The organism is Shinella sp. 838, assembly GCF_029623935.1.
In the GTDB taxonomy this organism is placed as follows: domain Bacteria; phylum Pseudomonadota; class Alphaproteobacteria; order Rhizobiales; family Rhizobiaceae; genus Shinella.
Map to the genome: position 1 here is coordinate 331,479 of NZ_JARSBQ010000003.1, position 226,020 is coordinate 557,498.

General features: G+C 64.1%; 211 protein-coding genes, 4 tRNA genes, 1 other RNA gene and 1 pseudogene (2 of these 217 running past the window's edge). 140 read left to right on the plus strand and 77 right to left on the minus strand.

Going from position 1 to position 226,020, the window contains the following annotated elements; genetic code table 11:
• Together P9A16_RS13140 and P9A16_RS13145 are read left to right on the plus strand one after the other, a co-directional pair.
• On the plus strand, positions 1-352 hold the 3' portion of the coding sequence (locus tag P9A16_RS13140) for an amylo-alpha-1,6-glucosidase (RefSeq protein ID WP_023512722.1). 1,349 nt of this gene lie to the left of the window's left edge; only the last 352 of its 1,701 coding nucleotides appear in the window; its start codon lies beyond the left edge, outside the window; its stop codon occupies positions 350-352.
• A 14-nt stretch (positions 353-366) separates the two neighbouring features.
• Positions 367-1,398: a LacI family DNA-binding transcriptional regulator gene (locus P9A16_RS13145; RefSeq protein ID WP_023512721.1), complete on the plus strand. Its 1,032-nt coding sequence runs from the start codon at positions 367-369 to the stop codon at positions 1,396-1,398.
• Here the strand turns inward: P9A16_RS13145 and P9A16_RS13150 are convergent.
• Positions 1,395-2,864, minus strand: coding sequence for an MJ1477/TM1410 family putative glycoside hydrolase (locus tag P9A16_RS13150; protein WP_023512720.1), 1,470 nt, complete (start codon positions 2,862-2,864; stop codon positions 1,395-1,397). The two genes, P9A16_RS13145 and P9A16_RS13150, sit on opposite strands and share 4 nt — an antisense overlap.
• A 178-nt stretch (positions 2,865-3,042) precedes the next feature.
• Here P9A16_RS13150 and P9A16_RS13155 point away from each other — a divergent pair.
• The 5 genes from P9A16_RS13155 to P9A16_RS13175 all read left to right on the plus strand — a co-directional run bounded on the left by P9A16_RS13155 (position 3,043) and on the right by P9A16_RS13175 (position 8,722).
• Positions 3,043-3,116 (plus strand) — tRNA-Gly (locus tag P9A16_RS13155).
• A 350-nt stretch (positions 3,117-3,466) separates the two neighbouring features.
• Entirely contained in the window at positions 3,467-4,213 is a 747-nt protein-coding gene (locus tag P9A16_RS13160) for a transporter substrate-binding domain-containing protein (RefSeq protein WP_130516439.1), read from the plus strand.
• Between the two features lie 70 nt (positions 4,214-4,283).
• A complete protein-coding gene (locus tag P9A16_RS13165) occupies positions 4,284-5,939 on the plus strand; it encodes an amino acid ABC transporter permease (protein WP_023513064.1) in 1,656 nt (551 codons plus the stop codon).
• Between the two features lie 10 nt (positions 5,940-5,949).
• On the plus strand, positions 5,950-6,597 hold the full coding sequence (locus P9A16_RS13170; protein WP_037405925.1) for an SDR family oxidoreductase: 648 nt from the start codon (positions 5,950-5,952) through the stop codon (positions 6,595-6,597).
• 103 nt (positions 6,598-6,700) lie between these two features.
• Positions 6,701-8,722: a beta-galactosidase gene (locus tag P9A16_RS13175; protein WP_430440207.1), complete on the plus strand. Its 2,022-nt coding sequence runs from the start codon at positions 6,701-6,703 to the stop codon at positions 8,720-8,722.
• A 163-nt stretch (positions 8,723-8,885) separates the two neighbouring features.
• Here P9A16_RS13175 and P9A16_RS13180 read toward each other — a convergent pair whose 3' ends face one another.
• On the minus strand, positions 8,886-10,820 hold the full coding sequence (locus P9A16_RS13180; protein ID WP_023513061.1) for a glycosyltransferase family 2 protein: 1,935 nt from the start codon (positions 10,818-10,820) through the stop codon (positions 8,886-8,888).
• 56 nt (positions 10,821-10,876) lie between these two features.
• On the opposite strand from P9A16_RS13180, the gene P9A16_RS13185 reads away from it, so the two are divergent.
• Positions 10,877-11,758, plus strand: coding sequence for a transporter substrate-binding domain-containing protein (locus P9A16_RS13185; protein WP_023513060.1), 882 nt, complete (start codon positions 10,877-10,879; stop codon positions 11,756-11,758).
• 6 nt (positions 11,759-11,764) lie between these two features.
• On the opposite strand, the gene P9A16_RS13190 is transcribed toward P9A16_RS13185, so the two are convergent.
• A complete protein-coding gene (locus P9A16_RS13190; RefSeq protein WP_023513059.1) occupies positions 11,765-12,427 on the minus strand; it encodes a S24 family peptidase in 663 nt (220 codons plus the stop codon).
• Between the two features lie 94 nt (positions 12,428-12,521).
• Positions 12,522-13,427: a DMT family transporter gene (locus P9A16_RS13195; RefSeq protein ID WP_023513058.1), complete on the minus strand. Its 906-nt coding sequence runs from the start codon at positions 13,425-13,427 to the stop codon at positions 12,522-12,524.
• Positions 13,428-13,615: 188 nt separating this feature from the next.
• Here P9A16_RS13195 and P9A16_RS13200 point away from each other — a divergent pair, with 188 nt between their 5' ends.
• From P9A16_RS13200 to P9A16_RS13215, 4 genes are all read left to right on the plus strand, one after another.
• Entirely contained in the window at positions 13,616-14,497 is an 882-nt protein-coding gene (locus tag P9A16_RS13200) for a DMT family transporter (protein WP_023515405.1), read from the plus strand.
• Between the two features lie 116 nt (positions 14,498-14,613).
• Positions 14,614-16,110 carry a sensor histidine kinase gene (locus P9A16_RS13205; RefSeq protein ID WP_023515406.1) on the plus strand — a complete coding sequence of 499 codons (1,497 nt, stop codon included), beginning with the start codon at positions 14,614-14,616 and terminating at the stop codon, positions 16,108-16,110.
• Complete coding sequence (locus P9A16_RS13210) at positions 16,107-16,553, plus strand: response regulator (protein ID WP_023515407.1); 447 nt, start codon at positions 16,107-16,109, stop codon at positions 16,551-16,553. Before P9A16_RS13205 ends, P9A16_RS13210 begins: the two co-directional genes overlap by 4 nt.
• Entirely contained in the window at positions 16,554-17,609 is a 1,056-nt protein-coding gene (locus tag P9A16_RS13215; protein WP_023515755.1) for a sensor histidine kinase, read from the plus strand. It begins immediately after the preceding gene.
• A 75-nt stretch (positions 17,610-17,684) separates the two neighbouring features.
• Here P9A16_RS13215 and P9A16_RS13220 read toward each other — a convergent pair whose 3' ends face one another.
• The 8 genes from P9A16_RS13220 to P9A16_RS13255 all read right to left on the minus strand — a co-directional run bounded on the left by P9A16_RS13220 (position 17,685) and on the right by P9A16_RS13255 (position 25,131).
• Positions 17,685-17,861, minus strand: coding sequence for a hypothetical protein (locus P9A16_RS13220; protein ID WP_024270203.1), 177 nt, complete (start codon positions 17,859-17,861; stop codon positions 17,685-17,687).
• Positions 17,862-18,017: 156 nt separating this feature from the next.
• The gene (locus tag P9A16_RS13225; protein ID WP_024270202.1) at positions 18,018-18,242 is read right to left on the minus strand and encodes a hypothetical protein; all 225 of its coding nucleotides are present in this window, start codon (positions 18,240-18,242) and stop codon (positions 18,018-18,020) included.
• Between the two features lie 80 nt (positions 18,243-18,322).
• A complete protein-coding gene (rpsU, locus tag P9A16_RS13230; protein WP_024270201.1) occupies positions 18,323-18,562 on the minus strand; it encodes a 30S ribosomal protein S21 in 240 nt (79 codons plus the stop codon).
• A 120-nt stretch (positions 18,563-18,682) separates the two neighbouring features.
• Positions 18,683-18,997: a hypothetical protein gene (locus tag P9A16_RS13235; RefSeq protein WP_024270200.1), complete on the minus strand. Its 315-nt coding sequence runs from the start codon at positions 18,995-18,997 to the stop codon at positions 18,683-18,685.
• 114 nt (positions 18,998-19,111) lie between these two features.
• Positions 19,112-19,321 (minus strand): cold-shock protein, encoded by a 210-nt coding sequence (locus P9A16_RS13240; RefSeq protein WP_024270199.1) that lies wholly within the window; start codon positions 19,319-19,321, stop codon positions 19,112-19,114.
• A 339-nt stretch (positions 19,322-19,660) separates the two neighbouring features.
• Positions 19,661-21,868 carry an FAD-dependent oxidoreductase gene (locus P9A16_RS13245; protein WP_024270198.1) on the minus strand — a complete coding sequence of 736 codons (2,208 nt, stop codon included), beginning with the start codon at positions 21,866-21,868 and terminating at the stop codon, positions 19,661-19,663.
• 191 nt (positions 21,869-22,059) lie between these two features.
• The gene (locus P9A16_RS13250) at positions 22,060-23,268 is read right to left on the minus strand and encodes an acetyl-CoA C-acetyltransferase (RefSeq protein WP_023517082.1); all 1,209 of its coding nucleotides are present in this window, start codon (positions 23,266-23,268) and stop codon (positions 22,060-22,062) included.
• A 66-nt stretch (positions 23,269-23,334) separates the two neighbouring features.
• A complete protein-coding gene (locus P9A16_RS13255) occupies positions 23,335-25,131 on the minus strand; it encodes an acyl-CoA dehydrogenase C-terminal domain-containing protein (protein ID WP_024270197.1) in 1,797 nt (598 codons plus the stop codon).
• A gap of 489 nt (positions 25,132-25,620) precedes the next feature.
• On the opposite strand from P9A16_RS13255, the gene P9A16_RS13260 reads away from it, so the two are divergent.
• The 3 genes from P9A16_RS13260 to P9A16_RS13270 all read left to right on the plus strand — a co-directional run bounded on the left by P9A16_RS13260 (position 25,621) and on the right by P9A16_RS13270 (position 31,793).
• Entirely contained in the window at positions 25,621-29,562 is a 3,942-nt protein-coding gene (locus P9A16_RS13260) for a peptidoglycan-binding protein (protein ID WP_024270196.1), read from the plus strand.
• A gap of 513 nt (positions 29,563-30,075) precedes the next feature.
• On the plus strand, positions 30,076-31,002 hold the full coding sequence (locus P9A16_RS13265) for a sulfite exporter TauE/SafE family protein (RefSeq protein ID WP_037405922.1): 927 nt from the start codon (positions 30,076-30,078) through the stop codon (positions 31,000-31,002).
• Positions 30,999-31,793, plus strand: coding sequence for a TIGR02186 family protein (locus P9A16_RS13270; RefSeq protein WP_023512412.1), 795 nt, complete (start codon positions 30,999-31,001; stop codon positions 31,791-31,793). Before P9A16_RS13265 ends, P9A16_RS13270 begins: the two co-directional genes overlap by 4 nt.
• 3 nt (positions 31,794-31,796) lie before the next feature.
• On the opposite strand, the gene P9A16_RS13275 is transcribed toward P9A16_RS13270, so the two are convergent.
• The 6 genes from P9A16_RS13275 to P9A16_RS13300 all read right to left on the minus strand — a co-directional run bounded on the left by P9A16_RS13275 (position 31,797) and on the right by P9A16_RS13300 (position 37,922).
• Positions 31,797-32,237, minus strand: a complete 441-nt coding sequence (locus P9A16_RS13275) for a universal stress protein (protein ID WP_023512411.1) — start codon at positions 32,235-32,237, stop codon at positions 31,797-31,799.
• A gap of 77 nt (positions 32,238-32,314) precedes the next feature.
• The gene (locus tag P9A16_RS13280) at positions 32,315-32,821 is read right to left on the minus strand and encodes a winged helix-turn-helix transcriptional regulator (protein ID WP_278025726.1); all 507 of its coding nucleotides are present in this window, start codon (positions 32,819-32,821) and stop codon (positions 32,315-32,317) included.
• A 120-nt stretch (positions 32,822-32,941) separates the two neighbouring features.
• Entirely contained in the window at positions 32,942-33,667 is a 726-nt protein-coding gene (gene pdeM / locus P9A16_RS13285) for a ligase-associated DNA damage response endonuclease PdeM (RefSeq protein WP_023512409.1), read from the minus strand.
• Between the two features lie 30 nt (positions 33,668-33,697).
• The gene (locus P9A16_RS13290) at positions 33,698-36,223 is read right to left on the minus strand and encodes a ligase-associated DNA damage response DEXH box helicase (protein ID WP_023512408.1); all 2,526 of its coding nucleotides are present in this window, start codon (positions 36,221-36,223) and stop codon (positions 33,698-33,700) included.
• Positions 36,224-36,279: 56 nt separating this feature from the next.
• Positions 36,280-36,915: a YitT family protein gene (locus P9A16_RS13295; protein ID WP_023512407.1), complete on the minus strand. Its 636-nt coding sequence runs from the start codon at positions 36,913-36,915 to the stop codon at positions 36,280-36,282.
• A gap of 65 nt (positions 36,916-36,980) precedes the next feature.
• Positions 36,981-37,922 (minus strand): methyltransferase domain-containing protein, encoded by a 942-nt coding sequence (locus P9A16_RS13300; RefSeq protein ID WP_023512406.1) that lies wholly within the window; start codon positions 37,920-37,922, stop codon positions 36,981-36,983.
• A gap of 144 nt (positions 37,923-38,066) precedes the next feature.
• Here P9A16_RS13300 and P9A16_RS13305 point away from each other — a divergent pair, with 144 nt between their 5' ends.
• From P9A16_RS13305 to P9A16_RS13315, 3 genes are read left to right on the plus strand one after another with little or no spacing between them, the layout of a single operon-like run.
• Positions 38,067-38,333 carry a DUF6460 domain-containing protein gene (locus tag P9A16_RS13305; RefSeq protein ID WP_023512405.1) on the plus strand — a complete coding sequence of 89 codons (267 nt, stop codon included), beginning with the start codon at positions 38,067-38,069 and terminating at the stop codon, positions 38,331-38,333.
• Between the two features lie 2 nt (positions 38,334-38,335).
• Complete coding sequence (locus P9A16_RS13310; RefSeq protein ID WP_023512404.1) at positions 38,336-38,815, plus strand: CAP domain-containing protein; 480 nt, start codon at positions 38,336-38,338, stop codon at positions 38,813-38,815.
• 60 nt (positions 38,816-38,875) lie between these two features.
• Positions 38,876-40,237 (plus strand): MATE family efflux transporter, encoded by a 1,362-nt coding sequence (locus P9A16_RS13315; protein ID WP_278025727.1) that lies wholly within the window; start codon positions 38,876-38,878, stop codon positions 40,235-40,237.
• Positions 40,238-40,259: 22 nt separating this feature from the next.
• On the opposite strand, the gene P9A16_RS13320 is transcribed toward P9A16_RS13315, so the two are convergent.
• The 3 genes from P9A16_RS13320 to P9A16_RS13330 all read right to left on the minus strand — a co-directional run bounded on the left by P9A16_RS13320 (position 40,260) and on the right by P9A16_RS13330 (position 42,028).
• Positions 40,260-40,457 (minus strand): DUF2934 domain-containing protein, encoded by a 198-nt coding sequence (locus tag P9A16_RS13320; protein WP_023512402.1) that lies wholly within the window; start codon positions 40,455-40,457, stop codon positions 40,260-40,262.
• 138 nt (positions 40,458-40,595) lie between these two features.
• Entirely contained in the window at positions 40,596-41,681 is a 1,086-nt protein-coding gene (locus P9A16_RS13325; protein ID WP_023512401.1) for a quinone-dependent dihydroorotate dehydrogenase, read from the minus strand.
• On the minus strand, positions 41,681-42,028 hold the full coding sequence (locus tag P9A16_RS13330) for a DUF952 domain-containing protein (RefSeq protein WP_023512400.1): 348 nt from the start codon (positions 42,026-42,028) through the stop codon (positions 41,681-41,683). Before P9A16_RS13330 ends, P9A16_RS13325 begins: the two co-directional genes overlap by 1 nt.
• Positions 42,029-42,137: 109 nt before the next feature.
• Between P9A16_RS13330 and P9A16_RS13335 the strand changes: the two genes are divergently transcribed.
• A complete protein-coding gene (locus P9A16_RS13335) occupies positions 42,138-42,566 on the plus strand; it encodes a hypothetical protein (protein ID WP_023512399.1) in 429 nt (142 codons plus the stop codon).
• 69 nt (positions 42,567-42,635) lie between these two features.
• Positions 42,636-43,289: a response regulator gene (locus tag P9A16_RS13340; RefSeq protein WP_023516639.1), complete on the plus strand. Its 654-nt coding sequence runs from the start codon at positions 42,636-42,638 to the stop codon at positions 43,287-43,289.
• A gap of 3 nt (positions 43,290-43,292) precedes the next feature.
• On the opposite strand, the gene P9A16_RS13345 is transcribed toward P9A16_RS13340, so the two are convergent.
• Entirely contained in the window at positions 43,293-46,784 is a 3,492-nt protein-coding gene (locus tag P9A16_RS13345) for a PAS domain-containing hybrid sensor histidine kinase/response regulator (protein ID WP_023516638.1), read from the minus strand.
• A 185-nt stretch (positions 46,785-46,969) separates the two neighbouring features.
• Here P9A16_RS13345 and mscL point away from each other — a divergent pair, with 185 nt between their 5' ends.
• Positions 46,970-47,410 (plus strand): large conductance mechanosensitive channel protein MscL, encoded by a 441-nt coding sequence (mscL, locus tag P9A16_RS13350; RefSeq protein ID WP_023517275.1) that lies wholly within the window; start codon positions 46,970-46,972, stop codon positions 47,408-47,410.
• Between the two features lie 46 nt (positions 47,411-47,456).
• Here the strand turns inward: mscL and P9A16_RS13355 are convergent, their stop codons facing one another.
• The 5 genes from P9A16_RS13355 to P9A16_RS13375 all read right to left on the minus strand — a co-directional run bounded on the left by P9A16_RS13355 (position 47,457) and on the right by P9A16_RS13375 (position 52,905).
• Entirely contained in the window at positions 47,457-48,239 is a 783-nt protein-coding gene (locus tag P9A16_RS13355) for a hypothetical protein (RefSeq protein WP_037405859.1), read from the minus strand.
• 312 nt (positions 48,240-48,551) lie between these two features.
• A complete protein-coding gene (locus tag P9A16_RS13360) occupies positions 48,552-50,159 on the minus strand; it encodes a 5-guanidino-2-oxopentanoate decarboxylase (protein ID WP_023513571.1) in 1,608 nt (535 codons plus the stop codon).
• Positions 50,156-51,346 carry a pyridoxal phosphate-dependent aminotransferase gene (locus P9A16_RS13365; protein ID WP_023513572.1) on the minus strand — a complete coding sequence of 397 codons (1,191 nt, stop codon included), beginning with the start codon at positions 51,344-51,346 and terminating at the stop codon, positions 50,156-50,158. Before P9A16_RS13365 ends, P9A16_RS13360 begins: the two co-directional genes overlap by 4 nt.
• Before the next feature lie 31 nt (positions 51,347-51,377).
• Positions 51,378-52,016 carry a TetR family transcriptional regulator C-terminal domain-containing protein gene (locus tag P9A16_RS13370; RefSeq protein ID WP_023513573.1) on the minus strand — a complete coding sequence of 213 codons (639 nt, stop codon included), beginning with the start codon at positions 52,014-52,016 and terminating at the stop codon, positions 51,378-51,380.
• A 10-nt stretch (positions 52,017-52,026) separates the two neighbouring features.
• The gene (locus P9A16_RS13375) at positions 52,027-52,905 is read right to left on the minus strand and encodes a dimethylarginine dimethylaminohydrolase family protein (RefSeq protein ID WP_023513574.1); all 879 of its coding nucleotides are present in this window, start codon (positions 52,903-52,905) and stop codon (positions 52,027-52,029) included.
• A 212-nt stretch (positions 52,906-53,117) separates the two neighbouring features.
• Here P9A16_RS13375 and P9A16_RS13380 point away from each other — a divergent pair, with 212 nt between their 5' ends.
• The 10 genes from P9A16_RS13380 (at position 53,118) to P9A16_RS13425 (ending at position 61,992) form a co-directional block, all read left to right on the plus strand.
• Complete coding sequence (locus P9A16_RS13380; RefSeq protein ID WP_023513575.1) at positions 53,118-53,891, plus strand: ABC transporter ATP-binding protein; 774 nt, start codon at positions 53,118-53,120, stop codon at positions 53,889-53,891.
• Between the two features lie 28 nt (positions 53,892-53,919).
• The gene (locus tag P9A16_RS13385) at positions 53,920-54,702 is read left to right on the plus strand and encodes a transporter substrate-binding domain-containing protein (protein WP_023513576.1); all 783 of its coding nucleotides are present in this window, start codon (positions 53,920-53,922) and stop codon (positions 54,700-54,702) included.
• A 62-nt stretch (positions 54,703-54,764) separates the two neighbouring features.
• Positions 54,765-55,493 (plus strand): ABC transporter permease, encoded by a 729-nt coding sequence (locus tag P9A16_RS13390; protein WP_023513577.1) that lies wholly within the window; start codon positions 54,765-54,767, stop codon positions 55,491-55,493.
• A complete protein-coding gene (locus tag P9A16_RS13395; protein ID WP_023513578.1) occupies positions 55,493-56,311 on the plus strand; it encodes an ABC transporter permease subunit in 819 nt (272 codons plus the stop codon). Before P9A16_RS13390 ends, P9A16_RS13395 begins: the two co-directional genes overlap by 1 nt.
• 1 nt (position 56,312) lies before the next feature.
• On the plus strand, positions 56,313-57,482 hold the full coding sequence (locus tag P9A16_RS13400) for a M20 aminoacylase family protein (RefSeq protein ID WP_023513579.1): 1,170 nt from the start codon (positions 56,313-56,315) through the stop codon (positions 57,480-57,482).
• A gap of 633 nt (positions 57,483-58,115) precedes the next feature.
• Complete coding sequence (locus P9A16_RS13405) at positions 58,116-58,370, plus strand: hypothetical protein (RefSeq protein ID WP_023514983.1); 255 nt, start codon at positions 58,116-58,118, stop codon at positions 58,368-58,370.
• Positions 58,371-58,425: 55 nt separating this feature from the next.
• A complete protein-coding gene (locus P9A16_RS13410; protein WP_023514984.1) occupies positions 58,426-58,686 on the plus strand; it encodes a hypothetical protein in 261 nt (86 codons plus the stop codon).
• Between the two features lie 227 nt (positions 58,687-58,913).
• Positions 58,914-60,332 (plus strand): cytochrome ubiquinol oxidase subunit I, encoded by a 1,419-nt coding sequence (locus P9A16_RS13415; protein WP_024270189.1) that lies wholly within the window; start codon positions 58,914-58,916, stop codon positions 60,330-60,332.
• Positions 60,322-61,326: a cytochrome d ubiquinol oxidase subunit II gene (gene cydB, locus P9A16_RS13420; protein WP_023515463.1), complete on the plus strand. Its 1,005-nt coding sequence runs from the start codon at positions 60,322-60,324 to the stop codon at positions 61,324-61,326. Before P9A16_RS13415 ends, cydB begins: the two co-directional genes overlap by 11 nt.
• A 366-nt stretch (positions 61,327-61,692) precedes the next feature.
• Positions 61,693-61,992 carry a chorismate mutase family protein gene (locus P9A16_RS13425; protein WP_023515461.1) on the plus strand — a complete coding sequence of 100 codons (300 nt, stop codon included), beginning with the start codon at positions 61,693-61,695 and terminating at the stop codon, positions 61,990-61,992.
• A 3-nt stretch (positions 61,993-61,995) separates the two neighbouring features.
• Here P9A16_RS13425 and galE read toward each other — a convergent pair whose 3' ends face one another.
• A complete protein-coding gene (gene galE / locus P9A16_RS13430; RefSeq protein WP_023515460.1) occupies positions 61,996-62,988 on the minus strand; it encodes a UDP-glucose 4-epimerase GalE in 993 nt (330 codons plus the stop codon).
• Between the two features lie 113 nt (positions 62,989-63,101).
• Between galE and P9A16_RS13435 the strand changes: the two genes are divergently transcribed.
• Entirely contained in the window at positions 63,102-63,629 is a 528-nt protein-coding gene (locus P9A16_RS13435) for an AAA family ATPase (RefSeq protein WP_023515459.1), read from the plus strand.
• A 6-nt stretch (positions 63,630-63,635) separates the two neighbouring features.
• Here the strand turns inward: P9A16_RS13435 and P9A16_RS13440 are convergent, their stop codons facing one another.
• The gene (locus P9A16_RS13440) at positions 63,636-64,802 is read right to left on the minus strand and encodes a pyridoxal phosphate-dependent aminotransferase (protein WP_023515458.1); all 1,167 of its coding nucleotides are present in this window, start codon (positions 64,800-64,802) and stop codon (positions 63,636-63,638) included.
• Positions 64,803-65,014: 212 nt separating this feature from the next.
• On the opposite strand from P9A16_RS13440, the gene P9A16_RS13445 reads away from it, so the two are divergent.
• Positions 65,015-65,578, plus strand: coding sequence for a dual specificity protein phosphatase family protein (locus P9A16_RS13445; protein ID WP_023515457.1), 564 nt, complete (start codon positions 65,015-65,017; stop codon positions 65,576-65,578).
• On the opposite strand, the gene P9A16_RS35780 is transcribed toward P9A16_RS13445, so the two are convergent.
• The 12 genes from P9A16_RS35780 to P9A16_RS13500 form a co-directional block, all read right to left on the minus strand.
• On the minus strand, positions 65,575-65,853 hold the full coding sequence (locus P9A16_RS35780; RefSeq protein WP_081870528.1) for a transposase: 279 nt from the start codon (positions 65,851-65,853) through the stop codon (positions 65,575-65,577). The genes P9A16_RS13445 and P9A16_RS35780 overlap by 4 nt on opposite strands.
• 843 nt (positions 65,854-66,696) lie before the next feature.
• Positions 66,697-67,293, minus strand: coding sequence for an alpha-ketoglutarate-dependent dioxygenase AlkB (locus P9A16_RS13450; RefSeq protein ID WP_023517598.1), 597 nt, complete (start codon positions 67,291-67,293; stop codon positions 66,697-66,699).
• A gap of 302 nt (positions 67,294-67,595) precedes the next feature.
• Positions 67,596-67,671, minus strand: a tRNA-Phe gene (locus P9A16_RS13455).
• Between the two features lie 174 nt (positions 67,672-67,845).
• Positions 67,846-68,052: a DNA gyrase inhibitor YacG gene (gene yacG, locus P9A16_RS13460; RefSeq protein WP_037405847.1), complete on the minus strand. Its 207-nt coding sequence runs from the start codon at positions 68,050-68,052 to the stop codon at positions 67,846-67,848.
• 4 nt (positions 68,053-68,056) lie between these two features.
• Entirely contained in the window at positions 68,057-68,677 is a 621-nt protein-coding gene (locus P9A16_RS13465) for a Maf-like protein (RefSeq protein ID WP_023514852.1), read from the minus strand.
• 81 nt (positions 68,678-68,758) lie between these two features.
• On the minus strand, positions 68,759-68,977 hold the full coding sequence (infA, locus tag P9A16_RS13470; protein ID WP_004435948.1) for a translation initiation factor IF-1: 219 nt from the start codon (positions 68,975-68,977) through the stop codon (positions 68,759-68,761).
• A 145-nt stretch (positions 68,978-69,122) separates the two neighbouring features.
• Positions 69,123-69,584: an arsenate-mycothiol transferase ArsC gene (locus P9A16_RS13475; RefSeq protein WP_037405840.1), complete on the minus strand. Its 462-nt coding sequence runs from the start codon at positions 69,582-69,584 to the stop codon at positions 69,123-69,125.
• Positions 69,585-69,588: 4 nt separating this feature from the next.
• On the minus strand, positions 69,589-70,065 hold the full coding sequence (locus P9A16_RS13480) for a UPF0262 family protein (protein ID WP_023514850.1): 477 nt from the start codon (positions 70,063-70,065) through the stop codon (positions 69,589-69,591).
• 3 nt (positions 70,066-70,068) lie between these two features.
• Positions 70,069-71,367 (minus strand): histidinol dehydrogenase, encoded by a 1,299-nt coding sequence (hisD, locus tag P9A16_RS13485; RefSeq protein WP_023514849.1) that lies wholly within the window; start codon positions 71,365-71,367, stop codon positions 70,069-70,071.
• A gap of 46 nt (positions 71,368-71,413) precedes the next feature.
• Complete coding sequence (locus P9A16_RS13490) at positions 71,414-71,851, minus strand: DUF2948 family protein (RefSeq protein ID WP_023514848.1); 438 nt, start codon at positions 71,849-71,851, stop codon at positions 71,414-71,416.
• A 160-nt stretch (positions 71,852-72,011) separates the two neighbouring features.
• A complete protein-coding gene (gene murA / locus P9A16_RS13495; RefSeq protein ID WP_023514847.1) occupies positions 72,012-73,304 on the minus strand; it encodes a UDP-N-acetylglucosamine 1-carboxyvinyltransferase in 1,293 nt (430 codons plus the stop codon).
• 168 nt (positions 73,305-73,472) lie between these two features.
• Entirely contained in the window at positions 73,473-73,673 is a 201-nt protein-coding gene (locus tag P9A16_RS13500; RefSeq protein WP_023514846.1) for a hypothetical protein, read from the minus strand.
• 149 nt (positions 73,674-73,822) lie between these two features.
• Between P9A16_RS13500 and P9A16_RS13505 the strand changes: the two genes are divergently transcribed.
• Positions 73,823-73,897 (plus strand) — tRNA-Thr (locus P9A16_RS13505).
• Here P9A16_RS13505 and P9A16_RS13510 read toward each other — a convergent pair.
• Complete coding sequence (locus P9A16_RS13510; RefSeq protein WP_051758603.1) at positions 73,876-74,904, minus strand: AraC family transcriptional regulator; 1,029 nt, start codon at positions 74,902-74,904, stop codon at positions 73,876-73,878. The genes P9A16_RS13505 and P9A16_RS13510 overlap by 22 nt on opposite strands.
• Positions 74,905-74,983: 79 nt before the next feature.
• Between P9A16_RS13510 and P9A16_RS13515 the strand changes: the two genes are divergently transcribed.
• The 10 genes from P9A16_RS13515 to P9A16_RS13560 all read left to right on the plus strand — a co-directional run bounded on the left by P9A16_RS13515 (position 74,984) and on the right by P9A16_RS13560 (position 88,532).
• Complete coding sequence (locus tag P9A16_RS13515) at positions 74,984-76,174, plus strand: MFS transporter (protein ID WP_278025728.1); 1,191 nt, start codon at positions 74,984-74,986, stop codon at positions 76,172-76,174.
• 128 nt (positions 76,175-76,302) lie between these two features.
• On the plus strand, positions 76,303-77,460 hold the full coding sequence (locus P9A16_RS13520; RefSeq protein ID WP_023514844.1) for a fumarylacetoacetate hydrolase family protein: 1,158 nt from the start codon (positions 76,303-76,305) through the stop codon (positions 77,458-77,460).
• A 16-nt stretch (positions 77,461-77,476) separates the two neighbouring features.
• The gene (locus P9A16_RS13525) at positions 77,477-77,929 is read left to right on the plus strand and encodes an Lrp/AsnC family transcriptional regulator (protein WP_024270192.1); all 453 of its coding nucleotides are present in this window, start codon (positions 77,477-77,479) and stop codon (positions 77,927-77,929) included.
• Positions 77,930-78,093: 164 nt separating this feature from the next.
• The gene (locus tag P9A16_RS13530) at positions 78,094-81,555 is read left to right on the plus strand and encodes an indolepyruvate ferredoxin oxidoreductase family protein (protein ID WP_278025729.1); all 3,462 of its coding nucleotides are present in this window, start codon (positions 78,094-78,096) and stop codon (positions 81,553-81,555) included.
• 96 nt (positions 81,556-81,651) lie between these two features.
• Positions 81,652-82,800 (plus strand): isovaleryl-CoA dehydrogenase, encoded by a 1,149-nt coding sequence (locus tag P9A16_RS13535; protein ID WP_278025736.1) that lies wholly within the window; start codon positions 81,652-81,654, stop codon positions 82,798-82,800.
• Positions 82,800-84,407, plus strand: coding sequence for a carboxyl transferase domain-containing protein (locus P9A16_RS13540; protein WP_023515557.1), 1,608 nt, complete (start codon positions 82,800-82,802; stop codon positions 84,405-84,407). Before P9A16_RS13535 ends, P9A16_RS13540 begins: the two co-directional genes overlap by 1 nt.
• A 13-nt stretch (positions 84,408-84,420) precedes the next feature.
• Positions 84,421-84,804, plus strand: coding sequence for a RidA family protein (locus P9A16_RS13545; protein ID WP_023515558.1), 384 nt, complete (start codon positions 84,421-84,423; stop codon positions 84,802-84,804).
• Positions 84,805-84,853: 49 nt separating this feature from the next.
• Entirely contained in the window at positions 84,854-86,839 is a 1,986-nt protein-coding gene (locus tag P9A16_RS13550; protein ID WP_024270193.1) for an acetyl/propionyl/methylcrotonyl-CoA carboxylase subunit alpha, read from the plus strand.
• Positions 86,836-87,696 carry a hydroxymethylglutaryl-CoA lyase gene (locus tag P9A16_RS13555; protein WP_023516184.1) on the plus strand — a complete coding sequence of 287 codons (861 nt, stop codon included), beginning with the start codon at positions 86,836-86,838 and terminating at the stop codon, positions 87,694-87,696. The genes P9A16_RS13550 and P9A16_RS13555 overlap by 4 nt, the downstream gene beginning before the upstream one ends.
• A 35-nt stretch (positions 87,697-87,731) precedes the next feature.
• Entirely contained in the window at positions 87,732-88,532 is an 801-nt protein-coding gene (locus P9A16_RS13560) for a crotonase/enoyl-CoA hydratase family protein (protein ID WP_023516183.1), read from the plus strand.
• Between the two features lie 163 nt (positions 88,533-88,695).
• Here the strand turns inward: P9A16_RS13560 and pbpC are convergent, their stop codons facing one another.
• Positions 88,696-90,780 carry a penicillin-binding protein 1C gene (gene pbpC / locus P9A16_RS13565; RefSeq protein ID WP_024270006.1) on the minus strand — a complete coding sequence of 695 codons (2,085 nt, stop codon included), beginning with the start codon at positions 90,778-90,780 and terminating at the stop codon, positions 88,696-88,698.
• Positions 90,781-90,804: 24 nt separating this feature from the next.
• Complete coding sequence (locus tag P9A16_RS13570) at positions 90,805-96,255, minus strand: alpha-2-macroglobulin family protein (protein ID WP_037405181.1); 5,451 nt, start codon at positions 96,253-96,255, stop codon at positions 90,805-90,807.
• A 513-nt stretch (positions 96,256-96,768) separates the two neighbouring features.
• On the opposite strand from P9A16_RS13570, the gene P9A16_RS13575 reads away from it, so the two are divergent.
• Positions 96,769-97,713, plus strand: a complete 945-nt coding sequence (locus P9A16_RS13575; RefSeq protein WP_023515736.1) for an AEC family transporter — start codon at positions 96,769-96,771, stop codon at positions 97,711-97,713.
• A 71-nt stretch (positions 97,714-97,784) separates the two neighbouring features.
• On the opposite strand, the gene P9A16_RS13580 is transcribed toward P9A16_RS13575, so the two are convergent.
• Positions 97,785-98,537 carry a c-type cytochrome gene (locus tag P9A16_RS13580; RefSeq protein WP_023515735.1) on the minus strand — a complete coding sequence of 251 codons (753 nt, stop codon included), beginning with the start codon at positions 98,535-98,537 and terminating at the stop codon, positions 97,785-97,787.
• Between the two features lie 151 nt (positions 98,538-98,688).
• Here P9A16_RS13580 and P9A16_RS13585 point away from each other — a divergent pair, with 151 nt between their 5' ends.
• The 3 genes from P9A16_RS13585 (at position 98,689) to P9A16_RS13595 (ending at position 100,645) form a co-directional block, all read left to right on the plus strand.
• Positions 98,689-99,444, plus strand: a complete 756-nt coding sequence (locus tag P9A16_RS13585; protein ID WP_023517209.1) for a 3-deoxy-manno-octulosonate cytidylyltransferase — start codon at positions 98,689-98,691, stop codon at positions 99,442-99,444.
• A 12-nt stretch (positions 99,445-99,456) separates the two neighbouring features.
• Complete coding sequence (locus P9A16_RS13590) at positions 99,457-100,308, plus strand: prephenate dehydratase (protein WP_023517208.1); 852 nt, start codon at positions 99,457-99,459, stop codon at positions 100,306-100,308.
• A gap of 139 nt (positions 100,309-100,447) precedes the next feature.
• Positions 100,448-100,645, plus strand: a complete 198-nt coding sequence (locus tag P9A16_RS13595; protein ID WP_023517207.1) for a hypothetical protein — start codon at positions 100,448-100,450, stop codon at positions 100,643-100,645.
• A gap of 4 nt (positions 100,646-100,649) precedes the next feature.
• Here the strand turns inward: P9A16_RS13595 and nudC are convergent, their stop codons facing one another.
• Positions 100,650-101,624 (minus strand): NAD(+) diphosphatase, encoded by a 975-nt coding sequence (nudC, locus tag P9A16_RS13600; protein WP_023517206.1) that lies wholly within the window; start codon positions 101,622-101,624, stop codon positions 100,650-100,652.
• Positions 101,621-102,076 carry an HIT domain-containing protein gene (locus P9A16_RS13605; RefSeq protein WP_024270005.1) on the minus strand — a complete coding sequence of 152 codons (456 nt, stop codon included), beginning with the start codon at positions 102,074-102,076 and terminating at the stop codon, positions 101,621-101,623. The genes nudC and P9A16_RS13605 overlap by 4 nt, the downstream gene beginning before the upstream one ends.
• A gap of 71 nt (positions 102,077-102,147) precedes the next feature.
• Here P9A16_RS13605 and ffs point away from each other — a divergent pair.
• The 4 genes from ffs (at position 102,148) to P9A16_RS13625 (ending at position 105,235) form a co-directional block, all read left to right on the plus strand.
• Positions 102,148-102,245: signal recognition particle sRNA small type (ffs, locus tag P9A16_RS13610), an RNA gene on the plus strand.
• Between the two features lie 60 nt (positions 102,246-102,305).
• A complete protein-coding gene (locus tag P9A16_RS13615) occupies positions 102,306-104,189 on the plus strand; it encodes a DNA polymerase III subunit gamma/tau (protein ID WP_024270004.1) in 1,884 nt (627 codons plus the stop codon).
• Between the two features lie 76 nt (positions 104,190-104,265).
• Positions 104,266-104,589, plus strand: a complete 324-nt coding sequence (locus tag P9A16_RS13620) for a YbaB/EbfC family nucleoid-associated protein (protein WP_023512378.1) — start codon at positions 104,266-104,268, stop codon at positions 104,587-104,589.
• A 34-nt stretch (positions 104,590-104,623) separates the two neighbouring features.
• A complete protein-coding gene (locus P9A16_RS13625) occupies positions 104,624-105,235 on the plus strand; it encodes a LysE family translocator (protein WP_023512377.1) in 612 nt (203 codons plus the stop codon).
• Here P9A16_RS13625 and P9A16_RS13630 read toward each other — a convergent pair whose 3' ends face one another.
• A complete protein-coding gene (locus tag P9A16_RS13630; protein WP_278025737.1) occupies positions 105,236-105,847 on the minus strand; it encodes an MOSC domain-containing protein in 612 nt (203 codons plus the stop codon).
• 60 nt (positions 105,848-105,907) lie between these two features.
• Here P9A16_RS13630 and recR point away from each other — a divergent pair, with 60 nt between their 5' ends.
• Both recR and P9A16_RS13640 read left to right on the plus strand, forming a co-directional pair.
• Positions 105,908-106,513 carry a recombination mediator RecR gene (gene recR, locus P9A16_RS13635; RefSeq protein ID WP_023512375.1) on the plus strand — a complete coding sequence of 202 codons (606 nt, stop codon included), beginning with the start codon at positions 105,908-105,910 and terminating at the stop codon, positions 106,511-106,513.
• Between the two features lie 9 nt (positions 106,514-106,522).
• Positions 106,523-107,779, plus strand: a complete 1,257-nt coding sequence (locus tag P9A16_RS13640; RefSeq protein ID WP_023512374.1) for a lytic murein transglycosylase — start codon at positions 106,523-106,525, stop codon at positions 107,777-107,779.
• A gap of 57 nt (positions 107,780-107,836) precedes the next feature.
• Here P9A16_RS13640 and P9A16_RS13645 read toward each other — a convergent pair whose 3' ends face one another.
• Positions 107,837-109,465, minus strand: coding sequence for an MFS transporter (locus P9A16_RS13645; RefSeq protein WP_023512373.1), 1,629 nt, complete (start codon positions 109,463-109,465; stop codon positions 107,837-107,839).
• A gap of 257 nt (positions 109,466-109,722) precedes the next feature.
• Here P9A16_RS13645 and rimP point away from each other — a divergent pair, with 257 nt between their 5' ends.
• The 11 genes from rimP (at position 109,723) to P9A16_RS13700 (ending at position 123,318) form a co-directional block, all read left to right on the plus strand.
• Entirely contained in the window at positions 109,723-110,334 is a 612-nt protein-coding gene (gene rimP, locus P9A16_RS13650) for a ribosome maturation factor RimP (protein ID WP_023512372.1), read from the plus strand.
• Between the two features lie 133 nt (positions 110,335-110,467).
• The gene (gene nusA, locus P9A16_RS13655) at positions 110,468-112,066 is read left to right on the plus strand and encodes a transcription termination factor NusA (protein ID WP_023512371.1); all 1,599 of its coding nucleotides are present in this window, start codon (positions 110,468-110,470) and stop codon (positions 112,064-112,066) included.
• 75 nt (positions 112,067-112,141) lie between these two features.
• The gene (locus tag P9A16_RS13660) at positions 112,142-112,798 is read left to right on the plus strand and encodes an RNA-binding protein (RefSeq protein ID WP_023512370.1); all 657 of its coding nucleotides are present in this window, start codon (positions 112,142-112,144) and stop codon (positions 112,796-112,798) included.
• Between the two features lie 104 nt (positions 112,799-112,902).
• Complete coding sequence (infB, locus tag P9A16_RS13665) at positions 112,903-115,563, plus strand: translation initiation factor IF-2 (RefSeq protein ID WP_024270003.1); 2,661 nt, start codon at positions 112,903-112,905, stop codon at positions 115,561-115,563.
• 72 nt (positions 115,564-115,635) lie between these two features.
• A complete protein-coding gene (gene rbfA, locus P9A16_RS13670; RefSeq protein ID WP_023513549.1) occupies positions 115,636-116,046 on the plus strand; it encodes a 30S ribosome-binding factor RbfA in 411 nt (136 codons plus the stop codon).
• Between the two features lie 12 nt (positions 116,047-116,058).
• The gene (truB, locus tag P9A16_RS13675) at positions 116,059-116,994 is read left to right on the plus strand and encodes a tRNA pseudouridine(55) synthase TruB (protein ID WP_023513548.1); all 936 of its coding nucleotides are present in this window, start codon (positions 116,059-116,061) and stop codon (positions 116,992-116,994) included.
• A 144-nt stretch (positions 116,995-117,138) separates the two neighbouring features.
• Positions 117,139-118,875: a sensor histidine kinase gene (locus P9A16_RS13680; RefSeq protein WP_245290332.1), complete on the plus strand. Its 1,737-nt coding sequence runs from the start codon at positions 117,139-117,141 to the stop codon at positions 118,873-118,875.
• A 43-nt stretch (positions 118,876-118,918) separates the two neighbouring features.
• Complete coding sequence (locus P9A16_RS13685; RefSeq protein ID WP_023513546.1) at positions 118,919-119,248, plus strand: SH3 domain-containing protein; 330 nt, start codon at positions 118,919-118,921, stop codon at positions 119,246-119,248.
• A gap of 151 nt (positions 119,249-119,399) precedes the next feature.
• Positions 119,400-119,669, plus strand: a complete 270-nt coding sequence (rpsO, locus tag P9A16_RS13690) for a 30S ribosomal protein S15 (protein ID WP_024270002.1) — start codon at positions 119,400-119,402, stop codon at positions 119,667-119,669.
• 352 nt (positions 119,670-120,021) lie between these two features.
• Positions 120,022-122,163 (plus strand): polyribonucleotide nucleotidyltransferase, encoded by a 2,142-nt coding sequence (gene pnp / locus P9A16_RS13695; RefSeq protein ID WP_023512500.1) that lies wholly within the window; start codon positions 120,022-120,024, stop codon positions 122,161-122,163.
• 138 nt (positions 122,164-122,301) lie between these two features.
• Complete coding sequence (locus tag P9A16_RS13700; RefSeq protein WP_037405168.1) at positions 122,302-123,318, plus strand: class I SAM-dependent methyltransferase; 1,017 nt, start codon at positions 122,302-122,304, stop codon at positions 123,316-123,318.
• A gap of 3 nt (positions 123,319-123,321) precedes the next feature.
• On the opposite strand, the gene P9A16_RS13705 is transcribed toward P9A16_RS13700, so the two are convergent.
• Positions 123,322-123,780, minus strand: coding sequence for an Lrp/AsnC family transcriptional regulator (locus P9A16_RS13705; RefSeq protein ID WP_023512502.1), 459 nt, complete (start codon positions 123,778-123,780; stop codon positions 123,322-123,324).
• Between the two features lie 129 nt (positions 123,781-123,909).
• Between P9A16_RS13705 and P9A16_RS13710 the strand changes: the two genes are divergently transcribed.
• On the plus strand, positions 123,910-124,509 hold the full coding sequence (locus P9A16_RS13710) for a LysE family translocator (RefSeq protein WP_023512503.1): 600 nt from the start codon (positions 123,910-123,912) through the stop codon (positions 124,507-124,509).
• Positions 124,510-124,575: 66 nt separating this feature from the next.
• Positions 124,576-124,803: a hypothetical protein gene (locus P9A16_RS13715; protein WP_023512504.1), complete on the plus strand. Its 228-nt coding sequence runs from the start codon at positions 124,576-124,578 to the stop codon at positions 124,801-124,803.
• Positions 124,804-124,847: 44 nt separating this feature from the next.
• Here P9A16_RS13715 and fabI read toward each other — a convergent pair whose 3' ends face one another.
• The 3 genes from fabI to fabA all read right to left on the minus strand — a co-directional run bounded on the left by fabI (position 124,848) and on the right by fabA (position 127,479).
• Complete coding sequence (gene fabI, locus P9A16_RS13720; protein WP_023512505.1) at positions 124,848-125,654, minus strand: enoyl-ACP reductase FabI; 807 nt, start codon at positions 125,652-125,654, stop codon at positions 124,848-124,850.
• Between the two features lie 5 nt (positions 125,655-125,659).
• The gene (gene fabB / locus P9A16_RS13725; RefSeq protein ID WP_023512506.1) at positions 125,660-126,883 is read right to left on the minus strand and encodes a beta-ketoacyl-ACP synthase I; all 1,224 of its coding nucleotides are present in this window, start codon (positions 126,881-126,883) and stop codon (positions 125,660-125,662) included.
• An 80-nt stretch (positions 126,884-126,963) separates the two neighbouring features.
• Positions 126,964-127,479, minus strand: coding sequence for a 3-hydroxyacyl-[acyl-carrier-protein] dehydratase FabA (gene fabA, locus P9A16_RS13730; RefSeq protein ID WP_023512507.1), 516 nt, complete (start codon positions 127,477-127,479; stop codon positions 126,964-126,966).
• 316 nt (positions 127,480-127,795) lie between these two features.
• On the opposite strand from fabA, the gene irrA reads away from it, so the two are divergent.
• Positions 127,796-128,215, plus strand: a complete 420-nt coding sequence (gene irrA / locus P9A16_RS13735) for an iron response transcriptional regulator IrrA (protein WP_024270001.1) — start codon at positions 127,796-127,798, stop codon at positions 128,213-128,215.
• A gap of 15 nt (positions 128,216-128,230) precedes the next feature.
• Here irrA and P9A16_RS13740 read toward each other — a convergent pair whose 3' ends face one another.
• Entirely contained in the window at positions 128,231-128,866 is a 636-nt protein-coding gene (locus P9A16_RS13740; RefSeq protein ID WP_023513601.1) for a trimeric intracellular cation channel family protein, read from the minus strand.
• A 137-nt stretch (positions 128,867-129,003) separates the two neighbouring features.
• On the opposite strand from P9A16_RS13740, the gene P9A16_RS13745 reads away from it, so the two are divergent.
• On the plus strand, positions 129,004-129,477 hold the full coding sequence (locus P9A16_RS13745; RefSeq protein WP_023513600.1) for a hypothetical protein: 474 nt from the start codon (positions 129,004-129,006) through the stop codon (positions 129,475-129,477).
• A 3-nt stretch (positions 129,478-129,480) separates the two neighbouring features.
• Here P9A16_RS13745 and P9A16_RS13750 read toward each other — a convergent pair whose 3' ends face one another.
• Both P9A16_RS13750 and P9A16_RS13755 read right to left on the minus strand, forming a co-directional pair.
• Positions 129,481-130,272 (minus strand): YdcF family protein, encoded by a 792-nt coding sequence (locus P9A16_RS13750; RefSeq protein WP_023513599.1) that lies wholly within the window; start codon positions 130,270-130,272, stop codon positions 129,481-129,483.
• Positions 130,273-130,312: 40 nt separating this feature from the next.
• Positions 130,313-131,488: a TMEM43 family protein gene (locus tag P9A16_RS13755; protein WP_023513598.1), complete on the minus strand. Its 1,176-nt coding sequence runs from the start codon at positions 131,486-131,488 to the stop codon at positions 130,313-130,315.
• Between the two features lie 181 nt (positions 131,489-131,669).
• Between P9A16_RS13755 and P9A16_RS13760 the strand changes: the two are divergent.
• Positions 131,670-131,924: pseudogene (locus tag P9A16_RS13760) on the plus strand (DUF2934 domain-containing protein); the annotation flags it as partial.
• 28 nt (positions 131,925-131,952) lie between these two features.
• Here P9A16_RS13760 and P9A16_RS13765 read toward each other — a convergent pair.
• Both P9A16_RS13765 and P9A16_RS13770 read right to left on the minus strand, forming a co-directional pair.
• Positions 131,953-132,028, minus strand: a tRNA-Ala gene (locus P9A16_RS13765).
• Between the two features lie 146 nt (positions 132,029-132,174).
• On the minus strand, positions 132,175-132,564 hold the full coding sequence (locus P9A16_RS13770) for a TIGR02300 family protein (protein WP_023513807.1): 390 nt from the start codon (positions 132,562-132,564) through the stop codon (positions 132,175-132,177).
• A 270-nt stretch (positions 132,565-132,834) separates the two neighbouring features.
• Here P9A16_RS13770 and aroA point away from each other — a divergent pair, with 270 nt between their 5' ends.
• The 4 genes from aroA (at position 132,835) to rpsA (ending at position 137,491) form a co-directional block, all read left to right on the plus strand.
• Positions 132,835-134,181 carry a 3-phosphoshikimate 1-carboxyvinyltransferase gene (gene aroA, locus P9A16_RS13775; protein ID WP_037405162.1) on the plus strand — a complete coding sequence of 449 codons (1,347 nt, stop codon included), beginning with the start codon at positions 132,835-132,837 and terminating at the stop codon, positions 134,179-134,181.
• Between the two features lie 12 nt (positions 134,182-134,193).
• On the plus strand, positions 134,194-135,012 hold the full coding sequence (locus P9A16_RS13780; RefSeq protein ID WP_023513809.1) for a hypothetical protein: 819 nt from the start codon (positions 134,194-134,196) through the stop codon (positions 135,010-135,012).
• On the plus strand, positions 135,009-135,641 hold the full coding sequence (gene cmk / locus P9A16_RS13785; protein WP_023513810.1) for a (d)CMP kinase: 633 nt from the start codon (positions 135,009-135,011) through the stop codon (positions 135,639-135,641). Before P9A16_RS13780 ends, cmk begins: the two co-directional genes overlap by 4 nt.
• Positions 135,642-135,784: 143 nt before the next feature.
• Positions 135,785-137,491 carry a 30S ribosomal protein S1 gene (rpsA, locus tag P9A16_RS13790; RefSeq protein ID WP_024270000.1) on the plus strand — a complete coding sequence of 569 codons (1,707 nt, stop codon included), beginning with the start codon at positions 135,785-135,787 and terminating at the stop codon, positions 137,489-137,491.
• Between the two features lie 70 nt (positions 137,492-137,561).
• Here the strand turns inward: rpsA and P9A16_RS13795 are convergent, their stop codons facing one another.
• Entirely contained in the window at positions 137,562-139,112 is a 1,551-nt protein-coding gene (locus P9A16_RS13795) for a hypothetical protein (RefSeq protein WP_023514130.1), read from the minus strand.
• Positions 139,113-139,519: 407 nt separating this feature from the next.
• Here P9A16_RS13795 and P9A16_RS13800 point away from each other — a divergent pair, with 407 nt between their 5' ends.
• Positions 139,520-140,902 carry a nicotinate phosphoribosyltransferase gene (locus P9A16_RS13800; protein ID WP_023514129.1) on the plus strand — a complete coding sequence of 461 codons (1,383 nt, stop codon included), beginning with the start codon at positions 139,520-139,522 and terminating at the stop codon, positions 140,900-140,902.
• Between the two features lie 57 nt (positions 140,903-140,959).
• The gene (locus tag P9A16_RS13805) at positions 140,960-141,295 is read left to right on the plus strand and encodes a DUF6665 family protein (protein WP_023514128.1); all 336 of its coding nucleotides are present in this window, start codon (positions 140,960-140,962) and stop codon (positions 141,293-141,295) included.
• Between the two features lie 3 nt (positions 141,296-141,298).
• Here the strand turns inward: P9A16_RS13805 and P9A16_RS13810 are convergent, their stop codons facing one another.
• Genes P9A16_RS13810 through P9A16_RS13820 form a run of 3 tightly spaced genes read right to left on the minus strand, consistent with a single transcriptional unit; the run spans position 141,299 to position 144,104 of the window.
• Entirely contained in the window at positions 141,299-142,546 is a 1,248-nt protein-coding gene (locus tag P9A16_RS13810) for a hypothetical protein (RefSeq protein ID WP_278025730.1), read from the minus strand.
• A 51-nt stretch (positions 142,547-142,597) separates the two neighbouring features.
• On the minus strand, positions 142,598-143,470 hold the full coding sequence (locus P9A16_RS13815) for a DUF817 domain-containing protein (RefSeq protein WP_443021658.1): 873 nt from the start codon (positions 143,468-143,470) through the stop codon (positions 142,598-142,600).
• A 7-nt stretch (positions 143,471-143,477) separates the two neighbouring features.
• A complete protein-coding gene (locus P9A16_RS13820; protein WP_037405183.1) occupies positions 143,478-144,104 on the minus strand; it encodes a ribonuclease D in 627 nt (208 codons plus the stop codon).
• A gap of 111 nt (positions 144,105-144,215) precedes the next feature.
• Between P9A16_RS13820 and P9A16_RS13825 the strand changes: the two genes are divergently transcribed.
• Complete coding sequence (locus tag P9A16_RS13825) at positions 144,216-144,494, plus strand: hypothetical protein (protein ID WP_037405160.1); 279 nt, start codon at positions 144,216-144,218, stop codon at positions 144,492-144,494.
• A 54-nt stretch (positions 144,495-144,548) separates the two neighbouring features.
• Complete coding sequence (locus P9A16_RS13830) at positions 144,549-145,580, plus strand: hydroxyacid dehydrogenase (RefSeq protein ID WP_023514123.1); 1,032 nt, start codon at positions 144,549-144,551, stop codon at positions 145,578-145,580.
• Between the two features lie 56 nt (positions 145,581-145,636).
• Here P9A16_RS13830 and P9A16_RS13835 read toward each other — a convergent pair whose 3' ends face one another.
• The 3 genes from P9A16_RS13835 to P9A16_RS13845 form a co-directional block, all read right to left on the minus strand.
• Positions 145,637-145,891 carry a GlsB/YeaQ/YmgE family stress response membrane protein gene (locus P9A16_RS13835; RefSeq protein ID WP_024270520.1) on the minus strand — a complete coding sequence of 85 codons (255 nt, stop codon included), beginning with the start codon at positions 145,889-145,891 and terminating at the stop codon, positions 145,637-145,639.
• 95 nt (positions 145,892-145,986) lie between these two features.
• On the minus strand, positions 145,987-147,276 hold the full coding sequence (gene rhaI, locus P9A16_RS13840) for an L-rhamnose catabolism isomerase (protein WP_024270519.1): 1,290 nt from the start codon (positions 147,274-147,276) through the stop codon (positions 145,987-145,989).
• Positions 147,277-147,288: 12 nt separating this feature from the next.
• Positions 147,289-149,382 (minus strand): bifunctional rhamnulose-1-phosphate aldolase/short-chain dehydrogenase, encoded by a 2,094-nt coding sequence (locus P9A16_RS13845; protein ID WP_023516432.1) that lies wholly within the window; start codon positions 149,380-149,382, stop codon positions 147,289-147,291.
• A 200-nt stretch (positions 149,383-149,582) separates the two neighbouring features.
• Between P9A16_RS13845 and P9A16_RS13850 the strand changes: the two genes are divergently transcribed.
• The 20 genes from P9A16_RS13850 (at position 149,583) to visR (ending at position 169,998) form a co-directional block, all read left to right on the plus strand.
• Positions 149,583-150,395, plus strand: coding sequence for a DeoR/GlpR family DNA-binding transcription regulator (locus P9A16_RS13850; RefSeq protein ID WP_023514582.1), 813 nt, complete (start codon positions 149,583-149,585; stop codon positions 150,393-150,395).
• Positions 150,396-150,429: 34 nt separating this feature from the next.
• Positions 150,430-151,419 carry a rhamnose ABC transporter substrate-binding protein gene (gene rhaS / locus P9A16_RS13855; protein WP_023514583.1) on the plus strand — a complete coding sequence of 330 codons (990 nt, stop codon included), beginning with the start codon at positions 150,430-150,432 and terminating at the stop codon, positions 151,417-151,419.
• Positions 151,420-151,638: 219 nt separating this feature from the next.
• On the plus strand, positions 151,639-153,135 hold the full coding sequence (locus tag P9A16_RS13860) for a sugar ABC transporter ATP-binding protein (RefSeq protein ID WP_037407016.1): 1,497 nt from the start codon (positions 151,639-151,641) through the stop codon (positions 153,133-153,135).
• Positions 153,132-154,118, plus strand: a complete 987-nt coding sequence (locus tag P9A16_RS13865; protein WP_037407014.1) for an ABC transporter permease — start codon at positions 153,132-153,134, stop codon at positions 154,116-154,118. The genes P9A16_RS13860 and P9A16_RS13865 overlap by 4 nt, the downstream gene beginning before the upstream one ends.
• Complete coding sequence (locus tag P9A16_RS13870) at positions 154,111-155,109, plus strand: ABC transporter permease (protein ID WP_023514586.1); 999 nt, start codon at positions 154,111-154,113, stop codon at positions 155,107-155,109. The genes P9A16_RS13865 and P9A16_RS13870 overlap by 8 nt, the downstream gene beginning before the upstream one ends.
• Before the next feature lie 3 nt (positions 155,110-155,112).
• Positions 155,113-155,427 (plus strand): L-rhamnose mutarotase, encoded by a 315-nt coding sequence (rhaM, locus tag P9A16_RS13875; RefSeq protein ID WP_023514587.1) that lies wholly within the window; start codon positions 155,113-155,115, stop codon positions 155,425-155,427.
• Between the two features lie 4 nt (positions 155,428-155,431).
• A complete protein-coding gene (locus tag P9A16_RS13880) occupies positions 155,432-156,793 on the plus strand; it encodes an FGGY-family carbohydrate kinase (RefSeq protein ID WP_023514588.1) in 1,362 nt (453 codons plus the stop codon).
• Between the two features lie 493 nt (positions 156,794-157,286).
• Positions 157,287-158,888, plus strand: coding sequence for a globin-coupled sensor protein (locus tag P9A16_RS13885; RefSeq protein ID WP_278025739.1), 1,602 nt, complete (start codon positions 157,287-157,289; stop codon positions 158,886-158,888).
• Positions 158,889-159,029: 141 nt separating this feature from the next.
• Positions 159,030-159,329 (plus strand): STAS domain-containing protein, encoded by a 300-nt coding sequence (locus P9A16_RS13890; protein WP_024270517.1) that lies wholly within the window; start codon positions 159,030-159,032, stop codon positions 159,327-159,329.
• Positions 159,326-159,691, plus strand: coding sequence for a chemotaxis response regulator CheY1 (gene cheY1 / locus P9A16_RS13895; RefSeq protein ID WP_024270516.1), 366 nt, complete (start codon positions 159,326-159,328; stop codon positions 159,689-159,691). The genes P9A16_RS13890 and cheY1 overlap by 4 nt, the downstream gene beginning before the upstream one ends.
• A 25-nt stretch (positions 159,692-159,716) precedes the next feature.
• Positions 159,717-161,993, plus strand: coding sequence for a chemotaxis protein CheA (locus P9A16_RS13900; protein WP_278025731.1), 2,277 nt, complete (start codon positions 159,717-159,719; stop codon positions 161,991-161,993).
• Positions 161,994-161,999: 6 nt separating this feature from the next.
• Positions 162,000-162,467 carry a chemotaxis protein CheW gene (locus P9A16_RS13905; protein WP_023513411.1) on the plus strand — a complete coding sequence of 156 codons (468 nt, stop codon included), beginning with the start codon at positions 162,000-162,002 and terminating at the stop codon, positions 162,465-162,467.
• Positions 162,464-163,369 (plus strand): protein-glutamate O-methyltransferase CheR, encoded by a 906-nt coding sequence (cheR, locus tag P9A16_RS13910; protein WP_023513412.1) that lies wholly within the window; start codon positions 162,464-162,466, stop codon positions 163,367-163,369. The genes P9A16_RS13905 and cheR overlap by 4 nt, the downstream gene beginning before the upstream one ends.
• Positions 163,366-164,424 (plus strand): protein-glutamate O-methylesterase CheB, encoded by a 1,059-nt coding sequence (gene cheB / locus P9A16_RS13915; RefSeq protein WP_037407012.1) that lies wholly within the window; start codon positions 163,366-163,368, stop codon positions 164,422-164,424. The genes cheR and cheB overlap by 4 nt, the downstream gene beginning before the upstream one ends.
• The gene (locus tag P9A16_RS13920) at positions 164,424-164,813 is read left to right on the plus strand and encodes a response regulator (RefSeq protein WP_023514236.1); all 390 of its coding nucleotides are present in this window, start codon (positions 164,424-164,426) and stop codon (positions 164,811-164,813) included. The genes cheB and P9A16_RS13920 overlap by 1 nt, the downstream gene beginning before the upstream one ends.
• Positions 164,810-165,364, plus strand: a complete 555-nt coding sequence (cheD, locus tag P9A16_RS13925; RefSeq protein WP_023514235.1) for a chemoreceptor glutamine deamidase CheD — start codon at positions 164,810-164,812, stop codon at positions 165,362-165,364. Before P9A16_RS13920 ends, cheD begins: the two co-directional genes overlap by 4 nt.
• A 96-nt stretch (positions 165,365-165,460) precedes the next feature.
• Entirely contained in the window at positions 165,461-165,850 is a 390-nt protein-coding gene (gene cheT / locus P9A16_RS13930; RefSeq protein ID WP_023516890.1) for a chemotaxis protein CheT, read from the plus strand.
• Between the two features lie 266 nt (positions 165,851-166,116).
• Entirely contained in the window at positions 166,117-167,811 is a 1,695-nt protein-coding gene (fliF, locus tag P9A16_RS13935) for a flagellar basal-body MS-ring/collar protein FliF (RefSeq protein WP_023516891.1), read from the plus strand.
• A gap of 564 nt (positions 167,812-168,375) precedes the next feature.
• The gene (gene visN / locus P9A16_RS13940; RefSeq protein ID WP_278025740.1) at positions 168,376-169,119 is read left to right on the plus strand and encodes a transcriptional regulator VisN; all 744 of its coding nucleotides are present in this window, start codon (positions 168,376-168,378) and stop codon (positions 169,117-169,119) included.
• Between the two features lie 135 nt (positions 169,120-169,254).
• On the plus strand, positions 169,255-169,998 hold the full coding sequence (visR, locus tag P9A16_RS13945; protein ID WP_023517008.1) for a transcriptional regulator VisR: 744 nt from the start codon (positions 169,255-169,257) through the stop codon (positions 169,996-169,998).
• Positions 169,999-170,177: 179 nt separating this feature from the next.
• Here the strand turns inward: visR and P9A16_RS13950 are convergent, their stop codons facing one another.
• The 6 genes from P9A16_RS13950 to motA all read right to left on the minus strand — a co-directional run bounded on the left by P9A16_RS13950 (position 170,178) and on the right by motA (position 175,371).
• On the minus strand, positions 170,178-170,621 hold the full coding sequence (locus tag P9A16_RS13950; protein ID WP_024270512.1) for a hypothetical protein: 444 nt from the start codon (positions 170,619-170,621) through the stop codon (positions 170,178-170,180).
• A gap of 5 nt (positions 170,622-170,626) precedes the next feature.
• Positions 170,627-171,760: a flagellar biosynthesis protein FlhB gene (flhB, locus tag P9A16_RS13955; RefSeq protein WP_081870590.1), complete on the minus strand. Its 1,134-nt coding sequence runs from the start codon at positions 171,758-171,760 to the stop codon at positions 170,627-170,629.
• Positions 171,761-171,817: 57 nt separating this feature from the next.
• A complete protein-coding gene (gene fliG / locus P9A16_RS13960) occupies positions 171,818-172,858 on the minus strand; it encodes a flagellar motor switch protein FliG (RefSeq protein ID WP_024270510.1) in 1,041 nt (346 codons plus the stop codon).
• Positions 172,859-172,888: 30 nt separating this feature from the next.
• Positions 172,889-173,485, minus strand: coding sequence for a flagellar motor switch protein FliN (fliN, locus tag P9A16_RS13965; RefSeq protein WP_024270509.1), 597 nt, complete (start codon positions 173,483-173,485; stop codon positions 172,889-172,891).
• A gap of 62 nt (positions 173,486-173,547) precedes the next feature.
• Positions 173,548-174,459, minus strand: coding sequence for a FliM/FliN family flagellar motor switch protein (locus P9A16_RS13970; RefSeq protein WP_037407022.1), 912 nt, complete (start codon positions 174,457-174,459; stop codon positions 173,548-173,550).
• A 39-nt stretch (positions 174,460-174,498) separates the two neighbouring features.
• On the minus strand, positions 174,499-175,371 hold the full coding sequence (gene motA, locus P9A16_RS13975; protein ID WP_024270508.1) for a flagellar motor stator protein MotA: 873 nt from the start codon (positions 175,369-175,371) through the stop codon (positions 174,499-174,501).
• 172 nt (positions 175,372-175,543) lie between these two features.
• Here motA and P9A16_RS13980 point away from each other — a divergent pair, with 172 nt between their 5' ends.
• From P9A16_RS13980 to P9A16_RS14055, 16 genes are all read left to right on the plus strand, one after another.
• Positions 175,544-176,323, plus strand: a complete 780-nt coding sequence (locus P9A16_RS13980; protein ID WP_023516094.1) for a DUF1217 domain-containing protein — start codon at positions 175,544-175,546, stop codon at positions 176,321-176,323.
• A gap of 1 nt (position 176,324) precedes the next feature.
• Positions 176,325-177,050, plus strand: coding sequence for a flagellar basal-body rod protein FlgF (flgF, locus tag P9A16_RS13985; protein WP_023516095.1), 726 nt, complete (start codon positions 176,325-176,327; stop codon positions 177,048-177,050).
• 27 nt (positions 177,051-177,077) lie between these two features.
• Positions 177,078-178,463, plus strand: coding sequence for a flagellar protein export ATPase FliI (fliI, locus tag P9A16_RS13990; RefSeq protein ID WP_023516096.1), 1,386 nt, complete (start codon positions 177,078-177,080; stop codon positions 178,461-178,463).
• Positions 178,460-179,026, plus strand: coding sequence for a hypothetical protein (locus P9A16_RS13995; protein ID WP_023516097.1), 567 nt, complete (start codon positions 178,460-178,462; stop codon positions 179,024-179,026). Before fliI ends, P9A16_RS13995 begins: the two co-directional genes overlap by 4 nt.
• 308 nt (positions 179,027-179,334) lie before the next feature.
• On the plus strand, positions 179,335-179,718 hold the full coding sequence (flgB, locus tag P9A16_RS14000; RefSeq protein WP_024270507.1) for a flagellar basal body rod protein FlgB: 384 nt from the start codon (positions 179,335-179,337) through the stop codon (positions 179,716-179,718).
• Between the two features lie 3 nt (positions 179,719-179,721).
• The gene (flgC, locus tag P9A16_RS14005; protein WP_024270506.1) at positions 179,722-180,141 is read left to right on the plus strand and encodes a flagellar basal body rod protein FlgC; all 420 of its coding nucleotides are present in this window, start codon (positions 179,722-179,724) and stop codon (positions 180,139-180,141) included.
• The gene (locus P9A16_RS14010; protein ID WP_023516326.1) at positions 180,138-180,476 is read left to right on the plus strand and encodes a flagellar hook-basal body complex protein FliE; all 339 of its coding nucleotides are present in this window, start codon (positions 180,138-180,140) and stop codon (positions 180,474-180,476) included. Before flgC ends, P9A16_RS14010 begins: the two co-directional genes overlap by 4 nt.
• Positions 180,477-180,485: 9 nt before the next feature.
• The gene (flgG, locus tag P9A16_RS14015) at positions 180,486-181,268 is read left to right on the plus strand and encodes a flagellar basal-body rod protein FlgG (RefSeq protein WP_023516327.1); all 783 of its coding nucleotides are present in this window, start codon (positions 180,486-180,488) and stop codon (positions 181,266-181,268) included.
• Between the two features lie 19 nt (positions 181,269-181,287).
• Positions 181,288-181,797 carry a flagellar basal body P-ring formation chaperone FlgA gene (gene flgA / locus P9A16_RS14020; RefSeq protein WP_037407007.1) on the plus strand — a complete coding sequence of 170 codons (510 nt, stop codon included), beginning with the start codon at positions 181,288-181,290 and terminating at the stop codon, positions 181,795-181,797.
• Positions 181,797-182,909: a flagellar basal body P-ring protein FlgI gene (locus P9A16_RS14025; protein ID WP_037407019.1), complete on the plus strand. Its 1,113-nt coding sequence runs from the start codon at positions 181,797-181,799 to the stop codon at positions 182,907-182,909. Before flgA ends, P9A16_RS14025 begins: the two co-directional genes overlap by 1 nt.
• A complete protein-coding gene (locus P9A16_RS14030) occupies positions 182,906-183,454 on the plus strand; it encodes a MotE family protein (RefSeq protein WP_023517383.1) in 549 nt (182 codons plus the stop codon). The genes P9A16_RS14025 and P9A16_RS14030 overlap by 4 nt, the downstream gene beginning before the upstream one ends.
• Complete coding sequence (gene flgH, locus P9A16_RS14035) at positions 183,451-184,161, plus strand: flagellar basal body L-ring protein FlgH (RefSeq protein WP_023517384.1); 711 nt, start codon at positions 183,451-183,453, stop codon at positions 184,159-184,161. The genes P9A16_RS14030 and flgH overlap by 4 nt, the downstream gene beginning before the upstream one ends.
• A gap of 29 nt (positions 184,162-184,190) precedes the next feature.
• Positions 184,191-184,709, plus strand: a complete 519-nt coding sequence (locus P9A16_RS14040) for a flagellar basal body-associated FliL family protein (protein WP_023517385.1) — start codon at positions 184,191-184,193, stop codon at positions 184,707-184,709.
• The gene (fliP, locus tag P9A16_RS14045; RefSeq protein WP_024270504.1) at positions 184,706-185,452 is read left to right on the plus strand and encodes a flagellar type III secretion system pore protein FliP; all 747 of its coding nucleotides are present in this window, start codon (positions 184,706-184,708) and stop codon (positions 185,450-185,452) included. Before P9A16_RS14040 ends, fliP begins: the two co-directional genes overlap by 4 nt.
• Before the next feature lie 292 nt (positions 185,453-185,744).
• Positions 185,745-186,926: a flagellin N-terminal helical domain-containing protein gene (locus tag P9A16_RS14050; protein WP_024270503.1), complete on the plus strand. Its 1,182-nt coding sequence runs from the start codon at positions 185,745-185,747 to the stop codon at positions 186,924-186,926.
• Between the two features lie 327 nt (positions 186,927-187,253).
• Positions 187,254-188,435 carry a flagellin N-terminal helical domain-containing protein gene (locus tag P9A16_RS14055; protein WP_024270502.1) on the plus strand — a complete coding sequence of 394 codons (1,182 nt, stop codon included), beginning with the start codon at positions 187,254-187,256 and terminating at the stop codon, positions 188,433-188,435.
• 79 nt (positions 188,436-188,514) lie between these two features.
• Here the strand turns inward: P9A16_RS14055 and glf are convergent, their stop codons facing one another.
• The 4 genes from glf to P9A16_RS14075 all read right to left on the minus strand — a co-directional run bounded on the left by glf (position 188,515) and on the right by P9A16_RS14075 (position 197,333).
• Positions 188,515-189,672: a UDP-galactopyranose mutase gene (gene glf, locus P9A16_RS14060; RefSeq protein WP_023515392.1), complete on the minus strand. Its 1,158-nt coding sequence runs from the start codon at positions 189,670-189,672 to the stop codon at positions 188,515-188,517.
• A 12-nt stretch (positions 189,673-189,684) separates the two neighbouring features.
• Positions 189,685-190,977 carry a hypothetical protein gene (locus P9A16_RS14065; RefSeq protein ID WP_278025732.1) on the minus strand — a complete coding sequence of 431 codons (1,293 nt, stop codon included), beginning with the start codon at positions 190,975-190,977 and terminating at the stop codon, positions 189,685-189,687.
• A 47-nt stretch (positions 190,978-191,024) separates the two neighbouring features.
• Positions 191,025-193,073, minus strand: a complete 2,049-nt coding sequence (locus P9A16_RS14070; RefSeq protein ID WP_278025733.1) for an O-linked N-acetylglucosamine transferase, SPINDLY family protein — start codon at positions 193,071-193,073, stop codon at positions 191,025-191,027.
• A 180-nt stretch (positions 193,074-193,253) separates the two neighbouring features.
• Positions 193,254-197,333: a beta strand repeat-containing protein gene (locus P9A16_RS14075; protein ID WP_272788752.1), complete on the minus strand. Its 4,080-nt coding sequence runs from the start codon at positions 197,331-197,333 to the stop codon at positions 193,254-193,256.
• A gap of 774 nt (positions 197,334-198,107) precedes the next feature.
• Here P9A16_RS14075 and P9A16_RS14080 point away from each other — a divergent pair.
• From P9A16_RS14080 to P9A16_RS14175, 20 genes are all read left to right on the plus strand, one after another.
• Positions 198,108-199,070 carry a flagellin N-terminal helical domain-containing protein gene (locus tag P9A16_RS14080; protein WP_023515228.1) on the plus strand — a complete coding sequence of 321 codons (963 nt, stop codon included), beginning with the start codon at positions 198,108-198,110 and terminating at the stop codon, positions 199,068-199,070.
• Positions 199,071-199,384: 314 nt separating this feature from the next.
• On the plus strand, positions 199,385-200,038 hold the full coding sequence (locus tag P9A16_RS14085; protein ID WP_023515229.1) for a hypothetical protein: 654 nt from the start codon (positions 199,385-199,387) through the stop codon (positions 200,036-200,038).
• Complete coding sequence (locus tag P9A16_RS14090; RefSeq protein ID WP_023515230.1) at positions 200,035-201,258, plus strand: MotB family protein; 1,224 nt, start codon at positions 200,035-200,037, stop codon at positions 201,256-201,258. Before P9A16_RS14085 ends, P9A16_RS14090 begins: the two co-directional genes overlap by 4 nt.
• Before the next feature lie 4 nt (positions 201,259-201,262).
• Positions 201,263-202,600, plus strand: coding sequence for a chemotaxis protein MotC (motC, locus tag P9A16_RS14095; protein WP_023515231.1), 1,338 nt, complete (start codon positions 201,263-201,265; stop codon positions 202,598-202,600).
• Complete coding sequence (gene fliK, locus P9A16_RS14100) at positions 202,597-204,009, plus strand: flagellar hook-length control protein FliK (RefSeq protein WP_023515232.1); 1,413 nt, start codon at positions 202,597-202,599, stop codon at positions 204,007-204,009. Before motC ends, fliK begins: the two co-directional genes overlap by 4 nt.
• Positions 203,933-204,511: a transglycosylase SLT domain-containing protein gene (locus P9A16_RS14105; RefSeq protein ID WP_050745445.1), complete on the plus strand. Its 579-nt coding sequence runs from the start codon at positions 203,933-203,935 to the stop codon at positions 204,509-204,511. The genes fliK and P9A16_RS14105 overlap by 77 nt, the downstream gene beginning before the upstream one ends.
• A 281-nt stretch (positions 204,512-204,792) precedes the next feature.
• Entirely contained in the window at positions 204,793-205,467 is a 675-nt protein-coding gene (gene rem, locus P9A16_RS14110; RefSeq protein ID WP_023515619.1) for a transcriptional activator Rem, read from the plus strand.
• 100 nt (positions 205,468-205,567) lie between these two features.
• The gene (locus P9A16_RS14115; RefSeq protein WP_023515618.1) at positions 205,568-206,794 is read left to right on the plus strand and encodes a flagellar hook protein FlgE; all 1,227 of its coding nucleotides are present in this window, start codon (positions 205,568-205,570) and stop codon (positions 206,792-206,794) included.
• A 44-nt stretch (positions 206,795-206,838) separates the two neighbouring features.
• Positions 206,839-208,251 (plus strand): flagellar hook-associated protein FlgK, encoded by a 1,413-nt coding sequence (gene flgK / locus P9A16_RS14120; RefSeq protein ID WP_023515617.1) that lies wholly within the window; start codon positions 206,839-206,841, stop codon positions 208,249-208,251.
• 3 nt (positions 208,252-208,254) lie between these two features.
• Positions 208,255-209,313, plus strand: coding sequence for a flagellar hook-associated family protein (locus P9A16_RS14125; RefSeq protein ID WP_024270942.1), 1,059 nt, complete (start codon positions 208,255-208,257; stop codon positions 209,311-209,313).
• A 38-nt stretch (positions 209,314-209,351) separates the two neighbouring features.
• Entirely contained in the window at positions 209,352-209,705 is a 354-nt protein-coding gene (gene flaF, locus P9A16_RS14130; protein ID WP_024270943.1) for a flagellar biosynthesis regulator FlaF, read from the plus strand.
• Complete coding sequence (gene flbT, locus P9A16_RS14135) at positions 209,702-210,148, plus strand: flagellar biosynthesis repressor FlbT (RefSeq protein ID WP_024270944.1); 447 nt, start codon at positions 209,702-209,704, stop codon at positions 210,146-210,148. Before flaF ends, flbT begins: the two co-directional genes overlap by 4 nt.
• Positions 210,142-210,591 (plus strand): flagellar hook assembly protein FlgD, encoded by a 450-nt coding sequence (gene flgD / locus P9A16_RS14140; RefSeq protein WP_024270945.1) that lies wholly within the window; start codon positions 210,142-210,144, stop codon positions 210,589-210,591. The genes flbT and flgD overlap by 7 nt, the downstream gene beginning before the upstream one ends.
• Positions 210,588-210,854 carry a flagellar biosynthesis protein FliQ gene (gene fliQ, locus P9A16_RS14145; protein ID WP_023516601.1) on the plus strand — a complete coding sequence of 89 codons (267 nt, stop codon included), beginning with the start codon at positions 210,588-210,590 and terminating at the stop codon, positions 210,852-210,854. The genes flgD and fliQ overlap by 4 nt, the downstream gene beginning before the upstream one ends.
• Positions 210,855-210,961: 107 nt before the next feature.
• Positions 210,962-213,049 carry a flagellar biosynthesis protein FlhA gene (gene flhA / locus P9A16_RS14150; protein ID WP_024270946.1) on the plus strand — a complete coding sequence of 696 codons (2,088 nt, stop codon included), beginning with the start codon at positions 210,962-210,964 and terminating at the stop codon, positions 213,047-213,049.
• On the plus strand, positions 213,046-213,798 hold the full coding sequence (fliR, locus tag P9A16_RS14155) for a flagellar biosynthetic protein FliR (protein ID WP_023517399.1): 753 nt from the start codon (positions 213,046-213,048) through the stop codon (positions 213,796-213,798). Before flhA ends, fliR begins: the two co-directional genes overlap by 4 nt.
• Positions 213,799-213,800: 2 nt before the next feature.
• Positions 213,801-214,199, plus strand: coding sequence for a hypothetical protein (locus P9A16_RS14160; protein ID WP_024270947.1), 399 nt, complete (start codon positions 213,801-213,803; stop codon positions 214,197-214,199).
• Between the two features lie 280 nt (positions 214,200-214,479).
• Entirely contained in the window at positions 214,480-215,037 is a 558-nt protein-coding gene (locus tag P9A16_RS14165) for a rod-binding protein (protein WP_023515742.1), read from the plus strand.
• Positions 215,038-215,052: 15 nt separating this feature from the next.
• Complete coding sequence (locus P9A16_RS14170) at positions 215,053-215,421, plus strand: hypothetical protein (RefSeq protein WP_023515741.1); 369 nt, start codon at positions 215,053-215,055, stop codon at positions 215,419-215,421.
• Entirely contained in the window at positions 215,418-215,948 is a 531-nt protein-coding gene (locus P9A16_RS14175) for a hypothetical protein (protein WP_023515740.1), read from the plus strand. The genes P9A16_RS14170 and P9A16_RS14175 overlap by 4 nt, the downstream gene beginning before the upstream one ends.
• A gap of 82 nt (positions 215,949-216,030) precedes the next feature.
• Here the strand turns inward: P9A16_RS14175 and P9A16_RS14180 are convergent, their stop codons facing one another.
• A complete protein-coding gene (locus P9A16_RS14180; RefSeq protein WP_023515739.1) occupies positions 216,031-216,834 on the minus strand; it encodes a WecB/TagA/CpsF family glycosyltransferase in 804 nt (267 codons plus the stop codon).
• A gap of 526 nt (positions 216,835-217,360) precedes the next feature.
• Here P9A16_RS14180 and folD point away from each other — a divergent pair.
• Positions 217,361-218,260: a bifunctional methylenetetrahydrofolate dehydrogenase/methenyltetrahydrofolate cyclohydrolase FolD gene (gene folD, locus P9A16_RS14185; RefSeq protein ID WP_023515738.1), complete on the plus strand. Its 900-nt coding sequence runs from the start codon at positions 217,361-217,363 to the stop codon at positions 218,258-218,260.
• A 190-nt stretch (positions 218,261-218,450) separates the two neighbouring features.
• Here folD and P9A16_RS14190 read toward each other — a convergent pair whose 3' ends face one another.
• Positions 218,451-219,479: a substrate-binding domain-containing protein gene (locus P9A16_RS14190; RefSeq protein WP_037408163.1), complete on the minus strand. Its 1,029-nt coding sequence runs from the start codon at positions 219,477-219,479 to the stop codon at positions 218,451-218,453.
• A gap of 329 nt (positions 219,480-219,808) precedes the next feature.
• Between P9A16_RS14190 and P9A16_RS14195 the strand changes: the two genes are divergently transcribed.
• From P9A16_RS14195 to P9A16_RS14215, 5 genes are all read left to right on the plus strand, one after another.
• A complete protein-coding gene (locus P9A16_RS14195; protein WP_371260130.1) occupies positions 219,809-221,149 on the plus strand; it encodes an ABC transporter substrate-binding protein in 1,341 nt (446 codons plus the stop codon).
• 189 nt (positions 221,150-221,338) lie between these two features.
• Positions 221,339-222,349, plus strand: a complete 1,011-nt coding sequence (locus P9A16_RS14200; protein ID WP_023516575.1) for a carbohydrate ABC transporter permease — start codon at positions 221,339-221,341, stop codon at positions 222,347-222,349.
• A gap of 1 nt (position 222,350) precedes the next feature.
• Positions 222,351-223,496: a carbohydrate ABC transporter permease gene (locus P9A16_RS14205; protein WP_023516574.1), complete on the plus strand. Its 1,146-nt coding sequence runs from the start codon at positions 222,351-222,353 to the stop codon at positions 223,494-223,496.
• A 79-nt stretch (positions 223,497-223,575) separates the two neighbouring features.
• The gene (gene bglA, locus P9A16_RS14210; RefSeq protein ID WP_024270949.1) at positions 223,576-225,228 is read left to right on the plus strand and encodes a beta-galactosidase BglA; all 1,653 of its coding nucleotides are present in this window, start codon (positions 223,576-223,578) and stop codon (positions 225,226-225,228) included.
• Positions 225,229-225,309: 81 nt separating this feature from the next.
• Positions 225,310-226,020 carry the 5' portion of an ABC transporter ATP-binding protein gene (locus P9A16_RS14215; protein ID WP_023511845.1) on the plus strand. 381 nt of this gene lie beyond the right edge of the window, so only the first 711 of its 1,092 coding nucleotides appear in the window; the start codon lies at positions 225,310-225,312; its stop codon lies off the right edge, out of view.

Here is a 226,020-nt window from a genome sequence, read left to right on the forward strand (position 1 = left end):
GCCGCGCGCGATCGTACAAAAACTCCTTGCCCGGCTAACGGAAGGTGGTTTCATCACCGAATGGGGGCCGGCGACGGAAAGCCCGAAAAGCCCGCTCTACGAGGATGACGGCTATTGGCGCGGCCCCATCTGGGCACCGACGACGCTGCTGCTCTGGGATGGCCTTCGCCGGCAAGGGGAAATGGAACTTGCGACGACGATCGCGGAAAAGTTCTGTTCTCTTGCCTCCAAAAACGGTATGGCCGAGAACTTCGATGCCCGGTCGGGGAGGGGCTTGCGGGACCGGGCGTTCGCCTGGACATCCGCCGCCTATATTCTCCTCGCCGCCTCCCTCAGCCAGGACCAGCCGTAGCGAGCCGAGACGCGATGCAAAGACCGACGATCAAGACCATCGCGCAGGAAACGGGCCTTTCGATCGCCACCGTATCGAAGGCGCTGAACGACAGCCCGCAGGTGCGGCCGGAAACCCGCGCCATCGTCGTCGCCGCCGCCGAGCGCGTCGGCTACCAGCTCAACATGCATGGCGTGCAGCTGCGCACCGGAAAGACCTACCAGGTCGCCGCCATCATGACCGCGCCCGGCCCCAAGCAGAACGAATGGGAAGGCGTCGAATACGCCCAGCTTCTCAGCGGCATCTCCTGGGCGCTTGAGGAAAGCCCCTACCGCGTCTCGCTCTATGCCGTGCGCAATTTCGAAGAAAGCCTTGCGACCATCCAGCAGATCGTCTCGCTGAAGAAGGCCGACGGCATCATCGTGTCGGGCACAAGGGCCGACGACCCGCGCGTGCGCATCATGCAGAAGGCCGATTTCCCCTTCGTCACCTACGGCACGACGATCCGCAACGCGCCGCATGCCTATGTCGACGCCGACAACGAGCAGATGATCCGCCACTCCGTCGCGCGTCTTGCCGAGCGCGGCCACCGCCGCATTGCGCTGATCAACCCGATGGCCGAACTCAGCTACGCGATGACGCGCCTGCAAGCCTATCGTCAGGCGCTGGAAACCGCCGGCCTCGCCTTCGATCCCGCGCTCATCGCGCACGGCCACCTGACCCCCGCCTTCGGCCGCGAGAACGTGCTGCACATGTCCGAGCTGGCGGACCCGCCGACCGCCTATATCTGCGCCAACGAAGCCTCCGCCCTCGGCGCCTTTTCCGGTTTCCACGCGCGCGGCCTCGTGCACGGCCGCGATGCCGTCATCAACGCCACCGACGACCTCAATGTCAGCCAGTATTTCGCGCCGCCGATCACCACCTACTTCCTGCCGATCCACGAGCCGAGCGAAATGCTCGGCAACTACATCCTGCGCCGCATGGAGGGCGAAGCGCCCGAGGCGCTGCAGACCCTCATCATGCCGAAACTGATCGAGCGTTCGGACGACCGGCTGGCAAAGGGTTAGAGGATGAAATCGCCCTTCGCGAAGGCGAGGGTGGCATTGAACCGGATGGAAAAGTCCGCCTTGCCGTCTCCATCAACATCGCCGGAGAGAAAGGTGTCGCCGCCCTTCGCCTCATAGCGCAACTCGCCCGCCTTCTTGTGGAACGCCTGCACGTCGATGAAGGCAAACGCCTGGTCGCTGCCGGATTTCGTGTTGGCATCGATAGCCTTCAGGTCGATCCTGTCGCCGTCCTTCCGGGAAAAATCGAGGACGGTATCGCGCCCGGAGGCGGCGACCGTCGTCTCCTTGATGGACTTGAAGACGAAAATATCGGCCCCGGCACCACCCTTGAGCCGGTCCGCGCCAGCCCCACCCGTCAGCGTGTCCCTGCCTGCACCGCCATAGAGCGAGTCGTTTCCGGTCCGGCCGTCGATCCTGTCGTCGCCCGCCAGCGCATGGATCGTGTCTGCGAGCTTGGAGCCGCGCAGCACATCGGCCTTCGCCGAGGGCTTGATGTAGGCCGGGTCGCCGTCATGGGTGCCGACCAGCCGGTCGAGATCGCGATCGGGCGAGGCGAAGGGAATGAAGCCATCCTCCAGCGCCAGTTTGTTGAAGTCGGCGACCCGCTTTTCGCCGTTGATGTAATCGACGACGAAGACCGGCTTGCCCTTGTCGAGAAAATCGCGCTTGAGGATCGCGATGGTCTCCTCGTCCGGACGGAGCGTATTGTTCTCGTCCTTGTCGCCGCGAAAGTAGAGGTCCTCCACCGCAATGCCGCCGATGGCGTCGAGATAGGCTTTTTTGCGCGCAGTGTCGGACCCGAGATCGTTGAGGATCCAGGCGCCGTTCTGCGGGATCACGAAGAAATCGGGATTCGTCTCGCGCGCGTGGTCTGTCAGCGCGACGATGAAATCCACCATGCGTTGCGCCGCCTGCTTGACGGTCTTCGGATCGCCCGCTTCGCGGTCCTTGGCCGAGACTTCCGCACCCCAGAAATAATAACCGTCGACGATATCGAGATAGGCCGCGTCGAAGCCGGCCTTGACGATGGCGTCCACCTCGCCGGTCTTCTTGTCGTTGAAGATGATCTTCTGCCAGTCGCTATCCCAGTAGCGGACCTTGCGGCTTTCCGGCCAGTCCGGATTGACCGGTCCCAGCCAGTCGGGTGCCTTGTCGGTCAGTTTGCCCGTTGCGATGCCCGTGGTCGTCCAGCCGTCACGCCAGTAGTCGCGGAAATCGGAGGCTTCGCCGATCGAGGTATAGGAGACGACGACGGAGCGCCCGCCCATGCCGTCCTTCATCCGGGTGAGGTCGTCGGCGGAAAACCGTCCGGCATCGGTTCCGTCGCGCGAGGCATCGATTACCAGGAGGTCGTGCGTTGCCGAAGCGAGCAGGGTGGGGTCGAGGGCATTGCCGTTCAGCCCCTGCAATTCGTAGCCCCAGTTGTCGACCGAGACGGTTCCGGTGGAGGTCTTGAACTTGATCATCGTGTCCTGTCTTGTCGCGGTGGGCGGGTCGCCGCGGCACCCTAACACAGGCTGGTTGGAGCGATAGCGGCCCGGCATCGCGGCGCAGCATGAAATCGGCCGGCTGGCCGACGCTTCTCCGCACCCTCGCTTGACACGCCCGGCGAACTGTTGAATGACTGCGCCGTCGCGCTGCCTTGCGGGTATGATGTAATGGTAGCCTGTCAGCTTCCCAAGCTGAACGCGCGGGTTCGATTCCCGCTACCCGCTCCAGCCCGGTTTCTCAGGGCATTGCGCGACATTCAAGCAGATTCTTTTTCGTGTGGTTTTACAGCTTCCGTTGTGGTCTCGGCCTGCCGGTTTTGGGATGATCCGCTTGGCCGGAAGCCATGATGGCCACAAGGCCCAGCGTTGTTTCGATCTTGGCGCACGCGATGCATGGTCGGAAATAAAAACGTTTATATTTTATCTTGAAAACGTTTATATTCCTTGTTACCAATTTTACGGAGCGAGGATGAGGTCCATGTGTGGCAGGAGGTGCTGCGGATGGGCGCGGGGTCCGTTCAGGGGATTTGTCGAGCACCTTCCGCGCATGGCGGGCGCCGACGGTTGAGGAGGAAGAGATGAAAAAAATCGTTGCAACACTCGCGCTTGCCGTCTTCGCGGCGGGTGCTGCGCATGCAGCCGATCTTGGCGGCAAGCTTCTGAAGGTTGGTTCCGACACCACGTCGCCGCCGATGGAAAGCGTCGATCCGGCCTCCGGCCAGATCGTCGGCTTCGATGTGGATGTGGTCAACGCCATCTGCGCCAAGATCAACTGCCAGGCCGAATTCGTGACGACCGGCTGGGACGGTATCTTCGCTGCGCTTGACCAGGGCAGCTTCGACCTCGTGGCCTCGGGTGTCTCCATCACCGACGAGCGCAAGAAGGCGATGGATTTCTCCGACCCCTATATCGTCAACAGTCAGGCCGTGCTGACGCGGGCCGAGGATCAGGGCATCACGCTGGAAAAATTCAAGGCTGACGGCAAGAAGCTTTCCGCCCAGGCCAACACGACGGATGCGCAGGTTGCCGAAGGCGTGGTCGGCAAGGAGAATGTCGTCGCCTATGACAGCTTTAGCGCGGCGATTATCGCGCTCAAGAACAAGGACGTCGACGGCGTGGTGATCAACGGCGCCAATGCCGCCGCCTATGAGCGCGAATTTGCCGGTGACCTCGTCGCCTCCATCAAGGACCTCGAATCCGACCCGCTCGGCCTGGTCTTCCGCAAGGGTGACGAGAATGTCGCCGCCTTCAACGAGGGCTTGAAGGCGATCAAGGACGACGGCACGCTCGACCAGCTCATCGCCAAGTACTGGGGCCTCAAGTAAGAGGCTTTTGCCGGAAGCGCGGTGCGGGCGCTTTCGGCAATCCTTCTTGATCATGATGCCGGAGGCCAAAATGTCGTTCGTCAGAAGCGTGAGGCCCAGCAATCTGGTCATCCTCGCTGCACTGCCCTTCATCGTCTATTTGTTCGCCTCTTCCGCGGACTACCAGCGTTCGCTGCGTGCCATCCTGGGCGTGGAGCTGGGCTCGGGCGTGTTCGTGCCGGGTTTCTTGCTGCTCACCGTTGCCTTTTCCGCCGGCTTTGCGGTGCTCGTCCTGTCCCGCAGTGCGATGGCGCGGCCGCGTCTCACGATGGTTGTCGGCCTTGTCGGGCTTCTCGCGACGGCGGCCATTCTTGCCGGCGATCTCGCCCATCCCTTCATCGCCTCGGTCGTCGCGAACGGCGTCGATCCCTTCAAGTCCACTCTCGTCGTCAAGGGCGCGACGCCCCGCCAGCTGACAGAGGCGGCCGACTTGATGGTGCGCGATGTGGAGGCCTGGCTGTGGCCGGCCTATGCCGTGCTGCTCGTCGCGGGTCTCGGCCTTACCTTTGCCGGCAGTCGCGCGCGGGTGCCAGCGGAAAGCCGCCTGCGCCGGGCAGGGGCTTGGCTGCTCGGCCTCGTCAATGGCACGGGCCTCGTCTTTGTCTTCCTCTTTGCGCATCTCGCTTTCGCTTCTGGCCTCGCCACGACCATCCGCGCGGCTATCGCCGCCTATATCCTCGCGGCCATGCTCGGCCTCGTCTGGGTGGGGCTTCTGAAGCTGCGATATACGCGCCAAAGCCTCTATTTCTTCGCGGCGATGACTCTCGCTTTCGCCGTGCTCTCCACCTGGTTCCTGATGCAGCCGCGCGACAACTACGTGCTGGTCGGCACGCTGGAGGGCAAGGTCGGCATCATCACCGGCACCCCGTCCGGCCTTATCGGCGCGGTGCGCTTCGGGCAGTACGAGGGTGGCCCGGTTACCGAGACGCCGGTGCGCACCTTTGTCACGCCCGCGCAGGCGATCGAGGCCGTCGGTAAAAAGGAGGACGTCAGCGGCGCGCTGCTGCCCGCCGCCACCGCGCCTGCCGATTGGCCGCGCCTCTGGCAGGTCGAAGCGCTGAACGATCGCGACCGCGCCGCGGGCATCACCTTTGCCGTCATCGCCATCGTGGCGGGCCTCTTGACCTTCGGCGGCTTCCTGCATCGCCGCCATCCGCTGTCCATCGGCTCGGAATTCATCGTCGATACGATCCGCGGCATTCCGATGCTCGTCATTGTGCTCTATGTCGGCCTGCCGCTTTCCGGCGCCTTGAAGGATGCGACGGCCGGTGTCTTCGATCCGCCGAATCTGGTTCGCGGTATCGTTGCTATGGCGATTGCCTATTCCGCCTATCTTGCGGAAATCTTCCGTTCGGGCATCAACGCCATCCCGGCCGGTCAGATCGAGGCGGCAGGTAGTCTTGGCCTCAACCGCTGGCAGACGGCGCGGCTCGTCATCCTGCCGCAGGCCTTCCGCATCGTCATTCCGCCGCTCGGCAACGAGCTGATCGCCATTCTGAAGGACACTTCGCTTCTCTCGATCCTGTCGATCCGCGACATCACCCAGCGCATGCGGGAGTTCCAGTCGGCGAGCTTCCTGCCGTTTGCGCCCTACAACTCGGCGGCGATCCTCTACATCCTGCTGACGTTGGCCGCTGCCAGCCTCATCAGCCTCATCGAGAAGAAGTATGACACAAAACACCGCTGACACCGGAACGGTGCTGATCACCGGTGCCGGGCGGGGGCTCGGCCGCGCGCTGGCCGACCTCTATACGGCTACCGGCTTCCGCGTCATCGCCTGCACGCGACAGGGAACTGATGATGCCCCGCCGCTGGACGTGGCGGATGCCACCTCGATTGCCGCGCTCGGCGACCATCTGGCAAGCGTGCCGATCGATATCGTCATCAACAATGCCGCGATCCGCGGTGACACGGGCGGCCTTGCCTCGCTGGAGACGGACGGCTTTCTGGAGGTCGTGCGCATCAATGCGCTCGCTCCGCTGCTGGTCGCCCGGGCGCTCAGGTCCAATCTTCTCGCCGGCCGGCGCCGGGTGCTCGTCAATATCGGCAGCCGCGCCGGTTCGCTTGCGGAAGGCACGATCGACGACGAGGACGGCGACTATGCCTATCGTTGCTCCAAGGCGGCGCTGAACATGGCGACGGTCAAGCTGGCACAGGATTTCCGGTCCGACGGCATCGCGGTCCTTTCGCTGCATCCCGGCTGGGTGAAGACGGACATGGGGGGCGCGGAAGCGGCGGTCGAGGTTGCGGAAAGCGCTCTTGGCCTGAAGGGTCTGATCGACGGCGCGACGATGGCCGAGACCGGAAGCTTCAGGGCCTACGACGGCAGGACGGTACTCTGGTAGCACCCACTGCAAGATTTTGAATGGCGATATAAACGTTTATATTGCGATCGTGATGAAAGCGGCCCGGCCCAGCCGGCACCGCGGAGAATGAAGGACGATACCGGTGCACAAGCCGCTCACGCAACAGAACCGCTTCGATGCTGCCCGTCCCCCGGCCGGCATGCTGGAGCTTGGTGTCTGCTACTATCCGGAGCAATGGCCGCGGGAGAAATGGGACGAGGACGCCCGCCGGATGGTGGCGCTGGGCCTGGCCTGGGTGCGCATCGGCGAGTTCTCCTGGTCGCACATCGAGCCGCAGGCCGGCGTCTTCCATTGGGAGTGGCTGGACGAGGCGATCGAGGTGCTCGGCTGCGCCGGCCTCAAGGTCATCTTGGGCACGCCGACGGCCGCCCCGCCGAAATGGCTGGTCGATCGTTATCCGGATATTCTGCCCGTCGACGAGCGTGGGGTGGTGCGCAAGTTCGGCGCGCGCCGGCACTATTGTTTCTCCAGCCGCCGCTACCGGTTGGAGGCCGCCCGCATCACCGAGGCCATGGTGCGCCGTTACGGTGAGAATCCCTTCGTGCATGCCTGGCAGACGGACAACGAATACGGTGACCACGATACGATCCACAGCTATTCCGATGAGGCGAAACTGGCCTTCCGGCAATGGCTCGCCGCGCGCTACGGCACGGCCGAGGCGATGAACCAGGCGTGGGGCACGACCTTCTGGAGCATGCACTACAACACGTTCGATGAGGTCGATCTGCCGAACAACCTCGTGGAAGAGCCGACGCCGAGCCATCTCGTCGACTATTTCCGCTTCTCCTCCGACCAGGTGCAGACCTTCAACAAGGCGCAGGCGGATATCATCCGACAGCATTCGCCGGGCCGCCCGGTGACGCACAATTTCATGTCGCAGAACACCGACTTCGACCATTACAAGGTGGGCGAGGATATCGATATTGCCTCCTGGGATGTCTATCCGATGGGGGGGCTGATCAACGGTCGCCTCAGCGCCGAGGAGAAGGCGCGCTACCTGCGCGTCGGCGATCCGGACCAGCCGGCCTTCAACCACGACCTCTACCGTGCCGTCGGCCGCGGCCGGGTGTGGGTGATGGAGCAGCAGCCGGGTCCCGTCAACTGGGCGGCGCACAACCAGTCGCCGGCCGACGGCATGGTAAGGCTGTGGACCTGGCTCGCCTATGCGCATGGCGTCGACATGGTCTCCTATTTCCGCTGGCGCCAGGCGCCGTTCGCGCAGGAGCAGTTCCATGCCGGCCTGCTGCTGCCGAACAGCGAGGTGGACCAGGGGTATATCGAGGTAGCGCAGGTCGCCGAGGAGATGGCGCGGTTGCCGAGGGGCGAGGTTCGGGAAAAGGCCGCTGTCGCGATCGTGCTCGACTACGAATCACGTTTCGCAACCCGCGCCCTTCCGCAGGGCCGCGGGTATGCCGCTTCGGCCATCGCGCTCGACTGGTATTCCGCCGTCGCGCGCCTCGGTGTGGATGTCGATTTCATCGGCCAGCATTCCGATCTCTCCGGCTACAGCCTGGTGCTGGCGCCTGACCTCGTCATCCCGGATGCTGCCTTCCTTGCCCGGCTGAAGGCGTCAAAGGCCAAGACTTTGTTTGGTCCGCGCAGCGGCAGCAAGACGCGGGACATGCACATTCCCGCCGACCTGCCGCCCGGCCCGCTCGCAGATCTCCTCGATTTCCGGGTGACGCGCGTCGAATCCTTGCCGGACTATCACAGCGAGCCCGTGCTCTACGGCAATGCGAGCCATCCGGTGACTGGCTGGCGGGAACTCATCCGCACGAACGAGACGGTGCTGGCGACCTTCGAAGGCGAGCACCGCCCGGGCTCCCCTGCTGTCATCGGCAATGACCGCGCGCGCTATGTCGGCACGCTGCCGCGCGGCGAATTTCTCGCGAAGCTGATGGGCGACACCCTCGGCTGGGCTGGCGTCGGAAGCCTGCCCGATCTCGGTGATCTCAGGCTCGCCCGCCGCGGCCGGCTGCACTTCGCCTTCAATTACGGCAGCAGCTCCGCTGCCGTGCCGGCTGGTGCGGATGCGACCTTCCTCGTTGGTGGCCGGCAGCTTGCGCCCGTCGATGTGGCAATCTGGACGGAAGGCGGCAACTAAAGCAGGTCCAGAAAACGCGTGAAGCGATTTTTCGTTCGGAACAATGCCAAAGCGTTCCTGGCCGCCGAGCCGGGGCTCCTCATCCGGTCCCTCCGTTCCTCCCTGGGCAGACGGATCGGGTGAGGGGTGGGCTTTTGCAGGCTGCCGGCCGCAGTCGAGAGGATTATCCGGCTTCCATTCCCGTCTGCGGCCGCACCGGCCGATGAGCCGTCTTGTTCCAGAAGAAGGGATTGTGGCGCAGCTCCCCGACGGCGCGCCAGGCGGCGACCGATAGCAGCAGCCAGTAGACCGGCGTCATCATCCAGTGCCTGCCCACGGCGGCCTGTTCGCTCTCCGTCATGCCACCCCGTCCGAGCGCGATGAAGACGGCGTAGCTGCCGAAGATGTTGATCATATCGAGCGTAAAGAGGGTGAGCTCGAGCGGCCCGACCGTAAACGCGGGCTGGAAGAACAGCGACCAGGTGATGAGGCCGAGATAGGCGATGATCAGCGGATGGGCGAGCGACGAGAGGATGAGCCCGCCGATCAGCACCTGGAAGACGAGGCTGGGCCAGAGGCCCATCTCCGAAACGAGGCGTGAGGGATGGCGCATCAGCACCAGCCAGGTCTGCAACCAGCCCTTGAACCAGCGCGTGCGCTGGCCGAGCCAGGCGTCTCGCCCGATGGGGGCCTCCTCGTAGGTCGGCCGGGTGAGCGTGCCGCAGCGGTAGCCGAGCCTGTAGAGGCGGAGCCCGAGATCGGCATCCTCGGTGACATTGTAGGGGTCCCATCCGCCGACCTGCTGGAGAACGCGCGTGCGGAAATGGTTGGACGTGCCGCCGAGCGGCACGGGCAGGCGCGCGGCGGCAAGGTGCGGCAGCAGCACGCGGAAGAGTCCGGCATATTCGAGCGCGAAAAGTGCGCTCAGCCAGCTTTCCCGTGCATTGGTGACGACGAGCGGCGCCTGGAGGCAGGCAATGTCCGGCGGACCTGCCTCGAAGGTCCGCCAGGCTTCCTCCAGCTGTAGGGGATCGACCCTGTCCTCGGCGTCGTAGATGACGAGATATTCGCCGCGTGCCGCGCCGAGCGCATAGGTGAGCGCCTTCGGCTTGGTGCGCGGCCGGCCAGGTGGCACCTCGACGATTTCGTACTGCCGGCCGAGGCGGGTGAGAGCGAGCGCATCGAGCGTTTCCTGGTCGTCCGCCTCGCAGATGAGCTTGATGTCGAGACGCGCAGCCGGCCATTCGATCCGGTTCAGGGTATCGATGAGCTGCGGCACCACGGCCGCTTCCCGATAGAGCGCCACGAAGATGGAGTAGGTCGGTCGCGGCCGGACCGATGGAGGCGGCAGCATCGGCCGGCGCTCCTGCCGCCACTTGGCAACGAGCGCGACAAGGCGGATCAGGAAGGTGCAGAAAAAGAGCAGGGTCACCACGATGTGCAACGCCAGCGTGGCCAGCCTGGGGGCAAGCGCAGCCAGCGTAAGGAGCAGAGTGACGGTGGCGCCGGTGTAGAAACCTTGCCGGCCGCGCAACGTAATACGGGCGCTCGCCTCGGGCATGGTGGCGTGCAGCTCCTCCACCGTGTCGCGCAGCCGCCTCTGCTGGCCGGCCTGCCAGAGTGCGGCCCGGAGAGCCGAGGGTGTGGTCGCCGCCATCATGCTGCGCAGCGCGGGGGCGTGTGCCAGCCGTTCGCCGAGATAGTCGAGCCGCTCGGCACTCGGCACGATTGCCGTGGTCGGCGGACGCGACGGATGGCGCAACCGTACTACGGTCGGGTCGATGAGTTGGCTATCGGCCCCGGGAAGATCCTCGACCTCTGCCGGATCCAGCCGGTCGAGGAACGGGATGTCCAGGATCTCGGCCAGCGCCTCGTAGTAGACATGTTCCGAGACCGAGCCGCTTGCCAAAAGCTCCGTTTCCAGCGATGTGCCGTGCTGGTTGGCACGCACCAGCATGGTGGAGATGAGGGGCTTCGATAGACCCAGGCGCCGGAAGAGGTGGGCCTCCGTCATCAGGCGGGAGGGTACGGTATCGTCGCGGGGTGGCGCCAGCGGTGCCGGCCGGATGCCGATTGCGGTAGCGAAACCGATGTCGTCGGGATATTCTGCCAGTCGCATGCAGCCCCGCAGCCGCGCAGGCAGCTACGCCCCCTTTAAACCCCAGGTTGATTGTAATGCGGCATATCAAAATTGCACCCCTGAAAATCTACGGGCTCCTTGCCTTCGGCCTGCTGCTGGCGGCGGTGCAGCCGCAGGATGTCGTGGCGCAGGAGCCTGCCTCGGTCGACCTGCCGATCCTGTTCGACACGCGTGAGCGCATCGCGCGGCCGGACCTGTCCGGCATCGTGCGGCTGCGCTTCCTGACAACCGTGGATTTCCCGCCGTTCAACTTCATCGACCAGACCGGCAAGCTCGCCGGTTTCCATGTCGATCTGGTGCGGGAGATTTGCCGGGAGCTGGCGCTCACCGAAAAATGTCAGATCCAGGCTGTGACGTTCCCGGAGTTGGAAAAAGCGCTCATCGACGGCAATGGCGAGGCGGTGGCCGCGGGTGTCGCCGTCACCGCGGAGCTGCGCAAGCGTTTTGTCTTCTCTCGCCCCTTCATGCGCCTGCCGGCCCGTTTCGCCGTGGCAAAGAAGACCCCGCCCGCCGGCGCGACCGCGGCCGCGCTCGATGGCAAGCGTGTCGGCGTCGTCGCGGCGAGTGCGCACGAGGCGATGCTGAAGGCCTTTTTCCCGCGCGTGCAGGCGGAAGCCTTTGCTGATCGGGCCGCCCTGCTGGCAAGCCTCAAGGACGGCAAGGTGGAGGCGGTCTTCGGGGACGGGATGCAGCTCGCCTTCTGGACGAGCGGCTCGGAATCGGCCGGCTGCTGCCGTCTGTTCGATGGGCCTTACCTGTCGGAGCGTTTCCTTGGCGAAGGGCTCACCATCATGTTCCGCAAGGAGGACGCGACGATAACCGGCGCCATCGACCATGCGCTGCTGGCGCTCTCGCGCAGCGGCCGCCTGCAGGAAATCTATCTGCGCTACTTCCCGGTCAATCTCTACGGCGGCTGAAGCGGCCTACTGGCTGGCCCAGATGATGCGGGCGATCCAGTCCACGTCGTCGATGTCGAAATTGCGGTTCGGGTGTTCGGGATTGAGCGAGACGAGTTCGATCGTGCGTGGCGTCTGGCGGTGCAGCACCTTGGCCATGACCTCACCCTCGCGCGTCTTGACGACGACGCGGTCGCCGCGGCGCACCTGCGCGCCCGGTTCGACGATCAGGACGTCGCCGTCGCGGTAGAGCGGCAGCATGCTGTCGCCCTGCACCTCCAACGCGTAGACGCCGGGCTTTCGATCTGGCGAAGCCGGAAACTCCACCACGTCCCAGCCCTGGCCGGCGGGAAAGCCGCCATCGTCGAAGAAGCCGCCCGCGCCGGCCTGGGCGAAGCCGAGCAGGGGAATGGTGCCGGTCTGCGGCGGAAAGGCGCCATGCGGCAGAGCCGCGTCGCGCGCCGGGTCGGCCAGCGTGAAGAACTCGTCGATCGAGGCGCCGGTTGCATCGAGCACCTTGGCGATCGATTCCGTCGATGGCCAGCGCTGGCGGCCGTCGGCACCCTGCCGCTTCGACTTGTTGAAGGATGTCGGGTCGAGCCCGGCGCGGCGGGCAAGGCCGGACGGAGAGAGCCGATTGCGCTCGGCAAGGGCGTCTATCGCTGCCCAGATCCGGTCGTGGGAGAACATGCTGAAAAACCCTGCCAAGGCAACGGACCGGCAAGGGCCGGTCCGACTGATCGGAAGCATATCCAAGGAGGGTGAATGAGTAAAGGAAAAAGGATTATTTTCCTGTGTTCTTTCCGATCCGGTTTTCGGCCGCCCGGCGCCGGGCCACGACGCTCTCGCGCCAGATGGTGAAGATGCCGGCGCCGACGACGATGGCCGAGCCGAGCACCATGTTGAGGTTCAACGTTTCACCGAAGACGCTGACGCCGATGATCGCCGCCAGCACGACCTGCAGATAGGTGAGCGGCTGCACGGCGGCGGCATCGAGCAGGTCATAGGCGCGGATCAGGAAATAATGGCTCGACATGCCGGTGATGCAGAGCAGGCCCATCCACAGCCAGTCGCCCGGTGTGAGGTTCGTCCAGAAGAAGGGACCGACAAGCGAGATCGCCACGGCGCCGACCACGCCGGTGTAGAAGAAGCTCGTCGAGGCCGTGTCCTCGCGGCTGACGAGGCGGGTGGCAATGACATAGACCGCGAACATCAGCGCGGAGATGAGCGGCAGCAGCACGCCCATGTCGAAAGCGCTGCCGGCGGGATTGAGGATGATCAGCACGCCGCAAAGCCCGATACCGATCGCCGTCCAGCGCCGCCAGCCGACCCGCTCGCCGAGCAGCGACATCGACAGGAGTGCAACGAAGATCGGTCCCGATGCCAGGATCGCCTGGGAATGGGCTAGGCCGACCTTGGTGAAGGCGGTGATGGTAACGACGATCTGGAAGGCAAGGAGGACGCCGCGCAGGATTTGCAGGGCCGGCCGTTTCGTCGCTGCCACGACCTTCAGGCCACCCGGGCTGCGGGCGCCCAGCGCCATCGCAAAGGCGCCGAAGGCCCAGAAGCGCAGCATGGCGATGAAGACCGGCGGGTAGAGGCTGCCGAGATGTTTCGAGATCGCGTCCTGCAGGCTGAAGATCAGGATGGCAAGCAGGGTGAAGAGATAGCCGGTGCGTTTGGAGTCCATGGCTCGCGCATATACCTGTGTGGCCCCGCTTGCACGTTGAAACTTGCAGGCAAAACGGACTTTTCGTGGCGCGGTTCAAAGTGGTGGGAAAAATTTCCTTGCCCCCTGATTTTCAGCCTCTTTCGCCGCATCGAGCGCCGCGCTATCAAGGCACAGCGCGGCGCTTCCGCGCCTTCGAGGTCCATTCCGTGCAAAAGACCGTCTCTTCCGGCATTCTGCTGACGTCCTTCGCCTATTTCATGTTTTCCCTGCAGGATGCGACGGTCAAATGGCTCGTCGCGGCCTTGCCGGTCTGGCAGATCCTGTTCGTGCGCAGCCTGACGATCTTCGCGCTCTGTCTTGCCTTCGGCGGGCGCCCGCTCGTGCAAAGCGCGCGCCGCTCGCCTGTGCTGAAGCCGCTCTTCCTGCGCAATCTGCTGCTGCTTGCCGCCTGGCTGTCCTACTATACCGCCGCGCGTGATCTCGGTCTGGCGGAACTCACCACGCTGTACTACGCCTCGCCGGTCGTCATGACGATCCTCTCGGTGCCGATCCTCGGCGAGAAGGTGCCGGGATACCGGTGGTTCGCGGTGGTGATCGGCTTCGTCGGCGTGGTCATCGCCTGCGGGGTTGCGGCCAAGGGGGTACAGCTTTCGCTGCCCGTCTATCTCGCCCTGCAGGCGGCGATCTTCTGGGCGGTGGCAACGGTGCTGCTGCGCAAGACGGCGCTGCATGAACGAACGCAAGTGCAGGTGACCATATCGAGTTTCTTTTTCCTCCTCTTCACGGCCTTCGCGCTGCCTTTCGTCTGGCAGCCGGTCGCGCTGCTCGACTTGGCGCTGATGGCCGGAACGGGGGTCATTGCCGGCATCGGGCAGTTCGCGATGTTCGAGGGGATGCGCCGAGCGCCGGTCTCCGTGCTTGCTCCCTTCGAATATTCCTCGCTGGTCTGGGCCTTCGCGCTCGGTTATCTCATCTGGAGCGACGTGCCGGGCTCGAATGTCTTCATCGGTGCCACGCTGATCTTTTCCGCGGGCATGGTCATCATTGCCAGCGAACGGTTCGCCGGGCGCTTCCGTGTCAGGATCTAGCCCCTTAAGTGACGAAACAACCAAAAGAATTCCGTTTTCGTCACGTTGGTTGGTTGCAAGCGAACATTACAACGATATTGTCGCCGTCCTGTAGACGGCTTGAACCGGGGGGTTAGATGCCGATTTCGAACGCCGCCTTCGTGCGCTCGACGGTTATTCTGTTGATTGCTGGCATGTTCGCGTTGCTCGGCATTGTCGGCACGTCGCTCTGGCTCGTCAGCAAGGTGCAGGACTATTTCGCGGATTTTATCGAAGTGCGCGAGGCGCGCAGCGCCGCTGCCGACCTGCTCTCCATCGTCAAGGACGCGGAAACGGGCCAGCGCGGTTTCATCATAACGGCCGACACCGCCTTCCGAGGTCCTTACGATGACGCTCTGCGCGCCGTCGCCGAGCGGGAAAAGGTCTTCCTGGAAAAGACGGAGCGCTTGCCTGAATATGTCGAGCGGGCAGCACGGGTCAGTAAACTTGTGGAGCAGAAGCTGGCGGAGCTGGCCGGAACCGTCGCCCTCATGGAGCAGGGCCGGCAGGCGGAGGCTGTCGAAGAGGTTAAGACCGATCGGGGCCGCGTGCTGATGGATGAGCTTCGCACTGAGGTCGGCTTCATCCTCGATGATGCGGACCGGCATCTGGAGGAGAGTGTCGTCGATACGCTCTCGTCCGCCAGCGCGCTGCAATGGACGACGATCATCGGCGCGATCGCGATTATAGGCGTACTGGGCGGCGCCGCCACCGTCGTCATGCAATATACCCGCGACCTCGTCGTCGCCCGCCGCGAAGTGGAGACGCTGAACGCCACGCTGGAAAAACGCGTCGACGAGCGCACGGAGGAGCTGATCCGCGCCAACCAGGAAGTGCAGCGCTTCGCCTATATCGTGACGCACGACCTGCGCGCGCCGCTCGTCAACATCATGGGCTTCACCAGCGAGCTGCAGGCCTCGCTTGCGTCCATCCAGAGCTATGTGCTGGCCGACGGCAAGGCGCCGAGCGAAGGGGATATTCTCGAAGCGCGCCGCGCCGCTTCCGAGGACCTGCCGGAGGCGATCGGCTTCATCCGCTCCTCCACCAAGAAGATGGACGGTCTCATCAACGCCATCCTGAAGATTTCGCGCGACGGGCGGCGGGAGCTGCGCATCGAGCGCGTCGACATCAAGGCGCTTGTGGAAACGGGTGCGGCGGCGGTGGGCCATCAGGTCGGCGAATCCGATGGCAAGGTCACCATCGACGAAAAGCTGCCGACCGTCATTTCCGATCGGCTGTCACTGGAGCAGGTTTTCGGCAATCTCTTCGACAATGCGATCAAGTACCAGTCGCCGGGCCGGCCGCTGCGCATCTCCGTGACCGCGAAGAACGGCGGCCGGGCTGGTGCCGTCATCGAGTTCACCGACAACGGCCGTGGCATCTCGCCGGAGGACCACGAGCGGGTCTTCGAGCTGTTCCGCCGCTCGGGCGCCCAGGACAAGCCCGGCGAAGGCATAGGCCTGGCGCATGTGCGTTCACTGATGCGCAATCTTGGTGGTGATATCATCGTCCGATCCGAACTCGGGCAGGGGACGACCTTCGTGCTCCGTCTTCCGCCCGACCTCAGCAAAGTAGTCAGGAGTATGCAGGCATGAACGGACTGGGCAAGGAAGTCACCATCGTCATGATCGAGGACGACGAGGGCCATGCGCGCCTCATCGAGAAGAACATCCGCCGCGCCGGCGTGCACAACGAGGTCGTGCCCTTCACCAACGGCACGGAAGCGCTCGATTTCGTGCTCGGCAAGGATCGTTCTGGCCTTGCGAGCGCCGGCAGGTTCCTGTTGATCCTGCTCGACCTCAACCTGCCCGACATGTCCGGCATCGATATCCTGCAGCGCATCAAGACCAATACCCACACGAAGCGCCTGCCGGTCGTCATCCTGACGACGACGGACGATGAGCGGGAGATCCAGCGCTGCTACGATCTCGGCGCGAACGTCTACATCACCAAGCCGGTGGAATATGAAAGCTTCGCTCATGCGATCCGCCAGCTCGGCCTGTTCTTCTCCGTGATCCAGATCCCCGAGACGCAGTAAATGAAGGAAGCCTCGGTCCGCATCCTCTATATCGACGACGACCCGATCCTCGCGCGGCTCGCCCAGCGTGCGCTCGGCCGTCTTGGTTACGAGGTGCTGCATGCCGAGGATGTGGAGCATGGCCGCGCGCTTTTCACCGACGGCGGTTTCGCCGCTGTCGTGCTCGACCACTTCCTGAAATCGGGCACGGGCCTTTCCTTCCTGAAGGAGCTTTCCGATGCGCCGGGGGCGGTGCCTGTCGTCTATGTGACGGGGTCGAACGATGCCCAGGTCGCCATCGAGGCGCTGAAGGCTGGCGCTGCCGACTATGTGATCAAGTCGGTCGGCGACGATTTCATGCCGCTGCTGACCAATGCACTTGGCCAGGCATTGGAAAATGCCGAGTTGAAGCGCGCGAAGCTTCGTGCCGAACAGGAGATCCGCGCCGCCAAGGAGCGGGCCGAGGTGCTGCTGGCGGAAGTGAACCACCGCGTCGGCAATTCGCTGGCGCTCGCCGCCGCGCTCATCCGCCTCCAGATGTCGAGCGCATCCGACGAGGCGGTAAAGGAGGCGCTGTCGGAAACGCAGGCCCGCATCACCGCGATTGCCGGCATTCACCGGCGGCTCTACACGTCGGAAGACGTGCGCCATGTCGATATGGGGGCCTATCTCTCGACGCTGCTCTCCGAGCTCGACACGTCGATGAAGGGCCATGGCCGCAACGTGCGGCTCAACCGGATGCTGGAGCCGCTGCACGTGCCGACCGACCGCGCCGTATCGCTCGGCGTCATCGTAACCGAACTCGTCACGAACGCCTTCAAGTATGCCTATGGCGAGACTGGCGGCGAGGTGCGCGTCGGCTTCACCCGCCTCGACCCGGAAACCGCGTTGCTTTTCGTCGAGGACGACGGCATCGGCTGGCGCGGGGAGGGGCCGGTACGCGGCACCGGTCTCGGCTCCAAGATCATCGGTGCCATGGCGTCAAGCCTCGGCGCCAAGCTCGCCTATGCCAGCCGCACCGTCGGCACGCGTGCCGAGCTGCTGGTGCGCATGGCCGACGCCGCACGTCCCGCGTAGAGCGGGATACCGGACGGCAAAAGACCCGGATGCAGGGGACATCCGGGTCTTTGGGGAGGTCAGTCTGGGCGATGTTTACTTGCAGACCTTGATCTTCTTGATGACGACGTTGCCGTAGTAGTCGTAGGACTTCACCTTCTTGATGAAGCAATAGGGCTCGTAGCCGTAGCTGTAGTAGCCTGCCTGCGAAGGGGCCGCGAAGGAGACGGCGGCGACGAGGGCAACGGTGGCGGAAACGATGATCTTGCGCATGGGTCTCTCCTGATCTCTGGTAAGGATGAGCCTCTCTCATCCGGTGATCAGAAGGTCGCACATCGCCCCGCCGCCCGCTGTTCCGCAGGAAACAGGAGAAACGCTGCGCCGCCCGGCCGGTGCCTGCGCGACGGGCCATCCTTGTTGACGGCCGGCTCAGATGGTTGGTGAGGCTGGGCGCTTGCTGGATTTGCGGGCTGGCTTCGGCGGCGCCTCGACCGGTTCCTGTTGCATGCGCAGGGCGCGTAGCCGGGCGGTCTTCTTTTCCCGCTCGGTTGCTTCGGCAGCGATGATGGTGCGCGCCGTATGGTCGGTCGTGGCTGCCTTCTCCTGGGCGGAAAGCTTGGCGGGATTGAAGAATTTATCCTTGGTCGCGGTCATGATCTCTCCTTTCTGGAGTGATGTCCGACAGGGCGAGCCGGGCGGCGGAATGCACCACCCGGCGCTATAACGGGGAATGGTTAGCGGGCAGGGCGCACCGCACGCTTGGGTGCGGGCAGCAGGCCCTCGCGCTGCATTTTCTTGCGGGCGAGCTTGCGTTGGCGGCGAATGGCTTCCGCCTTCTCGCGCGCCCGTTTCTCGGATGGTTTCTCAAAGGCGCTGCGCGCCTTCATTTCGCGAAACAGACCTTCACGCTGCATCTTCTTCTTCAGCACACGAAGCGCTTGGTCGACATTGTTGTCTCTGACGAGAACCTGCACGATATGTCCTTTCTCTCGCGGCTTGCGCCGCACTGGGTGTAGATATGCCGCCGCGGCACCATCACTCTGCAAGGAGTGATGCAAGCCACCTAGGCGACCGCCACTCTCCTTCAACTGCCGTCACCGCTTGCTTCGCAAGCGATAGCGCCACTTGCCGACGCGCATGCTCGACGGTTTTGGCCACGGACCGCTCTTGCCAGCGACGGTTGTCGTTATCCCGCTTGACGCGGGGCTACCACTTTCATCGCTATCAATATCGCTGTTTACGATGCGTCGCTCGAAATTCTCGTTGTCGATCTGCACCCGATACTGGGCTTCTCCATGGTCGGCGGGCAGGATGCCGATGGTCCGGCATCGTTGCTCTCCCGTCACCGAGCGGGACCGGCTGGCCTTCAGAACCACTCGGTCGCCAATGGCATAGGTTTTCTGACCCATGGCACTCTCCTTCGAGGCTATGGAAACAAAAAGGCCGGGCGTTACCCCGACCTCTTCCCGTCATTCAACGCTCCGCCGCCAGTACATCCGTGGTCGGCAGGCGGAATGACAATCTTATGCGGCGCGAAGGTTGTCGGCCGAGTTCTTGCCGGACTTGCGGTCACGGACGATCTCGTAGCTTATCTTCTGGCCTTCGGCGAGCGAGCCAAGGCCCGAGCGCTCGACGGCAGAAATGTGAACGAACACATCCGTCGTGCCGTCATCAGGCTGAATGAAGCCGAAACCCTTGGTGCTGTTGAACCACTTTACGGTGCCCGAATTCATGATGATAACCTTTCCATCTCTAGTGTAATTGAACGATGTTTCGTCCATTTTGATCGATCTTGAAAGGAAATCTGACAGAGCTTGGAAGCTCGAAGACAAAGGTCGCAAGCAGTTTTCGACGGAACTCGTATAAGGTCTATTCACGAATATGCAATGGCTGGGCGGGATTTTTTGAAAAATGATCCCGGAAAGCATCGAAAAAGCAGAAGAATCGCTGACTTCGTTTAGAATTAAATTTACGGTTTCGATTGTTTTATTTTCACCGCTACGCATGTGATCGAGGGGCTGAAACGAAAAAGGATGGCAGTGCGCCATCCTTTTCATTTCGATCAGCCTTCGTCAGGCTGCCTTCTTCGCCTCCGGTGCAAAGCGGCTGTAGAAGGTCTCGTCCTTGGCAGCCATGTCTTTCAGCAGCGGTGTCGGCTGGAAGTGGCTGCCATAGTTGGCAGCGAGCGTCTCGCAGAGGGCGATGAAAGCCTTCACACCCATACCGTCGATGTAGGACAGCGTGCCGCCGGTATAGGGAGCAAAACCGAAGCCGAGGATGGAGCCGACATCGGCCTCGCGCGGATCGGTGACGATGCCCTCTTCCATGGTGCGCGCGGCTTCCAGCGCAATGGTAACGAGCAGGCGCTCCTTCAGCACCTTGACGTCGACGTCGTCGGGCTTCTGCTGTGGGTAGAGGTCCTTCAGGCCCGGCCACAGCTTCTTCTTGGCGGGCTTCGGCGGATAGTCGTAAAAGCCCTTGCCGGCCTTTCGGCCGAGGCGGCCTTCGCCCTCCACCAGCTTGGTGACGAGTTCCATATGGCGTGGATCGACCGATTGCGGGCCAAGGTCGGCAATGGAGGCCTTGAAGATCTTGTAGGAAAGGTCGACGGCGACCTCGTCGTTGAGCGACAGCGGGCCGACCGGCATGCCGGCCATCTTGGCGGCATTCTCGATCATCGCCGCCGGCACGCCTTCGATCAGCATGTCATAGGCTTCGGCCATGTAGCGGAAGACGCAGCGGTTGACATAGAAGCCGCGTGTGTCGTTGACGACGATCGGCGTCTTCTTGATGGCGGCGACATAGTCGAGTGCGGTGGCGATCGCCCGGTCGCCCGTCTCTTTGCCGAGGATCACCTCCACGAGCATCATTTTGTCGACCGGCGAGAAGAAGTGGATGCCGATGAATTGCTCCGGGCGCTTCGAATTCCCAGCAAGCCCTGATATCGGCAGCGTCGAGGTGTTGGAGGCGAAAATGGCGTCTTCGCGCAGCACGGCCTCGATCTTTTCCGTGACCTCCTTCTTGACGTTGCGGTCCTCGAAGACCGCCTCGATGACGAGATCGGCATCGGCAAGGCTCGCGTAGTCGGGCGTCGGGGTGATGAGGGAAAGCAGCTTCTCGCCGTCTTCCTTCGTCATGCGGCCCTTGCTTATCGCGCCGGTGACGAGCCCCTGCGAAACGCTCTTGCCCTTGTCGGCCGCTTCCTGGTCGCGGTCGATGAGCACGACCGGGATGCCGGCGGCAGCCGTCACATAGGCGATGGAGGCGCCCATGAAGCCGGCGCCGACGACGGCGACCTTCCTGAATTCTGCCTTCGGCTGGCCGGCCGGCCGGCGGGCACCCTTGCCAAGCTCCTGCATGGAGACGAACAGCGACCGGATCATCGAGAAGGCTTCGGTCGTCTGGAGGATATGGGTGAAGTAGCGCTGCTCGATCCTGAGCCCCGTATCGAAGGGCACCTGCAGCCCTTCATAGACGCATTTGAGGATGGCGAGCGCGCCCGGATAGTTGCCGGCCGTCTCGCGGCGCAGGATGGCGGGCGCGGCGGGCCAGAGCTGGGCTGCGGCCGGTGTCCAGATGCCGCCGCCCGGCGCCTTGAAGCCCTTCTCGTCCCAGGGCTGGACGGGCTTCAGGCCGTCCTTGATCATCTGCTTGGCGGCGGGGATGAGCTGGTCGGGCTCCACCACCTGATGCACGAGATTCATCGCCTTGGCGCGCGCGCCGGTCAGCGATGAGCCGGTCGTCATCATCTGCAGGGCGTCCTGCGCATTGGCAAGGCGTGGCACGCGCTGGGTGCCGCCGGCGCCCGGGAAGATGCCAACCTTGACCTCGGGAAGCGCGATCTTGACCGACTTGGCATTCGAGGCGACACGGCCGTGGCAGGCGAGCGACATTTCGAAGGCGCCGCCCATGCAGGTGCCGTTGATGGCGGCGACCCAGGGTTTGCCGCAAGTTTCCAGCTTGCGGAACAGCCAGGTCATGCGCCCGGTGGCCTCGAAGAGCTTTTCGACGGCGCTCGCCGGATCCTTCGCCTGTGCATCCTTGAGGAGGTCGAAGCTCGCCTGGATCATCGAAAGATCGGCGCCGCCGGAGAAGGAGGATTTTCCGGAGGTGATGACGACGCCCTTGACCGCGCTGTCCGCCACGACCTGGTCGATGATCTTGTCCAGCTCGTCCATCACCTCGATGGTGAAGACGTTCATCGACTTTTCCGGCATGTCCCAGGTGACGAGCGCAATGCCGTCCGCGTCGGTCTCGATGGTGAAGTTCTTGTAGCTCATGGTGGGATTCCTCTTCCCTGAAATCTTGTACGGAGCGGCCGTTTGCCCCTCATCCGCCTGCCGGCACCTTCTCCCCGTGAACGGGGAGAAGGGACATGCCGCGACGTCGCCGTTCCCCCTCGCCCCGCTTGCGGGGAGAGGGCGCGCCGAGCGAAGCGGAAGCGGGGTGAGGGGCTTTCATCGGCGCGCCCTCAGACCCGCTCGATGATCGTTGCCGTGCCCATGCCCGCGCCGATGCAGAGCGTCACGAGGGCGGTGTTGAGGTCGCGGCGCTCCAGTTCGTCGAGCACGGTGCCGAGGATCATCGCGCCGGTCGCGCCGAGCGGGTGGCCCATGGCGATGGCGCCGCCGTTGACGTTGATCCTGTCGTGCGGGATGTCGAAGGCCTGCATATAGCGCAGCACGACGGCGGCGAAGGCTTCGTTGAGTTCGAAGAGATCGATGTCGGAAAGCTGCATGCCGGTGCGGGCGAGCAGCTTTTCCGTCACGTCGACCGGGCCGGTCAGCATCAGTGCCGGATCGGAGCCGATATTGGCGAAGGCCTTGATGCGGCCGCGCGCCTTCTTCCCGAGAATGTTGCCGCCTTCCTTCGAACCGAGCAGCACGGCCGCGGCCCCATCGACGATGCCGGAGGAATTGCCGGCATGGTGCACGTAGGTGATGCCCTCGATTTCCGGATGGGCCTGGATGGCGACGGCCTCGAAGCCGCCCATCTCGCCGGGCATCTGGAAGGACGGCTGGAGCTGGGCGAGCGCCTGCATGTCCGTGCCGGGGCGCATGTGCTCGTCATGGGCGAGGATAGTGAGGTCGTTGATGTCCTTCACCGGCACGACGGAATTCTTGAAATAGCCGTTCTGCCAGGCGTGCGCCGCGCGCTTCTGGCTTTCGACGGCATAGGCGTCGACGTCGTCGCGGGAAAAGCCGTATTTCGTGGCGATGAGGTCGGCGGAGACGCCCTGCGGCATGAAATAGGCCGGGAAGTTGACCGAGGGGTCCATGAACCAGGAGCCGCCGGACATGCCGAGACCGACGCGCGACATCGACTCCACGCCGCCGGCAATGACGATGTCGTCGGCGCCCTGCGCGATCTTCGCCGCGCCGAAATTCACCGCATCGAGGCCGGAGGCGCAGAAGCGGGAGATCTGCATACCCGGCGCGCGGGTCGAGTAGCCGGCCTCGAAGGCGGCGGCCTTCGGAATGACGGAGCCGGCATCCATGACCGGATCGACGCAGCCCATGACGATGTCGTCGACCTTTGATGTATCGAGCCCGTTGCGATCGCGCACCGCTTCCAGCACCTTGGCGGCGAGGCGCACGGACGGCACTTCGTGCAGCGAGCCGTCCTTCTTGCCGCGCCCGCGCGGGGTGCGCACATGATCGTAGATGAAGACGTCGGTCATTGGTCTCTTCTCCCTAGCGGCGCTGAAACGCCGTCAAACTCGCAACGGGTCGTCTGATTCTTGAGGCTAGAACGCTTCGGCTGCCAGTTCCATCGTTGTGTCGGCGCCGGCCTCGATGCGGGTCTTGCGCAGGCCAGTTTCCGGCATCAGGCGCTCCATGAAGAATTTGGCCGTGACCAGCTTGTTCTTCAAAAAGTTCTCGCGCTCGCCAGCGCCCGCCGCGAGGCCCTCCTCGGCGGCCTTCGCGATCTTCGCCCACATGTAGCCGACGGTGACGAGGCCGAAGAGGTGCATGTAGTCGGTCGAGCCGGCGCCGGCATTGTCGGGCTTGGCCATGGCGTTCTGCATGAACCACATGGTTCCGGCCTGAAGGTCGTTCAAGCCCTTCTTCAGGTGCTTGGTGAAGAAGGCAAGCCTCTCGTCATTGCGGTTCTCCTCGCAGAAATCGCCGATCTCCTTGAAGAGTGTCATGACGGCGCGCCCGCCGTTCATGCCGAGCTTGCGGCCGACGAGGTCGAGCGCCTGGATGCCGTTGGCCCCCTCGTAGATCATGGCGATGCGCGCGTCGCGCACATACTGGCTCATGCCGTGCTCTTCGATGTAACCGTGGCCGCCGAAAACCTGCTGGGCCATGACGGCATGATCGAAACCCTTGTCGGTCAGGACGCCCTTGAGGATCGGGGTCATCAGTCCGAGGATGTCGTCGGCCGCCTGGCGTTCCTTCTCGTCGGCGGAGCGGTGGGCGATATCGGATTTCAGCGCGGTCCAGAGCGTGAAGGCGCGGCCGCCCTCGGTCCAGGCCTTGATGGTCATCAGCGTGCGGCGGATGTCGGGGTGCACGATGAGGGGATCGGCCTTGCCATTCGGGTTTTTGACGCCGGAGAGCGAGCGGCCCTGCAGGCGCTCGCGGGCATAGTTGGCGGCGTTCTGATAGGCGATCTCGGCAATTGACAGGCCCTGCAGGCCGACACCAAGACGGGCCTCGTTCATCATGACGAACATGGCGTTGAGGCCCTTGTTCTCCGCGCCAATGAGGAAACCCTTCGCCTCGTCGTAGTTCATGACGCAGGTGGCGTTACCGTGAATGCCCATCTTGTGCTCGATGGCACCGCAGGAAACCGTGTTGCGGTCGCCCGGTGTGCCGTCGTCTTTCAGGATGTATTTCGGCACGATGAAAAGCGAGATGCCCTTGGTGCCCTCCGGCGCGCCCTCGATGCGGGCGAGAACGAGGTGGACGATATTGTCGGACATGTCGTGCTCGCCGGCCGAGATGAAGATCTTCTGGCCGGAAATCTTGTAGGAACCATCAGCCTGCGGCACGGCCTTGGTGCGCAGCAGGCCGAGGTCGGTGCCGCAATGGGGCTCCGTCAGGTTCATGGTCCCGGTCCAGGCGCCCTCCACCATCTTCGGCAGATAGGCGGCCTTCTGCTCGTCGGAGCCGTGCACGAGGATCGCGGCGATCGCGCCCTGCGTCAGGCCGGGATACATGGTAAGCGCCATGTTGGCCGAGGACATATATTCACCGACGGCAGTGTGCAGTACGTAGGGAAGGCCCTGGCCACCGAATTCCTCGGGAACCGCAAGGCCGATCCAACCGCCCTGGCGGTAGAGGTCGAAGGCTTCCTTGAAGCCCTTCGGGGTCTTTACCGTGGCATCGTCGTGACGCTTGCAGCCTTCCTGGTCGCCGGAAAGATTGACCGGAAAGAGCACCTCTTCAGCCACCTTCGCCGCTTCGCCGGCGATCGCCTCCAGCATGTCCCCCGTTGCATCGGCAAAGCCGGGCAGGTTGTTGTAGCGCTCGAGCGCCAGCACGTCGTTCAGGATGAAAAGCGTGTCATTCACGGGGGCTTTGTAGATCGGCATGCTCGAAGTCCTCACCTGTCCCGCGGACGCGAGTCCGCTCCTTGAGATCGGATACTATAAAACTTTGACGTTTGCGTAAACGTCAAAATAGAGCCGCGAAGAAATTTCGTCGGTCGGGAGGGCTGCGGGCGGGCGGTGCGGCGACGGACGGTTCGTTCGGAGCCTGTGGTTGTGCCGCAAACGGTCGCCTTTCCTCCCGAAGATCATTCTATGAGCAAATCGTTAAAAATTTTCCGGGGCAGTTAACCCCTTGTTTACCATGTTTCATGAATTGTGACGCCTGAGGGCGTGGGATCGGGAATCATTTGGACTTCCCTTTGTAACGGCCGGACGGACGGTCCGGTACAGACAGGGGCGATACTGTTTCCCATGGCACATGCAGTGTTTGACGGCGGAGATCCGCCGGAGTGGAAGAAAGGGCGCAGCCGGGCGGCAGCGCCTTCAGAAGTATCTCCCGGCAGGCTGCTCGGCCGCCAAAGCGAGGCGAAGATGAACGGATCGCGAAACCCGCAGCGTCACGGCGAAAGATCCTCGCTCGATGCGCTCAATCGCACCATCGAGGGGCTGGAAGCCCGTATCGAAGGCCTGATGGCGGGCGGGCGCGAGGCGCGCGGACGCGGCGAGGAGCGTTTCGCGCCGCGCGGTGAGCAACCCCGTCAGGAGCCGGCGCGCGCGATCCCGCTGCGCGACGATCCGGTTTCCGAAATCGTGCAGCGCCAGCGTGCCATCGAAGGCGGCCGCGAACGCGTTGCCCATCGTCTGGAGCGCCGCCCGCTCTCGGCCGACCACTATGCCGCCGCCCAGCAGGCCCATACCGCCTATGGCGGCCCGCAGACTGGTGCCGCCTATGGCAGCCAGCAAACGGCGGCCGCTTATGGCGGCCAGCAGGCGCATCCGGCCTATGGCCACCAGCAGACCGCACCCGCCCGCGCGGACAATTCCGTCGAGGACATCGCCAAGGCACTCGTCTCGCTGCGTCAGGACCTGAAGAAGGATATCGCCGACGGGCTGGAACGCGAGATGCAGTCGCTGCGCTCGGAAATCCGAGGCATCCGCCAGATGGCCGAGGGCCGCAACAACAATGACGACCTGCGCGAGGAGCTGCTGCGGCTTTCCACTGGCATCAACCAGCTTGGCCACCAGTCCGGCCAGACGGCCGGTCAGGCAGAAGGCCTGCGCGTCGAATTCGACGAACTGCGCTCCGTGCTCGACGGGCTTGCCCGCGAGGATTCCGTACGGCGCATGGAGGATCGCTGGAACGGCGTCGAGAAGAGGCTCTCCGTCTTCGACCAGACGCGCGACGACGAACTGGTGGCTCTTGCCTATCGGCTGGACGAGCTGAAGGGCCAGATCGGCGCGGTCAGCGCCACGCCGGCCATCCATGCGCTGGAAGGCAAGATCGAGACCATCGCCCGCGCCATCGACATGCTGGCACGCCAGGCGCAGCCGGATGATGGCCGCTTCGTCTCGGCCGTCACCTCGCAGTTCGAAGGGCTGGACGCCCGCCTCGACGAGATCAGCCGGGCGATTGCCGCGGCCGGCCGCATGCAGCAGTCGGCCATGGCCGACAACGGCATGATGCAGCGCCTCGAAGGCCGCATCGCCGATCTCGCCGACCAGCTCGATTTCATTGCCCAGCGCCCGGCGCCCGCACCGGACCAGGGCCTCTCCTTGCGCATCGAAGCACTCGCGAGCCGCATCGAGGACCTGTCGAACGAACGCACGGCGCTTCGTCTCGAAGAGCGTATCGAGCAGCTCTCGCAGATGCTGGAGCAAAGCCAGCAGGTCGCTCCCGCCCAGGGCAACGATGAGCTTGCCTATTACCTTTCCGACATTTCCCGCAAGATCGACGCGCTCGACCAGGGCAGCGTCAACGACCAGCTCGCCGAGCGGCTGGACGCGCTTGCCCGGCGCATCGACAATCTCGACGCACCGACCGGCAGCCCGTTCCAGGAAGACCGGTTCGCCCATATCGAGGATCGCCTCTCGGCGATTGCCGACCGCCTCGATGCGACCAGCGTCGCGCCGGTGGGCGATCACGAGGCATTGCGTGGCCTGGAGGCGCAGATCGCGCATCTTTCCACGCTGATCAGCACGCCGTCCGCCGCCGTCGCGCAAGTCCCCTCCGAATTCGAGGGCCGTCTCGCGACGATCGAGGACTACATGGCGACCAACGACGAATACATCGTCGAGGCCGCCCGCCAGGCGGCGGAAGCCGTGATGGAGGCCTACCGCCACGCCGGCCCGACGGCGGCGGCCAGCACTGACATGGAAGCGATCGCCGGCCTTGCCGATGACCTGCGCGCACTGGAGGAACTGACCCGCTCGAGCGAGGAGCGCACTGCGCGCACCTTCGATGCGCTGCACGACACGCTGGTGCAGATCGCCGGCCGCCTCGAGCAGCTCGACGCCCCGCGCGAAACCTTCGGTCGCCGCGAGGCAACCATGCCGCGCGCCGAAATGCCGGCGATGGATGTGGAGCGCCACGCCGCCCCCGCCTCCAGCATCTACGGCAACGACTACCCTTTTGACGACGACGGCTTCGGCACCCGCGAGACCCGCAAGGCCGAAGCCGAGGCGACGCAGGAGGAAAGCCGCTTCGCCGAGATCGAGGTCGAGAACATTCCCGTTCCCGAGCGTCCGGCCCCGGAAGAGGCACTGTCGGACGAGCCCGTTGCTCTCTCCGCCGACCAGCCGGCTGGAGCTCAGCCCAAGACCGGCCTGCTCGCCGGCCTGAAGCGCCGCTTTGCGCCCGGCCGCAAGGAAACCGCTCTGCCGGTCGAACGCCAGCAGATCGATCCGACACCCTCGATCGATCCCACGGACGAACTCGCGCCGGAAGAGGCGAACCAGCTGCTGGAGCCGGGCTCCGGCGTGCCTGACGTCCGCCGTATCCTTGAACGCGTTCGTGCCGGCCAGGCTTCGGCCACGCAAACGACGGCAGGTGGCGAAGGCGATCGTGTGGCCATTCAGATCGCTGCTGCCCGCCGTGCTGCCCGGCTTGCTGCCGAAGAGACGGACACGATCTCCCGCGTCGCGCCCGCCAAGAAGACGGAAAAGCTGGCAAAGGGCGAGAAGCCTGCTTCGGCGCTGTCGCGCCACCGCCGGCCGATCCTGCTCGCCGTCGGCGCCGTGCTGCTGGCGATCATGTCCTATCCGCTGATCAACACGCTGGTGGCCGGCGACGAGGCTCCGGTCATTGTCGAGCAGACCGCCAACGTCACGAACGAGACGGCCCCGGTCGAGACCACGACGGGCACCGGCGAGGCTGTGACCGCCAATACCGCTGCAGCGCCCGTCGTCAGCGAGGAGGTCGTGACGGATCCGGCTCCCGTCGAAAGCGGCAATGTCGAGAGCGGGGATGCGCGCAATCTTGGTGATACGCAGACGAATGCCGGCGCCGAGCCGACACCGACCCAGACATCCGCCACCGGCAGCCAAGCTCTGACGGCTCCGGCTGAAACGACCGATGGTGCGGCCACTGCCGGCTTCGAGCCGGTGACGGCGCCGGAAACCGCCGTCGCCGAGGAGACCCAGCCGGTCGACCAGACGCAGACAGCCGCAATCGTGGTTCCGGAAGCAATCACCCCGGCCTCGCTCTCCAAGGCGGCGACGGAGGGCGATGCGCTGGCGCTGTTCGAGATTGGCGCGCGTTACACGGAAGGCCGTGGCGTTGCGACGGATCTTGCGGAAGCCGCCCGCTGGTACGAGCTGTCCGCTGCCCGCGGCTTTGCGCCCGCCGAGTACCGCCTTGCCAACCTCTACGAGAAGGGCCAGGGTGTCGAGCGTGACCTGCCGCGTGCCCGGGAACTCTATGAGATCGCGGCGAACAAGGGCAATGCGAGCGCCATGCACAATCTCGCCGTCTTGCTGGCGACGGGTGTCGGCACCCAGCAGCCGGACTTTGACGCTGCCGCCAAGTGGTTCCAGAAAGCCTCCGAGTTTGGTGTGCGCGACAGCCAGTTCAACCTCGCCATCCTCTATGCGCGCGGCAACGGCGTGAAGCAGGACCTGGAAGAATCCTACAAGTGGTTTGCCATCGCCGCTCGCGATGGCGACAGCGATGCGGGGCTGAAGCGCGACGAGGTGGCCAATGCCATGGCTCCCGAGCAGCTTTCCAGCGCCAAGGCCAAGGTGGAACTGTGGAAGGCGCAGCCTCTCGACGAGAAGACCAACTCGGCGGACCTGCCCGACGAATGGGTCGGCAAGCCGACCAAGACCGCCAGCGTCGACATGAAGAAGGCGATCCGCAACATACAGGCGATCCTCAACAACAACGGCTTCAACGCCGGTACGCCTGATGGTGCGATGGGCAAGAAGACGGTCGCCGCCATCAAGGCCTTCCAGAAGTCCGTCGGCCAGAAGGAAACCGGCGAGATCGACGATGCGCTGGTGACGGAACTCCTGAAGCGCAACAAGCAGCCGAGCTGATCGGCAGACTGCCGGAGGGGCCTCGAAAACGGCTTCTCCGGTTGACTTGTCCCTACCCTGCGGGCATGACGCTCACCACAGCGCGGCACACCGTTCACGATGTGCTACGGACGCTGTGGCATTTTGTATTTGCCGCAGGATTTCATCCTTAAATCGGCCCCGATTTCAGGAATGATGCGGTAGAAATTTTCATGCCGCCCCAAGATGATACGCGCTCGAGAAACGTTATCATTGAAGAAGGTGGCAAGCGCAGTTCCAGCTGGCATGCAAAACGCGGTTTTGCGTCCGGAACTGTACAAATGAACAGGGTGCGCCGGAAGGCAGCGCCCCGTGACCGATCCTTGCGTGATGCAAGGCGCAACCGGCCGCCGGAGGGGCTCTCCGTTATGCGGCGGGGCGCTTCCGCATATGCGCAGCCTGCCGGAGGGGAGCCGCGACGGCAGGCGAAACGGACAGCGGCCGCCGGATGTTATGAGCCCGCGCAAGCGGAAATTTGCCGATCGGGGTATTGTTGTGACTGTCTATCTGCCCATTGCAGAGCTCTCGGTGAACATTTTCATCATTCTGGGCATGGGCGCGGCCGTCGGCTTCCTCTCCGGCATGTTCGGGGTCGGCGGCGGCTTCCTCATCACACCACTCCTCATCTTCTACAACATCCCGCCGATTGTCGCCGTTGCGACGGGCGCCAACCAGGTCGTCGCCTCCTCAATATCGGGCGCGCTCTCGCATTTCCGGCGCGGCACGCTGGATGTGAAGCTCGGCACGGTGCTGCTCTTCGGCGGCCTGGCAGGCGCCACGGTCGGTATCTGGATCTTCTCGCTCTTGCGCAGTATCGGCCAGCTCGATCTCGTCATCTCGCTGCTCTATGTCGTGCTGCTCGGCACCGTCGGCACCCTGATGCTGCTTGAAAGCATCCGGGCGCTGCGCCGCGCGGCGAAAAACCAGCCGGTCTCGCTGCGCCGGCCCGGCCAGCACAGCTGGGTGCATCGCCTGCCTTTGAAGATGCGCTTCAAGAAGTCGAAGATCTACCTGTCCATCATCCCGGTCGTCGGCCTCGGCTTCGGCATCGGCATCCTCACGTCCATCATGGGTGTCGGCGGCGGCTTCATCATGGTGCCGGCCATGATCTATCTCCTGCGCATCCCGACCAATGTCGTCGTCGGCACCTCGCTGTTCCAGATCATCTTCGTCACGGCCTATACGACGATCGTGCAGGCGACCACGAACTACTCGGTCGATATCGTGCTCGCCTTCATCCTGATGGTGGCGGGCGTCATCGGCGCGCAGTACGGCGTGCGCGTCGGCCAGAAGCTGCGCGGCGAACAGCTGCGCGCCCTGCTGGCGCTGCTCGTCCTCGCCGTCGGGGCCCGCCTTGCCGTCGATCTCGTCGTTGCGCCGGCCGATATCTATTCCGTGGTGAGCGAGGGGGTCTATCGATGAGAGCCGTCGCTGCCCTGCTCCTCGGCCTGTTCCTCGTCCTTCCCGCCGCCGCCCAGGTGCTGGAAGACAAGCCGGTCGATTTCCCGGAAAAGCTTGAGATCGGCATCTCCACGGACGAGATTGCGATCTCCTCGGATTTCCGCGGCGCGGATCTGACGATCTTCGGCGCCATCGAAGGCTATGATCCGTCTCTGCTCGCCCAGCGCAAATATGATATCGTCGTGGCGCTGGAAGGGCCGAAGGACAACAATACGGTGCGCGTCAAGGAGCGGGTCTTCGGCATCTGGGTCAACCGCCGCTCGATGACCTTCGAGCTTGTGCCGGAATCCTATTCGCTGTCGAGTACCCGGGACGTGGAGACGATTGCCGAACCGGCCATGCTCAACGGCGTCGGCGTCGGCATCCAGCATATCCGCCTGTCGCCGATCGGCTATGTCGGCGACGGCAGCAAAATCACGGAATTCCGCGAGGCCTTCCGGCGCCTCAAGGAAAGCGGCGGCTTCTACCAGCGCGACCCGGGCGGCGTACAGTTCATCAGCGCGAGCCTGTTCAAGGCAACGGTCAAGCTGCCGGCCAGCGTGCCGAACGGCACCCATGTCGTGCGGGCGCACCTCTTCCGTGACGGCGTCTTCATCGCCGAGAAGGCGCTGCCGCTGCGTGTGATGAAGACGGGCATCGAGCAGATGATCTCCAATGCCGCCTACAACAACTCGCTGGCCTATGGTGCCTTCTCCGTCATCCTTGCGCTGCTGACCGGCTGGCTCGCCAGCGTCGTCTTCCGCAAGGACTGAGCGTCAGGAGCGGTAGACGAGGACAGGCACCTTGGCGTGGCTGAGTACCTTCGTCGTGACGCTGCCCATCAGGAAGGCGCTGACGCCGCGCCGGCCGTGCGAGGCCATGGCGATGAGGTCGCAGCCCTTTGCCTTGGCGGTGTCGACGATCGCCTGCCAGGCATCGCCCGCCGTCACCTGCAGTGTCTCCACTGCCACGCCGGCGGTGTTCGCCTTTGCCTCGACTGCACCGAGGATGCGGATGCCATCCTCCTTCACATGCGCTTCGTAATCCGTCCTGAGATTGACGGTCGCGCCGGGCGTCACGGGAAGGAAGTGCAGCGGTTCGGCTACCGTCAAAACCGTCACCCTGGCGCCGAGCGTCTTGGCGAGCTGGAGCGCCTGGTCGATGGCGGCGGAAGACATGTCGGACCCATCCGTGGGAACGAGGATATGCTTGTACATGGTGCAGCCTCCTTTTTTGCCCAGACTAGAACCGGCGTCCGGCGCTGCCTTGATGGAAATCAACCGCAACGCTTTCGTCAAGCGCTGGTTGCAGCCATGTTGCGGGCAACTGTCGCCGCATAGGCGGTCTGCTGCTCGTTGAAGACCGAGCGGGCAGGGCGCGGCGCGCCGAGGTGGATTGCGCGCAGCTCCTCCATGAAGGCCTCCCACAGAGGCGGGCCTCCCTCTTCCAGCAGTTCCGCACGGATCGACAGGTCCTCCGTCACCGGCAGGAAGCGCCGGCCCCAGGCACCCATCATGGCGAAGACCGGCACAAGAGCGATGCCCATCTCGGTGAGGCTGTAGAGCGCCTTCTGCTTGTGGCTCGGATCGTCCGCCTTGCTGACGATGCCTTCCTCGACGAGGCGGCGCAGCCGGTCCGCCAGGATGTTGGAGGCGATGCCTTCCTCCGATTTCGTCAGGAGCTCGCGGAAGTGGCGACGGTTGCCGAACATCATGTCGCGCAGCACGATCAGGCTCCAGCGGTCGCCGAGGATTTCAAGCGTCAGGTTGATCGGGCAGCCGGAGCGGTAGGTGTCTTTCATCGGGCTCTCCAGGAACTGCTTGCATGTTACAAGCGGTTCGGGCGCCCATCAAGCCGCTGAGATCATGTCCGGTGCGAAGCCGCAGTGCGAAACGCGCGCGGTGTTGGCACGCCGGGGCGCTCAGCCGACTAGGTTGGAGAAGCGTACGGAATAGATGCGATCACGACCGAGCATGTGGGCGACGAGGTTTGGCCGCTCGAAAAGGCCGGTCATCGCTTTGTGGCGCAGGTCCAGCCCGCCCGTCATCAGGCCGAAGGCGGGCATCAGCAGGCGTCGCCCGTCGGTCGCAAAACAGGGTCGGCGCACGGCCTTCTCCCGGCGGATGACGGTGGCGGCCGGATGGAGGTGCCCTGCAATCTCGCCGGCAGGTGAAATCAGTGATGGCTCGTGCCGGAAGACAAGACCCGCATAGTGCAGCTCGTCGGCCGACTGGCCGGGCAGGTCCACCGTCCCGTCGGGATCGTGGTTGCCGTTGATCCAGATCCAGTCACGCCCGCGTGCCAGATCGGCGATCTTCGTGCGGAACATGTCCGGCAGGTGGGCCGAACCGACGCGGTCGTGGAAATTGTCGCCGAGGCTGACGACGATCGCCGGATCGTGCCTGAGGATGACGGCTTCGAGTACCTTGAGCGTGGCGAGCGTGTCGTAGGGCGGCAGCATCATGCCGCGCCGTGCGAAGGCGGCGCCCTTTTCCAGATGCAGGTCCGAGACGACGAGAAGGCGGGTTTCCGGCAGGTAGAGCGCGCCCAGCGGATCACACACCGCTTCGACGCCCGCCACAACGGTGCGGGCCGAAACGGCGCCGAAATCCTCGATCTTCGCCGATGCCAGCGCGAGCCTCTGCATGCCTGTCGTTCAATCCCTCTAAATGGACCTTCAGATAACGGCCTCGCCCATCGCCTCGGCGATCAGGTCCTCCGCCGCTTCCGCCAGCAGGGAATCCTGTGCCTCGCCTGCCACCGGTTCCTTGCCGATTTCCAGCATGATCGGCACGGCGAGCGGTGAGATGCGGTCGAGCCGACGATGGGTGATGTGACCCTTGATTCGTGCCAGCATATCGCCCAATCGCTGAATATCCAAAAGCCCTGCCGCCGCATCGTTGCGCGTGGCTTCGAGCAGGATGTGGTCCGGCTCGTGGCTTCTCAGCACGTCGTAGATCAGGTCGGCGGAAACGGTGATCTGCCGTCCGGTCTTTTCCTTGCCCGGGTGGCGCTGCTCGATAAGTCCGGCGATCACGGCGCAATTGCGGAAGGTGCGCTTCAGCATGAAGCTTTCGTCGAGCCAGGCTTCGAGGTCGTCGCCCAGCATGTCCTCGTCGAAGAGCTCTGCCAGCGACGGCCGCTCCACGGCAAAGTTGTAGCCGAGGTCGTCGAGCGCCCAGACGGCAAGCGAATAGTCCGTGGCGACGAAGCCGAGCGGCCGGCGGCCGGTCCGCTCCAGCCGGCGCGTCAGCAGCATGCCGAGTGTCTGGTGCGCCAGCCGCCCTTCGAACGGATAGGCGACCATGTAGTGCCGGCTGCCGCGTGGAAAGGTCTCGATGAGCAGCTCGTCGCGTTTCGGCAGGGCGGAGACGTCCCGCTGCAAGGCCAGCCAGTCGCGCACCTGCTCGGGCAGGCCGCCCCAGCGGTCGGGATCGTCCAGCATGCCGCGCACCTGGTCGGCGAGATAGGTGGAGAGCGGGAACTTGCCGCCGGCATAGGCCGGCACTTTCGGGTCGAGCGAAAACGCCTGGGAAACGAGACACTCGTTCTCCCGGATGCCCTCGAAGCGCAGCACCTTGCCGGAAAAGAGGAACGTATCGCCGGGCGCCAGCATTTCGAGGAAGTATTCCTCCACCTTGCCGAGCGAGGCGCCACCACGGCCGATCGCGCCCTTGGCGCCGCGCTTGACCATGCGCACGTTCAGCATCGGCATTTCGACGATCGTGCCGAGATTAAGCCTGTATTGCTGGGCGACCTGTGGATTGGAGACGCGCCACAGCCCGTCCTGCGTCTTGCGGATGCGGGCATAGCGCTCATAGGTCTTCAGCGCATAGCCGCCGGTGGCGACGAAGGCGACGATGCGGCTGAATTTTTCCCGGGGCAGATCGGTATAGGGTGCGGCGGCGGTGATCTCGGCAAAAAGCACATCCTCGTCGAAGGGCGCGGCGCAGGCCATGCCGAGGACGTGCTGGGCGAGAACGTCGAGTGCGCCTTCGCCCACCGGCGGCGTATCCTGCGCGCCGAGATAGTTGGCGTCGAGTGCCGCCTGACACTCCATCACCTCGAAGCGGTTGGCGGGTACGAGGATCGCCCGGCTCGGCTCGTCCATGCGGTGGTTGGCGCGGCCGATGCGCTGGGCAAGCCGCGAGGCGCCCTTCGGCGCGCCGACATGGATGACGAGATCGACGTCGCCCCAGTCGATGCCGAGGTCGAGCGTCGAGGTGGCGACAACGGCGCGCAGGCGGTTTTCCGCCATGGCGGCTTCAACCTTGCGGCGCTGACCGACATCGAGCGAGCCGTGGTGCAGAGCGATCGGCAGTGTGTCCTCGTTGATGTTCCAGAGCTCCTGGAAGAGGATTTCCGCCTGGCTGCGCGTGTTGACGAAGAGCAGCGAGGTCTTGTGGTCGCGGATCGCCTCGTAGACCTCGGGCATCGCATATTTTGCGGAGTGCCCGGACCACGGCACGCGCTCCTTGCTCTTGAGGATGGTGATGATCGGCCGCGCCCCGCCCGGCGCCGTGACGAGGCCGGCATGCCGCGCCTCGCCCGGCCGCTGCTCGACCAGCCAGCGGCGGAGATCCATGGGTTCGGCGACGGTGGCCGACAGGCCGATGGTGCGAAGGCCAGGTGCAAGCTGCTGCAGCCGCGCGAGCCCCAGTGACAGGAGATGGCCGCGCTTGGAGGTGACGAGCGAATGCAGCTCGTCGAAGATCACGTACTTCAGGTCCTTGAAGAAGCGCGGCGCTTCGCCGTTGGCGATGAGCAGGGCGACCTGCTCGGGCGTCGTCAGCAGGATGTCGGGCGGATTGAGGCGCTGGCGCTGGCGCTTGGCCTGCGGTGTGTCGCCGGTGCGCGTCTCGATGGTGATGGGCAGGCCCATCTCCTCGACGGGTTTCATCAGGTTCCGCTCGATATCGACCACGAGCGCCTTTAGCGGCGAGATGTAGAGCGTGTGGATGCCGGTGAAGGCGCTGCCGGGCGGAATCCTGCCGCGGCGTGTGAGGTCGGTAAGGGCCGGCAGGAAGCCGGCGAGCGTCTTGCCGGCGCCGGTCGGGGCGATGAGCAGCAGGCTTTCGCCCGCCGTCGCCCGCGTGAGCAGCTCCATCTGATGCGCACGCGGCTGCCATCCCTTGGCCGAGAACCAGGCGGCGAAGGTGGAGGGCAGGAGGCTGGGGCCGGCGGCAGAATCGATGATGCTCACCGGCCTAAGCTAGTGACCGCTGGTCGAATGTGAAGCGGTCCCCGGAAAAATTAGCCTCACATGGCGATGTAGCGGTCGGCGCGGTGATTGACCGTCAGGAAGAGGTTGAGCACCAGCGCGCCGACCACCGAGCAGAGCACGATGAAGGGCGCGGCCACCGAGAAGGCCGCGATGAGCACGACGACGTCGAAGGCGAGCTGCACGAGACCGGCACGGATACCGAAACGCTCCTGCATGTAGACGGCGAGAACGCCGATGCCGCCGAGGCTGGCGCGGTGGCGATAGAGGCCGAGCAGGCCGAAGCCGAGCAGGATGCCCGCCAGCACCGCCGTCCACATCGGATCGATGCTCTCGATGGTCACGAAATGCGGTTGCAGCTCGGTGATCAGCGAGGTCATCGTCACCGCCAGCACCGTCTTGATCGTGAAGGCCCAGCCGAGGCGCTTCAGCGCGAGGACGTAGAAAGGGATGTTCACGACGGTGTAATAGAGACCGAAGCTCACGCCCGTCAGGTAATGCAGCACGAAGGCGACGCCGGCGGTGCCGCTCGCCACCAGTCCGGCGCTGCCCATCAGGGCAAGGCCGAGCGCGGCAATCATGCTGCTGGCGAACAGGCCCTGTGCGTCTTCCAGCGGCGTATGGCGGGTGGGGGTGGGGTTCCAGAAGCCGAAACGCCGTTTGTCGCCGTCCATGCCAGATCTCCGAGGGTTTCTTCTGTTGTATAGGGCGCCATGACCGGCGCAAGCGCTGCCTTCGGCTAAGCCTCGCGCTTCGCAAGGAAGAGCAACCCATGCACCGGCTGGCCGGCATCCTGCCGGATCACGCTCTTCTCCATGGCGAGGATGGCAAGGCCGTTCTCCTCGGCCCTTTTGCGGATGAAGCGTTCCGGATGGGCATAGCGCAGCGACGGGCGCAGCAGCGGCGTGTCGTCCATCCCGCCATCCTCGACGGAAAAGGCGAAGAGGCCGTCGGCCTTCAAGAGGCGTGCGGCGCTCGGGAAGACCTCGGCGAGGTCGCCGAGATACATCAGCACGTCGGCCGCGCTGACGAGGTCGGCCCGCTCCTCCGGCGCATTGGCGAAAAGCCCGCTCTTTTCGGCGGGCAAAGACAGGTCCGCCTGCGCGAGATGGTCGTAGACCGCCTTCTCCGCCGCCTTGGCCAGCATCCCGGCGGACAGGTCGAAACCTTCGAGCCGCCCGGCGCTGGCGCGCAGTTCCACGCCGAAGAGGCCGGTGCCGCAGCCGATATCCGAGACGAGGCCGAAATGCGCATCCTCGCCCGCATGCCGGCGCACCAACCGGGCGAGTGTCTGCGGCACCGTATAGTCGAGCCGCTGCACGAGAGCGGTGTCGAAGCGGTCGGCATAGTCGTCGAAGAGCCGCTCGACATAGGCGGTGGACGGCGCGGCGGGCGTTTCGGCAACGCCCAGCACGGCAAGTTTCAGGCCGGCGCCGAAGATGTCGGCCGGGTCGAGGGCGACGACCTTCGCGAGGGCGGCGGCCGCCGCCTCCTTCCGGCCCGATTTCTCCGCATATTCGGCGAGCCGGAACCAGCCGGCAGCCCAGGCGGGCACCTGTTCGAGCGCCTGTTCCATGAGTTCCGCAGCCTCCGCGAACTCGCCCGATTCCGCGAACATGCGGGCATAATCGGCGCGGCGGTCGGCGATGAGATCGCCGGAGGAGAAGTGCGGGCTCGTCATGGGGGCTCGGAAACGGGAAAACAGACGGCGCTACATGGCAGGGCCGCGGCAAAAGGCAAGCGAATTCTCGCGGGGACGCCTTGCTTGCCGCGGAACCGGTGACGGCTTATCTGGAGTGGACACGAGTTTTTGGAGAATCAACTGATGTCGAATGGCGTGAACGGGTTCCTCGGCGATACACCGATCCGCGTGATCATCAAGCTCTTGATCCTGTCGGTGGCCGTGGGCTTCCTGATGTCGATCTTCGGGCTCTATCCGGACGATATCCTCTTTGCCGTCCGCGACTTCATCGTCGACCTCTGGAATACCGGCTTCAAGACGCTCGGCCGGCTGGGCGACTACCTGTTGCTCGGCGCCGTTATCGTGGTGCCTGTCTTCATCCTCATCCGTGTTCTGAGCTATCGTCGCTGATCATGATATCCCGTCGCGCCATTCTTGCCGCCTCCGTCGCCATGTTGGCTGCGGGCTGTTCCACCACCAGCGTGCTGAGCCCTTCCGCCGGCACCGGTAGCGACCAGACGCCGGCTTCGCTCTCCTTCGTCAACAAGATCCGGGCCGAGCGCGGCCTTGCGCCGCTATCGCTCGACACGGCGGCGCAGCGTGCGGCCATGGACCAGGCAAGCCGCATGGCGAGTGCGGGCAAGATGGAACACAATATCGGCTTCGGCGCGAATTTCCTGAAGCGCATGAAGGGTATGGAGGTGCCGCTGCCGGCAGCGGAGAATATCGCCGTCGGCCAGGACAACGCGGCCGAAGCCTTCGAGGCCTGGTATCGTTCGCCGAAACATTTGGAAAACATGTTGGGGGCGAACTACCGCGGGCTGGGCGTCGCGGTCGTCTCCAATCCGGCGTCCGGCAACCGGCCCTACTGGGCGATGGTGTTGTCAAGCTGAAAGAGCCGGCCGGTCGCTCGGGGGGAGTGGCAGGTTGGGGTGGCGTAGGGGGGAAGGATCGTGAGTACAGCGACCGCAAACGGCAACGAGGGAGCCGGCCCCTTCGAGGTGACGCACCGGCTCGTGCTGTCGATCGCTATCCCGATGACGCTCGGCTTCCTGACGACGCCGCTGATGGGGCTGACCGATACGGCTGTCGCCGGACGGCTCGGTTCTGCGGATGCGCTTGCAGGCCTTGCCATCGGCGCCGTGCTCTTCGACCTTCTGCTCGGCAGTTTCAACTTCCTGCGCGCTTCCACCACCGGCCTCGTCGCCCAGGCCTTCGGCCGCGGCGATCCAAGGGAAGAGCAGGCGGTCTATTGGCGTGCACTCGTCATCGCGCTCTGTTGCGGGCTCGCCATAGCCCTGCTGTCGCCCCTTCTGTTGTCCGCCGGCCTCTTCCTGATGGCGCCGTCGCCCGGCGTCGCGGAGGTGACATCGACCTATTTCATGATCCGCGTGCTTGCCGCGCCCATGGCGCTCGCCAACTATGCCCTGCTCGGCTTCGTGCTTGGCCGCGGGCAGAGCCTGATGGGGCTGATGCTGCAGGCCATCATCAACGGCACCAATATCGTGTTGTCGATCGTGCTTGGCCTCTGGTTCGGCTGGGGCATTGCCGGCATCGCCTGGGGTACCTTTGCCGGTGAGGCGATCGGTGCGCTTGCCGGCTTCTGCATCGTCGTCTCCCGTTTCAACCGGGCGCACCGGCCTTCCCGTGCGGAGGTCCTTGCCCGGGATAGGCTTCGGGCCCTGTTCTCGCTCAACCGCGACATCATGATCCGGACCTTCGTGCTGATCGGCTCCTTCGCCATCATGACGCGCATCGGTTCCTCGTTCGGTCCGCTGATGCTGGCGGCCAATGCGGTGCTGATGAACATCTTCCTCGTCGCCGGCTATTATCTCGACGGTCTTTCGAATGCCGCCGAACAGCTCGTCGGCCGGGCCTTCGGTGCGAATTTCCGTCCGGCCTTCGACCGGGCCGTCAAGCTCACCGTGTTCTGGTCCTTCGGCCTCGGCTTCGTCACCACGCTGCTCTTCCTCGCCTTTGGAACGGATGTGATCGGCCTGCTGACGACCACAGAAAGCGTGCAGGTGGAGGCGGCGAAGTATTTGCCCTGGGCCGCATTGACGGCGGTTGTCGGTGCTCTCGCCTTCCAGATGGACGGGGTCTATATCGGTGCGACCTGGTCGACGGCCATGCGCAACATGATGCTGCTGGCCTTTGTCGGGTATCTGCTGTCGCTTGCCGTCTTCGTGCCGCTTTTAGGCAATCACGGGCTCTGGCTGTCGCTCAACCTGTTTCTTGCCTTTCGGGGCATTTTCCTGGCTCTGCGCTTGCCGGGGCTTGCAGAACGGCAGTTTTCCAGGCCGGGCCGGAGCTGATCCCCGACCCGGATGTTGATCGTCAGACCGGCTGTATGAGGCCGATGCCGAGACCTGCTATCGTCCAGGGCCTTTCGGGCCGGGCCGGGCCGCCGCCATCCTCTTCGTGGATTTCGGCCCTGGCGCGCAGCCAGTGGGAATATTCACGGCCTTCCGGGCGGCCTTCTTCTTCCCAGATTTCGTGGGCCCTTTGCCGGATCCGTTCGTCGTGGTCGTCCATGGTATCGTCCCTTCCTGGCCTTTTTGGCCGTTATAGGCGGGATCGGTGCAGGCTACCGTCGATGCGAATCAGCTTTTGCCGAACACTCCACCCGCAGGAACGAAACCCTTCAGGACGACTATGGTTCCCGTGTGGCGCTCAGAGGGCGCGATCGGCCCAGTGGGCGGTGCGCGTGCCGCGAAGCGCGGAAATCGAGGCGATCTGCTCGCGATCACAAATGCGCGAGAGGCCGTTCACGATTTCGCCAGGCAGGGTCGGACCGGCGTAAACCATGCAGGAATAGAGCTGCACGAGGTCCGCGCCGGCGCGGATCTTCTCCGCCGCCGTCTCGGCGCTGGAGACGCCGCCGACGCCGATGATCGGCAGGTTTTCGCCGACGCGCCGACGCATCTTGGCGAGCACCACGGTCGATTTCTCGAAGAGCGGCTTGCCGGAAAGGCCGCCTGCTTCACCGGCCTGGCGCGTGTCGCTGAGGCCAACTCGCGACAGCGTCGTGTTGGAGACGATGAGGCCATCGAGCGGATGGGCGAGGGCGACCTCGGCGATGTCGTCGAGACCCTCCTCGGTAAGGTCGGGCGCAATCTTCAGGAAGACCGGCACCTGGCGGCCACTTCTCGTCGCTTCCTCGGCGCGTGCGGCGAGCACGGCCGACAGCAGGGCATGCAGGCTTTCCTTGGCCTGCAGGTCGCGCAGGCCGGGCGTGTTGGGCGAGGAGATGTTGGCGGTGAAATAGCGCGCCACGTCGTAAAAGGTGCGGATGCCGGCGACATAGTCGGCGATGCGGTCGGCGCTGTCCTTGTTCGCGCCGATATTGACGCCGATCAGCGCATCGCGACGGCAGGTCTTCAGGCGCTCGAGCGCCGCTGCATGGCCGGCATTGTTGAAGCCGAGACGGTTGATCACGGCATCGTCCTGCACCAGGCGGAAGATGCGGGGCTTCGGATTGCCCTCCTGGGCGCGTGGGGTCACGGTGCCGATCTCGGTGAAACCGAAGCCGAGGCGCAGGAGGGCTTCGGGCACCTCGGCGTTCTTGTCATAACCTGCGGCCATGCCGACGGGATTGGGGAAGGCAAGGCCGGCGACGGTTTGCGCGAGGCGGGGATCGGCCTTGGCCGGGCAGGCTGGCACGACGCCGGCCTTCAGCGCGGCGATCGAGAGGCCATGGGCGGTTTCCGGATCGAAGAGGAAGAGGCCCTTGCGGCCGAGCGTGGACAGGAGCGACATCAGAGCGGCATCTCCGGAAACTGGTGGGCGCCGTCCGAACCGAGCGGCAGGGGCTTTTCCCAGAGCACGGCGGACAGCGGAAGGACGGCATAAAGATGGGGGAAGAGATCGCCGCCACGCGAGGGTTCGTAGACGAGCGTGTCGCCGAGCGTATCACCATCGACGGCGACAAGAATGAGATCATCCTGGCCGGCGAAATGGCGGGCGGCCGTCTCCTTTGCCTGTGTGGCGGTGGAGAAGTGGATGAAGCCGTCGGACAGGTCGATGGCGGCGCCCTCGAAAATCCCGTTCGCCTTCGCCTTCTGCCACAGACTTGCCGGAACGATCTTGTAGATTGTTTTGGCCATCTCGTCCGTTCCTCCACTGGCTGCTGTTTTTCAACGGTAGCGCTTGCCGCAAAGAACGGCGAATGTCTACCGGCGACAGGTCTGCAAACCGGCTCTTGGAGGATTTTGCATGCGAATTCACGCTCTGCCTTTCATCTTCGTTGTCGCCCTCGTGGCGGGCTCGGCCCAGGCCGAGGGCGAGGGACGTTATCGCATGGAGAAGACGGACGGCGGTTTTGTCCGCCTCGACACGGCGACGGGCGAGGTTTCGCTGTGCCGGGAGCAGGAGGGCCAGATCGTCTGCCGCATGGCGGCAGATGAGCGCGCCGCCTTCGAAAAGGAGCTCGACCTGCTCACCAAGCGTGTCGAAGCGCTGGAAAAAGGTGGTGTGACGGGCGAGACGACCGCAAAACCGTCTCTACCCACGGATGAAGAGATTGACCGGACCATGACCATCATGGAAAAGATGATGCAAAGGTTCATGGGCATCGTGAAAAACCTGGAGGAGGGTGAGGAGGAAACCACCCCCGGGAAAGACGCGGTCCCGCAAAAGACCTAACGGACATCCTTCGCCGGCCGAGGTCGTGTTGCGTCCGTCGCGGGTCCGTCTACTCTTGGGAGGGAGCGCATGGCATCGGCACTCACGATCATCATCGCGGACGACCATCCGCTGTTCCGCGGTGCGCTGAAACAGGCGCTGACCGGAATGGCGGGCAATCCCGACATCGTCGAGGCCGGCGATTTCGAGGCGGCGCGCAAGGCCGCCGCCGGCAATCCGAACGCCGACCTCATGCTGCTCGACCTTGCCATGCCCGGCGTCAGCGGCCTTTCCGGCCTGATCTCGCTGCGGGCCGAATTCCAGAGCCTTCCGGTCGTCATCGTCTCGGCGAGCGACGACCCGGCCACCATCCGCCGAGCGCTCGATCTCGGCGCCTCCGGCTTCATCTCCAAATCCGCCTCCATCGAGGATATCCGCGAGGGCATTGGCTCGGTGCTGGAAGGCAACATCTATACGCCCGGCGGCTATGTGCGCGGGCCGGAGCAGGACAGCGAGGTTGCTGATCTCATCGCGCGGCTGCGTACGCTGACGCCACAGCAGTCACGCGTGCTCGCCATGCTCGCCGAAGGCCTGCTCAACAAGCAGATCGCTTATGAGTTGAGTGTCTCCGAGGCGACCATCAAGGCGCATGTCTCGGCGATCCTCCTCAAGCTGAATGTCGACAGCCGCACCCAGGCGGTCATTCAGCTCGGCAAGATCGGCAGTGCTCAGGCCGCCGCCTGAGGCCTATTCCGCCGCCTCCCGCTGCGTCGTCGAAAGCTGCGTCAGCCAGGCCCGCATGGAGGCGGGACGCACAGGCTTGTTCTGCACGAGGATATTGTCGCGTTCGGCTTCCGCGCGCACGTCCGGCGTGCGGTCGGCCGTGACGAGAAGGGCCGGAACCTCGCGGCCAAGCGCTGCCCGAAGCTTTCCGATCGCGGCGATGCCTGTGCCGTCGTCGAGGTGGTAGTCGGCGATGACGGCATCGACGGTGGTTGCGGCCAAGGCTTCAACCGCGGCCACCGATTCGGCAAGCGTGACGGTACAGCCCCAGCCCGAGAGAAGCAGCCGCATGCCGTCGAGGATCTTCGGCTCGTTGTCGACGCAGAGGACACGAAGGCCCTTGAGCGGCTCGTCACTGACGGGCACAGCGGCAGGTTTGTCGGCGACGTGGCGGCTTGCGGCGGCATCGATCGGAACGCGCACCTTGAAGCTGGTGCCGCGCCCCTGCGTCGATTGCAGTTCGACCGGATGCGACAGCACGCGCGAGATGCGGTCGACGATGGAAAGGCCGAGCCCGAGGCCCGGTGCCGTACGCGCGCCCTCGTCTAGACGGGCGAATTCCTTGAAGACCGTTCGGAATTTCGAGGCGGGAATGCCGATGCCGGAATCGAGCACCTGGATATAGGCGTGCCCACCCTTGCGCCGGACGCCGACGAGGACCTTGCCCGAATTGGTGTACTTGATGGCGTTCGAGACGAGGTTCTGCACGACGCGGCGCAGGAGGTTCGGGTCGGTGCGGATGGCGAGCGAGGAGGGGAGCACGGTGAATTTCAGGTTCTTCGCCCGCGCCATCGGCGCAAAATCGGTCTCGATGCGTTTCAGCAGGTCCTTCAGCGGTACCGTCTGCACGCGCGCCTTCATCGCACCGGTGTCGAGGCGGGAAATGTCGAGCACGGCGCCGAGGATCGCTTCCACCGATTCCAGCGAGGAATCGATGTTGTGGATCATCTCGCGGTTCTCCGTCTCGCCGAGCCGTTCGACGAGGGACGACGAATAGAGCCGGGCGGCGTTCAGCGGCTGCAGGATATCGTGGCCGGCGGCGGCGAAGAAACGCGTCTTGCTGATGTTCGCCTCCTCGGCGGCAGCGCGCGCTTCGGCGAGTTCCGTGTTGACGCGGGTGAGCTCGATGGTGCGCTGGGCGACGCGCTGTTCCAGCGTCTCGTTGACCTGCTTCAGCGCCCGATCGGCCGCCACCCGGTCGGTGATGTCCGTATAGGTGGAAACGAAACCTTTTTCCGGCATGGCGTTGGTGCGCACTTCGATGATGCGCTCGCCGCCGGACAGCACCAGCGCGAAGGGTTCGTCGAAGGTCATGGTGCGCGTCACCACGGCCTCCTGCTCCTCCGCTGCGATGTCGCCGCGCTCGACGAGGATTTCCACGATATCGGAAAGCGGGAAGCCGACCTGGCCGACATATTCCGGCAGGTCGAGCAGCTGGCGGAAACGGCGGTTCCAGACGGTGAGGTTCCCGGCGCTGTCGAAGACGGCGATGCCCTGGTCCATCTGGCCGAGTGCCGTCTGCAGCATGTCCTGGTTGTATTGCAGGGCCTCGCTGGCCTGGTCGAGCAGCCAGTCCGTATCCGTCGGCGTATCGTCGATGCGCTGGAGCACGAGCGACAGCACGAGGCGGGCCGAGGAGGAGCCGATGGCGCTGCCGAGCAGCTGCTCGGAAAAATGCACGATGGCGGCGTCGGCGGGGGAGTTGTCTTCCAGCCAGCGGCCGACCTGCCGCTCATAGGTATGGAAGGAGCGCTGCATGCGCTCCTCGCCGAGATACTTGGCGATGGTCGTCTTGAGGTCCTTGACCGTCACCTTGGTGCGTCGGCCGCGGAAGGCCCGCTCGAGGCGCGGCTTGGAGCGGATGAAGGTGCCGGCCTGCAGCCGTTCAAGCGAGGTCGGATTGCGGGTGAGGGAGCCGACGACATAGGCGCCTATATTCACCATCATGGCCAGCAGCGTGGCGTTGACCAGCGGGTCCGCGTTCTCGCCGGTGAAGATGGTCGCGCCGGGAAACAGGAAGCCGAGCACCGTTTCGGCGATATAGGCATTGTCGGCGACGCCGATGCTCGGCAGGAACAGCAGGTAGGCCCAGACGACGAGGCCGGAGATCATGCCGGCCATGGCACCGCGTGCATTGGCATTGCGCCAGAAGAGGCCGCCGAGCATCGTCGGGGCGACCTGCGCCGCTGCGGCGAAGGCGAGCAGGCCCATCGAGGCAAGGCCCGCATTGGCGGTCGCGGCGCGGTAATAGGCATAACCCAGCAGCAAGACGAAGAAGATCGCGAGGCGCCGGATGCGCAGCAGCATGCGCGAGAGGTCGTCCTGCTGCTCGACACCGCCGATGAGGCTGCGCCTGAGCACGACCGGGATGACGATGTCGTTCGACACCATGATGGAGAGCGCCACCGAGGCGACGATGACCATGGCGGTGGCGGCGGAGAAGCCGCCGATGAAGGCAACCAGCGTCAGGAGCGGCTGGTCGAGTGCGAAGGGCAGGGTCAGCACATAGAGGTCGGCATCGCCCTGGCCGTTGAAGGTGAGCACGCCGCCGATGGCGACCGGCAGCACGAAGAGGTTGATGGCGACGAGATAGAGCGGGAAGAGGATGCCCGCCATGCGCAGCTCGCCTGCCGTGCGGTTCTCCACCACGGTGACATGGAACTGGCGTGGCAGCATCACGATGGCGAAGGCGGACAGCACGATGAGCAGGATCCACCGTGCCACCGGCGTCTCGTAGGTCAGCGCCTGCATGACGCGCTCGTTCTCCGCCGCGCGCTGCCAGAGATCGCCGAGCCCGTCGAACATGAAGAAGATGACGTAGATGCCGACCGAGGCGATGGCGACGAGCTTGACCAGCGATTCCATCGAGATGGCGAGGATGAGGCCGTCCTGGTGCTCGGTTGCGTCCGTGTGGCGCGTGCCGAAGACGATGGCAAAACACGCGAGAAAGAGCGTGACGACCAGCGGCAGGTCGATGAGGCCGCCAGAGGCGGCGATGCCGAAGCCGGTCGTATCGACCATGGCCGAGACCGAGCTGGACACGGCTTTCAATTGCAGCGCGATGTAGGGGATGTAGCCGATCAGCGAAATGAGGGCGACGACGGCGGCGACGCCCGGATTCTTGCCGTAGCGCGCGGCGACGAAATCGGCGATCGAGGTGAGGCGTTCGGATTTGGCCAGCGTCACGATGCGGCGGATGAGCGGCATGCCGAGCGTGAACATCAGGATCGGGCCGATATAGATGCCCGCAAATTCGAGGCCATGGGTCGTGGCAAGGCCCACGCCGCCGAAATAGGTCCAGGAGGTGCAGTAGATCGCAAGGCTCAGCGCATAGACCAGCGGCCGGCCCTTCGATGTGCGGCCGGTGCGCTTTGCCTTCCGGTCGCCGTAACTTGCAACCGCAAAGAGCAGCAGCAGATAGGCGAGCGCCAAGGCGAATATCAGCGAGCCCGGCATGCTTCCTCCCGCAGTCCTTCGGCCTTTCACGCGAGAATAGGCCAAAGCGGAGAGGAAGGAAATTGCGTCGAAGGTCGAGTGTGGAAAGGACCGGTGTGTAAACCCCTAGATATTGATGGAACGCAGTTCCATCTCAGCAAAAACTAAACTAGGTTGCCTTTGCTTCGCAGCAACAGGAGACCCTCATGCTCAATGAGTTCAAGGCGTTTATCGCCCGCGGCAATGTCATGGACCTCGCCGTGGGTGTCATCATCGGTGCGGCCTTCAACAAGATCGTCGAATCCGTCGTCAACGACCTGGTCATGCCGATCGTCGGTGCATTGACCGGGGGTGGTTTCGATTTTTCCAACTACTTCATCGCGTTGTCCAGCAACGTGACGGCAACGTCGCTTGCCGCCGCCCGCGAGCAGGGCGCGGTCTTTGCCTATGGCAATTTCATCACTGTGCTCATCAACTTCCTCATCCTCGCCTGGATCATCTTCCTGATGATCAAGGGCGTGAACCGCATGCGCGAGTCGCTGGAGAAGGAAAAGGCCGCCGGTGCCGCCGAGCCCGCACCGCCGCCGGAAGACGTGCTGCTTCTCACCGAGATCCGCGATCTCCTGAAGAGCCGTCCGGTCGCCTGAAGCATCCTGAGCCGATTGATACGAAGGGCCCGGTTCGCCGGGCCTTTTACGTTGGAGGCCAGCCCGTAGCGCGGGCCTGTTCGAGCGTGGCGAGGAGCGCATCGGCCGGTGAAAGGCCGAGCCGTTTGCCCTGGCGCAAAAGCCAGCCGGCATGCACCAGCCGGATTTCGACGGGAATGCGCTCGATGCCGAGCGCAACGGCTGCTGCCGTGCGGTGCTTGCCGTTGGTGTGGCGGACAAGGCGGCCCTCGGCGTCGATCGCCACGCCGATATCGCGCTCGGCGAGATCCTGCCAGAGCGTGCGTGTCCAGCGATGGCGCCGGCCGGTCTGGCCGAGCAGGCCGAGATCGGAATGCGGCACGATGCCGTTCTTCTCGATGTCTGCGATGAGCGCCAGGTAATATTCGAAGAAATTGTCGAGCTTTTCGATCGTGTCGATGGCAATGCGGTTGCGTTTGACCGTTGCGCCATCCTTGATGCGCTTGGCATAGGCCTGATAGCGCGCGCCTGCGCGAAAATCCTGCCGCGTCTCGAAGAGTTCGGTGATCTCGACATGGGAGGAGGACTTTTCGAGCGGCTCGACGATGCGGCTCCAGTCGCTGCCGTCGAGGAAGTGCGTGCCGATCCAGCGTAGCCGCCCGCGATCGGAAATGTTGTCGCGCAGCCGCGTGGTCAGGTGGCTGGTCGCAATGGGGATGACCAGCCGTTCGCCGAAATGAAAGTGCCCCTGGGCGGCGAGGATGGCGGGGCCTCCTTCGCGATCGAGACGCTTGACGGCGCGGTTGAACCGGCCGGTGAAGCCGATATGCGCAGCCGCGAAGTCGCGCATCGGCACCAGGTCGAGCGCCCTCTGGAGGAGCGAGGGTGCTGGGGGTCGCGCGCGGGGTGGGCCCCGTTCATAGACCGGTCGTGGAAATGTCTGCTGGTCCGCCAACCTGTACTCGAGTCCGTTCCCGATGACCGTCGGCACAAAGGGGACCGGCGGCGGCGTCATCCATGACAAATAAACGACGGTTTGCAAAGCCGGGAGAACCGGGAGCGCTGCCACCGGCATGAAAACCCGGGTATTTCCGGGTTTTCATGCCGCCGAACCGTTGCAGGCGCCCGCGCAGCGGCGGTGCAGCTCTTGTGCCGCTGCGAATCAGGCCGTGGCGCCGGCCGTCTTCGTCTGGTGGATTTCGATGAGGCTCGGGCCCTTGCGCCCGCCGGCCTTTTCCAGCGCGGTCGGCAGGTCGCGCACATCGGCGAGGCGCTCGGAGGGCACGCCATAGGCGGTGCCGATGGCGACGAAGTCGGGTGCGGACGGCTTCACGCCTTCTGGTGTGATTCCGGCATCGACCATGTAGTTCTCGATCTCCTGATAGCCGTCATTGTTCCAGACGAGGAAGACGACGCGGGCGCTGGCATCCGCCGCCGAACCGATCTCCGAGAGCGAGAATTGCAGCCCGCCATCACCGACGAGGCAGATGATCGGCGCATCCGGCTCGGCAAGGGCCGCACCGATGGCGGCGGGCGGGGCGAAGCCGAGCGCGCCGTAACCGGTTGCGGCGTTGAACCAGCTGCGCGGGCGCGGTGCGTCGCAATAGTAGTTGCCGGCATAGACGGCCTGGGTGGAATCCCCGACGACGATGGCTTTCGGCAGCGTCCGCCAGATGGCGTCGATGACGCCGATTTCCGCCTGCATCTTCGCCGTCAGCTCGTTCCACGCGCCCTTGCGGGCGGTTTCGGCGCGTGCCGCACCGTTGCCGATTGCCTTGTGACCTTCGAGGAAACCGAGCATGCCGGCTGCCGCCGTCTTGGCGCTGGAGAAGATCGACAGCCCCGATTGCGGCGTGCGGGCAAGCTGGGCGGTATCGATATCGATGCGGATCAGCGATTTCAGCCGTGGGAAGCCGTTGTCGACATTGATGTCATAGTCCGTCGGGCCGAATTCGGTACCGAAGGCGACGACGAGGTCGGCGTCGGAAAGCAGACGCCGCACGGCCTTGAGGCTGGGGCTTGCCGGCACGCGCAAGGGATGGCCGGCAAGCATGCCGCGGGCATTGACGGTGGTGACGACGGGTGCGCCGATCCGCTCGGCGAGCGAACGGATTTCCTCTTCCGCCGTAATCGCACCGCCGCCCGCGAGGATGACGGGGCGGGAGGCATTGGTGCACAGGATGGCGGCGCGCTGCAGGGTTTCCGCATCGGCGCGCGGACGCGTGGCAACGGCGGCGGGAAAACGGCCGGTTTCGATGGGTTTTGCCATCACGTCGGTCGGAATTTCGATATGCACCGGGCCGGGGCGGCCGGAAAGCAAGACGGCAAAGGCGCGCTCCATGACGAGCGGCAGGTCGGCGGGATTGAGCAGCGTGTGCGAATAGAGGGCGAGCGTCTTCATCATGCCCTGCTGATCCGGCAGCTCGTGCAGCAGGCCGCGGCCGTGGCCGAGCGAATCGCGCCGGTTGACGCCCGAGATGACCAGCATGGGTACGGAATCCTGCCGCGCCTGCGCCATCGCCGTGATGGTGTTGGTGAGGCCCGGACCGGTGATGACCAGCGCGACGCCCGGCTTGCCGGAAACGCGCGCATACCCATCCGCCATGAAGCCGGCGCCCTGCTCGTGGCGCGGTGTGATGTGGCGGATCTTCGAGGCGGCAAGGCCCCGGTAGAGCTCGACCGTGTGCACGCCCGGAATGCCGAATACGACCTCGACGCCGTTTGCCTCCAGAAGGTCGACGAGAACTTCCCCAACGGTTTTCGTGCTCATGCGCGGCGCTCCTTCGGCATGGTGGAACGGGTGGCTAGTGCGGTGATGCGCCGGCAGGCCTCGTCGATATGGGCATCGGGCACGGTGAGACTGAGGCGGATGAAGCCTTCCGCCTCGTCGCCGAAGGAGGAGCCCGGCATGACCGCGACCAGTTCCTCGCGCAGGAGCGCCCAGGCAAAATCCTCGCCGCTCATGCCGGTTTCGGAGACGTCGACGACGATGAACATGCCGGCTTCCGGCGGCAGCGGCACGAGGCCGGGCGCCAGAGACAGGGCTTCGGCGAAGCGGGCGGCACGTGCCTTGTAGCTCTGGCGCATCGTCGCGGCGGTCGCGATCGGGTTGTCGAGCGCATAGGCCGTCATGTCGGCGATGAAGGGCTGGCCGCCGAACAGCATCGTTTCGGAGACCGAGAGCAGCCGGGTGCAGAAGTCCGCCGGACCGATCGCCCAGCCGCTGCGGAAGCCTGGCGCGGCATGGGATTTCGAAATGGAGGAGACGACGATGGTGCGCTCGGCAAGGTCCGGATTGTCGAAGGGCGAGGCGAAGGTCGCGCCGAAGACGAGCTGTTCATAGACCTCGTCGCAGACGATCCAGAGATCGTGCTTGCGGCAGACGGCGCCGATCTCGGCAATCTCCGCGGCGCTCAGCACCGCGCCGGTCGGGTTGTGCGGCGTGTTGAGCAGCAGCACCCGGCAGGCTGGCGTGATGGCGGCCTCGAGGTCGGCCGCCTTCATGTGGAAGCCGTTTTCCGGGCGCAGCGGCACGGCGATGCGCTCGGCACCGGTCGAGCGGATGACACCCTCGTAGGTCGCATAGAGCGGGTCGCCGACGAGCACCGCGTCGCCGGTCTCCACGAGGCCGAGCATGACGGCGAAGAGGGCGGTCTGCGTGCCGGGGAAGCAGAGCACGTTGGCGGCGGTCACGTCGTTGCGGCGCTTCTGGTACTTGCGCACCAGCGCGTCGACCACGGAGGGCTCGCCGCGGCCGTTGGAGTAGCGGTAGCGACCCGCATGCATGGTGCGCACGGCTTCGGCCAGCAGCGTCGGGTCCGGCGGCACGTCCGGCTCACCGATGGTCAGTTCGATGATCGTCTGGCCTTCGGCCTTCATGCGCCGCGCTTCGGCATGGATGGCCCATTTTTCAGAACCGAGATTGGCAAGCCGATCTGTGATGGATGCATAGCGCATGGCCGTCCTCCGCATTTCCATTGAGTGTCGTTTATCGATCGGCGCGGTTGGCGTCGACCGGTCTCAGGCGCAGCCCGAGCAGGGTTTCGATCGAGGTCAGCGCGATCTCGACGAGTTCGCTTTCCCCGAAGAGTTCGCCGGCCAGACAGCCTTCGAGCCACAGGCCGTCGAGCAGGCCGTTGATTGCGATGGCGAGCCTGCGGCAACGCTCCGGCGAGGCATCCTCACCGCGCGCCGCAAGGAAATCGCCGAGCAAGCCCTCCAGCGCGTTGCGGAAACTCAGGTAGCCCTCGCGGTGGATGGCGGCGAGTTCCGGATCGACGCTGACGCGGCTGATGAAGGAAGCCCAGAGCGAGAGGCTGCGGCTGTTGGCGACCGGCTCTGTCAGGTTGATGACGATGAAGTCGCGCAGCCGCGTTTCCGGATCACCCGTCACCCGCTCGGCCTTTTCGGTGAGCCGGCCGATGACGATCCGGTAGGCCTCCTGAAGGATATGCTCCTTCGACTGGAAATAATGCCGGATGAGACCCGCCGTCACGCCCGCCTTGATGGCGATCTGCCGGACCGTCGCGCCTTCAAGGCCATACTCCGCGATGCAGTCGAGCGTCGCCTCGATCAGGTCGTGGCGGCGTTCGGCCTCGGGGGCGCGATGGAAGGTCCGGCGGGCCATGATTTCCTCGTTATGCGGCGCGGCGCAGCACCGGCCGCGTCAGGCAGGTCGGGCCGCCTTCGCAGGCAATGCACAATGCGTCGGCCTCGAAGGTCTCCACCGTGCAGCCTGCCGCTTCCATCGCCGCCTTGGTGGCCGGAAAGCCTTCGACCATGATGACCTCGTAGGGCCGGGTCGGCAGCACGTTGAGCGACAGGCCGTTGCTGGCATGGAATTCGTCGGCCGGTGCCTCGATGAGGCGGATGCCGCGCTTCTTGAGGAGCTGGTAGAAGGCGGCCGGTAGCAGCGGGGCGAAGACGAGGGCAAGGTCGTCCGCCAGCGGGCTCATCACGCTCATCAGGTGGAGGCAGGCTTCCTCGCCCTGCCAGAGCGGCAGGTCGTAGGCGAGAACCGTGACGCCATGGGGGGCGAGGATCTTCGTGATCTGGTCGATGCCTTCCTGATTGGTTCGCACGCCGCGGCCGATGACGAGGGTCTTCGCATCGAGCCAGATGCAGTCGCCGCCTTCCACGGTGCCTTCGCCTTCGATACGGCCGAGGATCGGGATCTGGCGCTCGGCATAGGCCTTTTCGTGCAGTGCGGTTTCGGCGACACGCAGCGGCTTGCCCATGCGCAGGAGGATCGCGCCGTGGTCCGACATCAGCGAGGGATCATGGGTGAACATGGCGTCGGCGAGCCCGTCGCCTTCATCCTCCAGCCAGATGATCTCGGTGCCGGATTTCTCCACAAGCGCTGCGAAGGCCTTGTACTGGTGGACCGCACGGGCGCCGTCGAAGGTCGGGCCGTAATGCCACTTGGCGGCATCGGCGCCCTTCAGGCTGGCGCCGGGGCGGCGCATCAGAACACGCATCAGGGGGGCCGACATTTCCTGCGAACCGTAGGCGGTCATTCAATACTCCCGGGAGAAAATCATCGTGGACAGGCGCTGCCAGAAAAGTCAGCGATCAGCCTATTATACGCTTGAATAATTTCTTAACAAGTGCCACGATGCTTTCCACAAGAGGACACGACGGGCCGAAGATGCCCGCGGGAACGCTGAAAAACAGGGGAATTTGGCATGGGTCATGCATCGATTTTCCGTGCGCCGGAGACCGCTCCGCGATGACGGAACGCGCCGAGGCAATCGCGGTCAGGGACCTGCACAAGCGCTTCGGGCCGCTTGAAGTTCTCAAGGGTGTTTCACTGACCGCGCATGAGGGCGACGTCATCGCCATCATCGGCGGTTCGGGTTCGGGCAAGTCCACCTTCCTTCGCTGCATCAATATGCTGGAGCTGCCGAGCGCCGGTTCGGTCACTATCCATGGCGAGACGATCGCGATGAAGAACGACGGCCACGGCGGCATGATGCCGGCTGATCGCAAGCAGGTACAGCGCCTGCGCTCGCGTCTCGGCATGGTGTTCCAGAGCTTCAATCTCTGGCAGCACATGACCATCCTGGAAAACGTCATCGAGGCGCCGGTCCATGTGCTGGGCGTGAGGAAGGACGAGGCGATCGACCGCGCCGAGACGCTGCTGCGCCGCGTCGGGCTGTATGAGAAGCGCGATGCCTATCCCGCCTTCCTTTCCGGCGGCCAGCAGCAGCGTGCGGCCATCGCCCGCGCTCTCGCCATCCAGCCCCATGTCATGCTCTTCGACGAGCCCACCTCCGCGCTCGATCCCGAACTCGTCGGTGAGGTGCTGTCCGTCATCGGCGACCTCGCCAAGGAAAAGCGTACGATGATCCTCGTCACGCACGAGATGAAGTTCGCCCGGAACGTGGCGAGCCACGTCGTCTTCCTGGCGAACGGGGTCATCGAGGAACAGGGCCCGCCGGACGAGTTGTTCGGATCGCCGAAATCGGAGCGGCTGAAGAAGTTCATCAGCTCCATCCACTGAGAAGCAAAAAACCAACAGAGGGAAGATCATGAAGAGTGCCGTAAAGACAATCGCCCTTGCCGCCGCGATCGGGCTTGCCGCCATCTCGGGCGCTGCAGCCCAGCAGGTCCGCGTCGGTTTTGCCGCCGAGCCTTACCCGCCCTTCACCTCGCCCGACGCCTCGGGCAACTGGGAAGGCTGGGAAGTGGACTTCATGAAGGCGATCTGCGCCGAGGCCAAGCTCGACTGCGTCGTCACGCCGGTTGCCTGGGATGGCATCATCCCGGCGCTGACCACCAACAAGATCGACATGATCATCGGCTCGATGTCGGTCACCGCGGAGCGCCAGCAGACCATCGACTTCTCCGACAAGTACTACAACTCGTTGCCGGGCGTCATCGGCCCGAAGGATGCCAAGTTCGAGCCGACGCCGGAGGGCCTTGCCGGCAAGACGCTCGGCGTGCAGGTGGCAACCATCCACCAGGTCTATGCCAACAAGTATTTCGCGCCCGCCGGCGCGACGATCAAGGAGTACCAGACGCAGGATGAGGCCAACAACGACCTCGCCGCCGGCCGTATCGATGCGGTGCAGGCCGATTCCGTCGCGATGCTGGAATTCCTCAAGTCCGAGCAGGGTGCTGCCTGCTGCGATATGAAGGGCATGGTCAAGGATGATCCCGAAGTTCTCGGTCTCGGCGTCGGCGTCGGCCTGCGCAAGGGCGAGACGGAGCTGAAGGACAAGATCAACGCCGCCATCAAGGCGATCCGCGAGAACGGCACCTACGACACCTTCTCCAAGAAGTATTTCGACTTCGACATCTACGGCGGCTGATCGTCCTCTTGCTGAGCCGGCGGCGCGAGCCGCCGGCGTTTTTCTCGAAGGGACGTAGTCTCATGGCCGATGCCGGATCGCTGATCAACTGGAGCCTGCTCGCTCTCGAACCACCCGGTTGGGGCGGCGTGATGTTGGCAGGGCTCTGGAACTCCATCCAGATCGCTATCGGCGGCTACGGGCTCGGCCTCGTCCTCGGCACGGGCGGCGCCATGGGTAAACTCTATGGCGGGCCGGTTACCAAGGATCTGCTCGAGGTCTACACGACGCTCGTGCGCGCCGTGCCCGAGCTCGTGCTGATCCTTATCCTCTATTATGCCGGTACGGACGTGCTGAGCCAGATCTCCGCCGCTCTGGGTTGGGGGCAGGTGGATATCAGCGGCCTTGCGGCGGGCATTTTCGTCATTGGTGTCGTGCAGGGTGCCTATTCCACCGAGGTCATCCGCGGCGCGATCAAGGCGGTGCCGGCAGGACAGATCGAGGCGGCGCGTGCCTATGGCATGCCGCCGGTGCAGATCATGCGCCGCATCACGCTGCCGGCGATGCTGCCGCATGCCATTCCGGGTCTCTCCAACCTCTGGCTCATCGCCACCAAGGACACCGCCTTGCTCGCCGTCGTCGGCTTCTCCGAGCTGACGCTGGTGACACGCCAGGCGGCGGGAAGCACCAAGTCCTACCTGCTCTTCTTCTGCGCTGCCGGTGTGCTGTACCTCATCATCACGCTGGTCTCGAACGTGCTGATCGGCCTTATCGAGCGCCACTATCGGCGCGGCATGGTGAGGGCTGCGTGATGGCCGACGAGACCGTCTCCGCCATGGCGCTCACTGCGCTGCCGAGCAAGCAGAGCTTCTTCAAGCCCCATCGCATCGTGTTGATGGCGATCGCCGCAATCTTCGTTTTCTGCATCGTCTGGTTCATGCGCTGGGAATGGGTACCGAACTATTCCAGGGCGCTCGCCTATGGCGTCGGCGTCACGTTGCTGATGCTGTTCTCGACCTCGATCCTCGGCTTTCTCCTCGCCGTGCCGATCGGCCTTGTGCAGGTGACGGGACCATGGCCGCTGAAAATGCTGGCAAAGGGCTTTTGCACCATCATCCGCGGCACGCCGCTGCTGCTGCAGCTCTGGCTGCTCTATTACGGCCTCGGCTCGTTGTTTCCACAGTTTCCGGAAATCCGCAACTCCTTCCTCTGGCCCTATCTGCGCGAGTCCTGGCCCTATGGCGTCGCTGCGCTGACCCTCTCCTTCGCTGCCTACGAGGGCGAGGTGATGCGTGGCGCCTTCGCTGGCGTACCGCCGGGCGAACTCGAGGCTGCGCGCGCCTTTGGCATGAGCCGCTTCACCCTGTTCCGCCGCATCTGGCTGCCCCGCGCCGTCTACCGGGCGCTGCCGACGCTGAACGGTGAAACCGTTTTGCAGCTGAAATCGACGCCGCTCGTCGCGACGATCACCGTGATCGACGCCTATGCCGTCATCTCCAAGGTGCGGCAGGCAACCTATCTCACCTATGAGCCGCTCTTGCTGCTGGCGCTCATCTATCTCTGCCTCACCGCCATCCTGGTGATGGCCTTCCGCTACTTCGAAAGCAAAATCCCTTCGCGTGGTGCCTGACATGACGATCCATACGACCCTTAAGAATTCCATGCCGGAAATGGTGGCGATCCGTCGCGACCTGCACGAACATCCGGAACTGGGCCTGGAAGAGGTCCGCACCTCCGATGTCATCGCACGCCATCTCGAAGGCTACGGCTACAAGGTTACGCGCGGTCTTGCGAAAACCGGCCTGGTCGCGACGCTGGTGAACGGCACCGGCCGAAAGTCGATCGGCATCCGCGCCGATATCGATGCACTGCCGATCTTCGAGGAAACCGGTCTTCCCTATGCCAGCAAGACGCCGGGGAAAATGCACGCGTGCGGCCATGACGGGCACACGGCCATGCTGCTCGGGGCGGCCAAGGCGGTTGCCGAGCGGCGCAATTTCGATGGCACCGTGCATCTGATCTTCCAGCCGGCGGAGGAGAATTTCGGCGGTGCGAAGATCATGGTGGAGGAGGGGCTGTTCGACAGGTTTCCCTGCGATGCCGTCTTTGCCCTGCACAACGAGCCGGGTCTGCCTTTCGGCCAGTTCGCGCTGCGCGAAGGCCCGATCATGGCGGCGGTCGATGAGGCGCGTATCACGGTGAACGGTGTCGGCGGCCACGGCGCGGAACCGCAGGAGACGCTCGACCCGATCGTCTGCGGCGCGTCGATCGTCATGGCGTTGCAGACCATCGTCTCGCGCAACATCCATCCGCTCGACCCGACGGTCGTGACGGTCGGCTCGTTCCATGCGGGCTCTGCGAGCAACATCATCCCGAGCCGGGCCGAGATCGTCGTGGGCATCCGCTCCTTCGATCCTGATGTGCGCGACGAGCTGGAACGCCGCATCCGCCTGATCGCCGGACGCCAGGCCGAGAGCTATGGCATGAGCGCCATGGTGAACTACCAGCGCTTCTACGATGCGACGGTCAACCACAAGGCCGAGACAGATCTCGTGCGCGACCTCGCCATCCGCTTTGCCGGTGCCGACAAGGTCATCGATCTCGCTCGCCCCTTCATGGGAAGCGAGGACTTTGCCTATATGTTGAAGGAACGACCGGGTACCTACTTCTTCCTTGGCGGCAAGGGTGGCGAAAACGACAAGTCGTTGCATCACCCCGGCTACAATTTCAACGACGACCTCCTGCCGGTCGGCGCGGCCTTCTGGACGGAACTGGTCGAACATTATCTACGCGCCGGCTAGGTCCGATCGACGGATTCGGCTTGTGACGCGGCCGCAAGGTCCGGCTGTCCGACACAATCTCGACACAGTTCAAACCGCGCTGGAAGCGATTTCGGCGCGGTTTTTTGCTCCTCACACATTCGTGAAACTCTTGAAACCAGCGCAGCGGTTTTCCATGCCGCAATTGTGAATGCAGTCTTTTTCTGCCGCAGCCTTCGCGTGTGCCCCCGCCCTTCCAGGAGGTGGTTCGCGATTATTTTCCATATCAATCAAATGTTTAGGCCGTAAGAATTTTTCGATGCAAAACCGTCCGATTGGACGGTTTTGTCGTTTTTTACCTATTTGGTTGTGCGTCGCCGCTGCCGTTTTGATTGTTCAAAAAACGTTGACGGCTTTTTCCAATTTTAGACCCTTCCATCCCGCAAATTGAGGGACCATCTTTATTTCACGGAGGCGGCGGAGCTGCTTCTGGAAGACGGAAGGACATGACGATGCCGAACCCTATTGAAGGAAAGAACCCGGCGAGCGCCACCCGGGCGCGCCCTGCGGCAATCCGCCGGATCGTCCCCGTCGCCACCGATGGCAGGCGATCTGCGCAGCCACGGTGAAACCGACCCGCAGTTTCACGATGCCTATATGGAAAGGAACAAGACAATGACCAAAACCTTGAGCACGACCTTTGTAACCGCCCTCCTCGCCGCATCCGTTTACGGCAGCACCGCAGCGCTCGCAGGCGGTGACGGTGATTACTATCGTAGCGTCGACCGCGACCAGGCGCAGAGCCAGACCATCGACCCCGTCACCACGCAGAGCGTCGGCAACGGCGAAGCAGCGTCCGCGTCGATCGAGGTAGCCGTCGGCCCGGCCAAGGGCGACTACTACAAGGGCCTTGACCGGGACGACCGCTGAACGCCGATCGTGTGACAACCAGACCACCTCCCAAGACTGATCAAGGAATGAAACGATGAGCAAGTCTCTCACCACAACCTTCGCCGTCTCGTTGCTCGCAGCCTCGCTGTTCGGCGGCTCGGCCGCCCTTGCCGGCGGCAGCTACTACGAAGGCACCTGGCCCAGCGCCAAGCAAGACCGGATGATCGAAGCCAAGCGCCAGGCCCGCATGGCAAACGGCTACGTCTATCCCCGGACGGAAACCACAACCCGCCGGGTCGGTCCCGCCAACGGCGACTACTATCCTGGCCTCGACCGTACAGCGGTCGCCAACTAGCGAAGAGAGTTCTCCCAACCGCCGCCAAGGCTCCCGGTTCCGCCCCCGGGAGCTTTGTTCGTTTTTGGCCAAGGCAGCGCCGGCCGAAATGCCGCACGCGGGCGATTGTCGCGGTGCGGCAACGTGGGCGGAGGGGCAGAATTGACCTTTGCCTGTTTTGGACCACATTCTTTTCTGCGACCGCGGCCTGTCGAGGCCCGCGCCAGCCTTACGAAAGGACGTGGCCAATGTTCGAATCGTTGGACGCAACACTGCTCGCCCGATTCCAGTTTGCCTTTACGGTGTCGTTCCACATCATCTTCCCCGCCTTCTCGATCGGTCTGGCGAGCTATCTCGCCGTGCTGGAAGGGCTGTGGCTCTGGACGAAGGACGAGGTCTATTTCACGCTCTTCAATTTCTGGAAGACGATCTTCGCGCTCGCCTTCGGCATGGGCGTCGTCTCCGGCATCGTCATGTCCTACCAGTTCGGCACGAACTGGAGCGTCTTTTCCGACAAGGCGGGGCCGGTCATCGGCCCGCTGATGGGCTATGAGGTGCTGACCGCCTTCTTCCTGGAGGCTGGCTTCCTCGGCGTCATGCTGTTCGGCCTCAACCGCGTCGGCCCGAAACTGCACTTCTTCGCCACGCTCATGGTTGCCGTTGGCACACTGATCTCGGCCACCTGGATCCTCGCCGCCAATTCCTGGATGCAGACGCCGGCTGGCTTTTCCATCAACGACGCCGGCCAGTTCGTGCCGGTCGACTGGTGGGCGGTAATCTTCAACCCGTCCTTCCCCTATCGCCTCGTGCACATGGTGCTGGCTGCCTATCTCACCACGGCCTTCGTGGTCGGTGGTGTCGGCGCGTACCATCTCCTGCGCGGCGATGCGCCGAAGCGTGCGAGGAAGATGTTCTCCATGGCGATGTGGATGGCGGCCATCGTCGCACCGATCCAGATCTTCGCGGGCGACATGCATGGCCTCAACACGCTGGAGCATCAGCCGGCCAAGGTCATGGCGATGGAGGGGCACTACCAGAGCCATCCCGACGGTGCGCCGCTCATTCTGTTCGGCATTCCGAATTCGGCCGAACAGCGCGTCGATTACGCCATCGAGATCCCGAAACTGTCGAGCCTCATCCTGAAGCATGACCTCAATGCACCGCTTGCCGGGCTCGATACGATACCGAAGGAGCTGCAGCCGCCGGTCGCTATCGTCTTCTGGTCCTTCCGCATCATGGTCGCCATCGGCTTTGCCATGCTGGGTATAGGGCTGTGGTCGTTGTGGTGTCGGTGGCGCGGGACGCTCGGCGAGAACCGCTGGCTGCACCGCGCCGCCGTCCTGATGGGCCCCGCCGGCTTCCTCGCCGTTCTGGCCGGCTGGGTAACGACGGAGGTCGGCCGCCAGCCCTATACCGTCTACGGCCATCTCCTCACCGCCAATTCCGTCGCGCCCATCGATGCGCCGGCCGTCGCCACTTCGTTGATCGCGTTCATTGTGGTCTATTTCCTCGTCTTCGGCGCCGGCACCTTCTACATCCTGCGCCTGATGGGCCGCCTGCCGCGCGACCCCATGCCGGATCTTGCGGAAGGTCCTCTCCGTTCGGCCGGCATCACGCCCGCCGCCGCCGTCGCCACCAAGTCCGGGAGCCATCACCATGGCCATTGATCTTCCCTTCATCTGGGCAGCCATCATCGCCTTCGCGGTGCTCGCCTATGTCATCCTCGACGGCTTCGATCTCGGCGTCGGCATCCTCTTTCCCTTCTTCAAGGAGAAACACGATCGCGACGTGATGATGAATTCCGTCGCGCCCGTTTGGGACGGCAACGAGACCTGGCTGGTGCTGGGCGGTGGCGGACTGATGGCCGTCTTCCCGCTTGCCTATGCCACCATCCTGCCGGCGCTCTACATGCCGCTGCTCCTCATGGTGCTCGGCCTCATCTTCCGCGGCGTCGCTTTCGAATATCGCTGGCGCACCCGGCGCGGCGAATTCCTCTGGGATATCGCCTTTTCCGGCGGCTCCATGGTTGCCGCCTTCACGCAAGGGGTGGCGCTCGGCGCCCTGGTACAGGGCATTCCGGTGGAAAACCGTGCCTATGTCGGCGGCTGGTGGAACTGGCTGACGCCTTTCTCCGTTGCCACGGGGTTTGCGCTCCTCGTCGGCTACGCGTTGCTCGGCGCCACCTGGCTGGTGATGAAGACGCGTGGTCCGCTTGCCGAGCGTGCCCGCGGCTACGCCCTGAAGGCCGGTATCGGCACGCTCTTGGCCATGGGGGTCTTCAGCCTGTGGACGCCTTTCCTGGAGCCGCTCTATTTCGACCGCTGGTTCCACTGGCCGACGCTTCTCTTCAGCCTGCTGGTGCCGCTGCTCGTGCTCGGTTGCTTTGCTTTGCTGGTCCAGGGCCTCAGGACGGAGCACGATTCGCGGCCCTTCATTGCCGCGCTCGGCCTTTTTGTTCTCGGCTTCGCCGGTATCGGCATCAGCTTTTATCCCTACATCGTGCCGACCTCACTGACGATCTGGCAGGCCGCCGCACCGGAGGAGAGCCTTGCCTTCCTGCTGGTCGGCGCGTTGGTGCTCATTCCCATGATCCTTGGCTACACCGCCTATGCCTATTGGGTCTTCCGCGGCAAGGTCGATCCCGAGGAGGGTTACCACTGATGACGGAGGGCTCGACCGGCCGTAAACTGCTCTGGTTCGTCGGCCTCTGGGCGGGCGGCGTGCTGGCGGTGACGATCCTTGGCTTTGCCATCAAGCTTGCCATCGGCACGTAGCCGGCTCTCGAAAACGCCCCGCATGGCCGAGGAAAAACAACGGCTCACGTTACGTAAAAGCGTCCAGCCTCACGCCAGCTTGCTTGCCTAGGTTCCGCCTCGGCCAGCATGCAGGCCCGCAAGTGGAAGACAGGACCGCACCCTCCTTCCGCTTAACCCCCGGGCCTGCATGTGGCCTTGCGTCTCAGGAGACGCTGCCGGCTTCCCCCCCAAACATTCCTCTGCTATCGGGGTCCCGACAAGGGAGACCGCAATGGCGAAGACGGCCGCAGACTGCACGACGATGGCGGACATCCGGGAAAACATCGATCGGGTCGACCGGGCGCTCATGGCGCTCTTTGCCGAGCGCTGGAGCTTCATCGGCCGGGCGGCCGAGATCAAGGCCGGGCTCGACATCCCCGCGGACGTGCCGGAGCGTGTCCGGGAAGTGCGCGACAACGCGCACCGCAATGCCGAGGCCCTTGGCCTCGACGGTGCCTTTTACGAAGAGATCTGGGCGCGGCTTATCGACCGCGCCATCGCCCACGAAAAGGCGCTGCTCGGCGAAAAATAGCCGTCAGATCTGGTTGCGCTTGCCGAGGTGCTCTTCCCAGTCGAGCGCTGTGCGCACGATGAAGCCGAGATTGTCATGCTCCGGCGTCCAGCCCAATTCCCGCATCGCAACGGAGGGGTTGGCGACGATCAGCACCGCATCGCCCGGCCGGCGGGGGGCGAAGCGCACCGGAAAGTCCCTGCCGGAAACGGTTTTCACCTGTTCCAGCACTTCCAGCACGGAGAAGCCGCGGCCATAACCGCAATTGGCGACGATCGAACCACCGCCTGCCCGCATGCGCTGAAGTGCCTTCAGATGCGCATTGGCGAGGTCGCTGACGTGGATATAGTCGCGCACGCAGGTGCCGTCAGGCGTCGGATAGTCGGTGCCGAAGACATCCATGCCGGCGCGCTTGCCGAGGGCCGCCTCGCTCGCCACCTTGATGAGATGCGTGGCTCCTGCCGTCGACTGGCCGGTGCGTCCACGCGGATCTGCGCCGGCGACGTTGAAGTAGCGCAGCGCCGTATAGGTGAAGTCGTGCGCGGCGGCCGTGTCGCGCAGCATGATCTCGGTCATCAGCTTGGACGAACCATAGGGCGATTCCGGTCGCAGCGCCGCGCTTTCCAGCACCGGTTCCGTGCCGTCGGGCGTGCCGTAGACGGCGGCGGTGGAGGAGAAGACGAAATGCGGGATCTTCGCCGTGACGGCCGCGGCGATCAGCGCCCGTGACTTGGCCGTGTTGTTGTCGTAGTAGGAGAGGGGATCGGCAACCGATTCCGGCACGATGATCGACCCGGCAAAATGGATGATCGCGTCGATGCTGTTTTCGGAGAAGATCTGCGCCAGCAGCGCGGCATCGGCGAGGTCGCCCTCGTAGAAGCGCGCCTCGGGCGCCACGGCCCAGCGGAAGCCGGTCGAGAGCCGGTCGAGCACAACGACCTCCTCGCCGGCATCGATGAGCGCCCAGACCATGTGGCTGCCGATGTAACCCGCACCGCCCGTAACCAGAACCGCCATGTCATTCCCCGAATCGACTGAATTGCCGGCATATCACCCTGCCGGCCGGCAAGACGCAACCGCAATTGCGGCGCATTTGCGGGGCGCTCCTGCCCAACACAAGGAAGACCATCATGTCCGATCGCTTCATCGTACTTTCCGGCTGTTCCGGCGGAGGGAAGTCCACGCTTCTGGAAGAGCTTCGCCGGCGCGGCCACACCGTTGTCGAGGAGCCCGGCCGCCGTATCGTGCAGGCGGAGCTGGCGGGTGGCGGTACTGCCTTGCCCTGGCTGGATCTCGCCGCCTTTGCCAGGCGGGCCATTGCGATGGCGCTCGCCGATCGGGCGGCAATGCAGCACCATCCCGGCTTCGTCTTCTTCGATCGTGGCTTGATCGATGCGGCCGTCGCTCTCGATGCGGAGGGTGGGGAGCCGGTTCTGCCTGCGCTGGCCGCGGCGCATCGCTACAACAGGCAGGTCTTCCTCACGCCGCCCTGGCCGGAAATCTACGCCGCCGATCCGGAGCGCCGCCATGATCTTGCGGCCGCGCTTGCCGAATACGCGCGGTTGGAAAAGGCCTATCCCGCGCTCGGCTACGAGGTCGCGGTCGTACCGAAAATGCCGGTGGCCGAGCGCGCTGATTTCGTGCTCGGCCGTCTTTGATCTCCGTCAGCGCGCGGCGATGTAGCGGGCAAGCCGGTCGGCCGCCTCCGCGACCTGCCCGGGATCGCGCAGGAAACAGGCGCGCATGAAGAGTTCGCCGCCCGGCCCGAAAGCCGTGCCCGGTGCAAGCCCGACATTGGTGCGGTCGACGATGTCGAGCGCGGCATGGCGCGAATCCGTCACGCCATCGATCTTCAGGAAGGCATAGAGCGCCCCGTCCGGCTTCAGGGTCTCGACGCGGTTGGTGGCGATCAGCGCGTCACAGAAGACGTCGCGGTTCTTCGTGGCCTTGTCGATATTCGCCTGCACGAAGGCATCGCCCTCGTCGAGCGCCACGATGGCGCCCTGCTGCAGGAACTGCGGCACGCCCGAGGTGGAATACTGGATGAGGTTTTCCAGCACCTGGCCGATTTCGGGCGGGGCGACGATCCAGCCGACGCGCCAGCCGGTCATCGACCAGTTCTTGGAGAAGGAATTGACGAAGACGACCTTGTCGCCGTCCTCCATCACGTCGAGGAGGGAGGGCGCCCGGCCGCCGGCATAGTGGTACAGCGCATAAATCTCGTCGGCCATGATCCAGAGGCCATGGCGCCGTGCGATAGCCAGCAGGCTGGCAAGGTCATCGCGCGTCGCCGTCCAGCCGGTCGGATTGGAGGGTGTGTTGACGAACAGAACGCGGGTCTTCGAGGTGATCGCCGCCTCCACGCGTTCAAGGTCGATCTGCCAGCGCCCGCCGGCAAAGGCGAGCGGAACGGCGATGGGATTGGCGCCCGAAAGCTCGGCTGCCGCGGCGAAATTCGGCCAGGCTGGTGTCAGGTAGACCATGTCGTCGCCCGGCGAGACGAGCGCCTCGATCGCCAGCTTGATCGCCTGCATGCCCGAGCCGACGACATAGAAATGCTCGGCCGGCAACGCCGCACCGAAGCGCCGGGCATAGTAGCGCGAAAGGGCGGCGCGCAGCTCCGGAATTCCGCGCTGCCAGGTGTAGAAGGTCTCGCCGCGCAGCAGCGCCTCGGCCGCGGGCCGGGCAATGAAGTCCGGCGTCGGCAGGTCCCCTTCGCCAACCCAGAGCGGGATCAGCCCGTCACGCCCGCGCGCATAGTTGACCACTTCGACGATCCCGCTTTCCGGGGCGCGGAGCGAGCGCGGGCTGAGGCTTTCGATGAGGGACATGGAAGATCACTCCGGCAGGATTGGAACACGTTTCACGATGACGACGCGGCCCAAGACCTAGCCGGTTTCTGCCCGTCATTCACGCCAGTTTCGCTGACATACCCATCGAAATCGGTGATGGAAGAGTGCGGATTTTGTGCCGCTGGCTGACGTTCAGGCTCCTGTCAGGCGCACGGCCGATCCTGCTGCCACGATTGGCAGGGAAGGCAGGCATGAAGCGGTTCTTGAAGTGGGTTGCGCTTACCTATGGCGCGGCGGGCGTCGTGCTCGGCATCTATCTCGTGGCGATCCAGCTCACCGGCAATTTCGCCACCGTGGTGCCCGGAGAGGTCTACCGCTCGAACCAGCCCACGCCGGCCGAGATCGCAGCCTATGCCGCGCGCTACAAGATCCGAACCATCGTCAACTTGAGGGGGCGGAACGAGCGGGCGGCCTGGTACAGGGACGAGGTCGCCGCAGCCAAGCGTCTCGGCCTCACCCTCATTGATTTCCCCATGCAGGCCGACCGGCGTCTCGACCCCAAGGCGGCGGACGAACTCGCCACGCTCCTAAAGGACGCGCCCCGCCCGATCCTCATCCATTGCCGTTCGGGCTCCGACCGCACGGGCCTCGCCTCCGTCATCTACCTCGCCCGCATCGCCCGGATCGACGAGGAAACCGCCGAACGCCAACTGTCCATCCGCTACGGCCACATCGGCATCCCCTTCCTCTCGCCGACCTACGCGATGGACGAAAGCTGGGAGGAAATGGAAGAAGCAGCGCGCTCGGCCGGCTAGGCCACTGGCTCATAAGTCCGCAGCCATATTCGTAGTGCGTCGAGTTGGATGGATGCCAGGAAGGTGTCGTTGCGTTTGTCGTGTCGGGTTGCAACGGCTCGGAAGTGTTTGATCTTGCTGAAGAAGCGTTCGACGCGGTTGCGTCTGCTATAGAGCACAGCGTCAAAGGCCGGAAAACGCCTTTGCGTCGGCATGGGGCGGATGTTTGCCACCGCACCGCAGGCAGTGAGAGTATCACGTAATGCGTCGCTGTCGTAGGCGCGATTAGCGAGCAGCGTCTGGCCCGCACCGCTCGACCCCTACATGTCAGCCGCCGAGCGCCCGTCATGCGCCTGGCCTTCGGTCAGTTTCACCCGGATCGGACCGACCGAGGGCATTGAAGAGCACATGCATCTTGGTGGTCAGCCCACCGGGTGAATGACCCATGCAATGGGATCGCTCCCTTTTCGAGCCGTTCGCCCATGCCGGTGAGCCCGGATCGAAGAACTGCCGACCACCTGGATGTCGCCGTCGTAAGCCTTTGAGACAGCTTGTAGAATGTGTGTCCAATGACCCGCTCGCCACCAGTGATTGAAGCGATTCACGCAGGTCGGGTACGCGATCAAAAAAGGCATTCCAAACACGTTGCCAAAAATTAGGTTTGGTGCCTCCCTGGCACTGGTCAGCGAGACAGCAACTACGGAAACTCTATCCGGAGGCTAGAAAAGAGGAAATCTGCGAGGTCTTCCCCGGGGTGGACTGGCGGAAAATCCAGTCAGCTGCCCGCTATTACGGTTATTGTCGAAAGAAAAAGCCTTACAAGATCACCGGCATTATCTCGCTCGATGAAAGTCGAAGCCGTTGTTATGATATAGGTTAGGCCATGCGCGACTTCGACGGGGAAGCCGGAACGAAAAGATGCTTTCAAACCCGCGGCTACCGCAGCAAGTATCCGAATTTTGGAGCTATCAATCGAGGCGTAAAGGCGCTCAGGGGACGCCTCGAAATTCGCGGGGATGAGCAACGCGAATTCTCACTAAGCATTTTACGGCCCCCAGCAAAATGCTTCCCCGTGTGGCTAAGCGGCTGGTTGGCTAAACTGACAGCATCCCTCGACCCGCAAGGAGCTGAGGGCTGCTTCAAAGAGGTTTTCCAGTAGCCTGAATAACCTTTCGAAACGTCAGAGATATCCTTCTGCCGCGATTCACTTTCGTATCGTCCACGACATCTGACTTTCGGGCTGGAATTTCATGCGTCCAGTCATATCGGCCGGCTCCCTTCAGCAATATGCCTGAGCGTGGATGGAGCAAAACTGCAAGTGATTTGGAACTGGATCGTTCCCGAAAAATCATCTCGCATTGGGACAAAAGGCTTATCGAAATGATCGTGTCATCGAAACACGGCACACAATCGACGTGGGCGCTTATGCCTTGACCCGGCAAATACTCATTCGCGATCACTTGATCTGGCAAATCAACGAAATAGCCCCGCGTGACCAATCGTTCTGCAAACGTTTCAAGCCATGGAGGTAGCTTACCTAGATAAGCGTCTGCCGAAACGGCACGCGCTCTATAGTCATAGAGATAGCCAAAATGCCGCACGCGGCGCTTAAGCGTATTGCTCCATTCTCCGGCGTCGAGCTGATCTTTGATTGCCTCCTCCTCCTCTCGGGAAAGGAATTCGGGAATGTATGTGGCACCCGGAGGCAGGGTCGCCGCATCTAAGGCGTGATCCATTTGCGGCCAATCCTCTCCTTTAACCGAAACACGTAGGTCACAAATTCGTCGCTCTCGTCGACGGCTCCAACGCCGTCGTCCTTCGTCTTTACATGCGAGTAACCGGCACAGTCCGAAAAGTGGAACGGATACGCTGCTAGCACGCCTGCGCTAAAACTGTGCGAACGCATGACCGTGGCAGGCATGCCGGGCCTTGAAGGGAAAGAGCAATTTTGCGGGGTGTGCTAGACGTGTGCTAGCGTATTTCCAGCACATGCAGGCTCAAAGAGCTTTTCTAAAATTCAATGATTTTAAGGGCTTAATGGTGCCCGGAGGCGGATTTGAACCACCGACACGCGGATTTTCAATCCGCTGCTCTACCAACTGAGCTATCCGGGCATCTGGTTGGATTTCACTTGGAAATCCGTGGGGCGCTTGGTTTCGCCCCGGAAGCGAGCGGGGTTATAGCATCTTGCAAAAATGTGTCCAGCCCTCTCGGGTGTTTTTTGCGGGAAAAATGGCTGGCTTTGCAAGCTGTGGAAAAGATTGTGTTTTCAGCGTGTGACAGGAGCGTCACATATCGTCCTCGTCGGCTTTCGTTTCGTCGTCGGCGACGGGAATGGCGTAGGAGCCGGAGAGCCAGCGGTTGAGATCGACGTCGCGGCAGCGGTTCGAGCAGAAGGGATAGTGCTCGCGCGCCGAAGGGCGCTTGCAGATCGGGCAGGGTACGGCCTTGCGCAAGGGGGCGACGGTGGCCGTCGGTTTTTCGCTCTCGTTCACCACGTCAGGCGTCCGTCCAGCCGGCATGCACGTCGAAGCCTTCGCCGGATAGCAGGGCGAGGGTTTCGTACAGCGGCAGGCCGACCACGTTGGTGTAGGAGCCAGCCAGCTTGACGACGAAGCTGCCGGCAATGCCTTGGATGGCGTAGCCGCCTGCCTTGCCGCGCCATTGGCCGGAGGCGAGATAGGCCTCGATGTCGGTGGTCGAGAGCCGCTTGAAGCGGACCTTCGTGTCGATGACCTTCTGGCGCACGGTCCGGTCCGGTGTGACGAGGCACACGCCGGTGAAGACACGGTGGCTGCGGCCGGAGAGCAGGTGCAGGGCGCTGGAGGCCTCGTCGATCATCTCCGTCTTCGGCAGGATGCGCCGGCCGACGGAGACGACCGTATCGGCCGCCAGGATATAGCTGCCGACAAAGGCGGGATCACCCTTGATGGCAGCGAGCGCCGCCTGTGCCTTGCCCGTGGAGAGCCGGCGCGCCAGCGAGCGGGGATGCTCGGAGCGCTTCGGCGTCTCGTCGATGTCCATGGGCATCAGGCGTGCGGGTTCAATGCCCGCCTGCGCGAGAAGTTCGACGCGGCGCGGCGAGCCGGATGCCAGGATGAGCGTGTCGGTCTGCGCCATGGGATCTCCGGGGTGCGCCGGTTTCAGCTCTCGGGCTGCAGGCCGGGCAGAGGCGCGGCCGCACATCCCGTTGGGAGGAGCTTACTTGAAACGATAGGTGATGCGGCCCTTGGTGAGGTCATAGGGCGTCATCTCGACCAGTACCTTGTCGCCGGCGAGAACGCGGATGCGGTTCTTGCGCATGCGGCCTGCGGTGTGCGCGATGATCTCATGCTCGTTTTCGAGCTTGACGCGGAAGGTGGCGTTCGGGAGCAGTTCCGTCACGACGCCGGGAAATTCGAGGACTTCTTCTTTTGCCATCTTTGAGCGATATTCCTGTAGGGTGGATTCGGGGAGGCCGGATGCCCGCCTCGAAAAAGTTGCCGGAAACTACACAATCCCCAGTGCTTTGTGAACACCGAAGCGCCGGCTTTCTGCATTTGCCGGAAACAGGGCAGCTATGCGCCTAGCCAGGGGCCTTCAAACGCTTCTCTATCAGCATCTTCAGGAACTCGCGAACCTCGCGGTAGGAGCTGAGAATCTGCTCGCGGGTGCCGGTCGCCACTGTCGGATCGGGCGTCGGCCAGTACATGACGTCGACGGCCATGGAGCGGGTGAGCTCGAGCGCGGCGTGGTGCGCTTCCGGGGCGAGCGTCACGATGAGGTCGAAATAATCGTCCTCAAGTTCGTCGAGCGAGTGCGGCGCATGGCGGCCGAGCGAGAGGCCCACTTCGCCGAGCACGGCATCGACGAACGGATCGCGTTCGCCGGGACGCACGCCGGCCGAGGCGACATAGGTGCCAGGCAGCACGCTGCGGGCGATCGTCTCGGCCATCGGCGAGCGCACCGCATTCATGCGGCACATGAAGAGTATCGAACGGGGCGTTCGCGACCGGGCTTCCTGTGGTGCCGGGAAGACGCCCTCCATCCACTCACCCGCGCCAGTAGAGAACGCAGACGAGCGTGAAAAGCCGGCGCGCGGTATCGAAGTCGAAGCGGATCTTTCCCGAAAGCCGGTCCATCAGCGTCTGCGAGCCCTCGTTGTGGATACCGCGCCGGCCCATGTCGATCGCCTCGATCTGGCTGGGCGTTGCCGAGCGGATCGCCTGGTAGTAGCTCTCGCAGATCAGGAAATAGTCCTTCACGATGCGCCGGAAGGGCGTCAGCGAGAGGATATGGGTGGCCACGGCCTCGCCCGCTTCGGTGCGGATGGCGAAGACCAGCTTGGAATCGAGCAGCGAGATGTTGAGGCGGTAGGGGCCGCCCGCATGGCCGATCGGCTCGAACGAATTCTCCTCGATAAGGTCGAAGATGGCAACGGCACGCTCGTGCTCCACATCCGGCGTGGCGCGGCCGATCGTGTCGTCCAGCACCACGTCGCAGAGGCGGAAGCTGCCCTTTTGGCCCATGCCCTATGTCTCCAGGTTGAGCCGGATGGCGACGGAACGGGCATGCGCGCCGAGCCCTTCGGCCTCGGCAAGCGTGACGGCGGCAGGGCCGAGGGCCCGCAGCTGGTCGGCGCCGAGCCGGAGGATCGAGGTCCGCTTCATGTAGTCGAGCACCGAGAGGCCGGAGGAGAAGCGCGCGGACCGGGCTGTCGGCAGCACATGGTTCGAGCCGCCGACATAGTCGCCGATGACCTCGGGCGTGTGGCGGCCGACGAAGATGGCGCCGGCATTGCGGATTTTGGACATTAGCGCGTCGGGATCGGCGGTGGCGATCTCCAGGTGCTCGGCCGCGATGCGGTTGGCGAGCGGCACGGCCCTGGCAAGGTCCGGCACGAGGATGATGGCGCCGAAATCCCGCCAGCTCGCGGCGGCGGTCTCGGCACGCTTCAGCGTCTTCAACTGCCGCTCGACGGCGGCCTCGACCGCGTCGGCAAGCACCACGCTGTCGGTGACGAGGATCGATTGCGCGCCGACATCGTGTTCGGCCTGGGCGAGAAGGTCGGCGGCGAGCCAGTCCGGATCGTTGTCGCCATCGGCAATGACGAGCACTTCGGAGGGACCGGCGATCATGTCGATGCCGACCGTGCCGAAGACCTGGCGCTTGGCGGCGGCGACGAAGGCGTTGCCCGGTCCGGTGATCTTGGCGACAGGGGCGATCGTCTGCGTGCCGTAGGCAAGGGCCGCGACAGCCTGCGCGCCGCCGATGCGATAGATCTCGTCGATGCCGGCGATGCGCGCGGCGGCGAGCACCGCCGGGTTGATCTCGCCGTCCTTCGCCGGCACGACCATGACGAGGCGCGGCACGCCGGCGACCTTGGCCGGTACGGCATTCATCAGCACGGAACTCGGATAGCTCGCGGTGCCGCCCGGCACGTAGAGGCCGACGGCGTCGATTGCCGTCCAGCGCGAGCCGAGGCCGACGCCGATGTCATCCTCGTAGATGTCGTCCTTCGGCCGCTGGCGGGCATGGTGTTTTTCGATACGCTGGGCGGCAAGCTCGAGCGCGGCGATGATCTTCGGATCGACCGCGTCATAGGCCGTCTCGATCTCCTCCAGCGAGACGCGCATGGAGGTGACGGAAAAATCGAGGCCGTCGAATTTCTTCGAATAGTCGGCCAGCGCCGCGTCGCCGCGGGCGCGCACGTCCTCGATGATCGTGCGCACGACGGCATTGACGTCTTCGGAGACCTCGCGCTTGGTGGTCAGGAAGGCAGCGAACCGGCTTTCGAAATCACTGCTCTGGTAGTCAAGTCTGATCGCCAAGTCGTCCGTCCTGTCGTCTTCCGGCCAAAGCGCCGGCAAAAATCCTTCAAACCGCCGGATGGCGGGGCTTCAAGCTGGTTTCCCATGCCCCGCCGGTATCTGCAAGCTGAACTTCGACGCATTCCACATCGAGCGCGATGGAGGCGCTGCCGGAGAGTACGAGTTCCAGCGTGCCGTCCGGGCCTTCGCCCTTCTGGGTGAAATTCACGGCGAGCAGGGAGAAGACGGCGTCCTGGTCCTTGCGGTCTATACCGAGCGAGCGCACGGCGTTGACACGCTTGAAGGCGACGACGGCACGGCGGCGCTCGAAGGCCTTGCCGCGGCCGGCCGCCTTTTCCCAGACGAAGCGGTTGACGGCGACGGAAAAGATGCCGTGGCGGGCGTCATAGGAGAGGCCGTCGGTCTTGAAGACGGCGTCCTGCAGATGGGTGGAAACGACGGAAAGGTCTTCCGTATCGAGAGCGAGCAGTTTCAGGCTGTCCATGGTGCGTCCTTCAGGGGCAATCCGGCGAAGGGGCGGGAAAGCGCCTTCGCAAGCGGCATTGCGGAAAATGCTTGGGAACGCCGCGGTTTGCAGCATCCCGGTCTTTCCCACGAGATAGGACGGCGCGCGGCAGACTGCAACGCCTGCCGCGCAAGGAAGATCAGTCGCTGACGCGTTCGACGACGGCGCCGCAACGGGTGAGCTTTTCCTCGAGCCGCTCGAAACCGCGGTCGAGGTGGTAGACGCGCGAGACCATGGTCTCGCCTTCGGCGGCAAGGCCGGCGATGACCAGCGAGACCGAGGCACGCAGGTCCGTTGCCATGACCGGGGCGCCGCGCAGCCGCTCGACGCCTTCGATCTTGGCCGTCTGGCCGGAGAGCGAGATCTTCGCGCCGAGGCGGGCCAGCTCCTGCACATGCATGAAGCGGTTCTCGAAGATCGTCTCGGTGATGTGCGAAATGCCGCTCGACTTGGTCATCAGGCCCATGAACTGTGCCTGCAGATCTGTCGGGAAGCCCGGGAAGGGATCGGTGACCACGTCGACCGGCTTGATGCCACCGCCATTGCGCACGATGCGGATGCCGCTTTCCGTCGAGGTGATCTCGGCGCCGGACCGGCGGATCGCTTCGAGTGCGGTATCGAGCAGCGCAGCATCGGTGCCTTCGAGCGTCACGTCACCGCCCGTCATGGCGACCGCCATGGCATAGGTGCCGGTCTCGATGCGGTCGGGCAGCACGCGGTGGCGCGCGCCGGAAAGCTGGGTGACGCCCTCGATGGTGATCGTCGCGGTGCCTGCACCGGATATCTTGGCGCCCATGGCGTTGAGGCACTTGGCGAGGTCCTGCACTTCCGGCTCGCGGGCGGCATTGCCGATGACCGTCGTGCCCTTGGCGAGCGTCGCCGCCATCATCAGGACGTGCGTCGCACCGACGGAGACCTTCGGGAAGGTGTAGCGCGCACCGATAAGACCGCCGTCCGGCGCCGTCGCCTCGATGTAGCCGCCGTCGATCTCGATCTTCGCGCCAAGCGCGGCAAGCGCCTCGATGAAGAGGTCGACCGGGCGCGTGCCGATGGCGCAGCCGCCCGGCAGCGAGACGCGGGCCTTGCCTTCGCGGGCAAGCAGCGGGCCGATGACCCAGAAGGAGGCGCGCATCTTCGAGACGAGCTCGTAGGGCGCCGTGGTGTCGACGATGTTGCGCGAGGTGAAGTGGATCGTGCGCGAATAGCCTTCGCCCTGGCGCTCGCGGCGGCCATTGACGGAAATGTCGGCGCCGTGGTTGCCGAGGATGCGGATGAGCTGCTCGACGTCGGCAAGGTGCGGCACGTTTTCCAACGTCAGCGTGTCGTCGGTGAGAAGCGAGGCGATCATCAGCGGCAGCGCGGCATTCTTGGCGCCGGAAATCGGGATGGTGCCCCGAAGTTCGTTGCCGCCTACAATTCGGATACGATCCATGTGCGATTACGGGCCGGGCCCGCCTTTCTCAAAGAATTTCGGCTTTCGGAGATGGCGGCCTCTTTAGAGCATCACGATCGAAAAATGAAGACCATGCCGGCTGCCCGCCCTTTTGCGCGCGCCGGTTGGAAAACCACCCCCGTCGTCTTCGGCTGAAGACATGCCCGACTAACCGTCCGATTCGTCTTTTTTTGCGGCAGGATTGCCTCCGGGAAGTCCGGTCGTTTCGTCCGCCGCGCCGGCCCGGCGGGCGCGCGCCTGCTGTTTTCGCCGCTGGAGATTGTCGCGCAACGTCTTGGCCAGCCGCTCCGCGCGAATCTCCGCTTCGGTCCTGATCTTCCCGCTTTTTGTCTCGTCTTTGCCGTTCATCTCCGTCCTCATATCGAAATCCATCCCGGCAAAAAAGCACCGCCATCACCAGATTTGTTGCAACAATCGCGAAATCGCCGCTTGCACTGCCGGATGACCTATGGCAATAGGCCCTCGCTCACGCGGAACAGACCTTCGTTTCGCCGGATGCTGCTATAGCTCAGGGGTAGAGCACTCCCTTGGTAAGGGAGAGGCCGAGAGTTCAAATCTCTCTAGCAGCACCATTCTTTCTCCTTCCCGTCGTCCCATTTTCCAAAGCGCTCGCCGCCGCCGTCTTCTTGCGCGTGTGTCCCGGTGGTTCGCCGACGACGCGTTTGAAGGCACGGGCGAAGGCGGCCTGCGAGCCGAAGCCGAGGCGGCGGGCGGCGGTGTCGATCGAGAGCTTGTCGCGGCGGAACCATTGCTCGGCAAGGCGCATGCGCAGGGCAAGGACGTAGCGTTGCGGCGTGACGCCCGTCACCTCGACGAAGCGTTTTGCGAAGACCGAGCGGGAGCTGCCCATTTCCCCGGCCATGTCGGCAAGCGTCCAGTTCCTGCCGGGCTCGCGGTGCAAGGCCGCGATGACGCGGCCGAGGCGCGGGTCGCGCAGCGCCTCGATCCAGCCCGTCGCATCGCCGCAGCCGCACTCCACCCAGCCACGCACGATGGACGCGGCGATCACGTCGGCAAGGCGCGCGAGGATGCCGGCCGAGCCCACACGCTCCTCCCCCATTTCCCGTTCCATGGCATCGAGCAGCGGCATCAGTTCGGGCTGCCGACCGATCAGCGCGCCGACCGACATGATCGGCGGCATGAGGCCGACCAGCGGGTGCAACGTGTCGAGTTCGAACTCCATGCGGCCGGTGAAGATCAGCGTATCGTTTTCCCGGTCGGCGGTCTTGATGCAGGCCTCCACCGCTGCCACATCGGCGCAGAGCGGCTTTCGCGTGTAACTTTCGTAGTCACGGATCTGGACGTGCGATCCGGTGACGATCTCGTGCACTTCGCCGCGCGGCAGAAGCACGGCATCACCGCAGGCGAGTTCGCGCCCGACCGCGCCCGGCGCGCGCAGCAGGACCTTGCCGCGGGCGACGAAATGGAAGCGGGCTTCCGGCCCCGCCGGAAAGCGGATGCCGAAGGGTGGGCTGAGCTGGAGCCGGCCGTAGCTGGCACCGCGCAGGCGCATGCCCATCAGGAGTTCGCTGACGGGATCATGCTTGTTTTTTTGAAGGCCGGACGATTGATCAAACATTGCGGATAAAATGACATTGTGCGTCTTGCGTTTCAACCCACCTTTTGCAGCACGCACTGCAACAGGAAAGGGATGTCAGATGACGGATGCAACAATCGCAGCGCCGCAAAGCGACGCGGACGCGCGGCCGGCCTGGGGGGCCGTGATATCAATGACGTTCGGCGTGTTCGGGCTGGTGGGGGCGGAGTTCCTCCCCGCAAGCCTGCTGACGCCGATGGCGGCAGATCTCCGGATTTCCGAGGGCATGGCCGGCCAGGCGGTGACGGCGACGGCGGCGGTCGCGCTGGTGACGAGCCTGCTGATCACGGTGGTGACGCGCAGGATCGACCGGCGGCTCGTGCTGCTTGGCCTTTCTGTCCTCCTGATCTTCTCGAACCTCCTGGTGGCGATGGCGTCCAACCTCGCCATGCTGCTGGCTGGGCGGGTGCTGCTCGGCATGGCGCTAGGCGGTTTCTGGACGCTTTCGGCGGCCACCATGATGCGGCTGGTGCCGGAGGCCGTCGTACCGAAGGCCTTGTCGGTCATGTTCCTCGGCGTTTCGGCAGCCACGGTCTTCGCGGCGCCCGTCGGCAGCTATGTCGGTGATATCGTCGGCTGGCGGAATGTCTTTCTGGGCGCTGCCGTACTCGGCGCGTTGGCGCTCGTCGTGCAGCTTGCGACGCTGCCTTCGCTTCCGCCGCGCGGTCATTCGCGCTTCGGCACGCTCGTCGAGGTCTTGGCACGGCCGGGCGTCGGCTTCGCAATGTTCGCGATCCTGCTCGTCTTCACCGGTCATTTTGCCTTCTTTACCTATATCAGGCCGTTCCTTGAAACGGTGACCGGTCTCGGTGTCGAGGGTTTCTCGGCTGTTCTCCTCGGCTTCGGCATTGCCACCTTCTTCGGCAACTATCTTGGCGCCGTGCTGCTGGAGCGCTCCATGCGCTTCACGTTGACGATCATGCCCGTCGTGATGGGGGTGCTCGCTCTCTCGCTCTCCACCTTCGGCGGCAGCCTTGCCGGCGATGCGGCCATGGTCGCCCTCTGGGGCCTAGCCTTCGTTGCCGTGCCGGTCGCCTGGTCGACGTGGATCACCCGCGCAGTGCCGGATGAGGCCGAGAGCGCAGGCGGCCTCTTCGTCGCCGCCATCAACTTCGCCATCGCCACCGGCGCCGCCGCAGGCGGAGCCTTGTTCGATGCAAGCGGCGTGACGAGCGTCTTCGTGGCCAGCGGCGCTGTTCTGTTGCTGGCAGCACTCACCATCGTCTCGGCTGTGCGCACCCGGCCGGCCTGACAGGAAGGGATGGCGGCGGTCTCGCTCGCCATCCCCTTATTTTCGTTTGCGCACGCCTGTCTCTACCCTGTTCCCCGTCATGCTTTTCGGTCTAGAACTCCTGTCGAGGTTTTCAGGAGGAGCGGCGCGTGACGGTGACGGCAGGAGATTTTTCGCAAGGGACTTTTGTCGGGCGCATCTGGCGGCCGGATGTGCAGGGTCCGGCGATCGTGGTGCTGCAGGACGGCAGGCTGCGCGACATCACGTCTTCCGAGATTCCCACCATGCAGGCCCTGCTGGAGAAAGACGATCCGGCCGCTGTTGCCCATGCCGCGCCCGGTGAGAACCTCGGTGCGCTCGACGCGGTGCTGGAGAACTCCATCGAGGGTGCCGGCAATTTCTCCCGGCCCCATCTGCTCGCACCCTGCGACCTCCAGGCGGTCAAGGCTTGCGGGGTCACCTTCGCCCGCTCGATGATCGAGCGTGTGATCGAGGAGAAGGCGGCGGGCAATCCGGCGCTGGCGGAGAAGGTGCGCGGCCGTGTCATCGCCATCATCGGCGACAGCCTGCGCGACCTGAAGGCGGGCTCGGAGGCAGCGGCAAAGGTCAAGGCGGCGCTGATCGAGGAAGGCGTCTGGTCGCAATATCTCGAAGTCGGGATCGGGCCGGATGCCGAGGTCTTCACCAAGGCGCCGGTTCTGGCCGCCGTCGGCTGGGGCGCCTCGGTCGGGCTGCACCCGATCTCCAAGTGGAACAATCCGGAGCCGGAAATCGTGCTTGCTGTCGACAGCCGGGGTCGCGTCAAGGGTGCGACGCTCGGCAACGACGTGAACCTGCGTGACGTCGAAGGGCGCTCGGCGCTGCTGCTCGGCAAGGCGAAGGACAACAATGCCTCCGCCGCCATTGGCCCGTTCATCCGCCTCTTCGATGCGACCTATTCGATCGATGACGTGCGCAAGGCCGATCTCGACCTCCTGATCGAGGGCGAGGACGGGTTTGTCCTGAAGGGGCGCAGCACGATGCGCGAGATCAGCCGCGATCCTCTCGATCTCGTCGCCCAGACGATCGGCAAGCACCATCAATATCCCGACGGTTTCCTGCTGTTCATGGGCACGCTTTTCGCGCCCGTCGAGGACCGCGACACGCCTGGCCAGGGTTTTACCCACAAGACCGGCGACCGGGTGACGATCTCCAATGCCGAGCTCGGCGCCCTCACCAACACGGTGCGCCTTTCCACCGAATGCCCGCCCTGGACCTTCGGCATCACGGCGCTGATGCGCAACCTCTCTACCCGTGGGCTCCTGTGAGATGGGCGAAAGCGGCATGGACGAGACGAGCCGCAAGATCCTGCGGCTGCTGCAGAGCGAGCCGGAGCTCACGGTCGCCGAGATCGGCGAGCGCGTCGGCCTCAGCCACACGCCCTGCTGGCGGCGCATCAAGGAGATGGAACGGCAGGGCATCATCCGCGGCCGCATCGTCGCCGTCGATCCGAAGCGTGTCGGATTCGAGGTGTCGGTGTTCTGCTTCGTGCGGCTGAAGCAGCACGACGAGGCGACGCTGCTGGAATTCGAGAAGGCGGTGAAGCACATGCCCGAGGTCGTGCAGTGTTACTCCATGACCGGCGACCACGACTATGTGCTGCGTGTCCTGACGAGCAGCGTGCGCCAGTACGAAGAGATCCTGAAGAAGGCGCTTCTGCGGCTGCCCGGCGTCGGCTTCGTCAATTCCAGCTTCGCGCTCGATGAGCTGAAGAACACGCATCGCGTTCCGATCTGACGGGAAATGAGGATGGCTTTGCGCCGGAGGGCATTCTTTGCGGATGCCATCCTCAAACCGTGATTCTCCACCGCGAAAATAAGGACCCGCTCCTCCCAATCCATGGGTAGGCTCCTACATATGGAGGATGGCTTTCATGGAGGAGAGCCATCGAGGAGGAAGTCATGCTCAAGCATAGCTTTTCTCTCGAGGACAAGTATATGGCGGAGGAGGGAAGGATCTTCCTTTCCGGCACGCAGGCCCTCGTGCGCCTGCCCATCGTTCAGATGCGGCGCGACCGTGCTGCGGGGCTGAACACCGCCGCATTCATCTCGGGTTATCGTGGATCGCCGCTCGGCGGCTACGACCAGCAGCTTGCAAAAGCGAAGAAGCACCTAGCGGCGCACGACATCGTGTTCCGGCCGGGCGTCAACGAAGATCTGGCGGCCACCGCCGTCTGGGGCACGCAGCAGCTCCACCTTTCCCCGGGCGCGCGCTATGATGGCGTCGCCGGTTACTGGTATGGCAAGGGGCCGGGCGTCGATCGCTGTGGCGATGTGCTGAAGCACGCCAATGCCGCCGGCACCGCGAAACATGGCGGCGTGCTCTGTTTTGCCGGCGACGACCATTCGGCAAAGTCGTCCTCCATTCCGCACCAGTCGGACCATGCCTTCATGTCGGCGCTGATCCCGGTGCTCTATCCGTCTTCGATTCATGAATTCATCGAATACGGCCTGCTCGGCACCGCCATGTCGCGCTATTCCGGCTGTTGGGTCGGCATGAAGTTCATCGCCGACACGGTCGAAACGACGGCTTCCGTCGATCTTGCGGGCGAACGCCGCCAGTTCGTCATCCCGGACAATTTCGAGTTGCCGCGGGATGGCCTCAGCCTGCGCTGGCCCGATCCGCCGCTGCCGCAGGACGAGCGCCTCCAGACCTACAAGGGGTATGCCGCCATTGCCTTTGCCCGCGCCAACCGGGTGGACGAGGTGACGCACGACGTGCCGCGCGCCCGCTTCGGTATTATCGCGTCGGGCAAGGCCTATGAGGATGTGCTCCAGGCGCTGAAGGAGCTTTCGCTCGGTCCGGCCGAGATGGCCGAGATCGGCATGCGCATCTACAAGGTCCGCATGCCCTGGCCGCTGGAGCCGGAGGGCGTGCGCGAGTTCTCGCAGGGCCTCGAGGAGGTGCTGGTCGTCGAGGAGCGCCGCGAGATCATCGAGAACCAGATCAAGCAGCAGCTCTTCAACTGGAACCACGGCGAGCGGCCGCGCATCGTCGGCAAGTTCGATCATCAGGACAAGCCGTTCCTGCCGCTTTCGGAGGCACTGTCCGTCGGCATGGTGGCGCGGGCGATCGCCGCCCGCCTCCTGCAGTTCGACTTCGACGCCGGCCTGAAGACGGTCATTTCCAATGAACTGGTCTATCTCCTGGAGCGCGAGAAGATCCGCAAGGCGCATATGGCGCCGGTCGAGCGCGTGCCCTATTTCTGCTCCGGCTGTCCGCACAACACCTCGACGAAGGTGCCGGAGGGGAGCCGGGCGACGGCCGGCATCGGTTGCCACTACATGGTGCAGTGGATGGACCGCGACACCACGACCTTCACCCATATGGGTGCCGAGGGCGTGCCGTGGTCGGGCATCGCGCCCTTCAGCGACGAGAAGCATATCTTCGCCAATCTCGGCGACGGCACCTATTATCATTCCGGCATCCTGGCGATCCGCCAGTCCGTCGCCGCCGGCGTCAACATCACCTACAAGCTGCTCTACAACGATGCGGTGGCCATGACCGGTGGCCAGCCCGTCGATGGACCCCTCAGCCCCGAAGTGATGACACGGCAGCTGCATGACGAGGGTGTGGCGCTAATCTACCTTGTTTCCGATCATCCGGACGCCTATTCGCCGGCGATGCTTGCGCCCGGCGTCATCGTGCGGCACCGCGACGAGATGGACCGGGTGATGCGCGATATCCGCGAGGCGCCCGGCTGCTCCGCCATCGTCTATGTGCAGACCTGCGCGGCGGAGAAGCGTCGCCGCCGCTCCCGCGGCCTGATGGAAGACCCGCCGGTTCGCCTGCTGATCAATCCCGCCGTCTGCGAAGGCTGCGGTGACTGTTCCACGCAGTCGAACTGCGTCTCCGTCGAACCGCTCGACACAGCGTTCGGCCGCAAGCGCAGGATCAACCAGTCGACCTGCAACAAGGATTACTCCTGCCTCAAGGGCTTCTGCCCGTCCTTCGTGACGGTGGAAGGCGGCCGGCTGCGCAAGGCCGCGCGCGCCAATCCCGACATGTCGGGCGTTGTCGAGCCCGACATCGTTGCGATCGGCGACCGTTCCTACAACATCGCCATCGCCGGTATCGGCGGTACCGGCATCCTGACGATCAGCGCCATCCTCGGCATGGCCGCCCATCTCGACGGCAAGTCGCCGATGATCCTCGACATGGCCGGACTTGCCCAGAAGGGCGGCGCCGTGATGAGCCACCTGCGCATCGGCCTGGTCGACGAGGACGTCTCCTCGCCGCGCATCGTCACGGGCGGTGCGGATCTCCTCCTTGCTGCCGACGACGTTGTGGCCGCCTCGAAGGATGCCGTGACGCTGTGCGACCAGCACCGCACGACCGGCGTCGTCAACACCAAGCTGACGCCGGTCGCCGATTTCGTGCGCCAGCGCGACTTCGATTTCCGCCGCCGCGATGTCGAGGGCACGGTGCGCACCGCACTGCGCGATCCCTCCCATCTTCTCGATTTCACGACGATCGCCGAGAAGGTGGCCGGGAATGCCATGGCGACGAACATCCTGATGACCGGCTTCGCCTGGCAGAAAGGCCTCATCCCGCTGACGCGCCAGTCGATCGAGCACGCGATCGTGCTGAACGGCGTTGCCGTCGACGCCACGCTCGCCGCCTTCGGCTGGGGCCGGTTGATCGCCGCCGACCTGGCCCGCGCCGAACGCCTGCTGCATGCCGGCAAGTCGGTCGCGACGCTGGAGACCATGGCGCCGGACGAACTGGTCGCCCATCGCGTGAAACACCTGACGGCCTACCAGAACGCCGCTCTTGCCGATCGTTACAAGGCGCTGGTCGAGCGTGTGCGCGAGGCGGAAGGGGCCCTCGGGCCGGACGACCGTCTTGTCCGCGCCGTCGCGCATGTCTATGCCCAGCTGCTCGCCTACAAGGACGAATACGAGGTGGCGCGACTCTTCACCGATCCTGCCTTCAAGGCCGGGTTGGCGGAGCAGTTCGAGGGCAAATACAGCATCGCCTTCAACCTCGCGCCGCCCTTCCTGAAAGGCGAGGATGCGAACGGCCGTCCGCGGAAACGCCGCTTTGGCCGCTGGATGCTGCCGGCCTTTGGCCTGCTCGCCGGCCTGAAGGGCCTGCGCGGCACCGCCTTCGACCCGTTCGGCCGCACGGCGGAGCGGCGCATGGAGCGCCAGCTCATCGCCGACTATGTGGCACTGGTCGAGCACGTGTTGCACAATCTTCGCCGCGAGAATCTCGATGCCGCCGTTGCGCTCATGTCGCTTTACGGCGAAATTCGTGGTTACGGCCCGGTGAAGGAGGCGGCGGTGACGCGGGTGCGGGCGCGCGAGGCGGAGATGCGCCTGGTCTTCGACACGGCAGGACAAGACAGAGCGGCCGCCTGAGGCCGCGATGGAGCCGGTCGTTCGGTTCCGCGATTTGAGGAAGCAGGCGGATGCCGGGGCATCCGGCCGGGGAGGACGGACATGTACGATGCTGCAATGAGCTTCGGGCTTGGTGAGGAAATCGACGCGCTGAGAGAGAGCGTGCGGCGCTTTGCGGGCGACCGTATCGCCCCGCAGGCGGCGGAAATCGACCGCAGCAACACCTTTCCCATGCCGCTCTGGCGCGAGCTGGGTGACCTTGGCCTGCTCGGCATCACCGCGCCGGAAAGTTTTGGCGGGTCCGGCATGGGCTATCTTGCCCATTGTGTGGCGATGGAGGAGATCAGCCGCGCCTCGGCCTCGGTGGGCCTCAGCTATGGCGCCCACTCCAACCTCTGCGTCAACCAGATCGTGCGCAATGCCAGCGCCGCGCAGCGGGAAAAATACCTGCCGAAGCTGATTTCCGGCGAACATGTCGGCGCGCTCGCCATGTCGGAGCCGGGTGCGGGCTCCGACGTCGTCTCGATGAAGCTGCGTGCCGAGAAGCGCGGCGACCGCTACGTGCTGAACGGCAACAAGATGTGGATCACCAACGGGCCGGATGCGGACGTGCTGGTCGTCTATGCCAAGACGGACCCGGAAGCTGGCCCGCGCGGTATCACCGCCTTCCTCGTGGAAAAGGGGTTCAAGGGCTTCTCGACGGCGCAGAAGCTCGACAAGCTCGGCATGCGCGGTTCCAACACCTGCGAACTCGTCTTTGCCGATTGCGAGGTGCCGGAGGAGAACGTGATGGGCACCGTCGGGCGCGGCGTCAACGTGCTGATGTCCGGTCTCGATTACGAGCGCGTGGTGCTCTCGGGCGGCCCGCTCGGCATCATGGCCGCCTGCCTCGACGTCGTCATCCCCTATCTGCACGAGCGCAAGCAGTTCGACCGGCCGATCGGCGAATTCCAGCTGATGCAGGGCAAGGTGGCGGACATGTATGTCGCCTTCAATGCCGCGCGCGCCTATGTCTATGCCGTCGCCGCCGCCTGCGACCGGGGCGAGACGACGCGCAAGGACGCCGCCGGCTGCATCCTGCTTTCCGCCGAGAACGCCACGAAGCTGGCCCTAGAGGCCATCCAGGCCCTTGGCGGCAACGGTTACATCAACGATTATCCGACGGGCCGCCTGCTGCGCGATGCGAAACTCTACGAGATCGGCGCCGGCACCTCGGAAATCCGCCGCATGCTCATTGGCCGCGAAATTTTCCAGGAGACGCTGTGATGCCGGTCATCCCTTCGGCCGTGAACACCCGCAGCGAAACCTTTGCGGCGAACCGCAAGGCCATGCTCGAGGCGCTCGCCCTGGTGGAGGAGGCAGCCGGCCTTGCCATGGATGGCGGCGGGGCGAAGGCGCGCGAGCGCCATGTTTCCCGCGGCAAGCTCCTGCCGCGGGACCGTGTCGCGCAATTGCTCGACCCCGGCTCTCCCTTCCTCGAAATCGGCCTCACGGCCGGTCACGGCCTCTATGACGGCGCCTCGCCCTCCGGCGGAATGATATCGGGCATCGGCCGTGTCTCCGGCCGTGAATGCATGATCGTCTGCAACGATGCCACGGTGAAGGGCGGCACCTATTATCCCATCACCGTGAAGAAGCATCTTCGCGCGCAGGAGATCGCCGCGGAGAACCGGCTGCCCTGCATCTATCTCGTCGACAGCGGGGGCGCCAACCTGCCGAACCAGGACGAGGTCTTCCCTGATCGCGATCATTTCGGCCGCATCTTCTACAATCAGGCGCAGATGTCGGCCGCCGGTATCCCGCAGGTCGCCGTCGTCATGGGCAGCTGCACGGCCGGCGGTGCTTATGTGCCGGCCATGAGTGACGAGACCGTCATCGTCGAGAACCAGGGCACGATCTTCCTTGCCGGCCCGCCCTTGGTGAAGGCTGCGACGGGGGAGGTGGTGACGGCCGAGGATCTCGGCGGCGGCGACGTGCACACCCGTCTTTCCGGCGTCGCCGATCACCTCGCGCGTGACGACCGCCATGCGCTTGCCATCGCCCGCCAGATCGCCGCCAATCTCAACACGCACAAGCCGCCGCTCGCGAAATCCGGCGAAGGCAACGCACCGCTTTACGACCCGGAAGAGTTGCTCGGTATTGTGCCGGCCGACACGCGCACGCCCTACGATGTGCGTGAGGTGATCGCCCGCGTGGTGGACGGTTCCCGCTTCGACGAGTTCAAGGCACGCTTCGGCACCACGCTCGTCTGCGGCTTTGCCGCGCTGCATGGTCTTCCGGTCGGCATCATCGCCAACAATGGCGTGCTCTTCTCCGAGGCCGCCCTCAAGGGCGCGCATTTCATCGAACTCTGCGCCCAGCGCGGCATTCCGCTGCTTTTCCTGCAGAACATCACCGGTTTCATGGTCGGCCGCAAATACGAGGCCGAAGGCATCGCCAAACATGGCGCCAAGCTTGTCACCGCCGTGGCGACGGCGAAGGTGCCGAAGATCACCGTCCTGATCGGCGGTTCTTACGGCGCGGGCAATTACGGCATGTGCGGCCGGGCCTATTCGCCGCGGTTCCTCTGGACCTGGCCGAACAGCCGCATCGCCGTCATGGGCGGCGAGCAGGCGGCGGGAGTGCTCGCAACCGTCCGGCGCGAGGGCATCGAGCGCACGGGCGGCAGCTGGAGCACCGAGGAGGAGGCCGCCTTCAAGCAGCCGACCATCGACATGTTCGCCCGGCAGAGCCATCCGCTCTATGCCTCGGCACGGCTTTGGGACGACGGCATCGTCGATCCGCGCAAGACGCGCGACGTGCTGGCGCTCTCGCTCTCGGCGGCGCTCAATGCGCCGGTCGAGCCCACTCGTTTCGGCGTCTTCAGGATGTAGAGGAGGCAATGCCATGAACCGCGAAACCATCAATGCCAAGAACGCACCCGCCCCGCGCGGCGGCTATTCGCAGGCCGTGAAGATCGAGGATTTCAAGACGCTGCTGTTCATCAGCGGCCAGATCCCCGTGTCGGACGACGACAAGTTGCCGGAAACCTTCGAGGAACAGGCCCGCCTCGTCTGGCGCAACATCGACGCGCAGCTGAAGGCGGCGGGCATGTCCAAGGCCGACCTCGTCAAGGTGACGACGTTCCTCTCCGACCGGCACCACGCGACCGCCAACCGCGAGATCCGCAGCGACTATCTCGGCGCCATCGCCCCGGCGATGAGCGTCGTGGTCTGTGCCATCTTCGACGAGAAGTGGATGCTCGAGGTCGAGGCCATTGCCGCACGATAACGCGCGGGACCCCGGTCCCGCGTCTCCCTATCCGTTTGCCGGAGGCAGGATGTTCAGAAAGATCCTCATCGCCAACCGCGGCGAAATCGCCTGCCGCGTCATCGGCACCGCCCGCCGCATGGGCGTTGCGACGGTCGCTGTCTACTCCGACGCGGATCGCCAGGCCCTACATGCTGCGATGGCCGACGAGGCCATCCGCATCGGCCCGGCAGAGGCGGCCGGCAGCTACCTGAACAGTGCGGCCATTGTTGCGGCCGCCAAGGCGAGCGGTGCCGAAGCGGTGCATCCCGGCTACGGCTTCCTCTCGGAGAACCCCGATTTCGTCGAGGCGGTGGAGGCGGCGGGCCTCGTCTTCATCGGCCCTTCGGCGAGCGCGATCCGCGCCATGGGGTTGAAGGACGCCGCAAAGGCGCTGATGGAAAAGGCCGGCGTGCCGGTCGTGCCGGGCTATCATGGTGAACGGCAGGAGGCCGATTTCCTTGCCGGCGAGGCGGAGGCGATCGGCTATCCGGTGCTGATCAAGGCCCGCGCCGGCGGCGGAGGCAAGGGCATGCGGCGGGTGGAGCGGCCCGCCGATTTTACCGCCGCGCTCGAAAGCGCCCGGCGCGAGGCGGAAAGCGCCTTCGGCGACGGCCGCGTGCTGGTCGAAAAATACATGGCCAAACCCCGTCATATCGAGGTGCAGGTCTTCGGCGACGGGCACGGCAATGTCGTGCATCTCTTCGAGCGCGATTGCTCGCTCCAGCGCCGCCACCAGAAGGTCATCGAGGAAGCGCCGGCACCCGGTATGACGGCGGAGATGCGGGTCGTGATGGGGGAGGCCGCGGTGCGTGCGGCCGCGGCTATCGGCTATAGCGGTGCCGGCACCGTCGAGTTCATCGCGGACGTTTCCGAAGGCCTGCGGCAGGATCGCTTCTACTTCATGGAAATGAACACGCGCCTGCAGGTCGAGCACCCGGTGACGGAGGCGATCACCGGTCTCGATCTCGTCGAATGGCAGCTTCGCGTCGCCGCAGGCGACCCCCTGCCGAGGCGGCAGGACGAGCTTGTCATCGACGGCTGGGCCTTCGAGGCCCGGCTCTACGCGGAAAACCCGGCGCGCGACTTCCTGCCGGCGACCGGCCGCCTTACGGTCTTCGACCTGCCGGGCGAAGCGCGCATCGATTCCGGCGTGCGCGTCGGTGATATCATCACCCCATACTACGATCCGATGATCGCCAAGGTGATCACCCATGGTCGCAACCGCAGGGAGGCGCTGGCGCGGCTGGAAGCGGCGCTCGAAGCCTGCCGCGTCGGCGGGCTGACGACCAATGCCGGTTTTCTCGCCCGTCTCTGCCGCCTGCCGGCCTTTGCTGCGGGCGATGTCGATACGGGCCTGATCGGTCGGGCAGGCGAGGGGTTGCTGGCCGATCCCGAAGCAGCCGAGGAGGTTTTTGCACTTGCCGCCCTCTCGGCGCTCGGCTTTCTTGACGCACCGGCCGACCCTGATCCATGGAGCCAGGTCCGCGGTTTCCGGCTGTGGAGCGAGGCGACCCGGAGCGTCTTTCTCGACCATGGTGGTGCGGAGCATGCGCTGCGGATCACCTTCCGCGGCGTCAACCGTTTCCGCGTCGAGCACGCTGGCTTCGCTACCGAGATCGGCCTGCTGGCGAGCGACGGCCGGTCCGTGCGCGCGGATGTCGATGGCCGCATCCTGTCTGCGACCGTTCATCGCGACGGTGCCGATACCATCGTCTTCCTCGGCGGTCATGCCCATGCCTTTTCGCTTACCGAGGAGGCCGGCCACGAAGGCGAGGCAGCGGCGGGTGGTGACCGGCTCTCTGCCCCCATGCCGGGGCTCGTGCGCATCGTTTCCGTCGCGCCGGGCGCGCGCGTCACCCGCGGCGATGCGCTGGTGACCATGGAGGCGATGAAGATGGAGCTGGTGCTGGCAGCCCCGCGTGACGGGGTGGTGGCCGTGGTGCCCGTCGCCGTTGGCGATCAGGTGGCCGAAGGCGCCTTGCTTTTGGCGCTGGAGCCGGAGGAGGCAACATGAGTCGTCGCATCGAAATCGTCGAGATGGCCGCCCGCGACGGCCTGCAGAACGAGAAGGCGATCATCCCCGCCGCGGACAAGATTGCACTGATCGATCGCCTCTCGGATTGCGGATTCCGCCGCATCGAGGCGACGAGCTTCGTCAGCCCGAAATGGGTGCCGCAGCTTGCCGACGGAGCCGAGGTGATGGCCGGTATCGCGCGCCGGCCAGGTGTTTCCTATGCGGCGCTGGTGCCCAACATGAAGGGTTACGAGGCGGCGAAAGCCGCCGGTGTCGATGAGGTCGCCGTCTTCCTCTCCGCCTCCGAAGGCTTTTCGCAGGCCAACCTCAACTGCTCGATCGCCGAGAGCATCGAGCGGGCCCGGCCGGTCGCGCAAGCGGCGAAAGCGGATGGCATTCCGCTGCGCGGCTATGTCAGCTGCGTCGTGCAATGCCCCTATGACGGCCCGGTGGCTCCCGCCGCCGTGGCATGGGTGGTCGGGCAGTTGCTGGCTCTCGGTTGCCACGAGGTGAGCCTTGGCGACACGATCGGCCGCGCCCAGCCGGAAGAGGTCGCGGCCATGCTGGATGTCGTGCTGACGATTGCCGCGCCGGAAAGGCTCGCCGGCCATTTCCACGATACGGGCGGGATGGCGCTCGACAATATCCGCGCCGCGCTGGATCATGGACTTGCCGTCTTCGATGCCTCGGTCGGTGGGCTCGGCGGCTGCCCCTATGCGCCGGGTGCGCGCGGCAATGTGGATACGCTTGCCGTCGCCGACATGCTGGCGGCGGCGGGGTTCGAGACGGGCCTCGACCAGGAGAAGCTGGCTCTGGCCGCCGCTTTCGCGCGCCGGATCGCCGGCAAGGGCGCCTAGCATTTTGCGCCCTTGAGGGGCGAGGAGGTGAAGCCATGAATTTCGAGACGATTTCCGTATCCGTCGACCGGCGCGGCGTGGCTATGCTCACGCTGCGCCGCCATGCGCAGCACAATGCGCTGTCCGGCCCGATGATCCGCGAACTGACGGCGGTCGCCGGCCTTCTCGGCGAGGACAGGGCCGTGCGCCTCGTCGTGCTCACCGGCGAGGGGGAAAGCTTCTGTGCCGGCGGTGATCTCAACTGGATGAAGGAGCAGATCGCGGCCACGCGCGAGGTGCGCATCGTGGAGGCACGCCGGCTTGCGGTGATGCTGAAGGCGCTGCGCGACCTGCCCAAGCCGCTCGTTGCCCGGGTCAACGGCCAGGCCTATGGCGGAGGCGTCGGGCTCGTCAGCGTCTGCGATGCGGCGATCGCTGTGGAAGGTGCGCGCTTCGGCCTGACGGAAACCCGCCTCGGCCTCATCCCGGCGACGATCAGCCCCTATGTCGCCGCCCGTATCGGCCCCGCCGCCTTCCTGCGCTTCGCTACGTCCGCTCGCCTGTTCGATGCGCTGACCGCACGCGATATCGGCCTCCTCAGCGCCGTCGTTCCGGCCGAGGCACTGGACGCGGCGGTCGAGGCCGAGATCGCCCCCTATTTCGCGGCCTCGCCGGAGGCGGTCGCGGCGGCGAAGGCGCTTGCCCACGCGCTTGCCCCGCCGATCGACGACAAGGTCATCGACATGACCCTGACGCGCCTGGCCGACACCTGGGAGACGCCGGAAGCGGCGGAGGGGGTCACGGCGTTTCTGGAAAAGCGCAAGCCGGGATGGGTGCAGACGGATACGGCAGGGTAGCGTCCCGGTGACGTCGCAGCTCTGGCGTTACCCCTGACGCTAGCCCTCTCCCCGCATGCGGGGGACGCGCCCTGCCAATGGGTAATGGTTGGGGAAACCGGATATCTCCTTCGCCCCGCTTGCGGGGAGAAGGTGCCGGCAGGCGGATGAGGGGCAGCCCCCGCTACTCGATGAACACCCTGACGCTGGCTGCCCGCCCGGCGGCGTCGATGACGGTCAGCGTCGAGAAACCAGCCCCCTCCGGCATCCACTGCGTCGTGCGCCGGCGCGCGGCATCGGGCAGGACCTTGCCGTTGGCGAGCCAGCGGAAGGGCGCCCGTCCGCCCTGGAGCTTCAGCACGAGCGGTGAGATGTCTTTGCCGGTCGTCGCGCCGAGTTCCACATGGGCACCTTCCGGCGGATAGACGATTTCCGGTGCCGGTTCGCGTGCCGTCGTGGCCACAAGGCCGCTTGCCGTGGTCGAGAAGCGGCGAAGGCTTGCCGGAAGCTCGGATTGCGCAATGCGCACCGCGCCGGCTGGCGCGCGCGGCAGTGCGGTGATGGCGAGGCCGGACCGGGCGAAGGCTTCGAACAGGATGGGCGCGGCGGCGCCGTAGCCGGTGAGGCCCGGCACCGCGCCGTTGTCGGCCCGGCCAACCCAGACGCCCAGCACATGGCGGCCATCATACCCGACGGACCAGGCATCGCGATAGCCGTAGCTCGTGCCGGTCTTGTAGGCGATGCCGAGGCGGCGGCTGCCGGTGGGCGGCGTGACGCCGGAAAGCACATCCGAGACATGCCAGACGGCGACGGGGTCGAGCAGCGGATCGCCCGTTATCACCGCCGCGTCGCGCACGATGCCATCGCCAAGGCGCACCGGCAGGCCGCGATTGGCAAGCGCCGCGTAGAGCTGGGTGAGGTCGCGCAGCGTGACACCGACGCCGCCAAGGCCGATGGCAAGGCCGGGCGTTTCGCCCGGCGGCAGCTCGGGATGCACCTCCGCGCGGCGGAAGCGCACCATCAGCCGCGTCGGACCGACCGCCTCCAGCAGGCGCACGGCGGGCACGTTCAGCGACAGCTGCAGCGCTTTGCGCACGCTGACGTCCCCCTGGTAGGTCATGTCGAAATTGCGCGGACGATAGCCGGAAAAGTCGGCAGGCCGATCCTCGACGATGGTTTCCTGCGCGACGAGGCCTTCCTCGAAGGCAAGGCCGTAGATAAAGGGTTTCAGCGCCGAGCCGGGCGAGCGGCGGATGCGCGTCATGTCGATCCAGCCGGCACGGCTGCCGTCGAAATAGTCCGCCGAGCCGACCTCGCCGAGGATCTCGCCGGTGCGGGCATCGGCCATCACCATGGCGATCGAGACCTTTGGGCCGAGTCGCTCGGCCGCCTCGCGCGCCACCGTCTCCAGCCCGTCCTGCACGGTGCGGTCGAGCGTCGTCCTGTGTTCGGTCGCCTTGGCATCCTTGCGCAGCGCAAGCTCCGAAAGGTGCGCGGCATAGGCGGGAAGCTGGCGGCGGCGGTCGGGCACCGCTTCCGCGCTGGCGCGCTCTGCCTCGCCCTCGCCGATGATCTCGGAAACGGCCATGCGAGCGAGCACGCGCTCGCGCGCCTTCTCCGCCACGGCGCGGTGCCGGTCCGGCCTGCGCTTTTCGGGAAGCTGCGGCAGGGCGACGAGAAGGGCGGCTTGGGCGACGGAAAGACGCTTCGGCTCCTTGCCGAACCAGGCGAGGCTGGCCGCACGTACGCCTTCCAGATTGCCGCCATAGGGGGCGAGCGTCAGGTAGAGATCGAGGATCTCGGCCTTGGAGAGGCGCCGTTCGAGCTGGACCGCGCGGGCCATCTGGCGCAGCTTGGCTAGCATCGAGCGGTTCTCGCGCGGCTCGATCAGCCGGGCGACCTGCATGGAAAGCGTGGAGGCGCCGGAGACGATGCGGCCATTCGTGACGAACTGCCCGGCCGCACGCAGCAGCGCCAGCGGGTCGATACCCGCATGCTCGTGAAAACGCCGGTCCTCATAGGCGACAAGCATGCGCAGAAACTGCGGATCGACATCGGCAGCCGTGGTCTTCAGCCGCCAGAGCCCGTCCGGCGTCGCGAAGGCCCGCAGCAGGCGGCCGTCGCGGTCGAGCACTTCCTTTGAAACGGTGTCCGCCACGGTGACCGGCGGCGGATAGGCGCGATCGGCATAGTCGAGCCCGGCGGCGAGGGCGGCGATGAACGCCGCCCCGCCGAGGGAGCCTATCAGGAGCTTGCGCCAGAGCGCCATTGGCCTGTCCTCTCGCTCAGCCCCTTACTCGGCCTTGACGACCTGCATGCGGCCGGTTGCCGTGCGGGCGGAGTATTGCGGACGGTACATGTCCTCCACCTGTGCGGCCGGGTGGTCGTAGGTGCCCGGTGTCACGGCGCGCACGACGTAGGCGAGCGTCACCTCGCGATTGTCGCCTGCACTGCGGTTGAAGGCCGCGACGAAGCGGTCGTAGCGGAACTCCGTATGGGCAGGCTCGATCTCGCCGATCCAGTCGAAATTCGCGAGCTTCGCGCTGTCGACGAGGCTCGGATTGTCGATCTCGAAGCCGGCGGGCAGGAGGTCGGTGATGATGATGCGCGACGGCCAGTCATTGTGCTCCGTCACTTTCAGCACCACGACGTAGCGCTCGTTCTGCGTCGCCTCGGAGACATTCGCCTCCTCGCCGTCCAGCGTGTAGTAGCTGCGCTCGATGGCAAAGCCGTCGCCGCCGGCCGGCAGCGGGTCGGCCGGGGCTGCCACCGTCGTCAGCATGGCCGAGACCGGCTCGCCGGTACGGTTGGCAACCGTCAGCGGGTTCTCCATCAGCGCCTTGCCCGTCATCTGCGCGGCGTAGCCGCCGGAATGCGCAGCGCCGTTGATCTCGAGCTCCAGGCCCTTGTCGGCATCCTTCACGGAACGGGCGGCCAGCAGCATCCAGGTCTGTTCCTGCGTGCTAGTCCAGCGCTTGTCTTCCCACTGCTTGGCGACGAGCTTCGTCAGGTCCGGAATGATGGTGGGAACCGGGCGGGCTTCGGCGGCAAGCGCCAGAATGGCAGCCCCGTCACGCAGCGACGAACCGTAGTCGGTGCGCGAGAGGCTGGCATTCAGCACGCTGTCGCGCGACAGGCCGAGTGCATTGGAGAAGATCGTCATCGAGCGTTGCGCATCGCCGTAGAGCCCGAGCGCGGCGGCAAGGTGCGCGCGGGAGAGCGGCGAGGAGAACTCCGAGAGTTTCGTGTCGGCATAGTAGCGCAGGTCGCTGATCGCGGCCTTGCGGTTGCGGGCGAGCACATAGAGCGCATAGGCGATCTCGTTGCCCTGGCTGGAGACGTTGACGTCGTAGGAGATGGCGTTCTGCAGGTTGGAAAGCGCCTGCAGCATGGCCTGCTCCGGCACGTCGAACTTCTGCTCGCGGGCCCGCGTCAGGAAGTCCGTGACGAAGGCGTCGAGCCACAGGTCGCCGTAGCTCGGCCCCCAGAGGCCGAAGCTGCCGGAGGAGGACTGGTTGGCCAGCACGCGATAGATCGCGTCCTGCACGCGCTTCTGCGTTTCCGTGTCCTCGGCAAGGCCGGACTGTTTGGAAAGCTCGCTGAGATAGAGCAGCGGCAATGCACGGCTGGTCGTCTGCTCCGTGCAGCCGTAAGGGTAGCGATCAAGCGCCATCAGGAGCGCCGGTATGTCGAAGGCCGCGGCGCGCGAAACGCTGAGGCTGACGGAAGCACCGGCAAGCTGGCTGTCGGCCAGGAGTTGGTCGTCGATCGTCAGGCTGCCATTGGCGGCGATCTCGATCGGCCGGCGCGTGGTGATCGGCATGGCGGCCGGGCGCACCGGCACGTTGAGCGCCTGCTCCAGCGACATGCCGGAACCGTTCGAGAGCTTGACCGTCACGACGCCGTCGCCGGCCTCGCCGCCGATCAACGGCAGGGTGAGCGCCGTCTTGCCGCCCGGCTCGAGCCGCAGCGTCTGGCCCGCACCGGTCTGCTCGACCATCACGGAGGCGTTGTGGGTGACTTCGACCATGTAGTCACCGGCCGGGGCATCGGTGTTGGTGATGTCGAGCCTCAGGTCGGCGCGGTCCCCGGGAGCGAGGAATTTCGGCAGGCTCGCGGTTACCACGACCGGATCGCGGATGACAACGTCCTTCGACGCGCTGCCGACGCCGGTCTTCGTCCAGCCGACGGCCATGATGCGGGCCGTTCCGTTGAATTGCGGAATGTCGAAGCTGACCTTGGCCTTGCCTTCCGCATCGAGCTTCACAGGGCCGGCGAAGAAGGCAACGAGCTTTTCGGTCGGTGGATTGCCGGAAAGCGCCCCTTCGCCGCCGTCGCCGCCGGTGCGCAGCCGCCCGGTGGCGCCGAGCGAGCCGTCGATCAGCCGGCCGTAGAGGTCGCGAATCTCCATGCCGAGCCGGCGCTGGCCGAAATACCAGCCGGCCGGATCGGGCGCTTCGTAGCGGGTGAGGTTGAGGATGCCGACATCGACGGCGGCGACCGTGATATAGGCTTCCTCATTGGCGCCTGCGCCGGCAAGGGTAAGCGCGATATCGAGCGGCTGGCGCGGCAGCGTCTTTTCCGGAACGTCGAGTGCGACATTCAGCTTGCGGTCGGCCGGATCGACCTTCAGCCAGGTGATGCCGATGGCGCGCATCGGCATGCGGCTTTCCTGGTCCGTCCCCGGACGGAAGAGCGTCGCAGTGACGTAGGAACCGGGACCCCATTCCTTGGTAATCGGTATTTCCACCTCGCCGCCCTCGGCGCCGATGGCGGCGGTCTGGGTGGCGATCAGGCTTTCGGCGCCGATGGTGATCAGCACCTGGCCGGCATGGCGCGACGAGATCTTCAGTTTGGCCGTGTCGCCGACCGCATAGTTTTCCTTGTCGAGCGAGATTTCGAGCGCGTCGGGCGTTTCCGTCGAGGTTGCGGCGACATACCAGCCGGCGTCGAACTCGATGCTGGTCGCCGGGCCTTCGGGCTCCGCGCTTTCCACTTCCAGGCGATAGCGGCCCCAGGTGACAGGCACCGATATGCGCCCGCCATCCTTACCGGCATCGACCGTGCCGTCGGCGATCTGCTTGGTCGAAAGCACCGGCTCGTAACGCCACGAGCTGCCGTCGCGATACCATTGGTAGTTCCGCTCGACGGCGAGCAGCTTCCAGGGCATGCCCTGCATCGCCTGCCGAGAGCCATCCGGCGCCACAGCGACGACGGTGAAGTTGGCAACGCTGTTTTCCGCAAGTCCATCGGAAAATTCCGGCTTTACGCCGATCATCGCACCGGCCGCCTTGACCGGGAGGGTCAGGTTGCGCTCGACGGCGCGGCCGCCCTCTTCCATCATGCGCAGCGTGACCAGCGCTTCGAGGCGCTGGGTGGTCGAGGGAAGGTCGGCGATGTTCACCTCGAAGGTCGTCTTGCCGTCGTCGTCGAGAACGTCGAGGCCTTCGAGCGGCGTGGTGCTTTCCTCAAGGGCCTCCTCGTCGGCAAGACCGAAGACGTAGCCGGGGAAGGCGGCGTCCTGGCGGGTCGGTTTCAGGGCGACATCGCCCTCGATCTCAAGGCCCGCGCCCGGCGCGCCGTAGAGGTAGCGGCCTTCGACGGAGACCTCCGCGGGAACGCCGGTTTCGATGGCCTTCGTTTCGCTCGCCATGTCGAATTCGATGCGGTCGGGCACGAAATCGTCGACGAGAAACTGCTTTTCGCCGATCGCGCTCCCCTTGGGATCGGTGAAGATCTGCATGGTCCAGGTGCCGCGCATGCTGTTTTCCTGCAGCGGCAGGTCGACGGCATGGCCGCCGAGCGCGGCACCGTCGCTGACGATGCGGCGATCCTCAACGCCATCAGGGCGATTGAAGACGAAGGTGAGCGGCAGTTTTTCGACGGCATTGGCTTCGATGTCGCGGGCGAGCGCCGTCGCGTGCACGGTCTCGCCGGCACGGTAGATGCCGCGCTCGGTCCAGGCGAGCACGTCGATGGCGCCTGGTGCCGGCCGGCCGGTGACGCCGCGGTCCGAGAGGTCGAAGCCGGCGCGTGTCATGTCGAGGAAAACGAAGTCGGACGTGCCCTTCTTTGCGAGGATCACGGCTGGCGTGTTGGCGGCGGTGCCGCGCATCAGGCCGGCGGTGAAGGTCGCGCGGCCGTCCGCATCGGTCGTCGCGGTGCCGAGCACCTCGTTGTTCTTGGCGATCAGCTGAAGCTCGACGCCGTCGAGCGGGCCAGCGCTGTCGAGCGAGCGGGCGAAGACGTTGAGGCCATCCGTGCCGGCATAGGTGGTGAGGCCGACATCCGAGACGACGAACCACTGTGTCGCCTTGGCATCCCATTCGTTGGAGCGGCCGTTCGAGGCGGCGGCGGTCAGGACATAGACGCCGGGCTTGCGCTCCGGCAGCGCCTCGTCGACCGGGAAGCTGGTGACGACGTCCTTGTTGAGCTCGGGCGAGATATCGATCTTGCCCTGCCAGACGAGTTCGCCATTGTCGTTTTCGATGCGGCTGGCGGAGTAACCGTCGAGCTGGGTGAGGAAGCGGCTTTCGGAAAGCAGCGAGGTGATGGCACGGTCACCGACGCGGTAGAGCTTCAGGTCGGCGCTGTCGGTGTTGACGGAAACGATCGGGATGCCGCGGCGCACGCTTCCCGGCAGCACGAAGCCGTCGCCGGTGAAGCGCACCATGGCGGCGCGGTCCTGCACATAGATGTCGAGGTCGACGACCGATTCCAGCGGTTCGTCGACCGCCGACGGCAGGCCGGGGCGGAAGGCGATCTTGTAACGCTGGCCGTGGTTCAGTCCCTCGACGCAGATCTGCCGGTCCTTGGCCTCCACGGCTTTCGGTGCCGCGCCGTCCAGCGTCACGAACGATGCATAGTCCGCGCCGGACTTGACGAGCGGTTCGGAGAACTCGACGCAAGCCCGTGGTGTCGCGCTGTCGGAATCGATGGTGTGGTTGACGACGCGGAAGCCCTGGCGGGCGCGGAGGCCGAGATAGGCCGAACGCACGGCGACGTCCTCCTTCAGCTCCAGACTTGCCTTGTAGGCATTGATACCGGCGCGATAGTTGCCCGACTTGTCGAGCGTGTCGGCAAGCACCGCCAGCGCCCGGGCGCGGGTTTCCGTCGTGCGCGAGAGGTCATAGGCATTGATCGCCGCAAGCGCACCCTGGCCGGCGAGGTAGCTGTTGTTGTAGGCGCGAGACATGGATTCGGCGGTCTCGATCCAGAGATAGTAGTCGTCCGGCGTCAGCGAAAGCGCACCCTTGAAGGCGATCAGCGCCTGGTCGAAGCGGCCAGACGCGGTCTCGATGCGGCCGAGCGAGGCAAGGCTTTCCGCACCCTGGCCGGTATGCTCGGCGGCGAGCGACATCGAATTGCGGAAGGAGCGGGCGTCGCTCATCATGTAGTCGCTGATGAAGGCCATGGCCGGCGGTGCGCCGATATCGGCGGCGGCGTCCGCACGCACGATCTTGCCGGCGACAGCGCCCTGGAAATGGTTGAGCTGGTTGAAGTCGCTCTTCAGGAAGCACCACTTCACCTTGGGATTATAGGTGAAGGCGCGGCAGGACAGGTCGTCGACGCAATCGGTCTTGCACTGGTCGAGCGTGACGTCCTGCACGGTGCGCAGGTCGAAGCCGAAATAATCGCTGTTCTCGCTCGTGACCACGGTGCGCGTTTCCTGCGCGCCTGCAGGGAGGGGAGGGGAGGCGACGGCAGCCAGAAGAAGTGCCGAGAAACCGAAGAATGCGCGCATAGACATGAAGTCCTCCTAACGCTGCCCGTCTCGTTGCCGCCGCCACTGTCCAGACCCGGATACGGCTTGTCAATCGAAAGACGGAGCGCGTCGGGGGGGCCGGAAAAGGGGGGGCGCATGGAACCAGGGGGAAGACGTTTCAGCGTCGCTGTTCAATCGCCGGAAATGCGAAATTTTTTGGCAAGGCGCCGCGTTAACCTTTTGTTAACCATATCGGCGCAGACTTCAAATCACGGACGAACCGCTTCTGTCATATCGCTGTAACAGCGGGCCGATAGAAGCATCGTCAGACACGAAAGTCGTGTTTCGCAAGCGCGGTGACCACGGATGTACTGGCACCCCGTGTGAAACACTTCCCCGGCCAGGCCGGGATGAGGAAGCGGGGGGATAACCCTCGCTTTTTTCATTTGCGCGCTGCCCTTTCGCGCTGGACCCTCCCCGGGCTTTGCCATACCCATGAGGCCTGCAGGGTACTCGTCCTGCCAATTTTTCCCTGCTCCCCGGGACGGTTTCATGTCCGACGTCGCCCTCAATGTTCTGCCCATCTTCGCGCTGATTTTCATCGGCTGGCTGCTCGTGCGCACCGGCTACCTGCGCGAGGCACTGGGGGAGGGGCTGGGAGAGTTCGTCTTCCGGGTCGCCGTGCCCGTCCTCTTGTTCCGCACCATCGCGGAGGCCGATTTCGCCGGCGAATCGCCCCTGCGCATCTGGATCGGCTATTTCGCCGGTGTTGCCTTCACCTGGACGGTCGCGCATCTCGTCGCCACGCTCGGCTTCAAGCGCGACCGCCGGATCGGCGTGCTTGCCGGCGTTTCCTCCGCCTTCGCCAACACGGTCTTCATCGGCTTGCCGCTGGTCTCGCGCATCGTCGGCGAGGAGGGGCTGGTGGCGATCTCGGTGCTGCTTTCCGTACACCTGCCGGTCATGATGATCGCCGGCACGATCCTGATGGAGCGGGCAGAGCGCAAGGACGGCACGCGCGAGCCGCAGAGTATCGGCACGCTCCTTCTCGGTATCGGCAAGAGCCTGGTGCGCAATCCGCTGGTGATCGGCCTCGTCGCCGGAGCGCTGTTCCATACCGGGGGCGTGCCACTGGCCGGGCCCGTCAAGGTGGTGGTCGACCAGCTGGCGGGGGCGGCGGCGCCGGCAGCGCTGATCTCGATCGGCATGGCGCTCAACAAGTACAAGGTCGGCGGGAATGCCGGCATCGCGCTTGCGATGACCAGCCTCAAGCTCGTGCTGCTGCCGGGCTCGGTCTATGTCGCCTGCCGGCTGCTCGGCCTCAGCCCGGAATGGACGGCGGCAATGGTGCTGTGCTCCTCGGTGCCGACGGGCATCAATGCGTGGCTGCTCGCCAACCATTTCGGCGTCGGCCACGCGCTTGCCTCATCGACGATAACAATGACGACGGCGCTCGGCGTCTTCACGGTTTCCTTCTGGGCCTGGCTCCTGGGGTGAGGCTGTTTCCTTGTGGCGGCAATAAAAAACCCGGCGCGATGGCCGGGTTTTTCGTCTTATGCGCTGGCGTCTTACTGAGCCGGCTGTTCCGTGGTGGTGCCCTGCGTTGCGGTGCCGCCTTCGGCCGGGGCTGCGCCCTCGGTCGTCGTTGCGCCGCCTTCTGCGGGTGCTGCGCCTTCCGTCGTGGTGGCAGCGCCATCAGCAGGAGCTGCGCCTTCGGTTGCCGTCGCACCGTCTGCCGGAGCCGCCGCGCCTGCATCCGCACCTTCGCTGGAAGCGGTCGGCAGCGGAGCCGGGTTGTCGGAGAGCGTGCGCAGATAGGCGATCAGGTTGGCGCGTTCGTCGTTCTTCTTCAGGCCGGCAAAGCCCATGGCGGTGCCGGGAACGTGCTTCTTCGGCGCCTCCAGGAAGAAGCTGAGGTGGTCGTAGTCCCAGACGATCTTGTGGCCTTCGGAGAAGGTGGTCATGCCGGCAGAGTAGCTGAAGCCCTCATGCGAGGCGACCGGGCGGTTCACGATGTCCCAGAGACCGGGTCCGACCTTGTTCGGTCCGCCCTTCTCCGTGGTGTGACAGCTCGCACATTTCTTGAAGACGGTTTCGCCGGCTGCCGCGTCGGCGGTCGCGAGCAGCGTGGCGATCGGAACGACTGCAGCGGCTTCGCCGCCGCCGGCTGCCTCGCCGCCGGTTTCCTCTGCCACGATCGCGAAGCCTTCCTTCTCGGGAGCGCCCGAATGGAAAATGCCTTCAGAAGCGATCGACACGGACATCAGTACGAAAACGGTGCCGAGCAGGGCACCTACGCCCATGTTCACATAAGAGTTCATCCAAACGCTCCCCTAGGAACCGGCGGACACACGCCGGCCAGTCTTGAAATCGCGCGGAACCTATGTCTTTTGCTGCTTCGTTGCAACAGTGATTGTAGCCCCCGCACTGAGACTTTTTGACACTTTTCCCGGGGGTTTTGAAGGGCTGCAGATGAATTCCGCCAATTTTGACAAGACCCTCGTTCTCATTCCCGCGCGCATGGCCTCGACCCGGCTTCCGGGCAAGCCGCTCGCCGACATTGCGGGCGTGCCGATGATCGTGCAGGTTGCGCGCCGCGCGGCCGAGGCCAATGTCGGACGGATCGTCGTTGCCGTCGATCACCAGGATATCTTTGACGCGGTGGTGGCCGCCGGCTTCGAGGCGGTGATGACCCGTGTCGACCACCAGTCCGGTTCCGACCGCATCCATGAGGCGCTGACCAAGAGCGATCCCGAGGGGCGGGCCGAAATCATCATCAACGTGCAGGGCGACCTGCCGACGATCGATCCGGAGACGATCCGCGCCGCCCTTCGCCCGCTGGAAAATGCCGCGACCGACATCGCCACCCTGACCACCGAGATTCGCGACGAAGAAGAAAAGACCAATCCGAATGTCGTGAAGGTCGTCGGCTCGCCGCTCAGCGACAGTCGCCTGCGCGCTCTTTACTTCACGCGCGCGACGGCGCCGCACGGCAAGGGTCCGCTCTACCACCATATCGGCCTCTACGCCTACCGTCGCAAGGCGCTGGAAGCCTTCGTCGCGCTGAAGCCCTCGACGCTCGAAAAGCGGGAATCGCTGGAGCAGTTGCGCGCCCTCGAAGCGGGTATGCGCATCGATGCCGAGATCGTTGACACCGTTCCGCTGGGTGTCGATACTCCGGCCGACCTCGAAAAGGCCCGCGCCATGCTCGCGGCCACCCCTCTCTGACCGGACCCCGCCATGATCATGAAGACCAACAGGATCGCCTTCCAGGGCGAGTTTGGCGCCAATTCCGACATGGCCAGCCGCGATATGTTCCCGAACATGGAGCCGCTGCCCTGCCAGACCTTCGAGGACGCGTTCCTGGCCATCGAGAACGGTGACGCCGACCTCGGGATGATTCCGATCGAGAACACGATCGCCGGCCGCGTCGCCGACATCCATCACCTGCTGCCGGAATCGCGGCTGCATATCATCGGCGAATATTTCATGCCGATCCGCTTCCAGCTCATGGTGTTGCCGGGTGTGGCGAAGGACGAGATCCGCACGGTGCACAGTCATATCCACGCACTCGGCCAGTGCCGCAAGATCGTCCGCCTCAACGGCTGGAAGCCGGTGATCGCGGGTGATACGGCGGGCGCGGCCAAGCTCGTCTCGGAAACCGGCGACCGCACCATGGCTGCACTCGCCCCGCGCCTTGCGGCCGATCTCTACGGCCTCTCCATCGTCGCGGAGAATGTCGAGGATACGGAAAGCAACGTCACCCGCTTCGTCGTGCTGTCGCGCGAGACGGCGCCGGTGGAGCGGGATGGAGACGAGATCATCGTCACCACTTTCGTCTTCAATGTGCGCAACATTCCGGCTGCACTCTACAAGGCGCTCGGCGGTTTCGCGACGAACGGCATCAACATGACGAAGCTGGAAAGCTACCAGATCGGCGGCAAGTTCTACGCCACGCAGTTCTATGCCGATATCGAAGGCCACCCGGACGATCTGCCGGTGCGCCGGGCGCTGGAGGAGCTTCGCTTCTTCTCTGAAAAGGTCCGCATCCTCGGCACCTATCGCGCCCATCCGATGCGCAGTGCGTTCTGAGACTTGACGATCGTCAGGCGGGCCGGAGCCGGCCCGTTGCAGGGGCATTTCCAAAGGGAAGGGGCCGCAGGCGGCGGCCCTTTCCGAGAAAGGAGATGCTCATGCGCACGATCACCACATAAAGATCCTCGTCTCGTTGATGGTGAATGCCGTCGTCTTCGGCGTTGGCGCCGTTGCCATTCTGGCGATACCGTCACTCGATGCGCAGGCCAAATACCCGCTGCCGGCCTGGATCGCCCTCACCGTTATCATAAGCCCCGTCATCGCCCGTCTTCTGGCACCGCGCGTCCGGCTGCGCGAACGCCCCGGCGACCGGCCGCATCCCGGTTGGCGCTGACGGTTCAGACCGTCCAGTCCAGCCAGTCGCGCATCAGGCGGTGCGCGATGGCACCCTTGGGCGGCGGAGTGGTGGTGCCGGGCGCAACCCCTGACGTGGCACTGCGCGCGATCATCGCCGCCGTCTCCTCACGGGTGAACCAGCGGCAATCCTCCAGCTCCTGCTCATCGCGGCGGATGTCGAAGGAAATCGCCTCACCGTAGCAGCCGATCATCAGCGAATGCGGCATAGGCCAGGGCTGCGAGGCATGGTAGCGCACGCGCCCCACCTTGATACCGGATTCCTCCAGCGTCTCGCGGCGCACCGTATGCTCGATCGTTTCGCCGGGCTCGAGGAAGCCCGCGAGGCAGGAATACATGCCCTCGGGGAAATGCGGCGAGCGGCCGAGCAGGCAGAGATCCCGCTCAATGTCGATGACCAGCATGATCGCGACCGGATCGGTGCGCGGAAAGATCGTGTGGCTGCAGGCCTCGCAGACGCGGCGGTAGCCGCCGATCTCCGAGCGGGTCGGCGCGCCGCACTTGCCGCAGAAACGGTTGTTGCCGTTCCAGGTCATCAGGCTGGAGGCCTGGGCGAACTGTCCGAGCAGGTCGTCGTCGAGCATCTGCTGGCGGTAGAGTGTGCGCCCGTCCGCCGCCTTCAGCGGCTCCTGCAGGGTCTCGGGATCGGCTCTGACGGGGATCGCCAGCCGTGGCTCGCCGTTCTTCAGGTAGCCGAGCAGGATGGCTTCCTCCGGCACGGGGCCGAGCTCGGCGAGCTCGTAGGGCGCAAACAGCGGGTCGATGATCTTCTCGTCGTGTTTGACGACGAGTTTTCCCCCGGCGATCGCGAAGGCATGCACAGTCTCGGCCTTGAAGGCCTGTTCCAGGCAGTCCGGCGCGCGGTGCTCCGACTGGCGGTCGAGGCTGTTCTCCGCGAACGCCACCATGGTGCTGGGTTCGGGGTGCGGACGGTAGAGATCGAAGAGCGATGGCTTCATGGTGTCAGCGCGTCCAGGATTTTGGCCGAGAAGGCCTTGGTTTCGTCGGCCGTGCGCGGCTCGGCGGTGCCGAAGCCCCAGACGGGGCCGGGCCAGTTCGCATCCCCCTCGCTGCGTGCGATGACATGAACATGCAGCTGGCGGACGATGTTGCCGAGCGCGGCGACATTGATCTTCGTCGCTCCCGTCACCGTCTTCAGTGCTTCGGCGACAAGCGTCGTTTCGAAGGTCAGCATGGTCTGGTCGAGGGGCGTCAGGTCGAAAATCTCGCTGGCGCCGGGCCGCTGCGGCACCAGCATCAGCCAGGGCCAGCGGCTGTCTTTCATCAGGCGCAGCTCGCAAAGGCCGATCTTGGTGAGAAGATCGCTGTCGCGTACGATCCGTTCGTCAAGTTGAAAGTCGCTCAAGGGATTCTCCCGGCATGCCTGTTTCCTAGAGTCATGCCACGGCATCCAAATTCCCTCCAACAGTTTTTTATCAGCCGCGCTTGCATTCGGATGGAATATTGCCGATATGGGGGTCGGGAGGTTGGTGGTGGACGAGCCACTCGCCAACCGGGTCAGGTCCGGAAGGAAGCAGCCCTAACGAGCCCCGGCACGGGTCATCGTGCCAGCCTCCCACCTTACCGTCCTGATCCTGGCCGTCCTGTCGGGACTGAGAGTTCGATTCGCGGCAGGGTCTATGAGCGACGTAACCCCCAATCCGTCCAGCGAAAAACCCGCAGCCTACCGGGTTCTTGCGCGAAAATACCGCCCGAAGGATTTCTCCGACCTGATGGTCGGCCAGGAACCGATGGTCCGCACGCTGACCAACGCGTTCGAGACCGGTCGTATCGCGCAGGCCTACATGCTGACCGGCGTTCGCGGCGTCGGCAAGACGACGACCGCCCGCATCCTTGCCCGCGCGCTGAATTACAAGACAGCCGAAATCGACCGCCCGACGATCGACCTTCGCTTGCCCGGCGAGCATTGCCAGGCCATCATGGAGGGCCGGCATGTCGACGTCATCGAGATGGACGCCGCCTCCCACACCGGCATCGACGATATCAGAGAGATCATCGAGCAGGTGCGCTATCGCCCGGTTTCGGCGCGTTATAAAGTCTACATCATCGATGAAGTGCACATGCTCTCGACACAGGCCTTCAACGGCCTGTTGAAGACGCTCGAGGAGCCGCCGGAGCACGTCAAGTTCATCTTCGCCACGACGGAGATCCGCAAGGTCCCGATCACCGTCCTGTCGCGCTGCCAGCGTTTCGACCTGCGCCGGATCGGCGCCTCCGATCTCGTCGGCCTCTTCACCACCATCCTGGGCAAGGAAGGCGTGGAATTCGAGCCGGATGCGCTCGCCATGATCGCCCGCGCCGCCGAAGGCTCGGCCCGTGACGGCCTGTCGCTGCTCGACCAGGCGATCGCCCATGGCGGCGGTCGCGTCGAGGTGAACGCCGTGCGCGGCATGCTCGGTCTTGCCGACCGCGCGCGCATCGTCGACCTCTTCGAACATGTCGTGAAGGGCGATGCCGCAGCCGCGCTCGCCGAATTTTCCGCGCAATACGAGGCCGGTGCCAGCCCGCCCGTGGTGCTGACGGACCTGGCCGATTTCACCCATCTCGTCACCCGCATGAAATATGTGCCCGATGCTGCCGGCGACCAGTCGCTGAGCGAGGTCGAGCGCGTGCGCGGCGTCGAGTTCGCCAATTCCATCGCGGTCACCGCGCTGTCGCGCATGTGGCAGATGCTCCTGAAGGGCATTCCGGAGACGGAAGCCTCCAGCCGTCCGGCGGGCGCCGCCGAGATGGTCATCATCCGCCTCGCCCACGCCGCCAACCTGCCTTCGCCGGAAGAGGCGGCCCGCCGCCTCGCGGAGCTGTCGGGCGGCGAGGGTAGTGGCAATGGTACCCGCGCGCCGCAATATGGCGGCAATGGCGGCCAGCCGACGGCGCAAGCCGCGCTTTCCGCCGTCGCGCGCACACCCGAAGCCCCGGTCCAGCGCGTCCAGTCGGGTGGCGGGACGGTGACGATGCTGCGACCCGTGCCGCAGGCCGAGCCCGCATCCCTGCCGGTTGGCCGTATCGAGACTGCCCCGGCCGCGCAGCCGACGGCCGAACCGAAGGTGCCGGTGAAGTCGGTCGCCGATATTGCTGAGCTCTGCACGAAAAACCGCGACATCCGCCTGCGTGCCCTCGTGCGCGCCTTCGTACGGCCGGTCAGCGTCGAGGCCGGGCGTCTGGAGATCGGCCTTGCCAACGATGCGCCGAAATCGCTCGTCAACGACCTGTCGAGCCGGCTGCAGGAATGGACCGGCATCCGCTGGATGGTGATCCTGTCGCGCGAACCGGGCGGGCCGACCCTGGCCGAGGCCGAAACGATGGCGCAGGAGGCCCGCGTCGCCGATGCGCGCCAGGACCCCGATGTGGCCGCCATCCTGCAGCGCTTTCCGGGCGCCAAGATCATGGACGTGCGCATCAAGGTTCAGGAAACGGAAGACGGGCCGGAGACCGTGGAGGCTGCGGCCGTCGCGGAATCCGCCGAGGGCGACATCCTGCCCGGCGACGATATCGAACACTAGCAGTTCCGGCCGAGATGCGGAGCGGAATTGCGTGAAAACAAACGTTCCAACATCCATTCAGAAAGAGGAGAGACCGATGCGCGACATCATGGGCATGATGGGCAAGGTCAAGGAAATGCAGGCCAAGATGGAGAAGATGCAGGAGGAGATCGCCGCCCTCGAGGTGAACGGCACCTCCGGCGGCGGCCTCGTCTCTGTCACGCTTGACGGCAAGGGCAATCTCAAGGGTCTGAAAATCGATCCTTCGCTCTTCAAGGAAGACGACGTGGAGATCCTCGAGGACCTGATCGTTGCGGCCCACAAGGACGCCAAGGACAAGGCCGAGGCGCAGGCTGCCGAAAAGACCAAGGCGCTGACCGCCGGCCTGCCGATCCCGCCCGGCTTCAAACTGCCGTTCTGATCCTGTAGGCTCGGGTTTTTCGAGGAGGAACCCGATGAGCCTGATGACCCTGCTTGTCTTTGCCGGCGCGCTGATGATGGCGGCCGGTTCGCCCGGCCCGAGCATTGCGGCGCTGGTCGCCCGCGTGCTGTCGCGCGGGGCAAGGGATGTGCTGCCCTTCCTCGCCGCCATGTGGATCGGCGAGGGCATCTGGCTCACCTGCGCCGTGCTGGGGCTCGCCGCAATCGCTGAGACCTTTCATGCCGCCTTCGTCGCCATCAAGTGGCTGGGCGTCGCCTACCTGCTCTATCTCGCCTGGAAGATGTGGTTCGCGCCGACGGAAACCGGCGACAGTGCCCTGCCGGAGGCGCGCTCGGGTGTAAAGCTGTTCTTCGCCGGCCTGACCGTGACGCTCGGCAATCCGAAGATCATGATGTTCTACGTCGCGCTCCTGCCGGCGATCATCGATCTCGGCGCCGTCACCCTCGTCGGCTGGGCCGAGCTGGTCGTCACCATGTTCGTCGTGCTCGTCGCGATTGACCTTGCGTGGGTCTTCCTCGCCTCGCGCGCCCGTCTGTTCCTGAAGAGCCCGCGCGCCGTGCGCATCGCCAACCGTCTCAGCGCTGGCACCATGGCCGGTGCCGCGGCGGCCATCGCCACCCGCTGATCACCCGGTGAGGGCCGCGCGCAGCTTGTCGTTGATCGGCGCGGCGAGATAGCGCAGCCGGTCTTCTTCGGAGACGTTCTTGCCGTAGGTGCGCAGCAGCTCCGGCATGGTCACAGGCTCGCCGTCGAAGGGCGTGTAGGTTGCGGCGTCGCCGGCCTGGATCACGCCGTCCTGCAGCACGCGGCAGTAAAAACCCGGCCGACCGGCCTGCATGAAGCGTTTCGCGAAGGCCGGATCGCCCATGCGGGCAGTCAGCGTGTTGCAGGGAATGCGGGTGGATGTCACTTCGAGGAGCACGCTCTCCGTCTCGATCCGGTCGCCGACCGAGACGCTGCGGCTGTCGAGGCCTTCGATGACGAGGTTCTCGCCGAAGGTTCCCGGTTCCAGCGTGCGGCCGAGTTCCTTCGACCACCAGGCAAGGTCAATCCCGCCGAGGCCGTAGACCGCCTGTTCCGGCCCGCCATGGTGTTTCCGGTCGCAGATCGTGTCGCCCAGCAACCCCTCGCGGTCGACGACGACAGCCGCATCGGTCGGTGTCTTGAAAATGCCCGTCTTGTAGCTTTTGCCCGGAAGCGGACGGGCAAGACCCGTGCAAACGGCGAGAATTCTGATCAAACGCTGCCTCCAGCAAGGTGGATTCCGTTTCCCCCGGATATGAGCTAGATACCGGCAATGGCAAAACGAGTCACTGGCCCCGAAATCGAAAAACTCATCCAGCTTCTGGCGAAGGTGCCGGGCCTCGGGCCGCGCTCGGCGCGCCGCGCCGCGCTGCATCTCGTCAAGAAGAAGGACCAGCTGCTCGGCCCGCTTGCCGACGCGATGGGCGAGGCGCACCGCAAGGTGCGCATCTGCTCGTGCTGCGGCAATGTCGATACGAGCGACCCCTGCACCGTCTGCACGGATGTGCGGCGCGACCATGCGGTCATCATCGTCGTCGAGGACGTGTCCGACCTCTGGGCGCTGGAGCGCGCCGGCGCGATGAACGCGGCGTACCATGTGCTCGGCGGCACGCTCTCGCCGCTCGACGGCGTGGGGCCTGACGATCTCAACATCCGCGGCCTCGTCGATCGCGTGGCGAAGGGCGGCGTGCGCGAGTTGATCATCGCCGTGAACGCCACCGTCGAGGGGCAGACGACGGCGCATTACATCACCGACCAGCTCTCCGGCCTCGAGGTGAAGATCACCCGGCTCGCCCATGGCGTGCCGGTCGGCGGCGAGCTCGATTATCTCGACGAAGGAACCTTGACGGCCGCCTTGCGCGCCCGCACGGCGATCTGAGGAGGCTTCATGCCGATCATCCGCAAAACCATCAAGGGCGTCCTCGGCGCCGCGCTGATCTCGCTTGGCCTTCTGGCACCCGCCGAGGCCGCCTCCAAGGCGGAGGTCGAGAAGATGTTCCGCGCCTGGATCGACAACGACCTCTGGCCGGCGGCGCAGAAGACCGGCGTCAGCGAAAGGACGTTTCGCGCGGCGATGCAGGGCGTGGCGCTCAACTGGGATCTGCCCGACCTCGTGCCGCCCGGCTCCAAGCCGAAGAAGGATCAGGCGCAGAGCCAGGCGGAGTTCTCTTCACCCGGCGCCTATTTCTCCGAGAAGCGCCTGCAGGGGCTGGCGGGAACGGGCAGCCGACTTGCCAAGACCCATGCGGCGACCCTGCGCAGGATCGAGCAGCGCTTCGGCGTGCCGGGCGAGATCGTCGTTGCCGTCTGGGGCCGGGAATCCGGCTTCGGCAGCGCGAAGATCCCTTATTCTGCCGTGGAGGTGCTCGCCACAAAGGCCTTCATGTCGACGCGCAAGGACATGTTCCGCAAGGAGCTGATCGCGGCGCTGCATATCGTCGATGGCGGCGACCGGACCGTCGATCAGCTCAAGGGCTCCTGGGCCGGCGCGCTCGGCCAGCCGCAGTTCATGCCGACCAGCTTCCTGCAATATGCCGTCGATTTCGACGGTGACGGCGTGCGCGACATCTGGGGTTCGGTGCCTGACAGCCTTGCATCGATCGCCAACTACCTCGCCAAGAAGGGCTGGCAGGCGGGGCGCGGCTGGGGCTACGAGGTCTCGATCCCGGCGGGCGTTTCCTGCGCGCAGGAGGGACCGGATCTGGCAAAGCCCATCTCCGCCTGGGCATCGAGCGGCATTACCCGCATTTCCGGCAAGGGTTTTCCTTCCGGTGAGGCCAAGGCGTCCGGCATGATGCTGGTTCCGGCCGGAACGCACGGTCCGGAGTTCATCGTCACGCCCAATTTCTACGTGCTCAAGGAATACAACAACTCCGACCTCTACGCCCTTTTCATCGGCAATCTTGGTGACCGCATCGCCTATGGCAGCGGGTCGTTCAAGGGGGCGTGGGGCGATGTCGGCAAGATGTTGCGCTCGGATGTGCTCGCCATGCAGAAGGCGCTCGTCGCCAAGGGCTATGATGTCGGCAAGGTCGACGGCCTGCCGGGCTACAAGACCCGCCGCTCGCTCGGCGACTGGCAGGCCAAGAGCGGCCTGACAGCCACCTGCTATCCGGATGCCTCGCTCAAGGCGAAACTGCGGTAAATCCGTGAGGAGGGCCGAGGCCGATCCCGTTCCGTTCGAACGGGATGGCGCTTGGCGTCAATGGATATCCGCCTGCCGTTTGAAGCGCTCATACTCATGCGGCACGATCGTCTGCCGCTCGATCATGCGGTGGACCCGGGGCGGTTCGGCGCCGCTGTGCAGCAGGCGCAGCTTCTCGCCGTTGGCGGCATCGGCATGGGTGCGGCGCTGATTGTGGCGCACATATTCCACCCAGGTCGGCACATGGTAGGTCTCCGTCCAGATCGTCGGGTTCTCGAGATCGCGCATCAGCGCCCACTGGCCGGCGCCGTCGCGGATGCGGATGCGCCGCCGCTCGGTCATCGCCTCCAGGAATTCCGGTATGTCATCTTCCGCGATCTCGTAGTCGATCAGGACGACAATCGGGCCGCTGCGCGGTTTCAGGTCGAGTGGCAGGTCCGGCTCGCTGAAGCGGTTGAGCGGGTCGACATTGAGACTCTGCAATTCGGGGAGCTTGAAGCGAAGGCCGAGCGCCGCGCCGGCGATCATTACCACAGCCGAGGCGAGGAGTGCGGCTTCGGCGCCGTGGGTGTCGGCCGTTGTGCCCCAGATCCAGCTCCCGGCGGCTATGCCGCCGAAGGTGGTCGTCTGATAGAGCGAGAGTGCCCGGGCGACGACCCAACGCGGCGTCGAAAGCTGCACCGTCGTGTTGAAGAGCGAGAGCGCCATGACCCAGGAGGCGCCGGCGATCAGCAGCACGGCCCCTGTCAAAAGCGCGGAGGAACTGACTGCCGAAACGCTGGCGCTGACGGCAAAGCCGGTAAAGGCAAGGCGGGCGATGGTCTCCGTCGTCAGGCGCTCGCGCACTCGCGCGTTCATCAGGGCGCCGCCGATCGCGCCCAGCCCGAAACAGCCGAGCAGGATGCCGTAGGTCAGCGGTCCGCCCGAAACGAGGTCGCGGGCGATCAAGGGCAGGAGCGAGAGGATGGAACTCGTCGCAAGGCCAAAAGCGAAGCCGCGCAGCAGCACCTTGCCGAGGTTCGGCGACATGGAGACGTAGCGCAGGCCCGCCGAGATGGCGCGGCCGAAATCCTCGCGCGGCAGGCCGCTCGGCGAGATGTTCGGCTTCCAGCGGAAGAGGGCATAGAGAAGGGCGAAATAGCTGAGCGCATTGGCGGCGAAGGCTGCCGCCGCTCCCGCTGCAGCGACAATCGCGCCGCCGATGGCCGGGCCGACGCTGCGGGTGAGGTTGAAGCCCATGCTGTTGAGCGAGACGGCGGCGGGAAGGTCCTCGCGCGGCACCATGTCGCCGACGGAGGCCTGCCAGGCCGGATTGTTGAGCGCCGTGCCACAGCCGAGCAGGAAAGTGAAGGTCAAGAGCAGCCAGGGCGTGATGACGCCGTACCACGTACAGAGCGTCAGGCCGATCGCGACGGCGAGCATGAAACACTGGGCCGTCAGCATCAGCTTGCGCCGGTCGAAATTGTCGGCAAGCGCGCCGGCGGCGACGGAGAACAGCATAATCGGCAGCGAGGTCGAGGCCTGCACCAGCGCCACCATGTTGGCCGAGGAGGTGATCGAGGCCATCATCCAGGCTGCACCCACGGACTGGATGAGCCCGCCGAAATTGGAGATCAGGCTCGCCGCCCAGATCACCCGAAAGGTTTCGTTCCTGAAAGGGGCGAGGGAGGATCTCCGGTCTGGCACGGGCAGGCACTCATTCTCGATGCAGCGTTGTCGACAATCTAGTCCATAGGACAAAAGGGGCAAGCCGGTGGCGGCAAAAGCTGTGCGATCAGGCCGCCCACAGGCAAGCAGGCCGGCCGACCTTGCAATTGTGACAAACACGGTCTATATCAGCCGCAAATTCTTGATCGTCAGATGAAGAGTGGGCCCGCGAGGACCCGCTCTTTTTTATTGCCCCGATCGAGTGCATGATAACGACTATCCCGGGAGGGCATGTCATGTCTGACACGAGTGAAACAGGAAATGCGGTCATCGAGCCGCGGCTGATCGTCGAGACCGGTCTCGACCGGCGCGTCGCCGACATCATCGAGCCGACCATCGAGCAGATCGGTTACCAGCTGGTGCGCGTACGCCTCTCGGCGCAGAACGGCGCGACGCTGCAGATCATGTGCGAGCGGCCGGACGGCACGATGACGGTAGAGGATTGCGAGAAGGTCTCGATGGCCGTCTCGCCCGTGCTCGACGTTGAGGATCCGATCGACAAGGCGTATCATCTGGAGGTCTCGTCGCCCGGTATCGACCGGCCGATGGTCCGCAAGTCGGATTTTTCGCGTTGGCTCGGCCATCTGCTGAAATGCGAGACGTCGATCCTCGTCGACAGCCGCAAGCGCTTTCGCGGCAAGATCGTCGCGGCTGACGAGAACGGCTTCACCCTGGAGCGGGATCAGCCCGCCGCCGGCGACGAGCCGACGGTCGTCATTCCCTTCACGGCGCTTGCCGAGGGCCGGCTGATCCTGACCGACGACCTGATTCGTGATGCGCTGGCAGCCGACAAGAAGGCCAAGGCCGCGCAGGCTGCGAACCAGAACGACGAAGACGGCGACGATTGAGTTTGTGAGTACGTTCCGTCCCGGGGGTGTTTGCCCTCCTTGCGGGCGGGATGGAGAGGACGGAACCGGAGCGGTGCGCCGCTCCACGATGCCGGAGGCCAAGGCCCCGGCCTGACCATGGAGACCTGAGACAATGGCAGTCAGTGCGAACCGGCTTGAGCTTCTGCAGATCGCGGATGCCGTGGCCCGTGAAAAGGTCATCGACCGCGAGATCGTGCTTGCCGCGATGGCCGACGCCATCCAGAAGGCGGCCCGCTCGCGTTACGGCACGGAATCGAACATTCGCGCCGACATCAATTCCAAGACCGGCGAGATCCGCCTCCAGCGCCTGCTGGAAGTCGTCGAGCACGCCGAGGACTATTCGACCCAGATCCCGCTGGAACTGGCGCGCGACCGCAACCCGGACGCCAAGCTCGGCGATTTCATCGCCGATCCGCTGCCGCCGATGGATTTCGGCCGCATCGCCGCCCAGTCGGCCAAGCAGGTCATCGTGCAGAAGGTGCGCGAAGCCGAGCGTGACCGCCAGTACGACGAATACAAGGACCGCATCGGCGAGATCGTCAACGGCACGGTCAAGCGTGTCGAATACGGCAACGTCATCGTCGACCTCGGCCGCGGCGAAGGCATCATCCGCCGCGATGAGATGATCCCGCGCGAGAACATGCGCTACGGCGACCGCGTCCGCGCCTTCGTCTACGACGTGCGCCGCGAGCAGCGCGGCCCGCAGATTTTCCTGTCGCGCACCCATCCGCAGTTCATGGTGAAGCTCTTCACCATGGAAGTGCCCGAGATCTACGACGGTGTCATCCAGATCAAGTCCGTCGCCCGTGACCCGGGCTCGCGCGCCAAGATCGCCGTCATCTCGAACGATTCGTCGATCGACCCGGTCGGCGCCTGCGTCGGTATGCGCGGCTCGCGCGTTCAGGCCGTCGTCGGCGAACTGCAGGGCGAGAAGATCGACATCATTCCGTGGTCGCAGGATCCGGCCTCCTTCATTGTCAACGCCCTGCAGCCGGCGGAAGTCGCCAAGGTGGTTCTCGACGAGGATGCCGAGCGTATCGAAGTGGTCGTGCCGGATGAGCAGCTCTCGCTCGCCATCGGCCGTCGCGGTCAGAACGTCCGCCTCGCCTCGCAGCTGACCGGCTGGGACATCGACATCCTGACGGAAGCCGAGGAATCCGAGCGCCGCCAGAAGGAATTCAACGAACGCACCAACCTGTTCATGGATTCGCTCGACGTCGACGAGATGGTCGGCCAGGTTCTGGCTTCCGAAGGCTTTGCCGCCGTCGAGGAACTGGCCTATGTCGATCTCGACGAAATCGCTTCGATCGACGGTTTCGATGAGGACACGGCCCAGGAAATCCAGACCCGCGCTCGCGAATATCTCGATCGCATCGAGGCCGAGATGGACGCCAAGCGCAAGGAACTCGGCGTTTCCGACGACCTGCGCCAGATCGACGGCATGACGGGCCAGATGCTCGTCGCGCTCGGCGAGGACGGTATCAAGACCATGGAAGATTTCGCCGGCTGCGCTGCCGACGACCTCGTCGGCTGGTCGGAACGCAAGGATGGCGAGACGAAGAAGTTCGAGGGTCTGTTCTCGAAGTTCGAACTCTCGCGCGCCGAAGCCGAAGCCATGATCGTCCAGGCGCGCCTCGCGGCCGGCTGGATCACGGAAGAGGATCTCGCCAAGGAAGAGCCGGTCGTCGAGGGCGGCGAACAGGACGCCTGATCGGCGTCCTCCAGAGTTGGACATGTCGCCCGCTGACTTGCACAGCGGTTTGCGTTGACGGAAACGGAAACCTATATGGGCAAGAAGGACGAGGATGGCGTGAACGACCGCATGTGCATCGTGACGCGCGAAAAGGGCGAGGCGGACGATCTGATCCGCTTCGTCGCAGGTCCCGACGGCAGCGTCGTGCCGGACCTGAAGCGTCAACTTCCCGGACGCGGATGCTGGGTGAAGGCGGAACGGGCGATTGTCGACAAGGCGGTTGCCAGGAAGCTTTTCGGGCGTGCGCTGAAGACGGAAGCCAAGGCCGGCCCGGAACTCGGCGCCGAGGTGGACCGGCTTATCGCCGCCCAGCTCGGCGGCATGATGAACATGGCGCGCAAGGCGGGCCAGTTCATCACCGGCTCCTCGAAGGTCGACCAGGCGGTGCGCGCATTGGCTGCTCTTGCCGTCTTCCATGCGACGGACGCGGCGGCCGATGGTGTGCGGAAAATAGACCAGGCGCGGAAGGCTGCAAGCTTTCTGACGGACGACGAAACGGAAATACCCTCCTTCAAGCTCTTTTCGGAGAGCGAATTGGAGGGCCTTTTGGGAAGTAATGCTTTTATCCATGCCGCAGCGCTTGCAGGGCAGGCGGGTGAGGGTGTAGTGAAGCGCGCAATCATGCTCGAGAAATACCGGGGCGACAGCCAAATGATGGCACAGGGTGGCGCTCGCCAGACAAACCAATGACGCGGTTACCGGCATTCGGCCGGCCGAAATCGCATTGGATGAACACATTTGAACGACAGGGCCAGGTGATACGCATCCGGCTCTGATCTTAGGAACGGAACGGAATGACCGACAACGAAGACGACAAGACGATCAATGTGGCTGGCAAGAAGACCCTTAGCCTGAAGCCCTCGGGGGTTCAGCAGGGAACCGTGCGCCAGGACATGGGTCGTGGCCGCACCAAGGCCGTCGTGGTCGAGACCCGCACGAAGCGCCACTTCAGCCGCCCGGGTGAAGAGCGCCAGGCATCGACGCCCGTCGCGCCCGTGCAGCGCCAGCCGGAGCCGCAGCAGACGCGTCCCGCGCCGCAGCCTTCGCGCCCCGTACACCAGCAGCCCTCCCGCCCGGTCGAACAGAACCGTCCGCGCGGCGTTGTGCTGAACCAGCTTTCGCCTGACGAAGTCGAGGCCCGTCGCCGCGCGCTTGCAGAAGCGCAGATCCGCGACGCCGCCGAAGCCCGCCAGCGCGCCGAGGACGAAGCCCGTCGCAAGGTTGAGGACGAAGCTCGCCGCGTTGCGGAGGAAGAAGCACGCCTCGTCCGCGAGAAGGAAGAAGCCGAGCGCCGTGCCGCTGAGGCCGCCGCACCCGCACCCGTCGTGGAAGAGGTCGTCGCGCAGCCGGTCGCAAGGCCCGCTCCGGCGGCTGCCGAAGCCCGCCCGCAGCCCGGCCGCACGCCCGCTCCGGCTTCCACGCCGGTTGCCGGTCGTGGCCGCCATGAAGCCGAAGATGAAGGCGACAAGCGCCCGCGTGGTGGCGCGCCTGTCAACCGCGGCGCCGTCAAGCGCCCGGAACCGGCCAAGGCTCCGGCCCGCCCGAAGGCCGATGACGGCCGTCGCCAGGGCAAGCTGACGCTGACGACGGCATCGAGCGACGAGGATGGCGCACAGCGCGGTCGCTCGCTCTCGGCCATGCGCCGCCGCCAGGAGAAGTTCAAACGCTCCATGATGCAGGAGACGCGCGAAAAGGTCATGCGCGAAGTCATCCTGCCGGAGACGATCACCATTCAGGAACTGTCGCAGCGCATGTCCGAACGTGCCGTCGACGTCATCAAGTACCTGATGAAGGAAGGGCAGATGATGAAGCCCGGCGATCTGATCGACGCCGACCTTGCTGAAATCATCGCCGGCGAATTCGGCCACACCGTCAAGCGCGTTTCGGAATCCGACGTCGAAGAAGGCATCTTCAACGTTTCCGACGATGCTGGCGATCTGGAATCGCGCCCACCGATCGTGACCATCATGGGCCACGTCGACCACGGCAAGACCTCGCTGCTCGACGCCATCCGGCATGCAAACGTGGTTGCTGGCGAAGCCGGCGGCATCACGCAGCATATCGGCGCCTACCAGGTCGAGCACAACGGCCACAAGATCACCTTCATCGACACCCCCGGTCACGCGGCGTTCACCGCCATGCGTGCCCGTGGTGCGCAGGCGACGGACATTGCGATCCTCGTGGTCGCGGCCGACGACAGCGTGATGCCGCAGACGATCGAGTCCATCAATCACGCCAAGGCGGCGGGTGTTCCGATCATCGTGGCGATCAACAAGATCGACAAGCACGAAGCCGATCCGCAGAAGGTGCGCAACCAGCTCCTCCAGCACGAGGTCTTTGTCGAATCCATGGGCGGTGAAACGCTCGATGTGGAAGTTTCGGCCAAGAACCGGCTGAACCTGGACAAGCTGCTCGAGGCCGTCCTGCTGCAGGCCGAAATTCTCGACCTTAAGGCGAACCCGAACCGCACGGCAGAGGGCGTCGTCGTCGAAGCCCAGCTCGATCGTGGTCGCGGCGCCGTTGCCACCGTTCTCGTGCAGACCGGCACGCTGCGCCCGGGCCAGATCGTCGTTGCCGGCGACCAGTGGGGCCGCGTACGCGCCCTCGTCAACGACAAGGGCGAACACGTCAAGGAAGCCGGCCCGTCCATGCCGGTCGAAGTGCTCGGCCTTTCGGGTACCCCGGCTGCCGGCGACAAGTTCGCCGTGGTCGAGAACGAAGCCCGCGCCCGCGAGATCTCGGAATACCGCCAGCGCCTCGCCCGCGAAAAGCAGGTGGCACGCCAGGCCGGTTCGCGTGGCTCGCTCGAGCAGATGATGAGCCAGCTGCAGAACACCGGCCTCAAGGAGTTCCCGCTGCTCATCAAGGGTGACGTGCAGGGCTCGATCGAAGCCATTGCCGGCGCGCTGGAAAAGCTCGGCACGGACGAAGTCCGCGCCCGTATCGTTCATTCCGGTGCCGGTGGCATCACGGAATCCGATATCTCGCTTGCCGAAGCTTCGAACGCCGCCATCATCGGCTTCAACGTCCGTGCCAATGCACAGGCCCGTACGGCTGCCGAGCGGGCCGGTCTCGAAATCCGCTACTACAACATCATCTACGATCTGGTGGATGACGTGAAGGCAGCGATGTCGGGCCTGCTTTCGCCGGAACGTCGCGAAACCTTCCTCGGCAATGCCGAAATCCTCGAGGTGTTCAACATCACGAAGGTCGGCAAGGTCGCGGGTTGCCGCGTCATCGAAGGCAAGGTCGAGCGTGGCGCCGGTGTCCGTCTGGTGCGCGACAACGTCGTCATCCACGAAGGCAAGCTCAAGACGCTCAAGCGCTTCAAGGACGAAGTCGCCGAAGTGCCGATGGGCCAGGAGTGCGGCATGGCCTTCGAGAACTACGAAGACATCCGCGCCGGCGACACGATCGAGTGCTTCCGCGTGGAGCACATCACCCGCACGCTGTAAGCGTCCGGCGAATAGACCATCGTGCGAGCGCCGGACCGTTTCGGCGCTCGCATTTTTTTGAAGGTGACGACCATGACCAGAGCAACATCCTCGGCGCCGTCGCAACGCATGCTGCGCGTAGGCGAGCAGGTGCGCGCGGCGATCACCCAGGTCCTCCAGCGCGGTGAAGTGCGCGACCCGCTTCTCGAAAAGACCGTGATCTCGATTTCGGAAGTGCGCATGTCGCCCGATCTCAAACACGCGACGGCCTATGTCACGCCGCTCGGCGTGAAGGACCATGAGGCGGTGATCGACGCGCTGAACCGCAATTCGAAGTTCATTCGCGGCCGCCTCGGCCCGCAGCTTCGCCAGATGAAGTACATGCCGGACGTTCGTTTCCGTGACGATACGAGCTTCGACAACTACAAGAAGATCGACGATCTCCTGCGTTCGCCGGAAGTCGCTCGCGATCTTTCGGCCGAAGACGGCGACGACGACAAGTAATCCAGGTAGAATATGTCCAGACCCCGCAAACCCAAGGGCCGGCCGGTTTCCGGCTGGCTCATCCTCGATAAGCCGTTCGATTTCGGCTCCACCGAAGCCGTCGCCAAGATCAAATGGCTGCTCAAGGCGCAGAAGGCCGGCCATGCCGGTACGCTCGATCCGCTGGCCTCCGGCATGCTGCCGATCGCGCTCGGCGATGCGACCAAGACCGTGCCCTATGTGATGGACGGCCGCAAGATCTACGAATTCACGGTGACCTGGGGCGAAGAACGCACGACGGATGACCTTGAGGGCGAGGTAACGCAGAGTTCCGAAAAGCGGCCTGCCGCCGAGGCGATCCGGGCGATCCTCGGCGAGTATACCGGCGTCATCCAGCAGATCCCGCCGCAGTTCTCCGCGATCAAGATCGCGGGCGAACGCGCCTACGATCTTGCCCGCGAAGGCGAGATTGTCGAAATCCCCTCGCGCGAGGTGGAGATCCACCGCCTGACGCTGATCGGCTGCCCGGATGAGAGCACGGCCGAATTCGAGGTGGAATGCGGCAAGGGCACCTATGTGCGTGCGCTCGCCCGTGATTTTGGCCGCCAGCTCGGCTGCTTCGGCCATATCTCGGCCTTGCGCCGCACCTTCGTCGCGCCTTTCGGCGAGGACAGCATGGTGCCGCTCGCCGACCTGACAGCACTCGAGGAGATCGCTGACGAGGCCGAACGGCTGGCGGCACTTGATGCTTTCCTGATCGACACGGGCGAAGCGCTTTCCAGCCTGCCGCAGATCGTCATCAACGACGACCAGGCGCACCGCCTGCGTATGGGCAATCCGATCATCCTGCGTGGGCGGGATGCCCCGGTTTCTGCTGATGAAGCCTATGCCACGGCCCGTGGCAAGCTGGTCGCGATTGGCGAGATCGGTAGCGGCGAGTTCCGGCCGAAGCGCGTCTTCGGCGGCTGAACAAGGTCGGCGGAACCAATCGCCGCCGACTTGATTTCACCACAAGCTATGGGCTTTATGGGCCGGCGAGGTTCGTTCGAGGGCGGGCCGGGCGGTGCTTTGCCGTTCTGGCTGCCTGCGGACGAGGGGTGAAAGGGCTGGCCGTTGACGATTGCGCCGACTGACAGAACGGTATCCGCCGAGGATACGGTGGAGGGCGCTGGCCCTGTCGAAAGCCGCCGGCGTATGCACCATCCCGTCGCATTCTATCTCGTCTGCCTCATCCTTGTCGTCGTCATTCCCGCCTTCCTGTTCTCCATCGTCGTGCTGAAGCGCACCACCGAGGCGCAGGAGCGCATCTTCGAATCGCTGCTGCGCACTTCGACAAGCGCCGTCAATCGCGCCGTCGAGCGTGAAATCACGGGTATGTTCTCGACGCTCAATTTCCTGTCCACGTCGGAAAGCCTGCCGAAGGGCGATTATGCCACCCTGCATGCCCAGGCAAGCAAGACGCTGCAGGGTACGGACATCTATTTCCTGGTCATCGATCAGGCGATGAAGCAGCGCCTCAACACGCGCGTTCCCTACGGCATGCCGCTCAATGTCGCCTCGGAGCCGGTTTCGGCACGCCTGGCGCTGTCGCGGGGCGAGCGTATGGTTTCCGACCTGTTCTTCGGCCGCACCGCGCAGCAATGGGTGTTCAACGTCTATATGCCGGTGCGGCTTGCCAATGGTGAGCCGGTCCTGCTGACGCTGACAAAGAATGCCGATGCGCTGCGGCGCGCTGTCAATCCGGATGTGCTTTCGCCCGGCTGGAATGCGGCGGTGCTGGATTCCGCCGGCACGGTCATCGCATCGACCGATGAGAAACAGAAAACCGGCCAACCCTTCTTCCTGCGTGTCGTGCCGTCGCTGCGCCTCGGCGTCAGCACCATGAAGGGGGACGGTGTGGACTATCAGGTCGTCACTGAATTCTCCTCGCTTGCCGGCTGGCGCATGATCGCCTGGGCGAAGTCGTCGGATGTGCAGGCGCCCGCCGTCTCTTCCTTCCTCTGGCTGACGATCGGCGGGGCTGTCTTTGCCGCACTCGCCGCCATCAGCGCCGTCGGCATCGCCCGCGTGCTGTCGCGCGACGTGCGGCTGCTCGCGCATGACGCGCGCCGGCTCGGCCAGGGAGAGCGGGTCGCTCCGCGCCCCTATGCCATTTCCGAGCTGGAGACCGTCTCCCGCGCGCTTGCCGAGGCTGCGGATGCACGGGTGAAGTCGGAAAACGAGGTGCGCTTCCTGATGCGGGAGGTGGCGCACCGCTCCAAGAACCAGCTCACCGTCATCCAGGCGATGCTCAACCAGTCGGCGGCGAGCGCGGAAAATGCCAGCGATTTCGCCGAAACGTTCCGCAAGCGCGTGGCCGGTCTTGCCCGCTCGACAGACCTGATGATCGCCAATGCCACACAGGGCGTGAACCTGATGGAACTGGCGAAAAATCAGCTGAAGCCTTTCACGCCTGCGGATGCGGAGCGTGTGCGCATCACCGGCCCCGCCGTGCTCCTCGATCCTCAGGCCTCGCAGACGCTGGGCATGGCCCTGCACGAACTGTCGACCAATGCCACGAAATACGGTGCGCTCGCCAACGAAACGGGGATCGTGTCGCTGAGCTGGGTAGCGAGCGGCGAGGACCTGAACCTCGTCTGGCGCGAGAGCCAGGCGGCGATCGACAAGGACGCCATTGCCGCAAGCCGCAAGGGTTTCGGCAGCGTCGTGCTGGAGCGCATGCTTGGCATGGCGCTCGATGCGAAGCTCGATTTCGCCGTGCATGACGACGGTATCGAATGGCGGGTGAGGATCCCGCTTGCGCGGCTGCGGGACGAGGATGTTCACCAGCAGCAGGGTGCAGCGCAATGAGGAACCCTGTCCTTTTCAGACACATTGAGCACAGGTGTTTTTCATGACGTCATTCCTGCACGGGGGCGCCGTCGCGGCGTTCCTTGCCCTTTCGGCTTCCCCGGCCTTCGCCGCCTACGGCCAGTGCTCGGTCGACGACCCGACCGGCACGCCGCTCAATGTACGCTCGGCGCCGAACGGTGCGATCCTGACGACGCTTGTCAACGGTACGCAGCTCGAGATCGTCGACGAGATGAAGATCGGTGCAAAGCACTGGCTTTTCGTCGCGCGGCAAGGCGAACGGCTTGGCTGGGTGTTCGGCGCCTATATCGTATGCAAGCAGCCCGGCGACGCACGCGAGGCCGCACCCAGTCAACCGGCCGAGCAGCGCTGAGAGGCGTTGATGACGGCTCTTTCCTTTCATGAGGGAATGGTTTATAGGCACCGCCAGCAATGCGGGGCCTTCCCCGCTTGCCTTCACGGCCATCGCTGGACGACATCCCGGCTTTTGGCGACCTTTGTTCCCATTCATGAAAGGACATACGATGTCGATCACTGCTGAGCGCAAGGCTGCGCTGATCAAGGAATACGCTACCGTCGAAGGCGATACCGGTTCTCCGGAAGTCCAGGTTGCGATCCTGACCGAGCGTATCAACAACCTGACGGAACACTTCAAGGGCCACAAGAAGGACAACCACTCCCGTCGTGGCCTTCTGACCATGGTTTCCAGCCGCCGCTCGCTTCTTGACTACCTCAAGAAGAAGGACGATGCCCGTTACAGCAAGCTGATTGCTGCCCTCGGTATTCGCCGCTAAGCAATTTCGGCGGGCGTTCTTCGTGAGCGCCCGCCGCTTTCTTTTGCGGAGCAGACGCTTCGCCAGACCGTTCCCCCTGTGCCGGTTGCGACCGCCTCGTGAAACGGAATTCTCCAGCAGGCCGGATGGGCCGGTCCTGCGGAACCAACCGATGACCTGTCATGGGGCAGGATTGCAGGATGCTTCAGGCGCGCGCCTGTCGTCGGCCGGGCTCAAAGAGCCTTCGCCCGCAGAGTTCGCGAGCCACCCCCGGAAGCCTCCCGTTGTCTTGCCCATGATGCGTCATGAAAGCGGATAGACCACCTGCGCCTTTTCGGGCGGCGGTGCGCGTATCTGCCAAGAAGGACAAGACATGTTCGATACCCATACGGTTGAAATCGAATGGGCGGGCCGTCCGCTCAAGCTGGAAACCGGCAAGATCGCCCGTCAGGCTGATGGCGCGGTTCTCGCGACCTACGGCGAAACCGTCGTTCTCGCCACCGTCGTTTCCGCCAAGGCGCCGAAGCCGGGCCAGGATTTCTTCCCGCTGACCGTCAACTACCAGGAAAAGACCTACGCCGCCGGCAAGATTCCGGGTGGCTACTTCAAGCGCGAAGGCCGTCCGTCGGAAAAGGAAACGCTGGTTTCCCGCCTGATCGACCGCCCGATCCGCCCGCTCTTCCCGGAAGGCTACAAGAACGACACCCAGGTGGTCGTCACGGTCGTCCAGCATGACCTCGAAAACGATCCCGACGTGCTTTCGATGGTTGCCGCTTCCGCAGCGCTCACGATCTCCGGCGTTCCCTTCATGGGCCCGGTCGGCGGTGCGCGCGTCGGCTACATCAACGGCGAATACGTCCTGAACCCGCATCTCGACGAGATGGACGAGTCCGTTCTCGACCTCGTCGTCGCCGGCACGCAGGACGCCGTCCTGATGGTCGAATCCGAAGCCAAGGAACTGAACGAAGACGTCATGCTCGGCGCCGTCATGTTCGGCCACAAGGGCTTCCAGCCGGTCATCGACGCGATCATCAAGCTCGCTGAAGTGGCTGCCAAGGAACCGCGCGACTTCAACCCGGAAGATCATTCCGCGCTCGAAGCCGAAATGCTGGGCCTCGCCGAAACCGAACTGCGCGCTGCCTACAAGATCACCCAGAAGGCCGACCGCTACGCCGCCGTCGACGCCGTCAAGGCGAAGGTGAAGGCCCACTTCTTCCCGGAAGGCGTCGAGCCGAAGTATACGGCCGAAGTCATCGGTGCCGTCTTCAAGCACCTCCAGGCCAAGATCGTCCGTTGGAACATCCTCGACACCAAGAGCCGCATCGACGGCCGCGACCTCGACACCGTTCGCGCCATCGTCTCGGAAGTCGGCATCCTGCCGCGCACGCACGGTTCGGCGCTCTTCACCCGCGGTGAAACCCAGGCCGTCGTCGTTGCGACGCTGGGCACCGGCGAAGACGAGCAGTATGTCGACAGCCTGACCGGCATGTACAAGGAACGCTTCCTGCTGCACTACAACTTCCCGCCCTACTCGGTCGGTGAAACGGGCCGCATGGGCTCCCCGGGCCGCCGCGAAATCGGCCACGGCAAGCTCGCCTGGCGCGCCATCCGCCCGATGCTGCCGACGGCGGAACAGTTCCCCTACACGCTGCGCGTCGTTTCCGAGATCACCGAGTCGAACGGCTCGTCCTCGATGGCGACCGTCTGCGGCACCTCGCTCGCACTGATGGACGCCGGCGTTCCGCTGGCCAAGCCGGTTGCCGGTATCGCCATGGGCCTGATCCTCGAAGGCGACCGCTTCGCCGTTCTCTCCGACATCCTCGGTGACGAAGACCACCTCGGCGACATGGACTTCAAGGTCGCCGGCACCGCCGACGGCATCACCTCGCTGCAGATGGACATCAAGATCGCCGGCATCACCGAAGAGATCATGAAGGTCGCGCTCAGCCAGGCACAGGGCGGCCGCAAGCACATCCTCGGCGAAATGGCCAATGCCATCTCCGAAGGCCGCTCGCAGCTCGGCGAATTCGCACCGCGCATCGAAGTCATGAACATCCCGGTCGACAAGATCCGTGAAGTCATCGGCACGGGCGGCAAGGTCATCCGCGAAATCGTCGAGAAGACCGGCGCCAAGATCAACATCGAAGACGACGGCACGATCAAGATCGCATCGTCCTCCGGCAAGGAGATCGAAGCGGCCCGCAAGTGGATCCACTCGATCGTCGCGGAACCGGAAGTCGGCATGATCTACGAAGGCACGGTCGTGAAGACCGCCGATTTCGGCGCCTTCGTCAACTTCTTCGGCCCGCGCGACGGCCTCGTGCACATCTCGCAGCTCGCCCAGGAGCGCGTTGCCAAGACCTCCGACGTCGTCAAGGAAGGCGACAAGGTCTGGGTCAAGCTGATGGGCTTCGACGAGCGCGGCAAGGTTCGCCTCTCCATGAAGGTTGTCGACCAGGCGACCGGCAAGGAAGTCGCTGCCGACAAGAAGGGCGACGGCGAAGCCGCCGAGTAATCGGACCCTCTACCTTTAGAAGGGGCGCGGAGCGGAATGTTCCGCGCCCCTTTCCTTTGACAGACCCATTAGTTTCGCAATTCTGAACGCAAACCGCCTTGAGCCTTGCTGGAATTGCTCGACCGCCGAAAGCCCGCCATGACCCGCGAAGCCCTCAAGACCCTGTTTCATCCCTTTGCCGCCGGCACGCTTGCCATGCCGGAAGAGGGCGAACGCTATCTCTTTCTCGGCGCCGAAGCCGGTCAGCGCCCGCCGGAAGGTTTTGCCGCGACACTGGAAGCCGTGCAGCCGCAACGGGCGCTCCACCGCGGGCTGGAGGCCGTGCGCGTGCCGGTCAAGCCGGTCATCGAGGGCGAGGATTTCGACGGCGCGCTCATCCTGATCAACAAGCACAAGGGCGAGAACGAGAACCGCATCGCCGAGGCGCTGCGCCGGGTGCGCACAGGCGGCCTCATCGTCGTAGCCGGCAGCAAGGAAGATGGCGTGCAGTCGATGCGCAAGCGCCTCGACCAGCTCGGCCTTTCCGGCGACTACATGCCGAAGTACCATGGCCTTGCCATCTGGTTCGCCCGTCCGGAAGACCCGTCCGAGGCCATTTCCAAGCTCGCCGCCAAGCCGGTGCGCATCGTCGGCCGTTTCACCGCGGCGCCGGGCATGTTCTCGCATGACCGGATCGACGAGGGCTCGGAACTGCTCGCGACCCGTATCCCGGAAGATTTCCACGGCCACGCCGCCGATTTCGGTGCGGGCTGGGGCTATCTCTCCGTCATGTTCGGCGGTCGCGCGCCGCAGGTGAAGGGCATCGACCTCTTCGAGGCGCACTACGAGGCGCTGGAAGCCGCCAAGGAAAACATGGCGGAGAACTGCCCGAACATTCCCGCCCGCTACTACTGGTTCGACCTGACGGCCGAGACGCCGCGCGACCACTACGACCTCATCGTGATGAACCCGCCCTTCCACGAAGGCCATGCCGCCGATCACTCGCTCGGCGCCGGCATGATCCGCATGGCGGCAAAATCGCTGAAGGCCGGCGGACGCCTGCTGATGGTCGCCAACCGCGGCCTGCCCTACGAGCCCGTGCTGAAGGAAGCCTTCAAGGAGAGCGGTGAAGTCTGCCGCAACGCCCGCTTCAAGGTTCTCTGGGGCAAGCGCTGAACCCTACAAGGGAAGCGCGAAAGTCTGTTTGATCGTCTCGCTCGGCACGTCCGTCTTGACGGTCTGGATGCCGTTCCTGCGGGTGAGATGGGTCGACTGGAAGCGGCGATAGTCTTCCAGATCCGAGACGACGACGCGCAGCAGCGCGTCGCTCTCGCCGAGCATGATGTAACACTCCACCACTTCGGGCAGTCGCTTCATCGCCGCGATGAAATGGTCGATCGTTTCTGCGTCCTGTGCCGTCAGCGAGACGCGGGCGAACAGGGAGAGGGTGAGGCCGACCCTCGCCTGGTCGACCACCGCCACGTAGCGGCTGATGATGCCGGCCTCCTCCAGAAGCTTCACGCGCCGCAGGCAGGGCGACGGCGACAGGCCGACGCGTTTGGCCAGCTCGATATTCTGCAGCCGGCCATTCTGCTGCAGTTCGCGCAGGATACGGCGGTCTATCTCGTCCAGTTGCATTGAAATTCTCACAAACGTTCAAGCCGGATCACGGCATCCAATACCAAAATCTCCCCCAGTCTTGGCATCTTGGCAACCCGCTTGCGCGGAACGGCTGCTAGGATTTGTCAGGTTTGACGGGAGAGCAGCATGGATTGGGCCTGGATACTGGCGGCCACGGGTTTCGCATTCGCCATGGCGGGTACGCCGGGGCCGAACAATACGATGGTGACAGCCTCGGGGGCCAACCATGGTTTCCGTCGGACGTTGCCGGTGGCCGTCGGAATGGGTGCCGGCGTGGCGGCCATCATCTTCGCTGTCGCCGCGGCAGGGGGAACCATCGTCTCCGAGCCGCGTGTGCACCTGGTGCTGAAATGGGTCGGCGTCGCCTATCTGCTGTGGCTCGCCTGGCGCATCGCCACCGCGCCGGTCGGGGTGACGGGGGAGGGCGATCGGCGTCGGCCGTTTACCTTCGTCGAGGGCGCGCTGCTGCAACTCGTCAATCCGAAGCTCTGGGTGATGGTGGCCGGCGCTGTCGTCACCTATGGCGGTAGCGCTGCTCAAGGCCTCGCCGTACCCGCCGCCTTTGCCGTTATTTTCGGCGGTGCGACGCTGGCGAGCACATTGGCCTGGGCCGGCATCGGCGTCGGTGCGGGCCGGTTCCTTGCCAGCGCGCGCAGCCTGAGGGTGTTCAACCGGGTGATGGCGCTGCTTCTGGTGCTGTCGCTGCTGCCCGTCTTGGGAGAATAGGTCGCATTGCCAATTGGCCGAAACAGGTTCACCATTCCCGAACCGTTTCAGTTCAGGAGACCCGCAATGGCTTTTGGACCTGCAAGGCCACCAATTACCGAAGATGTGGCGGAAGTCATCGCCAAGGATGTGAAGGAAGGGGAGGGGCATACGCCGACCTCCGAGGTGCCGCTGGCGTTCCTGAAGCGTGGAGCCGAGAGAAAGCCACTGGAAATGAACAACCGCGTGCAGGCGCTGTTCCTCGGCGTTCTGGCCGCCGTGCTCCTGCTCGTCGTCGTGCTGATGGTGCTCTGACGAAGGAAAACGGCGCGAAGTCCGAGACATCGCGCCGTCTTTGGTTACTCGCTGTCGGCCTTTGCCAGACGCTCCAGCGTCGGCATGGAGGTGATGTTGTAGCCGGAGTCCACGTAGTGGATCTCACCGGTAACACCGCTCGACAGGTCCGAAAGCAGATACAGCGCCGAATTGCCGACATCCTCGATGGTGACGGTGCGGCGCAGCGGCGCGTTCTTCTGCTGCCAGGACAGCATGGCGCGAGCGTCCGAAATGCCGGCGCCGGCGAGCGTGCGGATCGGGCCGGCCGAGATGGCGTTGACGCGAATGCCCTGCGGCCCATAGTCGCCGGCCAGATAGCGTACGGAGGCTTCGAGCGCTGCCTTCGCGACGCCCATGACGTTGTAGTTCGGCATGATGCGCGTGGAGCCGCCATAGGTCAGCGTCAGCATCGCGCCGCCGTCCGTCATCAGCTCAGCCGCGCGCTTGGCGATCTCCGTGAAGGAGAAGCATGAGATGACCATCGTGCGCGAGAAGTTGTCGCGCGAGGTATCGGCGTAGAGGCCCTTCAGTTCGTTTTTGTCGGAAAAGCCGATGGCGTGCACGACGAAATCGAGCTTGCCCCACTTCTCCTTGATCGCCTCGATCGTCGCATCCACCGAAGCGATGTCCTCGACGTCGCAGGGAATGACGAAATCCGAGCCGAGTTCGGCGGCGAGCGGCTTGACGCGCTTGCCGAGCGCTTCGCCCTGATAGGTGAAGGCGAGTTCCGCGCCCTGATCGGCCAGTTTCTGCGCGATCCCCCACGCGATGGAATGGTTGTTCGCGACCCCCATGATGAGGCCGCGCTTGCCGTTCATGATCCCCGTCATTGACGTCATCCGTTGTGGCGCTGGAAGACCAGCGTGGCGTTCGTGCCGCCGAAGCCGAAGGAGTTGGAAAGAACCGTGTCGATCTTGGCGTTGTCGATGCGCTTGCGCACGATCGGCACGCCGTCGAATTCCGGGTCGAGCTCGGTGATATGCGCGCTTTCGCCGATGAAGCCGGCCTGCATCATCAGCAGACCGTAGATCGATTCCTGCACGCCGGCCGCGCCCAGCGAGTGGCCGGTCAGCGACTTTGTCGACTGGATATGCGGGATCCTGTCGCCGAAGACTTCGCGGATCGCACCAATCTCCTTGGAATCGCCGACAGGCGTCGAAGTGCCGTGCGTGTTGATGTAATCGACATCGCCCTTCACGGTGGAAAGCGCCTGACGCATGCAGCGGATCGCACCTTCGCCTGACGGGGCAACCATGTCGTAGCCGTCGGAGGTTGCGCCGTAGCCGACGATTTCCGCATAGATCTTTGCGCCGCGGGCCTTCGCACGCTCGTATTCTTCCAGCACCAGCACGCCGGCGCCACCGGCGATGACGAAGCCGTCGCGGCTGACGTCATAGGCGCGCGAGGCCGTCGCGGGCGTGTCGTTGTACTTGGAGGACATGGCGCCCATGGCGTCGAAGAGGTTCGACATGGTCCAGTCGAGGTCTTCGTGGCCGCCGGCGAACATGATGTCCTGCTTGCCCCACTGGATCATTTCCGCGGCATTGCCGATGCAATGCGCAGAGGTCGAGCAGGCCGACGAGATCGAGTAGTTGACGCCGTGGATCTTGAACCAGGTGGCGAGTGTCGCCGATGCCGTCGAGGACATCGCCTTCGGCACGGCGAACGGGCCGATGCGCTTGGGCGAATTGTTCTTCAGCGTGATCTCGGCAGCCTCGATCAGCGTACGGGTGGAAGGACCGCCCGAACCCATGATGATACCGGCGCGCTCGTTGGCGGCGTAGTCCGCCTCTTCCAGGCCGGAATCGGCGATCGCCTGCTTCATGGCAACGTGGTTCCATGAACCGCCCTGCGAGAGGAAGCGGGCAGCGCGGCGATCGACAAGCTCGCTCGTGTCGATGTTGGGCGCGCCCCAGACCTGGCACTTGAAGCCATGGTCGGCGAAATCCTGCGAGAAGCTGATGCCCGAGCGCGCATCGCGCAGCGACGCCGTCACTTCGTCCGCATTGTTCCCGATGGAGGATACGATCCCCAGACCCGTGACAACTACCCGTCTCATGTTTCCGACCTTTTCTAGAACGTCTCGTTGTGAAGGCGGCTTTGCGCCGCCCTCAGGCTTTCGGTGGCTTTCGCGCCGCCTTAAGCTTCCTTGTCTTTCGACAGGCCGACGCGCAGGTCGGTCGCCTGATAGATGGTCTCGCCGTCGGCCTTCAGCCAGCCGTCCGCCGTGCCGAGCACGAGGCGGCCACGCATGACACGCTTGAAGTCGATGCCGTATTCGAGCAGCTTCGTGTGGGGGCGGACCATACCCTTGAACTTCACTTCGCCGGTCGACAGCGCCATGCCGCGGCCGGGTTCGCCCAACCAGCCGAGGAAGAAGCCGGTCAGCTGCCACATGCCGTCGAGGCCGAGGCAGCCGGGCATGATCGGATTGCCCTGAAAGTGACAGGGGAAATACCAGTCATCGGGCTTCACGTCGTATGCGGCGCGGATATAGCCCTTGTCGAAGGCGCCGCCGGTCTCGGAAATATCGGTGATGCGGTGGACCATCAGCATGGGTGGCAGAGGAAGCTGGGCATTGCCGGGGCCGAACAGCTCACCGCGGCCGCAGCGCAGAATTTCCTCGTAGTTGTAGCTGGATTGCCTGGTCGTCATCGAATGTTTCATCCCCGGTCTGAACAACGCTTGATCTGCGTTAGATTTAGAGAAGGTGTGGCACGAATTGAAGCACCCGGCCCTTCTCCTTTTTGTCGCCCCGCCTTCTTCGGGCGGGACGTTCATTCAGCTGTCCGCATACATGATGCCAGCGGTGACAGCCAGCGCAAATTGCCGTGACAATAGCAAAGGCCCCGGTTTTTCCGCATGTTGAGGGCCTTCAGGCCGCCGTAATCCTATTGAATCCCGACGCTCGTAAAGTTATATCGAAAGTTCAAGATTGTTGTTCAAGGCCAGACAAGCGGATCCGTCGCCCATGACGCATGCACACGAGATGCCCATCGAAGAGCGCCTGCGCCATTGCGGCCTGCGCCCGACGCGCCAGCGTGTGGCACTCGGGGACCTGCTCTTCGCCAAGGGCGACCGTCACCTGACGGTGGAAGAGCTGCACGAAGAGGCCGTCACGGCCGGCGTTCCGGTATCGTTGGCGACCGTCTACAACACGCTGCACCAGTTCACCGAGGCCGGTCTCATCCGGGTTCTGGCGGTCGAAAGCTCGAAGACCTACTTCGACACCAACGTGTCGGACCATCACCATTTCTTCGTGGAGGGCGAGAACCACGTGCTCGACATTCCCGTGAGCAACATCGCCATCGGCAACCTGCCGGAGCCGCCCGAGGGCATGGAGATCGCTCACGTTGACGTGATCATCCGCCTGCGCCCGAAGAAGGCCTGATCGCGGGATTGCGCCTCACATCACGTCGTCCGGATGCCGCCCCGGCCGCGGCTTGTAGACCGGAAAGCACCAGCCGAAGCGCAGCGCCCCGCCGCGCACGATGAAGGCGGCGCCGATGCCGATGGCGGACGCGATCCAGAGAGGTGCGCCCGCTACGCTCGCCGCCGTAAAGCCCGCCGCGCCGATCAGCGCCGCGGTGATGTAGATTTCCGGCCGCAGCAGCACGGAGGGCTCGCCCGCCAGAAGATCGCGCAGGATGCCGCCGAAGCTGGCGGTGAGCACGCCCGTCGTGATAGCCACCGTCGGCGAGCCGGTGGCCGCAAGGCCCTTTGCCGCGCCCATCACGCAATAGGCCGAGACACCCATGGCATCGAGCCAGAGCAGCAGGCGGTAGCGCGACTCGATACGGTGCGCCAGCACGAAGACGACAAGCGCAACTGCGATGCAGACGATGAGATAGGTCGGGTTCACCACCCAGAAGACCGGTGTCGCGCCGAGGATGACGTCGCGGAACGTGCCGCCGCCGATGCCCGTCGCAGCGGCAAGGAAGAGGAAACCGATGATATCGAGCTGCTTGCGCGAGGCCGAGAGCGCGCCGGTGGCGGCAAAGACGGCGACGCCCGTGTAGTCGAGCAGTTCCAGGATCGACACGCATTCCTCCTTCGCCGCCAAGCCTCGCGACAGCTTTCCTGCGCTAGAGTGCGCGCCCGTACGCCCGGGCAGAATCAGGCGCGGCGCCGGCCCGTCCGCATATTGACCGAATCGCCCGCCATGGAAAGGTTTGACAGATGGCCATCCGCATCAGAACCCTTGCACTTCTCGCCGCCGCGCTGGTTTCGACCATCCTGCCGGTCCGTGCGGCGGAGATCGTGCCGGATGCGCATGCGGCCGTCGAGGCAGAGGTCGCCAAGCGCTGCAAGGCGCCGATCTTCGGCGAGGATTTTGCCGACAACGTCGATTTCAACAATGACGGCATCGTCGACGCGATCTTCAATCTCGGCGCCGTCAATTGCGACGGCACGCCGGGTGGCCTCTGCGGCAATGTCGGCTGCCCCCATGAGTTCTACATCCAGGTCGCGGAAGGCGGCTATTTCCTCGCCGCCAATGCCGATCTCTACGGCTACGAGATGAAGAAGCGCTACGGCAACATGGTGCTGGAGCTGAAGGCCAATGCCGCAAGCTGCGGGCGGGACGATTCAGAGTATTGCATCATGACCATCCGCGTGCGCGGCGCCCAGTTCGATACGATCTCGAAGAAATAGGGCCTATTGCGGGAAGAGCGCGTGGGTGCGGCCGGCGAAATAGTAGAGCAGCAGCCCCGTCCATTCCCGGAGCGCCGTCGTTGTCAGCTGGCTGTTGGTTGAGGGCTGGGTGAAATCGAGTGCCAGGCCGGCATGGCCCGTCGTGCGGAAATCCGTCGGCCAGGGCAGAACCTCGAGACCGAGCTTGCTGAACAGGCCGACCGAGCGCGGCATATGGAAGGCTGAGGTCACCAGCAGGCAGCGATCCAGCCCGTTTACGGCGAGCAGGTCTTTCGTGTTCGCGACATTCTCGAAGGTCGTGCGGGATTCGGTCTCGCGGATGAGCCGGTCTGCGGGCACACCGAAGGCTTCGAAGAAGCGCGTTGCCACTGCCGCATCGCCCTCGTAGCTGCCGCTCAGCGAGCCGTCACCGCCGGAAATGAGGATCCGCGAAGCCGGAAATTCCCGCGCCAGCCGCAGCGTTTCGATGAAGCGGTCAGCCGCCTGGTTCATCTCGAAGCCGCCGCGTGCCGCAATCACCTCCGCCTCGATGCCGCCGCCGAGCATGATGATGCAGGTAGGGCCGCCGGCGGGCAATTCCGCCCTTGGAATACGATCTTCCAGCACTTGCAGGAGGACAGAGCCCGTCGTGGTGAACAGCGTCACGAAAAGCACGAGAGCGGCGAGCCCGCTCGCCGCCGCTCGGACACGGTTCCATTTCAAAAACCCGGCCAGAAGGCCGAAAGCAAGCAACAGAAGCGCAAGCGACAGGGGCTGGGCTGCCAGCCAGAAGATCTTCGAGGCGTAATAGGTCACGCGCTACCCACCACTGTTCGTTGCCGTGTCCGCGCCGGTCTCAGGCCCGCCCGAGGGCAGGTGCCGTCGCCGCCGCCTTGCCGCGCCGCAGATAGAGGATGCCTGCCGCCAACGCAACGCCGGCCGCGAGAACCGCGATGGCGATCAGCGGGCGGTAGGCGATCCAGGCAATGGCGATGACCGCCGGCCCGATCAGCAGCGTGAGAATAAGGGCGATCGCCGTCGTGCCGAAGCGCACGATGGAGCCGACGAAGGGCACGACGTCCGCGATGACGCCGAGGATCGACAGGATGAAGGCGAAGCCGATGAAGATGCCGATAAGCCCGCCGACCCGCACCAGCCAGGTGATGATCGTGTTCTCGCTCTGCGCCGCATCGAACATGGCGGCCGCATCGACGAGACCGGCATCGCTGAGGAAGAGGTCGCGTCCGTTGGTCGTCTTGTAGGGTGTCAGGCCGCTGCCGCGCTGGGCGCCGACGAAACTCGCCTCGGCAATGTCGGAACGCTCGAAGCGGATGCGGATGTCGCCGACCTGCGGATCCTCGGGATTGAACGAGAAGACGGCCTGGCCGGCGATCGTCGAGACGGGCTTGCCGAGTGCCACGGCCTCGCCCACCCGGTTCACGTCCAGCGCGGTGAGCGGCACGGGCCGTTCATCGCCAAGACGCGCAACGGCGCGACCGTCCACGCTGAAGGCGCCGATGGTTGCCGATTCCACCGGGAAGCTTGCATCGTCGATCGGCTTTTGCGGGTTGTCGTGGCCCGACTGGCGGAAGCTGCCGGAGCTGACCTCGTTGCGCTTCCATTCCTTGTGGTAGGAATAGGTGGTGACCGTCTCCTCGCTGCCGCCGAGCTGCTTGCGCGTCTCCGATTTCGAGGTCTCCACCCACTGGTACATCTCGACGATGCGTTCGAGCCCGGCCGCCCCTTCGGCTGAAATGCCGAGCACGTCGTCCTCCGGCACGCCGACCGGCTTCACCGGTCCGGAAATGTGCACGAGCTTGCCGTCATTCGCCGGATCCACGCTGCCATTATCGACGGAGACGACGAGACCCGCGCCCTCGACGAGCGCCCGATAGGTCTTCACCGACCGGCCTTCGTTCCAGAACAGGAGCCAGATGCAGGCGATGAGAAGGATGAAGCCGACCACGATCTTGATCAGCGCCCCCTTCAGCCTGGAGAACCAGGACGTGGTCGTCGTTTCCGTAAAGCTCATGATTGTCCCCCGACAAGGCGTGCGTCATGCCAGAGACGCGCGGCAGGACATGCTTATTCGCGCTTCCTGAACTGCGCAAGCGGGGACATAATGGACTGGAGGCGAGGGCGGAGCCCCGGAACATCTTCTCCCCTCCGCCGTTGTCGCAAAAACGGAAGGGAGCCAGTCCATGACCGACGATCGCGAAGAGAAAATCCGCAAGCGTGCCCACGAGCTCTGGCTGCAGCAGGGTCGGCCTGAGGGCAAGCCTGATGACCACTGGTACCAGGCGGAACGGGAAATCGACCAAGGGGACGGAGAGATCGAGGGTGACGACGTTCCGAACCTCGCCGCCCTGCGCGAAGCCGTCCGCGAACACACGGATGCCTTCCTGGTAAAGACGGACCTGGAGGATGCCGACCAGCGTGAAGTGCCAGGCACGCGCGAGCAGCCTTAGGTTCAGCCTGTCAATCCTGAGGAAGGTTTGGTGGAGCTAAGCGGGATCGAACCGCTGACCTCTTGCATGCCATGCAAGCGCTCTCCCAGCTGAGCTATAGCCCCATAACGGGTCCGGCAGAGCCGGTTTCCGGGAACCGAAGCGGCGTTGCCGTTCGGTGTGGCGGCTTATTACTTCCGGGTTTCGGAGATGGCAAGCCGAAAAATGAAATCCGGCCGATTTTTTTGAAACCGGCCGGAAAATCAAACTCTTATGCTTCGTCTTCGTCGCCGGTCACGCCGATGAGGCCGGACATGTCGTCATCGTCGTCGTCTTCGTCCTGTTCGAGGAACGTATCGTCCTCGTCGCCGTCGATCTCGACGTCGTCGTCGCCGAGGTCCGGCAGGTCGTCGCCGCCTGCTGCATCCTCGTCGGCATCCTCAAGCGAAACGAGCTCGACTTCCGTGTTCTCGGTATCGACTTCGTTCACGTCCTCGTCCTCGTCCTTCTCAAGGACGGCGGCTGCCGACGTTTCCTCGAAGAAGGAGAGCGGATAGGACTTGCCCGTGTAGGGGGAAACGATCGGGTCGCGGTTCAGGTCGTAGAATTTCCTGCCGGTTTCCGGGTCGATGCGTTTGGTTCCGAGTTCCGCTTTTGCCACAGTCAAAGCCTTCTCTGTGCCGTATGTTTCCGGCGGGGCCGGGGTTCCGGCGCGTTGAACGGTAAAATGATTAGCCGGTCCCCTTAATCGTCTTGGGCAATCCTGTCAAAGCCTAACTTTGGGCCGGACATGGAGCAGGCGCTGAGGGGGCGGCACGACGAATGTTTTTCGCCGGGATGATGACGCTTTAAATCGTTTGTGATAGCAAGCCCGCGTTCTCCCCGGGCGATCCTCTCCGGGGAGCCGTGGATGTATATAAGGAAGACGACCATGTCGCATGGCGCCAGTGCACGGCCCGCAACCGCCCGCAAATCCTCCGGCCTGTCCGGGACCGTCCGCATCCCCGGCGACAAGTCGATTTCCCACCGCTCCTTCATGTTCGGCGGCCTTGCCAGCGGCGAGACGCGCATCACGGGCCTGCTCGAAGGCGAGGACGTGATCAATACGGGCAAGGCCATGCAGGCCATGGGCGCCAAGATCCGCAAGGAGGGCGACACCTGGATCATCAACGGCGTCGGCAACGGCGCGTTGCTTGCGCCCGAGGCGCCGCTTGATTTCGGCAATGCCGGCACCGGCTGCCGCCTCACCATGGGCCTCGTCGGCGTCTATGATTTCGATTCCACCTTCATCGGCGACGCCTCGCTGACCAAGCGCCCGATGGGCCGCGTCCTCAATCCGCTGCGCGAAATGGGGGTGCAGGTGACGTCCGCCGACGGCGACCGCCTGCCGGTCACGCTGCGCGGGCCGAAGACGCCGACGCCGATCACCTATCGCGTGCCGATGGCCTCCGCGCAGGTCAAATCCGCCGTGCTGCTCGCCGGCCTCAACACGCCCGGCATCACCACGGTCATCGAGCCTATCATGACACGTGACCATACCGAAAAGATGCTGCAGGGATTTGGCGCCAACCTCACCGTCGAGACGGATACGGACGGCGTGCGCACGATCCGCCTCGAAGGCCAGGGAAAACTCACCGGTCAGGTCATCGATGTGCCGGGCGACCCGTCCTCGACAGCCTTCCCGCTGGTCGCGGCGCTGCTTGTGCCGGGCTCTGATGTCACCATTCTCAACGTGCTGATGAACCCGACCCGCACCGGCCTCATCCTGACGCTGCAGGAAATGGGCGCAAACATCGAAGTCTTGAACCCGCGCCTTGCCGGCGGCGAGGATGTCGCGGACCTGCGCGTGCGCTCTTCTGAGCTCAAGGGCGTGACAGTGCCGGAAGACCGCGCGCCGTCGATGATCGACGAATATCCCGTCCTTGCCGTCGCAGCCGCCTTCGCCGAAGGCACGACGGTCATGAACGGCCTGGAAGAGCTTCGCGTCAAGGAAAGCGACCGTCTCTCGGCCGTCGCGGTCGGCCTGAAGCTCAACGGCGTCGATTGCGACGAGGGCGAAACCTCGCTGATCGTGCGCGGCCGCCCGGATGGAAAGGGCCTCGGCAACGCCTCGGGCGCCGCCGTTGCCACCCATCTCGACCACCGTATCGCCATGAGCTTCCTCGTCATGGGCCTCGTCTCGGAAAACCCCGTTACGGTGGACGACGCGACGATGATCGCCACGAGCTTTCCGGAGTTCATGGACCTGATGGCGGGGCTGGGCGCGAAGATCGAATAAAGGAGTGTCGGCTTGAAGGGAATCGGCGCGAGGGCGTTGCGCGTCGCGCTTGTCTTTTCTCTTTTGACCGCGCTCACGCAGATTGGCGGCGCCGTGTACCTCGCCGGGCGTTGGCTGGCCCGGCGGGGCGAGGTTACCCGGCTCTCGGCTCGTCGTGCGATTTTCCTGTCGGTGTATGTTTCGGCAACGACCGCTGCGGCACTTACGGCACCTCTTTTCGGTCGTGTGCCGTTGTCCTGTTTCGGGAGTGGCAGCCTGCAAGTCCAGTCCCCGCTTTATTGCGCGCTGCGTCGCAACTTCGTCACCGTTGAGGCCAAGCGCGCTGCAGAAGCGCTCTCGGCGGCTATGGCTCTGGAGTTCCCCGGGACTGTCACGCTTGTTCTCGACGCCAATTTTCCGTTTCTGGACGGTTTCCCGCTTCTGCCCCATCTGTCGCACGATGACGGACGCAAGCTCGACATTGCGTTTTACTATCGCGATGAGAAGGGCACGCCGCTGAACAGGGCTGCGCGCTCACCGATCGGCTACTTCGCCTTCGAAGAACCTGTGCCCGGCGCATCATTGCCATGTACCGAACGTGACGATCTCTTGACACTTCGGTGGAACATGGGGTTTCTGCAAGGGTTTTTTCCTGCATGGATGCTGGACGATGCTAGAACGGGTGCAGCCTTGCGCTGGCTTGCCTTGGAGGGACCGGAATTCGGTGTGGAACGGATTTTCATTGAGCCGCACCTGGCCGCACGCCTCGGTGTCGCCCATCCGTACGTGCGGTTCCAGGGCTGCCGGGCTGCGCGCCATGACGATCACATCCATTTTCAGGTGACGGAATGACTTTCACAATCGCCATCGACGGACCGGCTGCCGCGGGCAAGGGTACGCTGTCGCGCCGGATTGCGGAGGATTATGGCTTTCATCACCTCGATACGGGCCTGACCTATCGCGCGACGGCCAAGGCGCTCATCGATCGCGGTCTGCCGCTCGATGACGAGGCTGTCGCGGCCGAGGTGGCGCGCACGCTTGATCTCGGCGGGCTCGACCGGGCGGTGCTGTCCGCTCATGACATCGGTGAGGCGGCCTCCAAGATCGCGGTCATGCCATCCGTGCGCCGCGCGTTGGTCGAGGCGCAGCGCGGCTTTGCGGCGCGCGAGCCGGGCACGGTGCTCGATGGGCGCGATATCGGCACGGTCGTCTGCCCGGATGCAGCAGTGAAGCTCTATGTCACGGCTTCGCCGGAGGTGCGCGCCAGGCGCCGCCATGACGAAATCCTCGGCAATGGTGGGGTGGCCGATTTCGAGACGATCCTCGACGACATCCGCCGGCGGGACGCGCGCGACATGGGTCGGGCGGACAGCCCGTTGAAACCGGCCGATGATGCGCACTTGCTTGATACCTCGGAAATGGGTATAGAGGCGGCGTTTTCGGCGGCCAAGTCGATCATCGACGCCGCATTGAAGCACTAGCTTTTCCTTCCGGAATTGCACCAGCATAGAACAAGGCCTGTCCCCGCGCCGGATTTGCTGCCTCAAGGGCAGCGGGCATAGCCTCGTTCCTCATCAACGCTAACCCCCGGCGCCCGTGCCCCACAGGCACACCAGGAGTTTCAATGTCTCAAGCAAACCCCACGCGCGAAGATTTCGCAGCCCTTCTGCAGGAATCCTTCGCCGCTAACGATCTCGCCGAAGGCTATGTCGCCAAGGGCATCGTTACCGCGATCGAAAAGGACGTTGCCATCGTCGACGTCGGCCTCAAGGTTGAAGGCCGCGTCCCGCTGAAGGAATTCGGCGCGAAGTCGAAGGACGGCACGCTGAAGGTCGGCGACGAAGTCGAAGTTTACGTCGAGCGCATCGAAAACGCTCTCGGCGAAGCTGTTCTGTCGCGCGAAAAGGCTCGCCGCGAAGAGAGCTGGGCCAAGCTCGAAGTCAAGTTCGAAGCCGGCGAGCGCGTCGAAGGCGTCATCTTCAACCAGGTCAAGGGTGGTTTCACCGTCGATCTCGACGGCGCCGTTGCCTTCCTGCCGCGTTCGCAGGTCGACATCCGTCCGATCCGCGACGTCACCCCGCTCATGCACAACCCGCAGCCCTTCGAAATCCTCAAGATGGACAAGCGTCGCGGCAACATCGTCGTTTCGCGCCGTACGGTTCTCGAAGAGTCGCGCGCCGAGCAGCGTTCTGAAATCGTTCAGAACCTCGAAGAAGGCCAGGTTGTTGACGGCGTCGTCAAGAACATCACCGATTACGGTGCGTTCGTTGACCTCGGCGGCATCGACGGCCTGCTGCACGTCACCGACATGGCCTGGCGCCGCGTCAACCATCCGTCGGAGATCCTGTCCATCGGCCAGCAGGTCAAGGTTCAGATCATCCGCATCAACCAGGAAACCCACCGCATCTCGCTCGGCATGAAGCAGCTCGAGTCGGATCCGTGGGATGGCATCGGCACCAAGTACCCGACCGGCAAGAAGATCTCCGGTACGGTCACGAACATCACCGACTACGGTGCGTTCGTCGAGCTGGAGCCGGGCATCGAAGGCCTGATCCACATCTCCGAAATGTCCTGGACGAAGAAGAACGTTCACCCCGGCAAGATCCTGTCCACGAGCCAGGAAGTCGACGTGGTCGTTCTCGAAGTCGACCCGACGAAGCGCCGCATCTCGCTTGGTCTCAAGCAGACCCTCGAGAACCCGTGGCAGGCCTTCGCGCACAGCCACCCGGCTGGCACGGAAGTCGAAGGCGAAGTCAAGAACAAGACCGAATTCGGCCTGTTCATCGGCCTCGACGGCGACGTGGACGGCATGGTTCACCTCTCCGACCTCGACTGGAACCGTCCGGGCGAGCAGGTCATCGAGGAGTTCAACAAGGGCGACGTCGTCAAGGCTGTCGTTCTGGATGTGGACGTCGACAAGGAGCGCATCTCGCTCGGCATCAAGCAGCTCGGCAAGGACTCGGTCGGCGACGCCGCTGCGTCCGGCGATCTGCGCAAGAACGCCGTCGTTTCGGCTGAAGTCATCGCGATCAACGATGGCGGCATCGAAGTGAAGCTCGTCAACCACGAGGACATCACGTCGTTCATCCGCCGTGGCGACCTGTCGCGTGACCGTGACGAACAGCGTCCGGAGCGTTTCTCGGTCGGCCAGACCGTCGATGCGCGCGTCCTGAACTTCTCGAAGAAGGATCGCAAGATCCAGCTTTCGATCAAGGCGCTCGAAATCGCCGAAGAGAAGGAAGCTGTCGCACAGTTCGGTTCGTCCGACTCGGGCGCTTCGCTCGGCGACATCCTCGGCGCGGCTCTGAAGAACCGCAACAACGCCGAATAAGCCTTTCGCTTATCTCGACATCAAGAACCCGCGGAGAGCGATCTCCGCGGGTTTTTCTTTTGAGCTTTGCTCAGGTCCAGTAGTCGCCGAGCTTCTGGTAGAAGACGAGGCCCGGCTCGATGACGCCGACCATTTCTGCGGTCTTTTCGCGGCGCTTCGCCATGTCGGCGGCCTCGGGTTCTTCGCCGTCGGCGTTGAAGGTGGCGTCCTCGCCCGCCTCGCCGCCGGCTTGCTCCTCGTCGCCATGCTCTTTGTTCGCGCTCTCGTCCTCCTCGCCCCGTTCGCGGCCCTCGGGCCAGTCGAGGTCCTCCTCGGCCGGCAGATAGGGCACGAAGGCGAGCGGTATGCCTTCGCGCAGGGTGACGGCCGAAAGCAGCCTTTCCGGCGTCACATCGGCCAGCGCCGCCTGAAGGGCATGCAGCGCCTCGCGGGCCTGCGGCATCGCAAGGGTGTCGTCCGGCTCTGCGGTCTGCACCGGCTGGGTGGGTGTCGCTTGGGACGGTGTGGTACGGGCCTTGCCGGCCTCGGCGACCGCTTGGGCTTCTTCGCTGCCGTCGGTCCCGAAGAGGGCAGGAGCCGGGTCGTCCGCGGGGCCGAGCGGGCGTTCCAGGAGGGAGCGGATGAAATTCGCCTCTTCCGGCGTCAGGTTCTCCAGCATCTGCGCGACGGCCGGCATCAGCAAGGCCGGCGTCATATCGCGGGCGACGGCCTGCAAAATGCTGCGGGCCAGGGCCTGTCCGGCTGCATTGGCGACCTGCGCCTTGACCGGGACGTCTTCCCGCTTTGCGGCTGGTGTTGCCTTCTCGCTTCCCTCGACGTCCTCGTGGCGCAGCGCCGCTTCCGTGGCCTCGACGGGCAGCGGATGGCCAGCCTTGCCCGTCGGTGTCGACGCGGGCTGAGCGCTGCGCGCCGTGGCGTTTTCCCCAGCGGGCAGCGGGGTAGGGCCGTCAAGCGCGAGACGGCCGGCGGCGGTCTCGAGCGCCCGGGCCGTTGCCGGGCGCGATTTGCCGCCGTCGAAGTCGAAGATGCGCTTCAACATCGTCTGCAGGGCACGGGCATCGCCGAGAAGCTGTGCCGGCTGGCCAGCTTGCTGCGGGCTATGACGCCCGACTGCGGCAAGCTGCTGGGCGTTCAGCCCAAGTGGCTTCTGCTGGCTTTCCATGGGCCGGTGCGCCGGCGTGTCGGCCTTGAGGCTTGCGGAAAGCAGGGTGGCAAGTTTCTGCGCCTCTGGCCCGTTCGGGTTGCGCAACACCTCGACGAGGCTGCGCGTCGGCATGGAGGAGAGCACGGTGCTGATGAGCTTTTCGACGCTCGGACGAAGCTCCGGCGGCAGCTTGGCGAGAAGATCGGCGAGCTTTCGGCCATCTTCTGCCTCCCGGCCGGGCAGCGCCTTCAGCACGGCAAGCAAGGTTTCGAGAAGATCGCGGCCCGGGTTTGCCTCCCCGGTGCGCGGCATATGCTTCAGCATGGTTTCGATGAGGCGCAACAGCACTTCCGCCCTGAGGTTGGCAAGGGCAGCGGCAGAAAGCTGCGGCCTGGCGGCGGCCTCGACCGATGCGCCTGCCGGAACGGCAAGGGAGGGCTGCACGGTATCGGTCGTCGTTGCCATACGCGGCAGCATGCCTGCCTCCTGTTCTCCCTGCCGATGTCATCCGCATCGCAAGGTCTGCCAATGATCCATCTTCCTTCGGATGGCGCATCATGCGCGACGCTGCGAGCTGGTGAGCTTTCGGCCCGGACGAGCCGGGCAGGTACGAGGGAGGCGGGACGCAACCCGGCAGGCACGGAACCACACGGCTGTGCCGGACGGGCGAGCCCGAAACTCCGAACAACTTTCCATAAATTACAATTGGCATTTTATGGTTAACGAATTGCTAATGCGTGGAGTCGTGCTTCGCGATGCAGCATTGCCCACCTCGAATTGTCCCGCGCGGCGGCCCTTGCCCCTTATGCTCAGCTCGCGTAAATCTTCGCGGCACTGTTGCGCCGCCGCCCGTTCGTCGGCCGCGGATGCGGCGGAGACCCTTGATGAACCTCACCAACCTCATCCTCAACACCGACAGCTACAAGTTCAGTCACTATCTGCAATATCCGCCGGAAACGCGCGCCATTTCCTCCTATGTCGAGGCGCGTGGCCATTCCGAGCACGCGGAAGTGTTGTTCTTCGGCCTCCAGATGTTTCTCAAGGAGTATCTGTCGAAACCGGTGACGATGGCGGATGTGGACGAGGCCGAGGGCATCGTCACGGCGCATGGCCTGCCGTTCAATCGCGCGGGCTGGACGCATATCGTCACGGAACATGGAGGCTTCCTGCCGCTGCTCATCGAGGCGCTGCCCGAGGGCACGCTGGTGCGTCGCGGCGTGCCGGTCGCGCAGGTGGTGAACACCGACCCCGACTGCTACTGGCTAACCTCCTATATCGAGACGGCGCTGCTGCGCGCCATCTGGTATCCGAGCACGGTCGCCTCCAATTCCCGCAAGGTGAAACAGATCATCCAGCCGATCCTGGAAAAGACCTGCGACGATCCCGCCGACGTGCTTCCCTTCCGCCTGCACGATTTTGGCGCGCGCGGCACGACCAGCTTCGAGCAGGCGGGCATTGGCGGGGCAGCGCATCTCGTCAATTTCATGGGGACCGATACGGTGAGCGCCGTGCTCTTCGCGCGCCGCTACTACGGCGCCGAAATGGCCGGTTTCTCCATTCCCGCCTCCGAGCATTCGACCATGACCTCGTGGGGCCAGGAGCGCGAAGCCGAGGCCTATGGCAACATGATCGACCGCTTCGGCGACAAGGGCCTCTATGCGGTCGTGTCCGACAGCTATGACATCAACCATGCCGTCACGGAGATCTGGGGCAAGCAGCTGAAGGATCGGGTGCAGGCCGCCGGCGGCACGCTCGTCGTCAGGCCGGACAGCGGCGACCCGGTGGAAACGCCGGTTCAGGTCGTGCGCCAGCTTGCCTATGCCTTCGGCACGCATCTTAACGCCAAGGGCTACAAGGTGCTGGACAACAGCGTGCGCGTCATCCAGGGGGACGGCATCTCGCCCGCCGATATCGGCCTCATCCTCGGCCGGCTGGAAGCCTTTGGTTTCTCGGCGGAAAACATCGCCTTCGGGATGGGGGCAGGGTTGCTGCAGAAGGTCAACCGCGACACCTATTCCTTCGCCATGAAGGCCAATGCAAGGCAGGGTGCCGACGGCGCCTGGCACGATGTCTACAAGCGTCCGGCGACGATGAACCTCAAGGCTTCGAAGGCAGGGCGCCAGGCCGTGGTGGCGGGTATCGGCGGTCTTGAGGCCGCTCGCATCGACCAGCTTGCTGGCCGCGAGAACCTGCTGCAGCCCGTCTGGCGCGACGGCAAGCTCCTCGTCGACTGGACCTTCGAGGCGGTGCGCGCCCGCGCCGCCTGAGGCCTTGCGGCAAGGCCTTCGCCGCGCCATCTTGAGTCCTGTGACTGGAGACGAAAGATGACCGTTCGCTCGCCGCAAGCGCTCGCTCCCTCCTTCAGCAAGGAGACGGGGCTCAATATTCTCGAATACGAACTGATGTCGGAGCGGGCTGACGCGCTCGGCCGGCACGGGCTCAAGGTGGAGAAGGCGCTGGAACTGCTGGCCGCGCGCCTTGCTGCGGGCTGTGGCGAGGCGGAACGGGAAGACCTCATCAACGATGCGGCCGACAAGGTCTGGGCCTTCTTCATTCAGCGGGAAATGTGTGGCCTGCGAAGCCAGAAGGACGCGATCCGCCGCTACGGCATTCCGCCGGAAGTGATTGCCCGGCTCGGCATCGTGCGGCGCAAGACCTGACGGCTACAGGGCGATGATCTGGCGGGTGATGAGATCGTAGATGCCGTTGTCGTCGACGCGCAGTGCGAAGATTTCCTTGCGCGCTGCGTCGCGTTCTTCCTGCTCGCGCACGCCGGCGGCATCGAGGTTGCGGACCGCTTCGCCTGTGGTTTCTGCGGGGATTCCGTCGGCGTCGCCGGTTTCTGTCTGCTTTGCGGGGGCCTTGCCGGCAAGCTGGGTCGTCTCCGCGCCGGCAGCGAGAAGCTGAATGGTGTCGAGCGCGGCCGCGGCCGGGTCACCCCGCCGCTTGTCTTCCCGTATGCGGTTGGCGTCGGTATGGGCGTGGCCGACGGCGTCCTGAAGTTCCTGGACGTCCTCCAGCTTCTCGCCGGCTTCCAGCGAACGGATCGTCTCCTCGCGCTCCTTGCGCGTTTCCGCATCCTCGATGCGGGTCGGATCACGCCGGGTCCGGTCGAGCTTCAGCTCCTCGATGGTTTTCGGGTTCGCCGCGTCCTCCAGACGGGCGAGCACCTTGCGCATCTCCGGCGTCAGCGCCTTTTCGGTCTCGGCCTTTTCGGTAAGTGCCTCCTTCACCCGTTCGGCTTCGGTGCCGTAGGGGTTGCGGATCGCCGCGATGAGATCGGCCGCCTTGAGGCCGAGATCGGCAAGGCCCGATTTCTTCTCGAGCGTTGCCACGTCTTCCGGCAGCTCGCCGCGAAGGCGCGTCAGCATGCCGGAGAGGCGCTGCTCGAAGTCGGCATCCGCTTCGCCTTCGCCCTGCGTGACGCCGGCGGTAAGCGCGAGGCGGGCGACGAGGTTGGCGGCCGCATCGTCGGACGGGCCCGCCATGGCCTGCTTGACGGCCGTGAGCGTTGTCCCGAGGCCGCGAAGCGTGACATCGAGTGTGCTGCCCTTGGCGGGAAGCGATATCTGGTCGACGAGCGCCAGCCGGTCGGCCAGGCGCTGGGCAAAGGCGCGGGCGCCTTCGCCGTCCTGCTGCGTGACGCCGAGTGTGTCGCTGAAGCGGGAAATCAGCTTGGCGAGCGTTTCCTCGCCGCGGGCATTGCTGCCGAAGAAATGTTCGTTGATGCGCGCATTGGCTTGCCGCGTCGTATCGTCGGAGCGAAGATGCGCCTGTTTCTGGGCGTCGTCTTTCGGCTGTCCGCTGGCCTTCTCGGCCTCTTCGCGGCGGCGCTCCTCAAGCGTTTCGACGATCGACTGCATCGCCGAGACGGCGGCGGTCGATTGCGCGCTTTGCAGGGGTGTCAGCATGGCAACCTCCGGTCTCGCCGGAAGAATAGGCTGCAGGGGATTAACCGCGCGTTAAGCCTGCGCCTGCGGCTTTTCGGGGGTATCGGGCGGCTGCGGCCGGCAGACGATCGTCACCAGAACGAAGCTGACATAGAGCAGGAGATACCACGAGCCGAGCTTGGTGAAGGGCACCATGTGCCAGGTCGTCTGGCCCGGATAGAGCCACACCCCCGTCGCCGTGCCGATGTTTTCGGCGATCCAGAGAAAGATGGAGGTGAGGAAGGCCGCGACGACGAGCGGCATCCAGCGCGGCTTCTGCTCCACGGTGTAATAGATGCGCACGCGCCAGAAGAGCAGCACCGTCGCGGCGAAGAGCCCCAGGCGGATGTCGATGATGAAGTGATGCAGGTAGAAATTGACGTAGATGGCGATCGCCAGCAGCGCCGTCATCCAGAAGGGCGGATAATGAGTGAAGCGCATGTCGAAGATGCGGATGGCACGCGCCATGTAGCTGCCGACCGAGGCATACATGAAACCGGAAAACAGCGGCACGCCACCGACACGGATGATCGCCTCCTCCGGGTAGACCCAGGAGCCCATTTGGACCTTGAAGATCTCCATGGCCGTGCCGACGAGGTGATAGATGAGGATGACCTTCGCTTCCTCGAAGGTCTCCATCTTCAGCGTGAGGAACGTCACCTGGATGGCGAGCGCCATCACGAAGAGCGCGTCGTACCGATGGATCGGCCAGTCGGGCTGCCAGACGAGTTTCGTCAGGATGATCAGCCCCAGCATGAGCCCGCCGAAAAGGCAGGCCCAGGCCTGCTTCAGCCCGAAGAGGATGAATTCCGCAAGACCGGGCGGGAACGTCTCAAGCCGGCCGCGGATCAGGCGGCGCAGCGGTTCCAGCGTCGGCCCGGTCTGGTGTTGCCATCCGTTCTGCACGGGCGGCTCAGCTATGGGCGAAGATGTCGGTTTCCTCCCAGCCGAGCAGGTCGAGCTTGGCGCGGGTCGGCAGGAAAGTGAAGCAGGCCTCCGCGTGCGCCAGCCTGCCGTCCCGCACGAGGCGCGCCATCAGCTTGTCGCGCAGGGCATGGAGATGCAGCACGTCGGATGCGGCATATTCGAGCTGCGCCGGCGACAAAGTCTCGGCCGCCCAGTCGGAAGACTGCTGCTGCTTGGAAATGTCGACTTCCAGCATTTCCTTCAGATTGTCCTTCAGACCATGCCGGTCCGTATAGGTCCGCGTCAGGCGCGAGGCGATCTTGGTGCAGAAGACCGGAGTCGTCGTCACGCCGAAGGTGTGGAACAGAACGGCGATATCGAAGCGGCCGTAGTGAAAGATCTTCTGGCGGGCCGGGTCTTCCAGCATCGCGACAAGGTTCGGCGCGTCCTTCTGGCCCGCGGCAATGCGGATGACATCGGCGCTGCCATCGCCCGGCGAAAGCTGCACGACGCACAGCCGGTCGCGGCGCGGGATGAGGCCGAGCGTTTCGGTGTCGATCGCGATCGCGCCGGTATAACGGGCCGCATCCGCCGCCGAGATATCACCTTCGTGATACCGGATTGCACTTGCCATGAAAAACCCCATCTAAGCTGTCTCTGTGTCCGCAGGCCTATAGCGCATGTTTCCGGCCTGCGGTACTTCTTTATGGATTGCGAAGGATCGGCCCCGCTGCCGAAAGATGACATGACGAAACGATTGGTCCTTGCCGCTCTTGCCGCGATGCTGCTTACGCCCGTAGCCAGCGCACAGGTTTTCCATGATCTGCCTGGCGTCGTGACGACCGAGCAGGACGAGGCCGAGGAAGCGGTCTCCTGCTCCCCGCACTATGTGCCGCCGCCGGAAAACAGCACGAAACGCCAATGGGGCCATACGGTCTACAACTGTACGCGTGGCGGTGTGACCTCGAGCGGCAGCTATCTGCCGCTGTCGCGCGAGCGGAGCCTGCGCGGCTACGACTGGTAGCGCGCCCTTTCATGCCCCGACCGTTCCGGCCGGGGTCGTTCATCCGGAGGAGCCATGACCGACGAAAGCCTGCCGCTGGTGATCAGCGCGCCCGAACCGCGCACGCTGGACCTCATCTTCACCCCGGCGGCAGAGGCCGCTTTGCGCCGGGCCTATCGTATTGTCGAGGCCGATCCCGAAGACATAGCCGGGCTTGGCGACGCGGTGCTCGGCCAGGCGCGCTATATCCTCGGACAGCCGCCGCTTTCCGCCGAAACGCTGGCGCGCATGCCGAACCTGCGCGCGATCCTCAATGTCGAGAGCAATCTCCTCAACAACATGCCCTATGAGGTTCTGTTCGAGCGCGGCATCCATGTCGTCACCACTGGCCAGGTCTTTGCCGAGCCGGTGGCCGAACTCGGCCTTGCCATGGCGCTGAACCTTGCCCGCGGCGTGATCGACGCCGATGTCGCCTTCCGCGAGGGGACGGAATTGTGGGGCGGGGACGGCAACCGGTCCGCGCGCCTCCTCTCCGGCTCCGAGATCGGCATCGTCGGCTTCGGTGATCTCGGCCGGGCGCTGAACCGCGTGCTCTCGGGCTTCCGCGCGAAAATCCGTGTCTTCGATCCCTGGCTGCCGCCCTCGATGCTGCGGGATGTCGGGGTCGAGCCCGCCTCGCTTTCCGAGGTGCTGGCCATGAGCGACTTTGTTTTCGTCGTCGCCTCCGTGACAAGCGAGAACAAGGGTTTTCTCGGGGCGGAGGCCTTTGCCTCGATGCGCAAGGGCGCGGCCTTCATCCTGCTCAGCCGGGCAGACGTCGTCGATTTCCCGGCGCTGATGGCGGCGGTCGAGACCGGCCATATCGTTGCGGCAAGCGACGTTTATCCGGAGGAGCCGCTGCCGGCGGACCATCCCGTGCGCCGGCTGAAGGGCTTCGTCCGCTCGGCCCACCGCGCGGGTGCGCTGGACAGCGCTTTCAAGAAGATGGGTGACATGGTCTTGGAGGATATGGCGCTGATGGATCGCGGCCTGCCGCCGATGCGCTGCAAGCGGGCCGAGCGTGAGACGGTCTCGCGCATGCGCTCCAAGCCGGTGAGCGTCAACTGAAACGAAAAGGCCGTGGCGGGGAACCGCCACGGCCTTTTCGCTTTCATGGCGTGCGATCAGGCGCGCTTGATGACCTTGATGAGCACGAGCAGGATCACCGCGCCGATCGTGGAATGAATGATCGCGGCGATGATGCCGCTGCCGAGGCTGACGCCGATGGCCGGAAAGAGATAGCCGGCGATGAAGGCGCCGACGATGCCGACGACGATGTTGCCGATCAGGCCGAAGCCGAAGCCCGAAACGATGAGGCCGGCCAGCCAGCCCGCAATCGCGCCTACGATGAGGAAAACGAGAATGCTTTCAATGCCCATACGATGCTCCCTTAGACAGTCTCATTCTGTCCCTGTTCAATCTGGCAGCCGTTTTCCGGAAAGCAAGAGGGGCTGAAAACTTCTCTTCCGCGGTGTCAGACGATGCCGCCGCCGCCGCCTGCCACCGCCGGCCGTTCGCTCGCCACCTTCGCCCGGTAACCGGCGGCGCGAAACGTCGCGACCGGATCGATCGCGCCGCCCGTCTCCAGCCGCGCCATGGCGAGGATCGGCTCGACATCGGTGCGAAAACCGGCCTTCAGCGTCTCTGAGGCCATCAGCGCGTCGTTCGTCTCCTGGTAACCGGCGAGCGCCGCGCGATCGACGATGAGGCCCTGCGCATAGGCGCGGCAGACCTCCATGGCGCTGCGCATCAGGCTCTCGATCGGGTCGGTGACATTGTGGCTCTGGTCGAGCATATGCGCCGGCGAAAACCCCTCGGTCTGCCGCACTTCCGCATCCACCAGCTCGTTGAAGACGAGGAAGAGGCGATAGGGATCGATCGAGCCGGTGTCGAGATCATCGTCGCCATATTTCGAATCGTTGAAATGGAAGCCGCCGAGCTTCCTGAACTGGATCAGCCGGGCGACGATCATCTCGATGTTGACGTTCGGCGCATGGTGGCCGAGGTCGACGAGGCAATGGGCTTTCGGGCCGAGCTCCTGTGCGATGAGGTAGTTCGTGCCCCAGTCCTGCACGACGGTGGAATAGAAGGCCGGCTCATACATCTTGTGCTCGGTAAACAGCCGCCAATCCTCCGGCAGCTCTTTGTAGATGGCCTTCATCGCGTCGAGATAGCGCTCAAAACTTTTCGTGAAATTCGCCTGCCCTGGAAAGTTCGTGCCGTCACCGATCCACACCGTCAGCGCCTTGGAGCCGAGCGCATTGCCGATGGCGATGCATTCCAGATTATGCTCGACGGCCTGCTGGCGCGTCGCGGCATTGGCGTGCGACAGTGAGCCGAACTTGTAGGAATGCTCCTGCTGCGGCGCATCGGAAAAGGTGTTGGAGTTCATCGCGTCGAAGCCGAGGCCGAGGGCATGGCCCCTTTCTTTCAACGCCTTGAGGTCCGTCACCTTGTCCCAGGGGATGTGCAGCGAGACGGTCGGCGTGGCGCGGGTCAGTTCCTGGATGACGGCGCAATCCTCCAGCTTGTCAAAGATGTTGCGCGGTTCGCCCTCGCCGGGAAAACGCGCAAACCGCGTGCCGCCGGTGCCGACGCCCCAGGAGGGCACCGCCACCGCATAGGCCGCGACCTTTCGCTTCACCGCATCGATATCGACACCGCGGCGGGCAAGCTGTGTGCCGAGATGCGCGTAGTCGCTCTTGAGATCGGCGACCCGCTTGTCGTTTTCGCGCGAAACAACGTCTTCGGAAATCATCGTCATCGGCAAAATTCCTCAGCGCGTGAAGGACTGGGCATTGCCCGCGTCGACATTGATGATGTTGCCGGTCGATTTCGCCGACATGTCGGAGGCGAGGAAGTAGATGGCTTCCGCGATATCCTCCGGAAAGACCGAGAGCTTCAGCATGGACCGCTCGCGGTAATGCGCTTCGAGATCGTCCGTCTTGTAGGTCGCGGCGCGCTGCTCCTTCCATTCACCGGTCCAGATCTTCGAGCCGCGCAGCACGGCGTCCGGGTTCACCACATTGACGCGGATCTGTTCCGAAGCGCCTTCCAGCGCCAGGCACCGGGCAAGGTGGATTTCCGCGGCCTTCGCCGTGCAATAGGCCGAGGCGCCGGGGGAGGCGGCAAGGCCGTTCTTGGAGGCGACGAAGACCACGTTGCCGCCCGCCTTCTGCCGGCGGAAGATGCGGAACGCCTCGCGCGAGACAAGGAAATAGCCCGTCGCGAGAATGCCGATGTTCTTGTTCCACAGCTCCAGCGTCGTGTCCTCGATGACCGCCGAAGAGGCGAGGCCGGCATTGGAGACGAGGATGTCGAGGCCGCCGAATTCCACCAGCGTGTCGGCAAAACTCTTTTCGACGAGCGCTTCGTCGGTGACGTTCATCGAAACCGAGCGCACGACATCCCTGCCGTAGCGGCCGGCAAGCTCGTTTTCCGCCGCGGCGAGCGCCGCCTCGTCGATATCGGCGAGCACCACGCAGGCGCCCTCCGCCATCAGCCGCTCCGCGGTCGCCCTGCCGATACCGCCGGCCCCGCCCGTGACGAGCGCGATGCGGCCGGCCAGGCTCTTGGGCTTCGGCATGCGCTGGAGTTTCGCCTCCTCCAGCAGCCAGTATTCGATGTCGAAGGCCTCCTGCTCCGGCAGGCCGACATAATCGGAAACGCCGGAAGCGCCGCGCATCACATTGATCGCATTGACATAGAATTCGCCGGAAGTGCGCGCCGTTGCCTTGTCCTTGGCGAAGGTGATCATGCCGACGCCGGGCACCAGATAGACCACGGCATTCGGATCGCGCATCGCCGGGCTGTTGTCCCGCTTGCAGCGCTCATAGTAGGCCGCGTAGTCGGCGCGGTAGGCGGCAATCGCATCGGCAAGGCCGGCAAGCGTCCTGTCGATATCCGGCTCTGCCGGGTCGAAATCGACGACCAGCGGGCGAATCTTCGTGCGCAAAAAATGATCCGGGCAGCTCGTGCCGAGGGCCGCCAGCGGCGCAAGGTTTTTCGAGGTCACGAAATCGAGCACGGCCTCACCATCGTCGAAATGGCCGACCTTCTTCTCGTCCCGGCCGATCATGCCGCGGATGACCGGCATCAGCTTTTCCGCAATCGCGCGACGTTCCGTGGCGGGAAGCACCGGCTTCACCGCACCGCCGAAGGCGGGAGCCACGTTGTTTTCCTCGAACCAGCCGATCGCCTTGTTGATGATCTCGACCGTCGTCTCGTAGCATTCCCGGGCCGTATCGCCCCAGGTGAAGAGGCCATGGCTTTCCAGCACCACGCCGCGCGCGCCGGGATTGTCCAGGCAGAATGTTTCGAGCCACAGGCCCAGCTCGTAACCCGGCCGCTTCCACGGCAGCCAGCCGATGTCGTCGCCAAAGATTTTCCGCGTTAGCTCGCGGCTGTTTTTTGCGGCGGCAATCGCGATGATCGCGTCCGGATGCATGTGGTCGACATGTTTCTTCGGCACATAGGCATGCAGCGGCGTATCGATCGAGGCGGCGCGCGGGTTGAGGTTGAAGGTGCAATGGGGCAGGTAACCCACCATCTCGTCCTCATGCTCAACGCCGCGGTAAAGCCCCTTCAGCGCGTTGAGCTTGTCCATGTAGAGCGTGGCGAAGCCGTCCATCCTGATCGTGCCGACATCGCCGCCCGACCCCTTGACCCAGAGCACCTCGACTGCGCCGGCACCGAGCGGATCCGTCTCCATCACCTTCGCCGAGGTGTTGCCGCCGCCGTAATTGGTGATGCGCTTGTCGGAACCCAGCAGGTTGGAGCGATAGAGCAGCCGCTCGGCTTCGCTCATCGTCGACGCCCTGGCGTCATCCCACAGGTTGGCAAGGCGTGCGCCCTGGTTCTTCTCCAGCATCGGCATTTCCTCCCGGTATTTCCTAGGCGCAAGGCTATCGCCGCGCTTGAAGGCATGCTTTCAGATCACATGAGAGCGTCGCCGATGTCAATCAGAAACGATCAAAAACAATCATATTGCGCTGCACAATGAAAAAACATGATTGATCATGATTGACATTGCGCGATCCTGATGGAAGCATTGCCAGCACTGGAGGAGCCATGCACGAGAAGGAAAGACATCGGATCATTCTGTCCGCGGTTCAGGAAAAGCCTGTGGTCACCGTGCCCGAGCTGGTGGACCTGACCGACAGTTCCGAGGCGACGATCCGGCGCGACATCGCGGCGCTGCATGTGCAGAAGAAGCTGCGCCGGGTGCGCGGCGGGGCGGAGGCGTTGCATCCGCCGCAGTTCGTCGGCCTCGCCGGCCGGCCCTTCACGGTCAACGAGACGCTCAACACCCGCCAGAAACAGGCGATCGCGAAAGAGGCGGTGGCGCTCTGCGAGGACGGCGATCCGATCATCATCAACGGCGGCACCACCACGTTCCAGATGGTGCATTTCCTGACCAACCGCCGCATGCAGGTCTTCACCAACTCGTTCAACATCGCCGAGCACCTGCTGAAACACTCGAAGAACACGATCATGCTGTCCGGCGGCACGATCTACCGCGAGCAGAACATCGTGCTCAGCCCCTTCGACAACGATGTGACGCGCAATTTCTATGCGCGCCGCATGTTCATGGGCGCGCAGGGCCTCGGGCCTCTCGGCCTGATGGAGGCCGACCCGCTGCTGATCCAGGCGGAGCAGAAACTGATCGACCAGGCGGACGAGCTGGTCGTGCTGGTCGACTCCACGAAATTCCGAAAACGCTCCAGCCTCATCCTGTGCGGGCTGAAGCGCATCGCCACCATCATCACGGATTCGGGCATCGAGGACAGGGACGCCGCGATGCTGGAGCAGGCCGGCGTCAACCTGATCGTCGCGAATGTCCAGGCCGACACCAAGACTGGGAATGCACCCTCTTCGGCGTGAGGCCGGAGTTTTGATTTCACTGGGAGGAGAAGTCGTGAAAATTCTGAAGACACTGCTCATGACGGCGGCCGTTTCGGTCGCGCTGATCGCCAACACCGCGCAGGCGGAAACGAAAAAGATCGCCCTCGTCGTCAAGGCGCTCGGCATCGGCTTCTTCGAGGCGGCCAACAAGGGCGCCCAGGAAGCCGCCAAGGAACTCGGTGACGTCGAGGTCATCTATACCGGCCCGACGACGACGACCGCGGAAGGCCAGATCGAGGTGATCAATTCGCTGATCGCCCAGAAGGTCGACGCCATCGCCGTTTCGGCCAACGACACCAATGCGCTGGTGCCGGCCCTCAAGAAGGCGATGGACCGCGGTATCAAAGTCATCTCCTGGGATTCGGGCGTCGCGCCCGAGGGCCGCTCGATGCACCTCAACCCGTCGTCGAACCCGCTGATCGGCAACATGATCATCAAGCTCGCCGCCGACAACCTGCCCGAGGGCGGCGACGTCGCCGTGCTCTCGGCGACCGCCACCTCGACGAACCAGAACACCTGGATCGCCGAAATGAACAAGGTGCTCGGCAACTACAAGGGCATCAACGTGGTCGCCACCGTCTATGGCGACGACCTTGCCGACAAGTCCTATCGCGAGACGCAGGGGCTCATCCAGTCGCATCCGAACCTGAAGGCGATCATCGCGCCGACGTCGGTCGGCATCGTCGCCGCCGCGCAGGCCGTCACCGATGCCGGCAAGATCGGCCAGATCAACGTCACCGGCCTCGGCCTGCCCTCGGAGATGGCCGGCCATGTGAAATCCGGCGCCTCCAAATCCTTCGCGATCTGGAACCCGATCGATCTCGGCTATTCGGCGACGATGATCGCCTACGACCTGATCGGCGGCGCGGAAGCCAAGCCCGGCGCGGAACTCAAGATGGGCCGCATGGGCACCGTCAAGCTCGACGACAACAACGAAGGCGCCATGGCCGATCCGTTCGTCTATGATGCCAAGAACGTCGAGGAATTCGCCAAGATCTTCTGATCTGGCGTTCTGACTGGAGACTGCCCCTCATCCGGCCTGCCGGCCACCTTCTCCCCGTAAACGGGGAGAAGGAAACCTGGCCGCACCGCCTCTGTTCCCTCTCCCCGCCTGTGGGGAGAGGGCTAGGGTGAGGGGCAATTCCCCCCGCTATGCTCGCGAACGAGCACGACAATCCAACCGGTGGACCGAGACTTGCTGCAGGACACGACCACATCGCGGATGAAGCCCGCCATCGCACTCGAGGGGATTTCGAAGAGTTTCCCCGGCGTGCGCGCGCTCGCCGAGGTCTCGCTCGCGCTCTATCCGGGCTCGGTGACGGCGCTGGTCGGCGAGAACGGGGCGGGCAAGTCGACGCTGGTCAAGATCCTCACCGGCATCTACCAGCCCGATGAGGGCACCATCCGCGTCGACGGTGTGGAAACCCATTTCCCGACCGCCAACGCCGCGGCGAAAGCCGGCGTCACCGCCATCCATCAGGAAACCGTGCTGTTCGACGAACTGTCGGTCGCCGAGAACATCTTTTTGGGCCATGCCCCCCGCACCCGCTTCGGCCTTCTCGACTGGAAGACGATGAACGCGAACGCCCGCGCGCTGCTTGCCCGCGTCGGTGCCGATCTCGATCCGTCGATCCGCCTGCGCGATCTCGGCATCGCCAGCAAGCACCTCGTCGCCATCGCCCGCGCGCTCTCCATCGACGCCCGCGTCGTCATTATGGACGAGCCGACGGCGGCCCTTTCGCACAAGGAAATCCACGAACTCTACGACCTGGTCGACCGGCTGAAGGCCGACGGCAAGGCGATCCTCTTCATCAGCCACAAGTTCGACGAGATTTTCCGCATCGCCGATCGCTACACGGTGTTTCGAGATGGCTGCATGGTGGGCGAGGGGCTGATTTCGGAGGTGACGCAGGACGATCTGGTGCGCCAGATGGTCGGCCGCGACGTCGGCCAGGTTTTCCCGAAGCAGGATGTCGCCATAGGCGAGCCTGTTCTCACCGTTTCCGGCTACCGCCACCCGACCGAATTCGAGGACATCAATTTCGAGCTGCGTCGCGGCGAGATCCTCGGCTTCTACGGTCTTGTCGGGGCGGGCCGTTCGGAATTCATGCAGGCGCTGATCGGCGTCACGAAACCGTCGGCCGGCGCGATAAGACTGCATGGCGAGATCAAGGTCATCCGCTCGCCGGCGGAAGCCATCGAAGCCGGCATCGTCTATGTGCCGGAGGAGCGCGGCCGGCAGGGTGCGATCATCGGCCTGCCGATCTTCCAGAACGTCACGCTGCCCTCGCTCTCGCGCACCTCGCGCTCCGGTTTTTTGCGCATGGCGGCGGAATTCGCCCTGGCGCGGGAATACACCGCGCGGCTCGATCTGCGCGCCGCCTCGCTCGACCAGGATGTCGGCACGCTCTCCGGCGGCAACCAGCAGAAGGTGGTGATCGCCAAGTGGCTGGCCACGCGGCCGAAAGTCATCATCCTCGACGAGCCAACCAAGGGCATCGACATCGGCTCCAAGGCCGCCGTGCATGCCTTCATGAGCGAACTGGCCGCCTCGGGCCTCAGCGTCATCATGGTCTCCTCGGAAATCCCGGAGATCATGGGCATGGCGGACCGGGTTATCGTCATGCGCGAGGGCCGCATCGCCGGCCGTTTCGAGCGCGCGGATCTGACGGCGGAAAAGCTGGTGCGCGCCGCTGCCGGCATCGAGGAGGCCGCGTGATGAAGCTTTTGCTGAAGAACCGCGAAATGCTGCTGGTCGTCGCGATCCTCGCGCTGGTGACGCTGATCGCCCTCCGTTTCCCGCCCTTCGTGACGCCGGGCAATCTCGCCAATGTCTATAATGACACGTCGATCCTGATCATCCTCGCGCTCGGCCAGATGGCCGTCATCCTGACGCGCTGCATCGACCTCTCGATGGCGGCGAATCTTGCCCTATCGGGCATGGTTGCGGCGATGATCAATGCCGCCATGCCCGGCCTGCCGATCCCGCTGATCATCCTTGTCGCCATGGCGCTCGGCGCGCTACTCGGCTCGGTCAACGGCCTGCTTGTCTGGAAACTCGATATCCCGCCCATCGTCGTGACGCTCGGCACGCTCACCATCTATCGCGGCCTGATCTTCCTCCTCTCCGGCGGCGCCTGGATCAATGCGCACCAGATGAGCGACGCCTTCAAGGCATTGCCGCGCACGACGCTGCTCGGCTTTCCGCTGCTCTCCTGGCTGTCGCTGGTCATCGTCGCGCTGATGCTCGTGGTGATGCGCTTGACGCCGCTCGGCCGGGCCTTCTTCGCCGTCGGCGGCAATCCGCATGCCGCCGTCTATACTGGCATCGATGTCGGCCGCACGCGCTTTCTTGCCTATTGCCTGTCCGGCACGCTCGCCGGCCTCTCCGGCTATCTCTGGGTCTCGCGTTATGCGGTTGCCTATGTCGATATCGCGGCCGGCTTCGAACTCGATATCATTGCGGCCTGCGTCATCGGCGGCGTGTCGATCGCCGGCGGCATCGGCTCGGTCGGCGGGGCGGTGCTCGGCGCGCTGTTCCTCGGCGTCATCAAGAATGCGCTGCCCGTCATCAACATCTCGCCCTTCGCCCAGATGGCGATTTCAGGCACGGTCATCATCATCGCCGTCGCCGTGAACGCCCGCGCTGAAAAGCGCAAGGGCCGGGTGATCCTCAGGAAAGCGGAGGCGGCCCATGGCTGAGACCCCGATGGTGGCGCGCCACATCCCTGACCGGCTGGAAGGCCGCGGCGCCCGCCTTGTGAAAAGCTGGGAAACGCTGCTCGTCGCCGTGGCGCTGGCGATCTTCCTCGTCAATTCCTTCGCCTCGCCCTATTTCCTCGATCCGTGGAACCTGTCCGACGCGACCTTCAACTTCACAGAAAAGGCGATGATCGCCTTCGCCATGGCGCTGGTCATCATTTCGGGCGAAATCGACCTCTCCGTCGCCTCGATCATCGCGCTCACCTCCACCGTGATGGGCTTCGCCGTGCAGCTCGGCTTCGACACGCCGGCGCTGGTTTTGATCGGCCTTGCCGCCGGCCTCCTTTGCGGGGCGTTCAACGGCCTGCTGGTCACCGGCCTTGGCCTGCCCTCCATCGTCGTGACGATCGGCACGATGAGCCTTTTCCGCGGCCTTTCCTTCGTCATCCTCGGCGACCAGGCGTTCACCGGCTATCCGGCCAGCTTCTCGTGGTTCGGACAGGGCTATGTCTGGTGGGTCTTCTCGTTCGAGTTCTGCCTCTTCGCGGCACTCGCCGTCATCTACGGCGTGGTGCTGCACAAGACGAATTTCGGCCGCGCCGTCTACGCCATCGGCAACAACCAGACGGCTGCGCTGTTCTCCGGTGTGCGCGTCGGCCGGGTGAGATTCGTGCTCTTCCTGTTGACCGGCCTGATGGCGGCGATCGCCTCGATCTGCCTCACCGCGCGCCTCGGCTCGACGCGGCCCTCGATCGCGCTTGGCTGGGAGCTGGAGGTGGTGACGATGGTCGTGCTCGGCGGTGTCAACATCCTTGGCGGCTCGGGCACCATCCCCGGCGTGGTGCTGGCGGCGCTGATCATGGGCATGGTCACCTTCGGCTTCGGCCTGCTCAATGTGCCCGGCATCGTCATGTCGATCTTCATCGGCCTGCTCTTGATCTCCGTCATCGCGCTGCCGATCCTCTACCGGCGTTTTCGCGGGAGCCGTTGAGCCATGGAAAAATACGCGTTTCGCATGCGGCTGAACCCCGGCATGGCAGCCGAATACAAGGCACGGCACGATGCGATCTGGCCGGAACTGTCAGCGCTTTTGAAGGGGGCGGGCATTTCCGACTATTCCATCCATCTCGACGAGGAGACGAACCTGCTCTTCGGCGTACTCTGGCGGCGCGACGACCACGCGATGGCGGACTTGCCCAACCATCCCGTCATGCAGCGCTGGTGGGTGCATATGGCCGATATCATGGAGACGAAGCCGGACAACGAACCCGTCGCCGTGCCGCTCGTCACCGTCTTCCATATGGAATGAGCCGATGAAGACCATCGCCGTCGTTGATATTGGCAAGACGAACGCCAAGGTGGTGCTCGTCGATGGCGAGGATTTTCGCGAGGTCGCCGCCCGCACCATGCCGAACGGCGTGGTGAACGCCGCGCCCTATCCGCATTTCGACACGGAAAAGCTCTGGGCCTTTCTTCTGGAAAGTTTTGCCGCGCTGGGCCGCGAGCGCCCGATCGATGCCATCTCGGTCACCACGCATGGCGCGACCGTCGCGCTGGTCGGGGAGGACGGCGACCTCGTCCTGCCGGTGCTGGACTACGAGCATGACGGCCCGCAGGCGGTTGCGGAAGCATACCGCGCCATCCGCCCGCGCTTTGAAGACAGCGGGACGCCTGTCCTGCCCGTTGGGCTCAACGCCGGCCTGCAAGTCTATTGGCAGTCGAAGGCGTTTCCGGACGCTTTTGCCAAAACGCGCTGGCTGCTGATGTATGCGCAATACTGGTCCTTCCGCCTCACCGGCATCGCTGCCAGCGAGGTGACGTCGCTCGGCTGCCACGCCGATCTCTGGGAGCCGCGCAAGGGCCGCTTCTCCAGCCTTGTGGAAAGCCAGGGCTGGACGCGCTTGATGCCGCCGGTCCGCAAGGCCGGCGACGTGCTCGGCCCGATCCTTCCGGAGATCGCGGCGGCGACGGGCATCAAGCCGGATGTGCCCGTTCATTGCGGCATCCATGATTCCAACGCCTCGCTGCTGCCCTACGTGCTGACCCGCACGGGGCCCTATGCCGTCGTCTCCACCGGCACCTGGGTGGTGGTGATGGCGATCGGCGCGCGGCCGGTCGCGCTGGACGAGGCACGCGATACGCTGATCAACGTCAACGCACTCGGCGATCCGGTGCCGTCTGCCCGCTTCATGGGCGGCCGGGCCTTCTCCGTGCTCGGTGGCAAGTCCGGCGATCTGCCATCCGCTGCCATCGTCGAGGTTTTTCGCAGCGGTGCCATGCTGCTGCCGTCGCTGCCGGCGGAATCCGGGCCATTCCCCGGCCGCAGGGCAACCTGGACCGTGCCGCGCGAGGATCTGGGCGAGGATGCGGCCCAGGCTGTCATCGCCTTTCACCTCGCCCTGATGACGGCGACCTGCCTCGATCTGATCGGCGCGGAAGGATCTGTCATCGTCGAGGGGCCGTTTGCGGCCAACCGGGCGTTCCTGATCATGCTGGAGGTGGCGACGGGGCGCGCGGTGCTCTCCGGCGGCAGCGCGACGGGCACGAGTGTCGGCGCGGCCTGCCTTGCCGTGGGCAGGGCGCCGGAGCCCGCAATGGCGTCGGTAGAGGACAATTTGCCCGAGGGCGCGGCGGATTATGCGGCGCGCTGGCGCAAGCTCGCTTGCGAAGGGTGAAGACCGCTCAGAAAACCCGGACCTTGGCCGGCACGCGGCCCGCATCGATATCGAGCAGCAGGTAGATGGCGGCGAGCGTTGCGGAAGCAATCACGATGGCGCCCAGTGCCAGAACAATCATTGTCCGTTCCTCCTGACATCATTGTCAGTCTATGCTTCCACCCTACGCGCGCGAGCTTGTGCGAGGCTGACGCTACGTCGGGTCGTTTTAATTTTAGCAAAGCCATAAGCAGGCCATGAACCATTAACCTTCAGGCAAGGAATTAACCATAAACATTGGGACTACACGTCGGAATGGGAAATTCGCCGTTTCTCACCCAGGCATGATGCCGAACCGCCGTACCGGATCTGAGCCGGTATTCGAGTTTCACAGAATTCGATCATGGATCGTCGGCTGGCCACGGCTTCGGCCACCGCCTCTCCATGCGAAAGTTCAGCGGCTGCCCCAAGGGCTGCCGGGCGTCATGGGTTTGGGAGCATACGCGTGCAGGAAATGCCGGCAGAACAGGCTCGAACGGGACAGGCGGCCAGCCTGCGCGACCGTTTGCGCTTTGCCGGCGTCGAGGCCGCCCAGGGCGATACCCTCCGCCGCCATCGCCAGACGCTCGAACGGCATGTCGAAACGGCGCTCCGCGACCTCTTCCAGCGTTTCCAGACCTTTCCCGATGCCGCCCGCCATTTCCAGAGCGAGCGCCAGATCGACCGGCTGCATGACCTCCAGAGTTCCCACTGGAGCGTCCTGACCGACGCGCGGTTCGACGGCCTCTATGCAGAGCGTGTGAAAGTCCTCGCTGACAGCGAAAGCCAGATGGGCCTTGACCCGCGCTGGCGCATCGCCGGCCATTCGATCGTCGTCGAGACGGTCGTCAACGGCCTCATCGAGGAATATTGGCCGAAATCCATCCTGCCCGGTGCGGGAAAAGCCCGCCGGCAGGAATTGACCGACCTCATCTCCGCTTTTCTCCGCACGGCGATGGTCGATGCGGAGATCGGCGTTTCGCTGCGTTTCAACGAGCTGCGCCACGCCCACCACCGCGCCCTCGGTGAACAAAGACAGCAGGACCGCGCCGAACTCGACCGCGTCTTCGGCGAGACGATCCGCAGCCTTTCCGCACTTGATTTCTCCGCCCGCGTTTCCGGCGAGATGCCGGATGCCTGGCGCGACATGGCCGAGACGCTGAACGGCGCGCTCGACGAGATCCAGTCCCGCCTCACGTCCGCCGCCGACCGGGCGAGCGAAAGCGATCGTCTCGTCGGCACGCTCGCCTCCGGTGCCGGCGCGCTCTCGGCTCGCTCGGCTGAGCAGTCGGCGAACCTGATCGAGACGGCCAATGCGCTCGGCACCATCGTCGAGCGCGTGCGCCAGACGCTCGGCGAGACGCGCAAGGCGCAGTCCGCCGCCGCCGCCACGCAGGCTTCGGTGGCCCTTTCCGGCAGCATCGTCGGCGAGGCGATGTCGGCCATGGCGGATATCGAGGCTTCGGCGGAAAAGATCGGCCAGATCATCGGCGTCATCGACGAGATCGCCTTCCAGACCAATCTTCTGGCGCTCAATGCCGGCATCGAGGCCGCGCGCGCCGGCGACAGCGGCCGCGGCTTTGCCGTCGTCGCACAGGAAGTGCGGGCGCTTGCCCAGCGTTCGGCGGATGCGGCGCGCGAGATCAAGCAGCTCGTGACAGGCACCAAGGCGCAGGTCGAAACTGGCGTCGAGCATGTGCATCGCACCCAGGATGCGATCGGCAACATCGTGCGCCAGGTCGAGGGCATCAACGAAGCCATTACCGGCATCGTGCGTGAAAGTGCGGCCGATGCCGAAGGGCTCGACGGCGTAACGGCCGATATCGGTCGTGCCGGCCGCGCGCTTGAGGCGGATGCCGCGGATGCGGGCCGCGTCGGCAACGCCGGTGGCGACCTGCACAAGGTCATTCTCGAACTCGGCCGCACGGTCCGCGAGTTCCACGTTTCCGCGCAGCGTGATCTGCGCCGTCCGGTACAGCCTGTTTCCGCGCAAACGCGCGCGGTACCGGAACGCGGCGAGACGGAGACCTCTCCCCTCGAATTTCTGACGGCCCGCGCCGTCGGCTTTGGAGGTTGAGATGGCGGCAAGACGGCCACGGCACTGGTTTTCGACGGCGCGCAGCCGGATTTCGGAAGGAAGTCATCCGCCCGTCGCTCCGGACAGCGGAGCGGCGATTTTGGTGAGACGCAGAGACTGTTTCAAACAAGGAACACGGTAATGGCGAGCAAGAAAGCCGCTCAGAAAAGTTTAAGCCTTGCCCCCGTTCTCGATCTCAACGAGGCGACGGCGCTGCACCAGCAGCTCATGGGCCTCAAGGGCAGTCCGCTCGTCATCGACGCCTCGGCGGTCGAGCGCGTCGGCGCGCTCTGCGCCCAGGTCCTGATGGCTGGCGCCAAGAGCTGGGAAGAGGACAGGCAGCCTTTTACCTTCGGCAAGGTGTCCGACCCTTTCATGAAGACAATGCAACTTATCGGTGTGAATATTGATCACTTGCTGGCACAGGAGGCTAGGCAATGAAGAAAAAAGTCCTGACCGTGGATGATTCCCGGACGATCCGGAACATGCTTCTGGTCACGCTCAACAATGCAGGCTTCGAGACCATCCAGGCCGAAGACGGCGTCGAGGGTCTGGAAGTGCTGGAAAACGCCAACCCAGACGTTATCGTCACCGACATCAACATGCCGCGCCTCGACGGTTTCGGCTTCATCGAGGGTGTACGCCGCAACGAGAAGTACCGGGCGATCCCGATCCTCGTGCTGACCACCGAAAGCGATGCCGAGAAGAAGAACCGCGCACGCCAGGCCGGTGCCACGGGCTGGATCGTCAAGCCTTTCGATCCGACCAAGCTGATCGACGCAATTGAGCGCGTAACCGCCTAAATTCACGAATCCAGGATTGCTCCCGATGGATATGAACGAAATCAAAGAGATCTTTTTCCAGGAGTGCGAGGAGCAGCTCGCGGAACTGGAATCAGGCCTCTTGAAGCTGAACGACGGCGACCGCGACCCGGAAACGGTGAATGCCGTGTTCCGCGCCGTGCACTCGATCAAGGGCGGTGCCGGTGCCTTCGGCCTCGACGATCTCGTCTCCTTCGCCCATGTGTTCGAGACGACACTGGATTGCGTTCGATCCAACAAGCTGGAGCCCACCCAGGACGTCTTGAAGGTCATGCTGAAGTCCGCCGATGTCCTGGCGGATCTGACCAATGCGGCCCGTGACGGCGGAAGCGTCGACGAGGCCCGCAGCCGGACCCTCATCCGCGAACTCGAGGCGCTTGCCCATGGCGAAGCCCCGGCCGCTGCCGAAGCGCCTGCGCCAAAACCCGCAGCCGCTGCCCCCAGGGCGGCCGCGCCGACACCGGTCGTCGAAAAGCCCGCGGTCAACGACGAGGGTTTCCAGCCGATCCCCTTCTCCTTCGGTGATTTCGACGACGAGCCTGCCGATCACTACGTGCCGACCTGCCAGGTCGTCTTCAAGCCGAAGAAGGATCTCTACGCCAAGGGCAACGAGGCCGTGCTCCTCCTGCGCGACGTCTCCCGCCTCGGCGAGATGAGTGTCTATTGCGACATGGACAGCCTGCCGCCGCTCGACAAGATGAACCCGGAGGAAGCCTACTTCTCCTGGAAGATCTCGGTCACGACGGACAAGGGTGAAGACGGTGTGCGCTCCGTCTTCGAATTCGCCGAATGGGATTGCGACCTCGACATCCACACGATCGAGGAAGAAATGGTCGGCGATGCCGCCGACGACGAAGAGCTGCCGATGCAGCCGGTTCCCTTCGATCTCTCGATCCTCGACGAAGGCGGGCCTGCCGTCGAGGAGCCGGCCGTCATGGAGAGCGATGCCGCCGCGGCCGTTGCCGCGGCCGAGACCGCCACCAAGGTGTCGCAGGTCGCAAGCCGCGCGGCCGAAAACGCCAAGGCCGCTGCCGCATCCGCCGCCAGCGCCGCCCAGGCCAACCAGGCCGCCGCCGCCGGCCAGACGATCCGCGTCGATCTCGACCGCGTCGACCGCCTGATCAACCTCGTCGGCGAACTCGTCATCAACCAGGCGATGCTCTCGCAGAGCGTCGTGGAGAACGACACCAACGGCACGTCCTCCATCAATATGGGTCTCGAGGAGCTGCAGCAGCTCACCCGCGAGATCCAGGATTCGGTGATGGCCATCCGCGCGCAGCCGGTGAAGCCGGTCTTCCAGCGCATGGCGCGTACCGTCCGCGAAATCGCCGACATCACCGGAAAGTCGGTCCGCCTTATCACCGAGGGCGAGAACACCGAAGTCGACAAGACCGTCATCGACAAGCTGGCGGAACCGTTGACGCACATGATCCGCAACGCGGTCGATCACGGCCTCGAAATGCCGGAGAAGCGTGAAGCGCTCGGCAAGAACCCGGAAGGCACGGTTCGCCTCACGGCAAAACACCGCTCGGGCCGCATCGTCATCGAGCTTGCCGACGACGGCGCCGGCATCAACCGTGAGAAGGTGCGCCAGAAGGCCATCGACAACGACCTGATCGCAGCCGATGCAAATCTTTCGGATGAGGAAATCGACAACCTGATCTTCCACGCCGGCTTCTCGACCGCCGACAAGGTATCGGACCTGTCCGGCCGCGGCGTCGGCATGGACGTCGTCAAGCGTTCCATCCAGGCGCTCGGCGGCCGCATCTCGATCTCCTCGAAGCCGGGGCAGGGCTCCGTCTTCACCATGAGCCTGCCACTGACGCTCGCCGTGCTCGACGGCATGGTGGTCACGGTCGCCGGCCAGACGCTCGTCGTGCCGTTGACGGCCATCGTCGAGACACTGCAGCCGGAAGCCTCGGCCATCCACTCCTTCGGCGCCTCGCAGCGGCTCATCTCGATCCGCAATTCCTTCTGCCCGCTGGTGGATGTCGGCCGGATTCTCGATTTCCGCGCCACGCAGGCCAATCCGATCGAGGGCGTCGCTCTGCTCGTCGAATCGGAAGGCGGCGGGCAGCGCGCCCTCATGGTCGATGCCATCCAGGGCCAGCGCCAGGTGGTCATCAAGAGCCTGGAGGCCAACTACACCCACGTGCCCGGCATCGCCGCCGCCACCATTCTCGGCGACGGCCGCGTGGCCCTCATCCTGGACGTCGATGCGGTGGTTGCCGCCTCGCGCGGCCAGTCCTTGAGACAAGACATCTCGCTTGCTGCCACCGGTTAAGACGCCATGACGACGTACGCGGTAAAGAACCTTTCGCACGGACGTGAACTGATCGCCTTCAGGATCGGTGACCAGGAGTTCTGTGTAAACATCATGTCTGTCCGGGAGATCCGTGGATGGACCCCGGCGACGTCGATGCCGCATGCGCCGTCCTATGTGCTTGGCGTCATCAACCTGCGCGGCGCCGTGCTGCCGATCGTCGATCTGTCGCTGCGTCTTGGCATGAAGGCGGCCGAGCCGACCGTGCGGCATGTCATCATCGTCGCCCAGGTCGGGGCGAGGGTGGTGGGCCTGCTCGTGGATGCGGTCTCCGACATCCTGACTGTGACCGACGAAAACATGCAGCCGACGCCCGACATCGCCAACGAGGCGGCAAAAGCCTATGCCCGCGGCATCCTCGCCATCGAGGGGCGCATGATCTGCCTCATCGAACTCGACGCCCTGTTCCCGCATACGGAAAGTGAAGCCGCATGACCTATTCTTCGGCCATCGACACGCGGCAGTCTCCCGATGAGTGCCTGGCAAGCGGCGAATACCCGCTGACGCGCAAGGACCTTTCCGAGATTGCGGCGATGATTTATGCGGACGCCGGCATCTACCTCAACGAGACCAAGGCCTCGCTCGTCTATTCGCGCCTGTCGAAGCATATTCGCCAGCTCGGCCTGAAGGGTTTCCGGGAATATTGCGCGCTTGTTTCCTCGCCGGCCGGTGCCGGTCCGCGCAAGGAAATGCTGTCGCACCTGACGACCAACTTCACGCGCTTCTTTCGCGAGAACCACCATTTCGACCATCTGAAGAGCGAGGTCCTGCCGGATCTTCTTGCCCGCGCCCGAAATGGCGGCCGCGTGCGCATCTGGTCGGCGGCCTGTTCGGATGGGCAGGAGCCCTATTCGATTGCACTTACCGTGCTCTCGCTGATGCCGAACGTCGCCGACTACGATTTCCGCATCCTCGCGACGGACATCGATCCGAAGATCCTCGCCATTGCCCGGGCCGGCGCCTACGACGCCAATGCGCTGGAAACGGTCAACCCCGCCATGCGCAAGCAGTTCTTCCGCGAAACGGATGCAGCCGGCCGGCAGAAGTGGCAGATCGACGACCGCGTCAAGCGGCTCATCACCTTCAACGAGCTGAACCTGATGGCCCAATGGCCGTTCAAGGGGCCGTTCGACGTCATCTTCTGCCGCAACGTCGTCATCTATTTCGACGAGCCGACACAGATGAAGATCTGGTCGCGCTTCGCCGGCATGCTGGGCGATAACGGCCACCTCTATATCGGCCATTCCGAGCGCGTCTCGGGCGAGGCGAAGAACCAGTTCGACAATATCGGTATCACAACCTACCGCTACACCGGCAAGCACAGGAGGAGCGTATGATGGCACCCGCGCGCGTACTCGTTGTCGACGATTCGCCGACCATGCGCGGCCTGATCACGGCCGTGCTCAATGCCGACCCGGACGTTAACGTCATCGGGCAGGCCGGCGACGCCATGGAAGCCCGCAACGCGATCAAGCAGCTCAATCCCGACGTTGTGACGCTGGATATCGAGATGCCGAACATGAACGGGCTCGAATTCCTCGACAAGATCATGAAGCTCCGGCCCATGCCGGTCATCATGGTCTCGACGCTCACCCATCGCGGTGCCGAAGCCTCGCTGATGGCGCTGGAGATCGGTGCGTTCGATTGCGTCGGCAAGCCGCAGCCGGGCGATGCCCGTCCCTTCGGCGACCTTGCCGAGAAGGTGAAGGCCGCCGCCCGCTCGCAGCGCCGCCAGGTCCGTACGGATGTGCCGCCGCTCGCGCCGACCGCTGCCAACGTCAATCCGGTCGCCGCCTACAAGCCCGGCCGGCGTGTGATCGCCATCGGTGCATCGACGGGTGGTGTGGAGGCACTGATCGCGGTGCTGCAGAAGTTCCCGGTCAACTGCCCGCCGACGGTGATCACGCAGCACATGCCGCCGACCTTCACCAAGAGCTTCGCCGACCGGCTGAACCGGCTCTGCGCTCCCGTGGTGCAGGAAGCGACGGACGGTGCGCGGCTCGAGATCGGCAAAATCTATCTGGCTCCCGGTGGTGAACGCCATCTCCAGATCGCCAACCCGCATGCGCCCTGCTGCCGGCTGGTGGAACGGGATCCGGTCAACGGCCACCGCCCTTCGGTGGATGTGCTGTTCGACTCGGTGGCCGAGCTTGCCGGCCGGAACGCCGTCGGCGTCATCCTCACCGGCATGGGCCGGGACGGGGCAAGCGGCCTGTTGAAAATGCGTCATGCAGGGGCGCGGACCATCGGCCAGAACGAAAAAACCTGCGTCGTATATGGAATGCCGAGAGTGGCTTTCGAGCTTGGCGCCGTAGAACACCAGTTTCCGCTCTCCTCCATCGGGGAGGAAGTCTTGAAAATAACTGCGGCCCGTAGAGAAGGGAGCGAATAATGTCTATCGCTGAAAAAATCAAAGTTCTTATCGTTGACGATCAGGTGACGAGCCGCCTGCTTCTGGGCGATGCCCTGCAGCAGCTTGGCTTCAAGCAGATTACGGCGGCCGGCGACGGCGCGCAGGGCATGGCCATCATGTCCCAGCAGCCGCACCATCTCGTCATCTCCGACTTCAACATGCCGAAGATGGACGGCATCGAGTTCCTTCAGGCGGTGCGGTCGAACCCCACCACCAAGAAGGCGGCCTTCATCATCCTCACCGCGCAGGGCGACCGTGCGCTGGTGCAGAAGGCGGCGGCCCTCGGTGCGAACAACGTCCTCGCCAAGCCGTTCACCATCGAGAAGATGAAGGCGGCCATCGAAGCCGTGTTCGGGGCATTGAAATGATATCAGACGCCGGGACGCGCCGCGTCCATGTCATTCAGGGCGAATACAAGGTCCTCAACGACCCGAATGTGGTGCTCACCACCATTCTCGGGTCCTGTGTGGCCGCCTGCATGCGCGACCCGGTCGTTGGCGTCGGGGGGATGAATCACTTCCTGCTCCCCGGCTCGGCCGAAGCCATGGCCTCGGGGGGGGACGCCACGCGCTACGGCGTGCACCTGATGGAGCTTCTGATCAACGGCCTCCTGAAGCAGGGCGCGCGGCGTGACCGGCTGGAGGCGAAGATCTTCGGCGGGGCGAGGACGATCGCGCGTTTCTCCAATGTCGGCGAGCAGAATGCGCGCTTTGCCCGGCAGTTCCTGATGGACGAAGGCATCAAGGTCGTTGGCGAAAGCACCGGCGGCGAACACGGCCGGAAGCTGGAATACTGGCCGTCGAGCGGCCGGGCCCGGCAATATGCCCTGACGGGCGTCGAGACGCAGAAGACGGTGGCACTGGAGCAGCGGCCCGCACCCGTTGCCAAGCCTGTCGAAAGCTCGATCGAATTCTTCTGAGCGGCGGTTTCGTCGCAAGGGCGCGAAAGTACGAACAGTGTTGCGTAGCCGGCCGTCCCAGAGGGTGACGGCCTCGTACGGGGAAAAGGGTAATCCATGCAAGCCGAGTATCTGAGTGCAGTCCCTGCCATGGAGGAAGCCCTTCCGGATGTCCTGATGCGGATCGTGTCCGAACTGCACGATGTCGCCTATCTGATCGAACGCATCGAACCGCAGCTCGCCGGCATCCATGGCGATGCCGTGCTGGATGCTGCCGAGCGCATGATGGTGCTGCAGGGCATCGATCTTGCCGTGCAGAAGACGCGCGGGCTTGCCGAGTTCATCGACACCATCACTGCAAGCATTCCGGATAGCTGGATCGTCGATGTCACGACGGCGCTCAATCTGGTGAAACTTGCGGACATGCAGAAGGCGCTGAGCAACGGAATGCGCCACGGCCACTCCCAGCCGCTCGGCAAGGCTGCTGGCGATTTCGAGGCATTTTAGCCTATTTCCCAATATAATCAGAATGTTCGACGGCGCCCTCCAGGCGCCGTCTTTCGTTCTGCCGCTTTTGCCCGGCGCGCGGCAACGAAATGCTCGCGCAAGTTTCACGGTCTAGTCTCCAGCCCGGATCAGTTAGATCCGCGTATTCCATGGGGCAGATCGGCGCGTGCGGAAATGTGCCGGTTCCGTCCCACGAGATTGAAAATGCGTCTGATCGTGCCGGCATGTTGGCCGGAGCCCAGGCGACTAGTCCGTGCGGGAACAGAATGAATCTGTTGGAACAGTTGACGAAAGTCTACAAGAACCTGGCTTCGCTGGGGCAGGCGAAACTCGCGATGCTGGCGGGAGCCGCCGTCGTCTCGATCGGTCTCGTGCTCGCCGCAGGGATCCTGGTCAACAAGCCCGCCTATGAGACGCTTTATGTCGGTCTGGAAAAGACCGATGCGAACCAGATCAGTCTGGCGCTCGCCGAAGCGAATATCGATTTCAACACCGGCACGGATGGATCGAGCATCGAGGTTCCGGTCGGCCAGACGGGCAAGGCGCGCCTCTATCTCGCCGAACGCGGTCTGCCGAACAGCGCCAATTCCGGCTACGAGCTTTTCGACAAGGTCGGCTCTCTCGGCCTTACCTCGTTCATGCAGGAAGTAACGCGTGTCCGGGCGCTCGAAGGCGAGATTGCCCGCACCATCCAGCAGATCAGCGGCATCGCCGCCGCCCGCGTGCACATCGTCATGCCGGAGCGCGGCAACTTCCGCAAAGCCGAGCAGGTGCCGACCGCCTCCGTCATGATCCGTGCGAGCGCGCAGGCCGGCCGTGAATCGGCCGCCGCGATCCGCCACCTCGTCGCCGCCTCCGTTCCTGGCCTCGAGGTCGACGGCGTTACCATCCTCGATTCTGCCGGCCAGCTGCTCGCCTCCGGCGACGATGCCGAGAACGGCGCGATCAACCGTTCGCTGACGGCCGTACAGACCGTGCAGAGCGAAGTCGAGCGCAACATCGAAAAGGCGCTCGCGCCCTTCCTCGGCATGGACAACTTCCGCGCCAGCGTCACCGCGGCGCTCAACATGGATACCCAGCAGATCCAGGAGACGGTCTACGATCCGGAATCACGCGTCGAGCGCTCCGTCCGGGTGACGCGCGAAAGCCAGAAGTCGCAGCAGCAGGCCGACAACAAGGCCGCAACCGTCGAGCAGAACATTCCGCAGGGCGGCCCCCAGGGCGGTGCCAACGGTCCGCAGTCGAGTGACGAGGCCGACAAGAAGGAAGAGCAGACCAACTACGAGATCAACAGCAAGACCGTTGCCACCATGCGCAACAGCTACACGGTCGAGAAGCTGTCGGTCGCCGTCGTGGTCAATCGCGCCCGTGTCGCAGCCATGGTGGGCGAGCCGGCCGACCAGGCGAAGGTCGATGCCTATGTCGCGGAGATGCAGAAGATCGTCTCGTCCGCCGCAGGCCTCAATGCCGAGCGCGGCGACGTCATCACCATCACCGCCATGGAGTTCCTCGATCACCAGCTTCTCGACGAGGCGGTGGCAGGTCCCGGCATCATGGAAGTGCTGACGCGCAATCTCGGCGGCATCATCAACGCACTCGCCTTCCTCGGTGTCGCCTTCGTGGTGGTCTGGTTCGGCCTTCGTCCGGCGGTTCGCTCGGTCACGGGTGGCGGTGCCTCGGCCAATGCGCTGGACAGCGACATGGGTGGCCTCGAACTGCCCGACTTCTCTCCCGCCGCCGGCGCCGGCGGCCCCGGAGCGGCCCTCATGGATGGGTTCGGTGCGGACTTCGGCTTCGACAGCACGGACGACCTGCTCAATGCCGGCGACGATGGCGACGGTGCCTTCAACCGCCGTGTCAAGGAAGGTCCGGAGCGCCGCCTCGGCCGCATGGTCGAGATCAGCGAGGAGCGCGCTGCGAAGATCCTGCGCAAGTGGTCGGCCGAGAAGGAAGCAGCCTGAACAGGGCACTCGGAAGGAACAGCAACGCGGCCGGAAACGGCCGCGTTTTCGTTTGCGCCGAAAAACGGCGATGTCCGTTTTTGACGCCCGCCTGTCGCTTTTCGGCAACGCTCATTCAGTCCCGTTGCAGCAATTTTGTCGTGTTGGCACCGGTGCCGCATGCGCTTGCGCTCACGGGCGCGTGATAGGTGAAAAAAATTTATCGCCGCTCCGGTTGAGTGATTGGGCGCTGGATCGCAATTTTTCCACGAATTAGCAGCGTCTTTCTCTGCGGTGTCGATCGCAGTGTGCCAATAATTAATGGTTAACAATGGCTTAACCCCTCGTCTCATGTCGGCCGCCGGAAAGCAAATCATCTTGCATGTGCAGACTCACAGAAGCCGGCAAAAGTAAATCCCGAGAAGATGGCGGTGGTTTTTAGCGATAGCCGATGTACACTTTAGTTACTGATTCGCTTGGTGATTCTTGCCGATGCGGCCTGACCGGGAAGGGGTTCGGACGGTTCCGAACCTTTGACGGGAAGGAGGCATGGATCTCCGTTCGGAATCGGAACAGGGGGCTATCATGGAAACGATCCGGTCGGATGTCGCGGCCTGGGAATCCTATGGATTCTCTGCCGAGACGGGTGAGCGTAAGAGTGCGCGTGAACTTTTGGTTCAACACCTGGGACGCTGTGCGGATCGCGCCGGCCTGTCCTGCGGTCTGAGGGCGCTGACCGACTATGTCAGCGCCTCCCACTACCTTCTCGTCCGGCACGACATCTCGCCCGAAGCGGGCATGGAGACGGTCGTCGCCTCGGACTGGCCTTTCGACTTGGTGCGCAGCATCGCCGGCGCCGTCGTCGCCAGCCAGTCCCGCATGAGCGAACTCGACAAGTGCCCCAGCCTGCTGAAACCTTGTTTCAATCACATGGCTGACGATATTGCCATGCCGAGCGGCGTCAGCCGCGAATACTGCGTCATCGCCTTCCAGGTCGGCCGGGTGCGCATGTCGCTCCTGCTGCTCTTCCCGGAGCATTTCATCCTCTCCCAAAGCAAGTTGCGCGATGTCGGCGTCATGACCGGCTATTTCGCCAGCGTCTGCTGCCAGGGGGTGATCGCCCGGCACGATCGCGAGATGGACCTGACCGAGCGCGAGATCGAGTGCCTCTACTGGATCGCCGAAGGCAAGACGAGCGACGAAATCGCCGTCATCCTCGGTATTTCGCGCAACACGATCAACAACTACATCACCAGCGTGATGCGCAAGACCGCGACAAAGACGCGGTCGGAAGCGATCGCCTGGGCCGTTCGAAACAGCCTCGTCTAGACGCATTTCCGGTCGAAGCAGCACGGCTTCGGCTCCGGACAATGCGGCAAGACAACATGCCGTCGCGATTACAGCAAGGCGCTTGAGCGGTTCTGCGTCCGGAACGGCGCAGAACAAACAGACAGGAGAACTGCCATGGACATCCAGCTTTCCTCCCCCGCTGTCCTGGAGACGGAAATTCGCCTCGCGCGTCCACCGAAGGCGGCACGGGCATCCGATTTCGTTTCCCGCCTGCAGGTGATGCAGACGGTCATCGGTGCGGAGCATTTCGCGGTGCTCCGTCTCAGCGGCCATGGTCTGCCGGCAGCCCGCAAGTTGACCCTGTCGCTACACAACTGGGCGCAAAATGTGGATGGCAATGCGCGTGCGCTTCTCGAAGCACACGGTGCTGCCATGCTGGCCCATCTCGAGGCCTCGATGCTGCCGCTGCTCTGGGAAGGGGCGGGCGACAACCAGTTCGCCGAATCGGGGGCCGAACCCTTCACGGCGCGCCTTCCCGCGCGGCTGCTGCCCTGGTCGGGCATCGCCTTTCCCGTCCGGCTCGGCGCTCATGGCAACGGCTATGTGGTCTTCACAGGCACCTTCATCGCTCCGTCCAGTGATCTCATCGTCGACATGCACATGAAGAGCTGCCAGGTGCTCATCGACATGCTGGCCGGGGAAGAGCGGAAGCTTGCCCCTTCCGAAGCGCTCAGCGAGCGCGAGATCGCCTGCCTTCAGATGGCCGGCGACGGCTGCATCTCCGAGGCGATCGCCGAGAAGATGGGCCTTTCCGTGCATACCGTGAACGCCTATCTCGGCACGGCGACGACCAAGCTCGACGCCGTCAACCGCATCCAAGCGATCGCCAAGGCCATCCGGCTTGGATATATTACTTGAAGAAGCGGGCGGCGAAGTGGCCGAGCCGCCGTTGAACTCCCGGGCGCTTTCTCTTCGTTGTGCTTGGGCTTGCCCTGAGCCTCCACCCCTGTGCGCAAGGCACGGTTCCTCGGCTCAAGACCGAGGATGAGTTGAGTGCGCTTTCGCGATTCGAAGAAAAGCGGAGAGACTCCGAACGCTCAATGAGCGTGCTGCGAGCCTGAATTGGACTTCACGTACTTCGCCTCTGCCAGGCTCTTGCGCAAGAAATCCGTATTGTCGTCAGGATCGGCGGACGGGTTGTTGAACGCCACGTGCGTGACCTCCACGCCGGCCTTGTCCTTCTGGAGCATCAGCTTGGCATAGACCGTCACGCCCTGCGGGCGCAGTTCCATGTCGAGCGTCACTTCCGGCTCGGTGTCCCAGTCGAGACGATAATCGCCGCCGGCACCGAAATTCACGGTGCCCGGCAGGAAATAGAGTTCAGCCGCCGAAGAGACCAGGTCGGCGAGGTTCCCGTAGCACTCGAAACGCAACAACGAGACGAGATCGGCGGCATCGAGCAGGCGAAGCTCAGTGGCGACCGGGCAGATTGCTTCTGCAACAATCTTCTCGCGCTCGGCGGAGTAGGTGCATTTTCTCATCGGATCTAGTTTACCCGTCTGGTCTGGGGCGAAGCTGCATAAACCCGGTGAATCAGCTCCGCCACGGCTTTGTAGAACACCGGCGGAATGACACTATCCACCGAGACTTGCGCAAACATTGAGCGTGCGAGCGGCGGGTCTTCGAAAACCGGTATTCCGTTCTCCTCGGCGATCTCACGAATCTTCAGTGCGACGAGGTCCTGGCCCTTTGCGACGATCACCGGGGCATCGCCCTCCTCGCGCACGTAGCGCAGTGCGACGGCGAAGTGGGTCGGGTTGGCGATGACGAGCGTGGCGCGCGGCACGGCCGTGATCATGCGGCGCCGTGCGCGGTCGCGCTGGATCGAGCGCATGCGGGCCTTCACGATCGGGTCGCCCTGCGACTGTTTCATTTCCTCCTTCACTTCTTGTTTCGTCATCATCAGCTCTGAAAACCAGTGATGACGCGTCCAGGCGAAGTCGATGCCGGCGATTAGCGCGGTGGCGAAAAGGATGATCAGCAGCACTTTGTTGATGTCGGACGTCATCATGTAGACGAGCGCCGCCGGCTCGGAAAACATGGTGTCGAGCGAGGCGAAGTAGTCGCCGCGCATGGCGAATGCCACGACCAGCGAGACGATGAGGATCTTGATCAGCGACTTGCCGAACTCCACGAGGCCCTGCTTGCCGAAGAGGCGGCTGAGGCCCTTCATCGGACTGAGGCGGGAGATCTGCGGGCGCACGCGCTCCATGACCGGGCTCGGCAGGTTCTGCAGAACCGAGGAGGCGATGCCGAAGAGCATCATCATCGCGAGGATAGGCAGAAGCATCGCACCGGCTTCCCAGCCCAGGTGGCGGAAGATGGCGATGACGTCGGTGCCGGTCTTGAGGTTCCAAGCCTCCGGCTGCTCGAAGAAGTCGCGCAGCGTTTCATTCATGCGGGAAACGCCGCCCGGCATGAAGAAGACGAGAAAGAGATAGATCGCGAGCGTCGAGGCGAAGATGGTGATCTCGCGCGAAAAGGGTGTGTTGCCCTTCTCCATCGCGTCGCGAATCTTCTTCTCGGTCGGAAGTTCTGTTTTACTGTCCTTGTCGTCGTCCGACACGTCGCGCTCCCGGGCCGTCGAGGGCGGCCAAAAACAAACGGCCCGAACCCCCATTCTGGAGATTCGGGCCGCAGATACGCTCCGCCTGTGGCGCTACCGTGTCAAGGAGGATCAGGCCGCCTGGCGCTCCTCGTCCTTTTCCTTCAACTGGATTTGTCCGGCTGCGGCGAGACGGATGGCTTCCTGCGTGATCGAGCGGCGGGCGATCGCCACTTCGCGCGGGTTGACGCCCTGGTCGCCGGCCGCAAGATCGGATTCGATCATGCGGCGCTGGCGTGCGCCGATCGACGAGAGGACCGATTCGCGCAGTTCCATCGAGGCACCGCGCAGCGCCGCCGTGATGATGTCGCCGGAAACGTCGTTGAACAGCGACACGCGGCTTCTCTGCGGCATGTAGAGCACGTCTTCGAAGAGGAAGATCTTCGGACGGACCTTCTTGACCGATTCGGTGGAGACCGTTTCGAGCGAGGCAAGCATTTCGTCGACCTGCGACTTCTCCAGCTCGTTCATGAGGTCTGCGACCTTGTTCGAACCGATCGAATTGCGTTCGGCGTCCAGCGCGTTGATCATTTCGATGACGCGTGCCTCGACGATCGCGGTCGCCTTCGGGCTCGCATCCTTCAGATTGACGGTGCGGTTGATGATGTCCGCGCGGTGATCGTCCGGGATTTCCAGAAGCACCTTGGCGCCGAAGGCCGAGGGCATCATGGAGAGGATGTAGGCGATGGTCTGCGGGTGCTCGTTGAGCAGGAACTTTGCCACGAAGACCGGATCCGCATCCTGCAGGCGGTCCCAGATGGTCGTCTCGTAGGCCTGGAAGGCGGCGCGACGGCCGAGCAGGCCGTCCACTTCGTCCGGCGTCAGGCCCTCTTCGAGAATGCCTTCCATCATCTTGGCATTGTCCATCAGGCCGGCCCCTTCGGTGAAGAGGTCCTCGAACTCGTTGACGAGATCGATCAGCTCATGGGGCGGGATGGCGCGCAGGTTCTGCGCAGCGGCGATAATCGCCTGAAGTTCGCTCTGTGTGAAATATTTCAAGAGCTTGCCGGCAACACCCTTGCCCATGGCGAGAAGCACGGCTGCCGCCTTCTCGACCTGCGACAGCGGTGCACCGACCGCAGTGGAGGTGCCGAAATTTTCGAAATCCATCATGGATCCATCCCCCTGAGACCTCAACCGGTATCAGACTTTGCGTGTACTCTTCACTTCGATGAGCTTGACCCCGAAGCGGGTGTCGTCGTTTTCAAGAACGGTGATCTCGCCGCGGCCGATGACGCGCCCGTTGACCATGACCTCGACGGGTTCGCCGATGCGGCGGTCCAGCGCGATCGTGGCGCCCTCGGAAAGGTTCATGAGGCTGGAGACCTGCATCTGCGAGGAGCCGAGCACGATCTGCAGATCGATCGGGATATCCATGATGAGGTCGAGATTGGACTGCAATGCGCTGCCCGGCCGTACGGCTTCGCCCGGCTCGGCGCCGAAGTCGCTGCCGCCGAAATCGGTTCCGCCACCGAAATCCGAACCGCCGAAGCTGGCGCCAGCGCCGGCGCCGAAATCCGGAGTGGTCGCGCCACCGCCGAAGTCCGAGGAGCCGAAATCGCCGCCGAAGGCGGCCAGCGGGTCGTTGTCGACGGTCGCCGGAAGGTCGGTGGCAAAGCCGCCGGAAGTATCTTTCTGAAGAACGCCGCGCAGGTCGTCGATCGCCTGCTCCAGTTCCTGGTCGCCCGCATTGAGGGAAGACGTCATGTCGTCAACGATGGGTGTTTTCTTCGGTGCCATAAGACCACTATTCCATTCGAAACTTGCCCGAGGCGTGCCGCCAGGCAGGCATCATGCCCAAACTATCCGATGAGGTGCTGGAGGATGTCTTCCTCCGAGCCGTATGTATCCTTGACGCGAACCGTGTAGCGGGCGCCGGAGCGGCCGAATTCGCAGACATAGAGGTTGCGGCCGTTCGCATTGACCTCCACGCGAACGTCGCCGGCCTCGTTGAACGGGATGATGTCACCTGCCTGCAGGCGGCTGATCGTGTCGAGAGTCTGCGCTTCCAGGCGGATGCGCGCCTCGAGCGACACCTTGGAGCGGCGGACCTGCTCGCCGAGCTGCTCGCTCCACTCGACGCGGGTCTTCGGCGCATTGGCAGGCTTCGGCGCGGTGATGTTCGATTTCAGGAGAACGGCTTGCGGCACGATGACGTGGAAGGTCGAAAGCACCGGGCCGATGCCAACGGCCATGTTGACCATGGCGACGAAGGCCTCGTCCGTACCGTCCTCGCAGGCCTTGCGGGTTTCCACATTGTGCGCCGGGCCAAGGAAGGGTTCGAATCCGTTGGCGCCCATGACCGCGGACTTCAGAACGCCGGAAATCCGGTCGAACATCATCGCCGCAAGGTCGAGCTCGATCTTGGAGAGCGGGCGCGGTTCCGGGTCGTCGATCGCATCGCTGACGGCGCCAAGCATGTTCTCGACCAGCGTGATGATCATCGGGCTGTCGCAGATCAGCGTGAATCGATCGCACCAGTTGCGCAGCGACGCGTCGCAGCAGGCCATGGCACCGCCGAGGCCTTCGACCAGCGGGCCGTATTTGCCCGTCGCAAACCCCGCATAGGAGACCGCAACTTCGAAACCGAGTTCGTTTTCCAGCATGTCCGGCAGGAATTCGGCGAAGACGTCGCCGAGGCTGGCGCAGAGCTTGGAGATTGTCGCCTGGTCGCCGAGCCGGCCGGTGAGGCGGGCGAGAACGATCGGGTCCATGGCTGAAGGGGCTTCGGTCACGCGTGCATCCTTCATCTCTTAGGCCGCCTTCGAACCGCCGCCGGGATTCATCATTTCCTGTTCCACCGCGTCGATCGACGGGCGCTCGTAGGAGGAGATGGTCTTGCGGCCATATTCCAGCGCCACCTGCGGCACGGAGCCGTTCATGTAGGCGAGCAGCGTTTGCTTGACGATGATGTAGAGGCGGTTCTGCTTTTCGCGCACCACCTTGATGTTGGTGATGATCGGCGTGACGATCGAATAGGACAGGAACACCCCGAGCAGCGTGCCGACGAGGGCGGCGGCGATCTTGCCGCCGAGCACTTCCGGGCTCTCGTTGATGGCGCCCATGGCCTTGATGACGCCGAGAACGGCGGCGACGATGCCGATGGCCGGGAAGGCGTCGCCCATCGTGCCAAGCGCATGATAGGGTTTCATCTTGTCGCGGGTGATTGTCTGGATTTCCTCGTCCATCAGCGCCTCGATCTCGTGGCTGCGGGCATTGCCGATGATGATGAGGCGGACGTAGTCGCAGATGAAGGCGGTCAGTTCCTTGTTGGCGAGCACCGTCGGGGCGGACTGGAAGATCGGCGATTCGGCCGGATTGTCGATATGCGCCTCGATCTCGTTGCGCGACTTGGTGCGCAGGTCCCGCATCAGGCTGTAGAGCACGCCGAGCGTATCGAGGTAGTGGCGCTCCTTCGGAACCTTGTGCTTGAAGGCCTCGCCGAGCGCCTTTCCGGTCTCCTTGATCACCTTCATCGTGTTGGCCACGATGAAGCCGCCGATCCCGGCGCCGCCGATGATCAGGAGTTCGAAGGGCTGGTTCAGCACTTCCAGATGACCACCCATGGCCATGTAGCCGCCAAGGACGCAGCCGAAGGTAACGATTAGACCGATAATGATGTTCATGAGCGCAGGTGTCCCGACACAATTCTGACCGTTCCGGAAATACGGTTCCAGCCTTGCGTGAAGCTGTACCTAACGGCAGGTTTACCGATCAGGTTCGCGCAAGCAAAAGCCGCGAGGATCATGGTTCAAAACGGGCATTCATGCCCTCCCGAACCTTGATCGGCGGCCCATCGTGACGACCACCTATACGAGCTACAAGCTGATTACCGCAGACCTCCAGACGTCGCTGAAGCGCGTTTCGGAGCAGCCGGACGTCAAGCGCGAGACGGAATACTATCTCGCCAAGATCGGCAGCGTGAAGTCGGTCGACGATTTCTTCGCCGATGCCAGGCTCTACAACTACGCGATGAAGGCGCACGGGCTGGAGGACATGGCCTATGCCAAGGCCTTCATGCGCAAGGTGCTGACGGAAGGCGTGGACGACAAGGCGGCCTTCGCCAACCAGCTCTCCGATACGCGCTACAAGGAGCTGGCACAGTCGCTGAACTTCGCCAGGCACGGTGAGGTTGCCACCACCTTCGAGCGTGCGCAGAAGGGCGTCGTCGACAAATATACCCGCCAGACGCTGGAGGTCAGTGCCGGCGAGGACAATACCGGCGTGCGGCTCGCGCTCTACTTCGAGCGTATGGCTACTTCCATCACATCGGGTTACTCGATCATCGCCGATGATGCGCTGGCGCAGGTCGTGCGCACCGCGCTGCAGCTTCCGGCAGAATTTGCGGCCACCGATATCGACCGGCAGGCGGAATTTTACGAGGACGTGCTCAATCTCGAGGACTTCAAGGACACCTCGAAGGTCGGCAAGTTCCTCGAGCGCTTCACCTCCATGTGGGAACTGGAAAACCCGTCGGGCAGCTATGACCCGATGACCGCTTTCCAGCCGTCGAGCCTGACAGGCATTTCGACGGATCTCCTCATTTCCATCAACAATCTGAAACTCGGAGGTCGCTGACGTGCAGACCGGACTCTATGTATCGCTTTCGTCCCAGCTTGCGCTCGACCGCCGCCTGACGACGCTGGCCGACAATGTCGCGAACTCGACGACGGTCGGCTTCCGTGCCACGGAAATAAAGTTCAACCAGGTCGTCAGCGACCAGAAGGTCGCCGACGTCGCCTTCGTGTCGCAGGGCAACGAGTTCCTCTCCACGCGCAGTGGCGGCATGACCGAGACGGGCGGCACGCTCGACTTCGCCATCAAGGGCGATGCCTGGTTCCAGGTGCAGACGCCTTCCGGCCCGACGCTGACGCGTGATGGACGCTTCACGGTGACGGATGCCGGCGAGCTCGTCACCCTCAACGGCTATGCCGTGCTCGATGCCGGCGGCGGACCGATCCAGCTCGATCTCGCCAATGGGCCGATCCTGCTCAGCGCCGACGGCCAGCTCAACCAGAACGGCCAGCCCATCGCCGCACTCGGCCTGTTCCAGGCAGACCTTTCCGGCGGCTTCGTGCGCGCCGGCAACAGCGGCATCATCACCAACATCCCGCCGGAACCGGTCGTCGATCGCATCGATGCCGGTGTGGTGCAGGGCTACATCGAGGAATCCAACGTCAATGCCATCGGCGAGATGACGCAGCTGATCCAGGTCACGCGCGCCTTCGAAAGCGTCGCCTCGCTGATGCGCGACTCAGAGGAATCGCTGAAGGAAGCCATCCGCACCTTCGGCGGAAACCGGTAAGCGCCCATGAGTTCGGCACAGGACGGCATGAGCAGCGAAACGGGCAGGGCCGGCGGCAAGCTGAATGCGCTGGCAGGCCTCGTCAAACGGTACTCCTCCCCGGAATTCTCCGTGGCGCATGGCGGCCATGTCCAGACCATTGCGGCCGGGAACTACACGGTCAGCGGCCTGTCGCGCCATGTGCGGCTCGGCGAATTCGTCGCGCATCGCAGCCCGACCGGCATCCATCTCGGCGAGGTCGTCCGCGTCGAACCAGAGACGGTCGTCGTCTGCCCGATCGAGCCGGGCGAGCCGATCGGCATCCACGACGTGGTCATCCGCAAGGGCGCGTTCCGCGTCGCGCCGACATCGGACTGGTGCGGTCGTACGATCAATGCGCTCGGCGAGCCGATCGATGGACTGGGCCCGCTCGTCCAGGGCGGCGTGCGGCGCTCGATTTCCAATTCCGCCCCGCCCTCGATGACGCGCAAGCGTGTCGAGACGGGGTTTTCCACCGGCGTGCGCGCGGTCGATATCTTTGCCCCGCTCTGCCTCGGCCAGCGCCTCGGTATCTTCGCCGGCTCCGGTGTCGGCAAGTCGACGCTGCTCTCGATGCTGGCGCGGGCCGATGCCTTCGACAGGGTGGTCATCGCGCTGGTCGGCGAACGTGGCCGTGAAGTGCGCGAATTCATCGAGGACACGCTGGGCGACAACCTGGCGAAATCCGTCGCGGTCGTCGCGACCAGTGACGAAAGCCCGATGCTGCGCAAGATGGCGCCGCTGACCGCCGTGACGATCGCCGAACACTATCGCGACCAGGGCGACAACGTGCTCCTGATCATCGACAGCGTGACGCGCTTCGCCCATGCGATCCGCGAGGTGGCGACGGCCTCCGGCGAACCGCCGATCGCCCGCGGCTATCCTGCCTCCGTCTTCACCGAGCTGCCGCGCCTTCTGGAGCGGGCCGGGCCGGGTGCGGAGGGCGCGGGCACGATCACGGCGATCATCTCGATCCTCGTCGACGGCGACAACCACAACGACCCGATCGCCGATTCGACGCGCGGTATCCTCGATGGTCATATCGTGTTGGAGCGAAGCCTTGCCGAAGAGGGCCGCTATCCGCCGATCAACCCGCTCGCCTCGATCTCGCGTCTTGCCCGCAAGGCCTGGACGCCGGACCAGGAGCGGCTGGTCGCACGGCTGAAGGCGCTGATCCATCGCTTCGAGGAAACGCGCGACCTGCGCCTCATCGGCGGCTACCGGCCGGGAGCCGATCCCGATCTCGACATGGCGATCAAGCAGGTGCCGATCATCTATGAGGTTCTGAAACAGACGCCGGGCGAACGGCCTGCCGGCGATGCATTCTCCGATCTTGCCACGGCGCTGAAGAATGCGGCCGGGCAGGGCGGTGCGCCGGCAACGAGAAGGGGATGACAGTGACGGATTTCGACGCGGACCAGACCATTCAGCCGATGAAGCGCGCGGAAAAGGGACGCTATTCGACGGGCGACAAGCTGTTGGTGGGCACGGGCGTGCTGCTCGCCGCCATGGCGGCCTTCTTCCCGTGGTATGTCTTCCTGAACCCGGAAAAATTCTCCGTGCCGGCCCTCTGGGAGGGCACGACGCGCGACCTGCCGGAAACGGCGGCAAAGGAAGTGATGAGCGTTTCGCCCGCCGCCATGGTGGACGACGACAACGATCCGGGGCTGGAAAGCCTCGACCCGGTCTCGACGGCCACCGCGCCCAGCGTCGGCGAGAAGGACAAGACGCTCGGCACACCGGTCGAAACTGGCCTCGACCAGCCGCTGCCGGCCTCGTCCGGCTTTCGGCTGATGCATGTGGCGAACGGTCGGGCGCTGATCGAGGATGCCAGCGGCATGTATATCGTGCGCGTCGGCTCGATCCTGCCGGACAACAGCCGTCTTGCGACCCTCGAACAGCGCGACGGCGCGTGGGTCATCGTCACCTCGAACGGCGACATCATCAAGCGCAACTGACGAACCTCCGCGGGCAAGGCGATTGCCCGTGGCTTTGCCCTCACCCTAGCCCTCTTCCCGCAAGCGGGAGAGGAGGCTTGCCCCTCGAGCGGGGGGTGGTTGAGGAAACCGGTACGGCATATCCCTTCGCCCCACCTGCGGGGAGAAGGTGGCCGGCAGGCCGGATGAGGGCGCGCACCCCGCGCGTATGCGAAAGACGCAGCACTTATTCTCCCGCAAATTCAGCAGGTTGCCGATAAACCGCCGCGCAGCAAGTCTGACGCAAGATTGGCTCCGTAGGTTCGCCATGAACAAGGATGGAGCTTGTCATGCAACCGATACAACTGTTTGAACTGGCCTCGAAACAAGCCGAATGGCTATCCGTCCGCCAGAGTGTGGTTGCAGGCAACATCGCCAACGCCAACACCCCCGCTTTCAAGGCGAAGGACGTCACGCCCTTTCAGGCGGTGCTCGAAACGACGGGCATCCGCATGGCGGCGACCCAGCCGGGCCATCTCACCGATGGCGGCGAGATGGCGAGCCGCGTCGTCGAAACCAAGCCCACCGACGGGATCGGCGTGCAGGAGTCCGGCAACACGGTCGGCCTTGCCGAGGAACTCATGAAAGAGGGCCAGGTCAAGCGTGAGTTCGAGTTGAATGCCGGCCTCGTCAAGGCCTTTCATCGCATGATGCTGATGACAGTCAGAAGGTAAAAAATGGATCCGCTCTTAGCTTCACTGAAAGTCGCGGCCTCGGGACTTGAGGCGCAATCCACCCGTATCCGCATCGTCTCGGAGAACCTGGCGAACGCCCGTTCGACCGGCGACGTCCCCGGTGCCGATCCCTTTCGCCGCAAGACGGTGACCTTTGCGGCCGAACTCGACCGGGCGTCCGGTGCCTCGCTCGTCGAGGTCGAACGCCTCGGCTTCGACGAGGGCGAGTTCTCGACGGAGTACGATCCCGGCAACCCGGCGGCCAATGCCGAGGGCATCGTCAAGATGCCGAACGTCAACATGCTGATCGAAATGGCCGACATGCGGGAAGCCAATCGTTCCTATGAAGCCAACCTGCAGAGCATCAAGCAGTCGCGTGACCTGATCTCGGCGACCATCGACCTCCTGAGGGCCTCGCAATGATCGAAAGCGTAAAGGGCGTCGGTTCGCTCTTTTCCACAAACGCCCTCTCGGGCGTCACCACCGAGACGTCCAATTCGGTTTCCGCCTCTGGTGCGGCCGTGCAGGGAACGGGAACCCAGATGAGCTTCGCCCAGGTGATGGGTGACATGGCGACCGATATGACCAACGCGCTGAAACTCAGCGAGACCAAGTCGTTCGAAGCCATCCAGGGCAAGGCGACGACCCGCGAAGTGGTCGATGCCGTCATGAGTGCCGAGCAGACGCTGCAGACCGCGATCGCCATCCGCGACAAGGTCGTCACCGCCTATCTCGAAGTCGCAAGAATGCAGATCTGAGGACCGGACATGAAAGCCCTTGCCATCGCCGCCACCGGCATGAACGCGCAGCAGACCAACCTTGAAGTCATCGCGAACAACATCGCGAACATCAACACGACCGGCTTCAAGCGCGCCCGCGCCGAATTCTCCGACCTGCTCTACCAGACCGAACGCGCCGCCGGCGTGCCGAACCGTGCCAACCAGGCAGTGGTGCCGGAAGGCGCCATCATCGGCCTCGGCGTCAAGACAGCCGCCATCCGCAACCTGCATCTCCAGGGCGGCCTGACGAGCACGGGCAATTCTTTCGACCTCGCGCTGATCGGCCGTGGCTGGTTCCAGATCGAGGCCGCGGACGGATCGACGCTCTACACCCGCGCCGGCGCCTTCAACACAAATGCCGAAGGCCAGCTCGTCACCCTCGACGGCTATACGGTCGTGCCGGGCATCAACGTGCCGCAGGATGCGACGGAGATTACCGTCAGCAAGTCCGGCCAGGTTTATGCGACGGTCGGCGGCGAGCAGCAGGAACTCGGCCAGATAACGCTGGCGAATTTCGTCAACGAAGCCGGTCTCGAGCCGCTCGGCGAAAACCTCTTCCGCGAAACCGCTGCCTCCGGCCCGGCCAATGTCGGCGCGCCTGACGAAGCGGGCTTCGCCTATATCCAGCAGAACTACCTCGAAGCCTCCAACGTCGATCCGGTCAAGGAAATCACCGACCTGATCTCCGCCCAGCGCGCCTATGAGATGAACTCCAAGATCATCCAGGCCGCGGACGAAATGGCGGCCGTGGTCAGCAAGAACCTGAGATAACACCCAACACGCGGGGAACATGATGTTTCGCCTGAAAGCAGCTCTTCGGAGTGGAAAGATCCTGTCAGCCCGGTGGCGTGCGGCCCTCGTCGCGCCCGCCGCGCTCGTCGGTCTTCTCGTGGCCGATGCGGCTCTGGCCGATGTGCGCACCGCCGTCGTGCCCAAGCGCATCATCTATCCCGGCGAGGAGATCCAGGCGGGGCAGCTCGAGGTGGTCGAGGTGACCAACCCGAACATCGTCAAGGGATTTGCCGAAAGCATCTCCGACGTCAACGGGCTCATCACCAAGCGCACCCTGTTGCCCGGCCGCGTCATCCTCGTCTCGGCCCTGCGTGAACCTTTTCTCGTGAACCGTGGCACCACCGTGCAGATGGTCTTCGACGATGGCTCGCTCGTCATCCGTACCAACGGCACGCCTCTGCAGGATGCCGCCGTCGGCGAACTCATCCGGGTCCGCAACAAGGATTCGGGCGTGATCGTCTCCGGCACGGTCATGGCGGACGGAACCGTGCATGTGGTGGCGAAATGATGCGTGATCTATTCTCCCGTGCCCTTGCCGTCCTCGCCTGCCTCATGCTGGCAGCCGGGCCGGCGTTGCCGGCAGCCCGCATCAAGGATGTCGCCTCGCTGCAGGCCGGCCGCGACAACCAGCTGATCGGCTACGGCCTCGTCGTCGGCCTCCAGGGTACGGGCGACAGCATGCGGTCCTCGCCCTTCACGGAACAGTCCATGCGGGCGATGCTGCAGAATCTCGGCATCTCCATGGTTGGCACCCAGACGCGCGCCAAGAACATCGCGGCCGTGCTCGTCACCGCCAACCTGCCGCCCTTCGCGAGCCCCGGCAGCCGCATCGACGTGACCGTCGGTTCGCTCGGCGATGCCTCGTCGCTGCGTGGCGGCACGCTTGTCATGACCTCGCTCTCCGGCGCCGACGGCCAGATCTACGCAGTCGCGCAGGGTTCGATCGTCGTCACCGGCATCAGCGCCGGTGGTGAGGCCGCCACGGTGCAGCAGGGCGTCACCACGGCCGGCCGCGTACCGAACGGCGCGATCATCGAGCGTGAGCTTCCCTCGCGCTTCAAGGACAGCTCCGATCTCGTGCTGCAGCTGCGCAACCCCGATTTCTCCACGTCCGTCGGCATGGCGGACGCGATCAACCGCTATGCGGCCGCACAGTACGGATCGCCGATCGCCGAGTCGCGCGATTCGCAGTCGGTCTACGTTTCCAAGCCGAAGATGGCGGATCTCTCCCGCCTGATGGCCGATATCGAGAACCTCGTCATCGAGACCGATGCGCCCGCGCGTGTCGTCGTCAACGAGCGTACTGGGACGATCGTCATCGGCCAGGACGTCCGCATCTCACCTGTCGCGGTGAGCTACGGAACGCTCACGGTGCAGATCAACGAAATGCCGAAGGTCGTGCAGCCGGAACCCTTCTCCAGAGGCGAGACGGCGATCGAGCCGAACACGGACATCCTCGTCCAGCAGGATGGCGGCACGGTCGCCCTGCTCGACGGTTCGAGCCTGCGCTCGCTGGTCACCGGTCTCAACAGTATCGGCGTCAAGCCGGATGGCATCATCTCCATCCTGCAGAGCATCAAGACCGCAGGCGCCCTCCAGGCAGAACTGGTACTGCAATGACCGATGTCACGACTCTTGTTGCCGTGAAGACGCTGGTGCGCAAGCTCGCACTGCCGCTGGCCGGCTTCGTGCTCATGGCCATTCCCGGCGCCTTCGCCGAGGAACGCCCCGTCATCATGACGACCAAGGCGACCGCCGACGAGATCCGCGAGTTCTGCACGAATATCGCAGACGCTGCGCGCGACCAGCGCTACCTGCTTCAGAAGCAGGAACTGGAAAACCTCCAGAAGGATATCGACGCGCGCATCAAGACGCTGGAAACCCGTCGCGCCGAATACGAGGACTGGCTGAACCGTCGCAACAACTTCCTGAAGACGGCCGAGGGCGGGCTCGTCGAGATCTATCGCAAGATGAAGCCTGACGCCGCGGCTGCGCAGCTTGCCGAAATCAATCCGGAGATCGCCTCGGCGATCGTCATGAAGCTGCCGCCGCGCCAGTCGAGCACCATTCTGGCTGAAATGCCGGCCGACAAGGCTGCGCTGCTCACCCGTCTCATCGCCATTGCGGGCGATCCGAATACGTCAAAGGCAAAGGACCCGTCATGAAGAAGATCGCCTCCGCACTCGCCGTGGCGCTCACGCTTTCGAGCTGCACGAGCCAGGCCATCGACGAAATCGGCAGGGCTCCCTCGATGAGCCCGATCGGCAGCGGCCTCAACTACGCGGAAACGCCGCAGATGGCCATGTATCCCAAGCAGCCGCGCACCGCGGTCGCCGGCTATTCGATCTGGAGCGACCAGCAGTCTGCGCTCTTCAAGGATTCGCGCGCCTTCAAGGTCGGCGACATCCTGACCGTCAACATCCGCGTCAACGATCGCGCCACGTTCGACAACAAGACCGACCGTTCGCGTACCAACAAAAGTGGCATGAACTTCGGTTTCGGCGGCTCGGGCAACAATTTCAAGGTCGATACGGAAGCCGACCTTAAATACGGCTCCTCGACCAGCACCAAGGGCGACGGCTCGACGGAACGGTCCGAGCGGCTGAACCTGCTCGTTGCCGCTGTCGTGACGGGCGTCATCGAGAACGGCAATCTCCTGATCAGCGGTTCGCAGGAAGTGCGCGTCAACCACGAACTGCGCATCCTCAACGTCGCCGGGATCGTGCGCCCGCAGGATGTCGATGCCGACAACCAGATCGCCTATGAGCGCATCGCGGAAGCCCGCATCTCCTATGGTGGTCGTGGTCGCCTGACCGAAGTGCAGCAGCCGCCATGGGGCCAGCAGGCCGTCGATCTGCTCTCGCCGCTTTGACCAAGCCCTGACAAGACTGGAAGACGAACATGGCGGACGAAGACGAGGTCGTCGCGGAAAAGAAGAAGCCGACCCTGGTCATCACCATTGCGGCCATCGCCGTGCTGACGCTGCTCGCGGTTGGCGGCGGCTGGCTGGTGGGCAACATGCTGGCCCCGCCGCCCGCCGAAAAGCCAGCGGAAGAGGTGGCGAAGGCGGAAGCCGGCGGCGAGGGAGGTGCGGAAGGCGAGGCGGCGCAGGAAGTGCCGCATATCTCGACCGAGGCCAACGGCATCGTGCTGCTCGACCCGATCACCAGCAACCTCGCCTATCCCTCGGACAACCGCATCCGCCTCGAAGTGGCGCTGATGTTCAAGGGCGTGCCCGACGTCAAGCTGGCCGAGGAAATCCACCAGGACATCCTCGCCTACATGCGCACGGTCTCGCTGCAGCAGGTGCAGGGGCCGCGCGGGTTCCAATATCTCCGGGAAGACCTGCAGGAGCGGGTTGACCTTCGGTCCGAAGGGCGCGTAACCAACGTCATGTTCCGGACCTTTGTGATCGAATGATTCGAGCCCTTCTGACCTTCGTCGCCATGATGGCGATGACCGGCGTGGCCTACGCCCAGCAGCAATTGCAGCTGCCGGGTGATTTGCTGAACGCGCAGGTCGACGGGTCGGTCGCCTCCTGGATCATCCGAACTTTCGGCCTGCTCACCGTGCTTTCGGTGGCGCCCGGCATCCTCATCATGGTGACGAGCTTTCCGCGCTTCGTCATCGCTTTCTCGATCCTTCGTTCCGGCATGGGCCTCGCCACGACGCCCTCCAACATGATCCTCGTCTCGCTGGCGCTGTTCATGACGTTCTACGTCATGGCTCCGACCTTCGACCGGGCCTGGCAGAACGGCGTGGAGCCGCTGATCGCCAACCAGATCGACGAGACGGAGGCGGCCAAGCGCATCGCCGAACCTTTCCGAGAGTTCATGGTCGCCAATACCCGTGACAAGGACCTCGAACTCTTCATCTCGCTTGCGGAAGAGCGCGGCCAGACGGTCGTCGAAAACAACGTCGCGGACCTGCGCGTCGTCATCCCGGCCTTCATGATCTCGGAAATCCGCCGCGGCTTCGAGATCGGCTTCCTCGTCGTGCTGCCTTTCCTCGTCATCGACATGATCGTTGCCACCATCACCATGGCCATGGGTATGATGATGTTGCCGCCGACCTCGATCTCGCTGCCCTTCAAGATCCTGTTCTTCGTCCTCATCGACGGCTGGAACCTGCTCGTTGGCAGTCTGGTCCGCTCCTTCAGCTAAAGTATTCCGGCAGTAAAATCGCGTGGCCGTCCTGGCATTGCTCAGGCGCGTCAGCTTTTCTTAACCATAAAATTTACCAGCGGTTAACCATACTTGGCGGTCGCTCGAAAGCACTTTGTCGATTTAAGGAGTTGGCAATGATTGGCTGCGAGTTTTGCTCAGACACGACGGGTTTGGTATCCCTTCAGATCCCTGGAGAAACCGAGTTGGCATGATGCCGAACCGCCGTAACCGGTAAAGTTTTCAGTCCGGTATGTCCCCCACCAGTATTATGTTCAAAGGGACAACGATAATGACGAGCATTCTCACCAACGTCGCGGCCATGTCTGCGCTCCAGACGCTGCGCTCCATCAACAACGGCATGGAAGACACGCAGGCGCGCGTATCCTCGGGCCTGCGCGTCGGTAGCGCGTCTGACAACGCCGCTTACTGGTCGATCGCGACCACCATGCGCTCCGACAACATGGCACTCTCCGCCGTTCAGGACGCCCTCGGCCTCGGCGCTGCCAAGGTTGACACCGCCTATGCGGGTATGAACTCCTCGATCGAAGTCGTCAAGGAAATCAAGAAGAAGCTGGTAACGGCGACGGAAGATGGCGTTGACAAGGTCAAGATCCAGGAAGAAATCACCCAGCTGCAGCAGCAGCTCGTGAGCATCTCGGACGCTGCCTCCTTCTCCGGCGAAAACTGGCTGAAGGCGAATGTCGGCGACAACACGAGCGTTGTTGCATCCTTCGTTCGTGATGCCAGCGGCAACGTTTCGGTCAAGAAAGTCGACTACGCCCTCGACGCTTCGACGGTCCTGTTCGATGCGACCGGCGGCAAAGCTGGTATCCTCGATCGCGAGACCTCGATCGACGGCAACGGTATCGCAGTCAACGTCAACATCGGCGGCACGACGAGCACCTACAACGTGGTCCGTTACACGACCGCCGAGGTCATCGCCGACAACGCAGCATTCGACGCTGGCGGCGACGTTGCAGTTGGCGGTACGGCCGGTCGCCCCGGCTACGTCAAGGTTGCTGACGATACCTGGGTAGAAGCGATCGACCAGTCCGGCGCGACGGATCACGAGATCTTCGCAACGGACAGCGGCGGTGCCGTATGGGCCATCGACGCAACGAAGCTGGCGACGTCCACCATTCCGGATGCGACGGTTTCGGGCTTCACGATCACCGCTGCAACGACGGGTCCCGAACTTGACGACCTGATCCAGATGGTCGACACGGCGCTCGAAGACATGACCAGCGCGGCTGCCGATCTCGGTTCGCTCGGCATGCGCATCGAACTGCAGGACGAATTCGTTTCCAAGCTGACAGATTCCATCGACAAGGGCGTTGCTCGCCTGGTCGAGGCTGACATGAACGAAGAATCGACCCGCCTGAAGGCGCTGCAGACGCAGCAGCAGCTGGCCATCCAGTCGCTGTCGATCGCCAACAGCTCGTCGCAGAACATCCTGTCGCTCTTCCGTTAATCGGCAAGCACATGGGAATGACGAACGGGGGCTGACCGTTCGATCAAACACCTCGATAAGGCCGCTCCCGAAAGGGGGCGGCCTTATCATTTTTTTAACCCTTTTCTGGCACGCGCGTGCGCGCGAAGGTTGTAAAAAAACTCCATCTGCCCCCGAATTTCTGCGCCGCTTAGGAAAGCTTTAACCATGTTGGCATTAGCTAAGGCCATCGAAGCGGCAAACTGATCTTTGAAAAATCAAGGATTTAGTGGGCATGATGCTGACTGCCGCTCCCGGTGAAACCCGGAATGTCCCTTATCGTTCAGCCAATCAGGGGCAAGTACTCTTATGACGAGCATTCTTACCAACGTTGCGGCCATGTCCGCGCTCCAGACCTTGCGCTCCATCAGCAGCAGCATGGAAGAAACGCAGGCGCGCGTATCTTCGGGCCTGCGCGTCGGTAGCGCGTCCGACAACGCCGCTTACTGGTCGATCGCGACCACCATGCGCTCCGACAACATGGCACTCTCCGCCGTTCAGGACGCCCTCGGCCTTGGTGCCGCCAAGGTTGATACCGCCTATGCCGGTATGAATTCCTCGGTCGAAGTCGTCAAGGAAATCAAGAAGAAGCTGGTCGCCGCCACGGAAGACGGCGTCGACAAGGACAAGATCCAGGAAGAAATCACCCAGCTGCAGCAGCAACTCGTCAGCATCTCCGATGCTGCCTCCTTCTCCGGCGAAAACTGGCTGAAGGCGGATGTCGGCACCAAGACGAGCGTCGTTGCGTCGTTCGTTCGTGATGCCAGCGGCAATGTGTCGGTGAAGAAGGTCGATTACGACCTCGACGCGACCACGGTCCTGTTCGACTCGACCGGCGGCAAGCAGGGTATCCTCGACCGCGAAACCGCCATTGACGGCAACGGCGTGGCCGTCAACGTCAACATCGGTGGTACGACCGACACCTACAATGTCATTCGCTACACGACCGCTGAGGTCATCGCAGACGGTGCGACGTTTGACTCCCTCGGTGTCGTGGCTTCTGGCGGCACGAACGGTTTTGCCGGCTACGTCAAGGTCGCCGATGATACGTGGGTTGCTGCGGTTGATCAGTCCGGTGCAACGGACCACGAGATTTTCGCGACGGACAGCGGCGGTGCTGTGTGGGCCATCGACGAAACGCAGACGGCGACCTCCACCATTCCGGACGCCACCGTTTCCGGCTTCACGATCACCAACACCACCACTGGTGCCGAACTCGACGACCTGATCCAGATGGTCGACACGGCGCTCGAAGACATGACCAGCGCGGCCGCCGACCTCGGTTCGCTCGGCATGCGCATCGATCTCCAGGAAGAGTTCGTCTCCAAGCTGACGGAATCCATCGACAAGGGTATCGGCCGTCTGGTTGACGCCGACATGAACGAAGAGTCGACCCGCCTGAAGGCGCTGCAGACGCAGCAGCAGCTGGGCATCCAGTCGCTGTCGATCGCCAACTCGGCTTCGGAAAGCATCCTCACGCTCTTCCGTTAATCCGAAGACGACAGGACCTTTCACGGTTCCCAGAAGGCCCCGGACTATCCGGGGCCTTCTTTCGTTTGGCTGGTCCGCGTCAGAGTGGCGGGTGCAGGAAGGTCGACATTGCCGCATTCTCGGCGCGGCGGGAGAGATAGAGCCGCGCCGTATCGAGTGCCTCGCGGATCGTCACGTCCATGTCGAGATAGCGGTAGGTGCCGAGGCGCCCGACGAAGGTAACGTCGGCCTCCTGTTCCGCGCGGGCGACATAGTCGGCAAGCTGCGCCTTTTCGTCCACCAGGCGGATTGGGTAGTAGGGAATGTCGTCCGGCTCGCAGGCGCGCGAGAACTCGCGGTAGCACACCGAGCCCGCGGGGTTCTCCCAGGGCGAGAAATGCTTGTGCTCGGTGATACGGGTGTACGGCACCGAGACGTCGCCATAGTTCATCACCGCACAGCCCTGATAGTCGCCCTCATAGGTGAAGCGCTCGAAATCGAGCGTGCGATAGCCGAGCCGGCCGAGTTCGTAGTCGAAGTAGCCGTCGAGCGGACCGGAATAGAAGACATGGCTGTAGCCGGTCTTCTCGCCGCGCCGGAAGCCGGTCTCAAGGGCCACCGTGATGTTTGGATGATGGAGGATCCGCGCGATCATCTCGGTATAGCCGGTCTCCGGCATGCCCTGGTATTTGTGGAAGAAATAGTTGTCCTCATAGTTGAAGCGCACCGGCAGGCGCTTCAGGATCGAGGCCGGCAGCTCGGTCGGCGAACAACCCCACTGCTTCTGCGTATAGCCCTTGAAGAAGGCCTCGTAGAGGTCGCGCCCGACGAAGCGCAGTGCCTGCTCCTCGAAGGTCTGCGGGTCGGTGATCGTCTTGTCCGCCTGCTCTTCCAGGAAGGCGCGCGCCTCGTCCGGCCGGAAGCTCTTGCCGAAGAACTGGTTGATCGTATGCAGGTTTATCGGCAGCGAATAGACTTGCCCGCCGCTCGTCGCCTTCACGCGGTTCTTGTAGGGCATGAAGGTCATGAAACCGTTCACATAGTCCCACACTTCCGTGTCGTCCGTGTGGAAGATATGCGGCCCGTAGACATGCACCATCACGCCGGTCGCCTCGTCCCGTTCGGTGTGGCAGTTGCCGCCGATATGGTTTCGCTGGTCGACGATCTCGATAGCATAGCCGGCCTCGGCAAGCGTGCGGCCGATGACGGCGCCGGAAAGGCCGGCGCCGACGATGAGGATTTTTTCCTTCATGCGCATGGAACCCGGCCCTCAGCCTGCCGCCCGCAGGGCGAGCTGCGGCGCCTCGTCGACCGGGAAGAGGCGTTCGCGCATGAGCACTTCATAGGCCTCGACGAGCGGGCTTGGGTCCCATCCGCGCTCCTGCGGCCCGAAGCTCAGGTGGCTCACGGTGAAGTCCGAATAGATTGCCGTCGGGCGCTGCAGGAGCGTCGGAACGCCGATGGTCAGTGCGTGCTCGTCGTCGCCTTGGGGCAGAGCCATGTGCACGAGATCGCGGCCGAGCCAGGCGATGAAGTTGATCGACTGCCGCTCCGTCCAGTCGACGACCCTGGCCGGAAGGGCGAGCGTCCTGCCGCCCTGGCCGAGGAAGAAGTCGTGAAGTTTCACGGCCCGCTCGGCGCTCTCCCAGAGGCTGCCGCCGAAGCCGCCCGGCGGCAACTCGAAATGGCCGACAGCGGGTGGAAGGGAGCCGGCGGCCTGCTGGAAATAGGCGCAGACGCCGTTGTTCACCACATTGGCCGAGACGACGAAGTAATGCGGGTTGTTCCGCCGGAACTGGATGAAGCCGTCAAGTTCGTCGATGTCGAGATAGACGATGTCGTCGTCGCATTTCAGGAACACCGCATCGGAGAAGGCCTCCAGCCGCGTGGCATAATAGTCGTAGGCCTGCCAGTAGGGCATCTGCTCGTTCGGATTGCCGATATAGCGCCGCGTGGCGGTGCCGGCATCGCAGAGCTCGAGGTCCGCGCCCCAGCCGCCGCGCATCTGCACGCCTGCGCCGGCAGAGAAGTCGAGTTCCGGCCAGCTGCCGATGGTCACGCCGTTGACGCGCAGCGTCGGTGCGCCGGCCGCATCGAGTGACAGCACGACATCGTTCGGCCGGCCGGGAGAGAGCACACCGGGCGTCGGCGCGCTCCACAGGTTGGCATCGTCGCCGCGCTCGGGGTTCTCCAGCTTTTCGCGCGGGATCTTGCGCATCGCCGAATGGGTGTTCCGCCAGCCGCCGACCACGAATTCATAGTGATCGTTCGGCCGGTCATGCGGGGTGAGGGTGATGTGCAGGTCGTGCCGGATGCGGGCACTGGTGCGGAACGAGGCCTGGCGCGAAACGCCCCCGACTGGCTGGTAGGGCACTTTCGAGCCCATGTAGCGCACCGGGCCGAACTCCCGGCTCACCCAGGCATGGTCTTCAGCCGACCGGGTGAAGTCCCAGATGTGCCACTCGTCGATGATCCCGAGATCCATCGCCCGGCGGACATACTGGGTGAGGATTTCCATTCGCTTCTGCCGTCCGGCAAAGGTTACCAGGATTACGGGGGTCATGCTGTCCTCGTCATTCAGAACTTCAGGATTGCGGGCGGGCCTAAGGGTCAGGGGGCCGGTGCCGGCCAGAGGCGGGCATCGGGCCAGAGCGGGGCGTGTTCATCGAGGCGGGCGAGTGCCTCACGGTAGCGCAGCCGGTAGGCCTCGTCGGTCTCGAACTCGATCCCGGCGGCAGCAAGCTCGGCGCCGATTTCGTAGTAGACGTCGAGGTTGCGCAGGTCTGGCACCGGCGTTTCACCGCGTTCGGCGTCACCCTGCATCTGCCAGAACAGCGCTTCGAGGCGGCGGGCAAGGGCCAGCATGTCGCGCAGTGCGCAGGTCTCCCGCTGGCGCTGGAGCGAGCCCTTCACTGCGGCAAGGCTTGCCGGGTTCCGGGCAAAGGCGACGGCCTTGTGCACGTAGTCATCCGGGCCGGAGCAGATCATCTCGGGAATGCCGGCAGCCGAAGCGATGCTGGCGCAGAAGCGCGAGGCGAAGCTCTTGCCCTCGATGGTCAGCACCGGTAGGCCCTGGGTGATGGCGTCGGCCGCCGTCGAGTGGGCGCCGTAGGGGAAGGTGTCGAGGAAGAGATCGGCAAGGCCGATGCGGGCGAGGTGGTCGGGGTTCTGTGCCTTGCCGGCGAAGATGATGCGCTCCGGCGCAACGCCGTTCTGGGTCGCGATCTGCTTCAGGCGCTCGTTGACGCTGTCGTCGCCGGCAAGCAGCCACAATACGCTGCCGGGCGTTGCAAGGAGGATCGCCATCCAGCGCCCGAAGCAGGCGGCGGTGATCTTTTGCATGCCGTTGAAGCTCGCGAAGACGAAGGCGTTTTCGGGCAGGCCGACACTGGCGCGTGTCGGGCGCGGAGAGACGGCACGCTTGCGGTCCACCGGCTGGTTGCACGCGATGCGCAGGACCTTCTCGGTGTAGTAGATCTCGTTTTCCGGCGGCACGATATGCTCGTCGGCGATCATGTACTGGTGGTAGGGGCTTGCCACGGTGCCCGGGTAGCCGCAGAAGTTCACGATGACGGGTGCCGGCCGGTAGGCGAAGATCTTGGTGCGGGCATGCTTGGTATAGCCGTTGACGTCGACGAGCACGTCGATCGCGTCGGCAGCGATCTGGCGGGCGGCGTCGATGTCGCTGAGCGCGGTGATGTCGCGCCAATGGTCGACAGCCTGCTTGATGCGTGCCTGGGTCTGGTCGAGAGGCGCCGGGTCGCCGCAATAATAGGCGAAGATCTCGACACTCGCCTTGTCATGCAGTTCGAGCACTTCGCTGAGCGCGAAACCGACCGCATGCTGACGCAGGTCCGAGGAGACGTAGCCGATGCGCAGCCGCTGCCCGGTTCCGGATTTCTGTTGCACCGGATTGCGCGCGAAGTCCTGGAGATCGGCCGGGCGGCCGACATTCGTGCGGCAGTAGCGATGGGCCTTTGCCAGGTGGAAAATGGGATCGTCCGTGTAGCAGGCAATCGTCATGGACGAGGTCGCATCCATGAAATGACGTGGCGTGACGTGGAGGGAGGGCGTGAAGACCGGCCACTTACACTGGCGCATGCGCAGCGAGATCCAGTGCTGTGCCGCCTCGGGACGCGATGGCTGCAGCTCCATGGCCTGCCAGAGGGCGGCCTCGGCCTCCTCCAGATGTCCTGTGCCCTCCAGAACGCGGCCGATATGCTGAAGGCTGAGCAGGCGATTGCTGATCCTGTCCGGCGTGACGTCGGCGGTCGCATCGGCATAGATGCGCCATTGTTGTACGGCCTGTCCCGTCAAACCGCAGTCTTCGAGCGTCCTGCCGAGATTGATATGCGCCTGCCCGAATTGCGGGTTGATGCGCACCGCGGCGCGAAGGGCTTGCAGCGCGCCGGCCGCATCGCCGGCCTTCGAGAGTGCAACCGCATAATTGAAATAGGCAAGGTGCAGCAAAGGGTTGCTGTCGTTGAAGGCGATCCAGATCTTGTAGAGTTCGCCCGCCTGCGCCGTCGCCCCGGCCGCCGTCAGGCCTTCCGTCATCTGGAACAGCTCGGCCAGCGAAAGCTGCTGGTTGCGGGCCCGCCCGAGGATGTTGAGGAACGATGCGGCGGGATCGGCGAGAATGGGGGTGCTGACGGTCATGACATCCTGCGGCAAGGGGGCCTGCTGGCCGGGCGGTTGAACGGCTCGAAAGGAGCTCGTCTGCCTTGCTATCGGAGTTGACTTGCGTCGGGCTGGTCGTTTTGCGGGAAGGGAAGGCCGCCGCAGGGGGCGGAAGAAAGAGCAGCGGCGCGGTGTGGACCGCGCCGCTGCATGTCTGGATTAGATCGCGGCGTAGGCCTGGATGACCGCTTCGACCTGTGCCGAGTTCATCGCGGCGATCTGCTCGGCCTTGAGGGCCAGGATCTGGGCGGAACCGAGGGCTGCGATGTCCTCGGTGGCCAGGCCCTGCAGGGCCTTCAGGCCGATTGCAGCGATTTCGTCGGTCGTGAAGGTCTTGATGTCTTCCGAGCTCATTGCCTGGATGGCGGCTGCGCTGAGGCCCGCGATCTGCGAGCTGGTCAGAGCCGCGACCTGGGTCGTCGACAGAGCCTCGATCTGGCCGCTGGTCAGGCCCGCAATCTGCTTGGAGTCGAGAGCGGCGATCTGGCCGGTGCTGAGGGCCGCGATCTGCGAGCTGTTGACCGTTGCGATCTGCTTGGCGCTCAGGCCGGCGATCTGGCCGGTCGAGAGAGCAGCAAGCTGGCCGGTCGACAGGGCATTCAGCTGGGTGCTGGTGAGAGCACCGATCTGCTTGCTGTCGAGGGCTGCGATGGCGGCCGTGGTGATGCCGGCGAGGGCCGAACCTTCGAGACCGGCGAGGGCCTTGAGGTTGATGGCAGCCAGTTCATCGGTGCTGAACAGAGCCAGTTCCGCCGAGTCGATGGTCTTCAGGGCGGCGGCGCTGAGCGCTGCGACCTGCGAGCTCGTCAGGGCTGCGATCTGACCGGTCGTCAGGGACGCTGCCTGGCCGCTGGTCAGGGCGCCGATCTGGGCGCTGCCCAGCGAGGCGATCTGGCCGGTGGTGAGGGCTGCGATCTGCGAACCGTCGATCGTTGCAACCTGCTTGGCGCTGAGGCCTGCAAGCTGGCCGGTGCCGAGGGCTGCGATCTGGCCGGTCGACAGGGCATTCAGCTGGGTGCTGGTGAGGGCACCGACCTGCTTGCTGTCGAGGGCTGCGATGGCTGCCGTCGTGATACCGGCGAGGGCCGAAGCTTCGAGACCTGCGAGCGCCTTGACGTTGATGGCGGCCAGTTCATCCGTGCTGAACAGGGCCAGTTCCGCCGAGTCGATGGTCTTCAGGGCGGCGGCGCTGAGCGCTGCGACCTGTGAGCTCGTCAGCGCTGCGATCTGGCCGGTCGTCAGGGACGTTGCCTGAGCGCTGGTCAGGGCGCCGATCTGGGCGCTGCCCAGCGAGGCGATCTGGCCGGTGCTGAGGGCTGCGATCTGCGAACCGTTGATCGTGGCAACCTGCTTGGCGCTGAGACCTGCGAGCTGGCCGGTCGTGAGGGCTGCGAGCTGGCCGGTCGACAGGGCATTCAGCTGGGTGCTGGTGAGGGCACCGACCTGCTTGCTGTCGAGGGCTGCGATGGCGGCCGTCGTGATACCGGCGAGGGCCGAGGTTTCGAGGCCGGCGAGGGCCTTGACGTTGATGGCGGCCAGTTCATCGGTGCTGAACAGAGCCAGTTCCGCCGCGTCGAGGGTCTTGACGACCGCCGCGCTGAGGGCTGCGACCTGCGAGCTGGTGAGGGCTGCAACCTGACCCGTCGAGAGGGCCGCTGCCTGACCGCTGGTCAGGGCGCCGATCTGGGCGCTCGACAGGCCGGCGATCTGGCCGGTGCTGAGCGCTGCGATCTGCGTCGAGTTGATCGTGGCGACCTGCTTGGCGCTCAGGCCGGCGATCTGGCCGCTGGAGAGAGCTGCGAGCTGACCGGTGGAGAGCGCATTCAGCTGGGTGCTGGTGAGGGCACCGACCTGCTTGCTGTCGAGGGCTGCGATGGCGGCCGTCGTGATACCGGCGAGAGCGGAGGCTTCGAGGCCGGCAAGGGCCTTGACGTTGATGGCAGCCAGTTCATCCGTGCTGAACAGGGCGAGTTCGGCCGAGTCGATGGTCTTCAGGGCGGTGGCGCTGAGGGCTGCGACCTGCGAGCTGGTGAGGGCGGCAACCTGGCCCGTCGAGAGGGCTGCTGCCTGGCCGCTGGTCAGGGCGCCGATCTGGGCGCTGCCCAGCGAGGCGATCTGGCCGGTGCTGAGGGCTGCGATCTGCGTGGAGCTGATCGTGGCGACCTGCTTGGCGCTCAGGCCTGCGAGCTGGCCGGTCGTCAGGGCTGCGAGCTGGCCGGTCGACAGGGCATTGAACTGGGTGCTGGTGAGGGCACCGATCTGCTTGCTGTCGAGGGCGGTGATGGCAGCCGTGGTGATGCCGGCGAGAGCTGCGGCGTCGAGGCCGGCGAGAGCCTTGACGTTGATGGCCGCCAGCTCATCCGTGCTGAACAGGGCGAGTTCCGCCGAGTCGATGGTCTTCAGGGTCGCGGCGCTGAGCGCTGCAGCCTGCGAGCTGGTGAGGGCTGCAATCTGGCCCGTCGACAGAGCTGCTGCCTGGCCGCTGGTCAGGGCGCCGATCTGGCCGCTCGACAGGCCGGCGATCTGGCCGGTGCTGAGCGCTGCGATCTGCGAGCTGTTGACTGTCGCGATCTGCTTGGCGCTCAGGCCGGCGATCTGGCCGCTGGTGAGGGCTGCAAGCTGGCCGGTGGACAGCGCGTTCAGCTGGGTGCTGGTGAGGGCACCGATCTGCTTGCTGTCGAGGGCTGCGATAGCGGCGGTCGTGATGCCGGCAATAGCCGAAGCTTCGAGACCGGCAAGAGCCTTGACGTTGATGGCGGCCAGCTCATCCGTGCTGAACAGGGCGATTTCCGCCGAGTCGACCGTCTTGAGAGCGGCTGCACTCAGTGCTGCAACCTGCGAGCTGGTGAGGGCGGTGATCTGGGCCGTAGAGAGGGCCGCTGCCTGACCGCTGGTCAGGGCGCCGACCTGGGCGCTGCTCAGCGAAGCGATCTGGCCGGTGCTGAGGGCACCAACCTGGGCGCTGGAGAGCGTCGCGAACTGCTTGGCGCTCAGGCCGGCAAGCTGGCTTGTGCCGAGGGCGGCGACCTGGCCGGTGGACAGGGCGTTGAGCTGAGCGCTGGAGAGGGCTGCGATCTGGCCGGTGCCGAGGGCGCCGACGGCAGCGGTCGTGATGCCGGCAAGGGCACCGGTGTCGAGGCCGGCGATGGCCTTCGCGCCGATGGCGGCCAGTTCATCCGTGCTGAACAGGGCCAGTTCCGCCGAATCGATGGTCTTCAGGGCGGCGGCGCTGAGCGCTGCGACCTGCGAGCTGGTCAGGGCGGCGATCTGGGCCGTCGACAGGGCTGCAGCCTGCCCGCTGGTCAGGGCGGCGACATGCGCGCTGTTCAGGCTGGCGATGCTGCCCGATGCGATGCCGGCGAGGGCGGCGGCGTCGAGGCTGGCGAAGGCCTTGACGTTGATGGCTGCCAGTTCGTCCGTGCTGAAGAGGGCAAGCTCCGCCGAATCGAGGGTCTTGACTGCCGCACCGCTGAGGCCGGCGACCTGCGTGGAGGTGAGGGCGGCGATCTGGCCCGTCGACAGGGCTGCAGCCTGGCCGCTGGTGAAAGCGCTGATCTGCGCGCTGGAGAGCGATGCGATCTGGGCGGTGCTGAGAGCGGCGATCTGCGTCGAGGAGAGCGTACCAACCTGCTTTGCCGTCAGGCCGGCGAGCTGGCCGGTGGTGAGGGCGCCGAGCTGGCCGGTGGAGAGGGCGTTGAGCTGGCCGCTGGAGAGGACGGCGATCTGTGCGGTACCGAGGGCGGCGATGCTCGCCGTCGCGATGCCGGCGAGGGCGGCTGTGGTGATGCCGGCGATTGCCTTGACGTTGATGGCGCCGAGCTCATCGGTGGTGAAGAGCGCGATTTCCGCGGAATCGATGGTGGAAAGGACCTGGTAGCCGAGGGCTGCGATCTGCGAGGAGTTCAGCACGGCGATTTCGTCCGTGGTGAAGGTCGCGACCTGCGCGCTGGTGAGGGCCGCGGCCTGGGTGGCCTTGAGGCCCGTAATATGGCCGGAGGTCAGCGACGAGATCTGCGCGGCGCTGAGGCCGGCGATGGACTTGACGGCGATCGAGCCGATCTGGTCCGAGGTGAAGGAAAGCAGGCTCGTCGACGTGAAGGCGTTGAGCTGGGCAGCGCTGAGCGCCGCGACCTTTTCGGAGGTCAGTGCCGCAACGTCCTCGGTGTTGAGGAGCTGGATCGCATTCGTGGAAAGGTTCCGGATCTGGCTGGGAGTCAGATTGGTGATAATCGAAGTCATGGACGCGCGCCCTTGTGTTAGCGGATGACAAACGTCGTTTTCGTTCCACCGACCGTGCGGGAAGAGGTTCGATCTTCTCCTCGGGTCCCCAGGCGCGCAAAGCACCCGCCGTATACCGCTCGGTCGAGCGCCATCTTCGGCGCTAACGGTCCGGACGTCCGGTTGGACGAAAACAATGTCACATGAAACATGGCTCGAACGAGCCAGCGCATTGGAAGGGCATCATGCGCGGGGCTGATGGCAGCCCCGATCCCTACGCCATCGGTCGCAAACGCCATCCATTGGCTATGCTTTTTCAGGGCAGACCGAGCCGGGCAGAAAAATTGCCCCAGCCAGCCCTTTTCGACCACGTTAAGTTCTAATCGGCAGCTTTTAATTTTGGGTTAACAGGCGCGCAGCGCAGGTTGTATCCCACCTTGCCCCATCCCCCGATAGGCAGGCCCTCGGTGTGGAAGCGTGCTGGTTGTAGTGCGGCGTGTCCGGGGACGGCACGGCGCCTCGTGAAAGGACGATGGGGGAAGGAGCCCCGTAGCGTCGCCTTTCTTCAAAAACGGCGAAAACTGGCTTTGGGAAATAAACTGTATTTTCATCTTTCTGCTGTCGCATCTCCTGCGTTAACCATTTGTTAACCATTCAGCATTAACCCTTTGTTAAGAACGACGGACTGGCGCCCAGGGCAAACGAGCGGCGCCGGATGCATGAAGCCCTTCGTCGTTACCGGTCCCCGCCTCACTCCGGCATGTCCCCGACAATTCCTTTTCAGGGCAAGTGCCAATGACCAGCATATTGACCAACTCCGCCGCCATGGCGGCGCTGCAGACCCTCCGTTCCATCGACAACGGACTTGAAACCACCCAGGGCCGCGTTTCGTCAGGCATGCGCGTCGAAACCGCCGCCGACAATGCCGCCTACTGGTCGATCGCGACGACGATGCGTTCCGACAATCGCGCCATCTCGACCGTCGCCGACGCTCTCGGCCTCGGTGCTGCCAAGGTCGATACCGCCTATACGGCGCTCGAGAACGTCATCGAGGTGATGAGCGAGATCAAGGCCAAGCTGGTGGCCGCCCGCGAGCCGGGCGTCGACAAGAACAAGATCAATGACGAACTGAAGGAGCTGAAGAACCAGCTCGTCTCGGCCGCCCAGTCGGCCTCCTTCTCCGGTGAGAACTGGCTCTACAATTCCGGCACGGATCCGCTCGGCGTCAAATCCGTCGTCGCCTCCTTCGTTCGAACCGCGAGCGGCAACGTCAAGGTCGCCACGCTCGATTTCGACACCCAGAATTCCGTGCTGATCGACGTGCAGGACCCCACCCGGGGTTACCTCACCCGGCCCATCGACGCCGATGAACTGGTGGACGATCCGACGGGCACCGCCCGGGAATACTATCTGATCGCATCGGATCCGGTGGCCTCCGGGGATCCCATCGAGATCGACGGCAACACCGACTATGCCGATCTCGACGACATGATCAGCGTGGTCGACGATATTCTCAAGGACCTCACGAACGCGGCGTCCACGCTCGGCGCCATCAGCAGCCGCATCGAGATGCAGGAGAGCTTCGTCGGCAGCCTCAATGACGTGATCGACAAGGGCATCGGCCGCCTTGTCGATGCGGACATGAACGAGGAATCGACCCGCCTGAAGGCGCTGCAGACGCAGCAGCAGCTCGGCATCCAGTCGCTGTCGATCGCCAATTCGAGCGCGGAAAACATCCTCCAGCTCTTCCGCCAGTAAGGGCAGTGAATTCTTCTCTTCCGCCCTGGCCGTTGGTCATCGGCCGAGGCGGGCGGTTGGGCCGCGCTATTTGCCCTGGCGCGGCCCAACACCTTTCATCTTCATCCTCGCACAAGTTTGGAGCCCTAGGCTCGGTGGCACGATCAGGAAGATTGTGTGCCTTGCGTCTTGCGGAAGGTGCGTGTCCGAGGAGACAGGTCAGCGGTGGTGTCAGGTTCCAGTGTTTTCGAGAGCGAGCGTCAAAACGGTCCGCGGGGTTCCCGCCGGGCCGTTCCTGCGTTCGTCCGGCACGCGGCAGGACGGGAGGATGCGCGATGAGCGTGCAGCTTGCCCGTTACCTCAAGGATTTCGGTGCGCCCCCGCGCCCCAAGATGCCCACCTTCCAGCCGCCGTCCTTTGGCGACGAGGGGGGCGGCGTTGCGGCACAGGCGTTTGCCATGCCGCCGGCCGAGCCGCCGGTGGACCTGGCCGCCGAGCGCGCCGAGGCCTTTGCGGATGGCAAGGCGGAAGCCGAAACAGAGCTTCGCAGCAAGCATGATGCCGAGATCACAGCCCTCAAGGAGGCGCACCAGGCTGAACTCGACAGTCTGAAGGCGCGCTACGAGAAGGATTACGCCCGTGCCCTTGCCGAGCGGTTTTCCACGCTGACGGGCGAGGTGGCCGAGCGCGTCGCCGCCGATACGGCCGAGGTTCTGGCGCCGGTGATGAACGACGTGCTGGCAAGAGGGGCTGTCGCCGATCTCGCCCGCATGATCACCGAGGGCCTGCAGGGCGACGAAGGCATGACGATAACCGTGAAGGGGCCGGCAAACCTCTTCCAGCAACTGGAATCGCATTTCGACGAACCCGCGCCGGTCTTCCGGCATGTCGAGATGCAGGATGTCGATTTGACGGTGGAGTTCGGCGAAACCGTCCTGGTAACGCGGCTGGCGGCCTGGGCTGACACCGTACGCAAGGTGCTTGCATGAGCGAAGGCGAAAATCACCACCACGGCAAGAACGAGATCATTATCGTCAAACGCCATGGCGATCATGAGGGCGACCACCATTCGGCCGCCTGGAAGATCGCCTATGCCGACTTTATGACCGCGATGATGGCCTTCTTCCTCGTGATGTGGCTCGTCAATGCCGCAAACGAGAAGACGCAGGCCTCGGTCGCCTCCTATTTCAACCCGATCAAACTGACCGACGACAAGCCGGCCGACAAATCGGTGAAGAAGCCCGCCAACAGTGCTGAAGGCGAGGCGACACAGGACAAATCCAAGGAGCAGGGCCAGCAGCAGGCGAGCGGCAACGGCGCGGAAAGCGGCAAGGACGAGAAGACGACGGCCGGCGAGGAAGCGAAGTATTCCGAGGCCAACTTCTTCGAAAACCCCTATTCCGTCCTGTCGGAGATCGCACAGGAAGTCGGCCAGCAGGCCAATGTCAGCGCCAAGGGCGAGGGCGGGGCAGCCACGTCCGGCCCGGCGACCGGCGCCAATGGCGGCGAAGCCTATCGTGATCCGTTCGATCCTGATTTCTGGACCCAGCAGGTGGAGATCTCGCAGGCGACGGACGCCGGCAGCGAGGGCAAGACCGGCCAGCAGATGGCGGCCGCGAGCGACGACACCGTGAAGGAAGCCCTCGCCAAGGAAGAGGCGGAGAAGGCTGCTGCCGCGAAGGCCGAAGCGGAAAAGGCCGTTGCCGAGGCTGCCAAGGCCAAGGAAGACGAGAAGAAGACCGCCGAGGAAAAGAAGGCTGACGAACTGAAGAAACAGCTGGCGGAGCAGATCGGCACGCTTGGCAAGCTGGCCGAGGGGCTCAGCGTGACGCCGGCCGAGGGTGGGTTGCTCGTCAGCCTTACCGACCAGCTCGACACGCCGATGTTCAATGTCGGTTCGGCCGTTCCCAAGCGCGAAATGGTGCTGGCGATGGAGAAGATCGGCAAGGTCCTCGAGGGCCGGCCGGGCGCCATTGCCATCCGTGGCCATACCGATGCGCGTCCCTTCGCCGGTGGCAAGAACGACAACTGGAAGCTTTCCATGGATCGTGCGCAAAGCGCCTACTACATGCTGGTGCGCGGCGGCCTTGAGGAGAAGCGCGTGAGTCAGGTGACCGGCTTTGCCGATCGGCGGCTGAAGGTTCCGGCCGATCCGATGGCCGATGCCAACCGCCGTATCGAAATCCTTATCCAGGCCGAGGGCGGTTGACGCCATGGGTTTCTTGCGGCGCTTTCTCCTGACAGGTACGGTCTTGTGCGCGGCGCTCTCTGCCGTCGCACCCGCGCGCGCCGAAGACCTCGACGATCTTGCGCCCTACAAGATGATCCGCTCTCTGCAATATGTGCAGGACACGGTGGCGCTTGGCGATCACTCGGCAATGGAGATGCAGCGTTTCCTTTTGAGCACCATCGATGAGCGTCTGCGCACGGGGGAATCCGCGCTCTTCGACGATCCGCGCAACGTGGATGCCGCGCTTGTCTATGCGATGAGCGGCGGCAACCCCGAGACGCTGGAAGTGCTCATCAAGAAGGATGTCGACGGGCACTTCGATTCCCGCCTGACCGATGCCCTGCGCAGCTACCTCAGCGGCCGCGGCACCCAGAGCGTCAAGTCGCTCGCGGAAATCTTCCCGGAATACAAGCGCTCGCGCGTCGGCCCCTATCTGGCGCTGGTGTCGGCCAATTCGGTCATGCGCAAGGACCCGGCGCTCGCGCTTACCTATTTCGACTGGGCGCGGCTCGTTGCCCCCGGCACGATCGTCGAGGAGGCGGCGCTGCGCCGCTCGATCTATATCGCCAGCGAGGCGGGCTGGATCGACAAGAGCATGGCCTATGCCAACCGCTATGCACGGCGCTACCTGCGCTCGCCCTATGCCAGCCAGTTCGCGGATCTCTTCGTGAAACTGGCGGTGGATCATTTCGAGGCGATCAAGGAGGACGACATCCTTGAAATCCTCTCCTTCATGGACGTGCCGCGCCAGCGCGAGGTCTATCTGCGTATGGCGCGCCTTGCGGCGATCTCGGGCAAGAACAAGCTTGCTTCGCTTGCCGCCGAGCGGGCTCAGGTGCTGTCCGGCGACGGGGAGAGCGTGCCGAAGGTGCTGGCAGACCTCTATTCGGGCCTTGCCTCGGTGCCATCAGGGGATGTTGCGGAGGCGATGGAATCGATCATCGCAATTCCCGACGACAAACTGTCGACCAAGGACCGCGCCTTGAAGGCGGCGGCCCGCGCGGTGGCCGAGGAGGTCTTGCGCGAACCGGCGGTATCCGTGGCGGCGGAGACGCAGACCGAGACGGACCTCGCCAAGCCCGTGCAGCAGGCCGAGGACGCCTCGTCCGATGGACTGAGCGAAGCCGAGTTGGCAGACCGGGCGATGGATCCGCGGGCGGGTGGCGAAGAGACGCCGGTCGCCGCCGCGGTCGAGCCGCAACAGGAAAAGAAAGAGCAGCCAGAAAGCGCCGGCATCGACCCGGCCTTCGATACATTCGTCTCGGGCGGCAGGTCCAAGCTCGACGAAATCGACGCGCTCTTGAAAGGAGAAGGCAGTTGAGCACCATCGGTAGTGGAGTTCTGGGCGTCGTGCAGGGACAGGCACCCGGGAAGAGCAAGGCCAGCCACGGTCAAACCGCCGGCGCTTCGGAAGAGGGCGGTTTCGCCAGTGCGATCGCCAGCCTTTCGGGGCGCGAAGGCGACGGCGGGCGCAAGGGCGCGCGGTTGTCGATTTCCGGTGCAGCCGTCCGCGGTGAGCAGGACGGCGGAGAAACGGATCAGACCCGTGTAAAGCTCGGGCGCCGTGATGCGGCGGCATCGGCGGAGGCCGCCGGCAAGCATGCGGTGGATGCCGCCGAAGCCGACAACAGGCCTTTCGACGAGAAGGCGGCTGCCTTGCTGGAGGCGGCGAGCCGACAGGGACGCAAGACACAGGGCGAACTGCGTGATGGCAAGACCGCCGCGCACCTTGATGAGGAGGCGGCCGTGGACGCGGACGCTGCGGCGGCGGACGGAACGCAGGAGGCTGCGCCGAAAGTCGGGACGGATGTCGGCAATCTTCTCGAAATGCTGGCTGCGCCGAATGCAGTGTCGCTGGAGGCGGCCGCCAAGGCTGGCGTTCCGGGCGCCGGGGCGGATGGAAAAGCACAGACGGGCGGCAAGGGATCGGCCAAGGTCGATGCCCATGCCGACGCTGCTGCCAAGGCCGACGGAGCCCACGTGGCAGATGCCGGCGAGGTGCCGCAGTCCGATACCGATCAGCTCTTCCGGTTGATCCGTGCCGATGGCAAGGGACGGGACCTCGACATGAGTCTTTCCGACAAGGGCGATCGTGCGACCTTCCGGGATGCCACCCCGACCGGGCCGAAGGGTGAGACGGTGACCGTGGTCGATGCGCGCCGCTATATCGGTCTTGCTCAGGCCGGCAACGCGGCTGCCGTGACGACGGCGATTTCGCAGGACCCGCAATGGGCGGCGTCGCTGAGCGCCACCGGCGGGCTCAGCCACTCGGAGGCCGCAGCGACCGGCAAGGTTGTCAACACGCTGAAGATCCAGATGCATCCGATCGAGCTCGGTCTCGTCACGGCGACGCTGCGCCTGCATGGCGACGATCTCGTCGTCTCGCTGCAGGTGGAGACGGGCGAGGCCTATCGCCAGCTCACCGACGATCAGGACGCCATCGTGCGCGCATTGCGCGGGCAGGGCTTTGCCGTCGATCAGGTCAACGTCCAGCTCGCGCCGGCCGACAGGAGTTCGAATGCGCAGCAGGGTGACAGCCAGAGCCAGCAGCAACAGCAGTTCTCCAACCAGCCGCAGGCCCGCGAGGGCGGCAATGGCCGTCAGGGGGGCAATGGAGAGGGCGCAGGCAATTTTTCACACGAGGGAGCATCCCATGAAGGCACCACGTCGGACAACGCTCCTGGCCTTGCTGGCGGCCAGCCTCAGCGCTCTGGTGGTGTCTATCTCTGACGCGGAAGCCTCCGTCGGGGCGTGCGAGCGGGAAATCCTGGCCGCGGCCGCGAAATACGACATCCCCGCCGGCATCCTCTATTCCGTCGGTCTCACCGAGACCGGCCGGAAGGGCTCGCTGCAACCCTATGCCATGAACATCGAAGGCAAGGCCTTCTTCGGCCGCGACCGGCAGGACGCCCTGCAGGCCTTCGAGGCAGCACGGGCGCGGGGCGCCAAGCTGATCGATCTCGGCTGCATGCAGATCAACCACTACTTCCACGGCGAGCAGTTTTCCTCGCCTGCGGAAATGTTCGACCCGCGCAAGAATGTCGAGTATGCGGCGGCATTCCTCGCGCGGTTGCACGCCCGGCACGAGACCTGGACGATGGCCGTGGCGCGCTATCACGCCGGTCCCAACAATGACCCCGCGCAGAAGCGCTACGTCTGCCGGGTGATCGCAAACCTGGTCGCGACGGGCTATGGAAGCTGGACGGCGAACGCGAAACAGTTCTGTCAGTAATTCTATTAAAAGTTGAGATTTCGACCTTGATGGGGCCTGTGCCGTATTGTGGCAGGAATGCGCCCTGTTTTGGGATGACAAGGCGAAGCGTTAACCTTTGTTAACTTTTCCACCGTAAAATTGTGGCAAAATCCGAATTAACCTACTATATATAGATCAAATCGGCACGCAATTCTTAATCAACTGTTAATTCCACCCAGTCACTTCCTCTAGTTGCCGGTGATTCGCCCGATTCGTACCACTGCCTGAACGAGGCACCACACTGATTCGGAGGCGGACGAATGATCGTAGTGGTTGATGAGCGCGAGCTCGTTAAAGACGGCTATACTTCTCTTTTTGGTCGCGAGGGCGTGCCCTCGACGGGGTTCGATCCCCGTGAGTTCGGCGAGTGGGTGAATACCGCTGCCGATTCGGACATCGATGCGGTCGAGGCATTCCTGATCGGCCAGGGTCAGCTCTCCATGGAGCTGCCGCGCGCGATCCGTGATCGCTCGCAGGCCCCCGTGATCGCGGTCAGCGACACGCCCTCCCTGGAAACCACCCTTGCGCTGTTCGACAGCGGCGTCGACGATGTCGTGCGCAAGCCGGTTCATCCGCGTGAAATCCTGGCCCGTGCGGCGGCCATCCGGCGCCGCCTGAAGGCGTTGTCCAACTACACCGATATCGGTCCGATCCGCGTCTTCTCCGATGGCCGCGATCCCGAAATCACCGGGGACGTCTTCCCCCTTCCGCGCCGTGAGCGCCGCATCCTCGAATACTTGGTCGCCAACCGCGGCCGCCGGCTTTCCAAGACCCAGATCTTCAACGCGATCTACGGCATCTTCGACGAGGACGTCGAGGAGAACGTGGTCGAGAGCCACATCAGCAAGCTGCGGAAAAAGCTGCGCAAGAAGCTCGGTTTCGACCCGATCGATTCCAAGCGCTTCCTTGGCTACTGCATCGACTGGCAGAGCTGACACGACATTGCCGGCTGGCGGGGAAGGCGGACCCCGGCAGCCAGCTTCACGCAAGGCCCGTCCCATAGGGTCGTAGTGACGAGACGAACGGGGAAATGACATGAGCCTCTACGGTACGATGAGAACGGGTGTTTCCGGCATGAACGCACAGGCGAACCGCCTGAGCACCGTTGCCGACAACATCGCCAACGCGAACACGACCGGCTACAAGAAGGCCGGAACCCAGTTCTCCTCCCTTATCCTGCCCTCCACTGGCGGCGCCTACAATTCCGGTGGCGTCAACACGGACGTGCGGTACTCCATCTCCGCACAGGGCACCTTCACCTACACGACCTCGGCGACCGACCTTGCCATCAACGGCAAGGGCTTCTTCATCGTCCAGGGTTCCGACGGCGTCGAATACATGACGCGCGCCGGCGCCTTCACGCCGATGAACGACGGTACGCTGAAGAACTCGTCCGGCTTCACGCTGATGGGTTACCCCTATTCCTCGACCGAAGATCCGACGATCGTCATCAACGGCTTTGCCGGTCTCGAGCAGATCAACCTTGCATCCGGCGAACTGAACGTGAAGGCGTCCGAAAAGGGCTACCTGCACACCAACCTGCCGTCGAATGCCGAGGATCCCTTCTCCAAGACCACCTCGCTCGTCGCCTATGACAGCCTCGGCAACACGCGCAAGCTCGACTTCAAGTATTCCACCACCGGTACGCCGAACGAGTGGAGCCTGGAAGTCAGCTACACCGATCCGGACAGCGGCACGGTCACGCCGCTCCTGGCCGCGACGACCCTGACCTTTGACACGAACGGCAAGCTCGTCTCTCCGACGGACATCACGCTCGCCGGTCCCACGACCATCGGCGGCGGCGTGCTCAACCCGCTGGAAATCTCCATCGGCGGCGCCACCGGCGGCAGCACGCAGCTTGCGGCGGACTTCGCGGCCAAGGGCGACATCGACGGCATCGGCCCGAGCGGTGTTGCCGGCTACGAGATCAGCGACGACGGCATCGTCTACCTGAAATACGAGAACGGCGACCTTGCGCCGAAGTACCGTATCGCGATGGCGAACGTGCAGAGCCCGGACAACCTCAAGCCGCTGCCGGGCAACGTCTACTCGCAGAGCAGCGATTCGGGCGTCGTCGTCATGGGTTACGCCGGCAATGGCGGCTACGGCACCATCATCTCCGGCGCGCTGGAAGACTCCAACGTCGACATCGCCGAAGAGCTGACGAGCATGATCGAGTCGCAGCGCAACTACACGGCCAACTCGAAGGTCTTCCAGACCGGTTCCGAGCTGATGGAAGTCCTCGTCAATCTGAAGAGATAAGCCGGCATGACGCCGCGCGTGCATTCGAGAGTTAGGTAGATCCGATGTCGCTTTCAGCAGCAATGAAGACTGCTCAGTCCAGTTTCTCCAACGTAGGCCTGCAATCGGCCGTCGCGTCGAAGAACATTGCCAATGCAAGCAACCCGAACTACGCGCGCCGCGCGGCGATCCTCGCCACGGCGTCCTCCGGTGCCACCGTGGTGGAAACGCAGCGTGCCCAGAACGAGGCGCTGCTGAAGCAGAACCTGCTTTCGATCTCCAAGTCGAGCGGCCAGGAAACACTCCTGGCCGGTCTCACGCAGATGAAGATGATGATGGGCGGCGAGGACTACGAACTCGCCCCCTCCACCTATCTGGCGAAACTGCGCGACAATCTCCAGACCTTTGCCGACAAGCCGAGCGAAGTCTCGCTCGCCGAGACGGTGGTGTCGGATGCGATCGACGTTGCCAATGCGCTGAACAGCACGTCGAACGCCCTGCAGAAGCTGCGGGCGGAGGCGGATGCCGACATCGATACGGCGGTGGTGGAACTCAACCGCCTGCTCACGGAATTCAAGACCTACAATGACAAGGTCCGCCAGGGCACGGCTGCCGGCACCGATGTCAACGACGCGCTCGACCAGCGCGACAAGCTGCTGACCGAAATCTCGGGTCTCATCGGCGTTACGACAGTCAACCGCACGAACAATGACCTTGCGCTCTATACCAGCGACGGCACGGTCCTGTTCGAAACGGTGCCGCGCACCGTGAGCTTCCTGCCCACGACCACCTTCACCGCGGCCGTCGACGGCAACCAGGTCCTCATCGACGGGGTGCCGGTCCAGGCGGGCGCCGGCGGCAACACCAGCGCACAAGGGTCGATCGCCGCCCTGCTGCAGGTTCGCGACTACGTCGCGCCGACCTTCCAGAAGCAACTCGACGAGATCGCGCGCGGTGCGATCGAGGTGTTTTCCGAAGGCGGGGTCGAGGGGCTCTTCATCAGCAACGGCCTGCCCGCTGTTACGGATCCGGGTCTTGCTGCGGTCATCAGGGTCAATCCCGATGTCATCTCCAGCGAAGGCGGAAACCCGACGAAGCTGCGGGACGGGATCAACGCCGTCTACAACACGGACAACAATGCCAGTTTCTCCGAGCTTCTGAACGGCTATGCGTCGGCCTTCGAGGCACCGATGTCCTTCGATCCGGACGCGTCCATCGAAACGACAACGACCTTGCTTTCCTTTTCCAGCAGTTCGGTCGGCTGGCTGGAAGAGATCCGCAGCGCGGCGACGACGGCGGGTGGAGACAAGTCTGCCCTGCTCGGTCGCACTCAGGAAGCGCTTCTCAACGTCACGGCCGTCAGCCTCGACGAGGAACTGGCCCTGCTGCTCGATCTCGAGCAGTCCTACAAGGCGTCGGCCAAACTCGTGGCGGCGGTCGATGAGATGATCGCCTCTCTCCTCCAGGCGGCGGGGTAAGTTATGAAGACTTCTTTCGTTTCCAACATGTCCCTTCAAAATGCGATGCGGCTCACCGTGGCCAGCGCGCAGAAGGAGATGTTGCAGCTCCAAGAAGAAACGGTCACCGGCCGTCATGCCGATGTCGGCGCCGTACTGGGTGCCAAGACTGCACGCACGCTGAACCTGCACCGCGATCTCCAGCGCATGGAATCGCTGAAGAGCACAAACGCGCTGACGACGCAGCGTCTCGCCGCTTCGCAGGAGGCGCTCGGCCAGATGTCGACGGCGGCGAACGACGCGATGGGCGTGCTGATTGCGCTTTCCGGCATCACCTCGCAGGACCAGCTGGATCTCGCCAAGGAAAACCTCGGCAACGCGCTTTCCACCTTCACCTCGGCTGCCAACACCTCGTTCAGCGGCGAGTATCTCTTCGCGGGCATCAATACCGACGTGATGCCGCTGAAGGACTATCTGGAAACGTCGCCGGCCTCGGATGCGAAGGTCGCCTTCGATGCCGCGTTTGCCGCGCATTTCGGCTTTCCGCAGACCGATCCGGCCGTCGCGGCCATTTCGGCGACGGATATGCAGGCTTTCATCGACAGTCTTGAAACCAGCTTCATGGACCCGGTGGACTGGCAGACGAACTGGTCGAATGCGTCCGACGAGAACATGCAGAGCCGCATCAGCGCCGCCGAGACGGTGCAAAGCTCGACCAACACCAATGTCGACGGCATGCGATACATGGCGCTCGGCCTCGTCATCGGCCAGGAAATGCTGTCGCTCGGCATCAGCGAACAGGCCCGCAAGACCGTCAGCGATGCCGCGATCGACTACATGGGACGCGCGATCTCCGGCGTCGATGGCGAGCGTTCGAAGCTCGGCATTTCCGAAGCACGCGTCAGCCAGGCCAATACATCGCTCGATGCTCAGGTCACCATCCTGAGCACCAGCATCAAGGACATGGAAGGCATCGATACCTACGAAGCGGCGACGCGCGTCACCACACTCGAATCGCAGCTTTCTCTCGCTTACACGCTCACGTCGAGGATCCAGAACCTGAGCCTGCTGAACTACCTCTGATGAACCAGAGGGTACGGACACACATGAAGGATGTCTGAATGTACCAGTTTTCATATGCCGAGATCATGGAGGAAGGCGTCGCCGTCTCGAAAGATCGGGAACGGCAGGTCCTCGACCGGTCGATTGCGCTCCTGAAAGCGGCAATGGCCAGCGATGGCGGCAACCAGAGCCGGGAGGCTATCGAGGCGATCTACTTCACGCGCCGCGTCTGGATCCGCTTCATCGAAGATCTCGGAGATTCGGAAAACCAGCTCGAAGCGGAGCTGCGAGCCAACCTCATCTCCATCGCCATCTGGATACTCAAGGAAATCGAGAAGATCCGCAAACGCGAATCGTCGAACTTCCAGGGCATCATCGACATCACCACCATCATCAAGGATGGCATAAAATGAAAAGTACACTGCGTATATCGCTGAAGTCTGGTGAGCGCATTTTCGTCAACGGCGCAGTTCTCAGGGTTGATCGCAAGGTCGCGATCGAGTTCCTGAACGATGTCACGTTCCTTCTGGAAAACCACGTCCTGCAGCCGGAACAGGCGACCACGCCGCTTCGCCAGCTCTATTTCATCGCGCAGATGTCGCTGATCAATCCGGAAGGCGCCGAACAGTCGATCGCCATGTTCCGCAAGTCGGTGATCATGCTGCTCTCGTGCTTCAAGAACGAGGAAGTGCTGGCGGAGCTCAAGCGCGTCGACGCGCTGGTCACGCAGGGCCGCGCTTTCGAAGCCCTGAAGGCGATCCGCGCGCTTTACCCGATCGAGGATCGCATCCTCAACAACCAGGAAATGGCACCGGCCACGATCGAACAGATCCGCAGGGAGATTGCACCATGGTAACGCCCGTCGGCGCCGCATCGGCAGCAGAAAAGCCCTACACTCCGACCGTCACTGGCGCCGAATCCGGCACCGACGAGAAGTCGGCGACCATCAACTACGAGAGCTTCCTGAAGCTGCTCGTGGCGCAGATGAAGAACCAGGATCCGACCGAGCCGATGGACGCGACCCAGCAGATGGCGCAGCTTGCGACCTTCTCCCAGGTCGAGCAGACCATCAAGACGAACAAGAACCTGGAAAGCCTGCTGCAGCGCACCTCGCTGCAGGAAGCCAACTCCGTCATCGGTCGCACCGTTACCAGCGAGGACGGCAAGATTTCTGGCGTGGTCAAGGAAGTCACGCTATACAATGACGGCATCGTCGCGACACTTGATTCGGGCAAGACCCTCGTCATCGGCCCCGGCGTGAAGATCAGCGAACCCAAGGCGAGTGATCCCGAAACGTGAATGAGGCAGACGCCCTCGATATAGCGCAAGCCGCCATCTGGACGGTGGTCGTGGCCTCCGGCCCGGCCGTGCTTGCGGCTATGATCGTCGGCGTCGCCATTGCCTTCGTGCAGGCGCTGACACAGGTGCAGGAAATGACCCTCACCTTCGTGCCGAAAATCCTGGCGATCTTCGTGACGATCGCCATCTCTGCCCCGTTCATCGGCTCGCAGATCTCCATTTTCACGAACATCGTCTTCTCCCGAATAGAAAGCGGCTTCTAGTCCGCTCCTGCCACCCTCGCGCAAGCTTCGCCGGGTAGGTCATGAGATGAAATGGGCGACGCGTGTGACGCGCCGCCGCCTCTCATGACGAGACGGGACGCATTCAGATGGCGCAAGTACCGGCAATAAACCTTCCGAAGGTCAGCCCCAGCGGCCGCGATATCGCATTCGCCGTCGGCATCCTGACAATCCTGTCGATCCTCTTCCTGCCGATCCCGGCCTTCATGATCGACATCGGGCTGGCGTTCTCCATCGCCTTCTCGGTGCTGATCCTGATGGTCGCGCTGTGGATCCAGCGCCCGCTCGACTTCTCGTCCTTCCCGACGGTTCTCCTCATCGCGACCATGGTGCGCCTCGCGCTCAACATCGCGACGACGCGCGTCATCCTCTCGCATGGCAACGAGGGACACGACGCTGCGGGCGGGGTGATCGCCGGCTTTGCAAGCCTTGTCATGTCCGGTGATTTCGTCATCGGTATCATCGTCTTCATGATCCTCATCGTGGTGAACTTCATCGTCATCACCAAGGGCGCGACGCGCATCGCGGAAGTCGGCGCCCGCTTCACCCTCGATGCCATTCCCGGCAAGCAGATGTCGATCGACGCCGACCTTTCGGCCGGCCTCATCGACGAGAAGCAGGCGCAGCTGCGTCGCCGCGAACTGGAAGAGGAAAGCTCCTTCTTCGGCTCGATGGACGGTGCCTCGAAATTCGTGCGCGGCGATGCCATTGCCGGCCTGCTCATCACCGCTATCAACGTCTTCGGCGGCATCATCATCGGCTATTTCCGCCACGGCATGGAGCTCGGCGAAGCCGCCGACGTCTTCGTCAAGCTGTCGGTCGGTGACGGCCTCGTCTCGCAGATCCCGGCCCTCATCGTCTCGCTCGCCGCCGGCCTTATCGTCTCGCGCGGCGGCACGGCGGGCTCCACCGACCAGGCCGTCGTCAACCAGCTCTCGGGTTATCCGCGCGCGCTCTTCGTCGCCTCCGGCCTGATGATCCTGCTGGCGCTGATGCCGGGCCTGCCGTTCTTCCCGTTCATGGCACTGGGCGGCCTCATGGCCTTCGGCGCCTGGATCATTCCGCGCCGCATTGCCGAGGAAAACCGCGTCAAGCGCGAGCAGGAGGCCCAGCAGGTCCAGCAAAGCCGTGACCAGGAGAAGGATTCGGTCAAGTCGGTGCTGAAGACTGCCGAAATCGAGCTTCTGCTCGGCAAGCAGGTCTCCACGCGCCTTCTCGGCGCGCATCAGGAGCTTGCCTTCCGCGTCGGCAAGATGCGCAAGAAGTTCGCTGGGCAGTACGGCTTCGTCGTGCCGGAAATCAAGGTGTCGGATGACATCTCCATTCCCGACAAGTCCTATCAGATCCGAATCCATGGCACGACGATCGCATCCAACATCGTGCGCGTCGGCGAAGTCCTCGTCGTCACCGGCGGCGGCCGCAAGCCGAGCGTGCCGGGTGACGATATCCGCGAGCCCGCCTTCGGAATGCCGGCCGTGTCGATCCTTGAAACCTTCGCAGACGACCTGCGCCGTGAAGGTTTCCACCCGATCGACAACGTCTCGGTGGTTCTCACGCACCTGTCCGAAGTCATCCGCAACAACCTGCCGCAGCTCCTGTCCTACAAGGACGTCAAGGTGCTCATCGAGCGCCTGGATCCGGAATACCGCAAGCTCGCGGACGAGATCTGCTCGTCGCACATGTCCTATTCCGGCCTTCAGGCCGTCCTCAAGCTGCTGCTCGCCGAGCGCGTCTCGATCCGCAACCTGCATCTCATCCTGGAAGCGGTCGCCGAGCTTGCCCCGCATGTGCGCAAGACCGAGCAGATCGTCGAGCACGTGCGCATCCGCATGTCGCAGCAGATCTGCGGCGACCTTGCGGAGAACGGCGTGTTGCCCGTGCTGCGCCTCGGCAACAAGTGGGACATGGTCTTCCACCAGGCGCTCAAGCGCGACACCAAGGGCGAAATCGTCGAATTCGATATCGATCCGCGCCAGCTTGAGGAGTTTTCCGAGCAGGCAACCCGGGTTATCCGCGAGTTTCTCGATCGCGGCACGCCCTTTGTACTGGTCACGTCGCCCGAATCCCGCTCTTATGTGCGCATGATCATCGAGCGCCTCTTCGCCACATTGCCGGTTCTCTCGCATGTCGAGCTCGCCAAGGGCATCGAGATCAAGATCCTCGGCTCCATTTCATGATAACGGACCCGCAGGGCACGGTGCTGGCGCTGTTCGCCGCCTTCTGCCGTGTCGGCGGGTGCTTCATGCTGCTGCCGGGCTTCTCTTCCGCGCGCCTCACCGTACAGATCCGTCTGTTCCTTGCGGTGGCGGTTTCCATGGCGGTGCTGCCGATCCTGTGGGACACGATCTACCCCCGCACGTCGGGCTCGCTCGACAGCTATCTCTCGCTGATCGTCTTCGAGACCCTGACGGGCGCCGTTATCGGCCTCATCGCCCGCTACTATGTACTTGGCCTGCAATTCGCCGGCACGGTATTGACGATGATGATGGGCTTCAATGCGCCGCCGACGCCCGATGTGCTTGAGGACACGGCAGAAAACCAGCTGACGAACCTGCTTTCCTTTGCCGGCCTGATGGTGCTCTTCATGCTGGATTTCCATCATGTCGTCATGCGGGCGCTGGTGGAATCCTACAATGTCATGCCGATCGGTGCCGGCTTCAATCCGCAGGGCGCGCTGATCACGCTCACCGATACGCTGAGCCAGACCTTCATGATCATGCTGAGGCTCGCGAGCCCCTTCATCCTCTACGGTCTCGTCTTCAACGTGGCCGTCGGCCTCATCAACAAGCTGGCGCCGCAGATCCCGATCTATTTCGTCTCGCTGCCCTTCATCATCACCGGGGGGCTGCTCCTGCTCTACTTCGGCATCTCCTCTCTGCTCGAGATCTTTGCGGCCGGCTTCACCCCGGTCTTCCGGGGGGAATAGCGATGGCGCAGAACCGCTCGGACAAGCTGAAGCGTCTCGTCAGCGTGCAGCGCCATCTGGAGAAGATGGCGGAGATCGACCTTGCCAACACCACGCGCCAGCGCGAGGAGGTCAGCGAGACGATGGAGGTCGTCGCGGGTGCCATCAACTCGCTGGATCCGATCCATCGCGGCTTTTCGCGGCACTATTCCGGCCAGTACAGCAAGTTGCAGCAGCAGGACCAGATGCTGGCCAATGTGCAGCAGATGCACGAGATGCGCGTGGTGCGCGAGCGCACCAAGGGCGACCGCATGGAAGAGCATCGCAAGGAAGCCCGCAGCGCCGAGGAGCGCGAGGCCGCCGACAATTCGATCTACGACCTCATCGACCAGCACATCGCCTACAAGGGCAATGACGATTAGGTGGTTTTGGAATAAGTCGCTGTAAGGACAGGCGATTTCTCGCGGCCTTTTCAAGCTTGCGTCAACATGGATTTACTCTGCAGCCGCGTCACGGCTTCGTCATCTGCCACCAGCCTCCCGTAAGGTTGAGCAGCGATAGTCGCATCAGGACGATGACGGGGTTTGCCGAAGCAGCCGCAGGTGCGGCGCGGGCGGATCTGATGTCCTGAACGGTCAGAGGCCGGCGAACCGCCATGAGGACGGGTTCGGCTCACGAGGATCACCTGAAAGGCTCAAGGACGTGGCAATTTCTCCCCCCAGCGACCTGGTGCTCGATGTCGTGCGTGCTGCCGACCCGACCCAGGTTCAGGAAGCGCAAGCCAGGCTGAAGTCGAACAAGGCCGCCTTCGAGGCGACGAGCCTTGCCGAGGCCGGCGCAGGCTTCCAGGCCACCGTCGGCAGCATTCTCAACCGGGATGCGGCCGGCGCCCAGTCGGCACAAGGCGTGTCCGCCGTGGGCGGCAAGGCCGTGCCGGAGCATATGCGCAAGTTCGAATCGATGGTGCTGCAGAATTTTGTGAAGTCCATGCTGCCGACCGACAGCGAGGAAATGTACGGCAAGGGCACGGCCGGCGAAATGTGGCGCGGCATGATGGCCGATCAGCTCGGCGAGGCGCTTGCCAAGGGCGGCGGCATCGGCATTGCCGAAAGCCTTGCCAAGAGCAGCGGCATCGGCGCGGCTTCGCCCGAGAAGGACAAGAATACCGACCGTGTCGCAGCCGGCATGGTGCAGGCCCTGCAGCGGCAAGCTTTTGCCGATCTGACGCCGGGCATCAAGGAACACGAGACGAAGATCTAAGCGGAGAACAACAAAATGGAACAGGCAACCAACGAACTGCGGATCCGCACCGTCCTCGGCCGGCTCGAAACGATCATCGACAACGAGAACGACAATATCGGTCGTGATCCCGATTTCGATCTGCCAACCTCGAACGCCCACAAGAGCCGCTGCCTCTATGAGCTGGCGATGCTGACGCGCGACGTGCGCCCTGACGAGGTGCCGCAGACCTTCTCCAGTCAGCTCGGCCGGGTGCGTGAAAAGCTCGCCACCAACGCCCAGCGTGTTTCCGCCCATCTGGAGGCCGTGCGCGAAGTCGTCTCCATTCTGAAGAATGCCGTGCAGGATCTCGAGGCGGACGGTACCTATTCGCAGGAGCAGTTCCGCCTGGGTTACGGCACATGATCAAGCTCATCGGCACCGGCGTCTGGATTCTCGCCATCACGCTCGCCTCGGTCTATTTTTCGCTGAAGATGGCCTCGGCCCCCAAGGTGGACACGGCCGCGGCCGAGCGCGAGGCGGCGCTGGAATTCGTCAGCGGATACACGACGACGGTGCCTGTGATCGGGGAGGGCGGCGTCAATGGCTACCTGCTGACCAAGCTTGCCTACAAGGCGAACAAGGAGCTGGCGGCCAAGCAGACCGTTCCCCTGCCGCAGATGATCACCGACGAGCTTTATACGCTGCTCGTCGGCAAGAAGATGATCGACGTTGCGACGGTTGGCAGCTTCGACGTCGAGGCCTTCCGCGGCATCGTCAAGGAAGGGCTGAACCGCCGTTTCGGGGCGGAGGTCATAGCCGAGGTCTATGTCGAGCAGATCGACTACATCACCACCGCATCCGTGCAGGACCCCGCGCCCAAGCGTGGCCAGACGCTCGTCAAGGGTGAAGTTCCGGCCGGCAAACCGGCGGAGAAGAGCGGCGGCCACTAAGGCAATTCCGGCCGAAGGGAACCGGAGAGGCTTCAGGCGCTTAGCGTGGATATATGCATTCGTATGAGTTTGGCCGGCCGCTTCAGAGCGAGCCGGCCTTTGCCGTGTGACCGTCGTCCCGTACCATCACCGTGCCGGACAGCTTGTAGCGCAGCACATGATAGGCGAAGGCAGCCTGTGCCCTGTGCTGGGGCAGGCGCGACGGCGCCTTCATCAGCCGGTAGAACCAACCGAGCCGGAACCGCCGAACGGCCTCGGGGATCGCGGGGGTGTTGCCGGCGAGCGCATCGAACAGCGGGCCGAGACTGAGCACCAGCCGTGCATGGCCGGGGCCGACATGCCGGTCGATCCATTTCTCCTGCGCCGGGCTACCCATGGAAACGAGCAGGATGTCGACATTCGCCTCCCGCACCCGCTCCATGATCGCATCCGACTGGCCCTGGTCGAAATGGCCGTCGGCGATGGGCAGGAACTCGTGCCAGGGCGTATGCTGGCGAAGGGTGTCCGCGGCGCGCACCAGCGTCTCGGATTGTGCACCGATCAGCGCAACGCGCATCGGTTTTGCAATATAGGTGAGGAGCGCTGGAACGAAGGCGATGCTTGTCAGGTTCGCCGGGAACTTGCGGCCGTGGAACACCATGGAGGCGATATCGACGCCGTCGCCGTCGGGCAGCACGACCTGGCGCTCCAGTACGGAACGGTATTCGGGATCGCGCATCATCAGGTTGGCGTTGCCGGCATTGATGAAGGCGATGACGCTTTGGCCGAAGGGCATGGTCGCCACCTCCTCCGCGAAGGCGAAGGCTTCCGCCCAGCCAAGATCGCAGACCGGCAGGCCGAGAATATCCCGCTGCGAGGCGGTGATGTTGCCGGACACGAGGTTCATGGCAAGGGTCCTTTCGAAACATCCGCAGACGGGCAGCGGCCGGTCTTCAAGGTCGTCATGACCTCGAAAGCGGCGGGTTCGACGGGATCTGTGGGATAGGGCGTCATGCTGTTCCCGCAAGGCTGCTATTGGTGCCTGCCGATTTAGCAAGTTCCCCTGAAAGGCCGTTTAAGGATTTCCCGAAAAGGCGGCGGACCGTGTTCACGCATTGCTAACCATGATGGTACGCTGCCGATAAATTCTTTGAAAAACAACCATTTGAGTTTTCCTACTCCGGCTGCTTCAAGAAAAAGAATCCCGCAATCTGCGTCAAAAAAGGACTTTCTGCATGGCTGTGCGCGGTTCCGTCATGCCGCGGTCCTGCCTTTCATTGCTGACAGGAAAAAGCGCATTCGTCGGCCGGATCTGTGCTTTCCGGCAGGATATGCTTGAAATTATGCGTTTTGGACAGCATAGGGCGTTAAGAGGCCATCCCGCCGCGCGGGCGTCCCACTAGAGTGGGCGCACTTCATCCAGGGAGAGAAATGTGACCACCATTATCGATGGGAAGCAGGTTGCCGCTTCCGTGATTGACACCGTGAAGTCCGCTGCCGCTGCCCTGGAGAAGGATGCCGGCGTGAAGCCTGGTCTTGCCGTCATCATCGTCGGCGACGATCCGGCAAGTCACGCCTATGTCTCTTCCAAGAGCCGCATGGCCAAGGAATGCGGCTTTACCTCCATCCAGCATACGCTGCCGGAGCAGACCACGCAGGAGGAGCTTGCCCGCCTCGTCGAGACGCTCAACGCCGACGAGACCATCCATGGCATCCTGGTCCAGCTGCCACTGCCGAAGCACCTCGATTCCGAGCCGATCATCCAGTCGATCAAGCCGGAAAAGGATGTTGACGGCCTGCACGTCGTCAACGCCGGCAAGGTCGCGACGGGCGATCTCGAAGGAGGGCTCGTCTCCTGCACGCCGGCCGGCGCCATGGTTTTCGTACGCCGCACGCATGGCGAGGACTTGTCCGGCCTCAACGCCGTGGTGATCGGCCGCTCGAATCTCTTCGGCAAGCCGATGTCCGCTCTGCTCCTCGCCGCAAACGCGACGGTGACGACCGCCCATTCGCGCACGAAAGATCTCGCGGGCGCCTGCCGCAACGCCGATATCCTCGTTGCTGCTGTCGGCCGCCCGGAAATGGTAAAGGCCGACTGGGTGAAGCCGGGCGCGACCGTCATCGATGTCGGCATCAACCGCATCGCCGCGCCGGAAAAGGGGGAGGGCAAGTCCCGCCTCGTCGGCGACGTCGCCTTCGATGAGGTTGCCAAGGTTGCTGGCGCCATCACCCCGGTTCCCGGTGGTGTCGGTCCGATGACCATTGCCATGCTGATGGCCAACACGGTCATTGCCGCCTATCGCAAGGCCGGGCGCACGCCACCGAAGTTCTGAGCGGAAACATCATCGGTCCAGAGTGGTCCCTCATCCGGCCTGCCGGCCACCTTCCCCCCGCAAGCGGTGAAGAAGTGCCGCGCCGCCTTCTTCAGTCACTCGTCATTCGTGGGGGCGTCCCCTCTCCCCGCCTTGGGGGGAGAGGGTTCGGGTGAGGGGCAGGGCCCGGCGCAGTGCCCTCCTCAGAAGCCTACTTCCCCGCCGGCGCCGGGCCTGTCGAAGCGCGCACGATGAGGTCCGTCTTCCAGAGCTCCTGCTGTGGGAGCGTCTCGAGCGTCAGGATGTCGGCGATGAGGCGGCGGGCGATGCGCTGGCCGGCGGCACGCAGCGACGAGCGGGTCGTCGTCAGCGGCACCATGAAATTCTCCGGCTTCAGCATGGGCAGCACGTCGTCATGGGCGATGAGCGAAATGTCTACGCCGAGCTTCAGCCCTGCCTGGTTAATCGCCCGGACGGCGCCAAGCGCCAGGACCGTGCTGGAACACAGGACCGCGGTCGGCGGCGCTTCAAGCTGGAGGAAGCGCTCCATGGCGCGAAACCCGTGTTCGTCCGTCATTTGCGAATGCTGCACGCAGTCGTCGCGCAAGGTGAGGCCGTGCTCGGCAAGCGCCCGCTCCGTGCCTTTCTTGCGGCGGATCGAGAAGGCGAGATAATCCGGTCCGTTGATCAGCGCGAGATGCCGGTGACCGAGCTGCACCAGCAGCCGTGTCGCATCGTAGAAGGCGCCGGTGTTGTCGATGTCGAGATAGGGATAGTCCGTCGGCACGCCGATCGACCGACCGTGCACGACGAAGGGCGTCTTCAACGTCTTCATCATGGCAATGCGCGGGTCCTTCTCGCGCATATAGGCGAGGAACAGCGCATCCACATTGCCGCTCGCCACCAGCCGTCGGCAGGTGGCGACCTCTTCTTCCGGATGGCTCGGGTTGATGACGAAATGAAAGTCGTGCTTGACCGCCTCGTCGCCGAGGCCGGCGAGGAATTCGCCGAAATGCACGTCGGATTCGATGCCGTCGGCCGTCGGCATGACAAGGCCGATCGAGCCCGCCCGGCCCGTTGCCAGCCGTTGCGCCGCCCGGTTCGGCCGGTATCCAGTCTCGCGGACAGCGTCGAGCACGCGCTGGCGTGTCTCGGCATTGACCTCCGGATAACCGTTCAATGCTCTGCTCACGGTTGTCTGGGAGAGACCCAGCAACTGCGATAATTGCTTGAGATTCACATGCTTAGCTTTCTTGAAACATTAAAAGCGCTTTGGATGTCTTCTCTTTTCGTTCCCTGGATGTGTCCCAAAGCGTTTTGGCATGTAACATCAGCAAATCATTTAGGAAAAGCGGATTTGGCCTTTTTGCGCCGCAAAACTACGCTGCACTGCGTTAAATACTGCGTTTTTATCCACAAACCTCTGAGGGGTACTTGACGAAGCTCGGAAGGAAATGGGATGAAAGGAAATCCAAAGCGCTTTGAATTTTGGGGTATTTTAGAGAATGCCTGCCCCGGGAGAGGGCGGGTTTGCTATGGGAGGCAAATCTCGTGAAAAAGACATTGCTGATGACGGCCGCGCTCGCTCTTTTGATGGCGGGCGGCGCCGCTGCGGCCGACTTGAAATTCAAGCCGGGCGAGGATTCCAAGTTCAACTGGCAGAGTTTCGAGGATTTCAAGAAGGGCCACGACCTCAAGGGTCAGACGCTGACCATTTTCGGCCCCTGGCGCGGTGAGGACGAGGCGCTTTTCAAGATCGTCTACGCCTATTTCACCGAGGCGACGGGCGTCGAGATCAAATATTCCTCTTCCGAAAACTACGAGCAGCAGATCGTCATCGACACCCAGGCCGGCAGCCCGCCTGACGTCGCCATCCTGCCGCAGCCGGGCCTCATCGCCGACCTTGCCTCCAAGGGGTATCTGACCCCGCTCGGCGACGAGACCAAGCAATGGCTGCTCGACAATTACGCCGCCGGCCAGTCCTGGGTCGATCTTTCGACCTACAAGGGCAAGGACGGCAATGCCGCACTCTTCGCCTTCCCCTACAAGATCGACGTGAAGTCCCTCGTCTGGTACGTGCCGGAAAATTTTGAAGATGCCGGCTACGAAGTGCCGAAGACCATGGAAGACCTGAAGGCGCTGACCGAGCAGATCGTCGCCGACGGCGGCACGCCCTGGTGCATTGGTCTCGGTTCCGGCGGCGCGACCGGCTGGCCGGCGACCGACTGGGTCGAAGACCTGATGTTGCGCACCGCTTCCCCGGAAACCTACGACAAGTGGGTAAAGAACGAGATCCCGTTCACCGATGCTTCGGTGGTCGGCGCGCTCGACGAATTCGGCTGGTTCGCCAAGAACGACAAGTTCGTCGATGGCGGCGCGGCGGCGGTCGCCTCCACCGACTTCCGTGACAGCCCGAAGGGCCTCTTCGCCTCGCCGCCGAAGTGCTACCTGCACCATCAGGCGTCGTTCATCCCGTCCTTCTTCCCGGAAGGCACCGTTGTCGGCGAGGATGCGGACTTCTTCTACATGCCGCCCTATGCCAGCAAGCCGGAACTCGGCAATCCCGTGCTCGGCGCCGGCACGCTCGCGATGATCACCAAGGACACGCCGCCCGCCCGCGCGTTCATCGAGTTCCTGAAGACGCCCATCGCGCACGAACTGTGGATGGCGCAGACCAGCTTCCTGACGCCCTACAAGAGCGCCAACAAGGAGGCCTATGCCAATGCGCCGATGAAGAAGCAGGGCGAGATCCTGCTCAATTCGACGACCTTCCGTTTCGACGGTTCGGACCTGATGCCGGGCAAGATCGGCGCGGGTGCATTCTGGACCGGCATGGTCGATTTCGTCGGCGGCAAGTCCGCGGCCGATGTCGCAGGCGGCGTGCAGAAGGCCTGGGACGCCATCAAGTAACATCCTGGCGAACCGGCCGGCAGCCGCCGGCCGGTTTTCCCGAGCATGCAAACGTGCAGCCGGACCATGCGGTGGCCAAGCCGCGTGAACAGTCGATGTGGCTTCGGAAGACGTCAAGCAAACACCTGAAGCGAAGGCCGCGCTGCACGAAAAGAAGCCGTAGGGGACTTTTCCAGGGGAGGGACTGCCGTGCAGCAATTGTTATTCGCCGTCTTCACGATGGTCGGGGGCGTTCTCGCCTGCGTCCTCTACTTCTTCGGGACGAATTTCCTGCTCGACAGGATGTTTCCCTCCAAAGGGCTGACGGGCGCGCAGGCTTCGAAGAACCTGCGCATCACCAATGCGATCCGGCCCTGGCTGTTCATGGCGCCCGCGCTCTTCGCGCTGACGATCTACCTCGTCTATCCCGTCTTCGAATCCGTCCGGCTCGCCTTCCATGATCGCACGGGCCAGCAGTTCGTCGGCTTCAGCAATTTCGCCTGGATGATCAACGACGGCGAGTTCCGCCAGTCGATCTTCAACAATTTCCTCTGGCTGCTGGTGGTGCCGGCGCTCTCCACCTTCTTCGGCCTGATCGTCGCCGCGCTGACCGACCGTATCTGGTGGGGCAACATCGCGAAAACGCTGATCTTCATGCCGATGGCGATCTCCTTCGTCGGCGCCGCCGTCATCTGGAAATTCGTCTACGACTACCGCGCCGAAGGCTCCGAGCAAATCGGCATCCTCAATGCCATCGTCGTCGCCATGGGCGGCTCGCCCGAAGCGTGGATGACCATCCCCTTCTGGAACAACTTCTTTCTGATGGTCATCCTGATCTGGATCCAGACGGGTTTTGCCATGGTCATCCTCTCGGCGGCGCTGCGCGGCATTCCGGAGGAGACGATCGAGGCGGCCGTCATTGACGGTGCCAATGGTTTCCAGATCTTCTTCAAGATCATGGTGCCGCAGATCTGGGGCACGATCGCCGTCGTCTGGACGACGATCACCATCCTGGTGCTGAAGGTCTTCGACATCGTGCTCGCGATGACCAACGGCCAATGGCAGACGCAGGTTCTGGCGAACCTGATGTTCGACTGGATGTTCCGCGGCGGCGGCGATTTCGGGCGTGGCGCGTCCATTGCCGTCGTCATCATGATCCTGGTCATACCCATCATGATCTGGAACATCCGCAACGCCACCAAGGAAATGGAAGGCCACTGAGATGATCGCCTCGTCCCGTTCGCCGCTCGTCTTCGCCGTCCATCTTTTCGTCCTTCTGCTCGTCGCGCTCTGGACCCTGCCGACGGCGGGCCTCCTGATCTCCTCGCTGCGCGACAAGGACCAGCTCGCCGTCTCCGGCTGGTGGACCGCGCTTTCCACCTCCTCACAGAACCTGACAGGCCGCGCTGCCGCCCCGGAGGCGCAGGTCGAGCGTGACGGCAAGTTCGTCATATCCGGCAATTTGTTGGAAGGCGGTGACGCAAAGGTCTCCGCCTTCGGCTTCCGCCCCTTGCAGCCGACCGCCTTCGAGGCCGGCGCTGCCGCCGATATCGGCGACGGCCAGACGCTGACCGTCAAGGAGGACGGCAGCTACGAGATCGTTTCGCCGACGAAGATGGAGGGCACGCGCGGCCAGCGCATCTTCTATACCGCCTCCGCGCCGCCGCGCTTTACCCTCGACAACTATCGCGAAGTGCTGAATGCCGAGGGCATCGGCAGGTCCTTCATCAATTCGCTCACCGTGGCGATCCCCGCAACGATCATCCCGATCCTCGTTGCCGCCTTCTGCGCCTATGCGCTTGCCTGGATGCCCTTTCCGGGCCGGGCGATCCTGATCGCCGTCATCGTCGGCCTGCTCGTCGTGCCGCTGCAGATGTCGTTGATCCCGCTGCTGCGGCTCTATAACGGCGTCGGCGCCTTCTTCGGCGTGCCGGCGAAGACCTATGTCGGTATCTGGCTCGCCCATATGGGCTTCGGCCTGCCGCTCGCGGTCTATCTCCTGCGCAACTACATGGCTGGCCTGCCGCGCGAGATCATGGAATCGGCCCGTGTCGACGGTGCGTCGGATTTCGATATCTTCGTCAAGATCATCCTGCCGCTGTCTTTCCCGGCACTCGCGTCCTTTGCCATCTTCCAGTTCCTGTGGACCTGGAACGACCTGCTCGTCGCCATGGTCTTCCTCGGCGCGGGCAACGAGGAGCTCGTTCTGACCGGGCGTCTCGTCAACCTTCTGGGCTCGCGCGGTGGCAACTGGGAAATCCTTACGGCGTCCGCCTTCATCACCATCGTCGTTCCTCTGATCGTCTTCTTTAGCTTGCAGCGTTATCTCGTGCGCGGCCTGCTGGCGGGCTCGGTCAAGGGTGGCTGACGAAGGCAGTTGCCACAAAAGCGTGAAGCGGTTTGCATTCGCAATCGCGTAAAAATCAAAGATGCACAGGACAAGCAGCATGACGATGTCGGATTCCACCCTTCTCGTACCGGACAAGGACTGGTGGCGTGGCGCGGTGATCTACCAGATCTATCCGCGCTCCTATCAGGATACCAACGGTGACGGGATCGGCGACCTCAGGGGTATTGCGGAGCGGCTTTCCCATGTCGCCTCCCTCGGTGTGGATGCGATCTGGATATCGCCCTTCTTCACCTCGCCGATGAAGGATTTCGGCTACGACGTCTCCGACTACCAGGACGTCGATCCGATCTTCGGTGCGCTCGCCGATTTCGATGCGCTGATCGCCGAGGCGCACCGCCTCAACATCCGCGTGATGATCGACCTCGTGCTGTCGCACACCTCGGACAAGCATCCCTGGTTCGTCGAAAGCCGTTCCCGGCGCACCAATCCGCGGGCGGACTGGTATGTCTGGGCCGATTCCAAACCGGACGGCACGCCGCCGAACAACTGGCTGTCGATCTTCGGCGGTTCGGCCTGGCAATGGGATCCGACGCGCCTGCAATATTACATGCACAATTTCCTGACCTCGCAGCCGGACCTCAACCTGCACAATCCGGAAGTGCAGGATGCGCTGCTCTCGGTCGCCCGCTTCTGGCTGGAGCGCGGCGTCGATGGCTTCCGTCTCGACACGATCAACTTCTACTTCCACGACAAGGAGCTGCGTGACAACCCGTCGCTCGCCCCCGAGCGCCGCAACGCCCAGACCGCGCCGGCCGTGAACCCCTACAACTACCAGGAACATCTCTACGACAAGAACCAGCCGGAAAATCTGGAGTTCCTCAAACGGTTCCGTGCGGTCATGGAGGAGTTTCCGGCCATCGCTGCCGTTGGCGAGGTGGGCGACAGCCAGCGCGGCCTTGAAATCGCCGGTGAATACACGTCCGGCGGCGACAAGATGCACATGTGCTACGCCTTCGAGTTCCTTGCGCCCGAACCGCTGACACCGGCCTTCGTTGCCGACACGCAGCATGCCTTGGAAAAGGCTGCGCCCGAGGGCTGGGTCTGCTGGGCCTTCTCCAACCACGACGTCATGCGCCATGTCAGCCGCTGGGGCAGCGCCGTCACCGATCATGAGGCCCATGCCAAGCTGCTCGCCAGCCTGCTGATGTCGCTGCGCGGCTCGGTCTGCATCTACCAGGGCGAAGAGCTGGCCTTGCCGGAAGCCGAGCTTGCCTATGAGGACCTGCAGGATCCCTACGGCATCCAGTTTTGGCCGGATTTCAAGGGCCGCGACGGCTGCCGCACGCCGATGGTCTGGGAAAGCACCGAGCTTTCCGGCGGCTTCAGCAAGGGAAAACCCTGGCTTCCGGTGCCGGCCGTTCATCTCGAGCGCGCCGTCGACATACAGGAGGGGGATGCGGCCTCGGTGCTTGCGCACTACCGGCGCTTTCTTGCCTTCCGCAAGGAGCACGTGGCATTGGTGAAGGGCGAGATTGCATTTCAGTCGGCCGAAGGCGCGATCCTTTCCTTCGTGCGCACGCACGGCAACGAGAAGGTTTTCTGCGCTTTCAACATGAGCCCGATCGCGCGCCTTGCGGACTTGCCTGATGGCACGCTGCAGGTTCTGGAGGGCCACGGGTTTGAAAGCATGATGCATGCGGAAAGCATCGAACTTCCGGCCTGGAGCGGGTTTTTCGCGCGCTTCGTGTAACCGGTCAGAACAATTCCGGCGAAAGTGGAAGGCGGGTCGCCTCCGGAACTGCGCCAAACAGGGACTATAGGGGAGAGAGACATGACAGGGCTGGTACTCAAGGATATCCGCAAGTCCTACGGCGCGGTGGATGTGATCCACGGCATCGATCTCGATATCAAGCAGGGCGAGTTCATCGTCTTCGTCGGCCCGTCCGGCTGCGGCAAGTCGACCCTGCTGCGCATGATCGCGGGCCTTGAGGAGATCAGCGGCGGCGAGATGACGATCGACGGCGAGCGCGTCAACGACGTGCCGCCTTCCAAGCGTGGTATCGCCATGGTGTTCCAGTCCTATGCGCTCTACCCCCATATGACCGTCTTCGACAACATGGCCTTCGGCATGCGCATCGCTGGCGAAAGCAAGGAGGAGATCGACCGGCGCGTGCGCTCGGCTGCCGATATCCTCCAGCTCACAAAATATCTCGACCGCCTGCCCAAGGCGCTCTCCGGCGGCCAGCGTCAGCGCGTCGCCATCGGCCGCGCCATCTGCCGCAATCCGAAAGTCTTCCTGTTCGACGAACCGCTGTCCAATCTCGACGCTGCCCTGCGCGTGGCGACGCGAATCGAGATCGCCAAGCTCAACGAGCAGATGGCCGACACGACGATGATCTACGTGACGCATGACCAGGTCGAAGCGATGACGCTTGCCGACCGCATCGTCGTGCTCTCGGCCGGCCATATCGAACAGGTCGGTCCGCCTCTGGAACTCTACGAGCGCCCGGCAAACCTCTTCGTCGCCCGCTTCATCGGTTCG

Excerpts from the sequence above, each read along its gene's own strand:
- P9A16_RS13795 (WP_023514130.1), bottom strand. The coding sequence starts at position 139,112 with ATGCTGCCGCGTATGGCAACGACGACCGATACCGTGCAGCCCTCCCTT.
- P9A16_RS13860 (WP_037407016.1), top strand. The coding sequence starts at position 151,639 with ATGAAGCCCGCCATCGCACTCGAGGGGATTTCGAAGAGTTTCCCCGGC.
- P9A16_RS13515 (WP_278025728.1), top strand. The coding sequence starts at position 74,984 with ATGACGGATGCAACAATCGCAGCGCCGCAAAGCGACGCGGACGCGCGG.
- nusA (WP_023512371.1), top strand. The coding sequence starts at position 110,468 with ATGGCAGTCAGTGCGAACCGGCTTGAGCTTCTGCAGATCGCGGATGCC.
- P9A16_RS13810 (WP_278025730.1), bottom strand. The coding sequence starts at position 142,546 with ATGCTGACACCCCTGCAAAGCGCGCAATCGACCGCCGCCGTCTCGGCG.
- P9A16_RS14010 (WP_023516326.1), top strand. The coding sequence starts at position 180,138 with ATGATCGAAAGCGTAAAGGGCGTCGGTTCGCTCTTTTCCACAAACGCC.
- P9A16_RS13885 (WP_278025739.1), top strand. The coding sequence starts at position 157,287 with ATGCCGGCAGAACAGGCTCGAACGGGACAGGCGGCCAGCCTGCGCGAC.
- P9A16_RS13145 (WP_023512721.1), top strand. The coding sequence starts at position 367 with ATGCAAAGACCGACGATCAAGACCATCGCGCAGGAAACGGGCCTTTCG.
- P9A16_RS13310 (WP_023512404.1), top strand. The coding sequence starts at position 38,336 with ATGATATCCCGTCGCGCCATTCTTGCCGCCTCCGTCGCCATGTTGGCT.
- P9A16_RS13535 (WP_278025736.1), top strand. The coding sequence starts at position 81,652 with ATGAGCTTCGGGCTTGGTGAGGAAATCGACGCGCTGAGAGAGAGCGTG.
- P9A16_RS13870 (WP_023514586.1), top strand. The coding sequence starts at position 154,111 with ATGGCTGAGACCCCGATGGTGGCGCGCCACATCCCTGACCGGCTGGAA.
- P9A16_RS13685 (WP_023513546.1), top strand. The coding sequence starts at position 118,919 with ATGACGTCATTCCTGCACGGGGGCGCCGTCGCGGCGTTCCTTGCCCTT.
- P9A16_RS13625 (WP_023512377.1), top strand. The coding sequence starts at position 104,624 with ATGAGCCTGATGACCCTGCTTGTCTTTGCCGGCGCGCTGATGATGGCG.
- P9A16_RS13150 (WP_023512720.1), bottom strand. The coding sequence starts at position 2,864 with ATGATCAAGTTCAAGACCTCCACCGGAACCGTCTCGGTCGACAACTGG.
- P9A16_RS13465 (WP_023514852.1), bottom strand. The coding sequence starts at position 68,677 with ATGGCGCAGACCGACACGCTCATCCTGGCATCCGGCTCGCCGCGCCGC.
- P9A16_RS13905 (WP_023513411.1), top strand. The coding sequence starts at position 162,000 with ATGACGACGTACGCGGTAAAGAACCTTTCGCACGGACGTGAACTGATC.
- P9A16_RS13405 (WP_023514983.1), top strand. The coding sequence starts at position 58,116 with ATGACCAAAACCTTGAGCACGACCTTTGTAACCGCCCTCCTCGCCGCA.
- P9A16_RS14090 (WP_023515230.1), top strand. The coding sequence starts at position 200,035 with ATGAGCGAAGGCGAAAATCACCACCACGGCAAGAACGAGATCATTATC.
- P9A16_RS13660 (WP_023512370.1), top strand. The coding sequence starts at position 112,142 with ATGGGCAAGAAGGACGAGGATGGCGTGAACGACCGCATGTGCATCGTG.
- P9A16_RS13360 (WP_023513571.1), bottom strand. The coding sequence starts at position 50,159 with ATGAGCACGAAAACCGTTGGGGAAGTTCTCGTCGACCTTCTGGAGGCA.
- P9A16_RS13580 (WP_023515735.1), bottom strand. The coding sequence starts at position 98,537 with ATGAACTCTTATGTGAACATGGGCGTAGGTGCCCTGCTCGGCACCGTT.
- P9A16_RS13700 (WP_037405168.1), top strand. The coding sequence starts at position 122,302 with ATGACCCGCGAAGCCCTCAAGACCCTGTTTCATCCCTTTGCCGCCGGC.
- cheT (WP_023516890.1), top strand. The coding sequence starts at position 165,461 with ATGCAAGCCGAGTATCTGAGTGCAGTCCCTGCCATGGAGGAAGCCCTT.
- P9A16_RS13950 (WP_024270512.1), bottom strand. The coding sequence starts at position 170,621 with ATGAGAAAATGCACCTACTCCGCCGAGCGCGAGAAGATTGTTGCAGAA.
- P9A16_RS13345 (WP_023516638.1), bottom strand. The coding sequence starts at position 46,784 with ATGCCGGGCTCGCTGATATTCGCCTTGGCGCTCGCCTATCTGCTGCTG.
- flgG (WP_023516327.1), top strand. The coding sequence starts at position 180,486 with ATGAAAGCCCTTGCCATCGCCGCCACCGGCATGAACGCGCAGCAGACC.
- P9A16_RS13570 (WP_037405181.1), bottom strand. The coding sequence starts at position 96,255 with ATGCGCGCATTCTTCGGTTTCTCGGCACTTCTTCTGGCTGCCGTCGCC.
- P9A16_RS13595 (WP_023517207.1), top strand. The coding sequence starts at position 100,448 with ATGGTGAATGCCGTCGTCTTCGGCGTTGGCGCCGTTGCCATTCTGGCG.
- P9A16_RS13190 (WP_023513059.1), bottom strand. The coding sequence starts at position 12,427 with ATGTTCTCCCACGACCGGATCTGGGCAGCGATAGACGCCCTTGCCGAG.
- flhB (WP_081870590.1), bottom strand. The coding sequence starts at position 171,760 with ATGGGGGTTCGGGCCGTTTGTTTTTGGCCGCCCTCGACGGCCCGGGAG.
- P9A16_RS13180 (WP_023513061.1), bottom strand. The coding sequence starts at position 10,820 with ATGCGACTGGCAGAATATCCCGACGACATCGGTTTCGCTACCGCAATC.
- fliN (WP_024270509.1), bottom strand. The coding sequence starts at position 173,485 with ATGGCACCGAAGAAAACACCCATCGTTGACGACATGACGTCTTCCCTC.
- P9A16_RS13800 (WP_023514129.1), top strand. The coding sequence starts at position 139,520 with ATGAACCTCACCAACCTCATCCTCAACACCGACAGCTACAAGTTCAGT.
- P9A16_RS13355 (WP_037405859.1), bottom strand. The coding sequence starts at position 48,239 with ATGCGCGACTTCGCGGCTGCGCATATCGGCTTCACCGGCCGGTTCAAC.
- aroA (WP_037405162.1), top strand. The coding sequence starts at position 132,835 with ATGTCGCATGGCGCCAGTGCACGGCCCGCAACCGCCCGCAAATCCTCC.
- rimP (WP_023512372.1), top strand. The coding sequence starts at position 109,723 with ATGTCTGACACGAGTGAAACAGGAAATGCGGTCATCGAGCCGCGGCTG.
- flgD (WP_024270945.1), top strand. The coding sequence starts at position 210,142 with ATGGTAACGCCCGTCGGCGCCGCATCGGCAGCAGAAAAGCCCTACACT.
- P9A16_RS13220 (WP_024270203.1), bottom strand. The coding sequence starts at position 17,861 with ATGCGCAAGATCATCGTTTCCGCCACCGTTGCCCTCGTCGCCGCCGTC.
- fliI (WP_023516096.1), top strand. The coding sequence starts at position 177,078 with ATGAGCAGCGAAACGGGCAGGGCCGGCGGCAAGCTGAATGCGCTGGCA.
- cydB (WP_023515463.1), top strand. The coding sequence starts at position 60,322 with ATGGCCATTGATCTTCCCTTCATCTGGGCAGCCATCATCGCCTTCGCG.
- P9A16_RS13340 (WP_023516639.1), top strand. The coding sequence starts at position 42,636 with ATGGCATCGGCACTCACGATCATCATCGCGGACGACCATCCGCTGTTC.
- P9A16_RS13850 (WP_023514582.1), top strand. The coding sequence starts at position 149,583 with ATGCACGAGAAGGAAAGACATCGGATCATTCTGTCCGCGGTTCAGGAA.
- rbfA (WP_023513549.1), top strand. The coding sequence starts at position 115,636 with ATGACCAGAGCAACATCCTCGGCGCCGTCGCAACGCATGCTGCGCGTA.
- P9A16_RS13995 (WP_023516097.1), top strand. The coding sequence starts at position 178,460 with ATGACAGTGACGGATTTCGACGCGGACCAGACCATTCAGCCGATGAAG.
- P9A16_RS14070 (WP_278025733.1), bottom strand. The coding sequence starts at position 193,073 with ATGACCGTCAGCACCCCCATTCTCGCCGATCCCGCCGCATCGTTCCTC.
- motA (WP_024270508.1), bottom strand. The coding sequence starts at position 175,371 with ATGAACATCATTATCGGTCTAATCGTTACCTTCGGCTGCGTCCTTGGC.
- P9A16_RS13530 (WP_278025729.1), top strand. The coding sequence starts at position 78,094 with ATGCTCAAGCATAGCTTTTCTCTCGAGGACAAGTATATGGCGGAGGAG.
- P9A16_RS13320 (WP_023512402.1), bottom strand. The coding sequence starts at position 40,457 with ATGGACGACCACGACGAACGGATCCGGCAAAGGGCCCACGAAATCTGG.
- cheY1 (WP_024270516.1), top strand. The coding sequence starts at position 159,326 with ATGAAGAAAAAAGTCCTGACCGTGGATGATTCCCGGACGATCCGGAAC.
- cheR (WP_023513412.1), top strand. The coding sequence starts at position 162,464 with ATGACCTATTCTTCGGCCATCGACACGCGGCAGTCTCCCGATGAGTGC.
- mscL (WP_023517275.1), top strand. The coding sequence starts at position 46,970 with ATGCTCAATGAGTTCAAGGCGTTTATCGCCCGCGGCAATGTCATGGAC.
- galE (WP_023515460.1), bottom strand. The coding sequence starts at position 62,988 with ATGGCGGTTCTGGTTACGGGCGGTGCGGGTTACATCGGCAGCCACATG.
- murA (WP_023514847.1), bottom strand. The coding sequence starts at position 73,304 with ATGGATCGTATCCGAATTGTAGGCGGCAACGAACTTCGGGGCACCATC.
- P9A16_RS14180 (WP_023515739.1), bottom strand. The coding sequence starts at position 216,834 with ATGAACCTCGTGTCCGGCAACATCACCGCCTCGCAGCGGGATATTCTC.
- P9A16_RS13295 (WP_023512407.1), bottom strand. The coding sequence starts at position 36,915 with ATGGACGGCGACAAACGGCGTTTCGGCTTCTGGAACCCCACCCCCACC.
- P9A16_RS13255 (WP_024270197.1), bottom strand. The coding sequence starts at position 25,131 with ATGCCGATCTACAAAGCCCCCGTGAATGACACGCTTTTCATCCTGAAC.
- P9A16_RS13825 (WP_037405160.1), top strand. The coding sequence starts at position 144,216 with ATGACGAAACGATTGGTCCTTGCCGCTCTTGCCGCGATGCTGCTTACG.
- fliF (WP_023516891.1), top strand. The coding sequence starts at position 166,117 with ATGAATCTGTTGGAACAGTTGACGAAAGTCTACAAGAACCTGGCTTCG.
- P9A16_RS14040 (WP_023517385.1), top strand. The coding sequence starts at position 184,191 with ATGGCGGACGAAGACGAGGTCGTCGCGGAAAAGAAGAAGCCGACCCTG.
- P9A16_RS13365 (WP_023513572.1), bottom strand. The coding sequence starts at position 51,346 with ATGCGCTATGCATCCATCACAGATCGGCTTGCCAATCTCGGTTCTGAA.
- rpsA (WP_024270000.1), top strand. The coding sequence starts at position 135,785 with ATGTCTCAAGCAAACCCCACGCGCGAAGATTTCGCAGCCCTTCTGCAG.
- P9A16_RS13880 (WP_023514588.1), top strand. The coding sequence starts at position 155,432 with ATGAAGACCATCGCCGTCGTTGATATTGGCAAGACGAACGCCAAGGTG.
- fliP (WP_024270504.1), top strand. The coding sequence starts at position 184,706 with ATGATTCGAGCCCTTCTGACCTTCGTCGCCATGATGGCGATGACCGGC.
- P9A16_RS13410 (WP_023514984.1), top strand. The coding sequence starts at position 58,426 with ATGAGCAAGTCTCTCACCACAACCTTCGCCGTCTCGTTGCTCGCAGCC.
- P9A16_RS14205 (WP_023516574.1), top strand. The coding sequence starts at position 222,351 with ATGATCGCCTCGTCCCGTTCGCCGCTCGTCTTCGCCGTCCATCTTTTC.
- P9A16_RS13390 (WP_023513577.1), top strand. The coding sequence starts at position 54,765 with ATGGCCGATGCCGGATCGCTGATCAACTGGAGCCTGCTCGCTCTCGAA.
- P9A16_RS13215 (WP_023515755.1), top strand. The coding sequence starts at position 16,554 with ATGAAGGAAGCCTCGGTCCGCATCCTCTATATCGACGACGACCCGATC.
- flgA (WP_037407007.1), top strand. The coding sequence starts at position 181,288 with ATGATGTTTCGCCTGAAAGCAGCTCTTCGGAGTGGAAAGATCCTGTCA.
- infA (WP_004435948.1), bottom strand. The coding sequence starts at position 68,977 with ATGGCAAAAGAAGAAGTCCTCGAATTTCCCGGCGTCGTGACGGAACTG.
- P9A16_RS13380 (WP_023513575.1), top strand. The coding sequence starts at position 53,118 with ATGACGGAACGCGCCGAGGCAATCGCGGTCAGGGACCTGCACAAGCGC.
- P9A16_RS13745 (WP_023513600.1), top strand. The coding sequence starts at position 129,004 with ATGGCCATCCGCATCAGAACCCTTGCACTTCTCGCCGCCGCGCTGGTT.
- P9A16_RS13545 (WP_023515558.1), top strand. The coding sequence starts at position 84,421 with ATGAACCGCGAAACCATCAATGCCAAGAACGCACCCGCCCCGCGCGGC.
- P9A16_RS14085 (WP_023515229.1), top strand. The coding sequence starts at position 199,385 with ATGAGCGTGCAGCTTGCCCGTTACCTCAAGGATTTCGGTGCGCCCCCG.
- flgH (WP_023517384.1), top strand. The coding sequence starts at position 183,451 with ATGAAGAAGATCGCCTCCGCACTCGCCGTGGCGCTCACGCTTTCGAGC.
- P9A16_RS13395 (WP_023513578.1), top strand. The coding sequence starts at position 55,493 with ATGGCCGACGAGACCGTCTCCGCCATGGCGCTCACTGCGCTGCCGAGC.
- P9A16_RS14170 (WP_023515741.1), top strand. The coding sequence starts at position 215,053 with ATGGAACAGGCAACCAACGAACTGCGGATCCGCACCGTCCTCGGCCGG.
- P9A16_RS13480 (WP_023514850.1), bottom strand. The coding sequence starts at position 70,065 with ATGGGCCAAAAGGGCAGCTTCCGCCTCTGCGACGTGGTGCTGGACGAC.
- P9A16_RS13585 (WP_023517209.1), top strand. The coding sequence starts at position 98,689 with ATGAATTCCGCCAATTTTGACAAGACCCTCGTTCTCATTCCCGCGCGC.
- P9A16_RS13275 (WP_023512411.1), bottom strand. The coding sequence starts at position 32,237 with ATGTACAAGCATATCCTCGTTCCCACGGATGGGTCCGACATGTCTTCC.
- P9A16_RS13225 (WP_024270202.1), bottom strand. The coding sequence starts at position 18,242 with ATGACCGCGACCAAGGATAAATTCTTCAATCCCGCCAAGCTTTCCGCC.
- P9A16_RS13335 (WP_023512399.1), top strand. The coding sequence starts at position 42,138 with ATGCGAATTCACGCTCTGCCTTTCATCTTCGTTGTCGCCCTCGTGGCG.
- rhaM (WP_023514587.1), top strand. The coding sequence starts at position 155,113 with ATGGAAAAATACGCGTTTCGCATGCGGCTGAACCCCGGCATGGCAGCC.
- P9A16_RS13450 (WP_023517598.1), bottom strand. The coding sequence starts at position 67,293 with ATGGATCACGCCTTAGATGCGGCGACCCTGCCTCCGGGTGCCACATAC.
- P9A16_RS14115 (WP_023515618.1), top strand. The coding sequence starts at position 205,568 with ATGAGCCTCTACGGTACGATGAGAACGGGTGTTTCCGGCATGAACGCA.
- flaF (WP_024270943.1), top strand. The coding sequence starts at position 209,352 with ATGTACCAGTTTTCATATGCCGAGATCATGGAGGAAGGCGTCGCCGTC.
- P9A16_RS14065 (WP_278025732.1), bottom strand. The coding sequence starts at position 190,977 with ATGACCCCCGTAATCCTGGTAACCTTTGCCGGACGGCAGAAGCGAATG.
- P9A16_RS13300 (WP_023512406.1), bottom strand. The coding sequence starts at position 37,922 with ATGACGAGCCCGCACTTCTCCTCCGGCGATCTCATCGCCGACCGCCGC.
- P9A16_RS13555 (WP_023516184.1), top strand. The coding sequence starts at position 86,836 with ATGAGTCGTCGCATCGAAATCGTCGAGATGGCCGCCCGCGACGGCCTG.
- P9A16_RS14055 (WP_024270502.1), top strand. The coding sequence starts at position 187,254 with ATGACGAGCATTCTTACCAACGTTGCGGCCATGTCCGCGCTCCAGACC.
- infB (WP_024270003.1), top strand. The coding sequence starts at position 112,903 with ATGACCGACAACGAAGACGACAAGACGATCAATGTGGCTGGCAAGAAG.
- fabA (WP_023512507.1), bottom strand. The coding sequence starts at position 127,479 with ATGACGACCAGGCAATCCAGCTACAACTACGAGGAAATTCTGCGCTGC.
- P9A16_RS13195 (WP_023513058.1), bottom strand. The coding sequence starts at position 13,427 with ATGGACTCCAAACGCACCGGCTATCTCTTCACCCTGCTTGCCATCCTG.
- P9A16_RS13970 (WP_037407022.1), bottom strand. The coding sequence starts at position 174,459 with ATGGACCCGATCGTTCTCGCCCGCCTCACCGGCCGGCTCGGCGACCAG.
- flgK (WP_023515617.1), top strand. The coding sequence starts at position 206,839 with ATGTCGCTTTCAGCAGCAATGAAGACTGCTCAGTCCAGTTTCTCCAAC.
- motC (WP_023515231.1), top strand. The coding sequence starts at position 201,263 with ATGGGTTTCTTGCGGCGCTTTCTCCTGACAGGTACGGTCTTGTGCGCG.
- cheB (WP_037407012.1), top strand. The coding sequence starts at position 163,366 with ATGATGGCACCCGCGCGCGTACTCGTTGTCGACGATTCGCCGACCATG.
- P9A16_RS13640 (WP_023512374.1), top strand. The coding sequence starts at position 106,523 with ATGCCGATCATCCGCAAAACCATCAAGGGCGTCCTCGGCGCCGCGCTG.
- P9A16_RS13835 (WP_024270520.1), bottom strand. The coding sequence starts at position 145,891 with ATGGGCATTGAAAGCATTCTCGTTTTCCTCATCGTAGGCGCGATTGCG.
- P9A16_RS13540 (WP_023515557.1), top strand. The coding sequence starts at position 82,800 with ATGCCGGTCATCCCTTCGGCCGTGAACACCCGCAGCGAAACCTTTGCG.
- P9A16_RS14175 (WP_023515740.1), top strand. The coding sequence starts at position 215,418 with ATGATCAAGCTCATCGGCACCGGCGTCTGGATTCTCGCCATCACGCTC.
- pnp (WP_023512500.1), top strand. The coding sequence starts at position 120,022 with ATGTTCGATACCCATACGGTTGAAATCGAATGGGCGGGCCGTCCGCTC.
- P9A16_RS13445 (WP_023515457.1), top strand. The coding sequence starts at position 65,015 with ATGAAGCGGTTCTTGAAGTGGGTTGCGCTTACCTATGGCGCGGCGGGC.
- P9A16_RS13830 (WP_023514123.1), top strand. The coding sequence starts at position 144,549 with ATGACCGACGAAAGCCTGCCGCTGGTGATCAGCGCGCCCGAACCGCGC.
- P9A16_RS13385 (WP_023513576.1), top strand. The coding sequence starts at position 53,920 with ATGAAGAGTGCCGTAAAGACAATCGCCCTTGCCGCCGCGATCGGGCTT.
- P9A16_RS14075 (WP_272788752.1), bottom strand. The coding sequence starts at position 197,333 with ATGACTTCGATTATCACCAATCTGACTCCCAGCCAGATCCGGAACCTT.
- P9A16_RS13560 (WP_023516183.1), top strand. The coding sequence starts at position 87,732 with ATGAATTTCGAGACGATTTCCGTATCCGTCGACCGGCGCGGCGTGGCT.
- visR (WP_023517008.1), top strand. The coding sequence starts at position 169,255 with ATGGACATCCAGCTTTCCTCCCCCGCTGTCCTGGAGACGGAAATTCGC.
- recR (WP_023512375.1), top strand. The coding sequence starts at position 105,908 with ATGGCAAAACGAGTCACTGGCCCCGAAATCGAAAAACTCATCCAGCTT.
- P9A16_RS14030 (WP_023517383.1), top strand. The coding sequence starts at position 182,906 with ATGACCGATGTCACGACTCTTGTTGCCGTGAAGACGCTGGTGCGCAAG.
- pdeM (WP_023512409.1), bottom strand. The coding sequence starts at position 33,667 with ATGCAGAGGCTCGCGCTGGCATCGGCGAAGATCGAGGATTTCGGCGCC.
- irrA (WP_024270001.1), top strand. The coding sequence starts at position 127,796 with ATGACGCATGCACACGAGATGCCCATCGAAGAGCGCCTGCGCCATTGC.
- P9A16_RS13325 (WP_023512401.1), bottom strand. The coding sequence starts at position 41,681 with ATGTCGCTCCTGTCCACGCTCGGCCGCAAGGGCCTCTTCCTCTTCGAT.
- P9A16_RS13210 (WP_023515407.1), top strand. The coding sequence starts at position 16,107 with ATGAACGGACTGGGCAAGGAAGTCACCATCGTCATGATCGAGGACGAC.
- P9A16_RS13425 (WP_023515461.1), top strand. The coding sequence starts at position 61,693 with ATGGCGAAGACGGCCGCAGACTGCACGACGATGGCGGACATCCGGGAA.
- rhaI (WP_024270519.1), bottom strand. The coding sequence starts at position 147,276 with ATGACGATGATTTCCGAAGACGTTGTTTCGCGCGAAAACGACAAGCGG.
- cheD (WP_023514235.1), top strand. The coding sequence starts at position 164,810 with ATGATATCAGACGCCGGGACGCGCCGCGTCCATGTCATTCAGGGCGAA.
- P9A16_RS13160 (WP_130516439.1), top strand. The coding sequence starts at position 3,467 with ATGAAAAAAATCGTTGCAACACTCGCGCTTGCCGTCTTCGCGGCGGGT.
- fliG (WP_024270510.1), bottom strand. The coding sequence starts at position 172,858 with ATGATGGATTTCGAAAATTTCGGCACCTCCACTGCGGTCGGTGCACCG.
- flgC (WP_024270506.1), top strand. The coding sequence starts at position 179,722 with ATGGATCCGCTCTTAGCTTCACTGAAAGTCGCGGCCTCGGGACTTGAG.
- P9A16_RS13820 (WP_037405183.1), bottom strand. The coding sequence starts at position 144,104 with ATGGCAAGTGCAATCCGGTATCACGAAGGTGATATCTCGGCGGCGGAT.
- P9A16_RS13165 (WP_023513064.1), top strand. The coding sequence starts at position 4,284 with ATGTCGTTCGTCAGAAGCGTGAGGCCCAGCAATCTGGTCATCCTCGCT.
- pbpC (WP_024270006.1), bottom strand. The coding sequence starts at position 90,780 with ATGGCGCTCTGGCGCAAGCTCCTGATAGGCTCCCTCGGCGGGGCGGCG.
- P9A16_RS13490 (WP_023514848.1), bottom strand. The coding sequence starts at position 71,851 with ATGGACAGCCTGAAACTGCTCGCTCTCGATACGGAAGACCTTTCCGTC.
- P9A16_RS13845 (WP_023516432.1), bottom strand. The coding sequence starts at position 149,382 with ATGCTGGAGAAGAACCAGGGCGCACGCCTTGCCAACCTGTGGGATGAC.
- nudC (WP_023517206.1), bottom strand. The coding sequence starts at position 101,624 with ATGAAGCCATCGCTCTTCGATCTCTACCGTCCGCACCCCGAACCCAGC.
- P9A16_RS13250 (WP_023517082.1), bottom strand. The coding sequence starts at position 23,268 with ATGACCGACGTCTTCATCTACGATCATGTGCGCACCCCGCGCGGGCGC.
- P9A16_RS13590 (WP_023517208.1), top strand. The coding sequence starts at position 99,457 with ATGATCATGAAGACCAACAGGATCGCCTTCCAGGGCGAGTTTGGCGCC.
- P9A16_RS13260 (WP_024270196.1), top strand. The coding sequence starts at position 25,621 with ATGAACGGATCGCGAAACCCGCAGCGTCACGGCGAAAGATCCTCGCTC.
- P9A16_RS14025 (WP_037407019.1), top strand. The coding sequence starts at position 181,797 with ATGCGTGATCTATTCTCCCGTGCCCTTGCCGTCCTCGCCTGCCTCATG.
- P9A16_RS14195 (WP_371260130.1), top strand. The coding sequence starts at position 219,809 with ATGACGGCCGCGCTCGCTCTTTTGATGGCGGGCGGCGCCGCTGCGGCC.
- P9A16_RS13440 (WP_023515458.1), bottom strand. The coding sequence starts at position 64,802 with ATGTCCCTCATCGAAAGCCTCAGCCCGCGCTCGCTCCGCGCCCCGGAA.
- P9A16_RS13245 (WP_024270198.1), bottom strand. The coding sequence starts at position 21,868 with ATGAGCTACAAGAACTTCACCATCGAGACCGACGCGGACGGCATTGCG.
- P9A16_RS13575 (WP_023515736.1), top strand. The coding sequence starts at position 96,769 with ATGTCCGACGTCGCCCTCAATGTTCTGCCCATCTTCGCGCTGATTTTC.
- P9A16_RS13205 (WP_023515406.1), top strand. The coding sequence starts at position 14,614 with ATGCCGATTTCGAACGCCGCCTTCGTGCGCTCGACGGTTATTCTGTTG.
- P9A16_RS13500 (WP_023514846.1), bottom strand. The coding sequence starts at position 73,673 with ATGAACGGCAAAGACGAGACAAAAAGCGGGAAGATCAGGACCGAAGCG.
- P9A16_RS13330 (WP_023512400.1), bottom strand. The coding sequence starts at position 42,028 with ATGGCCAAAACAATCTACAAGATCGTTCCGGCAAGTCTGTGGCAGAAG.
- flbT (WP_024270944.1), top strand. The coding sequence starts at position 209,702 with ATGAAAAGTACACTGCGTATATCGCTGAAGTCTGGTGAGCGCATTTTC.
- cmk (WP_023513810.1), top strand. The coding sequence starts at position 135,009 with ATGACTTTCACAATCGCCATCGACGGACCGGCTGCCGCGGGCAAGGGT.
- glf (WP_023515392.1), bottom strand. The coding sequence starts at position 189,672 with ATGCGCATGAAGGAAAAAATCCTCATCGTCGGCGCCGGCCTTTCCGGC.
- visN (WP_278025740.1), top strand. The coding sequence starts at position 168,376 with ATGGAAACGATCCGGTCGGATGTCGCGGCCTGGGAATCCTATGGATTC.
- fliR (WP_023517399.1), top strand. The coding sequence starts at position 213,046 with ATGATAACGGACCCGCAGGGCACGGTGCTGGCGCTGTTCGCCGCCTTC.
- rpsO (WP_024270002.1), top strand. The coding sequence starts at position 119,400 with ATGTCGATCACTGCTGAGCGCAAGGCTGCGCTGATCAAGGAATACGCT.
- P9A16_RS13185 (WP_023513060.1), top strand. The coding sequence starts at position 10,877 with ATGCGGCATATCAAAATTGCACCCCTGAAAATCTACGGGCTCCTTGCC.
- bglA (WP_024270949.1), top strand. The coding sequence starts at position 223,576 with ATGACGATGTCGGATTCCACCCTTCTCGTACCGGACAAGGACTGGTGG.
- P9A16_RS14080 (WP_023515228.1), top strand. The coding sequence starts at position 198,108 with ATGACCAGCATATTGACCAACTCCGCCGCCATGGCGGCGCTGCAGACC.
- P9A16_RS13890 (WP_024270517.1), top strand. The coding sequence starts at position 159,030 with ATGGCGAGCAAGAAAGCCGCTCAGAAAAGTTTAAGCCTTGCCCCCGTT.
- P9A16_RS14125 (WP_024270942.1), top strand. The coding sequence starts at position 208,255 with ATGAAGACTTCTTTCGTTTCCAACATGTCCCTTCAAAATGCGATGCGG.
- P9A16_RS14160 (WP_024270947.1), top strand. The coding sequence starts at position 213,801 with ATGGCGCAGAACCGCTCGGACAAGCTGAAGCGTCTCGTCAGCGTGCAG.
- P9A16_RS13550 (WP_024270193.1), top strand. The coding sequence starts at position 84,854 with ATGTTCAGAAAGATCCTCATCGCCAACCGCGGCGAAATCGCCTGCCGC.
- P9A16_RS13240 (WP_024270199.1), bottom strand. The coding sequence starts at position 19,321 with ATGAATTCGGGCACCGTAAAGTGGTTCAACAGCACCAAGGGTTTCGGC.
- P9A16_RS13435 (WP_023515459.1), top strand. The coding sequence starts at position 63,102 with ATGTCCGATCGCTTCATCGTACTTTCCGGCTGTTCCGGCGGAGGGAAG.
- P9A16_RS13235 (WP_024270200.1), bottom strand. The coding sequence starts at position 18,997 with ATGGGTCAGAAAACCTATGCCATTGGCGACCGAGTGGTTCTGAAGGCC.
- P9A16_RS13705 (WP_023512502.1), bottom strand. The coding sequence starts at position 123,780 with ATGCAACTGGACGAGATAGACCGCCGTATCCTGCGCGAACTGCAGCAG.
- P9A16_RS13525 (WP_024270192.1), top strand. The coding sequence starts at position 77,477 with ATGGACGAGACGAGCCGCAAGATCCTGCGGCTGCTGCAGAGCGAGCCG.
- P9A16_RS13710 (WP_023512503.1), top strand. The coding sequence starts at position 123,910 with ATGGATTGGGCCTGGATACTGGCGGCCACGGGTTTCGCATTCGCCATG.
- P9A16_RS13375 (WP_023513574.1), bottom strand. The coding sequence starts at position 52,905 with ATGACCGCCTACGGTTCGCAGGAAATGTCGGCCCCCCTGATGCGTGTT.
- truB (WP_023513548.1), top strand. The coding sequence starts at position 116,059 with ATGTCCAGACCCCGCAAACCCAAGGGCCGGCCGGTTTCCGGCTGGCTC.
- P9A16_RS13280 (WP_278025726.1), bottom strand. The coding sequence starts at position 32,821 with ATGAAAGACACCTACCGCTCCGGCTGCCCGATCAACCTGACGCTTGAA.
- P9A16_RS13805 (WP_023514128.1), top strand. The coding sequence starts at position 140,960 with ATGACCGTTCGCTCGCCGCAAGCGCTCGCTCCCTCCTTCAGCAAGGAG.
- P9A16_RS13920 (WP_023514236.1), top strand. The coding sequence starts at position 164,424 with ATGTCTATCGCTGAAAAAATCAAAGTTCTTATCGTTGACGATCAGGTG.
- flgB (WP_024270507.1), top strand. The coding sequence starts at position 179,335 with ATGCAACCGATACAACTGTTTGAACTGGCCTCGAAACAAGCCGAATGG.
- P9A16_RS13270 (WP_023512412.1), top strand. The coding sequence starts at position 30,999 with ATGAGAGCCGTCGCTGCCCTGCTCCTCGGCCTGTTCCTCGTCCTTCCC.
- P9A16_RS13900 (WP_278025731.1), top strand. The coding sequence starts at position 159,717 with ATGGATATGAACGAAATCAAAGAGATCTTTTTCCAGGAGTGCGAGGAG.
- P9A16_RS14050 (WP_024270503.1), top strand. The coding sequence starts at position 185,745 with ATGACGAGCATTCTCACCAACGTCGCGGCCATGTCTGCGCTCCAGACG.
- P9A16_RS13400 (WP_023513579.1), top strand. The coding sequence starts at position 56,313 with ATGACGATCCATACGACCCTTAAGAATTCCATGCCGGAAATGGTGGCG.
- P9A16_RS13510 (WP_051758603.1), bottom strand. The coding sequence starts at position 74,904 with ATGTTTGATCAATCGTCCGGCCTTCAAAAAAACAAGCATGATCCCGTC.
- P9A16_RS13755 (WP_023513598.1), bottom strand. The coding sequence starts at position 131,488 with ATGAGCTTTACGGAAACGACGACCACGTCCTGGTTCTCCAGGCTGAAG.
- rem (WP_023515619.1), top strand. The coding sequence starts at position 204,793 with ATGATCGTAGTGGTTGATGAGCGCGAGCTCGTTAAAGACGGCTATACT.
- fabI (WP_023512505.1), bottom strand. The coding sequence starts at position 125,654 with ATGACGGGGATCATGAACGGCAAGCGCGGCCTCATCATGGGGGTCGCG.
- P9A16_RS13605 (WP_024270005.1), bottom strand. The coding sequence starts at position 102,076 with ATGCCGTGGCATGACTCTAGGAAACAGGCATGCCGGGAGAATCCCTTG.
- P9A16_RS13305 (WP_023512405.1), top strand. The coding sequence starts at position 38,067 with ATGTCGAATGGCGTGAACGGGTTCCTCGGCGATACACCGATCCGCGTG.
- flhA (WP_024270946.1), top strand. The coding sequence starts at position 210,962 with ATGGCGCAAGTACCGGCAATAAACCTTCCGAAGGTCAGCCCCAGCGGC.
- P9A16_RS13620 (WP_023512378.1), top strand. The coding sequence starts at position 104,266 with ATGCGCGACATCATGGGCATGATGGGCAAGGTCAAGGAAATGCAGGCC.
- fabB (WP_023512506.1), bottom strand. The coding sequence starts at position 126,883 with ATGAGACGGGTAGTTGTCACGGGTCTGGGGATCGTATCCTCCATCGGG.
- P9A16_RS13370 (WP_023513573.1), bottom strand. The coding sequence starts at position 52,016 with ATGGCCCGCCGGACCTTCCATCGCGCCCCCGAGGCCGAACGCCGCCAC.
- P9A16_RS14105 (WP_050745445.1), top strand. The coding sequence starts at position 203,933 with ATGAAGGCACCACGTCGGACAACGCTCCTGGCCTTGCTGGCGGCCAGC.
- P9A16_RS13415 (WP_024270189.1), top strand. The coding sequence starts at position 58,914 with ATGTTCGAATCGTTGGACGCAACACTGCTCGCCCGATTCCAGTTTGCC.
- P9A16_RS13615 (WP_024270004.1), top strand. The coding sequence starts at position 102,306 with ATGAGCGACGTAACCCCCAATCCGTCCAGCGAAAAACCCGCAGCCTAC.
- P9A16_RS13715 (WP_023512504.1), top strand. The coding sequence starts at position 124,576 with ATGGCTTTTGGACCTGCAAGGCCACCAATTACCGAAGATGTGGCGGAA.
- P9A16_RS13475 (WP_037405840.1), bottom strand. The coding sequence starts at position 69,584 with ATGGAGGGCGTCTTCCCGGCACCACAGGAAGCCCGGTCGCGAACGCCC.